Origin of the sequence: Ruminococcus sp. 210702-SL.1.03, assembly GCF_020559915.1 — a bacterium.
In the GTDB taxonomy this organism is placed as follows: domain Bacteria; phylum Bacillota; class Clostridia; order Oscillospirales; family Ruminococcaceae; genus YE71.
Genome location: NZ_JAJCLZ010000001.1, coordinates 172463 through 336471 on the forward strand (window position 1 = coordinate 172463; position 164009 = coordinate 336471).

The 164009-nt window shown below is 51.5% G+C and carries 146 protein-coding genes, 1 tRNA gene and 2 riboswitches (1 of these 149 cut by a window edge); of the genes, 44 read left to right on the top strand and 103 right to left on the bottom strand.

Going from position 1 to position 164009, the window contains the following annotated elements:
- Positions 1 to 592, top strand: partial view of an NADP-dependent malic enzyme gene (locus tag LI114_RS00805; protein ID WP_022127687.1) — the 3' portion only. It extends 581 nt beyond the left edge of the window; only the last 592 of its 1173 coding nucleotides appear in the window; its start codon lies off the left edge, out of view; the stop codon is at positions 590 to 592.
- 141 nt (positions 593 to 733) lie between these two features.
- Here LI114_RS00805 and LI114_RS00810 read toward each other — a convergent pair whose 3' ends face one another.
- The 14 genes from LI114_RS00810 to LI114_RS00875 form a co-directional block, all read right to left on the bottom strand.
- Positions 734 to 2983, bottom strand: coding sequence for an anaerobic ribonucleoside triphosphate reductase (locus LI114_RS00810; protein ID WP_227218547.1), 2250 nt, complete (start codon positions 2981 to 2983; stop codon positions 734 to 736).
- A 568-nt stretch (positions 2984 to 3551) separates the two neighbouring features.
- Positions 3552 to 3725, bottom strand: coding sequence for a hypothetical protein (locus tag LI114_RS00815; protein ID WP_022127689.1), 174 nt, complete (start codon positions 3723 to 3725; stop codon positions 3552 to 3554).
- Positions 3726 to 3936: 211 nt separating this feature from the next.
- Complete coding sequence (gene purD, locus LI114_RS00820) at positions 3937 to 5289, bottom strand: phosphoribosylamine--glycine ligase (protein ID WP_227218549.1); 1353 nt, start codon at positions 5287 to 5289, stop codon at positions 3937 to 3939.
- A 72-nt stretch (positions 5290 to 5361) separates the two neighbouring features.
- Entirely contained in the window at positions 5362 to 6105 is a 744-nt protein-coding gene (locus LI114_RS00825) for a DcrB-related protein (protein WP_227218551.1), read from the bottom strand.
- Positions 6106 to 6127: 22 nt separating this feature from the next.
- Entirely contained in the window at positions 6128 to 7309 is a 1182-nt protein-coding gene (locus LI114_RS00830; RefSeq protein WP_227218553.1) for a phosphoribosylaminoimidazolecarboxamide formyltransferase, read from the bottom strand.
- A gap of 25 nt (positions 7310 to 7334) precedes the next feature.
- Positions 7335 to 8051 (bottom strand): IMP cyclohydrolase, encoded by a 717-nt coding sequence (locus tag LI114_RS00835; RefSeq protein WP_227218555.1) that lies wholly within the window; start codon positions 8049 to 8051, stop codon positions 7335 to 7337.
- Between the two features lie 167 nt (positions 8052 to 8218).
- Positions 8219 to 8665 carry a hypothetical protein gene (locus tag LI114_RS00840; protein WP_227218556.1) on the bottom strand — a complete coding sequence of 149 codons (447 nt, stop codon included), beginning with the start codon at positions 8663 to 8665 and terminating at the stop codon, positions 8219 to 8221.
- A gap of 4 nt (positions 8666 to 8669) precedes the next feature.
- Positions 8670 to 9302, bottom strand: coding sequence for a phosphoribosylglycinamide formyltransferase (gene purN / locus LI114_RS00845; RefSeq protein WP_227218558.1), 633 nt, complete (start codon positions 9300 to 9302; stop codon positions 8670 to 8672).
- A 29-nt stretch (positions 9303 to 9331) separates the two neighbouring features.
- Positions 9332 to 10366, bottom strand: a complete 1035-nt coding sequence (gene purM / locus LI114_RS00850; protein WP_227218560.1) for a phosphoribosylformylglycinamidine cyclo-ligase — start codon at positions 10364 to 10366, stop codon at positions 9332 to 9334.
- A gap of 22 nt (positions 10367 to 10388) precedes the next feature.
- Entirely contained in the window at positions 10389 to 11813 is a 1425-nt protein-coding gene (gene purF / locus LI114_RS00855; RefSeq protein ID WP_227218562.1) for an amidophosphoribosyltransferase, read from the bottom strand.
- A 171-nt stretch (positions 11814 to 11984) separates the two neighbouring features.
- Positions 11985 to 12707, bottom strand: a complete 723-nt coding sequence (gene purC / locus LI114_RS00860; RefSeq protein ID WP_022127697.1) for a phosphoribosylaminoimidazolesuccinocarboxamide synthase — start codon at positions 12705 to 12707, stop codon at positions 11985 to 11987.
- Positions 12708 to 12744: 37 nt separating this feature from the next.
- Complete coding sequence (locus LI114_RS00865) at positions 12745 to 13395, bottom strand: HAD family hydrolase (RefSeq protein ID WP_227218564.1); 651 nt, start codon at positions 13393 to 13395, stop codon at positions 12745 to 12747.
- A gap of 12 nt (positions 13396 to 13407) precedes the next feature.
- Positions 13408 to 13902: a 5-(carboxyamino)imidazole ribonucleotide mutase gene (gene purE, locus LI114_RS00870; protein WP_227218565.1), complete on the bottom strand. Its 495-nt coding sequence runs from the start codon at positions 13900 to 13902 to the stop codon at positions 13408 to 13410.
- Between the two features lie 384 nt (positions 13903 to 14286).
- Complete coding sequence (locus LI114_RS00875) at positions 14287 to 14487, bottom strand: hypothetical protein (protein ID WP_022127700.1); 201 nt, start codon at positions 14485 to 14487, stop codon at positions 14287 to 14289.
- A gap of 375 nt (positions 14488 to 14862) precedes the next feature.
- Here LI114_RS00875 and rsmA point away from each other — a divergent pair, with 375 nt between their 5' ends.
- Complete coding sequence (gene rsmA, locus LI114_RS00880) at positions 14863 to 15684, top strand: 16S rRNA (adenine(1518)-N(6)/adenine(1519)-N(6))-dimethyltransferase RsmA (protein ID WP_227218771.1); 822 nt, start codon at positions 14863 to 14865, stop codon at positions 15682 to 15684.
- A gap of 189 nt (positions 15685 to 15873) precedes the next feature.
- Positions 15874 to 17007 (top strand): aminotransferase class V-fold PLP-dependent enzyme, encoded by a 1134-nt coding sequence (locus tag LI114_RS00885; RefSeq protein ID WP_227218567.1) that lies wholly within the window; start codon positions 15874 to 15876, stop codon positions 17005 to 17007.
- A 61-nt stretch (positions 17008 to 17068) separates the two neighbouring features.
- On the opposite strand, the gene LI114_RS00890 is transcribed toward LI114_RS00885, so the two are convergent.
- Genes LI114_RS00890 through LI114_RS00905 form a run of 4 tightly spaced genes read right to left on the bottom strand, consistent with a single transcriptional unit; the run spans position 17069 to position 22357 of the window.
- Positions 17069 to 19000 (bottom strand): ABC transporter ATP-binding protein, encoded by a 1932-nt coding sequence (locus LI114_RS00890; protein WP_413770887.1) that lies wholly within the window; start codon positions 18998 to 19000, stop codon positions 17069 to 17071.
- Positions 18993 to 20744 (bottom strand): ABC transporter ATP-binding protein, encoded by a 1752-nt coding sequence (locus LI114_RS00895; protein ID WP_227218569.1) that lies wholly within the window; start codon positions 20742 to 20744, stop codon positions 18993 to 18995. Before LI114_RS00895 ends, LI114_RS00890 begins: the two co-directional genes overlap by 8 nt.
- The gene (locus LI114_RS00900) at positions 20741 to 21241 is read right to left on the bottom strand and encodes a MarR family winged helix-turn-helix transcriptional regulator (protein WP_227218571.1); all 501 of its coding nucleotides are present in this window, start codon (positions 21239 to 21241) and stop codon (positions 20741 to 20743) included. Before LI114_RS00900 ends, LI114_RS00895 begins: the two co-directional genes overlap by 4 nt.
- Before the next feature lie 18 nt (positions 21242 to 21259).
- On the bottom strand, positions 21260 to 22357 hold the full coding sequence (locus LI114_RS00905) for a metallophosphoesterase (protein ID WP_227218573.1): 1098 nt from the start codon (positions 22355 to 22357) through the stop codon (positions 21260 to 21262).
- A gap of 298 nt (positions 22358 to 22655) precedes the next feature.
- Here LI114_RS00905 and LI114_RS00910 point away from each other — a divergent pair, with 298 nt between their 5' ends.
- A complete protein-coding gene (locus tag LI114_RS00910; protein WP_227218575.1) occupies positions 22656 to 23681 on the top strand; it encodes a hypothetical protein in 1026 nt (341 codons plus the stop codon).
- Between the two features lie 64 nt (positions 23682 to 23745).
- Here the strand turns inward: LI114_RS00910 and LI114_RS00915 are convergent, their stop codons facing one another.
- The 7 genes from LI114_RS00915 to LI114_RS00945 all read right to left on the bottom strand — a co-directional run bounded on the left by LI114_RS00915 (position 23746) and on the right by LI114_RS00945 (position 34390).
- Positions 23746 to 25824, bottom strand: a complete 2079-nt coding sequence (locus LI114_RS00915; protein WP_227218576.1) for an elongation factor G — start codon at positions 25822 to 25824, stop codon at positions 23746 to 23748.
- A 213-nt stretch (positions 25825 to 26037) separates the two neighbouring features.
- Complete coding sequence (locus LI114_RS00920; protein ID WP_022127250.1) at positions 26038 to 26208, bottom strand: DUF362 domain-containing protein; 171 nt, start codon at positions 26206 to 26208, stop codon at positions 26038 to 26040.
- A 135-nt stretch (positions 26209 to 26343) separates the two neighbouring features.
- Positions 26344 to 28086 (bottom strand): beta-galactosidase, encoded by a 1743-nt coding sequence (locus tag LI114_RS00925; RefSeq protein WP_413770888.1) that lies wholly within the window; start codon positions 28084 to 28086, stop codon positions 26344 to 26346.
- Between the two features lie 142 nt (positions 28087 to 28228).
- Positions 28229 to 28600 (bottom strand): 50S ribosomal protein L7/L12, encoded by a 372-nt coding sequence (gene rplL / locus LI114_RS00930; protein WP_022127249.1) that lies wholly within the window; start codon positions 28598 to 28600, stop codon positions 28229 to 28231.
- Positions 28601 to 28676: 76 nt separating this feature from the next.
- Positions 28677 to 29189 (bottom strand): 50S ribosomal protein L10, encoded by a 513-nt coding sequence (gene rplJ, locus LI114_RS00935; RefSeq protein ID WP_022127248.1) that lies wholly within the window; start codon positions 29187 to 29189, stop codon positions 28677 to 28679.
- A gap of 224 nt (positions 29190 to 29413) precedes the next feature.
- Positions 29414 to 31753 carry a diguanylate cyclase gene (locus tag LI114_RS00940; protein ID WP_227218581.1) on the bottom strand — a complete coding sequence of 780 codons (2340 nt, stop codon included), beginning with the start codon at positions 31751 to 31753 and terminating at the stop codon, positions 29414 to 29416.
- A 27-nt stretch (positions 31754 to 31780) separates the two neighbouring features.
- Positions 31781 to 34390 carry an EAL domain-containing protein gene (locus LI114_RS00945; RefSeq protein WP_227218583.1) on the bottom strand — a complete coding sequence of 870 codons (2610 nt, stop codon included), beginning with the start codon at positions 34388 to 34390 and terminating at the stop codon, positions 31781 to 31783.
- A gap of 650 nt (positions 34391 to 35040) precedes the next feature.
- On the opposite strand from LI114_RS00945, the gene pyrB reads away from it, so the two are divergent.
- From pyrB to LI114_RS00965, 4 genes are all read left to right on the top strand, one after another.
- Positions 35041 to 36126 carry an aspartate carbamoyltransferase gene (pyrB, locus tag LI114_RS00950; protein WP_227218585.1) on the top strand — a complete coding sequence of 362 codons (1086 nt, stop codon included), beginning with the start codon at positions 35041 to 35043 and terminating at the stop codon, positions 36124 to 36126.
- 20 nt (positions 36127 to 36146) lie between these two features.
- Positions 36147 to 37169, top strand: a complete 1023-nt coding sequence (locus LI114_RS00955; RefSeq protein ID WP_227218587.1) for an N-acetylmuramoyl-L-alanine amidase — start codon at positions 36147 to 36149, stop codon at positions 37167 to 37169.
- 216 nt (positions 37170 to 37385) lie between these two features.
- On the top strand, positions 37386 to 38363 hold the full coding sequence (locus LI114_RS00960) for a hypothetical protein (RefSeq protein ID WP_227218589.1): 978 nt from the start codon (positions 37386 to 37388) through the stop codon (positions 38361 to 38363).
- 154 nt (positions 38364 to 38517) lie between these two features.
- Positions 38518 to 40104, top strand: coding sequence for a cellulase family glycosylhydrolase (locus LI114_RS00965; protein ID WP_227218591.1), 1587 nt, complete (start codon positions 38518 to 38520; stop codon positions 40102 to 40104).
- Positions 40105 to 40145: 41 nt separating this feature from the next.
- On the opposite strand, the gene tsaA is transcribed toward LI114_RS00965, so the two are convergent.
- From tsaA to LI114_RS01005, 8 genes are all read right to left on the bottom strand, one after another.
- A complete protein-coding gene (tsaA, locus tag LI114_RS00970; RefSeq protein ID WP_227218593.1) occupies positions 40146 to 40832 on the bottom strand; it encodes a tRNA (N6-threonylcarbamoyladenosine(37)-N6)-methyltransferase TrmO in 687 nt (228 codons plus the stop codon).
- A gap of 1 nt (position 40833) precedes the next feature.
- Positions 40834 to 42426, bottom strand: coding sequence for an NAD(P)/FAD-dependent oxidoreductase (locus LI114_RS00975; RefSeq protein ID WP_227218595.1), 1593 nt, complete (start codon positions 42424 to 42426; stop codon positions 40834 to 40836).
- A gap of 60 nt (positions 42427 to 42486) precedes the next feature.
- Positions 42487 to 43806 (bottom strand): YbbR-like domain-containing protein, encoded by a 1320-nt coding sequence (locus LI114_RS00980; protein ID WP_227218597.1) that lies wholly within the window; start codon positions 43804 to 43806, stop codon positions 42487 to 42489.
- Positions 43794 to 44681: a diadenylate cyclase CdaA gene (cdaA, locus tag LI114_RS00985; RefSeq protein WP_022128369.1), complete on the bottom strand. Its 888-nt coding sequence runs from the start codon at positions 44679 to 44681 to the stop codon at positions 43794 to 43796. The genes LI114_RS00980 and cdaA overlap by 13 nt, the downstream gene beginning before the upstream one ends.
- 214 nt (positions 44682 to 44895) lie before the next feature.
- Entirely contained in the window at positions 44896 to 46170 is a 1275-nt protein-coding gene (locus LI114_RS00990) for an amidohydrolase (RefSeq protein WP_227218599.1), read from the bottom strand.
- A gap of 15 nt (positions 46171 to 46185) precedes the next feature.
- Complete coding sequence (locus LI114_RS00995) at positions 46186 to 47157, bottom strand: hypothetical protein (RefSeq protein ID WP_227218601.1); 972 nt, start codon at positions 47155 to 47157, stop codon at positions 46186 to 46188.
- The gene (locus LI114_RS01000) at positions 47154 to 48215 is read right to left on the bottom strand and encodes a hypothetical protein (protein WP_227218603.1); all 1062 of its coding nucleotides are present in this window, start codon (positions 48213 to 48215) and stop codon (positions 47154 to 47156) included. The genes LI114_RS00995 and LI114_RS01000 overlap by 4 nt, the downstream gene beginning before the upstream one ends.
- Positions 48216 to 48324: 109 nt before the next feature.
- Positions 48325 to 49764, bottom strand: coding sequence for a fibronectin type III domain-containing protein (locus LI114_RS01005; RefSeq protein WP_227218605.1), 1440 nt, complete (start codon positions 49762 to 49764; stop codon positions 48325 to 48327).
- A 243-nt stretch (positions 49765 to 50007) separates the two neighbouring features.
- On the opposite strand from LI114_RS01005, the gene LI114_RS01010 reads away from it, so the two are divergent.
- The 6 genes from LI114_RS01010 (at position 50008) to LI114_RS01035 (ending at position 57341) form a co-directional block, all read left to right on the top strand.
- On the top strand, positions 50008 to 51363 hold the full coding sequence (locus LI114_RS01010; protein WP_227218607.1) for a TrkH family potassium uptake protein: 1356 nt from the start codon (positions 50008 to 50010) through the stop codon (positions 51361 to 51363).
- Between the two features lie 36 nt (positions 51364 to 51399).
- Positions 51400 to 52047, top strand: coding sequence for a potassium channel family protein (locus tag LI114_RS01015; RefSeq protein ID WP_227218609.1), 648 nt, complete (start codon positions 51400 to 51402; stop codon positions 52045 to 52047).
- Between the two features lie 710 nt (positions 52048 to 52757).
- A complete protein-coding gene (locus tag LI114_RS01020; RefSeq protein ID WP_227218610.1) occupies positions 52758 to 53597 on the top strand; it encodes a prephenate dehydrogenase in 840 nt (279 codons plus the stop codon).
- Between the two features lie 103 nt (positions 53598 to 53700).
- Entirely contained in the window at positions 53701 to 55644 is a 1944-nt protein-coding gene (locus LI114_RS01025; protein ID WP_227218612.1) for an aconitate hydratase, read from the top strand.
- The gene (locus tag LI114_RS01030) at positions 55644 to 56039 is read left to right on the top strand and encodes a hypothetical protein (protein ID WP_227218614.1); all 396 of its coding nucleotides are present in this window, start codon (positions 55644 to 55646) and stop codon (positions 56037 to 56039) included. The genes LI114_RS01025 and LI114_RS01030 overlap by 1 nt, the downstream gene beginning before the upstream one ends.
- Positions 56040 to 56129: 90 nt before the next feature.
- Positions 56130 to 57341, top strand: a complete 1212-nt coding sequence (locus tag LI114_RS01035) for an NADP-dependent isocitrate dehydrogenase (RefSeq protein WP_227218616.1) — start codon at positions 56130 to 56132, stop codon at positions 57339 to 57341.
- Positions 57342 to 57422: 81 nt separating this feature from the next.
- On the opposite strand, the gene LI114_RS01040 is transcribed toward LI114_RS01035, so the two are convergent.
- Positions 57423 to 58310, bottom strand: coding sequence for a hypothetical protein (locus tag LI114_RS01040; protein ID WP_227218618.1), 888 nt, complete (start codon positions 58308 to 58310; stop codon positions 57423 to 57425).
- A gap of 17 nt (positions 58311 to 58327) precedes the next feature.
- Complete coding sequence (locus LI114_RS01045) at positions 58328 to 59017, bottom strand: zinc-ribbon domain-containing protein (RefSeq protein ID WP_227218620.1); 690 nt, start codon at positions 59015 to 59017, stop codon at positions 58328 to 58330.
- A gap of 259 nt (positions 59018 to 59276) precedes the next feature.
- Here LI114_RS01045 and LI114_RS01050 point away from each other — a divergent pair, with 259 nt between their 5' ends.
- On the top strand, positions 59277 to 59963 hold the full coding sequence (locus LI114_RS01050) for a zinc ribbon domain-containing protein (RefSeq protein WP_227218622.1): 687 nt from the start codon (positions 59277 to 59279) through the stop codon (positions 59961 to 59963).
- Between the two features lie 4 nt (positions 59964 to 59967).
- Positions 59968 to 60708 carry a hypothetical protein gene (locus tag LI114_RS01055; protein WP_227218624.1) on the top strand — a complete coding sequence of 247 codons (741 nt, stop codon included), beginning with the start codon at positions 59968 to 59970 and terminating at the stop codon, positions 60706 to 60708.
- A gap of 58 nt (positions 60709 to 60766) precedes the next feature.
- Here LI114_RS01055 and LI114_RS01060 read toward each other — a convergent pair whose 3' ends face one another.
- A complete protein-coding gene (locus LI114_RS01060) occupies positions 60767 to 62308 on the bottom strand; it encodes a flotillin family protein (protein ID WP_227218626.1) in 1542 nt (513 codons plus the stop codon).
- Positions 62309 to 62505: 197 nt separating this feature from the next.
- Here LI114_RS01060 and LI114_RS01065 point away from each other — a divergent pair, with 197 nt between their 5' ends.
- The 6 genes from LI114_RS01065 (at position 62506) to LI114_RS01090 (ending at position 67939) form a co-directional block, all read left to right on the top strand.
- Positions 62506 to 64218: a polysaccharide biosynthesis C-terminal domain-containing protein gene (locus LI114_RS01065; protein WP_227218628.1), complete on the top strand. Its 1713-nt coding sequence runs from the start codon at positions 62506 to 62508 to the stop codon at positions 64216 to 64218.
- Between the two features lie 62 nt (positions 64219 to 64280).
- Entirely contained in the window at positions 64281 to 65024 is a 744-nt protein-coding gene (gene mazG, locus LI114_RS01070) for a nucleoside triphosphate pyrophosphohydrolase (RefSeq protein ID WP_227218630.1), read from the top strand.
- A 45-nt stretch (positions 65025 to 65069) separates the two neighbouring features.
- Positions 65070 to 65345 carry an HU family DNA-binding protein gene (locus LI114_RS01075; RefSeq protein WP_022128350.1) on the top strand — a complete coding sequence of 92 codons (276 nt, stop codon included), beginning with the start codon at positions 65070 to 65072 and terminating at the stop codon, positions 65343 to 65345.
- A gap of 66 nt (positions 65346 to 65411) precedes the next feature.
- Positions 65412 to 65654: an RNA-binding S4 domain-containing protein gene (locus LI114_RS01080; RefSeq protein WP_227218632.1), complete on the top strand. Its 243-nt coding sequence runs from the start codon at positions 65412 to 65414 to the stop codon at positions 65652 to 65654.
- 132 nt (positions 65655 to 65786) lie between these two features.
- A complete protein-coding gene (locus LI114_RS01085; protein ID WP_227218634.1) occupies positions 65787 to 66161 on the top strand; it encodes a MerR family transcriptional regulator in 375 nt (124 codons plus the stop codon).
- 29 nt (positions 66162 to 66190) lie between these two features.
- Entirely contained in the window at positions 66191 to 67939 is a 1749-nt protein-coding gene (locus tag LI114_RS01090; RefSeq protein ID WP_227218636.1) for a 1-deoxy-D-xylulose-5-phosphate synthase, read from the top strand.
- Between the two features lie 93 nt (positions 67940 to 68032).
- Here the strand turns inward: LI114_RS01090 and LI114_RS01095 are convergent, their stop codons facing one another.
- From LI114_RS01095 to ruvX, 8 genes are all read right to left on the bottom strand, one after another.
- The gene (locus tag LI114_RS01095; protein ID WP_227218638.1) at positions 68033 to 68857 is read right to left on the bottom strand and encodes an alpha/beta hydrolase; all 825 of its coding nucleotides are present in this window, start codon (positions 68855 to 68857) and stop codon (positions 68033 to 68035) included.
- A gap of 11 nt (positions 68858 to 68868) precedes the next feature.
- Complete coding sequence (locus tag LI114_RS01100) at positions 68869 to 70056, bottom strand: D-alanyl-D-alanine carboxypeptidase family protein (RefSeq protein ID WP_227218640.1); 1188 nt, start codon at positions 70054 to 70056, stop codon at positions 68869 to 68871.
- 171 nt (positions 70057 to 70227) lie between these two features.
- Positions 70228 to 72972, bottom strand: coding sequence for a sugar-binding domain-containing protein (locus LI114_RS01105; protein ID WP_227218642.1), 2745 nt, complete (start codon positions 72970 to 72972; stop codon positions 70228 to 70230).
- Between the two features lie 146 nt (positions 72973 to 73118).
- Positions 73119 to 74198, bottom strand: a complete 1080-nt coding sequence (gene mnmA, locus LI114_RS01110; protein ID WP_227218644.1) for a tRNA 2-thiouridine(34) synthase MnmA — start codon at positions 74196 to 74198, stop codon at positions 73119 to 73121.
- A gap of 11 nt (positions 74199 to 74209) precedes the next feature.
- On the bottom strand, positions 74210 to 75052 hold the full coding sequence (locus LI114_RS01115; RefSeq protein ID WP_227218646.1) for a metallophosphoesterase family protein: 843 nt from the start codon (positions 75050 to 75052) through the stop codon (positions 74210 to 74212).
- Between the two features lie 126 nt (positions 75053 to 75178).
- Positions 75179 to 77233 carry a glycoside hydrolase family 3 C-terminal domain-containing protein gene (locus LI114_RS01120; protein WP_227218648.1) on the bottom strand — a complete coding sequence of 685 codons (2055 nt, stop codon included), beginning with the start codon at positions 77231 to 77233 and terminating at the stop codon, positions 75179 to 75181.
- Between the two features lie 32 nt (positions 77234 to 77265).
- Positions 77266 to 78978 carry a MutS-related protein gene (locus LI114_RS01125; RefSeq protein ID WP_227218650.1) on the bottom strand — a complete coding sequence of 571 codons (1713 nt, stop codon included), beginning with the start codon at positions 78976 to 78978 and terminating at the stop codon, positions 77266 to 77268.
- Between the two features lie 45 nt (positions 78979 to 79023).
- Positions 79024 to 79452: a Holliday junction resolvase RuvX gene (gene ruvX, locus LI114_RS01130; protein ID WP_022128337.1), complete on the bottom strand. Its 429-nt coding sequence runs from the start codon at positions 79450 to 79452 to the stop codon at positions 79024 to 79026.
- A 284-nt stretch (positions 79453 to 79736) separates the two neighbouring features.
- Here ruvX and LI114_RS01135 point away from each other — a divergent pair, with 284 nt between their 5' ends.
- From LI114_RS01135 to metK, 3 genes are all read left to right on the top strand, one after another.
- A complete protein-coding gene (locus LI114_RS01135; protein WP_227218652.1) occupies positions 79737 to 80810 on the top strand; it encodes a GGDEF domain-containing protein in 1074 nt (357 codons plus the stop codon).
- A 35-nt stretch (positions 80811 to 80845) separates the two neighbouring features.
- Complete coding sequence (locus LI114_RS01140; RefSeq protein WP_227218654.1) at positions 80846 to 81565, top strand: CpsB/CapC family capsule biosynthesis tyrosine phosphatase; 720 nt, start codon at positions 80846 to 80848, stop codon at positions 81563 to 81565.
- A gap of 102 nt (positions 81566 to 81667) precedes the next feature.
- A riboswitch (SAM riboswitch) is annotated at positions 81668 to 81775 on the top strand.
- 129 nt (positions 81776 to 81904) lie between these two features.
- Positions 81905 to 83092 (top strand): methionine adenosyltransferase, encoded by a 1188-nt coding sequence (gene metK / locus LI114_RS01145; protein ID WP_227218656.1) that lies wholly within the window; start codon positions 81905 to 81907, stop codon positions 83090 to 83092.
- Between the two features lie 90 nt (positions 83093 to 83182).
- On the opposite strand, the gene LI114_RS01150 is transcribed toward metK, so the two are convergent.
- The 30 genes from LI114_RS01150 to LI114_RS01295 form a co-directional block, all read right to left on the bottom strand.
- Positions 83183 to 83881 (bottom strand): ECF transporter S component, encoded by a 699-nt coding sequence (locus tag LI114_RS01150; protein ID WP_227218659.1) that lies wholly within the window; start codon positions 83879 to 83881, stop codon positions 83183 to 83185.
- A gap of 127 nt (positions 83882 to 84008) precedes the next feature.
- Positions 84009 to 84132: riboswitch (FMN riboswitch) on the bottom strand.
- Between the two features lie 25 nt (positions 84133 to 84157).
- On the bottom strand, positions 84158 to 84724 hold the full coding sequence (locus LI114_RS01155) for a CD1247 N-terminal domain-containing protein (protein ID WP_227218661.1): 567 nt from the start codon (positions 84722 to 84724) through the stop codon (positions 84158 to 84160).
- 42 nt (positions 84725 to 84766) lie between these two features.
- Entirely contained in the window at positions 84767 to 85324 is a 558-nt protein-coding gene (gene efp / locus LI114_RS01160; RefSeq protein WP_022128331.1) for an elongation factor P, read from the bottom strand.
- A gap of 162 nt (positions 85325 to 85486) precedes the next feature.
- Positions 85487 to 86560, bottom strand: a complete 1074-nt coding sequence (locus LI114_RS01165; protein WP_227218663.1) for an aminopeptidase P family protein — start codon at positions 86558 to 86560, stop codon at positions 85487 to 85489.
- Positions 86561 to 86575: 15 nt separating this feature from the next.
- The gene (gene aroQ / locus LI114_RS01170; RefSeq protein WP_227218665.1) at positions 86576 to 87016 is read right to left on the bottom strand and encodes a type II 3-dehydroquinate dehydratase; all 441 of its coding nucleotides are present in this window, start codon (positions 87014 to 87016) and stop codon (positions 86576 to 86578) included.
- 6 nt (positions 87017 to 87022) lie between these two features.
- Positions 87023 to 87883, bottom strand: coding sequence for a TIM barrel protein (locus LI114_RS01175; RefSeq protein ID WP_227218667.1), 861 nt, complete (start codon positions 87881 to 87883; stop codon positions 87023 to 87025).
- Positions 87884 to 87902: 19 nt separating this feature from the next.
- Positions 87903 to 88367 carry a hypothetical protein gene (locus tag LI114_RS01180; RefSeq protein WP_227218669.1) on the bottom strand — a complete coding sequence of 155 codons (465 nt, stop codon included), beginning with the start codon at positions 88365 to 88367 and terminating at the stop codon, positions 87903 to 87905.
- On the bottom strand, positions 88364 to 88858 hold the full coding sequence (locus tag LI114_RS01185; protein WP_227218671.1) for a YqeG family HAD IIIA-type phosphatase: 495 nt from the start codon (positions 88856 to 88858) through the stop codon (positions 88364 to 88366). Before LI114_RS01185 ends, LI114_RS01180 begins: the two co-directional genes overlap by 4 nt.
- Positions 88859 to 88967: 109 nt before the next feature.
- The gene (gene rpsU / locus LI114_RS01190) at positions 88968 to 89141 is read right to left on the bottom strand and encodes a 30S ribosomal protein S21 (RefSeq protein ID WP_022128325.1); all 174 of its coding nucleotides are present in this window, start codon (positions 89139 to 89141) and stop codon (positions 88968 to 88970) included.
- 244 nt (positions 89142 to 89385) lie between these two features.
- Entirely contained in the window at positions 89386 to 91794 is a 2409-nt protein-coding gene (leuS, locus tag LI114_RS01195) for a leucine--tRNA ligase (protein WP_227218673.1), read from the bottom strand.
- Between the two features lie 34 nt (positions 91795 to 91828).
- Entirely contained in the window at positions 91829 to 92152 is a 324-nt protein-coding gene (locus LI114_RS01200) for a hypothetical protein (protein ID WP_227218675.1), read from the bottom strand.
- A gap of 3 nt (positions 92153 to 92155) precedes the next feature.
- On the bottom strand, positions 92156 to 92542 hold the full coding sequence (gene rsfS / locus LI114_RS01205) for a ribosome silencing factor (RefSeq protein ID WP_413770889.1): 387 nt from the start codon (positions 92540 to 92542) through the stop codon (positions 92156 to 92158).
- A gap of 10 nt (positions 92543 to 92552) precedes the next feature.
- Positions 92553 to 93143 (bottom strand): bis(5'-nucleosyl)-tetraphosphatase (symmetrical) YqeK, encoded by a 591-nt coding sequence (gene yqeK / locus LI114_RS01210; RefSeq protein WP_022128321.1) that lies wholly within the window; start codon positions 93141 to 93143, stop codon positions 92553 to 92555.
- A gap of 3 nt (positions 93144 to 93146) precedes the next feature.
- Entirely contained in the window at positions 93147 to 93758 is a 612-nt protein-coding gene (gene nadD / locus LI114_RS01215) for a nicotinate (nicotinamide) nucleotide adenylyltransferase (RefSeq protein ID WP_227218679.1), read from the bottom strand.
- Positions 93758 to 94054: a YhbY family RNA-binding protein gene (locus LI114_RS01220; RefSeq protein WP_022128319.1), complete on the bottom strand. Its 297-nt coding sequence runs from the start codon at positions 94052 to 94054 to the stop codon at positions 93758 to 93760. Before LI114_RS01220 ends, nadD begins: the two co-directional genes overlap by 1 nt.
- A gap of 10 nt (positions 94055 to 94064) precedes the next feature.
- Entirely contained in the window at positions 94065 to 94649 is a 585-nt protein-coding gene (gene rdgB / locus LI114_RS01225) for an RdgB/HAM1 family non-canonical purine NTP pyrophosphatase (RefSeq protein ID WP_022128318.1), read from the bottom strand.
- 12 nt (positions 94650 to 94661) lie between these two features.
- Positions 94662 to 95180 carry an isochorismatase family protein gene (locus LI114_RS01230; RefSeq protein WP_227218680.1) on the bottom strand — a complete coding sequence of 173 codons (519 nt, stop codon included), beginning with the start codon at positions 95178 to 95180 and terminating at the stop codon, positions 94662 to 94664.
- 101 nt (positions 95181 to 95281) lie between these two features.
- Positions 95282 to 96187 carry a signal recognition particle-docking protein FtsY gene (gene ftsY / locus LI114_RS01235; protein WP_227218682.1) on the bottom strand — a complete coding sequence of 302 codons (906 nt, stop codon included), beginning with the start codon at positions 96185 to 96187 and terminating at the stop codon, positions 95282 to 95284.
- A 25-nt stretch (positions 96188 to 96212) separates the two neighbouring features.
- Complete coding sequence (gene smc, locus LI114_RS01240; RefSeq protein ID WP_227218684.1) at positions 96213 to 99785, bottom strand: chromosome segregation protein SMC; 3573 nt, start codon at positions 99783 to 99785, stop codon at positions 96213 to 96215.
- A 12-nt stretch (positions 99786 to 99797) separates the two neighbouring features.
- Complete coding sequence (locus LI114_RS01245; protein ID WP_227218685.1) at positions 99798 to 100814, bottom strand: elongator complex protein 3; 1017 nt, start codon at positions 100812 to 100814, stop codon at positions 99798 to 99800.
- Positions 100814 to 101509: a ribonuclease III gene (gene rnc, locus LI114_RS01250; protein ID WP_022127783.1), complete on the bottom strand. Its 696-nt coding sequence runs from the start codon at positions 101507 to 101509 to the stop codon at positions 100814 to 100816. Before rnc ends, LI114_RS01245 begins: the two co-directional genes overlap by 1 nt.
- A gap of 45 nt (positions 101510 to 101554) precedes the next feature.
- Positions 101555 to 102565: a phosphate acyltransferase PlsX gene (gene plsX / locus LI114_RS01255; RefSeq protein WP_022127784.1), complete on the bottom strand. Its 1011-nt coding sequence runs from the start codon at positions 102563 to 102565 to the stop codon at positions 101555 to 101557.
- A gap of 23 nt (positions 102566 to 102588) precedes the next feature.
- Positions 102589 to 103932: a methylenetetrahydrofolate--tRNA-(uracil(54)-C(5))-methyltransferase (FADH(2)-oxidizing) TrmFO gene (gene trmFO / locus LI114_RS01260; RefSeq protein ID WP_227218687.1), complete on the bottom strand. Its 1344-nt coding sequence runs from the start codon at positions 103930 to 103932 to the stop codon at positions 102589 to 102591.
- A 2-nt stretch (positions 103933 to 103934) separates the two neighbouring features.
- Entirely contained in the window at positions 103935 to 106034 is a 2100-nt protein-coding gene (gene topA, locus LI114_RS01265) for a type I DNA topoisomerase (protein WP_227218689.1), read from the bottom strand.
- Between the two features lie 27 nt (positions 106035 to 106061).
- Complete coding sequence (locus tag LI114_RS01270; protein WP_227218690.1) at positions 106062 to 107270, bottom strand: DNA-processing protein DprA; 1209 nt, start codon at positions 107268 to 107270, stop codon at positions 106062 to 106064.
- Positions 107263 to 108072, bottom strand: coding sequence for a TrmH family RNA methyltransferase (locus LI114_RS01275; RefSeq protein ID WP_227218692.1), 810 nt, complete (start codon positions 108070 to 108072; stop codon positions 107263 to 107265). Before LI114_RS01275 ends, LI114_RS01270 begins: the two co-directional genes overlap by 8 nt.
- Before the next feature lie 67 nt (positions 108073 to 108139).
- Positions 108140 to 108493 carry a 50S ribosomal protein L20 gene (gene rplT, locus LI114_RS01280; protein WP_022127789.1) on the bottom strand — a complete coding sequence of 118 codons (354 nt, stop codon included), beginning with the start codon at positions 108491 to 108493 and terminating at the stop codon, positions 108140 to 108142.
- A 61-nt stretch (positions 108494 to 108554) separates the two neighbouring features.
- On the bottom strand, positions 108555 to 108755 hold the full coding sequence (rpmI, locus tag LI114_RS01285; protein WP_022127790.1) for a 50S ribosomal protein L35: 201 nt from the start codon (positions 108753 to 108755) through the stop codon (positions 108555 to 108557).
- A gap of 24 nt (positions 108756 to 108779) precedes the next feature.
- Positions 108780 to 109298 (bottom strand): translation initiation factor IF-3, encoded by a 519-nt coding sequence (gene infC, locus LI114_RS01290; protein WP_227218775.1) that lies wholly within the window; start codon positions 109296 to 109298, stop codon positions 108780 to 108782.
- A gap of 258 nt (positions 109299 to 109556) precedes the next feature.
- Positions 109557 to 111095 carry an ATP-binding protein gene (locus tag LI114_RS01295; protein WP_227218694.1) on the bottom strand — a complete coding sequence of 513 codons (1539 nt, stop codon included), beginning with the start codon at positions 111093 to 111095 and terminating at the stop codon, positions 109557 to 109559.
- A gap of 331 nt (positions 111096 to 111426) precedes the next feature.
- Between LI114_RS01295 and LI114_RS01300 the strand changes: the two genes are divergently transcribed.
- Complete coding sequence (locus LI114_RS01300; RefSeq protein WP_022127793.1) at positions 111427 to 112266, top strand: putative manganese transporter; 840 nt, start codon at positions 111427 to 111429, stop codon at positions 112264 to 112266.
- A gap of 63 nt (positions 112267 to 112329) precedes the next feature.
- Here the strand turns inward: LI114_RS01300 and LI114_RS01305 are convergent, their stop codons facing one another.
- The 18 genes from LI114_RS01305 to LI114_RS01390 all read right to left on the bottom strand — a co-directional run bounded on the left by LI114_RS01305 (position 112330) and on the right by LI114_RS01390 (position 128499).
- Positions 112330 to 112593, bottom strand: a complete 264-nt coding sequence (locus LI114_RS01305) for a Txe/YoeB family addiction module toxin (protein WP_022127794.1) — start codon at positions 112591 to 112593, stop codon at positions 112330 to 112332.
- On the bottom strand, positions 112590 to 112853 hold the full coding sequence (locus LI114_RS01310; protein ID WP_022127795.1) for a type II toxin-antitoxin system RelB/DinJ family antitoxin: 264 nt from the start codon (positions 112851 to 112853) through the stop codon (positions 112590 to 112592). The genes LI114_RS01305 and LI114_RS01310 overlap by 4 nt, the downstream gene beginning before the upstream one ends.
- Positions 112854 to 112988: 135 nt before the next feature.
- Positions 112989 to 114053, bottom strand: a complete 1065-nt coding sequence (locus tag LI114_RS01315) for a glycoside hydrolase family 25 protein (RefSeq protein ID WP_227218697.1) — start codon at positions 114051 to 114053, stop codon at positions 112989 to 112991.
- A complete protein-coding gene (locus tag LI114_RS01320; RefSeq protein WP_227218698.1) occupies positions 114010 to 114477 on the bottom strand; it encodes an RrF2 family transcriptional regulator in 468 nt (155 codons plus the stop codon). The genes LI114_RS01315 and LI114_RS01320 overlap by 44 nt, the downstream gene beginning before the upstream one ends.
- 26 nt (positions 114478 to 114503) lie before the next feature.
- Positions 114504 to 115604 carry an RNA polymerase sigma factor RpoD gene (gene rpoD, locus LI114_RS01325; RefSeq protein WP_227218700.1) on the bottom strand — a complete coding sequence of 367 codons (1101 nt, stop codon included), beginning with the start codon at positions 115602 to 115604 and terminating at the stop codon, positions 114504 to 114506.
- A 35-nt stretch (positions 115605 to 115639) separates the two neighbouring features.
- Positions 115640 to 117412, bottom strand: a complete 1773-nt coding sequence (gene dnaG, locus LI114_RS01330; protein WP_227218702.1) for a DNA primase — start codon at positions 117410 to 117412, stop codon at positions 115640 to 115642.
- A gap of 30 nt (positions 117413 to 117442) precedes the next feature.
- Positions 117443 to 118438, bottom strand: coding sequence for a deoxyguanosinetriphosphate triphosphohydrolase (locus tag LI114_RS01335; protein WP_227218704.1), 996 nt, complete (start codon positions 118436 to 118438; stop codon positions 117443 to 117445).
- 197 nt (positions 118439 to 118635) lie between these two features.
- Positions 118636 to 119262, bottom strand: a complete 627-nt coding sequence (locus tag LI114_RS01340; protein WP_227218706.1) for a YigZ family protein — start codon at positions 119260 to 119262, stop codon at positions 118636 to 118638.
- Positions 119263 to 119354: 92 nt separating this feature from the next.
- Positions 119355 to 119555, bottom strand: a complete 201-nt coding sequence (gene rpmE / locus LI114_RS01345) for a 50S ribosomal protein L31 (protein WP_022127802.1) — start codon at positions 119553 to 119555, stop codon at positions 119355 to 119357.
- Positions 119556 to 119739: 184 nt separating this feature from the next.
- Entirely contained in the window at positions 119740 to 121074 is a 1335-nt protein-coding gene (locus LI114_RS01350) for a sensor histidine kinase (protein WP_227218708.1), read from the bottom strand.
- A gap of 25 nt (positions 121075 to 121099) precedes the next feature.
- Positions 121100 to 121777: a response regulator transcription factor gene (locus LI114_RS01355; protein ID WP_227218710.1), complete on the bottom strand. Its 678-nt coding sequence runs from the start codon at positions 121775 to 121777 to the stop codon at positions 121100 to 121102.
- A 461-nt stretch (positions 121778 to 122238) separates the two neighbouring features.
- A complete protein-coding gene (locus LI114_RS01360) occupies positions 122239 to 123675 on the bottom strand; it encodes a nicotinate phosphoribosyltransferase (protein WP_227218712.1) in 1437 nt (478 codons plus the stop codon).
- 32 nt (positions 123676 to 123707) lie between these two features.
- A complete protein-coding gene (locus LI114_RS01365) occupies positions 123708 to 124235 on the bottom strand; it encodes a cysteine hydrolase family protein (RefSeq protein WP_227218714.1) in 528 nt (175 codons plus the stop codon).
- Between the two features lie 480 nt (positions 124236 to 124715).
- On the bottom strand, positions 124716 to 125033 hold the full coding sequence (locus LI114_RS01370) for a hypothetical protein (protein WP_227218715.1): 318 nt from the start codon (positions 125031 to 125033) through the stop codon (positions 124716 to 124718).
- Positions 125034 to 125168: 135 nt separating this feature from the next.
- Complete coding sequence (locus tag LI114_RS01375) at positions 125169 to 126017, bottom strand: hypothetical protein (protein ID WP_227218717.1); 849 nt, start codon at positions 126015 to 126017, stop codon at positions 125169 to 125171.
- Between the two features lie 245 nt (positions 126018 to 126262).
- Positions 126263 to 126682 (bottom strand): Hsp20/alpha crystallin family protein, encoded by a 420-nt coding sequence (locus LI114_RS01380; protein WP_022127809.1) that lies wholly within the window; start codon positions 126680 to 126682, stop codon positions 126263 to 126265.
- Between the two features lie 311 nt (positions 126683 to 126993).
- Positions 126994 to 127962 (bottom strand): SPFH domain-containing protein, encoded by a 969-nt coding sequence (locus LI114_RS01385; protein WP_022127810.1) that lies wholly within the window; start codon positions 127960 to 127962, stop codon positions 126994 to 126996.
- Positions 127963 to 128004: 42 nt separating this feature from the next.
- The gene (locus LI114_RS01390; RefSeq protein ID WP_227218719.1) at positions 128005 to 128499 is read right to left on the bottom strand and encodes an NfeD family protein; all 495 of its coding nucleotides are present in this window, start codon (positions 128497 to 128499) and stop codon (positions 128005 to 128007) included.
- Between the two features lie 147 nt (positions 128500 to 128646).
- Here LI114_RS01390 and LI114_RS01395 point away from each other — a divergent pair.
- A tRNA-Pro gene (locus LI114_RS01395) sits at positions 128647 to 128720 on the top strand.
- Between the two features lie 150 nt (positions 128721 to 128870).
- Here LI114_RS01395 and feoB read toward each other — a convergent pair.
- From feoB to LI114_RS01415, 4 genes are all read right to left on the bottom strand, one after another.
- Positions 128871 to 131366 carry a ferrous iron transporter B gene (gene feoB / locus LI114_RS01400; RefSeq protein WP_227218722.1) on the bottom strand — a complete coding sequence of 832 codons (2496 nt, stop codon included), beginning with the start codon at positions 131364 to 131366 and terminating at the stop codon, positions 128871 to 128873.
- 67 nt (positions 131367 to 131433) lie between these two features.
- Entirely contained in the window at positions 131434 to 131655 is a 222-nt protein-coding gene (locus LI114_RS01405) for a FeoA family protein (RefSeq protein WP_022127815.1), read from the bottom strand.
- Between the two features lie 51 nt (positions 131656 to 131706).
- Positions 131707 to 131919: a FeoA family protein gene (locus tag LI114_RS01410; protein ID WP_022127816.1), complete on the bottom strand. Its 213-nt coding sequence runs from the start codon at positions 131917 to 131919 to the stop codon at positions 131707 to 131709.
- 251 nt (positions 131920 to 132170) lie between these two features.
- Positions 132171 to 133025 carry a hypothetical protein gene (locus LI114_RS01415; RefSeq protein WP_227218724.1) on the bottom strand — a complete coding sequence of 285 codons (855 nt, stop codon included), beginning with the start codon at positions 133023 to 133025 and terminating at the stop codon, positions 132171 to 132173.
- Positions 133026 to 133233: 208 nt separating this feature from the next.
- Between LI114_RS01415 and LI114_RS01420 the strand changes: the two genes are divergently transcribed.
- Together LI114_RS01420 and LI114_RS01425 are read left to right on the top strand one after the other, a co-directional pair.
- Positions 133234 to 135066 (top strand): L,D-transpeptidase family protein, encoded by a 1833-nt coding sequence (locus tag LI114_RS01420; RefSeq protein WP_227218726.1) that lies wholly within the window; start codon positions 133234 to 133236, stop codon positions 135064 to 135066.
- Between the two features lie 14 nt (positions 135067 to 135080).
- Complete coding sequence (locus tag LI114_RS01425; protein WP_227218728.1) at positions 135081 to 136829, top strand: PASTA domain-containing protein; 1749 nt, start codon at positions 135081 to 135083, stop codon at positions 136827 to 136829.
- A 72-nt stretch (positions 136830 to 136901) separates the two neighbouring features.
- Here LI114_RS01425 and metA read toward each other — a convergent pair whose 3' ends face one another.
- Positions 136902 to 137828, bottom strand: a complete 927-nt coding sequence (gene metA, locus LI114_RS01430; protein WP_227218730.1) for a homoserine O-acetyltransferase MetA — start codon at positions 137826 to 137828, stop codon at positions 136902 to 136904.
- A 201-nt stretch (positions 137829 to 138029) separates the two neighbouring features.
- Positions 138030 to 139931, bottom strand: a complete 1902-nt coding sequence (locus LI114_RS01435; protein ID WP_227218732.1) for a hypothetical protein — start codon at positions 139929 to 139931, stop codon at positions 138030 to 138032.
- Positions 139932 to 140312: 381 nt separating this feature from the next.
- Here LI114_RS01435 and LI114_RS01440 point away from each other — a divergent pair, with 381 nt between their 5' ends.
- From LI114_RS01440 to thrS, 5 genes are all read left to right on the top strand, one after another.
- Positions 140313 to 141035, top strand: coding sequence for a hypothetical protein (locus tag LI114_RS01440; RefSeq protein WP_022127822.1), 723 nt, complete (start codon positions 140313 to 140315; stop codon positions 141033 to 141035).
- 122 nt (positions 141036 to 141157) lie between these two features.
- Complete coding sequence (locus tag LI114_RS01445; protein WP_022127823.1) at positions 141158 to 141676, top strand: hypothetical protein; 519 nt, start codon at positions 141158 to 141160, stop codon at positions 141674 to 141676.
- Between the two features lie 15 nt (positions 141677 to 141691).
- Positions 141692 to 142165, top strand: a complete 474-nt coding sequence (locus LI114_RS01450; protein ID WP_227218734.1) for a peptidylprolyl isomerase — start codon at positions 141692 to 141694, stop codon at positions 142163 to 142165.
- A gap of 401 nt (positions 142166 to 142566) precedes the next feature.
- Complete coding sequence (locus tag LI114_RS01455) at positions 142567 to 142941, top strand: hypothetical protein (RefSeq protein WP_227218736.1); 375 nt, start codon at positions 142567 to 142569, stop codon at positions 142939 to 142941.
- A gap of 36 nt (positions 142942 to 142977) precedes the next feature.
- Positions 142978 to 144924, top strand: a complete 1947-nt coding sequence (gene thrS / locus LI114_RS01460; RefSeq protein WP_227218738.1) for a threonine--tRNA ligase — start codon at positions 142978 to 142980, stop codon at positions 144922 to 144924.
- Positions 144925 to 145024: 100 nt separating this feature from the next.
- On the opposite strand, the gene LI114_RS01465 is transcribed toward thrS, so the two are convergent.
- Positions 145025 to 145957, bottom strand: coding sequence for a sugar phosphate nucleotidyltransferase (locus LI114_RS01465; protein WP_227218740.1), 933 nt, complete (start codon positions 145955 to 145957; stop codon positions 145025 to 145027).
- Between the two features lie 329 nt (positions 145958 to 146286).
- On the opposite strand from LI114_RS01465, the gene LI114_RS01470 reads away from it, so the two are divergent.
- From LI114_RS01470 to LI114_RS01490, 5 genes are all read left to right on the top strand, one after another.
- A complete protein-coding gene (locus LI114_RS01470; protein ID WP_227218742.1) occupies positions 146287 to 147045 on the top strand; it encodes an SDR family NAD(P)-dependent oxidoreductase in 759 nt (252 codons plus the stop codon).
- A gap of 228 nt (positions 147046 to 147273) precedes the next feature.
- A complete protein-coding gene (locus LI114_RS01475; RefSeq protein ID WP_227218745.1) occupies positions 147274 to 148299 on the top strand; it encodes a hypothetical protein in 1026 nt (341 codons plus the stop codon).
- 191 nt (positions 148300 to 148490) lie between these two features.
- Positions 148491 to 149042 carry a 16S rRNA (guanine(966)-N(2))-methyltransferase RsmD gene (rsmD, locus tag LI114_RS01480; protein ID WP_227218747.1) on the top strand — a complete coding sequence of 184 codons (552 nt, stop codon included), beginning with the start codon at positions 148491 to 148493 and terminating at the stop codon, positions 149040 to 149042.
- Between the two features lie 16 nt (positions 149043 to 149058).
- Complete coding sequence (coaD, locus tag LI114_RS01485) at positions 149059 to 149556, top strand: pantetheine-phosphate adenylyltransferase (RefSeq protein ID WP_022127831.1); 498 nt, start codon at positions 149059 to 149061, stop codon at positions 149554 to 149556.
- Positions 149557 to 149583: 27 nt separating this feature from the next.
- Entirely contained in the window at positions 149584 to 150156 is a 573-nt protein-coding gene (locus tag LI114_RS01490) for a hypothetical protein (protein WP_022127832.1), read from the top strand.
- 69 nt (positions 150157 to 150225) lie between these two features.
- On the opposite strand, the gene LI114_RS01495 is transcribed toward LI114_RS01490, so the two are convergent.
- The gene (locus LI114_RS01495) at positions 150226 to 150882 is read right to left on the bottom strand and encodes an HAD family hydrolase (protein WP_022127833.1); all 657 of its coding nucleotides are present in this window, start codon (positions 150880 to 150882) and stop codon (positions 150226 to 150228) included.
- Between the two features lie 31 nt (positions 150883 to 150913).
- Here LI114_RS01495 and LI114_RS01500 point away from each other — a divergent pair, with 31 nt between their 5' ends.
- A complete protein-coding gene (locus LI114_RS01500; protein ID WP_227218749.1) occupies positions 150914 to 151768 on the top strand; it encodes an AraC family transcriptional regulator in 855 nt (284 codons plus the stop codon).
- On the opposite strand, the gene LI114_RS01505 is transcribed toward LI114_RS01500, so the two are convergent.
- Positions 151759 to 153135 (bottom strand): LCP family protein, encoded by a 1377-nt coding sequence (locus tag LI114_RS01505; RefSeq protein WP_227218751.1) that lies wholly within the window; start codon positions 153133 to 153135, stop codon positions 151759 to 151761. The two genes, LI114_RS01500 and LI114_RS01505, sit on opposite strands and share 10 nt — an antisense overlap.
- Before the next feature lie 316 nt (positions 153136 to 153451).
- Between LI114_RS01505 and galE the strand changes: the two genes are divergently transcribed.
- Positions 153452 to 154465, top strand: coding sequence for a UDP-glucose 4-epimerase GalE (gene galE / locus LI114_RS01510; RefSeq protein WP_022127836.1), 1014 nt, complete (start codon positions 153452 to 153454; stop codon positions 154463 to 154465).
- A gap of 54 nt (positions 154466 to 154519) precedes the next feature.
- Here the strand turns inward: galE and LI114_RS01515 are convergent, their stop codons facing one another.
- The gene (locus LI114_RS01515) at positions 154520 to 155608 is read right to left on the bottom strand and encodes a hypothetical protein (RefSeq protein ID WP_227218753.1); all 1089 of its coding nucleotides are present in this window, start codon (positions 155606 to 155608) and stop codon (positions 154520 to 154522) included.
- A gap of 189 nt (positions 155609 to 155797) precedes the next feature.
- Between LI114_RS01515 and LI114_RS01520 the strand changes: the two genes are divergently transcribed.
- Both LI114_RS01520 and LI114_RS01525 read left to right on the top strand, forming a co-directional pair.
- On the top strand, positions 155798 to 158260 hold the full coding sequence (locus LI114_RS01520) for a beta-mannosidase (protein WP_227218755.1): 2463 nt from the start codon (positions 155798 to 155800) through the stop codon (positions 158258 to 158260).
- A 147-nt stretch (positions 158261 to 158407) separates the two neighbouring features.
- Complete coding sequence (locus LI114_RS01525; RefSeq protein WP_227218756.1) at positions 158408 to 159916, top strand: DNA methylase; 1509 nt, start codon at positions 158408 to 158410, stop codon at positions 159914 to 159916.
- Positions 159917 to 159964: 48 nt separating this feature from the next.
- Here LI114_RS01525 and secF read toward each other — a convergent pair whose 3' ends face one another.
- Entirely contained in the window at positions 159965 to 162367 is a 2403-nt protein-coding gene (secF, locus tag LI114_RS01530; RefSeq protein WP_227218758.1) for a protein translocase subunit SecF, read from the bottom strand.
- Between the two features lie 222 nt (positions 162368 to 162589).
- On the opposite strand from secF, the gene pepT reads away from it, so the two are divergent.
- The gene (gene pepT / locus LI114_RS01535; RefSeq protein ID WP_227218760.1) at positions 162590 to 163813 is read left to right on the top strand and encodes a peptidase T; all 1224 of its coding nucleotides are present in this window, start codon (positions 162590 to 162592) and stop codon (positions 163811 to 163813) included.
- Positions 163814 to 164009 lie beyond the last annotated feature (196 nt).

Consider the following 164009-nt stretch of genomic DNA (forward strand, 5'->3'; position numbering starts at 1 on the left):
AGCAGGAATAGCTATCATCAAGCTGCTCATCGCTATGGGTCTTAACGACGTAGTGCTCTGCGACAGAAAGGGCGCTATCTACAAGGGCAGAGATGGTTTGAACAAGGAAAAGGAAGAAATGGCTGAGATCACCAACAAGCAGATGCGCAAGGGTACTCTTGAAGAAGTTATCAAGGGCGCTGACGTATTCATCGGCGTTTCCGCTCCCGGCTGTGTAACTCCCGAGATGGTAAAGAGCATGGCTCCCGACCCCATCATCTTCGCTATGGCTAACCCCACTCCTGAGATCATGCCCGACCTCGCAAGAGAGTCCGGCGCGGCAGTTGTCGGCACCGGCAGAAGTGACTTCCCGAACCAGATCAACAACGTTCTCGCATTCCCCGGAATTTTCCGCGGCGCTCTTGACGTTCGCGCAAGCGACATCAACGACGAGATGAAGATAGCCGCTGCTAAGGCTATCGCAGATTTCGTTAAGGACGACGAGCTTACCGCCGAATACATAATCCCCTCTGCGCTCAACCGCGACGTAGCTGCGGCAGTTGCAAAGGCAGTAGCTCAGGCTGCAAGAGATACCGGCGTTGCAAGGATCTAAGTTCCAGACGCTGAACATCTTAATAAAAACACAAACGGACGGATTTGATTTCCGTCCGTTTTTTTGTACCCGTTTGTTTAACTGCACAAAAAAACGGACAGGCACGCGCGTACCTGTCCGCTAAAATTTATGTGGAGAAGTTTATTTGCAGCAGCTTATCCTCTTCATGCGCTCATGCGCCACCATGGTATGCTCAGCTTCGCTTCTGCCGCACTTGGGGCACTTGTCGCCGATTATGCCTGTGTAGCCGCAAACGGGGTCGCGGTCTACGGGGTGGTTGATAGAGCCGTAGCCGATGCCCTGCTCTTTCATGAAGCGTACTACTTTCTCGAACGCCGCAAGGTTGTTCATCGGGTCGCCGTCAAGCTCGATATAGCTGATGTGGCCTGCGTTTGTAAGAGCGTGGTAGGGGGCTTCGATAGCGATCTTATCATATGCGCCGATCGGGTAATAAACGGGCACATGGAAGGAGTTGGTATAGTAATTTCTATCGGTAACGCCCTTGATCTCGCCGAATTTCTGCTTGTCGATCTTTACGAAACGTCCCGAAAGACCCTCGGCGGGTGTTGCGAGGAGCGAGAAGTTCAAACCAGTGCGCTTCGACTCTTCGTCCATGCGCTCCCTCATGTGAGTGATTATCTCAAGACCAAGCTGGCGGGACTCTTCCGACTCGCCGTGGTGCTTGCCCGTGAGCGCCACAAGGCACTCAGCAAGACCGATAAATCCGACCGAGAGAGTGCCGTGCTTGAGCACCTCGCCGACCTCATCATCTGCTGAAAGCTTATCGCTGTCGAGCCAAATTCCCTGACCCATCAGGAAAGGATAATTCTTGACTTTTTTGCTTGCCTGTATCCTAAATCTGTGCATAAGCTGGTCGATGCAAAGATCCATGTATTCGTCAAGACTGTCGAAGAACGCGCCTACGTTGCCGTCAGCGAGTATGCCGAGGCGTGGCAGATTGATCGTGGTGAACGAGAGGTTGCCTCTGCCCGTAACGATCTCGCGGGTGGGGTCGTAGACGTTGCCTATAACGCGGGTACGGCAGCCCATGTACGCGATCTCGGTATCGGGATTGCCGGGCTTATAGTACTGGAGGTTGAAAGGCGCGTCGATGAACGAGAAGTTCGGGAACAGCCGCCTTGCCGAAACGCGGCAGGCGAGTTTGAAGAGGTCGTAGTTCGGGTCGGTGGGGTTGTAGTTCACGCCCTCTTTGACCTTGAAAATATGTATCGGGAAGATAGGCGTTTCGCCGTTGCCCAGACCAGCTTCCTGCGCGAGCAGAACGTTTTTGATGACCATTCTGCCCTCTATCGTGGTATCGGTACCGTAGTTGATAGAGGAGAACGGAGTCTGCGCGCCGGCGCGGGAGTTCATGGTGTTGAGGTTGTGGATAAGTGCTTCCATCGCCTGATAGGTAGCGCGGTCGGTCTCCTTAACGGAGGTCTTGTAAGCGAACTGCTGTATCTTATTGGCAGTTTTTTCGTCGGTGAAAGCAAGCAGGTATTCCTTTTCGGCTTCCATATAGCCGTTATCATTGGCAAGAGTAGGTTCTACGCCCATTTCTTCCTTTATTTTTTCATTTATCTTCTTAGCGATCTCGAATGAGTCGGAAAGGTTAGCTTCGAGAGCGAGCGCACGGTGGATATTATCGCGGTATCTGTGCGCAAAAGTCTTCTTTACGCCGACAGCCATGTCGTAATCGAACTTTGGTATCGACTGACCGCCGTGCTGATCGTTCTGGTTTGACTGTATCGCGATGCAGGCGAGAGCGGCGTAGCTGGAAATATCGTTAGGCGTGCGCAGGAAACCGTGACCTGTTGAAAAGCCCTTGTTGAAAAGCTTAGTGAGGTCTATCTGCGTGCAGGTGGTGGTGAGGGTATAGAAGTCGAGGTCGTGGATGTGGATAAAGCCCTCAGCGTGCGCCTTTGCGTGCTTAGGGTCGAGCACATACATCTCGTAAAATTCCTTAGCGCCGACCGAGCCGTACTTCAGCATCGTGCCCATAGCGGTATCGCCGTCGATGTTCGCGTTCTCGCGCTTCAGGTCGTTCTCCTTTGCGGGCTTGAACGTAAGATCCTCGTATACCTTCATAAGGCGGGTGTTCATCTCGCGTGCGCGGGTCCTCTCGGAACGGTAAAGTATATAAGACTTGGCGGTAGACGCATGACCCTCTTCGATCAGTACCTTTTCCACGCAGTCCTGTATCTGCTCAACGGTGGGGTAAGTGAGCTTTTTCTCCATCAGCATATCGCCGACCTTGCCCGCAAGCTCTAGCGCTTCCTCGTAATTCGTGCCGCCGACCGACTGGGCAGCCTTGTAGATAGCGTTGGCGATCTTCTCTATATTAAAGGTGACCTTTCTGCCATCGCGTTTCTGGATCTTGATTATCATTTCTCTTCCTCCGCTTTCGTATATCTCAAAATATCGCTTATTATCAATAAATCGTACCTGCCGCCCTACTGAGCGGCTGCGACATACTATATCTTGTGGTTCAAAAACCACCGTATTCAAGTATATAGTATTTTGCGTATTATGTCAAGTGCCGTTTTCACCAATTGAAAGCAACCTTTTTGTACAGTTTGCACAACCGCAGATTAACAAATTAACTATTGCGGCAAAAGGCGATTTGCGTGTGTGTAAAATATGCCTGTCAAGTGGTCAGCCAACGCGTTATAAAGCTAATCTACTTTACAGCAATTGTCCGCCTTAAACGCTGCAAATCGCAATTACCCGCCGTCCACTACTGCGCTAAAAGTACAAAAAACCGCACTATTACTGCATGTTCTGCACATTGTAAGAAATTTCATGCAAGTTATGTTTTTACCGTGTACTTGTACTTTGCTTTACATGTGGGCGTACCATATAAAAATTATATGACATATATGTAAAACTAGAATACGGTGCGTGGGCGCAAAAAAATCCGCCCCGTTTTTTTGACGGAACGGAAGCGGCGGCACGCTCAGTTCTCAGACTCGGTATGCGTTATCACAACGCCCTCGCCGCGCTGTTTTGTCAGCACATCTTCCAGCGAAGTGTTGAGCATATACGCGAAAAACGTTATCAGCAGAACCATAACTGAGAAAATAAGGATAATATCTATTCTAAATCCGCCTTTGCGTTTCTTTTGTGCCATTTACGATCAAACCCTTTTTTGATTTTCGGCGATTATAAAATTTCCGCCCACTTATATTATACACCATAGCGCTGATTTTTGCAAGTGTTATTTTAAAAAAACTTGACATAAAAAAAGATGGCTATGTTTCAAGCCATCTTACTTTACAGTATTGGTATTGCAAACCGCCCGCAATCGCAGGGCTTTTACATATAAGTAAAGCTACTTTACTTTACTGCCTGAGATACACGCCGTTCGATTCGATATAGTCCTCCATATCGTCTTTATAGTCGAGATCTAGGGGGTCTACGTCCGCTTTCAGCGCGCGCTGACCTATATCGTGGCGGTAATGCACGTTTTTCCAGCTTATCTTTTCAACAGCCGCGTAGGACTTTTTCAGCGCTTCCGCCAGCGTGAGAGCCGTGCAGGTAACGCCCAGAACTCTGCCGCCGTTTGTAAGGAATTTGCCGTCCGCAAGCTTTGTGCCCGCATGGTAAACGAACGCGCCGTCTACCTGACCCATCTCGTTCAGACCGCTGATCTCCAAACCCTTGGGATAAGAGAGGGGGTAACCGCCCGAAGCCATTACAACGCAGGTGCAGCTTCCCGACTTCCATTTGATGTCAATGTCAGCGAGCTTGTGGTCGTATATCGCTTCAAAGATCTCGCAGAGGTCGGCGTCGAGCATGGGGAGAACTACCTGCGTTTCGGGGTCGCCGAAGCGGCAGTTGTACTCGATGACCTTCGGGCCTTTCGGGGTTAGCATGAGTCCGAAATACAGGCAGCCCTCAAAAGTCCTGCCCTCGGCGTTCATAGCCTCGATGGTCGGCTTGAAGATAGTTTCCATGCACAGCTTCGCCACATCGTCGGTGTAGTAAGGGTTGGGAGCTACTGTGCCCATTCCGCCTGTATTCAGACCCTCGTCGCCGTCGAGAGCGCGCTTATGATCCATCGAAGAGATCATCGGGACTACCGTCTTGCCATCGGTAAACGAAAGCACCGAAACTTCCGGGCCAGTCAGAAACTCCTCAACAACTATCCTGGCGCTTGACTTGCCGAATTTCAGCTCGTCTATCATCTCGTGAACTGCGGCTACCGCCTCGTCCTCATTCTGCGCGAGGATAACGCCTTTTCCGAGCGCAAGACCGTCCGCCTTTATAACGGTCGGATAGCTGTTCTGCTCTTTGATGTACTTTATCGCCGATTCGCTGTCGGTAAAAACCTCGTAGCCTGCTGTCGGGATATTGTACTTTTTCATCAGCTCTTTCGAGAAAACTTTCGAGCCTTCGATTATCGCGGCGTTCGCCTTAGGACCGAATGTTTTGAAGCCCTTAGCCTGCAAAGCGTCTACCATGCCTAGCACGAGCGGGTCGTCGGGAGCAACTACCACCATATCGGGGTGCAGCTTTTCCGCGAGCGCCACTACGCCCTCTACATCTGTCGCCGCAACGTCGAAGCACTCGGCGTACTTTGATATACCGCCGTTGCCGGGCGTGCAGTAAAGCTTATCTACCTTAGGCGATTCTGCGAGCTTCATGATTATTGCGTGTTCTCTTCCGCCGCCGCCTACTACCAGTATTTTCATATTGTATCGGTCCTTTCTATACAGCTTACGGCGCAGGCTTTTACACCCGCGCCCAGCCTTATTTTGCTTTTATCAGATGAACTTGAAGCTGTCCAGTACCTTATTGAACTCGCTGTCGAGCTTGCTCATTACGCTGTCAGCCGCGCCGTAGCTGATGGCAACAAGAGTATCGTCCTTGTTTACAACTACCTGATGTATCTCCATAGTAACGTCATCGCTGAGCTTGTAGCTAATGGTGAAAGTGTAGCTCTCAATGCCGTTGAGGGTGCCGGGTTCAGCCGCAGTTACTTCGTAGCCGTCGGTAGATTCGTAAGCCGAACGCATATCCTCTGCGTACTCGGAAACGGAAGTGCCCTTGAGCGATTCGTCAGACATGGAAACTACATTGAAGTTAGCGGTAACTGCCATATCGTCATCAAGGTCGCCTGCGTATGTGAACTGGCAGTCAGTGCCTGCGCCCTCGCCGTAAGTCCAAACAGCGGGGTCTGCCTCGATGGTGTACTTTTCGCCGGTGTAAACGCCGTCAGCATAGCCGGTATTTGCGTTGGAAGCGGAATCGTCAGCCGCACTCTCATCGGCAGTGCTTTCGTCAGCAGCGCTCTCAACTGCTGCGCTCTCGTCAGCGGTGCTCTCTTCGGCAACGCTCTCAGCAGCAGATTCCTCAGCCTTAGACTCTTCAGCAGCGGTGGTAGCCGCAGTAGTATCAGCCTTAGACTTAGTGTCCTCCTTAGACGAATCATCGCTGCTTCCGCAGGATGCCATTGCCATTACGGTCATAGCTGCAAGCAGTGCAGCAAGTGTCTTTTTGATCTTCATGATTTCTTCTACTCCTTTTCTATCAGTGGTGGAACAGTCTGATGCCTGTAAATGCCATAGCCATTCCGTATTTGTTGCAGGTTTCGATAACGTTGTCGTCGCGGATAGATCCACCCGGCTCGGCAATGTATTTTACGCCTGATTTGTGTGCTCTTTCGATGTTGTCGCCGAAGGGGAAGAATGCGTCAGAGCCTAAGCATACGTCGGTATTCTTTTCCAGCCATGCTTTCTTCTCCTCGCGGGTGAATACCGCGGGCTTTACCTTAAAGGTATTCTGCCATACGCCCTCTGCGAGAACGTCCTCGTACTCGTCCGACATATAAACGTCTATCGCGTTGTCGCGGTCGGCGCGGCGGATATTATCGAGGAATTCCAGACCCATTACCTGCGGGCTCTGGCGCAGCCACCAGTTATCCGCTTTCTGTCCCGCAAGGCGTGTGCAGTGTATTCTCGACTGCTGACCAGCGCCTATGCCGATAGCCTGACCGTCCTTGACGTAGCAAACGGAGTTTGACTGAGTGTATTTCAGAGTGATAAGCGAGATGAGCAGATCCTCCTGCTTCTCCTTAGGAATATCCTTATTTTCGGTAACGATGTTTTTCAGCATATCGAAATCGATAGGCAGTTCCTGTCTGCCCTGCTCGAACGTTACGCCGTATACCTGCTTGCGCTCGAGGGGGTCGGGCTTGTAGTTCTCGTCCATCTGAATGATGTTGTAAGTGCCCTTTCTCTTCGATTTCAAAATCTCGAGCGCTTCGTCGGTGTAGCCGGGGGCGATTATGCCGTCTGAAACCTCGCGCTGTATCATCTTAGCGGTAGGCACATCGCAAACGTCTGAAAGCGCGATAAAGTCGCCGTAAGAGGACATTCTGTCCGCGCCGCGCGCTCTTGCATATGCGCAGGCAAGGGGCGAAAGCTCGCCGAGGTCGTCTACCCAGTAGATCTTCTTGAGCGTATCAGAAAGGGGTCTGCCTACAGCCGCGCCTGCGGGCGAAACGTGCTTGAAAGAGGTAGCCGCGGGCAGACCCGTAGCCTTTTTCAGCTCGCGCACAAGCTGCCAGCCGTTGAAAGCGTCGAGCAGATTTATATAGCCGGGTTTGCCGTTGAGAACTGTTATAGGCAGCTCCTCGCCGTTAGCCATGAATACTCTCGATGGCTTCTGGTTAGGGTTGCAGCCGTATTTTAAAAGCATTTCATTTGCCATTTTTCAATTCCTCCGTATCGTGATGTCACTTGGTGTACTTGTTTACGACCTTGGTCTTTTCCTCGCCCGTAGCGATGTCGATGTATCTTACAAAAAGCGATACCTTGTTATCCTCGTTGAGCGCTTCCCAAAGACCGTTGGTAAATTCCTCGATGCAGTTCGGGATATTTATCTTTTTAGGCTCGCCCTCAAAGCTGGGCAGCGGGCTGCCATCGCCCATGTAGGTGTGGATAAAGTGGCCCACGCCGTCTGCGGGGTTGGTGTAGGTGAAAGTAAATCTCTCGCAGCAGGTGGGGTCGCCGTCGGCGGATTTCAGTATGCTCATAGCGTAGTTGTAAGAGCCGCTCTCGACGTGCATTATGCCCGAAATTCTGGGAGTGTAGTTTGGCGCGTCGTCCTCGTACTCGCGTGTGCGAAGCGATTGCTCAAAGGTCTGCTGTTTATCCATCAGCTCGTAGATAGTGTCGGTCTGGTCGCCGTTGGTAACTATCGTCTTGTTGCCAAGCTTTCTAACGGGCGAGTAGATGATAAGGTGCGGGTCGGAAAGCTTGCTTGGGTCGGCAGCTTCGGTCTTTATGCCGTCAGCCGTTTCGGTGAAAACGCGGTTGCGCGAGTTCACGCTTCTGCCCATGATGAAGTACGCCGTTACAGCGCTCTTGCCATCGGCAGACTTGCCTATTATAATGCCTCTGCCGGGGTAGGAATTGCTTTTCAGCTCTTCGTAAATATCAAGAGTTTTCATATTTTTTCCTCCATGCGTTACGGCAATAATGCACAACTATTGTGTGCGTATTGCGAAGTCAGATTTTTCGTCAGATTGTACTAAAACGACGACGGCAAGCTGGCGCTTTCCTAGGAGTTTGAGTGCAATATGGCGGAAAATATGCAAGCAAGACGTACACAAAGCCGTTAGGCGGTAGTTGCGCGTTGTTGCCTAATTACTTCCCCGAGGTAACACTCGGTCACGTTCGGTATTGTTATGACGCCGTTTTCGGCGTATCTTTCAAACATCTCGGCAAGCTCGGCTTTGTATTCATCGAAATGCTCGTCGCCCTCTTTCAGCGAATACGAGCGCGAGAGTCTGTTGCCGATTAAGGCCTGCTTATCGAAATGAAGATCGTTTCTGAATATCTTCGTTTCAAAATTATCAAAAAAGCCGCTGAGCTCCTCGGCGCTTTTGCGCATCGGCGTGTTCAAGCTTTTTCTTATAAGGTAGTCGCCGCACCATTTCGCGCAGATACGGCTTATCTCCGCCGCTACGGACGAATCTTTCTCGGTGGGGTAGGACGGGCGGTATTTTGAATACACATCGGCAAGTCCCAAAAATTTTGACCTGCCCGCGTTTTCGGTCGGCATACCCTCAGCCCTCGTAATCGACGTAAGCTTTGCCGTCCTTAATGGTTATCCTTCCCTCGCAGAAAAGCGAGGCAGCTTTCGGCAGCAGCTTCCACTCTACGTTTTCCATAATGCGGCGCTGAAGTATCTCTGGGGTGTCGCCGTTCTCGACGGCTACCGTGCCTTGAAGGATTATCGCGCCCGCGTCAGCCTGCTCGTTTACGAAATGTATCGTCGCGCCCGAAACTTTCACGCCGTACTCCAGCGCTTTTTCGTGCACTTTAATTCCGTAATAGCCCTCGCCGCAGAAAGACGGGATCAGTGCGGGGTGTACGTTTATTATCTGATACGGGTAAGCTTCGGTAACGCATTTATCGAGTATCGTCATAAAGCCCGCGAGGATTATCAGGTCGGCGCGCTGCTTTTTCAGCTCGGCAAGTATAGCTTCGCTGTAAGCTTTGCTGTCGGCGTAATTCTTTCTCGGCAGGGTAACGCTCGGTATGCCTGCGTTTGCCGCACGTTCAAGCGCATACGCGCCCTCTTTTGAGGAGATGACGCAGCTTATCTTGCCGCCCTTTATCTCTCCCCTTTTCTCGGCGTCGATGAGCGCCTGCAGATTCGTGCCGCCGCCCGATACCAGTACGACTATATTTTTCATTACTCCATCTGCTCCTTTCAGAGTAGTCATCAGCAGATGATAACGCCCTCTTCGCTCTCTACCAGTTCGCCGAGGATATAAGCGTTTTCGCCGGCGGCTTTCAGAGTTTCAACAGCCTTGTCGGCGTCGTTCTTATCTACTACCACCGTCATGCCGACGCCCATGTTAAAGGTATTGAACATATCTCTCTCAGGTATCTTGCCTGTTTCGGCGATAACGTTGAATATCGGCAGTACCTGTACGGCGCTGCGCTCGATCTTAGCAGAAAGACCCTTGGGCAGAGATCTCGGGATATTCTCGTAGAAGCCGCCGCCGGTGATGTGCGAGATAGCCTTCACGTTCACCTTTTCGATAAGGCTCATGATAGCCTTTACATATATCTTGGTAGGTGTGAGCAGCACGCTGCCGAGGGGCGCGCCCAGCTCGGAATTATGTCTTGCGAGGTTCTGCTCGTTTACGGTAAATACCTTTCTTACCAGCGAGAAGCCGTTGGAATGTACGCCGCTGGAAGCGATAGCGATCATTACGTCGCCCGCCTTCTGCGTTTCGGGCTTGAGTATCTTGTCCTTATCAACAACGCCTACTGCGAAGCCTGCGAGGTCGTACTCATCTACGGGGTAGAAGCCGGGCATTTCGGCAGTTTCGCCGCCTATGAGCGCAGCGCCCGACTGTATGCAGCCCTCGGCAACGCCCGAAACTATCTGCGCTACCTTTTCGGGGTAGTTCTTGCCTACCGCGATGTAGTCGAGGAAAAACTGGGGCTTAGCGCCGCAGCAGATTATATCGTTCACGCACATAGCTACGCAGTCGATGCCGACTGTATCGTGCTTATCCATAAGGAAAGCTATCTTGAGCTTAGTGCCTACGCCGTCGGTGCCCGAAACGAGTACGGGCTTGGTGATGCCTGTAAGGTCAACCTCGTAAAGTCCGCCGAAGCCGCCGATACCGCTCAGCGCGCCCGCCGTCATAGTCTTAGCGACGTGCTTTTTCATAAGCTCTACCGCCTTATAGCCCGCGGTAACGTCAACGCCCGCTTCCTTATAGCTTTCAGAAAAACTCTTCATGTTATATTCCTTTCATATCAAATCATTTACTGTCCGAAATTCTGTACTCAAATTTATCCTTTGGCATTTCTGCGGGTACTTCTATCGGGTACTGCTCGTTAAAGCAGCCTACGCAGAAGTCGCAGTCTGACTTGCCCGCAAGCTTTTTCACGCTCTCTACGCTGAGGTAGCCCAAGCTGTCCGCGCCGATGTGGCGGCAGATCTCTTCGTTAGTCATATTGCAGGCTATGAGGTTCTCTTTGCTGTCAATATCCGTGCCAAAGTAGCATGGCGCTACGAAAGCGGGGCTGGATATACGAACGTGCACCTCGGTAGCCCCCGCCTCGCGCAGCAGGTTCACTATGCGCGCCGAAGTAGTTCCGCGGACTATCGAGTCGTCTATCATGACAACGCGCTTGCCCTTTACGGTAGAGGATATAGCGTTCAGCTTGATCTTTACCGAATTGGTGCGCTCCGCCTGAGTAGGCTGGATAAACGTTCTGCCGATATAGCGGTTTTTGATAAAGCCTATGCCGTAAGGTATGCCGCTCTCCTGCGAAAAGCCGAGCGCCGCGTCGAGTCCCGAGTCGGGAACGCCTATTACTATATCCGCGTCAACGGGGTGCTCGCGCCAGAGGTATTTGCCTGCGCGAAGCCTTGCCTTATGTACGCTGGAACCCTCTATCACCGAGTCGGGGCGTGCGAAGTAAACATACTCAAACACGCAGATATGACCCTTGCTGCCGCAGTGCGTTTCGATAGACCTAACGCCGCTGTCGTCGATAACTACTATCTCGCCCGGTTTCAGATCTCTTACGAATTTAGCGCCGATGCTGTCAAAAGCGCAAGTTTCGCTCGAAACTACCCAGCTTTCGCCGAGCTTACCAAGAGAGAGAGGACGGAAGCCCTCGGGGTCGCGCGCGGCTATAAGCTTCTGCGGCGACATTATCACCAGCGAGTACGCGCCCTTTACCCTGTACATCATCTGCTCTACCGCTTTTTCGATAGATCCGCAGGCAAGGCGCTCTTCGGTTATCACATAAGAGATGACCTCGGTATCGTTAGTAGTATGGAAGATCATACCTTTGTTTTCGTACTGCATCCTCAGCTCACGCGCATTGGTAAGGTTGCCGTTATGCGCTATCGCGAGAGGGCCTTTGCCGTGGCGGACTACCAACGGCTGAGCGTTTGAAGCGTTGCAGCTTCCAGTTGTAGAGTAGCGCACATGACCTATCGCCATATTGCCCTCGCCAAGAGCCTGAAGGCGGTCTTTATCGAACACCTGATTTACCAGACCCAGATCTTTATAATAATTGAACAATCCATCATCGTTCACTACGATGCCGCAGCTTTCCTGTCCACGGTGCTGAAGCGCATACAATCCCACATATGTCTGCGCGGCTACATCGCATTTTTTATCGGCGTAAATGCCGAATACCCCACATTCTTCATGAATATTGTCAAACATTTATTCATTACCTCCGTGGGCATCTTATCAATGGTCTTTCGGCGGCGAAAGCCTGCCCGCAGACCTGCAATGCCAAAATTTATAAAAACGTGCAAGCGGCAGGGAGCGCCCCACGCGCCTCTGCCGTCGCAATTCTAAACGAAATATCCGTTTGTATTTGTCGGCGAAAAATTACTTTTCGCTGCCCATCAGGCGCTTCATGATCTCCTGATAAGCCTCTTCTACGCCGCCCATATCTCTGCGGAAACGGTCTTTATCAAGCTTCTCGTGAGTAGTGCTGTCCCAGAAACGGCAGGTGTCGGGAGAGATCTCGTCTGCAAGGATTATCTTGCCGTGAAATCTGCCGAACTCGATCTTGAAGTCGATGAGGTCGATATTCATCTTCTTAAAGAAGCCGAGCATGAACTCGTTTACCTTGAAAGCGTACTTAGTGATGTCTGCGATCTCCTCTTCGGTAGCGAGGTCAAGACCGAGAGCGTAGTACTTATTGATAAAGGGGTCGCCCAGATCGTCGTTCTTGTAGCTGAACTCGAGAGTAGGCTGCTTGAGCTTAGTGCCCTCAGCAATACCGAGTTTCTTAGAGAAGCTGCCGGCAGCTACGTTTCTTACGATGACTTCGAGAGGAACTATCTCTACCTTCTTAACGATCGTTTCTCTGTCGCTGATCTCTTCAACGAGGTGAGTAGGCACGCCCTCGTTCTCAAGCAGCTTGAACATATAGTTCGTCATCTTATTATTGATAACGCCCTTGCCGGTGATAGTGCCCTTCTTTTCGCCGTTGAAAGCGGTAGCGTCGTCCTTGTAATCTACGATAACGAGATCAGGATCGTTAGTCGCGTAAACTTTCTTAGCCTTTCCTTCATAAAGCTGTTCGCCCTTTACTACGTTTGCCATGTTGATTTCCTCCTAAGATCATATGTAAAATTTGATTTTATGCTAGTATAATGTCCGCAGTCTGCGCGGGAGTTTCGGCTATATAGTCAGCGCCGGCTTTTTCAAGCTCTTCCCTGTTTCCGTAGCCGTAAAGCACGCCTAAGCTGTCGATGCCCTCGGCAGCCGCGCCCTCTATATCATGATGTCTGTCGCCGACCATAAGCGTTTTATCCGCCTCAGCCCCGCAGCTTTTCATGACATATCTTATAACAGCCGCTTTATTGGTGCGCTCGCCTGTCATCTCCGCCCCGCCGACAAAATCGAAGTATTCGTCAAGGCAGAAGTGAGAGATTATCCTGCGCGCGTAGACCTCGGGCTTAGATGTAGCCAACGCAGTGCGCCTGCCCGCAGCCCTTATGCGCGCGAGCATTTCCGCCGCGCCGCCGTAAACTGCATTTTCAAATATTCCTATATCCTTATACCTTTCGCGATAAAGGCGCGTCGCCTCAGCCGCCTGCTCGTTGTCCATACCGCAGAAATCGCGAAAAGAATCCATAAGCGGCGGGCCTATAAAGCGGTACAAACTGCTGCGCTGCGGAACATCTCTTCCCATCTGCCGCAGAGCGTGCTCTACGCAGTTGATTATGCCCTCAGCCGAGTCTGTTATAGTGCCGTCAAGGTCGAAAAGTATCAGTTCATAATGTTTCAAATGTTTATATCCTCAAAGCTGAGCTATCTGCTCCTGAAGCGCTTTATCCTTCGCCTCTACGCCCCCTACCATTTCCTGCTTAGCCTTTTCAAGCTTTTCGGCAAGGGTATCGTCTGAAAGCGCGAGCATCTCTATCGCGAGAATTGCGGCATTTTTCGCGCCGTTTACAGCCACTGTTGCGACAGGTATGCCGCTTGGCATCTGAACGGTAGCGAGCAGAGCGTCAAGACCCTCAAAAGTCGATTTTATCGGGATGCCGATAACGGGCAGCGTGGTGTTTCCCGCGATCACGCCCGCCAGATGAGCCGCCATGCCTGCCGCGCAGATTATTATGCCGAAGCCGTTAGCCTTAGCGTTTTTCGCAAAATCAGCGGCAAGCTCTGGGGTGCGGTGAGCGCTCATAACGCGGCACTCAAAAGGCACGCCGTACTTTTTAAGCTCGGCAAGCGCATTTTTCACGATAGGAAAATCGCTGTCTGAGCCCATTATAACTGCAACCTTTTTCATAAGAAAATTCCTCCATCATTACCATGTATAATAAAAAAACAGCAGCTATATGAAGCAAACTGCTGTAATAATACTGCTATAAATTACAATTAGAGTGCGAAAAGCCGAGGGTAGATCCGCCTTTAACGGAAATATCCTTACATAAATATGAAAAGAATCGGCGCTCAAAATTCTGCATATCGAAAACCATTCCTTTCAGAAGCTCGCACGGGGGAAAGCGGCATTACTCAAAACAGCCGCCGCGGTATGCCGCCGGCATAATAGCCGCAGCATACCCTTTATATATTGTACAATATTTTCGTCCGAAATTCAACAGAATTTGATATAAAATTTGTTACTGATTTATTGCTGATAATTGTGCAATTTCACAATGCAGCGGCGAGGTCAGTCGTACAAGTGGTGATCGGAAAAGCTGCGCATACCGCGTATATTGGCGGCGGCGTGCTTATCCTCGCCCATCACAAGACTTTCGCGGCGCTCGGGCGGAAGCTGCATGAAAACTTTGAAAGCGGCGGGGTTCTGCGCCATAGCCATCGAAAGCCCCAAGGGAATATCGCTGCTGCGGGCGGGTCTTTTTCTGCACATAAAATTTCACCTCCTGCGATGTATCTCTGAAAATATTATCCGCTGAAAAATAAATTTTATGCCTGAAAAAAGTTGACTTTGCGGCGATAACGTGTTAAAATTAAGGCAATACCGCACAACTATTGTGTGCAGATTGCGTCGTCAGATTTTTCGTCAGATTGCCTAAAGCCGACGACGCTTAACTCGCGTTAAGCTAGGAGGTTTTGGGTGATATGACGGAAAATTGTTTTGGCTTCGCAAAAACGCAAGCAAGATGTGCACAAAGCCGCTAGGCGGTAGTTGTGCGGTGTTGCCTTAAAACGATCACAATTACGAAACAAGTGGAGGATACAGGTATTGGAAGGACTTTATCAGATAAAGACCGTGAATGAGATAATGCAGCGCCACGGCTTTTCTTTTTCAAAAAAGCTGGGGCAGAATTTTCTCATAAACCCCGCCGTATGCCCGCGGATAGCCGAGATGGGCGGCGCGGAAAAGGGCGCGGGGATAATAGAGATAGGAACGGGCGTTGGCGTACTGACCCACGAGCTTGCGAAGCGCGCGGACAAGGTTTGCGCGATAGAGCTTGACGAGCGGCTGATACCCGTGCTGGCGGAAACGCTGGCGGAGCACGACAACGTGAAGATAATAAACGCCGACATCATGCAGACCGACCTGAAAAAGCTCATCGACGAAGAATTTCAAGGGCTGAACGTGGCGGTGTGCGCTAATCTGCCCTACTACATAACATCGCCGATAATAATGCGCCTGCTTGAAGAGCGTCTGCCGATAAAGTCGGTAACGGTGATGGTGCAGAAAGAGGCGGGCGTACGGCTTTGCGCCGAAACGGGCACGCGCGAAAGCGGCGCGGTAACTTTCGCAGTACGGTATTTTTCCGAGCCGAAGAAGCTTTTCGACGTATCGCGCGGCAGCTTTTACCCTGCGCCGAACGTTGACAGCTGCGTTATCAGATTCGACCTGCGCGAGCACACTCCCGAGGGGGTGACGGACGAGAAGTTTTTCTTCAAGGTAGTCCGCGCGGCGTTTCAGCAGCGGCGCAAGACGCTCTGCAACTCGGTATCGGCGACCATCGGCGCGGAGAAATCTACGGTGATAAGCGCGGCGGAATCGGCAGGCCTTAGCCCGACGATACGCCCCGAAGCCATGAGCATGGAGCAGATGATAGCTTTCTCTGAGCAGCTCAAAAAGATGATATAAAGCAAAAAAAAAAGCCTCACTCTGACAAATTTCAGCGCAGAGAGAGGCTTTATCTATATCATCGGCACAAGACCGTATATCGACATTATATTCACCGCGGGCGGGATAAGTTCGCGGCGGAATACGACATTTTCGGCACGAAGCCGCACCGAATATCATACACTGATATGAAGGGGGTGGTATAATGCCATGAATTTCGTAAATTTTGATAACTCTGCCACCACGTTCCCGAAGCCGCCGAGCGTTGCGGCGGCGGTGCAGACTGCTTTCACGCGGTACGGCGGAAACCCCGGCAGGGGCGGTCACAAGCTTTCGGTCGCGACATCTGAGCAGGTGTTCAAGACGCGCGCGGCGGCGGCTGATATGTTTGGCGCGCAGCCGCAGGACGCCGTTTTTGCCGCAAACTGCACCGCCGCGCTGAATATGGCGATAAAGGGAATGATGCAGTACGGCGGGCACATCATAATCTCAGACTACGAGCACAACTCAGTTTTCCGCCCCGTATACGCGCTGTACAAGCGGCGCGGGGCGACATTTTCCGTAGCGCAGATCAGCGACAGCGACGAGGAAACGGTAGAGAATTTCCGCAGGCTGATACGCAGCGACACGAAGTGCATATGCTGCATGGCGGCTTCAAACGTAACGGGGCGGCTGATGCCGATACGCGAGCTTGCCGAGCTTTGCCGCAGCTACGGGATATGTTTCATCACCGACGCAGCGCAGGCGGCGGGGCTTATCGACCTAAAAGTCAGCGGCGGGGTGAGCTTCATATGTGCTTCGGGGCACAAGGCGCTCTACGGGCCTTCGGGCACGGGTCTGCTGATCTCGAGCGGCGAGTACGAGCTGAGCACGATAATGGAAGGCGGAACGGGCGCGACCTCAGAGCAGCCCGAGCAAACGCCTTTCCTGCCCGAGCGGCTGGAGAGCGGCACTGTCAACACGGCGGGCATAATAGGCCTGCGGGCTGGGCTGGAGTTTGTAAAGACGAAAACTCCGCAGCGGATATTGGCGCACGAGATCTCGCTCTGCGAGCAGTTTGAGCAGGGTATCTCACGGATAAAGGACGTGAAACTTTACCGCATCGACCGCCGCGCGCCGATAGTTTCATTCAACATCGGCGAGAAAAATTCGCAGCGGGTATCAGCGGCGCTTTCGGAAAAAGGCTTCGCGCTGAGGGGTGGGCTGCACTGCGCTCCGCTGGCGCACCGCACGCTCGGCACGCTGGAGCAGGGCACGGTGCGCTTCTCGCCCGCCGCTTTCAACAATTCGCGGCAGGTGGATAGTTTGATACAGGCGGTGGCGAAAACGGCTAAGGAATTGTGAATAAAAAAGCGGCAGGCCGTAAAAAGCCTGCCGTTTTAGCGTATAAGTGTTTAAGCAAATATCATTCCAGCTCGAAAGCGCCTGTATAAAGCTGATAATACTTGCCCTTTTCGGCTATCAGCTTATCGTGGCTGCCGCGCTCGATTATCCTGCCCTGCTCGAGCACCATGATAACGTCGGAATTGCGCACGGTGGAAAGGCGATGGGCTATTACGAAAACCGTTCTGCCGTACATCAGTCCGTCCATGCCGCGCTGTACCAGCGCCTCGGTGCGGGTGTCGATGGAGGAAGTAGCTTCGTCTAATATCATTACGGGCGGGTCGGCTACCGCTGCGCGGGCTATCGAGATAAGCTGGCGCTGACCCTGCGAGAGGTTCGCACCGTTGCCCGTGAGCATGGTATTATAGCCCTCGGGCAAACGTCTGATGAAATCGTCGGCGTTTGCAAGGCGCGCCGCGGCTATGCACTCTTCGTCACTGGCGCCGAGGTTGCCGTAGCGGATATTATCCATTACCGTGCCTGTAAAAAGGTTTACGTCCTGCAAAACTATACCGAGCGAGCGGCGCAGATCGTCTTTCTTTATCTTGTTGATATTTATGCCGTCGTAGCGTATCTTGCCGTCGGCGATGTCGTAAAAGCGGTTGATAAGGTTTGTGATAGTGGTCTTTCCTGCGCCCGTCGCGCCTACGAAAGCTACCTTTTCGCCGGGGTTCGCGTAGATGGAAACATCGTGCAGAACTATCTTTTCGGGCACATAGCCGAAGTCTACGTCATCGAACTCTACATGGCCCGTAACCTTAGTCAGCGTTACGCTGCCGTCCTCGTGGGGGTGCTTCCAAGCCCAGATGTTGGTGCGCTCTTCGCACTCTACAAGCTCATCGTCAGCGCCGTACTTAGCGTTTACAAGGGTAACGTATCCCTCGTCGGTTTCGGGCTGCTCGTCGATAAGGTCGTAGATCCTCGAAGCGCCCGCCATAGCCATAGCTACCGCGTTTATCTGCTGAGAGATATTTGAAATGTTCTGGCTGAACTGGCGCACCATTCCGAGGAAAGGCACTACTACCGCTATGCTCATAGCCTGACCCGAGATCGAGAGGTTCGGCACATTCAGCGTTATCAGCACGCCGCCGATGAAAGCCGCGAGGATATAGAGTATATTGCCGATATTGCCCATGATAGGCATGAGGATATTTGCGTACTTGTTAGCGTTGTTCGCGTCGTTAAAGAGCTGCTCGTTTATCTTATCGAAATCCTGCTTCGCATGGCTCTCGTGGCAGAAGACCTTTACTACCTTCTGACCCTCTATCATTTCTTCGATATAGCCCTCGGCTTTACCGAGCGACTTCTGCTGTTTTACGAAGTGCTTCGCGCTCTTGCCGCCGATGTTTTTAGTCACCCAAAGCATGAGCAGAACGCCCGCTACCACGATAAGCGTCATCCAGACGCTTAGGTAGAGCATTACGAAAAAGAGTACCAGCAGTGTAAGACCTGCGGTGAGCGCCTGCGGCAGTGCCTGCGAGATAAGCTGGCGCAGGGTGTCTATATCGTTGGTGTAGTGGCTCATAATATCGCCGTGGGGGTGCTGATCGAAATACTTTATCGGCAGCTTTTCCATGCGCTTGAACATCTTCTCGCGCATTTTAGCGAGGTGGCCCTGCGTTACAACAGCCATGTTCAGCGTGTAAACGGTGGTCGCGAGTATTCCTATAACGTATATCGCGATCATCAGCCCGATAACTTTTGTAATTCCCGGCTTTGCGTACTCCATAGCGGCGGCCGCACCTTCCGCGCTGTAAACTTTCAGCGCTTTCTCTATTACCGAGATAAGCTGGTTCATGAAAAGCGAGGATACGGTGCTCGCTACTGCGCTTATAATTATGCAGAAGATAACCAGCGTAAGGCGCTTTTTATAATTGCTGAAAAGGTCTTTCAGTATCCTGCCCATCTGCGGCTTCGGCGCATTAGGGGCTTTTACATACGGCTTCTTAGGCATTTGTATCCTCCTCTCCGCTGTTCTTGTTCTGCGAGGTATAAACTTCGCGGTAGATCTCGTTATTCTCAAGCAGCTCTTCGTGAGTGCCTACTCCGTTTATCTTTCCGCCTTCAAGAACTACTATCTGGTCTGCCGCCTGCACTGAGGAGATACGCTGAGCTATGATTATCTTGGTAGTATCGGGTATCTCTTCGGCGAAAGCTTTTCTTATCAGCGCGTCGGTCTTTGTATCTACCGCGCTGGTGGAGTCGTCGAGAATAAGTATCTTCGGCTTTTTGAGCAGTGCGCGGGCTATGCAAAGGCGCTGTTTCTGACCGCCCGAAACGTTAGTACCGCCCTGCTCTATATAAGTATCGTACTTTTCGGGGAACTTCTGAACGAATTCGTCAGCCTGTGCGAGTCTGCATACGCGCTCGAGCTCTTCATCGCTTGCGTTTTCATCGCCCCAGCGCAGGTTTTCTTTTATAGTGCCCGAAAAAAGAACGTTTTTTTGTAGAACTACTGCCACCTGATCGCGCAGAGTCTTTATATCGTACTCGCGTACATCTCTGCCGCCTACCTTTACCGAGCCGCCCGTAACGTCATAAAGGCGGGGTATAAGCTGTATCAGCGAGGATTTTGAGCTTCCCGTTCCGCCGATAATGCCTATCGTCTGACCCGACTTGATATGCAGGTCTATGCCCTCGAGCACGTTTTTCTCAGCGTCTGCCGAGTAAGCAAAGCTTACGTTATCGAAATCTACGCTGCCGTCTTTTACATCGGTAACGGCGTTTTCGGGATCTTTGATGGTGCTTTCATCATCGAGCACTTCGCAGATACGTCTTGCGGAAGCTACCGACATAGTTACCATAACGAAGATCATCGAGATCATCATAAGGCTCATGAGTATCTGCATACTGTAAGTTATCATGCTCGAGAGGTCGCCGACGTTGAAAGCCGAGCCGCCGCTGCGGATTATCATACCCGCGCCGAAGAGCGAAACGGCAGTCATGGTGACGTACATACAGAACTGCATCAGCGGAGAGTTAAAAGCGAGTATCTTCTCTACGCGGGTAAAGCTGCGTTTCAGCTCCTGCGAGGCTTCGTTGAACTTGTTTATCTCGTAATCTTCACGAACGTAAGCTTTTACTACGCGGATACCGTTTACGTTCTCCTGAACCGATTCATTCAGCGCGTCGTACTTTTTGAAAAGGCGGTTGAATATCGGCATAGAGATCTTTATCATAAGACCCAAGCCGATCGCCAGTACAGGAACTATAAAGAGGTATGTCATAGCGAGCGAGGGGCTCATGAGCACCGACATTACCAGCGCGAATATCAGCATAAAGGGGCATCTTACCACTATACGGATTATCATCATGTAGGCGTTCTGCACGTTGGTAACGTCGGTGGTAAGGCGGGTAACAAGGCTGGAGGTCGAGAACTTATCAATATTCGCGAACGAAAAGCCCTGCACCTTATAGAAAAGGTCTTTGCGCAGATTTTTTGCAAAGCCGCTGGAAGCTCTGGCGCAGAAGTAGCCCGAAAGCGCTCCGCAAAGCAGCGAAAGGCAAGCCATAACGAAAACTACCAGACCGTACTTAACTATAACGCCGAGTTCGCAGCCGCGCTGTATATTATTTACCAGCAGCGCTATAACGTAAGGGATAATACATTCAAGCACTACCTCCAAGGCTACGAAAACGGGCGTTAGGATAGAATCTTTCTTATACTCCCTGATACAGGAAGCGAGCTTTTTTATCATATTCCTTTTTCCTCCGTTTCACTAAGATTTTTCACTATCATATCGCACACCTCAAAGAAATTTTCGAGCTTATCTGGCGGTATATCCTTCACCACATCGCGCTCTATCGCATCGAAGCGCTCTATGATTTCGGCGTTCAGGCGTCTGCCCTTTTCGGTTATCACCAGCTTTTTAAGGCGTGCGTCGCTGGGAACTGACTGCCGCTCGATCAAGCCTTTCTGCACCATAAGGCAGATGGTCTTTGAAACAGTAGCGCGGCGGACGTGAAATTCCTCTTCCAGATCTCGCTGAAAAACATCTCTGCCGTCGTTTTGCACCAAGTAGCCGAGTATCCAGCCGTTTGAGCCGCTGATGGCCTCGTCCTCACTATTGAGCGTGCTGTTGAAGCGGCGGCGAATGAGGTTTGAGATCATTCGCATCTCCGCGCCGATATGGCGTTTGCCGTCCTGCGGGCCTTTAACTATAGGCTCGCCGCAGTTATTGCAGTCTTCGCACATGGTATTACCCTCCTTTATTTATTTTTCTATTATCTCAGACGGCAGCCAGCCGACTGTAGAATTTTCAGTTATGACCAAAGCCATAGTTTCGTCCTCGTAAAAGACCGATACTTTCTCGCCCATTTTCACATTAGGAAAAGAGGATAAAAACTGATAAACGTGCGGCTTTTCATCAAAATAATATATCTCATGGCTGGGGATAAGCCCCTCGCCGCCTGTGTATTCATCTTTTACTTTAGTAAAATAGCCCTTTTTTTCAACGATAGATATGTCCTGCTTTTCCCAGTCGATATAAACAGGCTGACTATCGCTGTGATGATCTTTTATCACCGTTTTCTTTGGCACGTCGGTGTCCCAAATTACCTCATGAGAATATTCGTCGCCGCGCTTGTTTATCACAAGCATATTCATTTGGCAAGCCTCTTTGATAGAAAGACCGCCGTCGATACAGATCATATTCTTCCTGCTGTAGAATATCGGCAGATCTGTCACATTTGAGCGTCTGTAATTGTATGTAGGATAATGTCCGAACACAAGCTGTTTGCCCGTAGGGTTTTCTTTACGCAAAAACCACGGTACAGTTATTGCGTAAATATCATCTGTATTTCTCCAGTCAGGACGGTCTTCAAGCCCTGCGTGAACGAAAACATATTTTTCCGTTTCAAGGCATATAGGAAGATCTCTGACAAAAGTCAGCAGTTCCTCATATCTCTCAACAACTTTTTCTCTTATTTCAAGCCAATTGCCCTCCCAGCAGTCAACATACCCGAGGGTATTAGCCATTTGTCTGAAAGTATTATGTTCATTTCTATAAAACTGCTGCTGAAAGCGCTTAAAATCATAGTGATAAGCCATTCTAGAGCACATTATATCGTTATTGCCCATCAAACATACAGCCTTATCGCTTTTATCACAAAGTGCCTTGACATATTCAAGGGTCTTTATATTATCGCTACCGTGTTCCAGTATATCGCCAACGATAACAAGATAGTCGCTCTTCGGGTCATATCCCGCTTTTTTCAGCAGCTTATCCAAAAGCTGCCAATGAGTGTGGATATCGCTCACCGCAATTATCCTGCAATCTTCGGGCAGCGCCAGTTTTATTATCTTATCCATATATCTCCTCATATAATTCTTATTTATTATCAACCGTCATACAGTTTCTAGGCTGACAGTTATAGAGCTGACTGTCAACCTGCTAACAAGCATTATATCAGAATTGTTAGCAGATGTCAACGTCATTCTGCACAAATTTGAGTGACAGTTTTGTGAACTTTTCTAATTTCACATACCAAAACATGGATAAACCCAAGTTGATTTTTCACCTAAATTTCACGGTTCGGTTAATAGAATGTACATATGTATGTGTTATAATTTATTTGTATATTATTCCGAAGAGGGAGAATGAAAAAATATGAAAAAAATCGAAACCGAAGGGGAAAACGGCAAGCTGCTGCCCGACGATGATTTTGAATACGAAAAAAAGCTCGCCGAGGAGGAGCGCGAAAGGCAGGCGGAAGCGCAGGCTAAAGCCGAAGAGCGGCAGAAAGAACGCATACGCCGTGAGCGTGAAGCAAAGGCGGCGCGCGACCGCAAGATAGCGCAGGACAAGCTCGACCTCATGAAGATGAAAGCGGGCGTTGCCAGCGAAGAAGAGGAGATAAAGGAGGAGCACGAGGAAAAGCGAGTGCTCAGCGGCAAGGAAAAGCTCGCAAACTTCTGGTACCACGACAAGATGTGGATATGCTTCGGCATCTTTCTCGTGGCGGTGGCGGCGTTCCTCGTGGTGGACATCGTTACCCGCGAAAAGCCGGACATCACTGTAATGGTAATCGCGGACGACGGAATAGGTCAGCACAGCGATGAACTGAAAAAGCTTTTTGAGAAGTACACGCCCGATGTGAATGGCGACGGCGAGGTGCACGTTTCCATAATGAACATACCGCTGAACGATTATTCAAACGACCCGACTTACAGCACCAACAGCACGAAATTTTACGCAAATCTGCAAGAGGGCGACGTAATAATGGTCATCACCGACTCGAACACCGACCCCGGCTTGCAGGCGCTGATGAAGGATGACCTGACGAAAGACCTGCCCGACAACAAGTACATCGACAGCGACGGACTTTCGCTGAACTTCGGCTTCCTCGCTAAAGAGCTGAATTTTGACGATATGCCGAACGACCTGCATTTATGTCTGCGCCGACCTGTTGCTACGCTGGGCGACTCGCTGGAGAAAATGCAGGAAAGCTACGACATTTACTACGAAATTTTCGAGAAAATGGCGAACGACCTTGCCGAGCAGGCGGAGGAGCTTGACGACAAGGGTCTTACCACCGAACCTATCGACCTAAAGACGAAATACCCCGCGGCTTTTACGGAAGCTGAGTCGAAGTCGGAAAGCGAAGGCTCTGACGAAAAGAGCGGCGCTGAATAAATTTACGCAAACAAAAACGCAGGAGCGGCAAAACTCCTGCGTTATTTTTATGCTGTTTTGATTTTTAACCTGCGAAATTCTTTGCGATAACTTCGGCAACGAGGTTTTCGGGGAGGCGGTCGTAACGCGCCTGCTCTAGGGTGAAAGTGCCCTGACCCTGAGTCATTTGGCGGAGGGTGAGAGTGAAATCGCTCATCTCAGCCATCGGCACTTCTGCGGTGACCTCAGTCATGCCCTTTTCCTCAGAGGGGATCATGCCCATAACTCTGCCGCGGCGCTTATTAAGCTCGCCGATAACGTCGCCTGTTTTATCATCGGGAACTGTAACGGTGAGGTTGCCGACCGGCTCGAGCAGCATAGGCTCGGCCTGCGGGATACCCTCTTTGAAAGCGAGAGCCGCCGCCGTCTTGAACGACATTTCGGAGGAGTCAACGGGGTGGTAAGAGCCATCGACCAGAATCGCTTTTACGCCGACCACGGGGAAGCCCGCCAGCACGCCGTGCTTCACGCACTCCTGCAAGCCTTTTTCTACCGCGGGGAAATAGTTTTTGGGAACAGCGCCGCCGAAAACGCGCTCTTCAAATATCAGCTCATCGGAAATGCAAGGCTCAAACTCTATCCAAACATCGCCGAACTGACCGTGACCGCCCGACTGCTTCTTGTATCTGCCCTGCGCCTTGACCTTCTTGCGGATAGTTTCCTTATAGGCGACCTTGGGCACGGAGGTGGTGACGTCAACGCCGAAATCGCGCTTTAATCTGCCGACGGTGGAGTCGAGGTGCAGACCGCCTAGAGTGGTGAGTATCATTTCGAGGGTATCGGGCTCTTGCTCATATTTCAGCGACATATCCTCTTCCAGCAGGCGGGATATTGCCGAGCTTATCTTGCTTTCATCGCTCTGCGAAACTGCCTTTAGCGCTACGCGGTAGGTCGGCGCGGGGAATTTCGGTACAGCGTATGAGATAACGCGGGCGGGGTCGCAGAGAGTATCGCCCGTATGCGCCGAAAGTTTCACGGCGGCGCAAATATCGCCGCAGCCTACTTCCGCAGTTTCGATCTGCTTCTTGCCCTCTAGGAAGAAGAGTTTTCCGACCTTTTCGCTTACGCCGGTAGCGGCGTTCACGACCTCGGTATTGCTCTTGAGAGTGCCCGACTGCACGCGGATATACGAAAGCTTGCCGACGAACGGATCAGCCACTGTCTTGAAAACTATCGCGCTGAGCGGTGCGGCGCTTTCGCAGATGATACTGCAAGGCGTGCCGTCTGCGGAAATTGCGGGCTTATCCTCTTTTTCAGCGGGGGCAGGCAGGAGAAGAGTTATCTCTTTCATCAGCATATCCACGCCCGCCATAGTAGCCGCGGAAACGCAGGTCACGGGGAGAATTATGCCCTCGTTCACGCCCTTATGTATGCCGTCGATAAGCTCTTTCTGCGTGAAAGCCTCGCCCGAGAAGAACTTTTCAAATAGCGCCTCGTCAGTTTCGGCAACGGCCTCGGAAACAGCTTCGATAAGACCGTCGATGCGGTAGCCCATCTTTTCGCTGACTTCGGCGGTAGGCATATCTGTTTCAACAGCCTTGCCGTCAACGTATTTATAAGCTTTCATCTCGATAAGATTTACGAACGAAACTATCTTTCTGTCGGCGATGACGGGGACTACGACGGGACACACGGCGGGGCCGAACTCGGTCTTTAGCTGCGTGAGCACGTTATTGAAGTTGGCATTTTCATCGTCGAGCTTGGTAACTACGAACATCGCGGGCTTGCCCATTTTCTTGGCGTAATTGTAAGCCTTATGCGTGCCGACCTTTACGCCCGACTTGCCCGATACAGTTATCATGCAGCAGCCGCAGGCGGAAATACCCTCTACCATCGACTGTTCGCAGTCGAAAAGGCCGGGGGTGTCGAGCAGGTTTACCTTAAAGCCGTCGCGCTCATAGAACGAAAGCGAGGTGTAGACCGAGCCTTTGCGCTTTATCTCTTCGGCGGTATAGTCAGAAACGGTAGTGCCGTCGGCGACCTTGCCCAAACGGTCGGTAACGCCCGCCGCGTAAAGCAGCGTTTCGGTAAGAGTAGTCTTGCCCGAACCTGCGTGGCCCGCTATCGCAATATTTTTGATCTGTGTATTATCGTAGTTTTTCAAAGTGATTCGCTCCCTCATTATATGGATTACACGGCTAAAGGGCGGCATAGTTATGTGCATAATAGCCTAAAGTTTTCAACCGTATGTATACATTATATATCATATAACCATATTTGTCAATAGGGATTTTTGTAATTTTAGTAAAAACTACGCAAAAAAGCAGACCTCTCATGCTCTGAGCAAGAAAGGTCTGCCAATATGTACCTAATATTATTAGTCAGCGTTAGGTGCGCCGACGGGACATACGCCTGCGCAAGAACCGCAGTCGATGCAGGTATCTGCGTCGATAACGTACTTTCCGTCTCCTTCAGAAATAGCGCTAACGGGGCACTGGTCTGCACAAGCGCCGCAAGCGATGCAATCGTCACTGATCTTATAAGCCATAGTGATTAGCCTCCTTTATAATATTTCCGAGAGGTACTTCTCTCTACTCTATATTATAACACATTCCGGGCGGATTTCAAGACCCGCGGGCAATTTCTCACACAAATTTAATCTTTTATACACATTACATCAACATCATGAAAGAGAAGGTTCGCCGCATAAGCGGATAGTTTCCGCAGCTTTTCCCTCGCTCTCAAAAATCACGATAGTGTTTCTGCCCTTTTTGAGAAGCGGTGCGGGAAGATACAGCCGCCGCTGCGGGCCTATCTCCCAAAATCTGCCCAGGTTAAAGCCGTTTACAAACGCCGCGCCCTTGCCAAAGCCATCGGTATCCAAAAAAGTATCCGCAGGCTCTTCAATATCAAGCTCGAATTTGTAAAATGCCGGCACACCCTCTGTATAGCCGCTTTCAAAATCAATATTGGCGATCTGCTTTTCATCGAGCGGCAGAGGGAACATCTCAAAGCCAAAATACCTATGACCGTTTATCACTGCCCCGCCGAGTATGCCCTTTCGCTGATTTTCAAGACCTGTGCCGAAGTTTTCCCTGCCGATATTCTCAACAAGCAGCTCTACACTTCCTCCGCTGCTTTTTTCGGGAAATTCAAACTGCTCGCCAATATTTTCAGCAAAAGCAGTAAAAGCGTATCTGCCGTTTCTGAAAGCCTGAACTCTGTCCGCCGCGTTTTCACATCTGGCATTTTCAGCCAGCTCATTTTCGCGCAGCTTAATGCGGTAAAGCACATAGCCGTAATAGCAGTCAAGCTCCTCAAAGCTCAGCGGATACGGCGAAACAACAGGCTCTGCCAGCTTTAAAAGCGTGCTGAAAAGATCTGTCTTGGCGCAGCACCTTATTTTTCCGAAGTCCGCACGCTTGATATTTGACGAAAGCGGGATCTCTTTCACATCAGTATACTTTGCGATGACCTCTTTGCAGAGAGCGTATTTTTCTGTGAGCCTGCCGTCCTCGGTGAGCGGAGCGTCATATTCGTAAGAGGTAACGTCGGCTGTCCTGCTTCCGCAGTTTCTGCCTGCCATAAATCCAAAATTCGTACCGCCCTCAAACATATAGAAATTCGCGCTGCCCCTTTTCAGCAGCTCGTCAAGCTCGTGCGCCGCCTTTTCGGGCTCGGTAGTATGGTGCTCTCCGCCCCATGCGTCAAACCAGCCGTTCCAAAATTCCATGCACATAAGCGGACGTTTCTCGCCGATAAAGCGCTTCATTTCTCCGAACTGCCACTCCGCCGCAGAACCGAAGTTGCCTGTCGGCAGAGCGCCGTCTGTCATACCGGACTTAAATACCGCCTCGCTCCACGGACCGTCAGAGGTAACTAACGGCACGGTAATATCTAGTTCACGCATAGTATCTCGCAAGAAATCGAGATAGGCTGTATCGTTGCCGTAATACCCGTATTCATTTTCTATCTGCATGAGAATGATATTTCCGCCTCGGTCGCACTGATACGGCGCAAGCTTTGGCATAAGCACCTTGTAGTAATCCCTAACTGCGTCGAGATACGGCTGATACGAGCAGCGCAGGCGCATTTTCGGGTCTTTGAGCAGCCATGCCGGCAGCCCGCCGAACTCCCATTCTGAGCATATATACGGCGAGGGTCTTATTATGATATAAAGCCCCAGCTGCTGCGCCGTTTCTATAAAGCGGCAAACATCGTGCATACCCTCCCAGTGATACTCGCCCTTTTTAGGCTCTTGAAAATTCCAAGGGATATACGTTTCCACAGTGTTGCAGCCTATATTGACGAGCTTTTCTAGCCTATCGCGCCAATATTCCGGAACGGTACGGAAGTAATGCACCGCGCCGGATATTATTTTAAACGGCTTCCCGTCTAAATAAAAATCATCTTTGATTTCAAACATAATCATGCACCTCGCTGTATTTGTCGGTATTTTAAACGCCTATACAATTATATAACAAATAAGCTGCCTTGTCAATAAAAAAACACACATGAGCCGTATGACCCATGTGTGTTATGTTTACAAGCTGATATTCAAGCAATAATTACTTGAGCTCAACAGTAGCGCCGGCAGCCTCGAGCTGTGCCTTAAGATCCTCAGCCTCTGCCTTGGAAACGCCTTCCTTGATAGCCTTAGGAGCCTCTTCAACGAGAGCCTTAGCCTCTTTCAGGCCCAGACCGGTGATGGTCTTAACAGCCTTGATAACGCCCATCTTAGCGTCGCCGAAGGAAGCGAGGATAACGTCGAACTCAGTCTTCTCTGCCTCAGCAGGAGCAGCACCGCCGGCAGCAGGGCCAGCAGCGATAGCAGCGGTAACACCGAACTCTTCCTGGATAGCGTCTACAAGCTCAGAAAGCTCGAGAACGGACATAGTCTTGATCTCTTCAATCATGTTAGTAATTTTTTCAGATGCCATGATAATTTTCTCCTTTAACATTTAATTTAAGTTATTTACGCGGCTGTATCATGCCGCAGACTTGGGCTGAAAGCTATTAAGCAGCTTCTTCGGACTTCTTGTCCGCAACAGCCTTGAGCGTAGCAGCGAGCTTGGTGAGAGGTCCCTGGAGGGAGCCGACCAGCTGTGCCAGCAGAGTTTCCTTGGAAGGAATCTTGGAAAGAGCGGTAACGCCTGCCTTATCGTATACGGTAGTACCGATGAAGCCTGCCTTCAGCTCGAACTTAGCGTCGCCGAAGTCGTCAGCGAACTTGCCCAGGATTCTTGCAGGAGCGGTCTCATCGTCGTTAGAGATCGCGATAGCGGTAGCGCCGTTGAGCACGTCGTCAAGACCTTCGATGCCTGCCTCCTTGAATGCAAGGCGGAGCATGGTGTTCTTTTCTACGAAGTACTGCACGTTGTTCTCGCGCATTTCGCGGCGGAGCTTGGTGTCCTCCTCTACGGTGATACCCTCGTAATCTACGAGAGCGCCCGAGCAGGAGTTCTTCAGCAGCTCAGCGAGAGCGGCTACTTTTTCCTTCTTGGAAGCCAGAATCTTTTCACTTGCCATTATGATTTCACCTCACGAAATTAAAAATAGCAAACGCAATAAAGAAAATCCTCTTTCTGATCGCAGACCAAAAAGAGGAACAAGTTAGCAAAATAAATATCATTGCCACAATCCTCGGTCGGGCTTACCTTTATGCCGACTGTCTTTAGATCACGAATGCTTATATATTATACCACCATACCCGCCCATTGTCAAGGGCGCTTTTGACGCAAAACGTAAATTTTTTATGAACATTCGCTTTTCAGTATAGGTTTCTTGTGTTTCTTCTGTTCGTAAAGCAGCGCGTCGGCGTGGCTGAGCAGTTCGGTTATCTCCACCGTGCCTGTGCAGACGAATGAATAAACGCCTACGCTGATATGCACGATATACGGCTTATCGGCGGCGTGCAGGGCGTTATAGCGTTCGGAAACGCTCTCGATATAGTCGCGCAGACGTGGTATATCTACCATTCCGTGTAGGAAAGCGCACACAGCAAACTCATCGCCGCCTATCCTTCCGACTATCTCGTTATCGCCGAAAGATTCTTTGAGTATCTCGGCGGCGGAGCGTATAGCGAAATCGCCCTCTTCGTGACCGAACCGGTCGTTGATGGTTTTTAGGCAGTCGAGGTCGGCGAATACCATTATAGCCTCTGCGCCGTCGTTCGCGTCATCGCTGAGGCGTTTTCTAAGCTCTTCAAAGAAACCGCGGCGGTTGAAGCAGCCGGTAAGCTCATCCTGACGGGAAAGGTCGCTGAGAAGCTGGTTATATTCCTTGATCTCGATAAGGCTCTTTTGCAGATTTTTCCTCGTTACCGCCTGCTGTTTCATCAGCATGATTATTTTCAGCGCAGCGCAGAGCTGTACTGTTACAGACTGTATATAGTGAAAATACTCGTGTTTCAGCTCGCACATCAGCACGCCGTAATGCTCTTCGTTTGAGAAAAGCGGCGATACCACCATCGAGAAGCGGCGGTCCTGCGGGAGAAATTTGTTTGAGAATATCTGGTCTGAGGGGATATCCTGCTCTTCGGGCGGGAGGATTACAGCTTCCGCACCGTTGTGGTAAGATTTCAGCTTTATGGTCTTCGGCGGCTTCCACTTATCCGTTTTGAGGTTTATAACTGCGGAATCGTAGCTGAAAAGATAGCTGGAGTCCATATGAAGGCGGGTAAGCTTATCCACCACCGACTCGTAGGCGCGGTCGTCGTAAGCTTCAAAAACGAGCATATCGCGGGTTATCGAGTTGGTCTGCCATGTGAGGAAATAGTTATCCTCAAGCTTTGCCTTGCAGTAAGCAGAGTTTCGCTCTGAGATTATTTTGTAGAGCTGCAAAAACAGTCTGTTTAGCCGCATATGGTCAGCAGGGTCGCTGAGCTTTTTGATGAATATCTGATTCACATATTCCAGCACGGCGAAAAGCGTATCAGAGTTTATAAAGTTGAAAAACTTTTCGTCTGAGAGCGAGTCTGAGCTTTCAAGAACTTTTTCTCGCATAGATTCATCACAGATATTCTCGGCATTACAGTAACCGCGCAGAGTGTGCAGCCAAGCGGAAAAGCCGCGGCGCAGCACCGCGGTATCCTCGCTGGTGCGGTATTTATCAAAAAGCAGAGCGCTTATCCGTTCGTCAAAATCTTCGGAATCTTCCGATATATCGCCAAGCGTAAGAGAGCGCAAGCGCGGATTTCCCTGACAGCCGCAGGAATTGCGGCATACCATTGAGGAAGGCACCATTTCATTTTCCATAGCGCCGTTTACAATGTACTTCACCGCTTCGATAACGGCGTTATAGCCAAGCTCGGCCGGGTCGGCTTTTACGGTAGTGAGATGTGGTATCAGCTCTTCGGCGACGGGGTCATCGTCGAAGCCTGTAACGAAAACATCCTTGCCGGGTCGTATCCCGCGCTGTTCCATAGCTTTATAGCCTGCTGCCGCCATCTGGTCGTTCGCAAAAACGAGTGCTTCGATGTCAGGATTATTATCAAGCAGCTCGCCCACTTCGTTTACAACGTACTTTGAAAAATTGCCATATCCCACACGCTTATCATCATAGAGAATACCGTGTTTTTCCAGCACTTCTTTATAAACGTTAAGGCGCTCCTGCGCGTCCTGGCTTGTCTTAGGGCCGCTCATAAAGCCTATCCTGCGGCAGCCGTGCACCGTTATAAGGTGCTCTATCGCGTCGGCAAGACCTGTGCGGTTATCCAGCATGACGCATGGGTAGCCGTCAACGCGCGCGGTGATGGTTATTACGGGAGTGCTGCCGAATTTTTTCAGAAACTCGGCTTTTCTATCCTTATCAAGATGGCTGCCGAGAGTGCCTATCAGCACAAGCAAAACATCGAATTTATTCTGCGCCGCCATATCAAAGAGGGTGTTATATTGATATTCATATTCTGTACGCAACTTATCGGCATACACTCCGTCAACGTATCTGCCGGGGAATATAACAAGGTTAACGTCTGCCTGCTCAGCACCTATCATAGCGCCCTCGCAGACCTGATCGTCAAAGTCCTCTTCCAGATGGCTGACGAGCAGACCGACCTTTATTCTTCTGCGTTTTACCGATTTATTGTTATCCATGAACCGAGCCTCCTGACTGATATGTGCTCATTCGTTTATACTGATATACTGTACGCCGCCATCGTAGATAAGGCTGCCGTTTTTGCTGCCTGCGCCGAAGCCGTTGTCAGTATGGAAAGTGATATTCAGTTCGCTGTTTCTGATGGCAACGTCGCCGCTGCCCTCTGCGTCGCCTATGCCCGTGGTTATGCCGCCCTCGCAGTACAGCCGAAAAACTGAGTCGTCGGCATCGATCTTCATATCGCCGCCGCGAGTACCGATACAGGCGAGGTTTCTGCCGCGCAGCACCATATTCATTCTGCCGGCGCAGATGTCTACGCTGCCCTTTCCCTCGCTCTCTACGCCTATTCCCGTCTGCATATTGCCTGCGAAATTGGCTTCAAGGCTGTAATTTTTGAGCGACACGTCAGCCGAGCCGTTTACCGAGCCGATGCCGACCGAATGTACGGCGGACATTTTGAAATTTAGATTACAATCGCTCAGCTCAATATCGGCGTGCTCATTAAAGCAGCCTACGCCCAGACAAACATCGCCCGTGCAGGCTATGCTTACAGCACCTGAAATAATGCGTATCTTGGTATTCTTTGAATTTTTGCCGCCGCCTATCGCCACACATTCATCGCCGTTAGCGCAAACTTCCAGTTCGCCCGTCATCTCTACCGTGATATTGCCCGCACTGTGCTGGCAGTCGTTGCCGATAGCGTAGCAGCTGCGCGCCTCAGCAAGTATTTTCAAATCGCCCGAACCTTTTATAAGTAAGGAAGAGCTTGATGGCACATATATGCCGCGATGTTCAAAGCAGTTATTTCCTGTACAAATAAACTCGACTTCAGAATTATTTCCGATCTGTACCAGCGGTTCTGAATTACTGGCTATAAGGTTTACAGACTTTATAACTATAGTGCTTTTTTTGCCGTCTTTTACTATTATAGAAACAGCAGCAGGCTTTTCAAGTCCGAAACCATCTATCACTGCATTTGAAACAGCTATGAAAATATGCGTATAATTTTTTGATACCAGCTTTGCGAGGTCAACTATTTCGTTTTCTGAAACATGGTAGATCTTGCGCGTGCCATTGCCAGTTTCCTGACTGAATTTCACGATCTCGTTCTTTATGTTGGAAGAGATCTCGCGGAGCAGCACGGGTTTTGGGCGGGAAACGTAGTAGCCCTGTATGTAATCCGCGCCGAAAGCTATCATAGTGTGCAGCTCTTCGCGCGTTTCTACGCCCTCTGCCAAAGCCAGATAGCCGCTGGCGTGCAGAAAGTCGATGATACCCGAAACTATCTGCTGCATTTTTAAATTCGAGTCGATATTTGTTATGAGCGAGCGGTCTATCTTTACTATATCGGGGTCGTACCGCAGCAGGTTCGAGGTATTGGAATAGCCAGTGCCGTAATCGTCGATGGCGAGGTGCATATGGTTGTCCTTCATCCTTCTGTGTATGCGCTCAAGGCTCTCATCGGTGATCTCGGTCTGCTCGGTAAGCTCTATTACCACCTTTTCCATAAGCTCGCCGTAATCAGCCGTTATAGCCGCGAAATCATCGTCCTTGAGCATATGCGCAGTAATGGAGTTCACATAAAGCGACCTGCCCTCAAATTCCGACTGGTGCTCGCTGAGATATTTCATCGTATTAGATATGGTAGCCCTTTCAATATCGTAAAGTCTGCCGTAGCGCTCGGCGTAATCGAGTATCTGAAAAGGATTCAAGCCTATCTCCTGCGGGGTACGCATGAGGGCTTCGTAAGCGAGAATATCGCCGGTAGAAGCGCTTACTATCGGCTGGAAGTGGTATGTAAAAAGGTTATCGTCCAGCAGTTCGGAGAAAGCGCGGATATTTACAAATTCATTTTTCTGATGCTCGTACTTTTCGGGCGTGAAGATGCAGTAGCTTCCCGCGCCCTTCGCCTGCGCCTCATAAAGCGCACAGCCCGCGGCGTGCATGAACATCGAGGCTTTTTCAAAGCCCACGCCGTAGCCCATGGTCACGGTCACCGACTGGCGCTGGAAAGAGCTGCCGTCGATGTGCATAGCGGCTATACCGCTGCGCACGGTGTCTTTGAACTCGCGCGCGAATTTATCAGCGTCGCCATGGAAATCTTTGATATATATCCAATATTTATTGCCCGAGTAAACGGATATGCCCGTCTTATCTTTATATTCGCCGAGCGCCTGATATATTACCGAAGAAACGCGCACGTCGCCGCGGTATCTGTTCTCTACGCCGTCGATATTGATGAGCGCTAAGAGTATGCTGCCGATATTATCATTTATAATGTCGATAAGCTCGTTCTGTGAAACTGACGGCAGCAGGCCCGAAGGCTTTATTCTGGTATTTTCGCTCTCGATATACACCACGCCCGCTTTAACACCCTCGGGGGCTTCTACGGGTCTTATCCGCAGCGGAGAGATAGTGGTAACGTCAGAGAAATACGCCTGTAAAGTTTCAATAAGCTGCGTGCCCGTAGCGTCTGCATCAAGCCCCAAAATACGCCTTGCGTTGGAATCGATAAGGAAATTTTCACCTTCTACAAGAAAAGCTCCTATATCTGTAACGGCGGAGGTTATTGCCGTCCAAGCCGTGCCGAAAATTTCATCCCAGAGCTTTTTACAGCTTTCATTTGTCATTATCATAATTCACCCCTGTATGTTCTGCCGTATGTTTCCCGCAAAAGATCCGTGCGGCAAAAGTCAACTATACATATAGTATATCACATATTTTCAATCAAAGCAATATTTTTTCGTAAAATTTATGCAATTATCACGAATACGCAAAAAAGCCCCGCAGCCGAGCGAAGCTTTTTTCTTTTTTGTTATTTTTTGTAGTTTGTTCCTTCTCTTATTCCAATCATTTCTATTTATAGTTTTATTTTACTCCACGTTTTTCGACATTCTGCGAAGCGGTCGGGATTTCGGCAGCCGCCGCAAAAAGCCCCTCGGCGTAACTGCTTAGACCGGTCATATCAGTCATATCATCATCTCCCCCGGGGGTATCTTTATAATTTTTATTTTTTATGGGTATCACTTTTATATAAAACTCTTTCATAAAAAAATTACTTTCACTTAATAATAACAAAACAAGGCGAAAAAGACGAGTATTTTTGATTAACTTTTTGTTAAGTTTATATTAAAGCTGACATTTCAAAAAGAGAAATATCATTTAATTCTCACACTCTTGCACTTGCAATTGTGCTGACGTTGTGATATAATTAGAGATGATGAATTTTTAGGGCGATATTTGTAAAAAACGAATCGTCTAAATGACTGAAAGGCAGTGTTTGTTTATGTCGAACTACGAGCAGAGGATAAACCTTATTGACCTTAACGATTACCCCGTTTCATGGTGGAATCAGCTTTTGGCGCTTGCGCACGAGATACGCGAGAACCCTGAAGCCTACGCAAAAGTATGCGACGGAAAAATAATGGGTACGCTTTTTTACGAGCCTTCCACCAGAACGCAGATGTCGTTCCAGACGGCTATGCTGCGGCTGGGCGGCACTATAATAGGCTTTGACAACCCCGCGACCTCCTCGGTAGCGAAGGGCGAGAACATAAAGGACACTACTAAGATAGTTTCGGGCTACGCAGACATAATGGTAATGCGCCACCCTACCGAAGGCTCGGTAAAGGCGGCGGCGCTGACGGCCGACTGCCCCGTTGTCAACGCGGGCGACGGCGGACACCTGCACCCCACCCAGACGCTCACCGACCTCTTTACGCTAAAAGAAGAGAAAGGCTCGCTGGAGGGGCTGACGATAGGCTTCTGCGGCGACCTCAAAAACGGCAGGACAGTACACTCGCTGATAAAGGCCATGACCTGCTACAAGGGCAGCAAATTCGTGCTGATCTCTACCCCCGACCTCGCGCTTCCCGCCTATATAAAGGACATACTCGCGGCAGGCGGATTTGAATACAGCGAGGTAAGCTCGCTTGACGAAGCCATCGGCGGACTGGACGTTCTCTACATGACGCGCATACAGCAGGAGCGCTTCGCGAGCCATGAGGAATACCTAAAGCAAAAGGGCAACTACATTCTCGACAAGGATAAAATGAGCCGCGCTAAGGAAAGCATGATAGTGCTGCACCCGCTGCCGAGAGTAGACGAGATAGCGATAGAGGTAGACGACGATCCGCGCGCTATGTACTTCAAGCAGGCTAAGTACGGAATGTACATACGCATGGCGCTGATACTGACTATACTGCGCGGGAACGGCACGCCTGCGCCGCTGATAAGGGGCAGAGAGCACAAGCACGTTGAGTGCTCTAATCCGGGCTGCATAACCCACCGCGAAACATATCTGCCGCACTACTTCGCCGGCTCGGGCGACATACTCACCTGCGAATACTGCGACAACCGCACGCTTATCTGAAAGGAGCAGACTTTAACCAAATGGCTGAAAGACAGACGGCTGAGCAGATAGCTGAACACCGCGTAGTTTCTGTGCAATGGCAAGGCAGGACAAAGTACACATATTACGACGACGGGATAGTAAAAATAACGCGCTACAAAAAGCGAAAGGTATACTGGGGCAGGATATTCGCCGCGCTGGTGATATTCGTACTGCTGGCAGCGGGCATAGTGCAGCTTATAAAGGCGGCGCTGACGGCTTTTGCCAACGACAAGACCGAAATACAGGTAAATTCATCGCTGGCGGCTACATATTCCGCCGAGGAGAGCGCTGCCGAGCCTGCCGTTACTGATGAAAGCTCGGCGGCGGACAGCACATCGAGCACGGCGGACAGCGCGGCTGAGCCTGCGTACAGCAACATGAATTTCACCGTATGCATAGACCCCGGCCACGGCGACTACGACAAGGGCGCTGTCACGAGCGACGAAAAGTACGAATCAGACCAAGACCTAGAGATAGGTTTGAAAGTCAAAGAGTATCTCGAGAGCTGCGGAGTTTCGGTGATAATGACCCGCTCGGAGGACGTGCAGGTATCGCTTTCAGAGCGGTGCGCCATTGCAAATCAGGGCAGTGCGGACTTTTTCGTATCTCTGCACCGCAACAGCGTTTCGGACAACGCGAGCGAATCGGGCGTTGAGATATGGGTGAACAGCAATCAGCCGCAGTACGACACGGCGCTGGCGCAAAACATACTCACAGCACTCGGCACGGCGGGCATCTCGCAGGACAGGGGCGTAAAGTACGGTTACAGCGGCTGGAGCGATCAGAATTATCAGGTGAACATGGACACGGTCATGCCGAGCTGCCTGATAGAACTGGGGTTTATGACCAACGACACCGACAACGAGCTTTTTGAAACGAAGCAGACCGAGTACGCAAAAGCCATCGGCGACGGAATAATCAAAACAGCGATAGACTTAGGCGTTTGCGCCGAGGACGGCACGAGAAAACTAAGCGAGCAGCTGCTGTCAGACAGCAAGGCGAACGTAACGCAGCAATATTAACGTCAAAATATACGGACTGAGCGGCTGAGATATGCCGCTTTTTTCGGCATTATGTAAACGTTTAACTGCGTGGCATATTGACGATTTGAACATTTTCGGGTTACGAGAGGGTTACAATTTCAGCAATATTTTAAAATCAGCTTGACAAATATGAATTTTTATTGTAAAATTAAATATAGATATTTATTCGCAATATAATAAAAGGGGTTAGATGATATGATTTTTAAAAGAGTGCTTTCTGCATTCGCAGCCGCAGCTGCTGTGCTGACATTTTCGGCAGGTACGGTTTTTGCCGACGACGCCAAAGATGAAAAGCCTGTTATAAAATTCGAGGCTGACGGAACTATGCTTTCGGCTGACAACGTTCCGGCCATTTCTTTCGACACTGAGAAATACAAAGACTATGTACACCTAACGCGCGACGCCGACAAGGCGGGCATAAAGCTGGCGCAGGACAAGGACACCTATTATCAGGGCGCTTCGATGAAAGTTTCGGCATCTACCGACGGCGTAGACGGCTACTTCAACTGCTCTGGCATGGCGCGCGACGACGACAACAACCTGCTTTTCCCCGACGCTCCCGAAACGGAAGACACGAGCAGCGTCAGCATAATCGGTTTTGAGCTTGAAGCGAAAGATTTTGGGCTGACCTGTTTCGACGGCTGCATGGTAACATTTGCTTACCGCCTTACCGACGCGGACGAAAAGGCACTGATGGGCAAATCGGCTTGGGTATACCCTGCTGACGAGGACAATGTGCGCGTTTCCGACATGGCAACGCAGCTAAAGGTAAACACCACCACGCAGAACAACATCTCGCAGTACCAGAAAGCATTCGTTACCGTAGGCGAAGAGCGCAGCGCTACCAAGATAATATTCGACATACCGACCTCCGATGCTGTTAAAGGCACGGTTTTCTACATCGACAACATCACGATACAGCTTCCGGACAATATAGGCGACAAGAAATACATCAAGAACCTCGACGGCTACAACGAAAACGCTGAGCCGCGCGAGATAATCGAAGAGCTTCAGGTAACCAAGAAGGGCAACACCATCTCTACCGAGTCTGAGGCTGAAAAGTCGAGCAGCAAGACCAGCCCGCTGATATTCGTAATAATCGGCGTTGCGGTGGTAGTAGTTGCAGGCGCGGTATTCTTCATAATAAAGAAACTCCGCAACAGATTCTATTGATAACTTAACAAAAACAGCTTCCCGCTGTGCTGAAAAATGCACGGCGGGAATTTTTATCGCAAATCCACAAAAAGTGCTTTACAATGTGAGAATAATATGTTATAATAGTGATAACAAGCTGATACATTCGGCAGATAAGGGAGGAAATCAAAAAATGTCTGTAATAAAAAAAGCACGCGGAGCGGCGGCGGCGCTGCTGGCGGCGGCTGTACTGGCTGCCGGCGGAGCGGGCGGACTGGCGCAGAGCTTCACACCGATAAGCGCTTCGGCTAACGGATACTACCGCGTTGCGGGAAAATCGCTGAGCGGCTGCAAGGCTAAGCTCGGAGCGACGAAATTTAAATACACGGGCAAGGCGATAAGGCCGACGATAACCGTTACGGACGGCGCGAAAAAGCTGACATACGGCACCGACTACACGCTCACCTACTCGAACAACGTGAAAGTCGGCACGGGAAAAGTTACCGTAAAGGGCAAGGGCAGCTACAGCGGCAGCAAAACGCTGAGCTTCACCATAATACCGAAATCAGTAAAGAACCTGAGCGCAAAGGCGGGCGAAACGAGCATAAAGCTGAGCTGGAAAAAAGTTCACACCAGCAGCGGCTACAAGATCTACCGCCTAGACCCCGCGACCAAAAAGTACAAGGGAATCAAAAACATAAGCTCGCGCACGACTGTCAGCTACACCAACACGGGACTGACCTCGAACAAAGAGTACACCTACCGCGTAAAGGCTTACATGAACGTAGGCGGCAGGGTGATCTTAGGAAACTCGGAGCAGGTGACGGCTAAGACAAAAAAGGCTTCCACCCCCCTCGCGGCGAACGGCAAGCTGAAAGTCAGCGGCGCGAACATCGTCAACAGATCGGGCAAGAAATTTCAGATACGCGGAATGAGCACTCACGGCATAATGTGGGAAGATTTTTCCGACATACTCAACACGGCTTCGCTCAAAACCCTGCGTGACGACTGGGGCGTGAACACGATACGCATTGCGATGTACACCGAGGAGTACGGCGGCTACACCACCGGCTCGACATTCGCGGCGCAGGCTAAGGCGAAGGTGAACACTGGCGTGAAAAACGCGACCGACCTCGGAATGTACGTCATCATTGACTGGCACGTTCTGCACGACCAAAATCCGCAGAACCACCAAAGCGAGGCGGTATCCTTCTTCACCGAAATGGCAAAGAAATACAAGAATTACGACAACGTGATCTACGAGATCTGCAACGAGCCGAACGGCAAAGTAAACTGGAACTCGAACATAAAGCCATACGCCGAGGCGGTAACTAAGGCGATACGCAAGTACGACAGCGACGCGATAATAATCGTCGGCACGGGCACATGGAGCCAGGACATCGACCAAGCGGCGAACAACAGGCTTTCGGACAAAAACACCGTTTACGCGCTGCATTTCTACGCTGGCACGCACGGCGACTGGCTGCGCAACAGATTCAGCAACTGCTATGCTAAGGGGCTGCCTATACTGGTTTCGGAATTCGGCACATGCGACGCTTCGGGCAACGGCGGATTCAACGCGGCGGCTACAAAAACATGGCTCCAACTGCTCGACAGCAAAAACGTCGGCTACATTAACTGGTCGGCTTGCGGCAAGAGCGAAACGGCTTCGGCATTCAAGCCGGGCACGAACCTCAAGGCTATCAAGAGAGGCACTTCGCAGCTTACAGAAAGCGGCAAGCTGATACGCTCGTACTACCGCACACGCGCGGGCAAATAAAAAATCAACGGCAGTTCAAAGCGAGCTGCCGTTTTTTTACATCATATAACATTTTTCACCGTGAGCACGCCGCCGCTGACGGTGAATTTTATTTCCAGACCAGCGAAAGTGAAGCCGTAGACGCGCTCGGGGTCGTGCTGATAGGCGGGGCGGGGGTCTTGCGCGAGAACGGCTTTCAGCGCCGCGAGTTTTTCAGACGGCACACGGTCGGCTAGGTGCGGTGGTATTTCGACCGCCAGCGAGTGGCCCTCATGCTCTTTTGCGAAACCGCCGAGCGCTTCGGGGCGGCAGTCGGCGATGGGCAGGTAGGGCTTTACGTCGAGTATCGGCGTGCCGTTCATGAGGTCAGCGCCCGCAACATTCAGCACCATGCCGTGCGGCGTTTTTTCGACCGAAACGAGCCGCACGCAGGAAAGCCCTATCGCGTTCGGGCGAAATGGCGAGCGGGTCGCGAAAACGCCCATGCGCTTGTTTCCGCCCAGCCGCGGCGGGCGAACAGTCGGCGACCAGCCCTCGCGCTCGGCTTCGGAAAACAGCCATATCAGCCAAAGGTGCGAGAAGCCCTCTATGCCGCGAAGCGCTTCGGGGTCGCGGTACTGCGGTTCGAAAACCACCCTGCCGCGCAGCTCGTCAACCAGCCCGCTTTGGCGCGGTATACCGAATTTCGCGGGAAAATCGGTTTCGATATGCGCTATTATTTTCGCGGAATATGTTTCCAATTCTTTCATTTCAGACCTCCTGCGGGGCGTAAGTTTCGGCTATCTGCCGCGCGACGCGCATTCCGTCCGCCGCCGCAGACATTATCCCGCCAGCGTAGCCCGCGCCCTCGCCGCAGGGGTAGAGGTTGGCAGCCTCAGCAGTTGCAGAATTTTCCAAACGTGGTATGCGTATCGGCGAGCTTGTGCGCGTTTCGGGAGCGGTCAGTACTGCGCCCATATCGCCGTAGCAGTGCATTTTGCCTGCAAAATTGTGCAAACCGACCTCGAGCATATCAGTCACGAACCTCGGAAAAAGGTCGCGCAGTTCGCAGGCGGCAAGCCCGCGCTGGTAAGTCGGCGTGACGGAAGCGCCTTTCAGCGTCGGCTTGCCAGAGAGAAAACCGCCGACGGTGGTGGCGGGTGCGGCGTAACCGCCGGTCATTTCAAAAGCGCGCCGCTCGATCGACCGGGCGAAATCGCAGCCCGCAAACACGCCGCTGCCGAAATCTGACGGAGATACCGACACCGCGATTGCCGCGTTTGCATTTTCGCCGTTTCGCGTAAACTCACTCATGCCATTTGTTACCACGCCGCCGTGCTCGCTCGCCGCCGCTACCACCGTTCCGCCGGGGCACATACAAAATGTGTAAACTCCCCTACCCTCGGCGTTGCGGTGTGAGAGCTGATATTCGCCGACGGGCAGCAGCGGATTGCCTGCGTGCACGCCGTAAAGCGACTCGTTGACGGCGGTCTGCCTATGCTCGATGCGCACGCCGACCGAGAAAGGCTTCGGCTGCATGATTATACCGCTGTTATCCAGCAAATGGAACGTTTCGCGTGCAGAATGTCCGCAGGCAACTACCAGTGCGGCGCAGCGCTCCTCACCGCGCGCACTTTTCACCGACCATATCTCGCCGCCGCGCATGGTAATACCTGTCAGCGGGGTTTCAAAGCATATCTCGCCGCCGAGCGCGATTATCTCGCGGCGTATATTTTTCACGACCGTTTTGAGCACGTCCGTGCCGATGTGCGGCTTGGCTTTCGCGAGTATCGAGCTGTCCGCGCCGAAGCGTGCGAAGTCCTGTAAAATGCTGCGGCAGAGGGGGTCTTTTATGCGCGTGGTCAGCTTGCCGTCGGAAAAAGTGCCCGCGCCGCCCTCGCCGAACTGAACGTTGCTGTTTTCATCAAGCTCGCCGCCCGCCCAAAAAGCCTCGACCTTTTGCGTGCGCTTATCGACCTCCGCGCCCTTTTCAAGCACCAGCGGACGGTAGCCGCAGCGCGCCAAAGTCAGCGCGCAGAACATTCCCGCAGGGCCGAAGCCAGCTACTACCGTTCTGCCCTCTCGCTTTTTATCGGAAAAATTCGGCTGAGCAGGTTCGTCCGCGATACGACAAAAGCCTTTTTTCGCGCAAAGGCGCTGCTCTTCCGCTGGGTCGGCAAGCTCGAAATAGACCGAGTGGACGAAGTGGATATTGCTGCGTTTGCGGGCGTCGAGCGAGGTCTTGTGAATATCCGCCGACTTTATTTTATCGGGTGAAATGCCGCAAAGCCTGCGCGCTTTTTCAATCACCTCGCGCTTATCGGCGCTGACGGGAGCTGCTATCTGATTAACGGTAAAACCCATATTTTTCTCCTTTTCAAAAACACTGGGAACCGCATTTTTGCTGCGATTCCCGTGCTTAGATCAATCATTTTTCGTGCTTTCCGAGCTGTCGGAAACGTTTATAACTACCTCGTGCGTGCCGATATTCCAAATATTGTGATAACTGCCCGAGTAGATCACGACTTCGTGCGAGATCGAGCCGTTTGCGGAAATATCGCTGAGGTCTATCTCCGCCGTGAGGTCGGAAACTTTCAGCTTTTCGATGTATTCCTTCGGGCCGATCATGGTAACGTTTGTTATCTGGTCGCTCTCGGCGGCAACTTCCTTGCCTTCGGGAACGTTTTTGTACTGGATATTTTTTGTCGGTATCTGGAAAGTGCGCTTATCGTAGGTGCTGGAGTCAATGCTCAGCTCTATCTGATCTACGCCCGACTGATTTATCTCGCCCGCCGAAAGCAGCGAATCTATATCGAATTTATTGCGCTGACCGGGGATAAGCTTGTAAAGCGAAACTGCTTTAAGCTTGATGTCCTCGGTGCTCGCCGCGTCCAGCTGAGGCGTTATGATGCTCAAGCTCTCGGGATTGATATTCAGCGGAAGGCTCGATGTATCAAAGCCGGGCGGAACGTCGGTATACTCTACCGAGATCTGCGCGGTTATCTTCTTATAGACAACGAAATTTATGTCCGCCTTTTTCGCCGAGAGCGTGTAATTTGAGCTGTCGAGCAGGTTATCATCGGCGTCATAGAAGAGCAGCGAGTCGGTAGAAACGGTGGTGTCCTCGTCGATGACGCGGCTCTCGGCGTAAACGGCTACAACTCTGTCGATACGCTCAAGCTCGTTCTCGGGGCCGCTGACCTCTATCTTTTCGGGCGAGGCGGTGCTCTCTTTAAGGGTGTAACCCTCGGCTGCCGAAACGTTCGGCGCGGAGATCTGGAGTCCGAAACTTGCGGAGTCGATGCGGTCGAACTTCACCTCTACCGTTTCGGGCGTTACGGAAATAACGCTGCATTTATCGGCGGAGTGTGCAGATTTTACATCTATCTCCAGCTCGTAAGTGCCCTCTTTGTTTACCGAGTCGAGGTTTACCGTCGCGATAAGGTCGCTGGCGGTGTATGTGCCTATCTCGTAGTTCATGCCCTGTATCTCGACATCTACGGAAATATCCTTATAGCCGAGCGCGCTCAGGCCCTTAGTTTCAGCGGTAGTGCCGTGCATCGAGAAATCTACGGGGACATTGGTTATCGTTTTATTTACAGTGGGGTACTGGGTTATCGAAAGTGCGAACCAAATTATTATCGCTATGATGACCGCAGTTATTTTCAGCACAAAATCCGAAAGCTCTTTGCGTGGCCCGCCGCTGCGTTTTTCGGACTTTTTCTCTTGGGTCATTTTTTCCATTTTGAGATCATCCTTCCCGCAAAGTTTGTAGGCTCGCTTTCAGACTGCGTTTCGGGGATAAGGCGGTTTTTCAGCAGCTTCGCCAAACTTTCCTTAGAAAAACCGCGGGTAAGTTCGCCATTTTCGGCAACGGAGATAGTGCCCGTTTCCTCGCTGACTACTATTACGATAGCGTCGCTGTTTTCGCTCATGCCGATAGCCGCGCGGTGGCGCGAGCCGAGCTGTTTTGCAACAAGTTCCTCTTTCTGCGGCTTTGGCAGAAAGCAGCCCGCAGCAAGTATCCTGCCGTCGCGCATTATTACTGCGCCGTCGTGCAGAGGTGTGTTCGGGTAAAATATATTGCCGAATACTGCGGCGCTTGGGGTACAGTTGAGAATAGTTCCCGTATCTATCTGCTCGCCGAGACGCGTTTTGCGCTCGCAGATTATCAGCGCGCCGGTACAGGTCGCCGAGAGGTTCTGCACCGCTTCACAGATGGCGTTTATCGCGGGAGTCCATATCTCGTCGCTGTCGCCGCTGTCGGAAGATGGTATAAAGCTAAGGTCGGAAAGTTTAGCGCGACCTATTTTTTCTATCATTCTGCGCAGCTCGGGCTGGAAAAGTATAACAAGCGCGAGCAGACCCCACTGAAAACAGCTTTTCAGCAAAAATCTGATAGTCTGCAAGCTGAAAATTATGGAGATCACGTAGAAAATTATCAGCAGGAAAATTCCCTGTACGAGCTGAAGAGCGCGGGTCTCGCGGATCAGCTTTATAGCGTGGTATATTATGAACGAGAGTATCGCGATGTCGATAACGTCGTTTATTCCGATGGATATGAATACGCCCCAGATGGCGTTTAAAAAATCGCCGAAGCTTTTTATTGTATCAAACATAGGTACATTCGCTCCTTGCAAGTTTGGGTTTGAAAAACTAGCTGTTTAAAAATCTTATTATTCCGATTTATAAAAACAACTTTTCATAATATATTCTACCACATTTTCGAGCCGAGTGCAAGGCATAATTGAAATTTTTTTATAAAAAATGCGCGGCTTTTTTCACCGCGCAAGTATGACTATTTTCAAATATTTGTTTGACTGCCGATATTCGTCATTTCATCGAAGCGATTATCTCGTTCGCGCGCGAATAGATGCGCTCCGCCTCTTCGCCGACGAAAAATTCGCCGTTTTCATAGAGCACTTTTCCTGCGCACATCGTCAGCTTCACGTTCTCTTTGCTGCCGCTGTAAACTATGTTGTTTGCGATGCTGTTTAGCGGCTGCATATTCGGGCGGTGCAGGTCTATCACGATAAGGTCAGCCTGCTTGCCCTCGGCGATGATGTCGCAGTCTTCAAGACCCATAGCGTGCGCCGAGCCTACCGTAGCGGCTTTCAGCACCATGCCTGCGGGGCAGGCAGCCGCGTCTTTCAGGCTGAGCTTTTGCAGCGCCGTCATTAAGAACATCTCGCGGAACATATCTAAGCAGTTGTTGCTGGAGGGGCCGTCTGTACCGATAGCCAGCTTCACGCCGTTTTCCGCCATTTTGCAGATAGGCGCTATGCCGCTCGCAAGCTTTGAGTTCGAGCCGGGGCAGGTAACGGCGTAAACTCCTCTCTCACGGAATATCTCAATATCGCGGTCGTCCATATGAACGCAGTGGAAGCCCGCTCCGCCGAAATCGTAGATGCCTAAGCTGTCAAAAAGCTGAGTAGGCGTTTTGCCATATTTTTCTATACACTCGCGAACCTCTTTTTCCGTTTCGGAATTATGCACCGATACGGGCAGGCGGTATTTGCGCGCCATTTCGCCCAAGCCCTCCATAAGCTCAAAGTCTGCGGTGTACTCGGCGTGGAAGCCTAAGCGGTACGAGATTAGCGGATGCATACCGTTGAACTTTTTCATGTAGCCCTCCAGCCGCACGAGGTTCGACTTATCGCCCGAGACAGAGCCGCAGAGGACGGTTCTGAAACCGCTCTCGATATTCGCGCGAACGTAATGATCCGGCTCGAAATACATATCGAAAGAAGCGGTGACGCCGGTGGTGAGGTACTCGAGTATCGCGAGCTTGCTCAGCCAGTATATGTCGTCGCCGGTAAGCTTCGCCTCCATTGGGAATACCTTTTCAAAGAGCCACTCTTGCAGCGGGTAGTCATCGGCGTAGGAGCGCAGGAAGGTCATTGCCGAGTGGGTATGCGCATTTTTGAAAGAGGGCATGAGCAGATTGCCGTTTAGGTCATACTCTTTTTCAAACGCGGTGTTTTTCAGCTTTTCATCATCTGGCGTACCGACGAAAGCTATCTTATCGCCGTCAGTCCATACCTCGCACTCGCGTATCTTCCCGCCCTCAGCCATTGTGAGAACTCTGCCGTTTTTAAATCTTATCATTTCATCAATTCCTTATCAATAATCGTAATCGCTGTCTTCGATCTTTTTGCCCCACATCTCCCGCAGGTCGCCGTTATATCTATCAGTGAAAGTATCGGAAGAGATCATATCGGGATACTGCCCCATAAGCTTTTCATCGGGCGATTTGCGCCACTGCACCGTATAGCTGCCGTAGTAGCTGTAATCATAGTCAAGTTCGCCCTTGATGATCCTGACGTAGCCCTCGTTAAGCCCGCTTTCGTTTATCTTCTTCGCAAGCTCGGCCTTTTCTCCCGAGTATTTTTCGGGGTGGGCGCAGTCGATATCGCCCTCCAGCTCGCCAAATACCACCGCGCTGGCATTGCCCTGTATCTCCTGATCTGACATGTAGCTCTGCACAACGCTGTAAGCGATCTTGGCGTTAGAGTTAGCGGAGGAAAGCTTTGCCTTCGCCGTGTAATCGAGCACGCTTGAAACTACGGTAGGCATAGTGAGCATATCGCCGCCGACTATGCACCATTTGCCGTCGGCTTTCGCGATGGTAACGCCGTATGTCATTGAAAGATCGTCCTCGCTGCTTTTCGCCGAAAGCTTGAAATCGGCGTAGTACGCCTGCTTTATATCTATCTCAACGCCAATGTCGGAGTAGAAATCGTCGAGCGTTTCGCGCTGTTTTTTATCCAGCTTTTTATGACCCAGCAGCTTTACTTTCAGCTTGTAATCATCGTCATTCAGAAACTCGCCCAAGCCATCCTCGGAAGCGCTTGAAAGAGAATCGTCCATATCGTCGTAATCATCGTCGGAAAGCTCCATTTTTTCCACCAAAGCGTCGGGCAGGGCTTCTAGCATCTCGCGCGAATCGGCGGCGGTAAAGCCGTTGATAATATGGCGGAAAGGCGTTTTAAGACGCAGGTATATGGGCAGCTTTATTGCTGTTATCACTGCGATCATCACCAAGATAACAGCCGCCGCGATTATGATATACTTCTTAACGTTCTGCATTTTCATCTCAGCGCGCCCCCTTTCGCATCTGAAAAGTTTTTGGAGTAGGAAAAGTAGTGGTAATCATCAGAATGATCGTAATCATCGTTGCTGTCGTCTTTGTCGGGATCAAAACCGCCGAGCATGCCGAAGTCGTTATCATCGGAATAATTCGACGAAGCAACCAACTTTGCGAGATACTCAAAAGAGGTATCCAGCGGGCTGTACTGAGAATAATCGCTGATAAGCTCGTTGAAATCAACCAGTTTCCAGCCGTCGGAAGTCTTGCCGACCGAAATATTCATCGTGATATAAGCTTCGTAGCCGTTATCGCCCTCAACGGTAAAGCGCACGTCGGCGCTGTAACACTTTTTCATATCGAGGTCAAAGTCGGCTTCCTCATAAAGCTCGTTTATGCGGTCAAGGCTGTCGCCCTTTACCTTTTTATAATCGAGAATCTTGTGCGAAACGGTGAAGCTGCCGTCGAAGCCTGCCTGCTCGGCGTATTCGTCGACAGCGTCCTGCATATCGTCCTCGGCTTCGTCTATATCGTCGCTATCGGCAGTATCGGCAATATCGTCGGGCAGGGCTTCGAGCATACGCTCAACGTCGCAGTCCTCCAGTCCCTCTTCGATAGCTTTGAGCGGCTTGCCGATATTGTGATTTTTTATAGCGTTCGTAAGTCCCGCGGCTGCGGCTATCACCACAACGAGCGCGGCGGCGCAGGCGGCGAGCTTTTTCACCGAGAACGCTTTTCCCTTTAGCTTCACAGCGCCCGCAACGCTTTCCGCGAAGCTTTTGGCGGCAAATTTAAGGTCGTTGCCCTTAGCGCGAATATCTTCGGCGTAAGGCGCAGGCTGAGGGGGCACGTTCGGCGCAGGCGGAACCGGCGGCTCGGGTGGAACGGACGGCTCGGGCGCGGGTTTTGGCTCGGGCGCGGGCGGCACATCGGCGTAATCGGTAGACTCTCTGCCCAGCAAAAAGGGCTTATCATCCGCCGTATCGGCAGGGGCGGTGGGTCTGCCGCAGGTGGAGCACTTCTCTGCCCCATCGCGCAGGAAAGCCCCGCAAAAGTTGCATATCATATTCAATTTTCCTCCCTATAATTTTGTTCAATAGTATTATAACAATTTTTTCACATATTGTCAAGCAAAAAAATCCCTCGGACTGCGTTGCCCGAGGGATAGGGGAAAATTACTTCTTTGTGGTTATGACTTTGCTGTTTGACCAGGGGGAGTACAGCGTGGTCTTGCCGAAAACATCGGGGCAAGAATCGGAGTATTTGTAGAAATAGCGTATTCTGAATTTGTAACGGGTGTTTGGTTTGAGGTTTTTCAGCTTGATGTATTCGTTGCCGTTTTTGTAAAAAAATAGCTTACTTGATTCATTGCCCTTCACATGAAGATACTTGACCCATTTTTTCGCCTTATAGTCATACATCTCGATGCGAACACCGCTTCTATATTCAATTTCTTTTGAATTGATCTCGTATCTTATGATCGCAGAATTTGAAGTACTTGAAGCGCCTATAAGCTCGGAAGGCGTTATCTTATTATAGTATAAAGATTCGCAGTCCTCGCCAAAGACCTTGACGTATTCGTCTTTAAACAAAGGTTTTATCCTTATTCTGGTCATGCCATCTTTTTTTATGTTTTTTATAACTACGCCGGTATTGTCGCCGCCTTTGACATATTTGTAAGTCACAAACTTTTCATCATTCGGGCCCCACACCTTTATTTTGTATCCCGTAGCGTTTTTTGACTTTTTCCAAGTGAGTTTCAGCGAGTTGCTTCCTACCATTTTAGCGGAAGTGATTTTAGTCGAGCCGACTTTGAAATTATCGCGGAATGCATAGTTTACATGACTCTTTACAGCGTAATAGTATGCCTTACTGCCAGCGTCGCACTCAAGAGTGAAGTTATCTTTTCTTCTGTAATCTTCAACAAGATTGCCGTCCTCTTCGGGATCCCAATAGAATGTTTCATAGCCAAAAGCGTAGAAGCCTATTTCGGAGACTGTTTTAGGAACATAGATCTTATCTGCGGCGGTGTTTACAAAGCAGAGAGGGCCTATGCTTTCTATATTGCCTTCAAGATTTACCTCAGTAAGAGATGTATCATCGTAACAAATAGCGTGTTCTATTTCTTTAACGCCGGATATTGTGATAGATTTCAAATTGGTGCACTTTGCAAAAGCGCTGAAATTTATTTTCTTTACAGACGAAGGAACGTAAACAGACTCTATCTCCTCATATCTGTAAAACGCCTGATCGCCGATCTCGGTAACGGCTTTGCCTTTCAGCTTAGTAGGGATAACGATATTGGGGTTGGTCTTATCAGAACCGGTTATCATTATAGTGCCGTCGGCTTTTTCCTGATAGTGAAAGCCATCGCAAAGGGGGTCGGTGTTATGCTGTTTCCAGCCGGCTATTGAAACATCGTTATCATTGGTCGCGGCGTACTCTTCGATCTCGGCGGCATCCGCTTCCGAGGAGGTATCGTCAAGCTCGGTAACGGCGGCCTCGGTCTCGGCAGGCAGAGCGGAGTCATTTCCCTCAGCGAACGTGGGAACAGCCATAGAGCAAACTATCGAAAGCGCCATTATGTAAGAAAGAATGCGTTTTGTGTGTTTCATTTTGGGTAGACCTCCTTGTATTTTTTTTACTCTTTTGTTTTTTCACAGAGGAAGATCTTCTCTGTTTACCATATATTATAACATATATACAAACGATTGTCAAGCAATTCGGGGGGAGATGTAAATAAATTGGAAACAAAGTGCAGGAAATTTAATATTTAAGCCTTGACATTTCCCACACTCGGTGCTATAATGTTTGATATGTATATAATAATGTGATAGAATAAAAAGAGGAAAAACAAAATGTCTAGGATACGAAGCTTTCTCTCGAATATGTCGTTCACCCAGATATTGGTCTTTGGCTATACTATGGTCATACTTGTGAGCGCGGTGCTGCTCATGCTGCCGATAAGTTCGCGCGAGCGCGCTTTCACGGCACTGAATGACTGCATATTCACCACCACTTCTGCCCTCAGCGGCACGGGGCTTACGCTCTTCGACACCTACACTTACTGGTCGCTTTTCGGGCAGATAGTTATACTCATCGTAATTCAGATCGGCGGTATCGGCTTTATGTCGATGGCGATCTTCGCGCTTTCTTACACCGGCAGAAAGATAGGGCTGAAACAGCGCTTTACCATGCGCGAATCTGTCGCGGGATTCAGCGGCGGCGGCGTGGTCAAAATGACGCGCTTTATTTTAAAAGGTACAATATACTGCGAAACGGCCGGTGCGATAGCTCTTTCGGTCTTTTTTATCCCGAAGATCGGCGTTGGAAAAGGCATCTACTTCGCCATTTTCCACTCCATTTCCGCATTCTGCACGGCGGGCATAGATATAATGGGCTATTTCGAGCCGGGCAGCTCGATAATTACGGCGGCGGACAGCTGGCTGCTGAACGTAACGCTGATAATACTGCTGACCATCGGCGGCATCGGCTACATCACTTGGGGCGATGTTGTGGAGCACAAGTGGCACTTTAAAAAGTACCGTTTGCAGAGCAAGATCGTAATAATGGTCACGATACTTTTTTATATACTTGGAATAGCAGAGATGATACTGGTAGAGTGGAACGCGCCCTCGCTGAGCAGTGCGGACGGCGCAGGTCAAAAGCTGCTGATGAGCTCCATGCTGGTAACATCGGGGCGCGACGCAGGCTTTGCACCGCTGAACGTAGCCCTATTGAAAGAATCCACCCTGCTTATGATAATCTGCTTTATGTTCATAGGCGGCGCGCCCGGCTCGACGGCATGCGGTATCAAGACCACAACTTTCGCGGTAATGGTGCTGACGATCGCGAGCGTTTTTCGCAGGAAAAAGTCGGTAGAATGCTTCGGCAGACGTTTTGAGAATACAATAATCAAAGACGCAAGCTGTGTTACAACACTGTATTTACTCGTTGTCATAATCAGCTCGATAGTTATATCGGCTATCGAAGATGTGAAAATACTTCCCGTAATGTTTGAGGTTGTTTCGGCGATAAGTTCGTGCGGGCTTTCCATGGGCATAACCGCAAAGCTTTCGGACATTTCATGCGCGCTGATAACGATAATCATGTTCTTCGGCAGGATCGGTGGACTATCATTCATCATGTCGCTCTCTAACAACGTTAAGCCTTCAAAGGTACAGCTGCCCGAAGAGAAGATAATTGTAGGATAAGAATATGAATATAAAAATCGAAAGGAAAATTACAAAATGGCACGGTCATTTTTAATAGTAGGACTTGGAAGATTTGGCAAGCACATGGCGAAATCGCTAACTAAGCAGGGCAACGAGGTACTTGCTATCGACATCAACGAGGACAGGGTAAATTCGGCGCTGAAGTACGTCACCGACGCGCAGATAGGCGACGCGACCGACCCGCAGTTCATCGCGGAGCTGGGTGTGAACAATTTCGACGTCTGCATCGTCGCGATAGGCGATAATTTCCAAAGCTCGCTGGAGTCTACCTGCCTGCTGAAAGAGTCGGGCGCGAAGTACGTTTTCGCCCGCGCGAACCGCGATATACACAAGAAATTCCTGCTTCGCAACGGCGCTGACGAGGTAATTTACGCCGAGCGCGAAACTGCCGAACGCTTCGCCATGCGGTTCGGACTAAAGGGCATTTCCGACTACTTCAAGCTGAACGACGAATACGCCATTTACGAGATCGCCGTTCCGGAGAGCTGGGTCGGCAAGACAATTGTGGAAAAAAACGTTAGGCAAAAGTTCAATGTCAACGTGCTTGCGATAAAGCACGACGGCATTTTCGACGCACTGCCGGGCCCAGACCACCTCTTCACCGCTAACGAGAAGCTGTTGGTGCTGGGAAACCGCGAATCCATACAAAAAATGATGAAGTAAATATGCACAAAAAACGCGGCTTAGATATGCCGCTTTTTTATTACAGCTAAGGTTACAATTTGGTTACAAGTGGATTTTTGGACAGTTGAAAACTTTGCATAACACATTGTTGAATGTTGAAAACTCAGTTGAAAATGTTAAGAACCTCTGCAAATATTGATAGTTTTGCAGATCACGGTTTTAAACAGCTGTTGATAAGTACGCTTTTTCGGTCAGTTTGTAACCGGTATGTAATTTTTAACGTTACCATTTAAGCATGACATTTGATAAATTTTACAGACAAAAATTTACCCAAATCACTGTATAAGGAAAATTCGCAGAACTGCAAAAAGAGTTACAGACAGGTTACGGGAAAATAGCTGTACAGTTGAGAAAACGGCTTTTAAACATCAGAAATGTTGAAAACTCAGTTGAAACTGTTAAAAAGTATCGCAAATACAAGCGTTTTCGGACAGGCGGGTTTTAAAACGTGTGTTGAAAAGTACGATTTTTCGGGCTGTTTGTAACCAAATTGTAATCAGGTGTGCTGCGAATGGCGCTTTTTTCAACAGGCGAAGTTTAAAGCATTGTTTATAACTTTTATGCTTGACAAGCGGCGCAAAAGTTGCTATACTATATATAATGCGTCTGAAAAGGGCGCAAAATTTCATGCCGCGCGCTTTAGCAGTTAAAACGGTTAAAACGCGGCAGACTATTTGGAGGAGATTATTATGAAGATCGCGATCGCAGGACTCGGACTCATCGGCGGCTCGCTCGCCAAGGCTATAAAAAAGAACACGGAGTACACGGTCTACGGCTACGACATCTCGCGCGATGTGATCTCGGCGGCGATGGCTGAGGAAGCGATAGATTACAGCATACAGCCCAAAGAGATGGGCTGCTGCGACCTAGTTATCGTGGCTCTGCACCCGAACGAAACGATAGATTTTATTTTGAATAACCGCGAAAATTTCAAGAAAGACGGCATAGTCATCGACTGCTGCGGCGTAAAGGGCGCGATAGTCAGCGCCGTGGAAAAGCCGCTGAGCGACGCAGGCGTACGTTTTCTGGGCTGCCACCCTATGGCGGGCCGCGAATTTTCAGGTTTTTCATACTCGCTGGACAACCTTTTTGAAAAGGCAAGCTTTATCATGACCCCGACCGACGACACTAAGATGAGCGCAGTAAAAGAGATCTCGGCTTTCGCATACCGCACAGGCTTTGCGAAGTGCGTGGTATCCTCACCAAAGGAGCACGACGAGATAATCGCCTTTACCTCGCAGCTTGCGCACGTTGTATCGAGCGCTTACATCAAAAGCCCATCGCTCGGCAAGCAGGCGGGCTTCTCGGCGGGCAGCTTTAAAGACCTCACGCGCGTAGCGAAGCTGAACGCCGATATGTGGACTACGCTTTTCCTTATGAACAAGACTGCGCTCGCCGCCGAGGTAGACCACATTATAAAAGCGCTCACCGAATACCGCGACTGCATAGCCGCGGGCGACGCCGAAACACTGCACCGTCTGCTGGAGGAAGGCTCGGCGCTGAAAGAAAAAAGCAACAATATGAGATAAGCCGTGCGGCTTGACAAAATGTGCGGAATGTTGTATAATTAAATAGATAAATTTAGGCGGCGGGATATTTTTTCGCCGCTCGCAGAAAGGACTGTTTTTTCTAATGGGCATGACGCTGACTGAAAAAATACTAAGAAAGCACCTTGTAGACGGCGAATACGTCAAGGGCGAAGAGATCGGCATAAAGATCGACCAGACCCTTACGCAGGACGCTACGGGCACTATGGCTTACCTCGAATTTGAGGCTATCGGTATACCCAGAGTAAAGACTGAGCGCAGTGTGGCTTACATCGACCACAACACCCTTCAGTCGGGCTTTGAGAACGCCGACGACCACCGCTTCATCGGCTCTGTTGCCAAGAAGCACGGCATCTACTTCTCGCGCCCCGGCAACGGTATCTGCCATCAGGTACACCTCGAGCGTTTCGGCGTGCCCGGCAAGACCCTTATCGGCTCAGACTCGCACACCCCTACGGGCGGCGGTATCGGCATGATAGCGATAGGCGCAGGCGGACAGGACGTAGCTGTAGCTATGGGCGGCGGCGCTTACTACATCACCTGCCCCAAGGTAGTTAAAGTAAACCTTACGGGCAAGCTTTCACCCTGGGTATCGGCTAAAGACGTTATACTGCAAGTGCTGAGAGTTATGAGCGTTAAAGGCGGCGTCGGCAAGGTCATCGAGTACTGCGGCGAGGGCGTAAAGACCCTTTCTGTACCCGAGAGAGCCACCATTACCAACATGGGCGCTGAGCTGGGCGCTACTACCTCTATATTCCCCTCTGACGAGATAACCCTCGAGTTCCTCAAGGCGCAGGACAGAGCGGACGTATGGGTACCCCTCGCGGCTGACGAGGACGCAGAGTACGACGAGCAGATCGACATCGACCTTTCCGCGCTCGTACCGCAGGCAGCATGTCCCCACTCGCCCGACAACGTTAAGACAGTCGAGGAGATCGGCAAGCTCAAGATAGATCAGGTATGTATCGGCTCTTGCACCAACTCTTCTTTCGTAGACATGATGAAAGTTGCGTACATTCTGAAGGGCAAGACGGTAGACCCCAGCGTTTCGCTCGCTATCGCCCCCGGCTCGAAGCAGGTGCTCAACATGATCGCGCAGAACGGCGCTCTCTCAGACATGATAGACGCGGGCGCAAGAATACTCGAATCCGCCTGCGGCCCCTGCATAGGCATGGGTCAGTCGCCTAACTCGGGCGGCGTTTCGCTGAGAACATTCAACAGAAACTTTGAGGGACGTTCCGGCACTAAGGACGGACAGATCTACCTCGTATCGCCCGAAATGGCGGCTGTATCGGCGCTGACGGGCTACCTCACCGACCCGCGCGACTACCTCGGCGATATGCCCGAGTTCAAGCTGCCTGAGCACTTCGTTATCAACGACAACATGATAGTACCGCCCGCACCCGCAGAGGATATGGACAGCGTAGAGGTACTCAGAGGCCCGAACATAAAGCCTTTCCCCGAGACCTCGCCGCTTGACGAGAGCATAGAGTGCGCGGTATCGCTGAAAGTCGGCGACAACATCACCACCGACCACATCATGCCCGCGGGTGCTAAGATACTGCCCCTGCGCTCGAATATACCGAAGATCTCTCAGCACTGCTTCACCGTATGCGACGAAGAGTTCCCCAGAAGAGCGAAGAACATTGGCAAGTCGATAATCGTCGGCGGCTCTAACTACGGTCAGGGCTCGTCGAGAGAGCACGCGGCGCTCGCGCCCCTCTACCTCGGCGTAAAGGCTGTACTGGTAAAGAGCTTTGCGAGAATACACCGCGCTAACCTCATCAATGCAGGAATACTGCCGCTGACATTCGTCAACGAAGCCGACTACGAGAAGATCGGTCAGGGCGACGAGATAGCTATCGAGAACGTAAAGGAAAGCGTGCTGGCTGACAAGAGCGAGCTTACCCTCGTCAACAAGACCACTGGCGCTGAGATACCTGTACTCTGCGAGCTGACGGGACGCACCAAGGACATAATCCTCGCGGGCGGTCTGCTCGACTACACAAGAGAGTCGCTGGCTGAATAATGCGCCGCATTGACGACCTAAGCAAAGAGCTGCGCGAGATAGAAGCCTGCGAAAAGGCGAACGAGCCTAAGAAAAAGCTGACGTTTATGAAAAGGCTTGTGCTGAACATTATCCTGCTGGCGTTTGCGGTTGGCGTGCTGGCGGCATACGCTGTAAATTCGGTGAGAATGCTTATCCGCATGGGGCGCACCGTAGGCGGCTACGACGCGCACGACAAGGCTGTATTCGCGGCATTTGTCGTGATACTGCTCATCATCTCAGCGACGATGTACAAGCTTACCAAGCCGAAAGGCGGCAAAGGCTTTGACAGCGGCAGATTCAAGCTCTGCATAACGGCAGTCGCGGGGATACTTATGATCGCGATATTTATAGCGCTTTGCGTAAAGTCAATATAAAACTGAATTTGCAAAGGGGCAAGGCATGGCTGGAGCAGGTTTGCTCCGCCGCTTTGCCCTTTTTCATATATTTTAAAAGGAGGATCATCAATGGCAAAGATACAGATGAAAACACCGCTCGTTGAAATGGACGGCGACGAAATGACCAGAATTATCTGGAAAGAGATCAAGGATATACTTATCCTGCCCTACGTTGACCTGAAGACCGAGTACTACGACCTCGGTCTGGAGTACCGCGAAAAGACCAAGGATCAGGTGACCATCGACTCGGCGAACGCTACCAAGAAGTACGGTGTAGCTGTAAAATGCGCTACCATCACGCCGAACGCGGCAAGAATGCCCGAGTACAACCTTTCGCAGATGTGGAAGTCGCCGAACGGCACTATACGCGCTATGCTCGACGGAACTGTTTTCCGCGCGCCGATACTGGTAAAGGGCATCACCCCGTACATTCCGACATGGACAAAGCCCATCACCATCGCGCGTCACGCTTACGGCGATGTTTACAAGAACGTAGAGATGAAGTGCCCGAAGGACTCTAAGGCTGAGCTGGTGCTGACCGACAAGGACGGCAACGTTTCTAAGGAAACTATCTACGATTTCAAGGACTCGGCGGGTATCATACAGGGTCTGCACAACAAGGAAAGCTCGATAGCTTCGTTCGCAAGAGCCTGCTTCAACTACGCGCTCGACACCAAGCAGGACGTTTGGTTCGCTACCAAAGACACCATCTCGAAGAAGTACGACCACACCTTTAAGGACGTTTTCGCTGAGATCTTTGAGAAAGAGTACAAGGAGAAATTCGCGGCGGCGGGAATCGAATATTTCTACACCCTTATCGACGACGCTGTTGCAAGAGTTATCCGCTCAAACGGCGGCTACATATGGGCATGCAAGAACTACGACGGCGACGTTATGAGCGACATGGTGGCTACCGCCTACGGCTCGCTCGCTATGATGACCTCGGTACTCGTTTCGCCCGACGGCATTTACGAGTACGAAGCGGCACACGGCACGGTACAGCGCCACTACTACAAGCACCTCAAGGGCGAAGAGACCTCTACCAACTCGGTAGCTACCCTCTTTGCATGGACAGGCGCGCTGCGCAAGAGAGGCGAGCTTGATGAGCTGCCCGAGCTTATGGCATTTGCCGACAAGCTCGAAAAGGCGACCATCAAGACCATCGAGGACGGCGTAATGACCGGCGACCTCTACCTGCTTTCCAAGCTGGAGAACAAGCAGAAGGTAAATACCGAGGACTTCCTCAAAGCAGTTGACGAAAGACTGAAAGCGATGCTCTAATGCTCTGACAGCATCGCAAACATAAAAAAGCGGCGACCCGTTACGTTCAGCGGGCCGCCGTTATTTGTTATTCGGATAATGTTATGGTCTTTTATCGTCGCCAAGGATCTCAGCGTCGTCGAGGAGACCGGAAGAAGCAAGAGCCTGTACTCTGTAATACATCAAATTATCGTTCGAATAAGAGTAATAAATTGAAAGGCTTTTGCCGACATATTCACCGTCGGTGAAATTTTTATAACTCTTCTCACCGTCAACAATTATGCCGTAATCTTCACAAAGTTCATCTATCGAATTTGCAGAAGCCTTAGTAAGTTTTTTCGCGCCGTAGTCATATGCATAAAAGAAAACGTATTTATACTCAAGATCCCAATGGTTATCCCAAAAATCCTCATTTTCATCTGTATCTGCTCTGTCAATAGACACAACATACATTTCAGGGTCAGAGCTATTGTTTCTATAAACATTGCCCAGCTCAAATCTTTTATAGCATTCACTTTTGCTCAAACCCGTAATTTCAGCGAGGTCTTCAAAAGCGTACTTTGCATACTCAGCGTACTTCGACTCCTGATAAATATCCGCTCTGTCGCTCTTTTTCACGCAGTCATAAGCCTTGCCGTACTTGCCCTCTGAGAGCATAGCTTCGATAAGATCGTCGCGCTCCTTTTTCGGGGCGGCGTCGTAAGCCATTTGATACTCGCCCATATTGTAGAAAAATTCGGGCGAAGTGAGGTAGCCGTAAGCCTTTATTCCCGCAGGAACGAGCACCGCCAGCGCCGCTCCGAAGCCTATCAGGAACAGCACGAAATTCAGCAGCTTGCTCTTCTTTTTCTTGACGGGCTGAACAGCTGGTGCGGGTCTGGCGCAGCGGGGCTGAGCACCTGCCATCAGGAAAGGCTCGCCGCAATTTGGGCAGCCGCCCAGGCTGTCGTCGGAAACTGTACCGCATTTTCTGCATAATATCTTAGCCATTTTTCACCACTCCCCTCTTAATATACGTCGAGCACCTTAGGCGTGCTCTCCATTTTATCATCAGCTACTGCGGTAACGTACCACTCGCCATCTATCTTATAGACCACGAAATTCGCTTCGCAGTCCTTACTGCGCTTATCTCCCTTGACTTTCAGATCTACGGTAACGAGAACGCCTTCCTCAACGGTCTCGCCGTTTTCCAGACTGCCCTCAGTAAGGCGCTGTTTGGATTTTAGAAGCGGCTTTACCGACTTGAATTTGTAGGAATATTTAGCATTTTCGCCGTACTTATCCTCTTTGGCGTCAAAAAATTCATCGTAACGTTCTTCGAGATAATCGTCCTCGCTTATGTAATCATCAAGATCCTCATCATTTGAAAGTGCCGAATATTTGTAGATCTCGGCAAAATCTTCAAAATCTTCCGCACTCAGCGCTTTGACGTAATCGGAGACCGCTCCGAGGTAAGGGGTCGCGAAAATGCGCTCGCAGATCTTCGCGGCGGAAACGCACACCGCCAGAACTATCGCAAAAGTCACCAGCTTTTTAACGGGCACGGGCTTGGCTGACTTTTGCTTCGCGGGGCGCGGCTGAGACTGCGGGACACTGCGGCGTGGCAGGCTTTCTTCCTGCGGAGCGCCGCACACGGGACAAAATTTGCTGCCGGCATTCATCTGACTGCCGCATTTGGTACAAAAAACCTTATCCATATATCTTCCTCCATAAATATGTGTGCAAAAATGCACTTATCGCTTTATTATAGCACGACGGCTGACAAAATGCAAGTATCCCGATCTGAAAATTCGATACATTTTAGCACGATTGGTTACATTCTGCGCGTCTTCGGCGAAATTCTTCACATTTTTCGCGCTAATTTCGGCGGCAATATTGACATCTTCGCCAAATTGTACTATAATAAAAGTAGGAGAATTTGCGGCGAAAATGCCGCTTTGAGCGGAGGTATTACATATGGAAAACGAAAGATCCCGCGTTATAAAGGTCAAGGTGCGCGCAGTTGGCAAGCCAGCGGCTGAAGAAAAGCCAGCGGAAGCGCCTGCCGAGCCGGTCGTGCAGACCGAGCAGACCGTTGAAACGCCCGTCGAACAGCCCGCCGAGCCTGCTGTTGAGGATAACACTTCGGACGTTGCGGAAGCAGCTGAAACCGCGGAAGTTGAAGAGGCCGAGGAAGCGGCTGAGCCTGCTGAACCCATTGAAGAGGCGGCAAAAGAGTTCGAGGAAGAGCCTGCAAACGAGCCTATCGAAGAGCCTGCGGAACAGATCGAAGCTGAGAAAACAGAGGAAGAAGTCGAACCTGTCATAAACGCTGAGCCGAACGCTAAGCCCGCCATGGCTGAGGTCGGCGCGGAGGGGATCGCCTGCCCGAACTGCGGCAAGATGTGTCCCGAGGGCGACGCTTTCTGCATTGCCTGCGGCACTCGTCTGAACCAACCGAAGTCTGAGCCTAAACCTGAACCAGCGCCAGCGAACCGCTGTCCAAAGTGCGGAACTGAGTGCGCCGAGGGCGACAGCTTTTGCATGAACTGCGGCACTCGTCTGAACCAGCCCGCACCCGCGGTAAACGTCTGCCCGAAGTGCGGCACCGAAGTTTCGCCAAACTCGCTCTTCTGCATCAATTGCGGAAACAGACTGAAATAAAACCATGAAAAACACATCTGCCGAGGAAAAGCCCGAAAGAAGCGGCGCGGGACTGGCGGTATTCATCGTCTTTGCACTGCTGGCGCTGGGCGCAGGGGCTTTCGGCGCACGATACGCGGTAAAGACCTTTGCGGGCGGCGCGGCTGTCAGCGAAAGCACGTCTGCCGAAAGCTCTGAAAGCGCGAACGAAAGCGGCGGCACGGCGATAAGCGAGATACAGCTTTCGACCGAAACCGTTGAGATACAGCTCGGCATCACCGACTTTTCCGCCGACCTTCCCGACGTTATCAACGACGACACCGAAGAGTTGGGCACCTGCTCGTACAAATTCGCGCCCGCCGAGAGCGGCCAAATGACGCTTCGGGTCAACCTCGGCGCAGACGAAAATCCAGAGGTCGCGAGCGACGATTACAGCATCGCCGAGGTCTACGGGCTGGAAGAACAGCAGGGCGGCGTTTACACATTCACCATAACTGGCAAGCGAGAGGGCAGCACATTCATAACGTTCAGCGGCAGCGACCCGCGCACTATGCGGCGGATATACGTCACCGTGAAAGGCTCAGCGCCGCAGCGGAGGTCGAGCGACCCCGACGTCCTTTCATTCAACGACGAGAAGAACACCTACTCGATAAACCGAAGCGGAAATGTTACCATTAGCTGGTACAACGGCGACACCGAGGTCTACTCGAAAGAGGTGCGCGTTGAGTACACCGAGCCAGTTCCAGAGGGCAGCTCATCTAAGTAAAAAATCAGACCGTGCAGTTTTCGCCGCACGGTCTTTTTGTGTTGATATTTGAATTTTATCAAGCCTGTGGAGTATCGTTATCCGCGGGCTTTTCTTTATTTTCGGGCTGGGCGGGGTGGTCGGTATCGTCACCTTTTGGCGTATCATCCGAATTAGCCGAAATGCCCTGACCGATAGCCCTGCCGGTAACGAACGAATTTATCATCGACTTGAGGTCGATGCCGATGCCCTCTAGCATACCGGAGGACACTTGGTTGGTCGAGCGGGTGATGTCCTCTATCATCTTGGCGCTGTTGCCCTCGCCGTACATCGTTATACTGCCGACCTTCGCGAGCGGCTCGGAAACGGCTTTCGCGACCTGCGGCAGAACGTCGAAATACATCTGCAACACCGCGGCTTCCTGCATTTTCTGCATAGCCTCAGCCTTTTTGTTCAGACCCTCTGCCTCAGCGAGAGCCTTTGCGCGGATAGCGTTCGCCTCCGCCTCGCCGACGGCGCGGATACCCTCGGCCTCCTGCAATTTGGCGTATTTCATCGCTTCGGCGCGGGCTTTCTGCGCTTCGGCGTCCTTCTGCTGTTCATAAAGTTCGGCTTCCGCCTGTTTCGAGCGCTGGAAAAGCGCCGCCTGCGCCTCCTGCTCCTTGCGGTAGCGCTCAGCGTCCGCCTTTTTCTTTACCTCGGCATTGAGCGATTGCTCCTGCACCTCTGCCTGCTTAGCGTGCAGAAGTACGTCCTGCTCGGTCTTGGCAATATCAGCCATCGAGCTTGTGACCTCGATAGTCTTGCGCTGTTCCTGCTGCTGAATATCGTAAGCCGCGTCAGCCTCAGCCTGCTTGATGTCAGACTGCTTTTTCAGCTCCGCCTTGCGGATAGCCAGCTCGTTATTTCTCTGCGCGATCTCGGTCTCAGCCTGCACGCGGGCGTCGTTCGACTCTTTGCTTGCGCGCGCCTGCGCTATCTGAATATCGCGCTCCGCCTCAGCCTTAGTTATAGCGGCGGTCTTTTGGATCTTGGTGGTGTTGTCGATACCGAGGTTTTCTATCAAGCCCTGCTCATCGGTAAGGTTCTGAACGTTGAAAGAAACTATCTCCAGACCCATATTCGCGAGGTCGGGCGCGGCGTTATCCTGCACCTTTTCGGCGAACTTTTTGCGGTCGTTCACCATATCCTGCAGCGACATCTGACCCACGATCTCGCGGACGTTGCCCTCGAGCACTTCGCGCGCAACGCTGCAAATGTAAGCGGAATTTTGATTAAGGAAGTTCTGCGCGGCGAGCGCGAGCTTATTCTCTTGATCTGAGATCTTGACGTTTACCACCGAGTCAACGCGAACGTTGATATAATCGGCGGTCGGCACGCTGGTAGCGGTCTTGACATCTACTGAAATAAGCTTCAGACTGAGCTTGTCAAGACGCTCTAAGAAAGGTATCTTGATACCCGCCTTGCCTATCAGCACTTTTTTTCGCAGACCCGAGATTATGTACGCTTCGTCGGGCGGGGCTTTGCAGTAGCCCGAAATGATAATGATTATCAGCAGGACTACGCCCGCCGCGATGCCGAGCTGCGGGATGTGCGAGGATACAAATTCCATAAAGTCCATAATGTTGCCTCCCATAAATATTTGTTTTTTGAATATGACTTCGCCAACAAATTCTGGCGTATGCCTTTGATACATTATATCACATATGACGAAAAAAGTCAACAAAAAGCGGCGGCGCGGTGTGTAAAAGTTCTGAAATTCGCGGCTTGTACATATTATAATCAGGACAGGAACTTTTTAGAAAAGGAGATGGCGCTTTGAAAAGACAAAGCTTTTTAAAAGGCTCGGCTGTACTGATGACGATGGTGCTGGTAACAAAACTCATCGGTATGATCTACAAAGTGCCGCTGACGAATATGCTTGGCGGCACAGGAATGAGCTGCTATTCGGGGGCTTTCGCGATATTCGCGCCGGTATTCGCGGCGGCTGCGGCGGGCGTGCCGAGCGCTATGAGCAGGCTGGTCTCCGAGCAATTGGCGCTGGGGCGGTACGCGAACGCGGTAAAAATAAAGCGCGCCGCCCTGCTGATATTCTCCGCCGTTTCGATAGCGATGAGCCTTGCGCTGATACTTTCGGCACACATTCTCGCGGCGCGGGTGATACACGTTCCGCAGGCGAAATGGGCGCTCATCGGCGTTTTGCTCTCGCTCTTTCCCGCCGCCGTGATGAACGTCGAGCGCGGCTGGGCTGAGGGCATCGGCAGCATGACCCCTACAGCTTCCTCAGAGATCGCGGAAACTATCTTCAAGGCGGTTTTCGGGCTGGCACTGCCCTACAAGGTGATAAGCGCCGCGCGAGCGAGTTTTGAGGCGTACCACGGCTGTTTCGGGCACTACTGCGCAGATATGCGCGAGGCCATGATGACCTCCGCCCCATACGCCGCCGCGGCTTCTGCGCTGGGCGTTTCGCTGGCTTCATTTGCCGCCTGCATATGGGTGTTTATACGCACGCGGGGGCTCAGCAGACGTTGCGCGCGGGAGTTTGAGCACACAGGTCTGCCGCGTGATATGGGACTGCGGGCAGCTTGCAGAAAGCTTCGGCAGTTCACCCTGCCCGTCGCGATGACGGCGGTGGTCGCGACCCTTTCGGCAACGGCAGACCTCGTTACCATCTCGCCGCAACTGGAACGTGCGATAAGCCGACGATCTGAGATATTTGAACATCTCGGCGAATACGGGATAGCGGCGGACGAGCGTGCGGGTTTTGTGTACGGCTCATACTCCGGACTGGCGCTGATGATATTCGGGCTGCTGCCGACCTTTACGGCGATGCTGGGCAAGAGCGCCCTGCCGACCCTCAGCACGGCGTTTGCGCGGCGGGATAAGCGCGGAATGACGAAATGTCTGCGGTCGATGCTTCTGCTATCGGCGGGGCTTAGTCTGCCGGGCGGTCTGGGGATATGCGCGCTTGCCGAACCGATACTGCGGCTCTTTTTCGGCGGTGCGGCGGCTGAGATCTCGGTATCGGCGCGACCGCTCGCGATACTTGGCATTGGCGCGGCGTTCATGGGCGTGGCGGTGCCTTGCCTGACGGCGTTGCAGGCGTGCGAAAAGCAGGGCACGGCGGCGGTGATAAGCATTTCGGGGGCGGGGCTGAAACTCGCGCTGAACATACTGCTCATACCTATCCCCGTGCTGAACATCAGCGGCGCCGCGCTCTCAACGGCGATCTCGCAGGCGGTGATGTGCGTTTGGGCGTTGGCGATACTTTTAAAAGCTTCGCACGCCGAACGAAGCACGATAAAAGCCGCGCTGACGCCGATATTGCCCGCACTGCTCTGCACCGCGGCGGCAAAACTAACGCAAAACGCGCTGATACCGCGGCTTGGCGGACGTTTTGAACGGTTCGGAGTGCTGATTTCAATTGCAATTGGTGCAATAATTTGCTTGATTTCCTTTAGTTTATTGTGCATTTCTCCGAAAAATCAAATAAAGGGGATTTTTTCAAAAAAAATTTCTCAAACCACTTGAAATTCTGCGAAATATAGGGTAAAATAAATATAAGCGCACATCTCAGAAACGGAAGTGATGATTTGAATTTTGACGAAAGAGTAAGCAAACTGCTCGAAAAAGAGGACTACAATGTTTACGATCTGGCGGAGATAGTTTCTCTGCTGCGCAGTGAAAAAGGCTGTCCTTGGGACAAAGTTCAGACTCACGAGAGCATACGCCGCGATTTTCTCGAGGAAACTTACGAGGTGCTTGAGGCTATCGACTGCGGCTCGGCGGAAATGATGCGCGAAGAGCTGGGCGACGTGCTTTTGCAGGTTATTTTCCACACCGATATTGAAAAGGACAAGGGCGCTTTCAACCTTGACGCGGTGGCGGACGAGGTTTGCAAAAAGCTGATACTGCGCCACCCGCACGTTTTCGGCAACGTTCAGGCTGACACCGTTGACAAAGTACTTACCAACTGGGACGCCATCAAGAAGGACGAAAAAAAGCAGGAAACGTACACCGATACGCTCAAAAGCGTACCGAAGGTGTTCCCCTCGCTGATGCGCGCGCAGAAGCTTGGTAAGAGAGCTTCGCGGGCGGGCGTTAACTTTGAGAGCAAGGCGCAGCTGCTGGCAGCGATGCGCGGCGAGCTTGAAAAGGAAGAGCCGAACACGGCGGATCTGCTGATGCTTTGCGCTAATCTGGCAAGGCTTGAGGGCGGCGACGCCGAGGAGGACTTGGCTCACAAGTGCGACGCTTTTACCGAAAAGTTTGAAGCTTTGGAGAAAAGCGGACGGCTCGGGAATGCGAGCGCTGAGGAACTTTATTTGAAAGATTAAGCAAAGACGGCTTGATAATACAAAATTTATGGAGGTATAGTAAAAATGAAAAAGGCTGAACTTATCAATGCGATCTCTGAAAAAGGCGGATATTCTAAGAAGGACGCAGAAAAGGCACTTTCTGCCGTAATTGATTCCATCACCGACGCACTCGTTGCAGGCGAAAAGATCACCCTTGTAGGCTTTGGTACTTTTAAAGTAAAGAACAATCCTGAGAGAATGGGCAGAAATCCCCAGACACAGGAGCCCAAGCTCATCGAGGCTAAGAACGTACCTGTATTCAAGGCAGGTCAGGCTCTTAAGGACGCTGTAAACAAGTAATTTGCTGCGAAAGCATCGGGCGAGCGGGAGAACTTTCCGCCGCCCTTATTTTTTAAGGAGAAAAGTATGAGATTAGACAAATATTTGAAAGTCACGCGCATAATCAAGCGGCGCACCGTTGCGAACGAGGCCTGCGACGCGGGCAAGATAGAGGTAAACGGCAAGCCTGCGCGCGCTTCTTACGACGTGAAAGTCGGCGACGTTATTGCTGTGAACATGGGTCAGCGGCCGCTGAAAGTGGAAGTGCTGAATGTCAGCGAGTACGCCACGAAAGAAAATGCGGCGGAAAACTACCGCGTTATAAACTGAAAAGAAAGACCGCTCGGGGCAGCTCGGACGGTCTTTAATTATTAAAAAAGTGTAAAATATCGCAGAAGCCCTTGACTTAGAGTACACTTCAAGTGGTACAATATTTTTAGCGAGATCAAAGGAGGCGAGCGAATGACCATTAAGGAAGTCAGCGAGAAATTCGGTATTTCGCAGGACACACTGCGCTACTACGAGCGCGTAGGCATGATACCGCACGTTACGCGCACGGCAGGCGGCATACGAAATTATCAGGAGAGCGACCTTGGCTGGGTGGAAATGGCGCTTTGCATGAGGAGCGCGGGACTGCCCATCGAAGCCATGATCGAATATGTAAGGCTTTTCCAAGAGGGCGACGAAACCATCCCCGCGAGGCTGCAACTGCTGCTTGACCAACGTGAAGCGCTCATTGAGCAGCAAGCGCAGATAGACTCAACGCTAAAGCGGTTGAACTACAAAATATCAAGATATGAAAAAGCCATTGAAACAGGCGAGCTTACATGGGAGTAAAATATTAAACTAAGTTGGAGGCTGAAAATATGTATTTAGAGAAAATAAATTTACCTGAGGACGTTAAGAAATTGAACATTGGCGAGATGAAAAAACTTGCAGAGGAAATGAGAAAAGCGCTGCTTTTCAGGCTCAGCAAGCACGGCGGACATTTTGGCCCGAATTTCGGTATGGTGGAAGCTACCATCGCAATGCACTACGTTTTTAAATCCCCTATCGACAAGATAGTTTACGACGTTTCGCACCAGACGTATCCGCACAAAATGCTGACCGGCAGAAAGGACGGATACCTGTATGAGGAGCATTTTGACGACATTTCCGGCTACTCGAACCCCGAGGAGAGCGAGCACGATTTCTTCACGGTAGGACACACCTCGACATCGGTGAGCCTTGCCTGCGGACTTGCGAAAGCGCGCGACCTCAAGGGCGAAAGCGGCAACATTATAGCCGTCATCGGCGACGGTTCGCTTTCGGGCGGCGAAGCGCTGGAGGGACTTGACTTCGCGGGAGAAATGAACACAAATCTGATCGTAGTAATCAACGACAACGATATGTCAATCGCAGAAAATCACGGCGGAATGTATAAGAATTTGAAACTGCTGAGAGATACCGACGGCAAGGCGGAATGCAACATTTTTAAATCAATGGGGCTTGACTACGTTTTCGTGAAAGACGGCAACGACCTCGAACAGCTTATCGACGCATTCAAGAGTGTAAAGGACAGCGAGCGCCCCATTGCGGTACACATCGTGACTCAGAAGGGCAAGGGTTACAAGCCCGCCGAGGAGCACAAAGAAAATTGGCACTGGTGTATGCCGTTTGACCCCGAAACCGGCAAGAGCATTTTCGATTTCAACGGCGAGAACTTTGACAGCCTGACCAGAGATTACCTGCTGAAGAAAATGGCGGCAGACAAGAGCGTTTGCGCGATAACTTCGGCGACCCCGACCGTTTTCGGCTTCACCGAAGACGTCCGCAAGCAGGCAGGCAAGCAATTTATGGACGTTGGAATCGCAGAGGAGCACGCCGTTGCACTGGCTTCCGGCATTGCGACAAACGGCGGTAAACCTTTTTATGGCGTTTACAGCACATTTATACAGAGAACTTACGACCAGCTTTCGCAGGATGTCTGCATAAACAACAGCCCTGTGACGATCGCGGTATTTGCGGCTTCTATAAAAGGCATGAGCGACATTACACATCTTGGCATATTTGACATACCTATGCTTTCAAATATTCCGAACCTCGTTTACCTTGCGCCGACAACAAAGCAGGAATATCTTGCCATGCTCGACTGGGCGATGGAGCAAAAAGAGCACCCCGTGGCGATACGCGTACCGAGCGAGTGCATCGACGGCAAGCCCGCGCCGACCGATTACAGCGAGCTGAACAAGTACGAGGTGACCCAGCAGGGCAAGGACATTGCGGTGATCGCGCTTGGCTCTTTCTACCGGCTTGGTGAGCAGGCAGCGGCGGCGATCGAGCAAAAGATCGGCGTAAAGCCGACGCTAATAAATCCTCGCTTCATCACCGGAATAGACGAGGAGCTTTTGGAAAATATGAAAGCCGACCACAAGGTAGTTATCACGCTGGAGGACGGTATTCTCGACGGCGGATTTGGCGAAAAGATCTCGCGCTTCTACGGCAGCAGCGACGTTAAAACGCTGAATTTTGGCTTAAAGAAAGAGTTTCTTGACCGCTACAACGTTGAGGATATTCTCAAGGAAAACCACCTAACGCCCGAGCAGATCGCTGAGGACGCTGCGGCGCTCATATAAAAATATTAAACCGAGCAAATCAATTATTCTGACTAAAAAAAGGCAGTACCGCGAAAAATGCGGCGCTGCCTTTTGCTTTTGATCGGTAGATTTTCAGCTCTTCATCCAGTCGATGCAGTCCTGCACCCACTCGGCGGCTTTCGGCTGATTGTGACCCTCCCAAGTCGCGGTGGTGTCGTCGCAAAGCGAAAGTCCGTGGCCGCCCGAGGGGTAAATGTGCGCCTCGAACGGAATTTTGTTCGCCGAAAGCGCGGTCGTGTAATAAAGCGTGTTCTCGACGGGCACACAGCCATCGTCGGCGCAGTGCCAAATGAACGTGCGCGGGGTATGCTCGCCAACGCGCTTATCCATAGAGAGAAATTCGCGAAGTTCGGGGTCGTCTTTGTGCTGGAGTAGGTTGGCGATCGAACCTTCATGAGTCAGTTTTGGGTCTGAAAGGATAACGGGATAGCAGAGCACCGAGCCGTTCACACGCAGAGTTTCACTGTCACAGCCGAGCGTTTCCGCCAGCAATGGCATATTCCAAAGGTTCGCCATGCTTGCCGCGAGGTGACCGCCCGCCGAGAAACCCATTACGAAGATCTTGTCGGGGTCGATGTCGAAATTATCGGCGTTATCGCGAACGTACTTCACCGCCGCCGCACATTCGAGCAGGTCGGTAGGGAATTTTTTACCGCAGCAGGAATAACGAAGCACGAACGCCGCAAATCCTGCACCCAAAAAGCGGTAAGCCACCGGGTCAGCCTCGCGCTCGGAGCACCAATCGTAGCCGCCGCCCGGACAGATTACCACCGCTCCCCGCTTGCGCGAGCCTGTCTCCTCGTACACCTTCGGCACGAAACAGCTCAGCGTCGGCTGGTAATTCGGGTCTTCAAGTCCTGCTTTTGCGTAATCAACTTTAATATCAACTATTTCCATATCTGTCACTCTCATTCTGCATTTGTATCATTTGAAATCTCTGACGAGCCGTCACCCTGCGCACCTACCGAAAGCACGAACTCCTCGGTCGGTGCGACGGTTACGATATATCCGTCGGAATTATTTCCGGAAATTATGCACGGGCACTCATTGCCCTCGCCGTCGGCGGGTATCTGAACATCGGTAGTTTCCATTCCTGAATCTGCTATATAGTACAGTACCTGACATCCAACGCTGGTCTGCACGCTCAGCGGTGAATCGAAACTGTACGATTTTATGTACTCTTGGAACTCCTCAAAAGTCAGCCCCTGCTCCTGCATCACTGCCGCCGCAGCCCTGCCGACGTAGCGAAAATGCGCTACGTTGTAAGCGTAGCCAGTCTGCTTATCTGCGCCCTCTGGATAACGAAGCACAAATCCATATTTGTAAGCATTTTCCGCAAACCATGCGTAATCGCCTTTGCCGTCAAAAGCCGTCACCCCGCCGACGTCGTCGAGATACAGCCCTAGGTCGATCTCCAGACCGTCCTCGTGGTCGGCACAGGTCTTTTCCTCAGCGGGCTGCTCGATCAACTGCGGCTCGACCCAATTGCCGTAATCGTCATAGTAGCCCTCGGTGTACTGCGGCTCTTTTTCCGCCTGCGGCGCGGTGTACGCCTGCGTGAGCATAATCGTCCGCAGACCCGTTTTGTCATAAAAATCGCTGAGCATCTGATTCAGCGGCTGGAGAAGAGCCTTGTCCGCCTTCATTTTCGAGTCCGCCGCCGATGCGATCTGCAAGCCCTCGCTGTTAAAAAGGCTGCTGTAAACGCTCTCAAGCTGCGGTGCGGGATAGCCGAGATCTTCACTGTAAAGTCCGAGCGGGCCGTAGTTCATCTGTTTGGAATTTACCGTAACGTATGTAAAATTCTGCGTTAGCGCGTCAACGTCAACGCTTTCTGCGGGCGCGAGCGATTCCTCAGAGCTTACCGCCGAAGTCTGCGGCTTTATCTCTTTGCGGTCGTTGCCGAGCGCGACTTTTACCAGCCAGCCAGCCAGCGCCGCAAACATCAGCACCACCAATAGGATCAGCAGTACCGTAGCCGCTCCTCCGCCCTGTTTTTTCGGCGGCTGACGTCTTGCGGGGCGCTCTGCCGCGACATTTGCGGGGCGAACTTTCACGCGCGTGGGTCTATTTCTATTATCTGTATTTTTTGCCATCAAGGCTGCCTCACTTTCTGAAAAATTTCTACACAAATCTATTATATCACATTCCGCCGCAAATGTGAATACCTGCAGGCAAATCATAAGATTTATTTAATATTTTGTACATCTTTCACAATAAAAAGACCGCCAAGGGCGCGCACCCGCAGCGGTCTGGTTCGCTATAAATTATCTCACATTGCATTTTTTAACATAGCCGACTACCGAGCATATGAACTGCCTGCCCTCGGGCGAAGCCGCCAGCTTTTCAAAGTCGCAGTTGCAGACAACAACTTTGCCGTCCAAATAATTGTACTCGTACATCAGAGCGAGGTCGTGGTTGCGCTCGAAATTGTCGATGGTGCGGACGATTACGCGCTTGCCCTCGGCGCTGCCGTCAAGTATCTCGCTGCGCGAATTTGAAACTATCTCCCACCACTGCGGCGTTGAGAATTTCTCGCTCGGGAAATCCGCGAGCGCGGGATGCTGTGCGTCGATCAGCAGACCCATCGTGCCGACCGGCTCGGGCTTTTTCATCATTTCCGAGATCAGACGGAACATATGGTAGCACCAGAAATCCTGACAGTAATAGCCCTCGATCGAGTTCGCAATGTCGCCGAGCTGCGGCACGATGAGCACCGTTTTGCCCGCCGCAAGCAGCTTTTCCGCCTCGGCGTCCAGCTTCTCGAACATATACGCGCCCGCCGTGTCAACGCTTTCGCGCTTCGGGTACGCCATCAGCGTGTAGTGGTTGCGAATGTCGGTGTCCTCGACGGCTAGGGCGAGGGTCAGCTTTTTCGGCGCTTCAAACTCTGGTATCTGCGCCGCGAGCCTGCCCAGCGCGATGTAATTTTCCGCGGTCTTGGGCACTTGCCCGCTCAGTCTTGCAAGCTCAGTGCCGCACTCGCAGGTCAGCACAGCTGTGAATTTCTTGCCGCAAACGCCGCTCGGGCGGTAGTTGGCAAGGCGAATTTCCGCCGCAAAACCCTCGCCGCTTTCCAAATTATAGTCTTCAAATTCAGCCAATATTACCGCATCGTTGCAAAACTCGCGCCACTCTTCGGGCGAGCAGATGCCCTTTTCGTCCATGAAAGCGTCCAGCACGCCGACCAGCGCCGTACCCTGTCCGCTAAAGTCTTGGATATCCAGTACTTGGAAGCCGCCAAGCGACTGCGAGCGGAAGATCGACTCCATTTCCTCTTTATAGCACTGCACCGCGAGCGCACCCGAGGCCTCGAAATAATCGTGAGCCAGCGGCAGCAGACCCTTTTCATCGAGCCGTTCTCTGAAAACCTCGAAATTACGCGCTTTGAGCGAGCCTGTGTACTTCTCTATCTCGTCAAAATTCGGATAAGTTTCGTACTGACCTATCTCGTGGGTAACTATCGGCACATCGGGCACGAAGTCGGCGTCCGCTTCCGAAGCCTTGACCGTTTTCATCGTAGTTCCGTACTGTATCTGCACCGTGCCGTCCTCGCTGACCTCGGTCGCCGAAGCCGCGCGGGTGGGGTGGACTATGCTGTCATAATTGTGCGTAGTCGCGGGCTTATCGATCTGGATATGGCCGAGCGGAGCGTCGCACATGGCGTACGAGCCGCGAATAAGTCTGTCGTTGGCAAGGCGCACGCCTACGAAGAAATCATCGTTCTCAATGACGTTCGGAAACCACTGGAAATTGTTAGAACCCTGCGTGTAAAGATGGCGGCTGTCGCGCGATTTGTACGCGCCGATAATCTCGTTCAGCCGCTCCTTGCTGCCCCAAAGCTCGTTGCCCATCGACATCATGCAGTACGAGGGGTGGCTGCCGAAAGCGTCGAGCATACGGAAGCCCTCGGCTATCAGGAAATTCTGCTCCTCTTCGTTAAAGCCCTCCTCGCCAGGCGCTTGTATCGTGCCCCAAAAAGGAAGCTGCGGCTCCATGTAGATGCCGAGCATATCCGCTGCGATGAAAGCCGCTTCGGGCGGGCAGCAGGTGTGGAATCTGTAATGATTCATGCCGTATGATCTGGAAATTTTCAGCACGCGCAGCCACTCGTCAACGGTGGTGGGCGCGTAGCCGGTCAGCGGGAAGATCATGCCGTCATGCTTGCCGCGCAGGAATGTCTTTCTGCCGTTGATGTAAAATTTATCCTTAACAGCCTTAAACTCGCGCAGACCCGCTATGATCTCGTAAACGTCGCCGCCTATGTCGATCTTGATGTTGTAAAGCTCAGGGCTGTACTCGTCCCATGTGCGCGCGTCCTCGCCTAAGGGCAGGGTCGCAATAAGCTCGCCGCCCGTGAAAATTGCGTTTACCGCCGAGGGCCTGTGCACCGCCTTGCCCTCGGGAGCGTTGAAGCTTTCGGCAGAGATCACCGCCTTGCCGCTCTCCGCGCCCTTGATCTTCGCGACCACGCGGAACGCTTTTTCCTCAAACAGCGGGTAGATCTTCACCTCGTCGGCGTAAGCCGCGCCGTAGATCTTTACAGCCATCTCGCCCGTGATGCCGTTCCAGTTGGTCTGCGTGTCGGGCGAGGTGAGGTGGCCGCCCTTGGTCGGGTAGCCGACGTTTGAAACGCAAACGGTTATCTCCTGCCCGCCGCCCTTGACGTACTTCGTGATGTCGTAAACGTGCGGAGAAACTAGGCTGTTCTGCGTTCCGACATACTCGCCGTCGATGTAAAGTTTGGTTATGCGGGTGCGCTCGAAAACGAGCTTCGCGGTCTTGCTGACCGCCGCGCTGAGGTCGGCTTTGCGGGTAAACCACGCGTCGCCCTCGAAAAGCTTGGTATCGGTGAGAAAGCCCTCTTCGCGCGCGGGGTTATCCTCGCCCTTGCCCGCATGCGAGGTAGTGTCGGGCAGAGTTATGGTGTCGTCGAACTGCGGCAGCACTCCCCTGCATTTTTTATCGAGCGCCAGCCGCCACTCGCCCGAAAGGTCTATACGGTCTGTCATATGAATAAATCCTTTCTGTATGTACTAATATATTCACATTTATTATATCACACAAAAGTGCGGTTTGCAAGAGTGATTTTATATCAATTATAAAAAAATGAAAGTCCATTAGTGCAAATTCGCCAATGGACTTTCGTTTGATGATCTTAAAGTATAGTTCCGCCGCCTACTACGTATTCGCCGCTGTAAAATACTACCGCCTGCCCCTTTGAGATAGCCTTGTGCGGGGTATCGAAAACAACGCGCACGCCGCGCTCGTCAGGGTAGAGTGTACATGGCACATCCTGCTGATGGTAGCGCGTCTGCGCGGTACAGCGGTAAGGCTCTTTCAGCTCGTCGAACATGATGAAATTCACATCGCCCGCCGTAAGCTCTTCTCGCGCGAGCTGTTCCGCCGTGCCGAGCACCAGCACGTTATCCGCCGTGTTTTTCTCGACAACGAAAAGCGGCTGCGAGTAGGAAACGCCCACTCCCCTGCGCTGACCTATCGTGTAATTTATCAGTCCGCGGTGCTCGCCGAGAAACGTACCGTCGGTAAGGCGTATCTCGCCGTGTTTCTGCTCGCCCTCGCGCTCGGTGATGAACTTTGCGTAGTCGCCGTCGGGGATAAAGCAGATGTCCTGACTGTCGGGCTTTTTGGCATTTATCAGCCCGTTCGCCTCGGCCTTCGCGCGTATCGCCTCCTTGCTCATACCGCCGCAGGGAAAAAGCGTGTGCGCGAGCTGATCCTGCGTCATGCCGTAGAGCACATAGCTTTGATCCTTAGCGCGGTCGGGCGAGCGTTTCAGCAGCCATCTGCCGCTTTCCTCGCAGTATTCGCGCTGAACGTAGTGCCCCGTAGCGATGTAATCAAAATCCAGCAGGCGAGCGCGGTCGAGAAAGCTGCCGAATTTTAGGTGCTTGTTGCACTCGATACACGGGTTCGGCGTGCCGCCCTCGAGATATGTGTTGACAAAATTATCTATCACCATTTCTTTGAAACGGTCGGAAAGGTTAAAGACGTGAAAATCTATCCCCAGCTTGAAAGCGACGAACCGCGCGTCCTCGATGTCGTTGAGCGAACAGCAGGTCTTGCTGCGCTCCAGCCCGATGTCCTCGTTATTGTAAAGGTGCATGGTCGCGCCCGCGCACTCATAGCCCTGCTCCAGCAGCAGCTTCACCGCCGCCGAGCTGTCCACGCCGCCGCTCATAGCGACGAGCACTCTTTTTTTCTTTTCATTTTCCATAGTATTTTTCCTTATATCCCGAGTGTTTCGGCGGCTTCGCGCCATATCTCCTCGCAGCCGAAATCCTCGCCGCGCTCTTCGCAAAGGCGGCGTATCAGCTGCAAACATTCCTTGTTATAGTGCCTGCCCGTTTTAAGCATGGCGATGATCGTGCGGCTCCAAACGTTTGCGAGGTCAATCAGCCCGCTTTCGTAAAATTCGGCGACCACCGCCTCGTTATCATAAGGCACGCTGATAAGCTGCGTTTTCCAGCCGCCTCCCGCCGATTCCGCCAATATGAACTGCGCCGTCGTCTGCCCGTTGCAGGGTATGCCGACAGTTCCGCCGTTTACGATGGTCTTTCGCCCGCGCGTAAATTCATACGGCCGGTGGCAGTGCGCGCAGATGAGCAGCTCGGTAGTCATTTCGTCCATCACCTCGCGCGTTTTTGGCGAATCGCCGCAGAAAAGCTCGCGCGCGTTCTGCATCGAGCCGTGGCATATCGATAGCGGCGGGTATCCGTCGAGCTTTATCTCCATGCCGATGGGCATATCCTCTAAAAATCGCAGGTCGCCGCCCGTCAAGTTCTCGAAAGTGTAAAGCAGCGAGCCGCTTTGCGAGTTGTACTCCCACCCCTCGGTGAGATTTCGGCGGTGCTCAAGCATATAGTCCTCGCGGTTGCCGCGCACGAACCATGTCTTGTACGCGGGCGGGATATTGCGCAGTATCTGCATGGTTTTCTGCGGATACGGGCAGTCGGAAACGTAGTCGCCCAAAAACGCTATGCCGTCAATATCGTTCTGATACACCCAGCGCATACACGCTTCGAGCGCTATATGGTTCGAGTGGATGTCGCCCATAGCGGCTATCCTCATCTCGACGCACCTCCTTTTATGTGTACAATAAAACGTACTGCAAATATTTACTATACGGTTTTCTGCACTCATCTATCTGTACGATAACTTGTACTGCTTATATCAACTATCCAATTATCTGTACTCTTATCTCCTGCGTATCCAGATGCCTCTTCCCGCGCCCAGAGCCTCGCTCTTTTCGTCCGGCTGGGAAAATCCCACATACAGCAGATATTCCTCAGAATATACGCCGCGCACGCCGTTGTCGTCAACGTCGGTAAAGGCGTCCTCGCTGAGCTTGACATGAAATTCTGCGCTCTCGCCTGCCTTTAGGAAAATGCGCGCAAATCCGCAAAGCGCAGGATTTTTCGGTGCAAAAGCGCCCATGCTGCGGCAGTAGACCTCAAGCACCTCGCCCGTATCGGTATCGCCTATATTTTCCGCCGTGCAGACCACTTCACCGCCCTCACAGCGCGCGATTTTAACATACATCGACGAGTAGGTCAAACCGAAGCCGAACGGGTAAAGCACGTTGCCCTTGACATTTTTATAGGTGCGCTGAGCCATCGAATAATCGCAGAAATCGGGCAGGGCTTCGTCGCTTTCGTAGAAGGTAACGGGCAGTTTGCCGCTGGGCGACACCTCGCCGAAAAGTATCTCCGCGAGCGCCTTTCCGCCTTTCGAGCCGGGGTACCAAGCCTGTATCAGCGCGGCGGGGCGGTCGTCCTCGATATTGAGCGAGCTTCCTGCCGCCAGCACTACCACCACCGGCTTGCCGACGTCGAGCACGCTTTTAAGCAGCAAACGTTGGGGTTCTGGCAGGCGCAGGTCGGTCTTATCGCCCGAAGCGTAAGCGTTGCCAGCGTCGCCCTCTTCGCCCTCAAGCGAAGCGTCAAGACCCAAGCAAAGCACGCTTACGTCTGCATTTTTCGCCGCCGCGACCGCTTCCGAGATCCTGTCGGCGGGCAGCGCAAGACCCTCAACGCGGTCTTTGAAAAGGTGACAGCCCTCGGCATAATAAACTCTGCCGCCGAAAGCGTCCTCGATGCCCTCTAAAAACGTAACGTACCGTGAAGCCGTGCCCTGATAATTTCCGTAAAGCGCGGCGCGGCTGTCGGCGTTCGGGCCTATCACCGCTATGCTCTTGATCCTGTGCTTATCGAGCGGAAGAAAAGCGCGGTTTTTCAGCAGCACCATCGACTTTTCAGCCGCTTCGAGCGAAAGCGCGTTGTGCTCGGGGCAGTCGATAACGTCGAACGGGATATTGTCATACTCAGTTTCTTCCAGCATACCCAGCCGCAGGCGTATCTCCATAGCCTTTTCTACTGCGCGGTCGATGTCGGCTTCTTCAATAAGCCCCTGTTCGAGCGCCGCCATTAAATGGATATATGTGTTGCCGCAATTGATGTCGCAGCCCGCTTTCACCGCCATAGCGGCAGACTCTGCGGCAGTGCCTGTTACCATATGATGTGTGTGGAAATCACTTATCGCCCAGCAGTCGGAAACAAAATATCCGCCGAACTCCCACTCGCCGTAAAGCTTTTTCATCAGCTTTTTGTTGGCGCAGGCAGGCTCGCCGTTTACGCGGTTGTAAGCGCCCATAACGCCCGCCACGCCGCTTTTCACCAGCTTTTCAAAGGCGTAGAGGTACGTTTCGGCAAGGTCTTTTTGATTGACTTCGGCGTTGAACTCATGCCGCAGTGCCTCAGGGCCGCTGTGCACGGCGAAATGTTTCGCGCAGGCGGCGGCGCGCAGATGTTCGCCATCGCCCTGTATGCCTTTCACAAAATTCACGCCCAGCTCGGCGGCTAAGTATGGGTCTTCGCCGTAAGTTTCGTGACCTCTGCCCCAGCGCGGGTCGCGGAAGATATTCACGTTCGGCGACCAAAGAGTCAGCCCCTTGTAAATATCGCGGTCGCCCTCTGCGGAGGCGTAATTGTACTTTGCGCGCGCTTCGAGCGAGATAGCCGTACCGATACGGTGCATCATTTCGGTATCAAAGGCCGCCGCCATGCCGATAGCCTGCGGGAACATGGTAGCCGTGCCCGCACGCGCAACGCCGTGCAGACCCTCGTTCCACCAGTTATATGCGGGTATGCCAAGCCGCTCTATCGCGGGGGAATCGTATTTTAGCTGCGAGCATTTCTCCTCAGCCGTCATCTGCGAAACAAGTTCCTTTGCTTTCTTTTTAAATCTATCCATAAAAATCCACCTCCGGTATGAGATCTTTCAGATCAATCTTTTTCATGCTTCGCGGCGCGCTCGGCCACCGCATCTATATCTATGCCGAACTGCTTGAATACCGAGTAAGCGCAGCTTGTTTTCTGCGGCAGCCCGCGCTTTATTTTGTAGAGCCGCTCGCCGGTTTTCTCGTCGGCGCATACTACTATGCTCGCCGTTTTGCTTCGCAGGCGCTTATCCGCGTTAAGCTCGCCGCACTTTTCCGCGAGGTCGGTGAGGTGGGTCGCGAAAACGCCGCGCACGCCTATTATGCAGAATATCCGTACAAGCTCTTCGGCTATCTCAACGCACTCTTGCGGTGTGGTGCTCTGTATGCTCTCGTTCATCAGCAGCAGGCTGCGGTCGGTAATGACGTCGCTTATTGTCTTAAATTCCTTTATCTCGGTGGTAAAGCGACTGGTGTTTATGCCCGTCTGCTCCTCCTTCGGGAAATGCGTGAATATAAAATCGGCGGGGCTGAGCTCGCAGCTTTCGGCGGGGACGTACATTCCAAGCTGCGCCAGCGCATAGCAGATGCCCAGTCCGCGAATGAAGGTAGTCTTGCCGCCGTTGTTCGCGCCCGTGAGCAGATAAAAGCCCGTTTCCTCGCCAAGCTCTATGTCGTTCGGCACTACGCTCTTCTGCTCGTCCTTGTGCCGCAAATTCCAAAGGCGGCTCTCGGAGAAATACACCAGGTCGTAAAGCCCCTTCATATCTGCGCGGCGCTCGCCTGCGGGCAGTATCTTCGGGCGGCACATTCCCATTCCCGCCGAGCGGCAAAGCTCTATCAGCTTCACCGCGCCGAGGTAGTATTCTAGCTGATAGTCCAGCCCGAACATTTCCTCAAAGCCTATCTTTTGGTACTGCGCCATCACCTTATTTATACGGCGAATGTAATCGTCCGTCAGCGATGAAAGCTCTTTGAAAAGCTCTTCATCGGCGGTGTTGACAAGTTTTTCTTCGCCATATTCGTTATCTGCGTACTTGGTCTTCAAGCTTTTGACGACGTTTTTTTCGGGAAATTTCGCGCCGTGGTAGATTATCTTATCAAAAAGCGATGGTTTCAGCGTGTACGGCTGGTTGGAATAATCTACTATGCCTGCCGAAATGGGCACGAGGCGCTCGTCGAGATTTATGCCTACGGTAACGCTGCGTATGCGGTCTTTCAGCGCTTGTTTGAGCTGCTCGAGCTCTTTTTTCAGCGTAGCGAAGCTCTTATCGGCGTGATGCTGCTCGAAGCAGTCGAAAAGCTTTTTCACGCCCGCCGATTTGAATTTTCCGCCATGCTTTTCGTAAAAATCGTGCATGATGTCGATAGCTTTTACGAAAGCGTCGAAAGCCTCTATAGCGCTGTCCAGCTTTGTGAAAGAATCCGGCTCGTTCAGCCCGTAGATACTGCGGCGGTCGTTCTGCACTATCACCTCTATCACCTTGCGCACCGTTTCAGCCAGCGCAGGGTGCTCGAGAAAATCTTCGAGAATGTCGCAGCGGTAGGCTATTACCTCCTCGTCGCAGCACATCTCGCCGAACATTCGCAGTATGCGGTACTGGTAATGCGGGCAGATAAGCTCCGCCACGCGCTCAAGCTCCAGATTTGCAACGTAATCCTGCGGGTAACTTTCAAGCACCACGCGGCGCTTTTTGAGCTGTGCGCGTTTTTCGGCGGTGGGGTAGAAAAGGTCAACTATCGGGTCTTTAAATGATATTTCGTCGGTTTTCATAGCCATATGCTGTCAGCCTCTTTTCAAAAATCAGCGGGTCGGGGTGATCTATCACAGCTTGTCCTTGTTCTTGCGGCGGTACTCGAGGTAGCTTTCGAGTATCAGCACGGCGGATACGGTATCCACCACGTTTTTGCGGTCTTTGCCGCGGACATTGGTTTCATTGAGTATGCGGTGCGCGGATACGGTAGTCGAGCGCTCGTCCCAAAGCTTCACGGGCAGCTCGGTAACGCACTCTACCGTTTCGGCGAAAAGGCGGCACTTCTGCGCGCGCGGGCCTTCAGAGCCGTTCATATTCAGCGGCAGACCTATAACTATCTCGCCGACCTCGTACTGCTCAGCCATATGCGCGACTTTCATCGCGAGTATCTGCGCGTTGCGCTCCTGCACCGTGCCGATGGGCGAGGCGAGAAATTCTGTTCTGTCGCAGACCGCAAGACCGGTGCGGGCGTCGCCGTAATCTACTGCCATAATTTTCATATCTATCTTCCCTTTCGGTTATTTTGTTATTCTACGATATATATAGTTATATTATAGCACACACTCAGCAAAAGTTCAAGACCAATTTTAAGTTTAATATTTATATATATAAATGCAAGTTATACAAAATTGACGATAAATATTCTACAACATTTTTTGTTTTTCTGAGTTTTTCTGTTGCAATTTGTCTAAAATTGTGGTATAATCATATGTGGGGAAGATCATATTTATTATACAGATCAATTTTACAATGTATAAATATTAAATGGGGAAATAATGATAATATGGATCACTTCGACATAGAATACGGTCAAAAACTGAACGACTTTGAGATACCGCGTGTGTATATGCTGGTCTTTGAGTTTCTAACTATGCTCACACACCTCTCTTATGCCGTTTTTTTCTTTTGCAACAGCGTTACGTTTATGGGCTTTTTCAATATTTTCAGCGTTGTTTTCTACACATACGGCATCGTGGCGGTAGCCCGCGGAACCAAGAGCGAGCCGCTGATAAAAGCCGCATTGGTCGAGATAGTTGCGCACGCAACTGTCGCCACGCTTTTTATGGGGTGGGATTACGGCTTTCAAATGTACCTTATCTGCATGGTTGCCGTGCCCTTTATGTTCTCACTGCGGCAGAAGTTTGATTCGTTCGCGCTTTCCATAGCCATAATCGCGATTTATTTCACACTGCGCATTGCCTGCGTATATTTGGGATTTACCATCGGCGACCGCAAGATACACTCGCTCGATAAATTATGGTTCATAACGAACGGCGTGCTCAGCATGGTGATACTCGTGCTGATAGTGCTGGTTTTCCGCGCAAAGGTAAGCTGGATAAACCACAATCTCGAGCTGCAAAACGTCGCGCTGAAAGAGACCGCCTCGCTCGACGCGCTCACGGGGCTTTTCAACCGCCGCGCTATGGGCGGATACCTCGACAGAATAGTTCAGAGCGGCTTGCCGTACATCGCGGCGCTTCTGGACATCGACTTTTTCAAAAAAGTAAACGACACCTACGGCCACGCCGCGGGCGATATTGTGCTTGCCGATATTTCCGCGCTGCTGCTGAAAGAAGTTCCCGCAGAGGGCTACGTTTGCAGATGGGGCGGCGAAGAGATACTTATGATCGTGCCCGACATGAGCCTTAAACAGGGCAAAGAGCTTGCCGAACGCCTGCGAGTAATGATCTCGCAGCTCGAATTTGACGGCGGCGGCTCGACATACGGCGTTACAGTTACCATCGGCGTTTCGGAAAAGACAAGCGCCGAGCAAACATCTGACGCAGTGATAAAGATCGCCGATGACAGACTTTACAAAGGAAAATCTATGGGCAGGAACATGGTCGTCAGCGAATGACGCCGCCTACCATTTAGAAAAGGATACATATCACAATGAAGATCGACTTTCACTCGCACATACTACCTAAGATAGACGACGGATCGCGCTCGGTAGAGGAATCGGTAAAGCTGCTTGACCTCATGGCGCAGGACGGCGTTTCGGTGGTGGCAGCCACGCCGCATTTCTATTGCAGCAAGACCTCTATCCACCGCTTTCTCGACCGCCGCGCCGAAGCTTACGAAAAGCTGAAGCCCGCGCTGAAGCCCGAGCACCCAAAGATACTGCTGGGCGCCGAGGTGCTTTACAACAAGGCGCTTGTCGGCAAGGACGCGCTTACGCGGCTGGCATTGCAGGGCACGGATTTCATGCTTTTGGAGATGCCTTACGCGAAGATAACCGAGGACATGATCGACGATGTAGAGAGAATGATCTGCGACTTTGACGTAAAAGTCATGATCGCGCACATAGAGCGCTATCTGAATTTCACCTCTTACCGCTCGCTCGCGCGGCTGATGGAGCTTGACGTGCTGGGGCAGATAAACGCCGAATCGCTCACGCACCTGCGCACGCGCATACGCTGTCAGCGGCTGATAATCGACGGATATGTGCAGCTTTTGGGCACGGATATGCACCGTATAGACCGCGGCGACGCCACGCTCGGCGAAGCTTACAATATACTCGAGAGCAAATACGGAAAAGATCTCATCGAAACCATAGAAGAAAATTCAGAAAGCGTGCTCAGAAACAAGAGCGTGGCGGGCATACTTGACTGATAATTTCACAAACGTTAATAATAAATTTACAAGCGTGCTCTGTCGGCTATTGACAAAGCGCGGCGAAAGATGTATAATATCTATAACAGACTAATTTAGTCTGCCTTATCAAGAGCGGCGGAGGAACAGGTCCTGTGAAGCCCGGCAACCTAACGGTAAAACAGCCGAAAAGGTGCTAATTCCTGCGGATAACAGTCCGGAAGATGAGGAAAATCCACGAGACTTTCACTAACGCTTCGGGAGGTATCCCGGGGCGGTTTTTTTCGCTATGGAAAACTAAGGCGGTGTCGCGCAAGCTAGTTGTACGATATTGCCACGACATGAAAAGGAGTTACGCCAATGTCTAAAATTCTATTTACATCTGAATCGGTGACGGAAGGTCACCCCGACAAAATTTGCGACAACATTTCTGACGCTATACTCGACGCTATGCTCGAGCAAGATCCGCAGTCGCGCGTTGCCTGCGAAACGCTTACCACCACAGGTATGGTAATGTGCATGGGCGAGATCACGACTAAGGCGCAGGTGGATATCCCTTCCATCGTGCGCAAAGTCATCTGCGATATAGGCTACGACAACGACGCTTACGGCTTCAACGGCAACACCTGCGCAGTATTCACCACCATCGACAAGCAGTCTACCGACATCGCGATGGGCGTTGACAATGCGCTCGAGGGCCGAGAAGAAAACATCGGCGACATCGGCGCGGGCGACCAGGGCATGATGTTCGGCTACGCCTGCGATGAAACGCCAGAGCTTATGCCGCTCTCCATCTCGCTGGCGCACAAGCTGGCCAAGAAGCTTACCGACGTTCGCAAGAGCGGCGAGCTGAGCTATCTGCGTCCCGACGGCAAAACTCAGGTGACCGTTGAGTACAACGAGGACGGCAAGCCTGTACGCATCGACGCGGTGGTAGTTTCCACACAGCACGACGAACACGTTGCGCTCGAGCAGATACGCGCCGACCTCATCGAGAAGGTCATCAAGGCAGTTATCCCCGCCGAGCTGATGGACGATGACACTACCATTTACGTCAATCCGACAGGCAGATTCGTTATCGGCGGCCCTCACGGCGACAGCGGTCTGACGGGCAGAAAGATAATCGTAGACACCTACGGCGGCGTTGGCAGACACGGCGGCGGAGCGTTCTCGGGCAAAGACCCGACAAAGGTAGACCGCTCGGCGGCATACGCTGCGAGAAAGGCTGCGAAGAACGTAGTAGCGGCAGGTCTGGCGAAGAAGTGCGAAGTACAGCTCGCTTACGCTATCGGCGTTGCCTCGCCCGTATCCGTTCGCGTTGACACATTCGGCACAGGTGCTGCGGCTGACAAGGACATTTCGGAAGCGGTAAACCGCGTTTTCGATTTCCACCCCGCCGCTATCATCAAGGCGCTCGACCTCAGAAAGCCCCAGTACCGCCAGCTCGCGGCTTACGGACACATGGGCAGAGAAGACCTCGGCGTGAAGTGGGAGCTTACCGACAAGACTGAGGAGCTGAAAGCTGCTCTCGCCGACATCGTGAAGTAAAATTTGCAAACAAACATAAAGAAAAGCAGGCTGTTTGACTGGCAGCCTGCTTTTTTTATATACAACGCAGAAATTTTGTGGTTTGGTCTTTTACTTCTTTACAAACTCGAACGTGCCGCCGAAAAGACCTATCAGCACGGCGATGGAAGCGGCGACTATCACCGCGGCGATAACAACGCCTGCGACTGTCTTTTTGCCGATCTTAAAATTGCTGTCGCTCGCGGGGATAACGCTCGCGCCTTTGAGCGCCTGCGAAAGCGGCTTGTAGACAATGAACGTCACCGCGGCGTTTAGGATAGCCTTTGTCAGATTGAACGGCAGCAGCAGGGGCATTATCATGCCGATGACGGTCTTGAGGTCTGCGCCCGTGTAGATCGGCGTTATCACCATGTTCATCACGAGCATAACAGCCGTCATTGAAAAAACTGCCGATACCAGCCCGATTATCGCGCCTGAAAAGCTGCGGCGGTACTTGTAGATCAGCGAGGCGGTAACAGCAAAAGCCGCGCTGCCCGCGAAGTTCATTATCGCGCCCCAAAAGCCCGTAGTAGCTACCGTGAAAAGCTCGAGCACCGTTTCTACCGCCGCGACGAGCGCCGCCGCCGCAGGGCCGTAAACAAAGCCCGCCATAGTGATGAATACATCTTTAAAATCAAGCGTCAGGAACGAAACCTTAAATCTGAAAACGTAAAGGCTGATGTAGCCGAACGCTATAAAAATCGCCAGCACCGCCAGTTTTTTAATATCAACTTTCTTCGAGCTTTTGCTCGCCAAAGCTTCATTGCTCATTATAATTCCTCCTAAAAATCAATTTGGAAGAAACATCTTGTGCAAAAAAAGAACCCCCCGCAACGTTCGTCACAGGGAGTTCGGCTTATCTGCATTTCAGCTTTTGCTGTATGCGAAAAATTTGCATAGCCTGTTTCTTTCATCCGGACTATACCGTCGGTATCGGAATTTCACCGATTCGGCAGACCGCGCGGGTCTGTTAGCGGACTATCACCGCCGGTGTGGAATTTCACCACCCCTTGAAACATATGTATAAAATTTCTGCGTTATAAGCGTTTATTCAAACTCGAGTATCTCGCCGCAGCCGGGACAATTTACCGAGCCTCTGTCGAGGTCGCTCTGAGTAAGTCCGAAGGACACGCCGCATATCGGGCAAGCGCACTCGTACTGGGGAACTTCTTCCTCTTCCGCAGGCTGGCTCGCGGGCGCGGGCGCAGGTACTTCTGCTTCGGGAGCAGACTGAGCGGGCTGAGAAGCGGGTTCTTCGGCAGCGCAGGCAGAGCATCCGCAGCCATTCTCAGGCATAGGATCTTCGTCGTACTCTACCGCCTTGATGTCGGAAAGATCGTCTTCTTCCTCATCGTCGCAGCAGTCGCACTCATCACCGCAGCAATCGCAGTCATCGTCGTCGCACTCGCATTCGCAGTCATCATCGCAATATTCGAGATCGTCGATGTAAGCGGTAACGTTGTCGATTATCTCAGAGTTTATCTCAACTTCCTCCGCCATTTCTTCGAGCAGGTCGCTCATAGCCGCGAGCACCTGACCCTCAGGTGTAGAATCGTCGATCTTGAGGCCCGCCATAAGACCCTTGATGTAACCTACCTTCTTAGAAAGCTCCATAAAAGCATTCTCCTTTCAGAACAACATTATATGCGCTGTAAATTATGCGCGCTCCATATACTCGCAGGTTCTGGTGTCGATCCTGATCTTGTCGCCGGTGTTGATGAAGAGGGGCACCTTGATCTCAGCGCCGGTCTCTACGGTCGCGGGCTTGGTAGCGTTGGTAGCGGTATCGCCCTTGATGCCGGGCTCGGTGTCGGTAACTTCAAGAACTACGAAGTAAGGAGGCTCTACGCCGAAAACCTTGCCCTTATAGGAAAGGATCTTGCAGACTTCGTTTTCCTTAACGAACTTGAAGTTGTCGGAAAGCTCGCTCGAGCTTACGGGTACCATATCGTATGTCTCGGGATCCATAAAGTAGTAAAGATCGCCGTCGTTATAGCTGTATTCCATATCCTTTCTCTCAACGAAAGCGGTGGGGAACTTAGCGGTAGGGTTGTAGGTCTTTTCTACTACGGAACCGGTGATAACGTTTCTTACCTTAGTTCTTACGAAAGCAGCGCCCTTACCGGGTTTAACGTGCTGGAATTCCACGATCTGCATTACGTTGCCGTCTTCCTCGAAAGTCATTCCATTTCTGAAATCTCCTGCTGTTATCATTATTTTTACCTCCAGTTGTTTTTTGAAAAAATGAGCATTCTCGGCAACTGTCCGCAAACGGGCACACTTTTCCTACGAGAATTCTCCTTATAAATATTATAGCCTACTTTTATAATTTTTTCAAGTGGTTTTTAATATTTTTTTGCGGTATTAATATTTTTTTTACAGAATTATCAGCGACTTTTCGGCGCGGGTCATATTTTCGCAGCCGTTTTCGCGGATAACTACGAAATCCTCGATCCTAACGCCAAATTCGCCCTCGATATAAATGCCCGGCTCTACGGTAACTATCATGCCGTCCTCCAGCACGTTTTCGCAAGTGGGCGAAGCGGTCGGGGCTTCGTGTATCTCCATGCCGACGCCGTGACCGAGCGAGTGACCGAAATATTCGCCGTAGCCGTGCGCCGCTATGTAGTCGCGCGCGACCTTATCAAGTTCGCTACCATTTATGCCCGCGCGCGCCGCGTTTATGCCCGTCGCCTGTGCTTTCAGCACTATGTCGTAGACCTCGCGCATCTTCTCGCTCGGCTCGCCAAGGGCGACTGTTCGGGTCATATCGCTGTGCCAGCCGTCAGCCAGCGAGCCAAAGTCCATCAGTACAAATTCGCCGCGCTTTACGGGCTTGTCGGTGGGGATACCGTGCGGCATAGCCGTGTTCGCGCCGCTCAGCGCTATCGTGTCGAAAGAAAGCCCCTCAGCGCCGTTTCGCAGCATGAAATAGTCCAGCTCTAGCTGTATCTCCTTTTCGGTAACGCCCTCGCGTATGAAATCGAGCATATGTTCAAAACCGCGCTCGGCTATGCGCTGCGCCTCTATCACCTTTTCGATCTGCTCGGGGGTCTTTATGACTCTTATTTCGCCGATAAGTTCGCTGAGCGCGCGGCTTCGGTCAAGCTTGCAGTCCAGTTTTTCGGACAGTTCGTCAGCTTCGGCGAGGGTCATGGTGTCGGCCTCTACGGCTATCTCGCTCACTCCCCGCTCGGCGCAAAGTTCGTTTATCTGCTGATACAGCCCGCCGCCCGACTTTTGCAGCACTACTTCGCAGTCCTTGACGGTCTTGCGCGCGCGCTCGATGTAGCGGAAGTCGATTATCAGGTACGCTGCGTCGGGGAAAACCACTACCGTTCCCGCGGTGGACTTCATGCCTGTAAAGTAGCGGCGGTTTACAGCCGAGGTTATCAGCGCGCACTCGCAGCTTCCTTTCATCTGATGTTTCAGTAATTCAATTGGCGTCATGATCTGTCACCTCCGTCAGTCAGCTTCAAGTATGCCTTTTAGCGCTTCGATACCCAGCAGGTAGGAATTTTTGCCAAAGCCCGCGATCTGTCCCGCGCATACGGGCGCGATCACCGAAGTATGGCGAAATTCGTCGCGCGAGTGGATATTCGACATATGCACCTCTACGACGGGTATTCTTATCGCGGCGATGGCGTCGCGAATGGCGTAGCTGTAATGCGTGTAAGCGCCCGCGTTCATCACAACGCCCGCGCACTCGAGCCTTGCGGCGTGCAGCTTGTCGATGATTGCCCCCTCGTGGTTTGACTGATATATCTCGCACTCAAAGCCCAGCGCGGCTGCCTTTTCCGCTATCTCGCGGTTGACAGATTCAAAGCTGTCCTTGCCGTAATAGCCCGGCTCGCGCTCGCCGAGCAGGTTCAGATTAGGGCCGTGTATCACCAGTATTTTCTTCATTTTACATCACTCTCCGCAAAAATCCTGATAGCATTTTTTCATCGTCAGCGCGTCGGCGTCCTGCGTGCCCGCGCTCTCGCAAACGAATATCGGCGAAAGGTTTTTCTTCGCCACAAGCTCCATGAGCGGCTCGTAGTCGGGTCCAAAACCTTGATCATCGTCAAACGTCAGATGCTTCTTCTCGCCGCCAGGCACTGTGAACATTATCTTTGAAAAATGGCTGTGAAAAATTTTCAGCCTGTCAGCGCCGAGGGCATTTTCCACGTCGCCGAGCATTTTTTCGTACTCCGCCATACCTTTTATATAGCCGAATTCGCGCGCGTTGAGGTGGCCGAAATCTATGCAGGGAATGAAAGTATCGTCCAGCTTGCAAAGCTCCAGCACCTCGGCGAGGTTGCCAAGCTGGTTGACCTTGCCCATAGTTTCGGGGCAGAAGTGAATGTCCTCAAAGCCCTCCTCTATGGCGCGCTTCCTCGCGCGGGCGAGCGTTTCCTTAGCCAGCTCCAGCGCCGCCTCACGACTCATTTTCGCGCAGCTTCCGCTGTGGATAACTATTCTGTCCGCGCCCATGCGTTTCGCCGCGTCGCAGGACTGAATTATGTAATTTATGCTGTTGTCGCGCTTTTCCTCCTCAACGCTCGAAAGCGAGATGAAGTATGGGGCGTGCAGCGAGAGCGTTATGCCGTGCTCCGCCGCCTTGTCGCGCAGGGCGAAAGCCGTCTTGTCAGTAACGCGCACTCCCCTGCCGCACTGATATTCGTAGTGGTCGAGCCCCATGGCTTCCAGATAGCCGGGCGCTTGCAGAGTGGTCTTGTATTTTGCGGAAAAAGCCTCAGAATTTCCCGCTGGGCCAAATCTTGCCGACATTTATTTGCACCTCCATTTTTCACATCACGGCGTACCCGCAGTCGTCAGCCTTTTCGCGCAGCAGACGATAAAAATCGCGCGCGCCCGCAAGGTCGAGCGTTAGGGATATCTTCTCGCCGTTTTTTATCTCGATGTCCGCACGGTCGCGCTCGGGGATATAGGTCACCCGCGCGATGTCCTCGTAGCGGTATTTTTTAACTTTCTTGTTGTAGCTTACCTGCGTAAAGCCGCTATCATTGTAGCAGATCTTTGCATTTTTACGGCTCAGCACCGCTTTTACAGTCAGCCAGCCGCACCATACTGCCGCCGCGCAGCTTATGCCGAAAATTATCTTATCAAAATTTGCCGCGCCCGCCGAAGTCCTGCTCGTCACGAAGATCAGCAGACCGCTCAGCACCACGCACGCCAGCGCTATCGCCAGTTCGTTAAAGCTGCGCCGCACCGCCGAAGCGCTCACGCGGATCTCTTTCATCTCTTCGCTCATCGCTTTGCACCCTCGGGCTTTTTCGGCAGAAAAGCTTTCTCGATCGCCCGCTTGAAGCGAAACGGCAGGCTGGTTTCCGGCTCGATGGGGAAAACAAAAATCGAGCGTATGCCCTTTAGGTTCGAGCCGAGCACGTCTGTAAATATCTGGTCGCCAACTGCCGCAACGTTGCGCTTTTCCAGACCCAGCCGCTTAATCGCGCGGGTGTAGCCGAAAGTCAGCGGCTTTTTGCCCTCTGAAACGAAGTCCAGCCCGAGCTGTTCGGCGAAAGGCGTTACGCGTGGAGCATGATTATTTGAAACTATCATCAGCTTTATCCCCGCCGCCCTCATCTTATCCAGCCAATCCAGACTCGACTGCGGCGGAACGGGGTTATTATGTGTAGTAAGCGTGTTATCGAGGTCGAGAAGCAGGCCTTTTATCTGCTTTTTGTGCAGAAATTCTGGCGTTATCTCCCCCACCTTATCAAAAACATATGTTGGTTTAAACATACATATCTCCCGTGTCTATAAAAATATGAAACTGCGTAAGCCGCGTTTCTGCATCATATCTGTAAAAGAAAAAGCGGACATAAAAATGCCCGCCTTTAAAATTCATAGATCAATATTTACGCTTACGAGCAGCTTCGGATTTCTTCTTGCGCTTTACCGAAGGCTTTTCGTAGTGTTCTCTTTTACGAACCTCAGCGATAACGCCGTCCTTAGCGCAGGATCTCTTGAAGCGCTTGAGAGCGGTATCTAAGCTTTCGTTTTTTCCAACACGAATTTCTGCCAAAATATTTCCCTCCCTTTGCCGCCATTGACAGAGATAGTTTTGCTTAACGCGGTGTTTACAACGGTGATAGTGAAGGGGCTGCAAGCTGCATCTGCATTAAACGCGGCCCGCATACCTTGGCGAGCGGTTATTTCGCTCCCTCTCTGCCAAATTTAAACACCCATTATTTATTCAGCATAACTACAAACTCTATTATACTATATTTTTTCTTTGTTGTCAATAGCTTTTTTGAAATTTTCTGAAATTATTTCACAACAATATTTACAAGCTTGTTGGGCACAGCTATCTCTTTCACGATATTCTTGCCGTCGAGCAGTTCGGCTACTTCGGGCTGGGCTTTTGCGAGCGCGAGCATCTCGTCCTTCGGACAGTCCTTCGGGATATTGAGCTTGCACTTTATTCTGCCGTTTACCTGGCAAACTATCTCGATAGTCGCGTCGATGCAGAGCTTTTCGTCCCAGCTTACCCATTCCTGCCGGTCGAGAATGCCCTCGCAGCCGATGAGCTGGTACATTTCTTCAGCGATATGCGGTGCGAAAGGATAGAGGATAATCAGGAAGTCGCGCAGCTCTTTCTTGTTGATGCTGCCGACGTTGTAAACTTCGTTGAGCAGGCTCATCATCGCGGCGATGGCGGTGTTGAACTTCATGCTCTCTATATCCTCGGAAACCTTTTTGATGGTCTTGTTCATAGCTACCTTGAGCGCTTCGCTGTACTCGCCGCCCTCGGTGACCTTATCCTGAAGCGCCCATATTCTGTCAACAAAGCGCTTGCAGCCCTTTACGCTGCTCTCGCTCCAGGGCGCAGCCTTTTCGTAGTCGCCCATGAAGAGAACGTAAAGTCTGAGAACGTCCGCGCCGTAGACCTTTACCACGTCGTTAGGGTCTACTACGTTTCCGCGCGACTTCGACATCTTCTCACCATCGGGGCCGAGTATCAGACCCTGCGCGGTTCTCTTGGCGTAAGGCTCAGAGGTCGGTACGAGACCGAGGTCGTAGAGGAACTTGTGCCAGAAGCGCGAGTAGATCATGTGGCGGGTAACGTGCTCCATACCGCCGTTGTACCAGTCAACGGGCATCCAGTATTTCAGAGCTTCCTGCGAAGCAAATTCGTTGTCGTTGTGCGGGTCGCAGTAGCGCAGGAAGTACCACGAAGAGCCTGCCCACTGGGGCATGGTATCGGTCTCGCGCTCAGCGTCGCCGCCGCACTTCGGGCACTTGCAGTGTACGAAAGAATCTATCTTAGCCAGCGGGCTCTTGCCGTCAGTACCCGGCTCGAAATTCTCAACGGGCGGCAGGCGCAGCGGCAGCTCCTCGTAAGGTACTGCTACCATTCCGCAGTGCGGGCAATGTACTATCGGAATAGGCTCGCCCCAGTATCTCTGGCGGTTGAAAGCCCAGTCCTTCATTTTATACTGTACGCCCTTTTCGCCGCAGCCCAGCTCTTCGAGCTTGCCGAGCATTTTCGCGATGGCGTCTTTCTTGTTGGTGATGCCGTTAAGGTCGCCCGAATTTACCATCTCTCCGTCGCCGGTGTAAGCTTCCTTAGAGATGTCGCCGCCCTTGATGACTTCGATTATATCTATGCCGAATTTCTTAGCGAAATCGTAGTCGCGCGAATCGTGCGCAGGTACAGCCATGATAGCGCCTGTGCCGTAGCCCATCATTACATAGTCGGAGATGTAGATAGGTATTTCCTTGCCGGTAACGGGGTTTACAGCGGTGAGTCCCTCGATCTTAACGCCCGTCTTGTCCTTTACGAGCTGAGTTCTCTCAAACTCGCTCTTCTTCGCGCACTCGGTCTTATAAGCGTCGAGGGCGTCGATATTTGCGATGCTCTCGCGGTACTTCTGTATAACGGGGTGCTCGGGGGCGATAACCATGAACGTTACGCCGTAGAGGGTATCGGGGCGGGTAGTGTATATGCGCAGCTTCTCGTCAAATTCCTTGATCTTGAAATCTACGAAAGCGCCCGTGCTCTTGCCTATCCAGTTCTGCTGCTGAAGCTTTACGTTGGGCAGGTAATCTACCTCTTCAAGGCCCTGAAGCAGCTTATCGGCGTACTCGGTTATGCGCAGATACCAAACTTCCTTGGTCTTCTGAACTATCTCGCTGTGGCAGATGTCGCAGTGACCGCCCTGCGAATCCTCGTTCGAGAGTACTACTTTACAGCTCGGGCAGTAGTTTACAAGGGTCTTATCGCGGAAAACAAGGCCTTTTTCAAACATTTTCAGGAATATCCACTGCGTCCACTTATAGTATTTTTCATCTGTAGTGTCTATAACGCGCGACCAGTCGAAAGAAAAGCCGACCTTTTTGAGCTGACCGGTAAACTTCACGATGTTCTCGTCAGTTACCTGACGGGGATGAACGCCGGTCTTGATAGCGGTATTTTCGGTAGGCAGACCGTAGGCGTCGAAGCCGATGGGGAAGAGCACATTGTAGCCCTGCATACGTCTTTTGCGGCTTACTACTTCAAGTCCCGAATACGCCTTGATATGGCCGACGTGCATACCATGACCCGAGGGGTAGGGAAACTCTACCAGCGCGTAAAATTTCTTCTTAGAATAATCGTCGCTTGCCTTAAAAGTACCGTTATCTTCCCAGTACTTCTGCCACTTTTGCTCTATGGCGGCAAAATCGTAATTCTTCATTTTAATCATTCCTTTATGTTTGTAAAATTTTGTCTTATGAAAATCTCGCCTTTATGTCCTTGTTGATAAAGAGGGCGGCGGCGCAGGCTGCGTCGGCTATGCCCTCGGCAAGGTAAAACCACTGGTGACCCGCGATGTTGTTCTTTACATTCAGCAAAAACATCAGCGCGAGGAAAACGCCCGTTACGATGTGGAAATTAGGCTTAGCGGTGTAGAGCACCCAAGCCAGCGCGGCGTTTACCGCCAGCCAGACTATGTTCATCAGCCCGAAGCCCAGCAGCAGGTTTACTGCGCTTTTTACAACCATGTACCCGCCTATCAGCATACAGAGCTTTTTGCCCTTTTCAGCGCTGCCCATATCTTATTCTTCCTCCAAATAATTCTCGGCGGAGATAAATTCGCCGTCGCGCCAAAGCTTTTCCAGGTTATAGAATTCGCGCGTTTCCTTATAGAAAACGTGCACCACGATATCGCCGTAATCGAGTATTATCCAGCTAGCGCCCGAGTAGCCCTCTACGCGCAGCGGCTCTACGCCCTGCTCTTTCAGCTGAAACTCTACCTCGTCGGCGAGCGCTTTGGTGTGGGTGTTTGAAGTACCGTTAGCTATCACGAAATAGTCGGCGACTATCGTGAGGTCGCGTATGCCTATAAGCTGTATATCCTCGGCACGCTTAGAGTCCAGCGCCTTGATGATAGTCTTTAGCTGCGACTGCTGCGCGGCGGTGTTTTTTTCAGTATTCATCTGCATTTCTCCTGTTTCAGTTCTTTTTGTTATCTCTGAAATATTCAGCGTATTCGTTGTATGCCTCTATCGTGCAAAGCGGTATGGTGCTGCCCTTTTCGGTAAGATCTTCTACCGAGAACCTCAGCGCCTCAAACATTCCCTTTTCGGCGGAAATGTGGGCGTAGCGGCGCATTTTTTTCACGTCTTTATAATCGCGGTCGGCGGAGGTAAGGTCTGCCAGATACACAGCCTGCGCCAACGGCGACATATCCGCAGCCGCAACGGTGTGGTATCTTATAGCAAGAAGTATGTCCTCGTCCTCTACGCCAAAGCTCTCTTTCAGCAGCTGAGCGCCTGCGGGGGCGTGCAGCAGCGGCGGCGAGGCAAGCTCTATGCGGCTTACGCCGAGCGTGCACTTTTTTGCGAGCGCGAGCTGCTTGTCCTTTGGCAGCTCTTTAGCAATATCGTGCGTCATGCCCGCGAAGTAAGCGCGTTCGGGGTCTGCGCCGTAGATGGGCGCAAGCTCGCGCGCCATATCGGCAACGTTCATAGAATGTGTAAATCTTTTTTTAGAAAGCCGCTCTTTCAGGTAAGCTTTCAGTACGTCGTTCAATTCTCTTCCCAATTCTCATTCAGCCCTGTCATATAAATTTTTATCCATTATATATTTTACTACATTTTCATTCAAATAGCAAGAGAGTTTTGTGAACTTTTTTTTATAGATGAGCGTGCGTATCTCGGTAGACGAAAGCTCCAGCGGCTCACATTCCAAGATATGCACTTCCCCGCCCTGCGCGCGCAGCTTTTCGGCGTAAGGCTCCAGCGCGGAGGTATCCTCGCGGCTGCGGGATATACATATCAGCGCCGCCAGCGAAAGTATCTCGCGGTAGCAGTACCACTGCTCGAAGCTCAGCAGCATATCGCTGCCCATTATGAAGTACAACTTATCGGCGGGGTAAAGCTCTTTTAGTCTGCGCAGCGTCAGCACCGAGTAGCTTTTGCCCTCGTGGCGCAGCTCTATATCGCTTATCTCGGCGTTTTCAAACTCAGCGAAAGCCATTCGGCACATCGCGAGCCTGTCCTGCTCGGAAGCCAGGTCGTGCGCCTGCTTGTGCGGCGGGGTCTTTGTGGGGATAACGAGCACTTTGCCGAGATCGAACCGCGCGCACACCTCGCGCAGCAGCCGCGTGTGGCCGTTGTGCACGGGATTAAAAGTGCCGCCGAAAACTGCAATATCCATTACTTATTTTTCAGCCTTATCTTAGGCTCTTTGGGGTTGCGCTTGTAGAGTATAGCCTTTGAGCCGATGCACTGCACCACCTCTGCGCCTATGCGCTCGGCTATATCCTCCGCCGCCTCGCGCGCGGTGAGCAGCGAATTATCGAGCACCTTTATCTTTATGATCTCGTGAACGCGCAGATAATCGTCGATCTGCGCCGCCTGAGCGTCGTTCACGCCGCCCTTGCCTACCTGAAAAGCAGGCTCTATCGAATTTGCGAGCGCTTTCAGCTCGGCTCTCTGTTTTGGTGTAAGCATAATTTTTTCCTCATTTATTCTCTGAAAGTTTTTCCAGCAGATCTCTCAGCGCATTGCCGCGGTGAGAAACTGCGCTTTTTTCCTCCTGCGAAAGCTGCGCGAAGCTTTTTTCGCCGTACATGAATATCGGGTCGTAGCCGAAGCCGTTTTCACCCAGCGGCTCTCTGCCGATGATACCCTCGCAAACGCCGCGCGCCGCGACCTCTTTGCCGTCGGGATATATAAAATGTATAACACAGACAAATCTCGCCGTGCGCTTTTCATCAGGCAGACCGGCAAGCCTGCCCAGAATGTACTCGTTTTTTTCCTCGTCGGTCTTTATTCCCTTGTACCGCGCCGAGTAAACGCCGGGCTCGCCGCCAAGCGCGTCAACCTCCAGACCGCTGTCGTCCGCCAGCACTGCGCAGTCGCAAAGCTCTTTCAGCGCGCGCGCCTTTATCGCGGCGTTTTCCTCAAAGGTAGCGCCCGTTTCCTCGGGGTCGCTCACGATGCCCGCGTCTTTCAGCGAGAGCACCTCGGTAAATCCCAGCGGCGCAAGAAGCGCTTTGTACTCGCGCACCTTGCCCGCATTGCCGCTTGCAATTATCAGTTTCATATTTTAATATCCTTACTTTATCTCGTTCCAGTCGTGCTTGAAGGTAACGCGCGTTTTCCTCAGCTTATCGCGGTATTTCGCCGCCTTTTCGGGCGACATCACCACCATGCACAGCTCGTTGTAAACTACTTTTATATCCAGATCTTCGGTAGCGGTGTAAGCGCTCGTGCCTATATCCGTGCCCGTGTCCACGCCGACGAACTCTATTTCCTTGACATTTCTGGCGCGCATGAGGTCTGCCAGAGCGTCGTTGGAAAAGCAGTCTGCCTTATTCTTCTCGTAAATATTTTTCGATACTACCTTTATATCCCTGGCAAAATCAGCGTCGCGGGATTCCGGCTTCGGCATTGAGCCTTTAAAAAGCCCTTTTCCTATACTTTTGATGTAAAAAACTTCCTCAGGCTGATATTCTGAAATACGCTTGTTGATATTCTGAGTAAGCGTATCGGCGTCAAAGGAATATTTTTCCTTATTTCTGTTTTTGCCTGCATACAATTCCTGCATATTTACTACAAAAAGCACGTTATCCATAAATACTGCCCCCAAACTTTTTTCAGTTTTCTTTTCCACAAATCAATTTAATATTTTTGCATATATCTATAATCAGTACGAAAATCCGTACAGTTATACAATTATTCAAACAGCGCGTTCACGAAATCTTTCGCTACGAAAGGCTGCAAATCGTCTATCTTTTCGCCGACGGTCACAAGCTTTACAGGTATTTTCAGGTCGTCGGTTATCGTTATGATAATGCCGCCCTTTGCCGTGCCGTCTAGCTTGGTGAGGATTATTCCTGTTATGTCGCAGGCCTCGTTGAAAAGCTTTGCCTGACTTACAGCGTTCTGCCCCGTGGTCGCGTCGAGCGCAAGCAGCACCTCCAGCGAGCAGCCCTCAGCCTGCTCGTGCACTATGCGCGAGATCTTTTTCAGCTCGTTCATTAGGTTTTTCTTATTGTGCAGTCTGCCCGCCGTGTCGCAGAGGACAACGTCTGCGCCGCGAGCCTTAGCCGCCGTGAGAGCGTCGAAAACTACCGCCGCGGGGTCAGAGCCTTCGTTATGCTTGATAATATCGCAGCCCGCGCGCTCAGTCCAGACCTCCAGCTGGTCGATAGCCGCCGCGCGGAAAGTATCGCCCGCCGCGACTATCACGTTCTTGCCCTGCTGTTTCAGCGAGTAGGCAAGCTTGCCGATGGTGGTGGTCTTGCCCGCGCCGTTTACGCCGATAACGAGGATAACGCTGGGGTTTGTAGAGAGGTCGAGCGTTTGATCCTCGCCCATCATCTCTACTATCACGTCTTTCAGCTCGTCTTTTATCAGCAGCGGGTCGGTTATTCCCTTTTTCTTAACGCGCTCGCGCAGCATCTCGCAGATCTTTACCGAGGTGTTCACGCCGATGTCGCACATTATCAGCGTTTCCTCCAGTTCCTCAAAAAGTTCCTCGTCTATCTTGGTAAACGAGCCGAGCAGCCGCTCTATCTTGCTCATCATAGAGTCTTTCGTCTTTTTGAGTCCTGCTTTCAGCTTTTCAAAAAATCCCATTAGCCGTTACACTCTCCTTTTTATATCATTTTGCAGCGGCGGCAGCCGCCGTTTTAGCTTCGTCCATATCCATTTTCAGCAGCTTCGATACGCCGTCCTCCTGCATGGTAACGCCGTAAAGCACGTCTGCTTCCTCCATAGTACCTCGGCGGTGAGTAATGGCAATAAACTGCGTTTTATCGGTAAATTTACGCAGGTAAGCCGCGTATTTCGCAACGTTCACGTCGTCGAGCGCCGCCTCTATCTCGTCCAGCAGACAGAAAGGCGAGGGGCGTACCGTGAGTATCGCGAAATATATGCACACCGCTATGAATGCCTTTTCGCCGCCCGAAAGCGCCATAAGGTTTTTTATGACCTTGCCGGGGGGCGCTACGTTTATATCAATGCCGCATTCCAGCACGTTTTCGGGGTCGGTGAGCGAAAGGCTCGCTTTGCCGCCGCCGAAAAGCTCTACGAATATATCTGAAAAATGCTTGTTTATCCTATCGAAGCTCTCGGTAAATATCGACTTCATGTTTTCCGTCAAGCTTTCGATAAGCTCTTCCAGCTCGCGCTTTGACTTCTGCACGTCGCCCAGCTGAGAAGTCATAAATTCGTACCTCTCAGAAACTTCGGCGTACTCCTCTATCGCCCCTAGGTTGACGCTGCCGAGCGATCTTATCTGCGTTTTCAGCTCGTTTAGGCGTATGCCCGCCGCGGATACGTCCTCGGGCGGCTCGTACTGCTCCGCCGCTTCCGTCCGCGTAAGTCCGTGCTCGTTCCAAAGTTTGCCGACAAGTTTATCAAATTCGCTCTTTAAATTAGCGTCGCGCTCGCTCAGCCGCGTCATATCGGCGGAGAGCGTTTCGCGCTCGTTCATCTTATTTTTCTGCTCGGCGCGCAGTTTTTCGGCTTCGGCGTTCAGCTCGTACTGTCGGCGGCGGGCAGCGTTTATCTGCTCCTCAAGCGCGGCGGTTTCGTCGCCCGAGCCTGCCGCTTCGTCCGCGATGCGCTGAGTTTCCGCCTTTTTATCGGCTATCGCCTTTTCGCACTCGCCTATCTCTTCCAGCAGGCGGCTCTCGTCGCCCCTGCCCGCATCTATCGAATCGTTTATCTGCTTTAGCTGATCTTTGCAGGCTTCTATATCCTTGCTAAGCTCGGCTTCGGCGATCTTCAGCTCTGAAAGCTGCTGCGAAAGCTTGGTTCGCTGCTCCGCCGCCGCCGCGTTTTTCTCACGGCTTTGCGAAAGCTCGCTCTCCATTCCGCCGATCTCGCCCTCGAGTTTCTGCATCTCCTGCGCCGCCTGCTGCGACTGTTCTTCCGAATCGGCGAGCAATTTTTGCTGTTTTTCAAGGCTCTCATTCAGCTTATCCGCGCCGTTTTTCAGCTCGTCAGCCGCCTGCGAAACGCGCTTTTGCTCCAGCGAATTTCGCAGCATATCGTTCTTTATCTCAGCCGCGCGCGCCCTGCCGCCCTCCAGTTCGGCGGCTAACTTCTGCGCCTCCTGCGAAAGTTTCTCGCAGCGGGTCTTTTGCTCAGCGATGTCTGCCGTCAGCTTTTGCGCGGTGCGTTCAAGCTCGCTGATCTCGTTTTTACGGGTGAGTATGCCCGCGCTTTTTGAAATGCTGCCGCCCGTGTACGAGCCGCCCGCGTTTACCACCTGACCATCGAGCGTTACTATCTTAAATCTGTAACCGTATTTGCGGGCGATGGCGGAGGCGGCGTCGATATCCTCAGCCACGGCTACCCTGCCCAGCAGGCTGCGTATCAGCCCCTTGTATCTCTCGTCGCAGGAAACCAGCTCGGCGGCGAGGGCGACGTAGCCGAACTCGCCCTGCGGAGCGTCGTTCAGCAGTCTGCCGTTCACCGAGGTCAGCGGCAGGAATGTTGCCCTGCCCGCCTTAGCCTCTTTCAGCAGACGTATCGCCCTTTTCGCGCCGTCCTCGTTTTCAACGGCGATGTTTTGCAGCGCCCCGCCCAGCGCCGTTTCCACAGCGGTGGAGTATTCGTCCGGCACGGAGATAAGCTGCGCTATCGAGCCGCAAACGCCCGAGATCCTGCCCGCGGCGGCGGCTTTCATTATAAATTTTACGCTGTAAGAAAAGCCCTCCATAGCGTTTTCGAGGTCGCGGAGAATGCCTAGCCGCTGGTTCGCGCCGCGCAGCCTGCTCTCGTCCTCGTTCAGCGCCGCGCCCGCCTCTTTCAGCTTTGCCGATTTCGACTGATACAGCTTCTCAAAGCCCGCCGTGCGGTTGGCAAGCTCGGTCTGCTCGGTAGTCAGCCGCTGCTCGGCGGCAGTGAGTTTTTCCAGTTCGGCGGAGTACATATCAAGCTTTTCGCCGTAGGTCTGCTTCTCCTCGCCGAGTGTTCCAAGCGCTTCCAAAGCCGCCGCGGCTGAATTTTTCGCCGTTTCCAGACGAAATGCCGCATTCGAGCGTTTCAGATAAAGCGCGTTCAGCTCGGCGGAGAGCCGCTCGGTCTGCGTGGCCGCCTGCGAAAGATCTTCCGCCGCGCCGCCCAGCGCCTGCTCACATTCCGCCGCCTGCGCCGCCGCCTGTTCTCGGTCGTTTTGCAGATCTGCCAGCGCCGCGGTGCGCTCTTCCAGCCGCATTTGCAGGAAATACCCGCTGCTCTTTGACTGCTCGATGCTGTCGCGAAGCTGAGCTATCTGCGAATTCAAATGCTCTATATCGTTCTCGATGACGGCAGTTTTAGCCGCCGCCTGCGAATTTCTCAGCTCTATCTCGTGTATCTTTTCACGGTGCTCCTCAGCCCGCGCGCCCTGCGCCGCCGCGTCGGCAAAGCCTTTTTCTATGCTCTCGTCAAGCTCGTCGAGGGTCTGCGAGATCTGCTCGTACTCGGCTTTTTGCGTGCGCAGTTTTTCGGCGAACTGCTTCTGCGCCGCCGTCAGCTCGCTCAGGCGGTTCACCCAAAGCGAAACTTCCAGCTGCGAGCGCTCGTCGTCCAGAAGCTTGAATTGCTTCGCCTTTTCGCACTGCCTTTTCAGCGGGCCGATGCGGTTTTCAAGCTCGGAAAGTATGTCGGTAAGGCGGCTGATGTTGTCCTCGGCGGCCAACAGCTTGCGCTCAGTTTCCTCCTTGCGGCTGCGGAATTTTGAGATACCCGCCGCTTCGTCGAATATCTGCCTGCGGTCGCCCGCCTTGCTCGAAACTATCTCGTCGATCTTGCCCTGCCCGATTATCGAGTAGCCGTCTTTGCCCAGACCAGTGTCCATAAAAAGCTCGGTAACGTCTTTCAGGCGCACGGCTTTTCCGTTTATCTGATATTCGCTGTCGCCGCTGCGGTAGAGTTTGCGCGATACGGAAACTACCTCGTCCTCGGTCTTTAGCGCGCCGTCGGCGTTGTCGATGGTGATTATCACCTGCGCGAAGCTCGACTTCGGGCGGTGCAGAGTGCCCGAGAATATTACGTCCTCCATGGTCTTTCCGCGCAGGCTTTTTGAAGACTGCTCGCCCAGAACCCAGCGCATGGCGTCGCCAATATTGCTCTTGCCGCTGCCATTCGGCCCTACTACCGCCGAGATGCCCTTATTGAAAGTCAGCTTTGTTTTATCGGGAAAAGATTTGAAGCCTTGCAGCTCCAGCGATCTCAGATACATTCTCAGCGCTCCTTAATCTGCGTTTTCTACCTGCTCTATCTCAAAATGCTCCGCGCCCTCGCGGGGGATAAATCTCACCTGTGTGCCCAGCGTGCGGAGGTATTCGGCGTTGCAGCGCTTGTGACCCGCCGCACGGCTCATGTGTTTTGGCGGCACGGCTATCACGGCGCTTTTCGGCAGCTTTCCGCCGCCCGCCGCCGTCAGCTCTTTCACCATCTGCCGCAGATACAGCCTGCCCTCGCAAAGTTCGCGAAATGCGGGATGGTAAAATCCGCCCAGTTTTTTTGCTTCCACATCTCGGCTGGCGTGCAGCCCCAGTTTTATGACCTCTATGCCGCGCTGCTCGGCGTCGGCAAGAAATCCCGCGCAAAGCTCCACCGCTGTGTCGAAGTCGAAAGGCTGATATTCGCCGCTTTTATAAAGCTCGCCCAGCCGCGTGCCCTCCAGTATAACTACGGGGTAGATGCGCACGGTGTCGGGCGAAAGCGCCGCTATCCTGCGCCAAGATCTGCGCTCTTCCTGCGGCGTGCTCTTGTAAAGCCCTACCATCATCTGCAAGCCGAGCTGAAAGCAGCGGCGGCTTTTTATCAGCATTGCCGCGTAAGCCGCGTCCTTAGCCGAATGTCCGCGCTCGTTAGCTTCGAGCACCTCGTCGCTCATCGACTGCGCGCCCAGCTCTATCGCCGTAACGTGGTGCGCCTTGAGAATGTCGAGTATCTCTTCGTCGATGTAGTCGGGGCGGGTAGATATGCGTATGCCGCTGAACCTGCCCTCGCCGATGAAAGGCTGCGCCGCCTCTAGCAGCTCAAGCATATAGCGGCGCGGCACGGCTGTAAAGCTGCCGCCGAAAAAGGCTATCTCAGTATCAGCAGGGTCGCGCACCTCGCCCAGCGCCGCCGTGCATATGCGCTCTACGTCCGCCGCGCGGGGCGGCTTTTCGGTGCTGGTTATCGTGCGCTGGTCGCAGAAAGCGCAGTTGTGCGGGCAGCCTGCGTGCGGCACGAAAATTGATATATTGCTGTGCGCCATTATTCCAGACCCATAAGCCGCAGCGCTTCGCGCGCCGCCGCCTGCTCGGCGTTTTTCTTCGATTTTCCGCTGCCCTCGCCGATGACCATGCCGTTCAGCAGCACCTGCACGTCAAAATGCTTATCGTGGTCGGGGCCTGACTCACCTTTCAGAAAATACTCTATCTTCTCTTCGGGATTTCGCTGGATAACTTCCTGCAGTTCCGTCTTGTAATCGTGAAAAGCCTTGCCGCCCGCGGGGGTGATGTCTTTCGGGATAAACGAAAGCACATACTCGCGCGCTTTTTCCATACCGCCGTCGAGATAGATCGCGGCGATAACGGCTTCAAATGCGTCGGAAACTATCGAGGGACGCTCTCTGCCGCCCGTCATTTCCTCGCCCTTGCCGAGAAAAATGTGCTCGCCCAGCTTTATGCGCTTTGAGAACTCAAAAAGCGCGTTTTCGCAGACCAGCGAGGCGCGCAGCTTAGTCAGCTCGCCCTCGGGGATATGCGTGAAATGTTTGAATATATAGTCCGACACGGCTATCGAGAGCACCGAGTCGCCCAAAAACTCCAGCCGCTCGTTGCTGCGGCGGGTCTTTTTATTTTCGTTAGCGAATGAGGAGTGCGAAAGCGCCTCGTAAAGCAGGTTCTCGTTCTTGAACTTGTAGCCTATCAGCCGCTGCAGATCCTTCATTTTTTCCTGTTCGTTCATTTAGCAGCTCCTTGCCTTTCCTGACCTTTCCGCTTTATAGTGGGGTCAGGCATTTTCCTTTGCTTTTTTCATGTCGGCGAGCGCCGCGGTTATCTCGTCGATAACGCCTGTTTCGGTGAAAAGCTTCGCCTGGCGAACCGCGTTGTAGAAAGCCTTAGCGTCAGAGCTTCCGTGCGCTTTTATGACGGGCTTAGCCGTGCCCAGCAGCGGCGCTCCGCCGTACTCGCTGTAATCTACCTTTTTCTTAAATTCCTTCACGCTCGACATTATCATCAGCGCGGCGAGCTTGTTCTTAGTGCCCGCGGTGAAGATATTTTTCAGCTCGCCCGAGAAGAATTTGCCCATACCCTCATACAGCTTGAGCATTATGTTGCCCGTAAAGCCGTCGGTAACTACCACGTCGGCGTCGCCGAGCGGCACTTGCCTAGCCTCGATATTGCCGATGAAATTAACGGGCGCTTCGGTAAGCTGGCGGTATGTTTCAAGCTCCAGCTCTCTGCCCTTCGACTCTTCCGAGCCAATGTTCGCGAGCGCTACGCGGGGGGTATCTACGCCGAGTATCTTGTTCATGTAAGCCGAGCCCATTATGCCGAACTGCGTCAGCATCTCGGGGCGGCAGTCGGCGTTCGCACCGCTGTCAAGCAGCATCGTAGGCGCGCCTGCGGTGGGCAGCACTGTAGCCAGCGCGGGGCGCTTTATGCCCTTTATCCTGCGTACTATCATGGTAGCGCCTACCACCAGCGCGCCGGTAGAGCCTGCCGAGAGGAATGCGTCGCCCTCGCCGTCAGCCAGCATCTTCATGCCTACCGCCATCGAGCAGTCTTTCTTGCCCTTTACAACGGCGGTCGGCTCTTCGCAAACGTCTATCACGGTATCGGCGTGGCGGATAGCGAGCGCGGAAATATCCAGCCCGTTATTCTTAGCGCAGTCTTTTATCTTCTGCTCGTCGCCGACTAAGGTTATATCTACCTGAAAATCGTTGTGCGCGTCGATAGCGCCCTTTATGACCTCCAGCGGCGCGTTATCTCCGCCGAAAGCGTCTATTACTATGTTCATATTTATCCTCCAAGCTCGGGCTTTTACAGCTCCGCTATAACAGCGCTCATATCTGCCAGACCGCGCAGCGCGGCGGCTTCGTAGCGTTTTTTCTTATCCCTTATCTTCTCGCCCAGCGGCGGCAGTATGCCGATATTGCAGCCCATAGGCTGAAATTTCTCTACCGCAGGGTCGCTGATATACTTGCTCAGCGCGCCGAGCATACTCGTTGCAGGCAGCGTGACGTAAGGCTTGCCCTGCACCGCGCGCGCCATGTTCAGCCCTGCGATGATGCCGCTCGCCGCCGACTCTATATAGCCCTCTACGCCTGTCATCTGCCCCGCGAAATATATCTCGGGCCGGATGCGCATAAAGAACTGCTCGCTCAGCAGCTTCGGCGAATCTATAAAAGTATTGCGGTGCATCACGCCGTACCGCAGAAACTCAGCGTTTTCAAGTCCCGGTATCATCGAGAACACGCGCTTCTGCTCGCCGAATCTCAGATTTGTCTGAAAGCCCACGATGTTGTACATACTGCCCTGCGGGTCTTCCGCGCGCAGCTGCACCACCGCGTAGTAGCGCTTGTTGGTGACGGGGTGGTATATGCCCACGGGTTTCAGCGGGCCGTAGCGCATGGTGTCCGCGCCGCGCTTCGCCAGTACCTCTATCGGCATACAGCCCTCGTAGACCTTAAAGCCGTCTTTCGAGAAATGCTCTTTCTCAAAGTCGTGCAGCGGGGCGCTCTCGGCGTTCACCAGCTCGTTATAAAAGCGCTCGTACTCTTCCTTTTCCATCGGGCAATTGATATAATCCGCCGCTCCCCTGCCGTAGCGAGAGGCGTAAAACGCGCGATCCATATCTATGCTCTCGAAAGAAACTATCGGCGCTGCCGCGTCGTGGAAGTAGAGGTAATCTTCGCCTATAAGCTCGTGTATGCTCTGCGCCAGCGCGTCTGATGTAAGCGGGCCGCTCGCGATTATCGTTCTGCCCCGCGGTATCTCGGTCACCTCGCGCGAAACTATCTCTATCAAGGGGTGCGCCTTTATCTTCGCGGTCACGGCGTCGGAAAAGGCTTTGCGGTCTACCGCCAGCGCCCCGCCTGCCGAAACGCGGCTTTCCTCGGCGCACTGCATAGTCAGCGAGCCTAAGCGGCGCATCTCTTCTTTCAGCATACCCGCCGCCGAGCCTATACGCTCAGCTTTCAGCGAGTTTGAGCACACCAGCTCGGCGAAGCCGCCGTACTTGTGCGCGGGGGTGTATTTTTCGGGCTTCATCTCAAAAAGCCGCACGTGCACACCCGCCGAGGCAAGCTGCCATGCCGCTTCGCAGCCCGCAAGCCCTGCGCCGACTACGTTTATTTTTTCGTTCACGTCATTCAGTTCATTCACGCTCATATATCCTTATCGCTTTCGCCGAGGTCTTTCTCGTAGCCGCAGCCCTCTTTGTGGCACACCAGCTTGCCGTTTTTGCCGCCCTTGCGGAAAAGCGTAGAGCCGCACTTGGGGCACTTGTCCTCCATCGGCACATCCCACGTCATGAAGCGGCAGTTCGGGTTGTCCTCGCAGCCGTAATATTTCTTGCCTTTTTTCGATTTTTTCAGCAGCACCTTTTTGCCGCAGTAGGGGCAGTTTCCGCCCGTTTCCTGCACTATGCGCTTGGTAAAAGTGCAGTCGGGGAAGCCGGAGCAGGCCATGAATTTGCCGAATCTGCCTATTTTTATCACCATAGGCTTGCCGCAAACTTCGCACACCTGGTCTGTTTCCTCGCAGGGCACTTTCACGCGCTTGCCCTCCATAGCTACTTCAGCTTCTTCAAGCTCGTGCTCAAATTCACCGTAAAATTCTTTCAGCGTGTCTGTCCACTGCATCTCGCCGTTTTCAACTTTATCGAGGTCATTTTCCATATTCGCCGTGAATTTCACGTCTACTATCTTGTCGAAATGCTCACTCATGAGCTGGTTGGTAACTTCGCCCAGTACCGATGGCTTTAGCTGTTTGCCGTCGCGCTCAACGTAATTTCGCGCAAGTATGGTAGTTATCGTCGGCACATAGGTAGATGGTCTGCCGATGCCCGTTTCCTCAAATGCCTTTACTAGCGTGGCTTCGGTGTAGCGCGGGGGCGGCTGAGTGAAATGCTGATTGCCCGAAAGGCTCTTTAGCTGAAGCTCGTCGCCCTTTTTTACCGCCGAAAGGTCGTTTTTCGGTTCGCCGTCGTCATCGCGGCTCTCTTCATACAGCGCAGTAAAGCCGTCAAACTTTACAGAGTAGCCCGTAGCCTTGAAAATGCAGCCCGCCGCCTCTATATCTACCGAAACGGTGTTCATTATGCACTTCGCCATCTGGCTGGCTATAAAGCGCTCCCATATCAGCTTGTAAAGCTTGTACTGGTCGGCGGTAACATCGCTGCGCTTTACAATATCGGGGGTAAGCTCGGGGTGGGTGGGGCGGATAGCCTCGTGCGCGTCCTGAGCGTTGCCCTTTGTCTTGTATTTATTCGGCGTTTCGGGAATATAATTCTCGCCGTATTTTTCCTTTATAAAATCGTAAGCCTGCGCGCGCGCCTCGTCAGATACACGCTGGCTGTCGGTACGCATATAGGTTATAAGACCCACGGGACCCATATCCTGTATCTCAAGACCTTCGTAAAGCTCCTGCGCGACTTTCATCGTGCGCCTTGCCTGAAACGAGAGCCTGCGCGAAGCCTCCTGCTGAAGGGTCGAGGTGGTGAAAGGCGCTGCGGGCGATTTCCTGCGCACGCTTTTCTTCACGTTCGCCGCCGTAAACACCGCGCCGTCGAGCCGCTCGAGCGCAGCGTCGGTCTGCTCTTTTGAAAGCAGCTCGGGCTTTTTGCCGTCTACCAGCTCCAACTTTGCGGAGAATGGCTTTTTAGCGCCCTTTGCGAGAAATTCCGCGTCTACCGACCAATATTCCGTCGATACGAATTTGCGTATCTCCTCCTCGCGGTCGCAGATCATCTTTACCGCTACCGACTGCACTCTGCCTGCGGAAAGACCGCGGCGTATCTTGCGCCAAAGGAACGGCGAGAGCTTGTAGCCCACTATCCTGTCGAGCACGCGGCGCGCCTGCTGAGCGTCTACCAAATTCATATCTATCTGCCGCGGGTGCTCCATTCCCGCCTTTATTCCCGAAGCGGTAAGCTCCTTGAAAGTTACACGGTTGGCGTCGTTTAGGTCGAGCCCCAATATCTGTGCCAAATGCCACGAAATAGCTTCCCCCTCGCGGTCAGGGTCTCCCGCGAGATAAACGTGGTCGCACTTTTTGGCTTTCTTTTTTATCTCTTTGATTATCGGCTCTTTGTCCTTGATATTTATATAATGCGGCTCGAAATTGTTTTCGATGTCTACGCCCAGCTTTGATTTCGGCAGGTCGCGCAGGTGTCCGCGCGAGGCTATGACCTCGTAGTCGCCGCTTAGATACCTTTTTATAGTCTTGATTTTTGTAGGTGACTCTACTATTATCAGATTTGACAAGTGTGATTTCTCCTTTCCGAACCCACCTTAACGTTTCAATCTGTAACGTTTGCCCGGCAGCTCATCTATTATCTTTTTTATCTGCAATGTCATGAGTTCGTTTATAAGAACGCTGACGGGCAGCGAAAGCCTTTCCGCCAGCAGGTTCATATGCAGCTCGCCCTTCTCCAGCGCCTTGCAGATCTCCTGCTGGCGCGGCGAAAGGCCGCTCATATCTATTGTAGCAGAGTTTTCGCTTTTGTGCAAGTCCTCCGCCTGTTTTTCTTTGATTTTTTTTGTATTTTTTGTTTTCTTTTTGGCTGATACGGTCTTTGCCTGCTTTTTATTCTCAAAAATGTCAGGCAGTATCATATCCTCAGCCTTGCCAGAATTTTTCAGAGCGCGTATCACGTCGTACGCCCCGAATATCGGCACTGCCCCCGCCCGCAGCAGGTCACGCTGACCGTAAAATTTGCGGTCGGTTATATCAGCGGGCGGCAGGGCGAATATCGGTCTGCCCAGCGCGCGCGCCTTTTCGGCGTTATCCAAACCGCGGCTCACGTTGGAACATTCGATGAAGATCACGCCGTCCGCCAGCGCGCAGAGTATGCGGTTGCGCGAACCGAACGTAGGCGCTCGGTAATCGTTACTGTCCGTAAATTCGGACACTAAAACTCCGCTGCCGACTATGCCCTCGTCCAGCTTATCTACCGGCGATTTGCAGAGTATGCCGCGTCCGCAGACGGCTGCCGTTTTGCCGCCCGCCGCGAGAGCCGCCTTGTTCGCCGCGCAGTCAAGCCCCTGCTCGAAGCCGCTTATCACCAGCGCGCCCGCTTCCACGAGCTGCGAACATATAATATTCATCGCGCTCACCGAATATTCGCAGGGCGTGCGCGTGCCGACTATCGCGATTGCGGTCTGCGAGCCCAGCACCGTAATATCGCCCCGCGCATACAGTACGGGCGGCGGGTCGGGTATCCATTTCAGCCGCTTCGGGTAAAGCTCGTCGCCGAAGCCGACCGTCTGCACGCCTTTTTCAGCCCACTTTGCGATAATCGCGCGCGCCTCGGAAAGCTTTACCGTGTGCGCCGCCTGCCGCTCGTTCGCCGTCATGCCCTCTACCGCGCCGCGAGCCGCCGCTTTGCAGAAATCAAGCACGTTATCGTAGCTGTCGCTGAGCTGCCACATACGCTCGTTCGCCGTGCCGAAAACCAGGCTCAGCCACACCCAAAGCGCCGTTTCGCCCGCGTTACTCATTGCAGCTCATCTCCCAAAGCAGTATAGTTCCCGCGATGGCGGCGTTGAGCGAGTCCATATCACCTTTCATCGGGATGGTCACCGCGCGTGTGCAAAGCGCGGCGTCCTCTTGCGAAAGCCCGCGGGCTTCATTGCCGATGACAACCGCGCACCCGCCCGAGAAGTCAAATTCCCGCGCCGACTCACCGCCGTGCACCACCGCCGCGCAGGTCTTTATGCCCGCAGCGTTCAGCAGTCCGACCGCCTTAGCGTAGTCCTTTTCGATGTAAAGCTTGACGCGCGGCATACTCGCCATAGCCGAGCGCACGACCTTAGGATTATAAAGATCGACTGTATTTCCCGTCATGATAAGCCCCTCTATGCCCACTGCGGCGGAGGTACGTATCATAGTGCCGAGGTTGCCGGGGTCTTGCACGCTGTCGAGCACGAGGTATTTTCCGCGCGGCGAGATCTCTTCGGCGGTAAGCTTACGGTCGAGCTTTTTAGCTATCGCGAAAACGCCCTGAGTTTTTTCCACGCCGCCCATCTTCTCGGCGACCTCGGGCGTTATTTCAAATCTGCGTCTGGGGTCGAAATCCTCAAGCGCGGCGGTATCGAGCTGACCGCGGTATTTTTCAACAGCCTCGCGGGTATAAAACACCGCCTCTATCCCGAAAAGCCCTTTTTCGGCAAGCTGAGCGAGATCTATACAGTTTATTATACCCTCGGCGACGAAAAGCCCCGTTTCGCCGCGTGCCTTTTTGCTTTCGTAAAGCTTGCGGTAAAGCTTTACCTTCGGGTTATCCTTGCCTGAAATGAGCATTATAAATGTCCTCCAAAAATACGAAAAACGCGCAGGCTTTTATCGGCTTGCGCGTCATTTGTATGGATTAAAGAGCAGCCTTAGCCTGTTCAGCGATAGCTGTGAAGCCTGCGGGATCGTTGATAGCGATCTCGGAGAGCATCTTTCTGTTAAGACCGATGCCGGCCTTCTTGCAGCCGTTCATGAAAGTGGAATAATTCATTCCGTTGAGTTTAGCTGCTGCGGAGATTCTGGTGATCCAGAGTCTTCTGAAATCTCTCTTCTTCTGCTTTCTTCCGATGTAAGCGTACTGGCCGGACTTCATTACCGCCTGCTTAGCCATCTTGAAATGCTTGCTCTTAGCGCCGAAATAGCCCTTTGCAAGCTTAAGAGTTTTATTTCTTCTCTTACGAGTCATCATTGCGCCCTTAATACGAGCCATAGTAAATTACCTCCTGAAATTTTCTGAAATTCTCATTTAATAAGCCTAAAGGCCCGTGTTATTACTTCTTGTAAGGAATGAGCGCCTTAATGTTCTTTACATTAGAGTCATCAGCGATAGCTGCACCGCGCAGGATTCTCTTGCGCTTGTGATCCTTCTGCGTGAGTCTATGTCTCTTATTTGTGTGCTGGAATTTTACCTTTCCGCTGCCGGTAACGTTGAAACGCTTCTTGGCGCCGGAATGAGTTTTGATCTTAGGCATAAATTTATCCTCCTTAAATTTTGATCACTTTGCTGACTTAGGAGCGACGAACATGACATATCTGCGTCCCTCCATTTTAGGCTGCTTATCAACAACGCCCGATTCTGAAACTGCCTCTGCAAACTTTTTGAGCAGCTCTTCGCCGTATTCCGGATGTGCAAAGCTTCTCTTGTAGAAGCGAACTTCTACTTTAAGTCTGTCACCATTTTCCAGAAACTTGCGAGCCTGATTGACCTTTGTGTTAAAGTCATGAGTATCGATGTTAGAGGAAAGTCTTATTCCCTTAACTTCCATGACCTTCTGATTTTTCTTCGCTTCCTTCTCGCGCTTTGACTGCTCAAAGCAGAACTTGCGATAATCCATGATCTTACATACAGGCGGCTTTGCATTCGCGGCGATCATAACAAGATCCTTATCTTCGCTGTAAGCCTTCTCGAGTGCGTCTCTTGAGGACATTAGTCCGAGCTGATTACCCTCGGAATCCACTACTCTGATCTCTTTTTCGCGTATATCCTCGTTGATCTTGTAGTCTTTGTTGTTAATAACAGTACACCTCCATCAGAAAATAAAACGGACGCAGAAAAGCTTTCCGCGTCCGTAAAATATCGCACATAAAAACGCTTCTTAAAAAGCGCGTGGCGTAAATATCAAAACGGTTACCTTTTCGCAGCCGTAAAAGCGCTTAAGGTGAGAGCGGAAACTGCCCTGCTTTCATTTCTAATATATTATACACCACCGCCGCCGATTTGTCAACAGCGTTAATTGTAAACTTTTTATGACTTCGTGCAAACAGTCAGCCGGTCACATTCCCCTGCGGAAGCGCTGCTGCGGCTCTTCTACCGTGAAATTGATCTTGAACTGGTCGAATCTGCTGTAATCAGCCTGCGGCTCGGGGCCGCCGGGGTTGCACATATAGTCCTCAAAGCCGTAAGTTTCGATGAACTTAGCCGAGTTAGAGTTTATAGAGAGGTTATTGAAAACGGTGAGCAGCTCGTTGCCGATACCGTAAACTTCTATAACGAATCGAATGGTATTGAAGAATATATCTACCGCGCTCTGAGTTATAGCCTTAGCCTTATTCACGTTCTCGTCGTACATCTGCATTACGGTGAGTATAGCGCGGCGGTTGTCCCTAGCCTGAGTGGTAGCGTCGAGATAATTCTCAAGGTGGTGGATCACCCAGCGCTCTACTTTTTTCTTGGAAGCGCTGATAACGCGCGCGGTGATCTTCTTTTCCAGCTCGCGCTGACGGCGCAGGATATGCTGCGAGAAGATCTCGCGGTTAGAGAAGCCTTCAGCCAGACGCTCTACCGAATCCTGAAGCAGAGGAAGTATCTGCTCGAGCAGGCGGGTCATTTCGCGGCTGTACTGCATAGCGCCCGAAGCCTCAGCGGTGAGCACGTCGAGCAGGATAGCCTTTTCTTCCTTGCCAGCCGACTTCGCCATTTCCTTTATCTCAGCGGAAGCGTTGCCCGCGATGATGTCCTCGATATGGTAAGCCTCCTTGACCTCGCAGAAGTAGTTGTAGAAATCGTTGAAATCAACGGCTATATCGTGGTTCTGTATATACTGTTCTATAAGGATAAGGTCTACGGGTACGCCGCCCTCTTCGTGAAGCAGCATCATATCCGACATATCTTCCCAAGCACGGGCGGTAACGAAGCTCTGCTTTCCCGATTCGGTCGAGTCGATGCCGTAGAAGTGGTCGGGAAACTCGGTAAGATAGGTGATGATAGCGGTATGTACCTGCGCTTTCAGCGCGAACTCTTTCCAGCAGTTAAAGTCGGCAACGCAGTCTACCTTTTTCAGACGGTCGAGGGTAGCGATATCGAAATCGGTAACGGCGTGGTTGAACTCAGGCGGGTTACCTGCGGTGGTAACTACCCAGCCTTCGGGTATCTGGTGTTTGCCGAAGATCTTGTACTGCAAGAACTGGAGCATCATAGGAGCTATCGACTGGTCTACGCAGTTAATTTCATCGAGGAAGAGTATGCCTTCCTTGATGCCTGTTTCTTCCATGGTTTCATAGATATTCGCGATAACTTCCGACATCGTGCTCTCTGATACCTTAACGTCTTTACCGATGAAGTTTTTCTCAACTATCATGGGCTGACCGATAGCAGATTCACGGGTCTGGTGAGTCATAGCGTAAGAAACCAGGTTTACCTGCATCTCCTGCGCTATCTGGTCCATGATGGCAGTTTTACCGATACCCGGAGGGCCCATAAGGAACACAGGGCGCTGTTTCTCCAGCGGTATAAGGTAATCGCCGTACTCATCTTTCAGCAGATAAGAGCGTATAGCGTTTTCTATCTGAATTTTTGCTTCTTTAATATTCATACACTATCCTCCGTAGATTCAATATAAAAACGGCGCGTCACCGGCTTGTTTTAAAAGTGACACAAACCATTCATATATATTATAATCTATTGCTAAAATAAAGTCAACCGAATAATGAAGCTTTGTAGGATTGTACAAAGTGTTACGTTTAAATATGTGTAATTTGCGAATAAATTATTACATCCAGCATTATCGTCGCATAGTTTTGCAAAATTTGTGCCGCCTAAAATTCACAAAATACCGCTTGACATTGCCCTAAAGCTGATATATAATAAAACTTCAAGCATAAAAAAAGTTGAAAACAGTTCTGTTATAGATACGGAGGAAATAAATGACAGAGATCTTTTTAGACGCACTTATCGACACGCTAAAGATAATACCTTTTTTATATCTGGTATACCTGCTGATAGAGTACACTGAGCACAGCCACGCTGACAAGCTTTCCGCTGCGCTGCGAAAGCTGGGGCCTTTCGGCTCGGTAGGCGGCGCGCTGCTGGGCAGCATACCGCAGTGCGGATTTTCCGCCGCGGCTTCAAATCTCTACACAGGACGGCTGATAAGCGCGGGCACGCTTATCTCGGTATACATCGCCACCAGCGACGAGGCTATACCTATGCTTATCTCGAACCCGAAATTCGCGTCGGCGCTTTGGAAGCTTATCGTGATAAAAATAATCATCGCGCTGATAGTCGGCTTTATAGTTGACATCGTACTGAAAATGCTGCACAAAAACGACGAGCAGCCCGACTACGAGGACATCTGCCGCGACTGCCACTGCGACCACCACAACATCTTCACCAGCGCGCTGATACACACCGTGAAGATCTCGCTTTTCATCTTCATAGTCAGCCTTATCCTCGGCGGCGCTATAGAGCTTGCGGGCGCTGAGAAAATCTCGCATTTTCTCATGCAAGGCTCGATTTTTCAGCCTTTCATCACAGCGCTTTTCGGCTTTATACCAAACTGCGCTTCGTCCGTAGTGATAACACAGCTCTACATCGAGGGTGCGCTATCGTTCGGCTCATGCATAGCGGGGCTTTGCACAGGCGCGGGCGTAGGCCTGCTGATACTTTTCCGCACCAACCGCAGGTACAAAGAAAACTTTGCGATAATGGGCGTCATGTACGCCGCCGCGGTCATCTCGGGACTTATCATAAACGCCGTGCTTTGACGGCGCTGACAACTGCATAAAAAATAACGGCTGTTCGCTTTTTGGGGTGAACAGCCGTTTTGATTATTTATCGCCGTAATGTGTTCCGCATTGCATTATTTCAAGTTGCTCGCCGATTATACGAAATACGATGCGGTTTTGTTCGTCTATCCGCACGCTCCAATATCCTGAAAGATTGCCTCTGAGCGGTTCGGGCTTGCCTGAACACTCATAACCGTTCCTATCTATATCTTTAAGCAGGCGATTTATCTTTTTTAGAGTTTTCTTGTCCTGTGTCTGCCAGTAGAGATATTCTTCCCAAGCAAGATCATGCCACATTTTTATCATTCGTCGTCAACCTCTATCAATTCATGTTCTTTGAGGGTGCTCGCTCCGTTTTTTACGCTGGCAATACGTCTTTCCAGTTCTGCCATATTTTCGGCGCTGTAAAACGGGTCGGCGTTTATCTCAAACGGAATACGTCTTTCTCTTCCTACTTTAACAAGGAACATCGTTATAGCGGTCGACATATTAAGACCCATATCCTTTAGAGCCTTTTCTGCGTCAGCCTTGACTTCTTCATCAATTCTAAAATTTACCTGTGTCATATATTCCACGCTCCTTTCTATATACATTATACCACAATAGTACATACATTGTCAACTAAAAGCTATACATTTTCATCTTTTTGTCCAAAATCAACGGCTGTTCGCTTTTTGGGGTGAACAGCCGTTGTTTTTTACTCATATCATAAGCAGATTTTTCTTGAAATTATCCAGCTCTTTTCCCTCGCGGTATACTGACATCGCGAAGTACTCTTTGCTGTTTTCGTAGCCCTCTGTCCTTACGCGGGGGTTGAATTCCCACATAGCCCAGCCATCTTCGTCGGGCTTGCCGAAATGGTCTATCGTCCAGAGGGTGTATTTGCTGAAATACGGCTGAACGTACTTTTTATAGCACGCCGCGTCGCACATTATCACGGGCTTTCTGCCGTAGTAGTCCTCCAGCGTGTCGAGAAACGCCGTCAGATTATCGCGCACAGCTTCCGCGTCTTTCATTTTCAGATTGTAGACGCCGTACTTCGTCAGCTTCACCATCGGGCGCAGCATACCGTGCATATCGCCGCATTCCTCTATGAAATGCTCCGCCTGCTTCTGCCCGTCGGTGCGGAAATCGAACTCGTGCCAGCAGCCTACCAGCAAATCCTGCTTGCGGGCGTTCTTGCGGTTCTGCTCGTACTGCTCGTCAACGAATGACGTGCCTTTCGTCGCGCGGACGTACACGAAGCTTATCGTCTGCTGCGACATTATCTCCCAGTTTATCTTGCCTAAGCTTTGGTCTATCGCAGCGCCGCGCACGGGGTAATCGCGCTTTCGCGGCTCGTTGAACCATATCTGCCCGCGGTAGAAAAAGAACGCTATGTTCAGCAGTATAACGAAAACGCTCAGTATCGTCAGCCCCACCATCAGCTTTCGCAGACGGTGCTTTTTCTTTTTCGGCGGCTGCGGCTCTTCGCCGTATCCGTAGTCCTCCTCGGGGGGATAATACTGCGGCTCGGCGTAGGCGGGTATGCACTGCGGGTCGCGCGGGGGAACTCTCCTCGGCGGCGGTGCGGGATTTGCAGGACGCGGCTGATTTGTCGGCCCGACAGGTCTAGCCGGTCTGCCATACTGACCATGCCCGCTTCCCTGCCCCTGCGGATAGCCCTGCGATGCGCCGTGAGAAGGGTTTACATATTCGTCGTTTATCTTGTGTTTTGCTTCTTCATTCAGCTTGAAGTTTTTCTTTTGTTCGTTCATTGCATTCATCGCATCGCTCCCGATATTCGTCAGAGCCGGCTATCAGGTCTGCAAAATTGTAGCTTTCCAGCTTTTCTCTCACCATATCCGTGATCTCGCCGAAAGCTTTCTGATAGCAGCATATACCGTCCGCTCCGCGGCTGCATTCGTGCTCGGCGGAAAGACATCTTGAAAAATAGTATGTACCCTCTATCGCCTCGATAACGGTTTTGAGCGTAATGTCCGCGGGCTGCATTTTTATCTGGTATCCGCCCTGCGTGCCTTTATACGATCTTATAATATCCGCAGCCACCAGCTTACGCAGTATCTTCAGCGCAAAGCGCAGCGTAACGTTCGCCCTGCCCGCTATCGTGGCAGCGTCTACCCTGCCGCCGTCTAAGCAGAGCACCGATACTATCCTTACTGCGTAGTCGGTCTCCAGTGTGATATACATGGTATGATCTCCTTCCGAAAGGGGATTTAATCGAGGTAATCTTTTACTTTGTTGCTTCTATTCGGGTGACGCAGCTTTCTCAGCGCTTTCGCCTCTATCTGTCTTATGCGCTCGCGCGTTACCTTAAACTGCTGACCTACTTCTTCCAGCGTGCGCGATCTGCCGTCTATCAGACCAAAACGCAGGCGCAGCACCATCTCTTCGCGCTCGGTAAGGGTGGAGAGAACCTGGTTTATCTGCTCTTTCAGAGCTACCTGCGAAGCGGCTTCCTGCGGTGCGGGCGCGTCCTCGTCGGGGATAAAGTCGCCTAGGTGAGAGTCTTCCTCTTCGCCGATAGGCGTTTCAAGCGAAACGGGGTCCTGCGCTATACGCATTATCTCGCGAACGCGCTCTACGGGCATATCGAGGTACTCGGCTATGTCCTCGGGCGAGGGGTCGTGGCCGTTCTGGTGCAACAGCTGGCTCGAGGCCTTCTTTACCTTAGTGATAGTTTCTACCATGTGCACGGGTATTCTTATAGTTCTTGCCTGATCTGCGATGGCGCGGGTTATAGCCTGGCGTATCCACCATGTGGCGTAGGTCGAGAATTTAAAGCCCTTGGTGTAGTCGTACTTCTCTACCGCCTTTATCAGACCCATGTTACCCTCTTGGATAAGGTCGAGGAAGCTCATTCCTCTGCCGACATACTTTTTCGCGATGGAAACTACAAGTCGCAGGTTAGCTTCTGCAAGGCGCTTTCTCGCCTTAGCCGCCTCTTCCTCGTTGCCGCCAGACATCTTCTCGGCTAGCTGTATCTCCTCCTCGGGGGTCAGCAGCGGCACTCTTCCTATCTCTTTAAGGTAGATCTTTACGGGGTCGTCGATGGCTATGCCGTCGGTAGAGAGCCCGATGTCTATCTCCTCGGGGGCGATCTCGTCCTCGGGATTGATAAGGCTGAGCGAATCGTCGGGCACTATATCGTCTATTATCTCGATATGGTACTGCTCGCACGCTTCGTAAAAAGCGTCCATCTGCTCTACGTCAAAGTCTAGCTTTTCTAGGGCATCGGTTATCTCCTTAGTAGTAAGCTTGCCGTTAGCCTTGCCCTGCTCCATCAGGTTATCCATAATGCTTTTCTTATCCATCATCTATCTCTCCTTTTATATTCGTGCCGCTTGCGCGCTCACATCTTATTCTTCCTCATATTTTCTACCTTAGCGGCGAAATCGTCGTCTGAAAGCTCGCCGCCGCTCAGCTTTGGGCGGTATGCCAGCAGCCGCTGCACGCAGTCGTCCGCCACCTCGCGGGTTATGCCCTCGCGCCTGCCGCGCTCGAGTATCCGCGTCACCGCGCCTATCTCCTCGGGGGTGAACTGCTCATTCATTGAGCTTACCGAGTGGTCGCGCATGGCTTCCATCGAACTGCATATGAACTCATACACGCGCCGATTGAACTCCGTTACGAATTTCTCAGGCGGGCATATCTTCACTATCTCAGGGTAATAGTCCGGATTATTGTACAGATAGCAGATCAGCAGCTCTTCGGCGTTGGCTTCGCCGGGGTGCGCCGCCGCCTGCGGGTTTAAGGGGTCACGCCTATCAGCGAAACGCAGCATTTCCTGCGTCTGCTTTTTTTGCTTGCGGTAATATTCACGCCGAGCGGAGTTTTTTATCTCCTGCTCTAAAAGCTGATACTGCACGCCCAGCTCTTCCGCGACGCGGTGACCGTAAAGGTCGCGCTCTACGGGTGATCCAAGTGCGGCGAGTATCTTCACCGCGGCGTCCTTATACTCCAGCTTGCCCGCGTCGGTGGCGAGGTCAAGCCCGTTTTTCGCCTTTTGCAGACGAAATGTAACAGCGCCCGCCGCCTTTTCCAATAGCTGTTCAAAAGCCGCCGCGCCGAATTTGCCGATAAATTCATCGGGGTCTTTCGCGCCGCGCATCTGTATAACTGTGGTTTTAAGCCCCGCCGATGATAGTATGCCTATCGCTTTCTGAGTAGCCTTTTGACCCGCTTCGTCGGCGTCGTAGCATATGACTACCTCTTTAGCGTAGTTGGAGATAAGCTTCGCCTGCTCGGGGGTGAGCGCCGTGCCGCATGAAGCCACGGCGTTGTCAAAGCCCGCCTGCGTCAGCGAGATAACGTCGAGATTGCCCTCGCAGAGCAGCACCCTGCCGCTTTTCACGGCGGAATTTTTGGCGATGTTCATAGAGAACAGAAATTTATTTTTATTGTAGACCAAACTATCGCGCGAGTTTAGGTACTTGCGCTTATCGTCGCCCAGCGTGCGCCCGCCGAAGCCGACTATATGCCCCGTAAGGTCTATGAAGGGGAACATCGCGCGGTCTACGAAAAAGTCAAAGGTCTTTTTTGTGTTGTTTTTTGAGCGCGAGATCAGCCCCGCGTCCTCCAGCTCGCGCTCGGTATAGCCCAGCCCGAGCATATGCTGTTTCAGCGCGCTCCAGCTATTCGGCGCGCAGCCCATGCCGTAGCGCTTTATCGTCTGCGGCGAAAGGCGGCGAGTCTGCATCAGGTAGCTCACGCACTTAGCGCCCTCGGGCTTTGAGAGCTGGTGGTAAAAGAACTTCGCCGCGTCGCGGTTCATATCGTATATCTTCTTTCGCCGCTCAGCTGTATTGCCGCTGCCGCTTTGGCGGAAATCGTCCTCGGGCATCTCCATATTTGCGCGCTCGGCGAGCATTTTTATCGCCTCGACATAATCGAGGTTGTGATATTTCATTATAAAGCTGATAACATCTCCGCCCGCGCCGCAGCCGAAACAGTGGAAAAATTCGCGGTCGGGGTGTATATAGCAGCTGGGCGTTTTTTCGTTGTGAAAAGGGCAAAGACAAACGTAATCCCTGCCTGCGCGCTTGGTCGAAACATACTCGCCCATCACCTCGGCTATCGGGTTCGCCGCTTTCAGCCTTTCGAGAAACTCAGCCGAAAATGCCAATATATCATTTCCTTTCAGAAAACTTCCCGCTCAGCGCACGTTCCACGAAGCGGGCACATATATCTCTACAAATCTGTCTACCGCGTATTTGTCAGACATTCCCGCTATGTAGTCGCATACTGCCGTTTCTCTGCCGTAGCGCTCAGCGAGCGAGCGGTAAAGCTCGGGCAGCTTATCGGGGAATTTATAATAGTAGCTGTAAAGTCCGTCGAGCATAGAGTAGGTCTTTTTCTCCTCTGATTTGCAGGTCGGGTTGCAGTAGACGTTATCGAACATAAAATCCTTTAGCGCATCGTATGCGCGGCGGATATTCGGCGACATCTCCATACGGTAAACGCCGTTGTTCACAAGGTCGCTGACGAGGGTGGTTATGCGCTGAGATTTCGAGTGGCCCAGCACGCCCGTTATTTCCTCGGGAATATCCTCTTCGGTAAGAATATCCGCGCGGATAGCGTCGTCAATATCGTGATTAAGATAAGCGATAACGTCGGCGAAGCGCACTACTATGCCCTCTTTCGTTTCGGCGAACTGGTTCGTGTGTTTCAGTATGCCGTCGCGCACCTCGTAAGTAAGGTTCAGGCCATTGCCGTTATTTTCTATCAGCTTGACCACGCGCACGCCCTGCTCGTAGTGCTTAAAGCCGTTGGGATTTATGCGGTTGAGCGCGCGCTCGCCCGCGTGGCCGAAGGGCGTGTGCCCCAGATCGTGCCCCATGGCTATAGCTTCGGTAAGGTCTTCATTCAGCCGCATAGCCCGCGCGATGGTTCTCGCTATCTGCCCTACCTCAAGCGTGTGGGTAAGGCGGGTGCGGTAGTGGTCGCCGGTGGGGCTGAGAAAGACCTGCGTTTTCAGCTTCAGCCGTCTGAATGAATTGCAGTGTATTATCTTGTCGCGGTCGCGCTGGAACTCGGTGCGCAGGTCGCAGAGGGGCGCGGGGCGTTCCCTGCCGCGAGTCTTTGAAGAAAGGCAGGCGGCGTCGCAAAGGTATTTTGTTTCAAACTGTTCGTGAAATTCTCTTGGAAGCATTTGTCAGCACCTCCGTGATCGCAAAGCGGATAATATCCGTCAGAAAAAAATGTCAGCTAAAAAGCGGCGGGCGTGTGCCGAAAATTGTACACTTGTACAAGCGCAAGATCCCCCGCCTATATATTATACAAATTTCGCGCCGAAAATCCCTTTATTTCAAACTAAATTTGTGTATTTTTGTAGACTTGCACAAAATATCAAGAGAAATCCTCCATAATATCAGGCGTTTCATCTAATTGCAGTTTGCCGTTGGCGGCGTTTATAAGCTTTTCTTTAAATTTTTCGACAAGGTCTTTTTTTACGAGCATTACAAGTTCGACATCGCTGCCGAAATTTTCCTCCAGCATTTTGACCTCAAATTCGGGCATCAGCCGCGCTAATCTGCCGTAAAGATTGTAGTCGCAGCGCACGGTTATCTTCGAGCAGCGGCGCATTATCATAATATCCGCCGCCGAGAGCGCCTCGCGGCAGCTTGCCGAGTATGCCCGCGCAAGACCGCCCGTGCCGAGCAGTATGCCGCCGAAGTAGCGCGTTACCACAACGCAAATATCTGTAAGCCCTTCCTTTTTTATAGTTTCGAGCACCGGCACGCCGCCCGTGCCCTGCGGTTCGCCGTCGTCGCTGTAGCGCGATATGTTGCCATCGCGCAGGATATAGGCGTAAACGTTATGCCGAGCCTTACGATTGGCAGCTTTTACAGAATTTATAAACTCCACCGCCTGCTCTTCCGTTTCCACGGGCGCGGCCGAGGCTATGAAGCGCGAGCGCTTTTCCTCTATCTCGCCGCTGCATGACGAGCGCAGCGTCATGTATTCATCTGACATATTATACGCCCCTTTCGTGATATTTCAACAAAAACTGCGTGTGCAGAGTGTAAAAAAAGGGCGGCATATCAGCCGCCCCTTCAAATCGTGAATTAGTCGAGATTAAATCTCTTCTTAAATCTGTCAACACGTCCGCCGGTATCAACAAGCTTCTGCTTGCCGGTGTAGAACGGATGGCACTTAGAGCAGATTTCCACCTTAATATCCTTCTTGGTCGAGCGAGTCTTGATGACATTGCCGCAAGCGCAGGTAATGGTGGTCTCCTCGTATACGGGATGGATTCCTTCCTTCATTACAAACTTCCTCCTTCCAAACGAAAATTATGAACTCATAGAAGCCCATCAATTTATGTTCAGACAGTAGTTCTATGCAGCATTCAATAAATATAAAAGCCGTATCAACACGACCTTATATATTTTATCAGACTTTTATGCCTTTGTCAAGCATTTCACATTACATTTAACATTTTTTTAACATCTACTGCATATCCGAGATAACGTAAGGCAGCTCTATCACAAAGCACACGCCGCCGTCGTAGAGGTTTTCGACAAATATTTTGCCGCCGCAGAGGTCTACCACGCGGTGCACCAGCGCTAATCCCAGACCATTGCCCTCAGTCTTGCGCGAATTGTCGCCCTGATAGAATTTGTCGAAAATTTTCTCGGCGACCTCAGGCGGTATCTGCGGGCCGTCGTCGGAAATGCGAACGGTTATGTTCTTATCGGTGCGGAAAAGGCGCACGCCTATATGGCCGTTTTCGGGCGTGAATTTTATCGCGTTGTTGATGATATTCTGCCATATCTGCGCCATAAGCTCCTCGCTGCCGAAGTAGTAAACGCTGTCCAGCTCTATATTCAGCTCGATGTTTTTCTTCGTCCACTCAGGCTCCAGCACAAGCAAAATCCTGCGTATCTGCTCGTCGATGGAAAAGCGCGTTTTGTTGCTTACTGTAGTCTGATTTTCCAGTTTTGAAAGGCGCAGTATATCGGTCGTCAGTTTCGAGAGCCTGCCCGTTTCGTTCACGATTATCTGAGTGTACTCGCGGCGGTCGGCATCGGATAAGTTATCGTCCTGCAAAAGCTTTGCAAAGCCCTGTATAGAGGCTAGCGGCGTTTTGAATTCGTGCGAAACGTTGCTGATAAAGTCGCCGCGCAGCGACTCTATGCCCGAAAGCTCCTGCGCCATTTTGTTGAAGTTATTGATGAGCACGTTCAGCTCGGCGTCTTTGCAAAGCGGTACGGTAACGTTGAAATGTCCGCGGGATACCATAGCCGTAGCGCCCGTGAGGTTGCGGACGGGGCGGAGTATGCGGCGGGTGAGAAATACAGTAAGCACAGAGCCTAAGATTATGCTGACCATAAGCGCTATCAGCATAGCCATTATCGTCATCCAGTAGTAGTTGTCTTTGGCAAACGATGTAATGCTGAGATACTCGCCGTTTATAACGGTATAGCCCACCACCGTAGGTATAAATCCCGTGACCTCGACGTAGCAGTTGTGCTCGGAAGCCTCGATCTTAACGCGGTAATACTCGGTGCTTTTCGGCTTTATGACGGTAACTTCCGAGGTGTCGTTATTGCATATCGAGATTATCTCGCTGGTGGTATACTTTCCCACGCTTTCAAGCCGCTTCATCGAGTTTGCGAGGGTAACTATCTGATTTTCGATGTTGCCTACCAGCGAGGGGCGCATTATAAGCATAAGCGCCGCCAGCGAAATGATGGATGACACCAGCATTACTACAAGGAACATCAGCGCAAATTTGAATTGCAGGGTGGTCTTGCCCGTTTTGATCTTGGTCGCTTTTTTCATCAGTTCACGTCCGTTTCGTAATGTCCTACTTTTTCTTTACAGCCTTGTATCCAAGCCCGCGCACCGTCACGATGTCGAAATCATCATTAGGCGTATAGCGCTCGCGCAGGCGCTTTATGTGAACGTCTACCGTGCGCTCGTCTACTTCGCTCTCCAGCCCCCAAAGTTCGTCGAGAAGCTGGCGGCGGGTGAAGATCTTGTTCGGGTACGAGAGCAGCTTGAAGAGCAGCATAAACTCTTTGTTCGGTATAGTTTCGGGCGACTTGCCCTCAAACGTGACTGTAAGCGCGTCGTAATTCAGGGTGCAGCTTCCGACGGTAAGGGCGTGGTCGGAAGCCATTTTTGCGCGGCGCAGCAGCGCGCCCACGCGCAGTATCATCTCGTCGATATTGATAGGCTTTACCATGTAATCGTCCGTGCCCGCCATAAAGCCCTTTTGCTTATCGGTAAAGCTGTCCTTCGCCGTTACCATCAGCACGGGCATTTCGTAGCGTGCAGCGCGAAGCTGTTTTACCAGCTCGTACCCGTCGATCTTCGGCATCATTATGTCCGAGATCACGAGGTCTACCGATATGCGCTCCATAACGTCAAGCGCGTCCTCACCGTCTACCGCGGGGTAAGGCATATAGCCGTTTTGCTTGAGCGCCGCGCACATCAGCTTGCGCAGGCTGTCGTCGTCCTCTGCTACAAGAATCGAAAACATTCTTTTTTCCTTTCTTAAAAAGCTAATTGTTAAGTTTTTGTAAACTCTTGTGTTTTAATCAAAATTGCCCTTTTGTGACCCGATAATTCATATTCGGTTCACACAGGGGTGCTAATATATAGTTGTCGGAAGGATAAGGCGCAGATGTGCCGAAAACTTCCCGCCTGTCGGTTTAGGTTAGAGTTCAGAAGATGTTATCTTCCCCCCTCTCACCGGTCTGCAAAGATCGCAGATAGAGTTTTCTGAACTTTAACCCAAACCGACAAGCGTAACTTTTGAATTAACCTTATCCCTTTCATAATTCTATAAAAAATTAATGCTCATTACCACGCCGAAATTGTAGTGAGCGTTAATTTTTTTATGGCAAAATTTATAGCGAAGATAAAAAAGCTGCCGCGGCATTTCTGAGCCGTAGCAGCTTTTATCCGCTTTATACGTTTTATCAGCAGCTTTTTGCAGGCTCAGAGCTTTTCCGCAAGAAGCTGATTTTTTATGCTCCAAAGCTTTTTTGAGAGGTCTACATAGTACTTATGCGGATTCTCGAAGCGCTTTATCTCGTCCCAAAGGGTGTCCACCTGCGCCGCGCAGTACTCGCATATCTCCTTGTACGTCGGCTCTTTGTAGACCTGCTTTCCGTTTATGAATATCGGCTGCAGCAGCTCTTTCGCGGTGAAATTTCTCACCATTTTCTTTTTCCAAGTGTAATCGGGGTCGAAAATGACGAGATCGCGGCTCTCGTCGATCTTTTCGTCGAACACACAGAGCTGATCGGCTATCGCCTTTCCGCTGTCGCGGTCGTAAAGGCGGTACACCTTTTTATAGTGCGGCGTAGTGACCTTGCTTACGTTTTCAGAGATTTTTATCTTAGGAACTACCTTGCCGTTTTCCTCAACGGCGCAGAGCTTGTAAACTCCGCCGAATACGGGGTAGGAGCGCGAGGTTATCAGCCTTTCGCCTACGCCGAAAAGGTCTACCTTAGCGCCCTGATATATCATATCTCGAATGATGTATTCGTCCAGTGAGTTTGAAGCAACTATCTTGCAGTCGGGGTAACCGGCGTCGTCGAGCATCTTGCGGGCTTTTTGCGAGAGGTAAGTAATATCGCCCGAATCGATCCGCACGCCCTTAGGCCGGCAGCCCATAGGCTTCAGCACGGTATTGAAAGCGCGGATGGCGTTCGGTATGCCGCTCTCAAGCACGTTGTAAGTATCTACCAGCAGTGTGACATCGTTCGGATAGCATTTGCAGTAGGTCTTGAAAGCCTCATACTCGTCGTCGAACATCTGCACCCAAGAGTGCGCCATAGTGCCCGTAGCGGGAAAGCCGAAAAGCTGATCGGTTATAGTGCAGGCGGTAGCAGCACAGCCGCCTATGCCCGCAGCCCTAGCGCCGTAGATAGCGGCGTCAGCGCCATGTGCGCGGCGAGAACCGAATTCAGACACCGCCCTGCCCTGCGAAGCGCGAACGATCCTGTTAGCCTTAGTAGCTATGAGCGACTGGTGATTTATCATCAGCAGCAGATACGTTTCCACAAGCTGCGCCTGTATAGACGGCGCGCGGACGGTTATCAGCGGCTCGCGCGGGAAAACTACCGTGCCCTCGGGAACTGCGTAAATATCGCCCGTAAATTTGAAATCGCGGAGGTATTCGAGAAAGCCCTCGTCGAAAGTATTCTTTGAGCGCAAAAACTCTATATCCTCATCGGAAAAATGCAGGTTTTTGATATACTCGATCACCTGCGAAAGTCCGCAGCAGATGGCAAAGCCGCCCTCATCGGGCACGTCGCGAAAAAAGAGATCGAAGTACGAGATCTTATCCTTCATGCCGCTGACGAAATAGCCGTTGCCCATAGTAAGCTCGTAGTAATCACAAAGCATGGTGTAATTATATGGATTCATAGCGCAGACCCCCTGCCTTTATCCGCAGTGCCTTATTCGGGGCGAACTACGGTTATCTGAAGACCCTCCATAACGTCGTAAGCCTTAGCCTCAAGCTCGGCGTCGGGAGCGGCGGTGTACTCGGTATTTATGATGACCTCGGTCTCGGGCAGCGCGGTCTTTATCATTACGGCGTTTGCGAGAACGCACATATTGGTAACTACGCCTACCAGCTCTACGGTATCGTAAGACTTAAATTTCAGGTGATCTGCAAGCTCGAGCGAGCCGAAGGTATCCTTATAAAATACCTTATCCTTATCGGTGCGCTCTTTAGCGGTAAAGCCGTAAAGACGGTGGCCGGGAGTGTCCTCTATGCAGTGCTCTACGGGCAGCTTTCTGCCCTCCTGAGTAGTAAGGTAATCTTCCTGATGAGTATCCATAGTGTAGATAACATCTCCGCCCTCTTTGCGGTAATCGCGGATCTTATGCGCTATCTTTCTGTCGAGCGCCTCTGCGCCCTCAAATCCCAGAGAACCGTTTACAAAATCGTTCTGGTAATCAACAACAACAAGCAGTTTCATATATGCTCCTCCAATTCAGAGATCCGCTGCGGTGGATCTTTCCGCGCGGTCATTATCATTCATAAAAGCCTTTCGCTGCGTGGTGAAATTATTTGCAGCGATAGGCTTAAAGGCAGCACCGCACAACTATTGTGTACGAGATTGCGTGGTTCAATTTATAATTGAACCGTCAGATTTTTCGTCAGATTGCCAAAAGCCGACGCAGGCTAACTCGCGTTAGTCAAGGAGGTTTTTGGTGATATGGCGGAAAACTGTTTTAGCTACGCAAAAACTCAAGCAAGGCGTGCACAAAGCCGCTAGGCGGTAGTTGTGCGGTGCTGCCTTAATCATTATAACATTTTTTTCTCGTTTTGAAAAGGGATAACGCCCTTTCGGCATATACTTTTTACATTTCATTCATATTTGATACACACGGGATATTTCTGCGTGCAAAAAAAGCGCCCCGCGCAGCAGCACGCAGGGCGGCATTTTCTCGACTCATCAGCGAAGTATGTCGTCTACTATACTTTCAGCAGCGTCAAGCCCGTCGTCGATACCGTCGGCAACATCGTCGCCTACGCGGTCGGCTTTAGACATCAGCGTATCGCCGCTCTCGCTGCGCGAACTGCTTGAGGAGGACTCGCTCTTCTTAGAGGTGGCAGCCTTTGAAGTGTCGGTCATCTCGTCCTTATCGGCTGCGGAGGAAACTTTGCCCTCAGACGAAGCGTTCGACGAAACATCGCCTTCGTTATCGCCGCAGGCGGTGAGCATTGCAGCGGCGGTGAGCGCCGAGAGAATGAATGCAAACATTTTTTTCATATCTGCGTTGATCCTTTCTGAATTTGATTTGCCAGAACTTTACGGCTGAAAATATTATCTGCAATAAATCACCAAATATACGAAAACAGGCGAGCCGTTTTTTCAGCCCGCCTGCAAATTTTCCAAAATTTTGATTTAATAAAATCTCTTCTTAGCCTTTACTATCGCGAATGCCACCGCGCCGCCTACTACGAGAATTGCGGCTGCTATCACGATGATTATTCCTACCGAGCCGCCCTCGCTGGACTTTTCCACCTCGCTGGTGTCTACGGTAGTCTGCTTTTTGTTCTGCTTAATAACGTCGCCCTTGTCAGAAATAGGTGCGTTGGCGTTGTAGGTGTCGAGAGTAACAACAGGGTTCGCGTCGCCATCGGTAGCGTACAGCAGAGAGAGGTTGTCGAGATACATAACGTCGCCGGTGTAAGCCTGCGCCAGCGGAACTTTTATCAGTATCTCAGTAGTCTTTGTGTCGGTGGGGATAGTGATAAACTGCTTCTCGTAATTGTTTACATTTGAAGCGGCAGAGTAAGCTATCGTCTTTATCGTCGGGGTGGTAAGCTCCTTATCGGCGTTCTGACCGAAAACGTATGCCTTATCCTCGTTCAGCAGGCCCTCGATATTCACGTTAAATCTTGTGTAGAAGCTGAGGGTGTAGCCGTCGAAATTATCCAGCCCGAATTTCTCAGCGCTGAGCATTATGCCCATGCTGTCCTCAGAGCCGCCCGCGTAATCGGGAGGGTTGGTAAGGTTTGCCGTCAGCTTTGCCGAAGCGCCCTGATAGACTACGTCGCGCTCGCTCTTCAGCGAATAAGCGCCGCTGCCCGTATCATCGAAAACGTCGATGTACTTGCTCCAGTCATCGCCGTCGAAAGCGAGGGTAGGCGCAACATCTTCGCTCGTATCAGCTGAAGTTGTAAGCGCGGCAGCGCCCGAAAGAGCCACGCCGCATATAAGCAGTGCAGAAACAAATTTTTTCAGTATCATTTCAAAGTTTTTCCTTTCACGATTTTTTCGCTGATTATTTATCCAATTATATTTTATACCAAAATATTGATTTTGTCAATACTTTTAGCTGTCAGCATGGCACATTCCACGATTTGAACAAGTGTGTAATCGTATCAAGACATTTATAATGTAATTTCACAAAAAAGGAGCGGCTCTCCCGAAACCGCGTTCGGAAAAGCCGCAGGAATGATCGATCAGTTTAGCAAGCTTTAAGTCGGATGTTATCATCTGACTTCAAGGCGCTTGACCTCGGGCTGAGCCTTCTGCTTTTTCGGCATAGTCATGTAGAGAATACCGTTTTTGTACTCAGCGTCGATCTTGTCGGCGTCGATACCGCTTATGTCGAAGCTGCGCTGGTAAGAGCCGTAGCTGCGCTCGCGGCAAACGTAATTATCGCCGTCCTTTTTCTCTGAGGAATCGCTGTGCTCGGCGCTCAAAGTAAGCGTATTGCCCGAAATATCGAGCTTGATGTCGCTCTTCTCAAAGCCGGGCAGCTCAGCCTCCATCAAATATTTATCGCCCTCGTCCTTGATATCGGTTTTGAAGGCTGCGGGAGCCATGCCGCCGAAGAAGTCGTTCTCAAAATCGTGAAATGCGTTGAATAAGTCAAAGCTTTTTCTCTCAAAAGGTGTAAGTCCATACATAAGTCATGCCTCCAATTTCTATATTTCTTTTTAATTGACCAATTTGTATGATGTTTGATTGTTGATGTTTGATGTGAACTATCTGAATATCTTTTGTTTCATTCGTTCCATCGGTACCATTTCCTTTCCTCTTTCTTTAACTATATGATACGGCTCTTGTTTGAAAAATAAGTTACCGATATGTGAAAGTTTGATGAAATTTAGCACTCACATTTTGAGAGTGCTAAAAAGTTTGCATTGGCTCACTCGGCGGATGTGCATAAAAATATCCCCGCGCATTTTGGCTCTGCACGGGGATAAAATTCTAAAGATCAGTTCTGAGTAAATCTCTTAGGCTTTACAGCGGTAACGTCCTTATCGTCGGTGATAACGCCTTTAAGACCAGCCGCAAGACCTGCAAGACCCTGTATCTCGCTGGGTATGATGATCTTGGTAGCCTGACCATCGGCAGCCTTTTCAAAAGCCTCAAGGCTCTTGAGCTGGATGACCGCCTCGTTCGGGTTAGCCTCATTCAGCTTTCTGATACTATCGGCAAGAGCCTGCTGTACCATTTCGATAGCCTGCGCTTCACCCTCTGCCTCGAGTATCTTCTGCTGCTTTATAGCGTCTGCCTGAAGTATCTTAGCTTCCTTTTCAGCCTGCGCGCGGAGTATCTTCGACTCCTTTTCGCCCTCTGCAACGAGCACCTGCGACTTCTTCTCAGCCTCAGCCTGAATTACCTTTTCGCGGCGCTCACGGTCGGCCTTCATCTGCTTTTCCATCGAATCCTGTATCTCAGGGGGCGGGATGATATTTTTCAGCTCTACGCGCTGTACCTTTATGCCCCAGCGGTCGGTAGCTTCGTCAAGCTCGCGGGTGATGTTGCCGTTGATATAATCGCGCGAAGTAAGAGTAGCTTCGAGGTCGAGGTCGCCGACGATATTTCTCAGCGTGGTAGCTGTGAGGTTCTCTATCGCCTTGATAGGACGCTCAACGCCGTAGGTGAACTGCATAGCGTTAGTTATCATGAAGAAAATTACGGTGTCGATCTTCATAGTTACGTTATCCTTAGTGATAACGTCCTGCGGCGGGAAGTCGATCACCTGTTCCTTTAGGTTCACGCGCTTTGCGATAGTGTCGATAAAAGGTATCTTGATGTGCAGGCCTGTGCCCCACGAAGCGTGGTAAGCGCCCAGACGCTCAACTACATACACATACGACTGCGGAACGATCTTGATATTCGAGATGATGATTACCAGCAGCACCAGCACGATTATCAGAATTACATATAATGGATCCATTTGCTGTTTTCCTCCTTAATATAAACGGCTCTCGCCGAGTGTTTACTTAGCCACGATGAGCTTAGCGCCTTCGACCTTTTTGACGGTAACTACTTCGCCCTTCGCTATGTCGTCGCCGTTTTCCGAGCGCGCCGCCCAGTCAACTCCGTCGAGCTTTACCCTGCCCTCGCCGGTACGGCTGCAAAGAGCCTCGATAACTACGGCAGATTTGCCGATGTCGTAATCCTCGTTCGGGTCGGGCGCTTTGTTCTTTTTCATGCGTTTAACGAGCGCGCGGGTCGCGGCGAGAAGCAGCGTACTGCCTACCACGAAGATAACGAGCTGCCAAATAAAGCTCAGCCCCGCGAGCGCGGCGAACATTGCGAGCAGCGCGGCTATCGCGAACCAAATGGACACGAGCGCGTTTAACGTTACCGCCTCAGCCACAGCGAAAACCAGAAAAGCTATCGCCCAGCCAAGCACCTGCGTGTTTGAAACGAACGAATCTATTATCTCTTTCAAAGCCTTTCTCTCCTTTCCAAGGTCTGTGAGCGCCATTTGCGCCGAACCTTTTTACAATTATAACACAAAGTTTACGAAATTGCAATAGTCGGCGGGCAATTTACAGAATTTTTATGTGGAATTTTTTCTGCCAAAGCCCTTGACACGAGCGAAAAACTATGCTATAATATTATAGTCAAAAAACGGGATGTAACTCAGTTTGGTAGAGTGCTTGCTTTGGGAGCAAGATGCCGCAGGTTCAAGTCCTGTCATCCCGACTTTTGTGTCAGCCTTTCGCTTCGGCGGGGGGCTGAATTTTTTGTGCGCAAATACAAAAACCCCGCCGACTTCGATCTTCCGAGGCCGACGGGGTCTTCTTTATACAAAAATGTCAGTATGTAAATGTCACACTTTATTTTCGGTTTTTATCAAGCGTTTACCTTAACGCTGCCCTTGAACTTGGTCGCTTCCTTGTAAGGTCTTGCCAGCATATAGATGATAAGAGCGATAGCTGCGATAGCTACGATAAGTCCGATAACGTTGACGCTGCCGGTGAAGAGCAGGCCGAGCTGGTTTACGATAAGAGCGATGAGGTAAGCAAAGCCGCACTCATAGCCGATAGCGAACCAGAACCACTTGATGTTGTTCATCTCACGCTTGATAGCGCCCATCGCTGCAAAGCAGGGTGCGCAGAGCAGGTTGAAGATGAGGAAGCTCATGCCGCTTACGCTGGTGAACGCCGCTGCGATAGCGCTGTAAACAGTGCCGTCGCCGCCGCCATAGAGGATACCCATAGTACCAACGATATTTTCCTTAGCAACAAGTCCGGTAACTGCCGCAACAGTAGCCTGCCAGTTGCCCCAGCCGAGAGGTGCGAATATCCAGCAGATGCCCTTGCCGATCTTAGCAAGTATGCTTGCGTCCATCTGGTCTTCGGTCAGCATTCCGAAGCTGCCGTCTACCCAGCCGAAGTAAGAGGTGAACCAAACTACGATAGTCGAAAGCAGGATGATAGTACCCGCCTTCTTGATGAACGACCAGCCGCGCTCCCACATCGAGCGAAGTACGTTGCCTACGGTAGGCATATGGTATGCAGGAAGCTCCATTACGAAAGGTGCGGGGTCGCCCGCGAACATCTTAGTTTTCTTGAGCATGATACCCGAGATTATGATAGCCGCGATACCGATGAAGTATGCGCCTACTGCTACGAATGCCGAGCCGCCGAAGATAGCGCCTGCGATCATAGCGATGAAAGGAGTCTTAGCGCCGCAGGGGATGAACGTAGTAGTCATTATGGTCATACGTCTGTCGCGCTCGTTCTCGATAGTTCTGGAAGCCATTATTCCGGGGATACCACAGCCCGTACCGATAAGTATCGGGATAAAGGATTTACCCGAAAGACCGAACTTTCTGAAAATCCTGTCCATTACGAAAGCTATACGAGCCATGTAGCCGCAAGCCTCGAGGAATGCAAGGAGGATAAAGAGTACCAGCATCTGAGGTACGAATCCGAGTACCGCGCCTACACCGGCTACGATACCGTCGATGATAAGACCATTCAGCCAGTCAGCGCAGTTAACTGCGTCAAGGCCCTTCTGGATAAGTACAGGTATACCGGGGACCCATACGCCGTAATCAGCGGGGTCAGGCTCACCCTCAGCAAACTTATCGCAGGCTTCGGTCAGGTCTGCCATAGTAGCAGTTTCGGTAGTAACTTCAAGAGTTTCTTCGTCTTCTACGTCGTACTTGAAATCCGAGCTGTATTCAGCAGTTTCCTCCATGATAGCTTCCTTAGCGGCAGCGCCGTCGAAATCGTCAGCCTCGGTGTCGATTAGAGCTTCGAGGTCTGCGGTGTCAACGCCCTGGTCAGCCAGATAAGCAACATAGCCTTCTATGATAGCGTTAGTATCGCCGTAATCTTCCGCGGCAGCCTCAGCGTCGGAAGAGCCGATGCCGAAGAGGTGCCAGCCGTCGCCGAACAGACCGTCGTTAGCCCAGTCGGTAGCGGCAGAGCCGACGGTTACCATCGAAATGTAGTATACGATGAACATTACTACTGCGAAGATGGGAAGACCCAGCCAGCGGTTTGTAACGATCTTGTCGATCTTATCAGAAGTGGTAAGTCCGCCCTGATTTTTCTTCTTCAAGCAGCCGCCGATGATGGAAGCTATGTAAACGTAGCGCTCGTTGGTGATGATAGACTCAGCGTCGTCGTCCATCTCAGCCTCGGCAGCCTCGATGTCCTTTTCAACGTGATCTCTTACCGACTGAGCAAGTCCGAGCTTTTCAATGACCTTTTCGTCGCGCTCAAAGATCTTGATAGCGTACCATCTCTGCTGCTCCTCGGGCATATTGTGAACGCAAACTTCCTCGATATGTGCGATAGCGTGCTCTACGCAGCCGCAGAAAGAGTGCTGAGGTATCATCTTTTCGCCGCTCTTAGCAGCTTCAACAGCAGCCGCAGCAGCTTCCTTTATACCGGTACCCTTCAGCGCCGAGATCTCTACTACCTTGCAGCCGAGTTCTTTTTCGAGCTGCGCAAAGTTGATAACGTCGCCGTTTTTCTTTACAACGTCCATCATGTTTACAGCCGCTACAACGGGTATGCCCAGCTCTACCAACTGAGTGGTGAGGTAAAGGTTTCTTTCGAGGTTAGTACCGTCGATGATGTTCAGTATAGCGTCAGGACGCTCGCTGATAAGGTAATTTCTCGCAACTACTTCCTCAAGGGTGTAGGGCGAAAGCGAATAAATACCGGGAAGGTCGGTGATGGTAACGTCTTTATTGCCTTTCAGCTTGCCTTCCTTTTTTTCTACCGTAACGCCGGGCCAGTTGCCTACGAACTGATTTGAACCCGTAAGAGCGTTGAACAGTGTGGTTTTGCCTGCGTTCGGATTTCCCGCAAGCGCGATCTTAATCTCCATCTGATCCAATCCTTTCAAAAATGTTAGCCTAGTCTAACTATTTGACATGATACGAGGAAGACCCGCATCAAACTATCTCGACGAACTCTGCGTCAGCCTTTCTGAGCGAAAGCTCATAGCCGCGTACAGTGATCTCGATAGGATCTCCCAAAGGCGCTACCTTGCGGATATAAATATCCACTCCCTTAGTAATGCCCATGTCCATGATCCTGCGCTTTACAGCGCCCTCGCCGCCAAGCTTTTTCACCTTAACGGTCTGTCCGATCTTAGCATCTCTCAATGTTGCCATCTATCGTTTACCTCCTCATACATAAGATACAGCGTAAAAACGCTGATAAATTTACACCATTATTTTAACAGCCATTTCCTTAGAAACAGCTACTCTGGTCTCTTTTACGTTTACGATAACGTTGCCGCCCATCTCGCTGATGACCATTACGTCAGCACCGGGCACGAAGCCCAGATTTTCAAGAAACTTTCTTGTAGCCGCGTTTCCGCCGACTCTTTTTATGCTGTGCTCTTCGCCTACGTTCGCCATTGTTAATGGAAGCATATCCCACGCCTCTTTTCATTTGTTTTTAGAGTTACTATGTTACAAAATTGTATGTTCTTATGGGTTTACATAGTCTAACTCTTTACCATATATAAGATTAGCACAAGCTAACCGATTTGTCAACCCCTTTTTTCGCACGTTTTTCATTTTCGTAACATTAAACAAAAACGGGTTAGAATAACCTAACCCGTTTTATATAAAATTGATCTTGTCTAATTTTTCTTAATATTTCGTCAATATGAACGGAAATATCAGGCAGTTTTTACATTATCGTTTTCTGAGGAAGAGCTTCCCGCGGCGCTTTCCTGCCCGCTTTCAGCTGAAGAACTGCTCTCGCCGCCGAAGATATTTTTCAGCTCAGCCGTCATATCTTCGCCCGTATAGCTTTTGCCGTCCACCGTGCACTCGGTAACTTTCAGGTCGCTGAGCGCGAAGCCGTCAAGCGATACCGCGAACACCAGACGGAATTTCTTGCACTCCGCCACCACGGTTATCCTGCCGGAGCTTTCGCTCTCGCTCCACTTTATCTCGTTGCCGTCCGCGTAAGCTTCAAGTCTGTCTTTTATGCTTTCCAGCGCCGCCGAGCCGCCTATGTCCTCAAGCCCGCTTATCGCCGCCACGCTGCTGTCCTGCACATACGCGAGCTTATCATCGTCATCCATCATACGCACCTGCACAAATCCGTTATTGACGGCGGCGTAGATGGTCAGGATAACAAGTATCACAAACGGCGCTGCGCCCATACCCGTATTTTTGCCGCGTTTATAAATATATAGGTGCGGAAGTATCAGCGAGCCGCCTAAGCGCATATCGCCCGCGCCCGCCTTTTTGAGATAGCGCCTATCGGCTATGCAGGCAAGGTAAAGCGCCGCTACGGCCGTAACCCAGACGATAACGCCCAGTTTGAAAGAAGTAGCCGAGAAAGCCTCGATAAACAGCGCGATGATAGGCACAGCCACCGCAAACCACACGCGCGAATTATCATAGCGCGGGGTCTGCCGACGGGAAAAATCAAAGCCGTTATTGTATTGGTTGTATTGGTTATACTGATCGAACTGTCCATTTTGGTTGAATTGATTATATTGGTTGAACTGACCGTTCTGCATAAGCGCGGACACCTTTCGTTTTTATTTGTATTTATATCGTAACCATTATAACACATATCGCGCCGCAAGTCAAACATTGTTACCGTTTTTTAAATGAAATAAATTCGGAAATTGTTGCTTTTTTTAAAGCCTTGTGTTATAATAAGGTATGACAGCAAAATGCGCCGCTTCGGCGCGAACGATTACCACAGGAGTGTGATATATAAAAATGAGCGAAAGAAACGATAATATACAAAACGCACAGCACGGTGTAAAGGGCGGCATGAGCAAGGAAGAAATGGCCAGAAAGATAGCGGGAAACCTTTCTTCATATTCCGCCGACGATGTGCAGTACCGTGAGGACGCCAGACGGCGCGCGGCGGTGCACACTGAATTTGCGGGCGAGTGCGCGCCGGTGAACAATCCGTATCTCAATTTTTCAAATGAGCGCAGGCAAGGCTCTTCGTCAGGCAGACCCGCGGGCGGAAGATCTTCAAAGTCGGGAAAATCTTCAAAGTCGGGCAAGTCGGCGGGCAGCAGGAAGAAAAGCTCTTCCGCCAAGGGCGGCTCTAAAAACGCGCGCAAAAAGAAGAAAAAGAAAAACAAGCAGCGCCGCGTACTATCGGCGGTGATAACCCTTACCGTGATGCTCGCGGCTGTTGGCGGCGGCGGTGCTTTTTGGTACACCCACGGCAAGGCGAAATATGATGGCGTGTTTCTTGACAACACATTTATAAACGGCACTGAGGTAAGCAGGAAAACGCCGAAAGAGGCTGCCGAGCTGGTAAAGCAGGACTCGGATATGCCCGATGTGATAACCCTTACCCGCCCCGACGGAAGCGACGTGCGCATACCGCTCAGCGACATCGGTCTGAAAGACAATCTGCAAAGCTCGGTGGATAATTTCTACAAGGAGCAGAACCATTCGCAGTGGTTCACCGCAAAATCGCAGAAGAGCGAGTACAGCTTCAAGCTAGATTTCAGCTACGATGAAAAGAAGCTGGATAAAGAAATAAACCGCAGGATAGTAGAGGGTCAGGCGAGCGTAGAGCCTGAGGACGCGTATATACAGCGCACGGGCGACGGCTTCGAGATAGTGCCCGAGGTAGTGGGCAACGGCATCGACGAAGACAAGGTGCAGGTGCTTTACGATTACATCGACGGCTTCTTAGAGCGCGGCGAGTACTCGATAAATCTTTCAAACTGCAACTGCTACGATACGCCTAACGTTAGAAGCTCAGACCTTAAAGAACAGCTAAATCAGCTCAATTCGCTTTACGATACCGAGTTTACTTTCGACTTCATATACACCACTGAAACGCTTTCGGGCAGCCAAGTTATCGACTGGATAACTTTTGAGAACGACAACCCGCTCGACGGATACACCGTTGACAAAAAGAAAGCTATGGCGTATGTGGAAGAGCTTGCGGACAAGTACGACACCTATGGCAAAGACCGCACTTTCAACTCTACCTCGCGCGGAAAAATGACCATCGAGCAGGGCGAGGGCGATTACGGCTGGTGGATAGACCAAAAAAAGACCTGCAATCTGCTGGTAGACCTGATAGAGGACGGTGTAAGCGTTACCACCGAGCCTTACTACTACACCAACCCCGATTCGCAGTACACATACACCTGCAACCCTAAAGTACGCACCGCTGACGACGACATCGGCGACACATACTGCGAGGTAGACCTCAAGAAACAGCATTTCTGGTACTACAAAAAAGGCAAGCTGGAGTACGAGTGCGACATAGTTTCGGGCAAGCCAACCCCCGAGCGCAACACGCCGGGCGGAGTTTACAAGCTATGGTACAAAGAGCTGAACAAAGTTCTCAGCGGCTCGACCTCGGCGGGCGAAACATGGTCTACGCCTGTAACATTCTGGAACAACATCTCGACATTCGGCGTGGGTCTGCACGACGCCACATGGCACACCTCGTTCGGCGGCTCGAGATACGTCAACTACGGCTCGCACGGCTGTATAAATATGCCTTACGACGCCGCGAAATTCGTTTACGATAACGTAGAGCTTAACACGCCCGTAATAATGTACTGGTAAAGGAGGCGGCAGATATGGCATTATATTGCAGGAAATGCGGCGCGAAATTGGAAGACGGCGCGCGCTTCTGCCGAGCCTGCGGCGAAAAAGTACCCGAGCAGTTCACTCAGCAGGAGCAGGAGAATTACGGTCAGTACGACCAATACCGCCCCGCCGATGATTACAGCACCATGTACGCGGGCGGCGAAAGCTTTAACGATACGCAGTATCAGCAGGATCAGCAATATCAGAACGATTATCAGCAGGACAGCTATCAGCAAAATGATTATCAGCAGGGCGGATACGGTCAGCCTTACGGTGCTCCGCAGGACGAGCCTCAGGGCTACTACGACAACAGCGGCGAGATGCGTCAGGCGCGCAGCCCTATACCTATAATAGTGCTGGTCATCTGCATGATATGCGCTACGGCGGTATGCCTGATATTCCTGCTTGCCGCGCCGCGCAAAACTGAGGACAACAGCAAAAAGGACAAGGGCGGCGAGATAACTATCTCGCAGACGCAGACCACCCCGACAACTACTGCGCAGACGGAAGTCCCGCCCGCAGACAGCGAGGACGATGATGACGGCGAGGACAGCGAAGCGTCCACCGCTACAAACGTGATAGTTCCAGACCTCAAGGGCTGGGATTACAACAACGTTGTCGGCAAATACGGCGACAAGCTGAGCTTCGTGAAAAAATCCATCTACTCTGACAGCGTGAGCAAGGGAATAATAATCTATAATGCGCGCGTTGGCGAAACAGTCGCGCAGGGCACAACGATAGAAGTTACCGTGAGCCTTGGGCCAAAGGGCGGCACTACATCAGCCGCCGTGCCGAACGTTATAGGCAAAAGCTACTCCGAAGCGGAGAAAGCCGTAAAGGCGGCGGGCTACAAAGTCAACAAGAAAGAGAAATACAGCAATTCCGTCGCTAAGGGCAAGGTAATAAGCACCGACCCGAAAGCGGGCACTGCGCTCACGGCGGGCAAGAGCGTTACCATAACCGTCAGCAAGGGCAAGAAAAACACTAAGGTAACTATCCCCTCGGTAGAGGGCGCGGACTACAACACCGCAAAGAGCCGCCTTACCAAAGTGGGGCTGAAAGTAAAGCGCAAGGACGTTTACGACGAAGCTTACGACAAGGGCACTGCCACCCGCACCGACCCGAAAGAGGGCACTAAGGTGGAAGCAGGCTCTACCGTAACCATCTACGTCAGCAAGGGTTCGCAGTACAAATTCGTCACCGTGCCGAACGTTATCGGTCTGAGCGAGGAAAAGGCTACGGAAAAGCTGCTGAAACTGGAGCTTGACCCCGACATCAACTACGACTACACCGTAGATAAGAGCAAGGGCGTGCTTTCGCAAGACCCTTCGGGCGGCGAGAGAGTAAGAGAAGGCTCTGCCGTAACGCTGACCATCGCGGCGGGCAAAGCGGAAACTAAGACCTATACCCTGCCCGAGAGCCAATATCTAAAAAACGGCAATTACAGGATAATGCTCTTTGACGCAAATACATACTATGAAGACGACATCGACCCGAACAGCGACAAGCCCGCTTACGAGGTGAAAACGCAGAACGGATTTGTGATGAAAAACGGCGAGCAGACCAGCAATACCGACATCAGCTTCGACATCAAGGTACTGGGCAGCGCTGAATACTACGTTGTGATACAAAACAGCTCTACGAAAGAATTTGTAGTGTACGGCACTATCACATACTATGACGGCGCATTTACCGACGACGGCTTTGACGAGGACGGTCTTGCCGAAATAGCAGATTAAATATCAAGCAAATACAACAGCCGCACGGGCGTGAAAACCTGTGCGGCTGATCTTTTTGATGTTGAATTTCTGTCAGATGCTGATAGGCTCGAGCTTGCCCAGATCATACGGCGTTTTCTGATAAACGCAGTGGTTCAGCCAGTTTGCGTAAAGCAGGTTCGCCGAACAGCACCAGTTGAAGCGAGGCACGGCGTTTACATCGCCATAGGGGAAATAGTGGCGCGGCTTTTTCGGGTTCAGTCCGCGCTGTATATCGCGCTGATACTCTTTCGCGAGGGTGTCGCGGTCGTACTCGCAGTGACCCAAAATAAATATCTGCCGCTGAGAGAGGTCGGAGATTATGTGCACGCCCGCTTCTTCAGACTCGCAAAGTATCTCCAGCTCTTCCACTTTCTGCACATCTTCCTTGCGTATCTCGGTATGGCGCGAATGGGGGCAGAAAAATGTATCGCCAAAGCCTTTGAGCAGAGGGTGGTTCTTATCGAGAGCCTTATGCAGAAAAACGCCAGAGATCTTGTTTTCAAGCAGATATTTCGGCACGCCGTAGTGGTAATAAAGCCCCGCCTGCGCGCCCCAGCAAATGTGTATAGTGGAGTAAACGTGCGTTTTCGTCCATTCAAAAACGCGGCAAAGCTCATCCCAGTAGTCAACTTCCTCAAACTCCATCTGCTCTACGGGCGCGCCCGTGATGATGAAGCCGTCGTAGCGGTTATCCTTTACCTCGTCGAAAGATTTATAGAATTTCAGCATATGCTCCTGCGGGGTATTTTTCGGCACATGGCTTGTCTGCACCAGGTCGATGTCGACGTGCAGAGGGGTGTTTGAAAGCAGTCGCAGAAGCTGCGTTTCGGTAACTATCTTATCGGGCATGAGGTTTAGTATCGCTATCTTCAGCGCGCGAATATCCTGATGCTCGGCGCGGTTTTCCGGTATTACGAATATGTTTTCGTCCTCCAGCGTAGCGAACGCGGGAAGATTATCGGGTATCTGAATAGGCATATTTCTATCACTTCTTTTTTCATATTTTCTGTTCTTTATTACATTAGATTATTATACCACAAAAATCAGCCGTATGCAAGCGCCGCGCTTTAAATTCAGCTTTTTTTAACATATCGACAATATAAGCAAAAAAAGAAAGACCGCATTTTCGGCGATCTTTCTTCCCCTATTCATATCTATAAAAAATCAATGCTTGTTGGCTTATAACAGACCGTAAAGGAACATTACTGCAAACACCGCCAGGCAGACTGCCAACACGCCGAGCAGCGCGAAGATAGTCCTGCGGTTCTGCTTTTCCTTTTCCTTGTTTTTCTTGAACTGCTCTATCGCGCTGAAAGCGTAGTTCTTGCCCGCGCCGCCGGGATTGAGCATATCGTCGATCTTTACGTTGCGGTATCTCTCCTCGCGGGTGAGCTTTCTCGGCGTCATTTCGTAAGGCGCGGCGAGCAGCTTATCATTGTACTTATCCATGTTAATAGCGTCCATAGAAACGTTGTTCTTCGCGGGCGCTTCGAGCGAATCGCCGTTTTTTATAGCGTGGCGGGTATCTACGCTCTTCATCGTTTCGCCGCGGCTTTGGTTCGAGCGCAGCATTTCGATAAGCGCGTTGGTGTAGAGGTTCTCGTCCTCTTCCTCGCTTTCCTCCTCCATAATGGCGGCGGCGCGCTCCTCTTCCTTCTTCTCAGCTTCCTTTACGAGCTTGGTAAAGCCGTTCGGCGAGCGGCGCTCGTGCTTCTGCGCGGCGGCTTCCGACTTATTTTTCGCAAAAGGATTTATGCTGTTGAAATCGCTCTGAGTCTGAGCTGTCTGCTCCTGCGGCTCTTCGGCGGCCGCCTGCGACCTCATGCTGCGGAAAGATCTTCTCGGGGCAGAGGGCTGCGGCTGAGCGGCGCTCTCGTTATCCAGCTTGAGCGGCTCGGGCTTGGGCGCTACGGGCTGAGTAGGCTTTGGCGGAGCTTTTTTCTCCTCGGCAGGCTCAGCGGAGCGGCGTTCCATACGTCTGCGCGGAGCGGGGCGCTGCACGGGCTTCGGCTCTTTCGCAGGTGCGGGAGCAGGCTCCGGCTCGGCAGGCTTTTCGGGCTGCACCTCTGCGGGCGCAGGCTCTTCATATGCCGGCTCAGGCTGCGGCTCTTCATAAGCGGGCTGCGGCGCAGGTTCTTCGTATACAGGCTCGGGAGCGGGCGCAGGCTCTTCGTAAGCGGGCTGGTCCTCCTCGCAGACCTCTTCGGGCGCTTCCTCAGCAGGCTCTTCGGCATTGAGCACTTCCGCGTCGAGCGGCGCGTTTGAAGCCTCGGCAAAAGAGTTGCTCTCCGCTTCTTCGGTATCGGTGGAGTAGTGCATCATCTTGCCCGTCTTGATGTCGAAATATTCCTCGCCGTCTTTCAGCGCTATTTTCAGCTTAGGCGCAGGCTCGCCATCTTTAGGCAGATTGCCCTGCGGAATGTCTATGTACTCAAACTCCTCGTTCACGTCGATCTTGGCGCACTCCAGTATCTCGGTAGCGGTAGTGCACTTCATCGAGCCGCGCACCATTTCCTTGATGGGCAGCAGGATTATCTGGCAGAATGTGCTGTAAAATGATTTGTACACCGCCATGCCGGGGTCTATCATCTCCTGCGGGAAGCGGCTGTCAAAAAATTTCGACCACTGGTCGGGTGAAGAGAGTATCATGCTGTCGATATGCTTCGCGAGCTGTATCCAGAGGTCGCGCTCCTGCATCTCGCGGTCATTTATAATGAGCCACATATAGCAGCGCAGGAAGCAGTCGTAGCAGGTAATGTCGCGCAGGTTGAGCGCTATATCGTCGATATTGAGCGACACCGAAAATTCGGGGTCGGAGTATGCAAAACAGCGGTAGCCGTTTGAAGAAAGTTTGGCGTAAGCAGTCTTTAGCGTTTGTGCCGAGCGCGAGAACGGCGGCAGCGAATCGAAATCAAAGTCGGTCTTGTAATTAGATATTTCGCCATTTTCCGACATATCAAGCATTTTCTGATAGCTGCGTTCTATCTCCTGCATTGGCGTATTTACAGCCACACCAAGTATTCTGAAAGGGTTATAGGCGAAAAGCTCCATAGCGGTGATGCCTATTGAAATATTTGACATATTGCGATCAGCCCCCTGTTTGGAATTTTAAGAAATTTATTGTTACGATATTGTTTATTCAGCGCAAACTGAAATATAGTTCAAATATTTAATTTATTTTCAGCAGAAAAACACTCTATATAGATTATAGCAAATTTCCCAGTGCTATTTATCAATATATATTTAACAACTAATGAACATATAATGAACTTATTACAAGTCTATCATCTGTTAAAATTTAATTTTTTGTTAAATGCGCCGAAAATCATTGCAATTGACGTAAAAATCGTGTATAATAGTAATAAGTAAGTGCGCCTATATGCAGAAAGCTCACGGCGGCACTTCATTACACTACGCTATTTAAGATGTATAATATAAAAATTTATGAAAGGGGAGTTTTTTATGGGACTATTCAGCAGAAGAAAATCTGCTCAGCCAGCCGCACCGAAGCCCGCGCAAAAGCCCGCCGCCGCGCTAGACCCGAATGAGATCTGGAATACGCCTAAAAAAACTGCTAAAGTAAAAGAATCAAAATTTGCAGACGAAACTACCGAAGCGCTCGCAGAGCCTGTTTCAATAGACCCCGAAACCATCAAGAAGAAAATGGAAGCGCTGGAGCGTGAGCTGGAGGAGCAGAAGAACAAGCCTGCCCAGAGCTACGAGCCCATCGCCTCAGTAAAGGACGACGAAGTTGTTTCGGCGCAGGCGAAGTACGAGGAGCAGTACCGCATCGAGCACGAAAAGTACCTCGCGAGCCACCATCAGGACATCGACTCCGCCGACTCTGCCGACGTTGACAGCAAGATCAGCCACATGGTGGAAGAGCACAACCGCGCCGAGGAAGAAACTAAACGCAATCTCGGCAACATAGAGGGCGCTGACCCCGAGCAGATAGCAAGCGGTCTTAGCTCGCTGGGCGTGGCGAAGGACGTTACCCTCGACGCTGATTACAAGAACATAAAGGAAGTTTCCGCCGACGAAGTAGCCGAAAAGCTGAGCGGACTGGGCGTTGCGAAGGACGTTACCCTCGACGCCGACTACAAGAACATAGAAGAGATCTCGGCCGAGGACACCGAAGCTATGACGCGCGAGTTCCTCGAAAAATACGGTTCGCGCAAAGCGTGAGCGTAAAAAGGGCGGTTTCCCTGCCCTGCAATATATGGTAGACCGTTACCGCGCGCAAAACGTGCGGTATTGCCATTATTATGCTATTGTAAAAAATATTAAGGTAAGGAGAGTTTCAGAAAATGCTGATAAACACAGATAACGCTATAATCAAATATTCCGATAAGGGTAAGCCTTTTCCGTATGACAAACTGCTTTTCGCGACCATCGAGCCTTACATTTTAGAGTTCAAGAACGCAAGACTCGATAAACTTACCGACGAGGACGCGGCAAGATGCCTTGCGAGAATATACAAAAAGATGGAAGTAAATGGCGTGCCCGTGCTTGAGTTTTTCAAGACCGAGCTGGACAGCTGGAAAGACCTAGACCAGCACACAAAGACGATGAACCTCGCAAACCTCATCGCGCGCGACATCTTCTGCTGCTTCGATAAAAACCGCTACGATGAAAACGACGAATTTGCAGTGTGCGACAGGATATACAGCATTAAAAACAAAGACGGCGAGAACGACTTTATATACGCCGAGGAACACGTTAAAGGCAAGCTGCTCAAAAAACAGCTTTCGGAAGAATCAAAATACTTTAAGCAGCTCATGGAATTCAACGCCGCAGGCAGACTTCCCAAGAGCAGCGATGAATAAAGCGAGGTAATCACAATGGTACAGATAGAAATGGAAAACGGCAAGAAGATCAAGATAGAGCTTTACCCCGACGCTTCGCCCATAACCGTGGCTAACTTTGAAAAGCTGGTAAAAGAAGGCTTTTACGACGGGCTGATCTTCCACCGCGTTATCAAAGACTTCATGATACAGGGCGGCGACCCTACCGGTACAGGCATGGGCGGCGCTGACGAAAAGATAAAGGGCGAATTTATCATCAACGGCGTAAACAATATGGTAAGACACGAGCGCGGCGTTATCTCTATGGCGCGTTCTGCCGACCCCAACTCCGCCTCTTCGCAGTTCTTTATAGTACACAAGACCTCGCCGCATCTCAACGGTAAGTACGCCGCTTTCGGCAAGGTAGTAGAGGGCATGGACGTAGTTGACGAGATAGCCGAAACAGCTACCGACTACATGGATAAGCCCACCACCCCGCAGGTGATGAAGAAAGTTACCATCGTAGACTAATAGTGTGAAATTTTTGTGAAATGCTTGACAAAAGCATTTTGCGGTGGTACAATATATTTCAGAATAAAAGATCAATGCGATGAAGAGAAATCTCGCACTTTCGCTTACAGACTTGCAACAGAGAGCGCTTTCGACGGCTGAAAAAAGCGCGCGGGTCTTGAAAATGCGTGTACCGTTCTCCGAGTGCGTTTAATAAACGCCGGTTCGGCGCCGTTATCCGTCGGGCATTATGTTCGTAATGCGCTGAGTGCTGCTTTTGTGGCAAAACACGGGTGGAACCGCGGTCTTTCATTATAATGAAATGTCGCCCCGAAGTTCTTAGAGAAAATTCTAAGGCTTCGGGGCTTTTTGTTTCATATTTTTACAGACTGCGAAACATATCAGGGAGGCAACAAATAAAAATGCTTGCTTTGCGAAGAACGCTTGCGGCGCTCTGCTACACCGCAATGCTCGCCGCTGACGCCGCATCGACATACATAATATACGATTCGGTAACTGGCGGGATAACATATTACTACGGTATGCTGCTTTTTATACCGATATTCATATTTTCATACTGGATGTCGACTTTCTTTTCGCAGCTTACCTACGGCAGACAAAACGGGCGGCGGATAATGCCAAGCTGGCTGCGCACTATGCTCAACGTCATCGGCAGCATCGCTAGTCTGGCGCTGATAGCTTTTTGGGGATACATTTACGTTACCCAGTCGCTTTACGACGCGCCGAACGAAAATCTGCTCGCGCCCGAAGCTTTTAAGATAAGTCAATACTTATAACCACTTATAATGTATATAAATGAAAGGATGGTAATTATGATAAAACTTACGCTCAAAGACGGCAGCGTCCGCGAAATTGAAAACGCTATGCCCGCCAGCGAGATAGTTAAGGGAATCGGAATGGGTCTTTACAAGGCTGCCTGCTGCGTAAAGATAAACGACGAGGTGAAAGACCTGCGCACCGTTATCGACAGCGACTGCGAGTTTGAAGTAATGACTTTCGACTCAAAGGCAGGCGCGGAAACGTTCCGCCACACCGCAGCGCACCTTATGGCGCAGGCTGTAAAGAATCTCTACCCCGAAGCAAAGCTGGCAAGAGGCCCTGCTACCGAAACGGGATTTTACTACGATTTTGAAGTTGCAAAGCCTTTCTCGCCCGAAGATCTGAAAAAGATAGAGGCTGAGATGAAGAAGCTCGCGAAAGAGGGCTGCCCTCTCGAACGTTTCGAGCTGCCCGCTGACGAGGCTGTAAAGCTGATGGAAGAGCGCGGCGAAACTTACAAGGTAGAGCTTATCCACAAGCACGACGACCGCGGCGAAGCGCTCAGCTTTTACAAACAGGGCGATTTCGTAGACCTTTGCGCAGGCCCGCACCTTATGAGCGTTGCGCCCGTAAAGGCTTTCAAACTGCTTTCATGTACCGGCGCTTACTGGGGCAAGGCTGACGAGGGCAGACAGCTTTCGCGTATCTACGGCACGGCTTTCCCGAAAGCTTCGCTGCTGGAAGCACACCTCAAGGCTATGGAAGAGGCTAAACTGCGCGACCACAACAAGCTCGGCAGAGAGCTGGAATATTTCACCACGGTAGATACCATCGGTCAGGGTCTGCCCGTACTGCTGCCTAAGGGCGCGAGAGTAGTTCAGCTCCTCCAGCGCTGGGTAGAGGACGTTGAGCAGAGCAAAGGCTGCCTGCTTACCAAGACTCCCCTTTTCGCTAAGAGAGAGTTTTACAAGATCTCTGGTCACTGGGACCACTACCTCGACGGAATGTTCATTCTGGGCGACCCGTATGACGAGGAGAAGGAATGTTTCGCGCTGCGCCCGATGACTTGTCCTTTCCAGTATCAGGTATTTCTCAACAAGCCGCGTTCTTACCGCGACCTGCCTATGCGCCTTACCGAAACTTCCACGCTTTTCAGGAACGAGGACAGCGGCGAGATGCACGGACTTATCCGCGTTCGCCAGTTCACAATCTCTGAGGGCCACTATATCCTGCGTCCCGACCAGCTGGAAGATGAATTTTCGGGCTGCTTAGAGCTTGCAAAATATATGCTCGACACGGTAGGTCTGCTTCAGGACTGCACATTCAGATTCTCGCAGTGGGATCCCGCGAACCCGAACAACAAGTATGAGGGCACTAAGGAACAGTGGGAAGAAGCGCAGGCGGCTATGAAGAAGATACTCGACGACCTCGGCGTTGACTACGATATAGGCATCGACGAAGCGGCGTTCTACGGCCCTAAGCTCGACATTCAGTACAAGAACGTTTACGGCAAGGAGGACACGCTGGTAACTATTCAGATAGATATGCTGCTGGCTCAGCGCTTCGGTATGTACTATGTCGATAAGGACGGTCAGAAGAAGCTGCCTTACATCATTCACAGAACTTCGCTGGGCTGCTACGAGCGCACGCTCGCTTACATGATCGAGCATTTTGCAGGCGTTCTGCCGCTCTGGCTCGCACCCGAGCAGGTACGCCTTATGCCGATAACAGCCGCGCAGAACGATTACGCGCGCTCCATCGCCGAAAAGCTCACCAACCTCGGCATGAGAGTTACGGTAGACGACCGCGACGTGAACATCGGCCCGAAGATAAAGAACGGCAGACTCGAGCGTATTCCTTATATGCTGATAATCGGCGAAAAGGAAGCGGAGAGCGGCACGGTAACTGTTCGTTCGCGCAAAGAGGGCGAGCTGCCCGATATGCCGGTAAGCGACCTCATCAACAAGCTTGTAGAGGAAGTTGCTACCAAGGCTAAGTAAACAACACAATATAAAAACCAACGGCGTGCAGATCGTAAAAGACCTGCACGCCGTTTTTGCTGTATTCTTAATGCTTTAAATCCACACTATTATAAATGTATCAGCCCCAAAGCTTTTCGGGGTAAACGCCCGCCGCTATGTGCTCCTTAACAGCCGCCTGCGCCGCCGCCTTATCGACCGCATTGGTAACGCCGAACCACTTATCGGTGGTCTCAAACATCTTGCAGTCAGCCTCGCCATTGTGGATAAGCTCGTTTATGAACGAGGGCAGCAGATATTCCGCGTCGGGCGACTGGGAATTTGCAGCGAGGAACTTCTCAAAGCCATCGCCCAGTTTACCGATAAACTCGGGCGGGCAAGCCCACATATTCATAGAAACGTGCGTGTCCTCGCTAAGGGTCTGAAGCTCTTCCGACTCTTTGGAAACTGCGGCTACCATCTTGCCCTCAGCGCCGTTTTCGCGGTGTATCTTGTAAGTTTCAACGATGTCGGTAAGCATAGCGTTTTCGTCAGCCGAGCATACGCCGCGGGTAACTGTGCCCACTGCGCTGAGCGTGTTTGCCGCCATGAAGCCTGGCATAGCGAGATGCAGCCTGCCGTCCGCAGGGTGGTCGGCAACGAGAAAATCGTGCATTTTCACGAAAGCCTGTCTGCCGTAAACGTCATCGGCATTGATGACCGCGAAAGGCTCGTTTACAACTCCGCGGCAGGCGAGCACGGCGTGGCCCGTGCCCCAAGGCTTAGTGCGCGAAACGCCAGCGTATTTTTCGGGAACGTCGGAGGTATCCTGATAAACGTAATCGGTATCTATCTGCGCGGAAATGCGGTTACCGATCATTTCATCGAAAGCCGCCTTGATGTCTTTACGGATAATAAAAACGACCTTATTAAAGCCCGCAGCCTTAGCATCGAATATGGAGTAATCCATGATTATCTCGCCGTTAGGGCCTATGGGGTCGAGCTGCTTTATCTTACCCTCGCCGTAGCGAGTACCCAGACCCGCAGCCATTATTACCAAAGTTGTATTTTTCATTTTTACGATCTCCCTTGAGTTTTATTTGTTCAAATTTTTACGAATTTTCGTGAATTTAATAATAATCCTGTAACAATTATTATCGCATATTTTCGAGCAATTGTCAACAGCTCTGCGCAAAAAATGTAACGAACGCACAAAATTTTACACCAAAATCAAAAATTCAGATAATCAAAACGTTTTCATTGTAACATCTAACATGATTTTTATTAAATATGCAGAAAACGTCACAATTTTTGATTGACAGAGTGAGTTTTATGATGTATAATCAATAGAGTGAAAAACGGATACTCTGATTGGTGCAAAGAATTGAAAGAAGTGTGATATACATGGAAAAATGGGCACTTATTACAGGCGCAAGTTCGGGCATCGGCGCTGAGCTTGCAAAGCTTTACGCAAGCCGCGGATACAACATAGCGTTAACTGCCAGACGTGCGGATAGGCTCGCAGACCTCGCTATGAAGCTTCCCGCCAAAACGCGCATACTGGTGCACGACCTCGCCGACCGCGAAGAGTGCGAGGCGCTCTACGACGATGTTTCAGATCTGAACATCGAGCTGCTCGTAAACTGCGCGGGATTCGGCGCGGTAGGAAAATTTGAAACTTTGGATCTCGACAGACAGATACAGATGACGGACATAAATTGCGTAGCCCCGCTGATACTGACGCATATGTTTTTGAAAGACTTCAAGTACCGCGACAAGGGCGCTATTTTAAATGTAGCGTCCTCGGCGGGACTGCTGCCGGGCGGACCTAATATGGCGGTCTACTACGCCAGCAAAGCGTACCTCACATCGCTCACGAGCGCCATCGCGGAAGAGCTGCGCGCCGGCGGAAGCAGCGTGAAGATAGCCGCCCTCTGCCCCGGCCCCGTAGACACCGAGTTCAACGACGTGGCGGGCGTGAAATTCTCGCTTAAAGGCATCACCCCCGCCTACTGCGCGAAATGCGCGGCGCGCGGATTGGACAACGGCGAAGTTATCATCATACCGGAGGAAAAGATACGCCTGCTGAGCTTCGCGACCCGCTTCGCACCCCGCCGCCTGACCGTGGCGGTAACGGGATTACAGCAGAAGCGTAAAATATGAACGCATATAAGTAAAATGCAAAATGCGAATATTTTCACCTAACAGGCATAATTTTGTTTAAAATTTATCACAATTAACCATAAAACGATTACAAAGTTTGTGCAATAATACGATTGAAAAAAAGGCGGAAATAAAGTAAAATAGTAATATGGAAAACGTATAGCTATAACTATGCGTAGAAAACAATATCTTATATCAGTAATTATTTTGGAAAGGAAGTAACTACTTATGAAACTTAAGAAAGTTTTTGCCGGAATGGCTGCTTCTGCGATCGCCATGTCCGTTTGTGCAATGACATCTGCAACTACTGCTTCTGCTCTCGATACTGAGGGTCACGCAGGTATCGCGTTCCAGACCAACACTACCTGGAACTTCCGCGACCTTTACGGCACCGACGGCACCGACGTATTCCCTGCTGCTAAGGTAGGCGTACAGGGCGGCGCATATGGTAACGGCTCTGTAGAGTGCAGCGATACCACCATTCAGTATGATGGTACTTACACCGTATCTATCGCTACCAGCGGTAAGATCGAAGAGGCTAACACCGATAAGGCTGACAACGAAAAGGGCTTCTACCTCAACGAGGAAAAGACCCTTACCAGAAAAGACTCTCCTTGGTCTATGCTCTGCAACTATGAGGCTGCTGAGTCTGACAACAGCGACCTGACTCAGGATCAGATCGAGTGGGTAGAGGGCGGAAAGACCGATAAGTTCAACATGCTCTCCATCACCACCGATATTCCCTGCGAATACAATGACGATGACAAGCCCGAGATCAACGGCACTGTTGTTGAAGTAAGCGACATCACTGTTGATATGTGCGGCACTCAGTACACTGCTACCGGCGACGACGTCAAGTACAAGTCTGACGTTGACACCCTCACAGTTGCTCTTATCAACACTTATGGCGACAGCACCATCGACCCTGCGGCTATGCCTGCTTCTGATGGCACTATCACCGTAACCTTCACCGTAAAGGGACTCGGCGAAGATCCTAACAAGGGCGGCGACAGCTCTTCTGAGGGCGGAAACAGCTCCAACACCTCTTCTACCTCCAGCGGATCGACCTCCAGCACTAAGGGCGGCAGCAACGGCGGCAGCGGTTCGACCTCTAAGGCTTCGACCACCAGCACCACTTCTTCCGCTGCTGAAAGCGACAAGACTGCAAACGCTGAGGCCGGTGCACCTGCAGGAATCGCTCTTGCACTTGCTGCAGTAGCAGGCGCTGCTGTTGTAGTATCCCGCAAGAAGTAATTTCAACATCTAACACAATTTAGATATTTTGCAAAAGGAACTTCTATTCAGGAGTTCCTTTTGTTGCATTATGCACAAAAATACATATTTCGACCTGAGCCGACGAAAAAAATTTCAAATAGGTATAGACAAAAGCTTAAAATTATTGTATAATTATTGTATGCAAATAAATTTATCGAAGGAATAAAAATATGAGAGTTATAACAGGCTCCGCGAGGGGCAGAAAGCTTAAAACGCTTGATTCGATGGACATTCGCCCAACGCCTGACGCGGTAAAAGAAGCTATTTTTTCAATTATACAGTTTGACGTGCAAAATGCTTCGGTGCTCGATCTTTTCGGCGGCAGCGGTCAGCTTGGAATAGAGGCGCTGAGCCGCGGCGCGGCGCACTGCGTTTTCGTTGACAAAAGCAGCGAGGCTATCGGCGTGATAAAGGAAAATCTTGCCGCCTGCAAGCTCGCCGCAAACACGCGCGTTCTGCATATGGATAGTTTGGAGTACCTGCAAGTCGCGAAATCGGGGCTGGACATCGTGCTGATGGACCCGCCTTACCGCAACGGTCTGCTGGAAAAGGCTCTGCCGCTCATCGGCAAAAAGCTCAACGCGGGCGCGTTCGTTATCTGCGAGCACGAGAGCGAGCTTACCCTGCCCGACGAGTTCGACGGGCTGACGCTTCACAAGAGATACCGCTACGGCAAGGTCGCGGTGACGGTATACCGCTCGCCTGCGGAAGAAGAGCTTTGAGTGCGGGGTGCGGAAGATGAGAATAGCGGTTTGCCCGGGCAGCTTCGACCCGGTAACTAAAGGACACCTCGACATAATCGAGCGCGCCTCGCGGCTTTTCGACAAGGTCATCGTGCTCGTTTCATTCAACCCCAGCAAACGCACCACGGCGGCTTTCACGATAGAAGAGCGAATGAAGCTGATAATGCGCGTTACCGAGGGCATGGAAAACGTGCTCGTCGACTGCAACTCTGGTCTGCTGGCGGACTACCTCGAACAGACGGGGGCTTGCGCGATAGTAAAAGGTCTGCGCGCGGTCTCGGACTTCGAGTACGAATTTCAGATGGCGCTCGCAAACAAAAAGCTTTACCCGAAAGCGGAAACAGTATTTTTGACCACCAGTACCGAAAATATGTATCTCTCCTCAAGCGTTGTAAAAGAGATAGCGAGCTTGGGCGGAGATATTTCGGGATTTGTGCCGCCTGAGATACTGGACGACATAAAAGAGCGGCTGTTTTTAAAAGATCACAAATAAATTTACATATGAAAGGATGTTTATAAAATGAACTTTGACGAGATCATTGAGATGATGGAAGATCTGCTAGATAATTCTTCGGCAGTGCCTTTCTCGAACAAAAAAGTTATCGACTGCGAACAGATGAGAGATTACATCGACACGCTGCGCCTCAACCTGCCCGGCGAGATCAAGAAAGCTAAGGAAACGCAGAGCAATAAAGACGCCATAATCGCCGACGCCAAGAAAGAGGCTGAGAACATAAAGAAGCAGGCGGACGAGCTTGTGGAAGCCGCTAAGGACAAGGCACGCGAAATCGTCAGCGAGACCGAGATAATCCGTCAGGCTAAGGAGTACGCAGCGCAGATGATCCGTCAGGCGCAGGAACAGGCTGACGAGATAGTTGCGAGCGCTAAGGACAAGGACGCAGAGATCCGCCGCGCGCTTTCCGACAGCGTGAACACTTCCCTTTCAGACGCAAAGAATGTGCTGGAGAAGAACCTCCGCGACGTAGTAGCGACCATCGAAGCAGTTGAAAAGCTCAACGCGCCCAAGGAAGCACCCGCTGAAGCTGCTGAGGAAAAGGCTGAGGAAACCGCGCAGCCCGCTGAAGCTAAATAATTTTTTCACACACATAAAAAAGCGAGGGGCTGTAAAAAGTCCCTCGTTTTGGTTTAAGGCACATTTTCGTCACTTGCACTCGCGCTCGAGTATCGCAATAACGCCCGATAGGTCGTCGCAGACGCCGAAAAGCTTCGCGCGCGTTTCATCGTCGGGCTGCGAGAGGTCGGGTATCATCACGGGCTTGCAGCCTGCGCGGTACGCCGATGTAACGCCGTTTGGCGAATCCTCCAGTGCTATGCACTCGGCGGGGTCAAGACCCAGCTTCTGCGCGCCGACCAAATATGTATCAGGCTCCGGCTTGCCGTTGGCGATCATATCGCCGCAGACGAACTCATCAAAATAATCGTAAACGCCCACGCTTTTGAGATACCGCGCGGTGCGCTCGCGGTCGGTGGCAGTGCAGACGGCGCATTTCAGCCCGCTCGCCGCGATGTACTCCAGCAGCTCGTCAAGCCCCTTTTTCTTTTCAATGCCGTTTTCCGCGATAAAAGCGTTCATCAGCTCGATGCGTTTCGCGCGAACGGCTTTGTAGTCGAAATCCTCGCCGAAAATGCCTTTAAGGTGCGGCTCGGAATACTTCGCCGCCAGCGAGCGTATGCCGAGAACGTGCTCGGGGGTCATGGGGTAGCCGAAAGAGCGCGCCGATTCGCACCAAAAACGGCTCAGCAGCTTTTCGGTATCCACCATAAGCCCGTCCATATCAAACAAAATGCCTTTTATCATCGTAAAAACCACCTTTCAGGAGTTGTTATTTATGCCGCAGAATGATATTTCTGACAAAATAAAGTATTCATACAAGACCGAGAAGCACGACGCGACTTCCCTCGCGGTGTACAACGTCGGTCATGAGAAGTGCGCGCCATCGCATAGCTGGGGCGTGGGAGTTCGCAGCTGCTACCTTATCCACCACATAATCTCGGGCAAGGGCGTTTACCGCACGCCGCACGGCGAATTTGCCCTCGGCGCGGGCGACACTTTCCTCATCTACCCGAACACGCAGATCAGCTACGCCGCCGACGAGCAGCAGCCGTGGGAGTACTACTGGGTGGGCTTCGCGGGGGCGGACGCGGGGCTGATAATCGGGCAGACCGACTTCACGCCGGAGCAGCCTGTGATGCACGCCGTTTTTGGCAAAGAGCTTGCCCGCTCGCTGGAGCAGATCTGCCTTTACAGCTCTTCCCCCGCCGCCGCGAACATGAAGATGACGGGGCAGCTTTACCTGGCGCTCTCGCTGATAGTCGAGCGTTCCGCCGCAAAGTCCGAGAGCAGCCCCGCCCGCAAGTACGTTGATGAGGCGCGCAAGTACATCAGCTACAACTACTCCATCGCCATCACTGTGGAGGACATCGCCGCGTTCGTCGGGGTGAGCCGCGTAACGCTTTTCCGCGCGTTTACCGAGTGCGAGGGTCTGCCGCCGATAGAGTACTTAGCGCGGTTTCGCATAACGCAGGCGGCGCGGCTGCTGCGCGAAACGGCAATGAACGTTACGTCAGTCGCCTACTCGGTCGGCTTTGACGACAGACTGTACTTCTCGCGCGTGTTTAAAAAATACATGGGCGTATCCCCGAAAGAGTACGCCCGTAAATATTCTGCTGAGGGTCAATTGTAGATCTTCTTTTTGATCTCGCGCTGACAAGCGTCAAAATCGAGGTCGAGGGTGCTCTGCTCGTCGTGAGTGCCGTAATAATACGCACCCTCCTGCGGTATGCGAAGCTGCTGCATATCGTAATTCATCGAGAAAAGCAGCTTGTAGAACATAACATACATCTCGCCCTTGGTCATATTAGTGGTCAGCTCAGAGCAGCAAACTTTCATAAAATTATCCATCTTTAGCGGGCTGAGCGTTTTTGCCTGCGAAATTATTTTTGTGATAACGGTGCGCTGGCGCTGTGTACGCTCAAAATCAGCGTTGCCGACGTATCTCAAACGCGCGTAAGCGAGCGCCTGATTGCCGTTTAACAGCATATCGTCGCCGCCGTGGCTGAGGTAATCAGTGCCTTTTTTGTTGCCGAGGTACTTGTTCTGCTCCGCCATAGGGTCGGTCATGTACTGCGCCTCGTCATCGGAAAGGTCAATGTTAATTCCGCCCACCGCGTCAACTATGTCGATAAACGAGAAAAAGCTGACGTACACGAATTTATCTACCGCAACGTCAAAATTCTGCTCGATGGTATCCATCAGCAGCTCCGCGCCGCCGTAGGAGTACGCCGCGTTCAACTTAGCCCAGCCGTGGTCGGGTATCTCGACGTAGCAGTCACGCATCAGCGAGGTCATCGTCATCTGCTTTGTCTGCTTGTTTATCGAAAGAAGTATCATCGAGTCAGTTCTGCCGCGCTCGTTCTCATCGCGCGTGTCGCTGCCGATGAGCAGTATATTCGTAACGTTTTTGTCTGACATGGAAGCGTTCGTGACCAGCCGCTCGCCGGTATCTACCGAGTTCACAAGCCAAATGTAGCGGAAGATAAGCAGCTGCAAAAGCAGCACAAGCACGAGCAGTACCACAAACACGCCCTTGAAAAACTTCTTTACGGCGCTGCCGCCCGAAAGCTCTTTTTTGCCCTTTTTGGAATTGGCGTAGCTGTTCTTTTTGCCGAACTCGATGTTCTCGCTCTCGCGCTTTTTCTTAGCGGCAGGCTCGTAGCGCTTAGGGTCTGCCTGAACGCGGCGGTACTGCGGCTTACCCTGCGGCTGACGGCGGGGTGCGCGCTGACTTCCCTGCCGCGGCTGAGAATGCGCCTGCCTGCCGTACTCCTGCTGCGATTCGCTGTACTGCCGCAGATATGCGTCCTGATACGCCTGACGGGCGGCGTCGCGCTTTGCCTGCTCTATCGCGGCAAGCTCTTCCTCAGAATAAAAGCGCAGATCTTCGCCATCGTCGTCATCATAATTTGTATTATCCATGCTCTGGTATTTTTTTAGCTGCTGCTCGTACATCTGCTGATATACGTCGCTTTGGCCGTTTTTCTTTTTCTTCATAAAAAAATACATCCTTAAAATTTTTTCACAAGTAAGCAGGCTTGAAGGCTTGAGGGTGCGCAAAAAGACCCTGCTCTTTATATTATAGTACGAAATCGGCGAAATGTCAAACTCTTTGCCGCAATTCTCAGAAATTCGTCACAATTTAGGCACGCGAACAGTGCAAAGATCGGCGTGTGAAACAAAAATCCATATATTTTGAAACAAATCAAGCTTGAAATCGGCGGAAATGTGTGGTATAATGAGTACAGTAAAAGGATCATGACCTACCGACCCGCCGAAACAAAACGCACGGGTCAAGAAAGGAAGGCTTATTATGGCAAATATTCTGGTAACCGGCGGCGCAGGATTCATCGGAAGCCACACCTGCGTAGAGCTGCTCGAGGCAGGCCACAGCATAGTAGTAGTGGACAACTTCTCTAACTCGAAGCCCGAGGCGCTCAAAAGAATAAAGAAAATTACAGGAAAAGATTTTAAATTCTACCAGCTCGACATTCTCGATCTGGAAGCGCTAGATAAGGTTTTCAAGGAAAACAAGATCGACGCAGTTATACATTTCGCGGGTCTGAAAGCTGTCGGCGAATCGGTGCAGAAGCCCGTGGAGTACTACCACAACAACATCACAGGCACGCTGATGCTGATAAAGGCGATGCGCGAAAACGGCTGCAAGAAGATAGTTTTCTCCTCCTCGGCGACGGTTTACGGCGTGAACAACCCCGTGCCCTACGTAGAAACTATGCCGACAAACTCCTCGACCAACCCCTATGGCTACACTAAGGTCATGATCGAGCAGATACTCAAGGACGTTTGCGTTGCGGACGACGAGTGGGCGGTTTCGCTGCTGAGATATTTCAACCCCATCGGCGCGCACAAGAGCGGTCTGCTGGGCGAAGACCCCAACGGCATACCGAACAACCTCTTCCCCTACATCGCGCAGGTGGCTGTCGGCAAGCGCGAGTACCTCGGCGTTTTCGGCAACGACTATGACACCCCCGACGGAACGGGCGTGCGCGACTACATCCACGTTATGGACCTTGCGAAGGGACATCTCTGCGCGGTAGACTACGTTCTGGCGCACAAGGGCGTTGAGGCTGTAAACCTCGGCACAGGCAAAGGCTCGAGCGTTTTCGACGTGCTGCACGCGTTTGAAAAGGCTTGCGGCAAGGAGCTGCCCTACAAGATAATGCCCCGCCGCGCAGGCGACATCGCATGGTGCTACGCCAACACCGACAAGGCGAAGGAGCTTTTCGGCTGGACGGCGCAGTACGACCTTGACGAAATGGCGGCCGACGGCTGGAATTTCACCAAGAACAATCCTAACGGACTTTGATCTGAATCGAATAAAAAAGGCAGTACCGTTCATTGAGCGGCACTGCCTTTTTTGTTATTTATTGAGAGTGACGTTTACCCAGTTTACGAGGTCTACGAACGTTTCTCGGCTGAGCACAGAGAAATATTTGTTGCCGCCGCCGTCTTTATCGAGCTGAAAATCGGTGAAGCAGTAGCCATCTGACGAGAGAGTCATGGTGCGCGGCTGACCGCTTTGCAGACCAAGCGTGAATTGGATATAGTCGGCATTATCGTCTTTTGTTGGCACAGAAGCGGAATTTTCTCTGCCAAACGAAGCTATGAGCGTTTCCAACTCAGAGTAATCTTTAGAGCCGAAAATATAGCTTTCGCCGTACTCGCCGCCGATCTTCAAGCTGACGAATCCGTAAGCCGCCTCGTACACGCAAAAGTTGTAATATTTATCAAAAGTGATATAATATGTGCCCGCCGCCGAAACAGCCTTGTACACCGCCTCAAACTTGCGCGAAGTCTTGATCTCAGACTTATCGGCAGGTTTCGCGGATGTCCACACGGTATCATAGATCGGCGCGCCGTCAAGCTGCATTATATAAGTGCTTTTCGCATCGGATCCGCTGCTTTCATCGGCGGCCTGCGGAGCAAAAGTTATGCGCGAGCCATCGAAATCGCCGATGTCAACGAGCTGAGCGCCGTTCGCGTCCGCCTGAAAATACGCCGTTTCGCCGCTTTCGTACTTCAATTGCAAAATACCGGGTGAAACTGCCGAGATATTCTTGATATTTGCTGCGTCAAGAAGCACATTGCCCGACCGGTCAAGCAAGCCATAATGTGAATCATCTGTATAGATATAGTAAATATCATTGAAGCAAGCGGTGCATTTGTAGTCGGAAAACGGCTGATCTTTCGGCTCAACGAGGGTAGCAGCCGCATCAAAACTCGTGTAAACGGGCTTTGCAAGCATATCCGAATCGCCGTATTGATCAAGAAATTCAGGATATTTATATGACTTTAGTTGAATATCGCCATTCTGATGAGCCGCACTTTCCGTACGCGAAGTGCCCCCCAGCGAGGAATCGCCCTTGCCGCTGCCATTACAGCCCGCCGCGCCGAGAGCCATCACCGCTGCTGCCGCGACCAGCGCCGCCTTTCGCTTAAAATTTATCATAAAACCACCTTTTCTTTCATGTCGAAACACATTATTATTATATCACATGGCAAAGATTTTTTCAAGTCTTTTTACAAGCGAAATCGTTTTCGATGTAAATTCGGCAGCATTTGTATTGACACTCGCGGCTAAATAAGGTATAATAAAAGCAGCCGCGTGAAAGCGGCGTTCCCGAAAGGATAGGATATAATGAAGATCACACAGAATCTGGATAAAAACTGGACGATGCGGACGGAAAAATACGGCACGCTCCCCTGCAAAGTGCCGTGTTCGCTGTACTCAGTGCTGCTCGACAACAAAAAGATCCCCGACCCGTACTACCGCGAGAACGAGTACATCTCCACGCCGCTGAGCGACATGGACTGCGAGATTTCGACCGAGTTTGAATGCTCTGACGAGCTGCTAGCCGCCGAGAGGAAGATACTCAGCTTCGGCGGCATCGACACAATTTCGGAGATTTTCGTAAACGGCGTTAAAGTCGGCGAGAGCGACAATATGCACTGCGCGCTGAAAATCGACATATCGGGCGTGATAAAAAAGCACAATATGATAACTGTAAAGATCACCTCGCCGACGAAAATAATCGCACAAATGCAGCAAAACCGCCCCCTTTGGGGCGTTGCATCGACGATGGCGGGTTACCCGCATATGCGCAAAGCGCACTGTATGTTCGGCTGGGATTGGGGCCCGAAGCTGCCCGACATGGGCATTTGGAGAAGCGTTGAGCTGACGGCTGTCAACGGCGCACTCATCACCGATACACGCATTTCTCAACGGCACAGCGAAAATTTCGTGAACGTTGATATTTTCGTTAATTCAGATTTTGAATTTGGCAGATGTAAAGTTACTATCACATCGCCGGATAGAGAAACATTCACCGCAGAAAGCAACGCAAATGCAGCATCTGCAAGCGTTTCAATAGGTATTTCCGACCCGCAGATTTGGTGGGCAAACGGTCTTGGCAAACAACCGCTTTATAACGTAGTTACCGAAATTTTCGATAAAAATGGCGTTAAAACTGACGAAAAGCGCGAGCGTATCGGTCTGCGAACGCTCATTATCAGCCGCGACAAGGACGAATGGGGCGAAGAATTTTGCTTTAAGCTCAACGGCGAAAAGGTTTTCGCTATGGGTGCAAACTACATTCCCGAAGATCAGCTGATCGCGCGACGCTCAGAAAAGCGCACGCGCCGGCTTCTTGAGGACTGTGCGGCGGCAAATTACAACACGATACGCGTGTGGGGCGGCGGTTTTTACCCTGACGATTGGTTTTACGACATCTGCGACGAGCTCGGTCTGATAGTTTGGCAGGATTTTATGTTTGCCTGCTCGGCTTATCTCCTTACGAAAACGTTTAAGAAATCGGTGCGCGAGGAGGTACGTCAGAACGTTCTTCGCCTGCGAAATCACGCTTCGCTGGGTCTGTGGTGCGGCAACAACGAGATCGAATCAGCGTGGGAGGGCTGGGGTCTGCCCGACGATCCGCAGGCAAAAGCTGATTATCTGACTATTTTTGAGAACATCATTCCGCAAATTCTCGCCAAAACAGATCCTGAAACTTCGTATCACCCTTCGTCACCGTCATCGGGCGGAGGTTTCAAGCAGTCGTCCTCCAACCACGCGGGCGACATGCACTACTGGGATATTTGGCATAATTTGAAGCCTATTGAGGATTTTAGGAAATATTACTATCGTTTTTGCTCGGAATACGGCTTTGAGTCAGTGCCGGCGCTGAAAACGATGCTGACCATTGCCGACCCCGCGCGCGGCGACCTCGACCTCATGTCGCCCGTGATGGAGGCGCACCAAAAATGCGAACAGGGCAACGAAAAACTCATGTTTTACCTCGCGCAAATGGTGCGCTACCCCTACGATTTTGCGCAGCTCATCTACTCGTCGCAGCTTTTGCAGGCGGACTGCATTCGTTCAAGTGTCGAGCATATGCGGCGGGCACGCGGACGGTGCATGGGTTCGCTGTATTGGCAGGTCAATGACTCCAATCCTGTAATTTCTTGGTCGAGTGTTGATTATTTCGGTCGCTGGAAAGCGCTTCATTATTATGCGAAACGTTTTTACGCGCCCGTTCTGCTCTCGCTGAATGATTCTGACATTTCTGCGTTGAAATTCAACATTTCCAACGAAACTCTCTCGTCGGTTTCGGGCGAAGTGTATTGGGATCTGCGCGATAACAAGTCCGAAATTCTGGACAGCGGACATTTTGCGGCAAACGTAAACGCTATGTCTGCCTGCGGTTTCGCGCCTGTAGACCTTAGCAAACTGCTCTCCACCGAGCATGACAAGCGCACGCGCTATATCGAATACAGATTGGAGATCGGCGGAAAGACTGTCAGCCGCGGAAGCACGCTGTTCACTCGGCCGAAAACGTTTGAGTTTATTCGTCCGAATATTGAAATTTATGCCAAAGATATTGGCGATAGTTGGAAAATCACGCTTAAAAGCGACGTTTTTACCAAGTCTGTCTGCCTTGATCTTACAGACCGCGACGCCGTTTTCGACGACAACTGGTTCGACATTCACGGCGATGAAGTACGCGTAAACCTCTGCAAATCCCGCGTTTCCGCGCCTTTTCTAAGCACGGACGAACTTCTCGAAAAGCTGACCGTGCGAAGCTGCTTCTTTGAATTAAAATAATTGCGAAAACGTTTAAGCAAATTCCGTCCCGATTACTGATCGGGACGATTTTTTTTGCAAAAAGCACTTTACAAACGCGAACATATGTGCTATAATAGTTTTAAAGAACATTTGTTCGTATAGATATTTAACTGATTTTTGTGTATTATGGAGAATATCAACAGAGTTTACATTGCTATCGACCTAAAAAGTTTTTACGCGAGCGTGGAGTGCGTTGCCCGCGGGCTGAACCCGATGACCACCAACCTCGTTGTCGCAGACGGCGGCCGAACTGAAAAAACTATCTGTCTTGCGGTGTCGCCCTCGCTGAAATCTTACGGTATAAGCGGGCGGGCGCGGCTTTTCGAGGTCATCGAGCGTGTTGCGGAGATCAACGCGCTGAGGAAAAGTTCGGCAAAAATCGAAAAATTCAGCGGCAGTTCGTTCGTCAACCCCGAGGTCGCCGCCGACCCCTCTCTAGAGCTGGGTTACATCACCGCCCCGCCGCAAATGGCGCGCTACATGGCGGTCAGCACGCAGATCTTCAAGATCTACCTGCGCTACGTTTCGGCGGCGGACATTCTCGTCTACTCGATTGACGAGGTCTTCATCGACGCTACGGGCTACCTCGCGGTCTACGGCGGCACGGCGCACGAACTGGCGATGAAAATGATACGCGATGTGCTGCGCGAAACGGGCATTACCGCCACCGCCGGCATCGGCACAAATATGTACCTTTGCAAGGTCGCAATGGATATTGTTGCCAAACATATGCCAGCCGACGCCGACGGTGTGCGCATAGCCGAGCTGGACGAGCGCAGCTACCGCCTCCTGCTTTGGAACCACCGCCCGCTCACTGATTTTTGGCGGCTGGGGCGCGGCTACGCGAAAAAGCTTGAGTCGATTGGGCTGAACACGATGGGCGACATCGCGCGGTTTTCGCTGACGAACGAGGAGCACCTCTACCGCCTTTTCGGGGTCAATGCCGAACTTCTCATAGACCACGCGTGGGGCTGGGAGCCTTGCACCATCGCCGACGTGAAAGCATACGTTCCCGAGAGCAAGAGCGTCAGCACTGGGCAGGTGCTGCACACCCCCTACGATTGCGAGAAAACGCGGCTGATAGTGCGCGAAATGGCGGATATGCTCTCGCTCGACCTCGTTGACAAGGGACTGACCACCGACCAGATAGTACTGACCGTGGGGTACGACGTGCAGAACTTGCGGTGCGACGCGCTGGGCGGCAGTTTTCGCGGCGAGATAGTTACCGACGCTTACGGTCGCAAACTGCCGAAACAGGCGCACGGCACACTTTCGCTCGGCAGGCACACCGCCTCCACGCGCGCCATTACCGATGCCGCGCTCGCGCTTTTCGACCGCATAATCGACCCTACGCTGCTGACCCGCCGTATCTGCGTCGTCGCGGGCAGGGTGCTGCGCGAGGAGGATATTCCTGAAAGCGAGGAGTGCGAACAGCTCGACTTTTTCACCGACGCCGCCGAGGAAGAGCGCCGCCGCGGGCAGTCCGCCGCCGAGGAGCGCGAGAAGCGCCGTCAGCAGGCGATATTAAAAATACAAAAACGCTTTGGCAAAAACGCCATTTTCAAGGGCATGAATTTGCAGGAGGGCGCTACCACCATCGCCCGAAACGGGCAGATCGGCGGGCACAAGGCGTAAATAGACAAAAAGATCCGCAGCGGAGATTATCTGCTGCGGATGATTTTTTTATACCTGAGCGCCGTAACCGTAACCGGAGTCCTTATAGCCGCTCTTTTTCTTCTTTTTGCCGTAATTATTATTCTGTCTGTCGGGGTGTTTCTTGATCTGATGCTGCTGCCACTTAGTCCAAAGCGAAGGAGCGAGGAACATCGAGGTGTAAACGCCCGAAACTATGCCGACGATCATAGGCAGCGCAAAGCTCATTATCGAGGTAACGCCTCTCAGCGCGCAGACTATGCAAACGATTATCATAACGCTTACAGTGGTAACGTTGGTGTGGATATTTCTCGTAACGGTCTGCGTTACAGAGAGGTTCGTAAGTTCCTGAATATCCAGCTTCTTGCCGTAAAGGCGCTTGTTTTCGCGGATACGGTCGTAAATAATTATGGTCGAGTTTATTGAGTATCCCATGATGGTGAGCAGTACCGCGATGAAGTTCGAGTTTATATCGAAGCCGAAGATTATGAATGAGCCGTAAACCATTACCATATCGTGCAGCAGACCCAGCACCGCGAAAGCGCCTGCCGAAATACCGCCGATATTTCTAAACCTGATGCCGATGTAGATTATCATTACTACTACCGCGAGAAGCAGCGCTACAAGGCTCTTAGCAAAGAAGGTCTTGCCGTTGGTAGGAGAAACGTTGGTAGATTCCAGCGTGTCTACTTCGTTATCGGGATAAGCTTTCTGAAGTTCTTCCTTTATGCTCTGCTGCTCAGCATCGCTGATGCCGTTTTTGGAAGCGAATGAGAGCTGCAGCGATTTCTTTCCGCTGGAGAAGTCCTCACCTATGGTAACGGTGCAGTCCTCGCCGCAGGCGTCTTTAACTATCTTCTTGACGTTGCTATCGTCAACACTGCCGTTGTAGCTGTATGAAAGCAGCGTACCGCCCTTGAACTCGATGGCGATATTCGGTATTCCCGCGATGGTGAGTGCCGCGAATATGATGACGAGCACGGAGGAGATGATAGCGTAGACCTTTGTGTGCTGTACTATCTTTATGCGCTTTCTCTCGAGAACGGGGGTAGCGTCTACCTCGTCCTTTACGCCGAAGAAGCTGCGTTTTCTAAAGCACTTGAATCTCGCGAGTGACTCGAGCATAAGGCGCGAGCAGAAGATGCCGAAGATGAAGTTCGTGATTATACCTACCAGCAGGGTGAAGCCCAGCGAGTAGATAGTGCCCGCCATGGAAGCACCGAAGAACGAGAATATAGGCTTGAGCAGCGTGCCGAAAATGCTGTCAGTAGAGCCAAACGAGCCCATGAGGATAACGGCAACGAAAATTACCGTGATGTTTGAATCGAATACGGCGGCCCAAGCGCGCTTGTAGCCCTGCTCGATAGCTCCGCCGAGCGTTTTGCCGAGCCTCAGCTCTTCCTTTATACGCTCTGCCACGATGATGTTCGCGTCAACGCCCATACCGATAGAAAGTATGATACCCGCGATACCGGGAATGGTGAGCGTGAAGCTGTCGAATGCCGCGAAGAAGCCCGATACGCAGGCGATAGAGCCTACCACCTGACCTATAAGCGCGATGGTAGCAACTGTGCCGGGAAGTCTGTATGTAATGATAAGGTACAATGCAACGAATGCAAAAGCGATGATACCCGCGAGCAGCATAGCCGTTCTGGCGCCTGTACCGAGGGTAGGCGAGATGATATTGGTGCTGGTAGCGGTAAGCTTAAAGGGCAGCGAGCCTGCGTTTATCTTATCTGCAAGCGCCTGCGCTTCATCGTAGGTGAAGCTGCCCTCTATCTGGCATTTGCCGTCGGTGATGGCGGAGTTTACGGTAGCGTTAGAGATACAGGTATCGTCCATCCATATCGAGATAGAGCCCTTGCTCGAAGCAAGCTCGGTAGTAGCCGCGCCGAAAGCCTTTTTGCCGTCTTTATCAAGCTCGAGGCTTACTACATACTGAGTTTCGCCGTTATTATCGGTATATCCCATAGCCTCAGCCTTAGTAACGTTTTCGCCGGTCATTACCTGCTCGCCGGTCTGCTCAGAGCCTTTGACGAAGGTAAGTATAGCGGTCTCGCCGAGCTCGCCGACCGCCGACTCAGGGTCGAAGTCGGTCTCGCCCGCCTGCCAAGGGAACGAAACTATTATTTTATTTTTGGTATAGTCAACGTATACCTCGCTGTCGGTGATATTGAGGTTCAGCAGGCGCTGTTCGATAACTGCCTTAGCGGAATCCATATCCTGTTTTGAAGCGTCATAATCGCCCTCGGGGCCGAAGGTAGCGTTTACGCCGCCCTGAATGTCGATACCCCAGCGTATTTCGTCAACGCCTTTGATTATAGTGTTTTCTATATCGCCGTACTTAGTGTGAAATCCAAAGAATGTAAAGTAGGCAAATGCAAGAATAAGGGCAAAAACTATAAAAAACACCGGTTTTTTTGCACGTCGCACTTTTTTTCCTCCTAAAAGCAAAATCAGTCATATCATTTCGGCGGCAGGCACGGCAAGCGCCATTACAGCCAAAAGTCAATTCGTCTTTTTATTATACTACTTTTTGTTGTAAATGTCAAGAGAAAAAATCGACTTCTGACTTATTTTCGGGGGGGTTGATACATTAGCTGAATTGTGGTATAATTATAATAGTACTAATTAAAGTAATGAAGGTGGATAATTATGACAGACGTTATAGAAAAATTCCTGCGCTACATCGCGGTGGACACGCAGTCAAGCGAGGAGAGCGAAACTTTTCCCAGCACTGAAAAGCAGAAAAATTTGGCGCGTATGCTTTACGACGAACTGTGCGAGATGGGCGCGGCGGACGTTTATTTCAACGAGCGCGACTGCTTTGTTTACGCGAAGATACCCGCTGCCGATGGCGGAGAGTCGGCGCGCAGGCTGGGCTTCATCGCGCACATGGATACCTCGCCCGAAGCTTCGGGAAGCGGGGTGAAAGCGCGGTTCGTTGAAAATTACGACGGCGGCGATATTCTGCTGAACGCCGAGAAAAACATCACGCTTTCGCCCGCGCAGTTTCCCGAGTTGGCGGCTTACCGCGGCAAAACGCTGATAGTAACCGACGGCACTACCCTGCTCGGCGCGGACGACAAGGCGGGCGTTGCCGAAATAATGGCGGCGGCCCAGCGACTGCTGACGAGCGGTCTGCCGCACGGCGAGATCTGCATAGCTTTCACGCCGGACGAAGAGATCGGCGGCGGTATCGACAAATTCGACATCGAGCATTTCGGCGCGGACGCGGCTTACACAATAGACGGCGGCGGATTGGGCGAGCTGGAGTTTGAAAATTTCAACGCCGCCTCCGCGCACATCACTATCACCGGTCTGAACGTGCACACGGGCGAGGCTAAGGGCAAGATGATCAACGCCGCGCAGCTCGCCGCCGAGTACGAGATGCTTCTGCCCGCCGCCGAAAAGCCCGAGCACACCGAGGGTTACGAGGGATTTTTCCACCTGCTGAGCATTTCGGGCGACACCTCTCGCGCCGAGCTGAAATACCTTATCCGCGACCACGACCGCGCGAAATTCGAGTCGCGCAAAGAGCTTATGCGCCGCACCGCCGACCTGCTGAACGCGAAGTACGGCAAGGGTAGAGTGCAAATAGAAATTTCTGACACATATTACAATATGCGTGAGAAGATAGAGCCGCAGAATATGTTCCTCATCGAAAACGCGGCGGAGTGCATGAAAGAGCTGGGCGTACAGCCGAAAATACAGCCGATACGCGGCGGCACGGACGGCGCGAACCTCTCGTTCCGCGGACTGCCCTGCCCTAATCTTTTCACGGGCGGGCACAATTACCACGGCGTTTACGAGTACGTCTGCGCCGAGTCGATGGAACTTGCCGCCGAGCTGATAGTCAAGCTTGCCTGCAAAGGATAAAAAATACGGCAGAGTTTTTACGCTCTGCCGTTTTTTTACATCATTTCCTTCACTGCTTTCGCCAACTTCTTCATCAGCTTTTTACCCGCGACCCCGTTCTGCTTGTACCCAAGCTTGCCTAGCACCGCGTTGGTCGCTTTCTCCGTACCGCCGCCAAAGCCGCCGTCATCTGCAAGGCTCTCAGGCACGCCCAGCG

Bases quoted from the DNA above. Each gene is read 5' to 3' on its own strand.
- LI114_RS01520 (WP_227218755.1), top strand. From the start codon at position 155,798: ATGAAGATCACACAGAATCTGGATAAAAACTGGACGATGCGGACGGAA.
- LI114_RS01340 (WP_227218706.1), bottom strand. From the start codon at position 119,262: ATGTCAGATGAATACATGACGCTGCGCTCGTCATGCAGCGGCGAGATA.
- LI114_RS00925 (WP_413770888.1), bottom strand. From the start codon at position 28,086: ATGTTTGAAATCAAAGATGATTTTTATTTAGACGGGAAGCCGTTTAAA.
- LI114_RS00890 (WP_413770887.1), bottom strand. From the start codon at position 19,000: ATGCCTAAGAAGCCGTATGTAAAAGCCCCTAATGCGCCGAAGCCGCAG.
- LI114_RS00905 (WP_227218573.1), bottom strand. From the start codon at position 22,357: ATGGATAAGATAATAAAACTGGCGCTGCCCGAAGATTGCAGGATAATT.
- LI114_RS01275 (WP_227218692.1), bottom strand. From the start codon at position 108,072: ATGCTCATTTCAGGCAAGGATAACCCGAAGGTAAAGCTTTACCGCAAG.
- LI114_RS01495 (WP_022127833.1), bottom strand. From the start codon at position 150,882: ATGATAAAAGGCATTTTGTTTGATATGGACGGGCTTATGGTGGATACC.
- LI114_RS01200 (WP_227218675.1), bottom strand. From the start codon at position 92,152: ATGGGCAGCGCTGAAAAGGGCAAAAAGCTCTGTATGCTGATAGGCGGG.
- LI114_RS01490 (WP_022127832.1), top strand. From the start codon at position 149,584: ATGAACTTTGACGAGATCATTGAGATGATGGAAGATCTGCTAGATAAT.
- LI114_RS01075 (WP_022128350.1), top strand. From the start codon at position 65,070: ATGAAAAAGGCTGAACTTATCAATGCGATCTCTGAAAAAGGCGGATAT.
- LI114_RS01455 (WP_227218736.1), top strand. From the start codon at position 142,567: ATGCTTGCTTTGCGAAGAACGCTTGCGGCGCTCTGCTACACCGCAATG.
- LI114_RS00885 (WP_227218567.1), top strand. From the start codon at position 15,874: ATGAATTTCGTAAATTTTGATAACTCTGCCACCACGTTCCCGAAGCCG.
- LI114_RS01115 (WP_227218646.1), bottom strand. From the start codon at position 75,052: ATGAGGATAGCCGCTATGGGCGACATCCACTCGAACCATATAGCGCTC.
- LI114_RS01090 (WP_227218636.1), top strand. From the start codon at position 66,191: ATGTATTTAGAGAAAATAAATTTACCTGAGGACGTTAAGAAATTGAAC.
- LI114_RS01095 (WP_227218638.1), bottom strand. From the start codon at position 68,857: ATGGAAATAGTTGATATTAAAGTTGATTACGCAAAAGCAGGACTTGAA.
- LI114_RS01365 (WP_227218714.1), bottom strand. From the start codon at position 124,235: ATGAAACTGCTTGTTGTTGTTGATTACCAGAACGATTTTGTAAACGGT.
- feoB (WP_227218722.1), bottom strand. From the start codon at position 131,366: ATGGAGATTAAGATCGCGCTTGCGGGAAATCCGAACGCAGGCAAAACC.
- coaD (WP_022127831.1), top strand. From the start codon at position 149,059: ATGAGAATAGCGGTTTGCCCGGGCAGCTTCGACCCGGTAACTAAAGGA.
- LI114_RS01020 (WP_227218610.1), top strand. From the start codon at position 52,758: ATGAAGATCGCGATCGCAGGACTCGGACTCATCGGCGGCTCGCTCGCC.
- LI114_RS01000 (WP_227218603.1), bottom strand. From the start codon at position 48,215: ATGATATGCAACTTTTGCGGGGCTTTCCTGCGCGATGGGGCAGAGAAG.
- LI114_RS00965 (WP_227218591.1), top strand. From the start codon at position 38,518: ATGTCTGTAATAAAAAAAGCACGCGGAGCGGCGGCGGCGCTGCTGGCG.
- LI114_RS01015 (WP_227218609.1), top strand. From the start codon at position 51,400: ATGGCACGGTCATTTTTAATAGTAGGACTTGGAAGATTTGGCAAGCAC.
- LI114_RS01135 (WP_227218652.1), top strand. From the start codon at position 79,737: ATGGATCACTTCGACATAGAATACGGTCAAAAACTGAACGACTTTGAG.
- LI114_RS01405 (WP_022127815.1), bottom strand. From the start codon at position 131,655: ATGGCAACATTGAGAGATGCTAAGATCGGACAGACCGTTAAGGTGAAA.
- efp (WP_022128331.1), bottom strand. From the start codon at position 85,324: ATGATAACAGCAGGAGATTTCAGAAATGGAATGACTTTCGAGGAAGAC.
- smc (WP_227218684.1), bottom strand. From the start codon at position 99,785: ATGTATCTGAGATCGCTGGAGCTGCAAGGCTTCAAATCTTTTCCCGAT.
- LI114_RS01140 (WP_227218654.1), top strand. From the start codon at position 80,846: ATGAAGATCGACTTTCACTCGCACATACTACCTAAGATAGACGACGGA.
- LI114_RS01040 (WP_227218618.1), bottom strand. From the start codon at position 58,310: ATGGCTAAGATATTATGCAGAAAATGCGGTACAGTTTCCGACGACAGC.
- pepT (WP_227218760.1), top strand. From the start codon at position 162,590: ATGACAGACGTTATAGAAAAATTCCTGCGCTACATCGCGGTGGACACG.
- LI114_RS00910 (WP_227218575.1), top strand. From the start codon at position 22,656: ATGAAAAAAATCGAAACCGAAGGGGAAAACGGCAAGCTGCTGCCCGAC.
- LI114_RS01390 (WP_227218719.1), bottom strand. From the start codon at position 128,499: ATGGCGCTCACAGACCTTGGAAAGGAGAGAAAGGCTTTGAAAGAGATA.
- LI114_RS01050 (WP_227218622.1), top strand. From the start codon at position 59,277: ATGGAAAACGAAAGATCCCGCGTTATAAAGGTCAAGGTGCGCGCAGTT.
- ftsY (WP_227218682.1), bottom strand. From the start codon at position 96,187: ATGGGATTTTTTGAAAAGCTGAAAGCAGGACTCAAAAAGACGAAAGAC.
- LI114_RS00960 (WP_227218589.1), top strand. From the start codon at position 37,386: ATGATTTTTAAAAGAGTGCTTTCTGCATTCGCAGCCGCAGCTGCTGTG.
- rdgB (WP_022128318.1), bottom strand. From the start codon at position 94,649: ATGAAACTGATAATTGCAAGCGGCAATGCGGGCAAGGTGCGCGAGTAC.
- LI114_RS00815 (WP_022127689.1), bottom strand. From the start codon at position 3,725: ATGGCACAAAAGAAACGCAAAGGCGGATTTAGAATAGATATTATCCTT.
- LI114_RS00990 (WP_227218599.1), bottom strand. From the start codon at position 46,170: ATGATAAGATTTAAAAACGGCAGAGTTCTCACAATGGCTGAGGGCGGG.
- thrS (WP_227218738.1), top strand. From the start codon at position 142,978: ATGATAAAACTTACGCTCAAAGACGGCAGCGTCCGCGAAATTGAAAAC.
- rplT (WP_022127789.1), bottom strand. From the start codon at position 108,493: ATGGCTCGTATTAAGGGCGCAATGATGACTCGTAAGAGAAGAAATAAA.
- LI114_RS01025 (WP_227218612.1), top strand. From the start codon at position 53,701: ATGGGCATGACGCTGACTGAAAAAATACTAAGAAAGCACCTTGTAGAC.
- LI114_RS01420 (WP_227218726.1), top strand. From the start codon at position 133,234: ATGAGCGAAAGAAACGATAATATACAAAACGCACAGCACGGTGTAAAG.
- ruvX (WP_022128337.1), bottom strand. From the start codon at position 79,452: ATGAAAATTATGGCAGTAGATTACGGCGACGCCCGCACCGGTCTTGCG.
- metA (WP_227218730.1), bottom strand. From the start codon at position 137,828: ATGCCTATTCAGATACCCGATAATCTTCCCGCGTTCGCTACGCTGGAG.
- LI114_RS01360 (WP_227218712.1), bottom strand. From the start codon at position 123,675: ATGAATCCATATAATTACACCATGCTTTGTGATTACTACGAGCTTACT.
- purD (WP_227218549.1), bottom strand. From the start codon at position 5,289: ATGAAAATACTGGTAGTAGGCGGCGGCGGAAGAGAACACGCAATAATC.
- metK (WP_227218656.1), top strand. From the start codon at position 81,905: ATGTCTAAAATTCTATTTACATCTGAATCGGTGACGGAAGGTCACCCC.
- LI114_RS01385 (WP_022127810.1), bottom strand. From the start codon at position 127,962: ATGGATCCATTATATGTAATTCTGATAATCGTGCTGGTGCTGCTGGTA.
- leuS (WP_227218673.1), bottom strand. From the start codon at position 91,794: ATGAAGAATTACGATTTTGCCGCCATAGAGCAAAAGTGGCAGAAGTAC.
- LI114_RS01310 (WP_022127795.1), bottom strand. From the start codon at position 112,853: ATGACACAGGTAAATTTTAGAATTGATGAAGAAGTCAAGGCTGACGCA.
- LI114_RS01355 (WP_227218710.1), bottom strand. From the start codon at position 121,777: ATGTTTTCGATTCTTGTAGCAGAGGACGACGACAGCCTGCGCAAGCTG.
- LI114_RS01300 (WP_022127793.1), top strand. From the start codon at position 111,427: ATGACAGAGATCTTTTTAGACGCACTTATCGACACGCTAAAGATAATA.
- LI114_RS01465 (WP_227218740.1), bottom strand. From the start codon at position 145,957: ATGAAAAATACAACTTTGGTAATAATGGCTGCGGGTCTGGGTACTCGC.
- LI114_RS01100 (WP_227218640.1), bottom strand. From the start codon at position 70,056: ATGGCAAAAAATACAGATAATAGAAATAGACCCACGCGCGTGAAAGTT.
- LI114_RS01035 (WP_227218616.1), top strand. From the start codon at position 56,130: ATGGCAAAGATACAGATGAAAACACCGCTCGTTGAAATGGACGGCGAC.
- rpmI (WP_022127790.1), bottom strand. From the start codon at position 108,755: ATGCCTAAGATCAAAACTCATTCCGGCGCCAAGAAGCGTTTCAACGTT.
- LI114_RS01155 (WP_227218661.1), bottom strand. From the start codon at position 84,724: ATGGAGCTTTCTAAGAAGGTAGGTTACATCAAGGGTCTTATGGCGGGC.
- rplL (WP_022127249.1), bottom strand. From the start codon at position 28,600: ATGGCATCTGAAAAAATTACTAACATGATTGAAGAGATCAAGACTATG.
- LI114_RS00995 (WP_227218601.1), bottom strand. From the start codon at position 47,157: ATGAAAATGCAGAACGTTAAGAAGTATATCATAATCGCGGCGGCTGTT.
- LI114_RS00830 (WP_227218553.1), bottom strand. From the start codon at position 7,309: ATGGCAAATGAAATGCTTTTAAAATACGGCTGCAACCCTAACCAGAAG.
- LI114_RS01245 (WP_227218685.1), bottom strand. From the start codon at position 100,814: ATGGCGCACAGCAATATATCAATTTTCGTGCCGCACGCAGGCTGCCCG.
- LI114_RS00920 (WP_022127250.1), bottom strand. From the start codon at position 26,208: ATGGCTTATAAGATCAGTGACGATTGCATCGCTTGCGGCGCTTGTGCA.
- LI114_RS01175 (WP_227218667.1), bottom strand. From the start codon at position 87,883: ATGTCGGCAAGATTTGGCCCAGCGGGAAATTCTGAGGCTTTTTCCGCA.
- LI114_RS01105 (WP_227218642.1), bottom strand. From the start codon at position 72,972: ATGACAGACCGTATAGACCTTTCGGGCGAGTGGCGGCTGGCGCTCGAT.
- LI114_RS01425 (WP_227218728.1), top strand. From the start codon at position 135,081: ATGGCATTATATTGCAGGAAATGCGGCGCGAAATTGGAAGACGGCGCG.
- LI114_RS00900 (WP_227218571.1), bottom strand. From the start codon at position 21,241: ATGTGCGAAGACTGCAATAACTGCGGCGAGCCTATAGTTAAAGGCCCG.
- LI114_RS01500 (WP_227218749.1), top strand. From the start codon at position 150,914: ATGCCGCAGAATGATATTTCTGACAAAATAAAGTATTCATACAAGACC.
- LI114_RS01125 (WP_227218650.1), bottom strand. From the start codon at position 78,978: ATGGCTATGAAAACCGACGAAATATCATTTAAAGACCCGATAGTTGAC.
- LI114_RS00810 (WP_227218547.1), bottom strand. From the start codon at position 2,983: ATGATAATCAAGATCCAGAAACGCGATGGCAGAAAGGTCACCTTTAAT.
- LI114_RS01435 (WP_227218732.1), bottom strand. From the start codon at position 139,931: ATGTCAAATATTTCAATAGGCATCACCGCTATGGAGCTTTTCGCCTAT.
- rpmE (WP_022127802.1), bottom strand. From the start codon at position 119,555: ATGAAGGAAGGAATCCATCCCGTATACGAGGAGACCACCATTACCTGC.
- LI114_RS01030 (WP_227218614.1), top strand. From the start codon at position 55,644: ATGCGCCGCATTGACGACCTAAGCAAAGAGCTGCGCGAGATAGAAGCC.
- LI114_RS01165 (WP_227218663.1), bottom strand. From the start codon at position 86,560: ATGACGCCAATTGAATTACTGAAACATCAGATGAAAGGAAGCTGCGAG.
- rsmD (WP_227218747.1), top strand. From the start codon at position 148,491: ATGAGAGTTATAACAGGCTCCGCGAGGGGCAGAAAGCTTAAAACGCTT.
- LI114_RS01220 (WP_022128319.1), bottom strand. From the start codon at position 94,054: ATGCTTACACCAAAACAGAGAGCCGAGCTGAAAGCGCTCGCAAATTCG.
- pyrB (WP_227218585.1), top strand. From the start codon at position 35,041: ATGTCGAACTACGAGCAGAGGATAAACCTTATTGACCTTAACGATTAC.
- LI114_RS01470 (WP_227218742.1), top strand. From the start codon at position 146,287: ATGGAAAAATGGGCACTTATTACAGGCGCAAGTTCGGGCATCGGCGCT.
- rsmA (WP_227218771.1), top strand. From the start codon at position 14,863: ATGCAGCGCCACGGCTTTTCTTTTTCAAAAAAGCTGGGGCAGAATTTT.
- LI114_RS01375 (WP_227218717.1), bottom strand. From the start codon at position 126,017: ATGATACTGAAAAAATTTGTTTCTGCACTGCTTATATGCGGCGTGGCT.
- LI114_RS00840 (WP_227218556.1), bottom strand. From the start codon at position 8,665: ATGCCGACCGAAAACGCGGGCAGGTCAAAATTTTTGGGACTTGCCGAT.
- LI114_RS01230 (WP_227218680.1), bottom strand. From the start codon at position 95,180: ATGGATAACGTGCTTTTTGTAGTAAATATGCAGGAATTGTATGCAGGC.
- LI114_RS01180 (WP_227218669.1), bottom strand. From the start codon at position 88,367: ATGAGCGAAGAGATGAAAGAGATCCGCGTGAGCGCTTCGGCGGTGCGG.
- mnmA (WP_227218644.1), bottom strand. From the start codon at position 74,198: ATGGAAAATGAAAAGAAAAAAAGAGTGCTCGTCGCTATGAGCGGCGGC.
- LI114_RS01315 (WP_227218697.1), bottom strand. From the start codon at position 114,053: ATGAATGCAATGAACGAACAAAAGAAAAACTTCAAGCTGAATGAAGAA.
- LI114_RS01335 (WP_227218704.1), bottom strand. From the start codon at position 118,438: ATGCTTCCAAGAGAATTTCACGAACAGTTTGAAACAAAATACCTTTGC.
- LI114_RS00825 (WP_227218551.1), bottom strand. From the start codon at position 6,105: ATGAAGATCAAAAAGACACTTGCTGCACTGCTTGCAGCTATGACCGTA.
- LI114_RS01120 (WP_227218648.1), bottom strand. From the start codon at position 77,233: ATGGATAGATTTAAAAAGAAAGCAAAGGAACTTGTTTCGCAGATGACG.
- nadD (WP_227218679.1), bottom strand. From the start codon at position 93,758: ATGGATATTGCAGTTTTCGGCGGCACTTTTAATCCCGTGCACAACGGC.
- purF (WP_227218562.1), bottom strand. From the start codon at position 11,813: ATGTTTGACAATATTCATGAAGAATGTGGGGTATTCGGCATTTACGCC.
- LI114_RS01005 (WP_227218605.1), bottom strand. From the start codon at position 49,764: ATGAAACACACAAAACGCATTCTTTCTTACATAATGGCGCTTTCGATA.
- LI114_RS01380 (WP_022127809.1), bottom strand. From the start codon at position 126,682: ATGTATGGACTTACACCTTTTGAGAGAAAAAGCTTTGACTTATTCAAC.
- LI114_RS00895 (WP_227218569.1), bottom strand. From the start codon at position 20,744: ATGATAAAAAAGCTCGCTTCCTGTATCAGGGAGTATAAGAAAGATTCT.
- LI114_RS01055 (WP_227218624.1), top strand. From the start codon at position 59,968: ATGAAAAACACATCTGCCGAGGAAAAGCCCGAAAGAAGCGGCGCGGGA.
- LI114_RS01445 (WP_022127823.1), top strand. From the start codon at position 141,158: ATGCTGATAAACACAGATAACGCTATAATCAAATATTCCGATAAGGGT.
- LI114_RS00875 (WP_022127700.1), bottom strand. From the start codon at position 14,487: ATGTGCAGAAAAAGACCCGCCCGCAGCAGCGATATTCCCTTGGGGCTT.
- LI114_RS01150 (WP_227218659.1), bottom strand. From the start codon at position 83,881: ATGAGCAATGAAGCTTTGGCGAGCAAAAGCTCGAAGAAAGTTGATATT.
- rnc (WP_022127783.1), bottom strand. From the start codon at position 101,509: ATGAACGAACAGGAAAAAATGAAGGATCTGCAGCGGCTGATAGGCTAC.
- LI114_RS00835 (WP_227218555.1), bottom strand. From the start codon at position 8,051: ATGAAAACTCTTGATATTTACGAAGAGCTGAAAAGCAATTCCTACCCC.
- rsfS (WP_413770889.1), bottom strand. From the start codon at position 92,542: ATGCAGATGAATACTGAAAAAAACACCGCCGCGCAGCAGTCGCAGCTA.
- LI114_RS01185 (WP_227218671.1), bottom strand. From the start codon at position 88,858: ATGTTTAAACCAACATATGTTTTTGATAAGGTGGGGGAGATAACGCCA.
- LI114_RS01085 (WP_227218634.1), top strand. From the start codon at position 65,787: ATGACCATTAAGGAAGTCAGCGAGAAATTCGGTATTTCGCAGGACACA.
- LI114_RS01475 (WP_227218745.1), top strand. From the start codon at position 147,274: ATGAAACTTAAGAAAGTTTTTGCCGGAATGGCTGCTTCTGCGATCGCC.
- LI114_RS01295 (WP_227218694.1), bottom strand. From the start codon at position 111,095: ATGAATATTAAAGAAGCAAAAATTCAGATAGAAAACGCTATACGCTCT.
- rplJ (WP_022127248.1), bottom strand. From the start codon at position 29,189: ATGGCAAGTGAAAAGATTCTGGCTTCCAAGAAGGAAAAAGTAGCCGCT.
- LI114_RS00955 (WP_227218587.1), top strand. From the start codon at position 36,147: ATGGCTGAAAGACAGACGGCTGAGCAGATAGCTGAACACCGCGTAGTT.
- LI114_RS01505 (WP_227218751.1), bottom strand. From the start codon at position 153,135: ATGAAGAAAAAGAAAAACGGCCAAAGCGACGTATATCAGCAGATGTAC.
- purE (WP_227218565.1), bottom strand. From the start codon at position 13,902: ATGAAAAAGGTTGCAGTTATAATGGGCTCAGACAGCGATTTTCCTATC.
- LI114_RS00975 (WP_227218595.1), bottom strand. From the start codon at position 42,426: ATGGGTTTTACCGTTAATCAGATAGCAGCTCCCGTCAGCGCCGATAAG.
- LI114_RS01060 (WP_227218626.1), bottom strand. From the start codon at position 62,308: ATGGACTTTATGGAATTTGTATCCTCGCACATCCCGCAGCTCGGCATC.
- LI114_RS01045 (WP_227218620.1), bottom strand. From the start codon at position 59,017: ATGGATAAGGTTTTTTGTACCAAATGCGGCAGTCAGATGAATGCCGGC.
- aroQ (WP_227218665.1), bottom strand. From the start codon at position 87,016: ATGAAGAAAATACTGGTGATACACGGCCCTAATCTGAACCTGCTCGGC.
- LI114_RS00940 (WP_227218581.1), bottom strand. From the start codon at position 31,753: ATGGATAACAATAAATCGGTAAAACGCAGAAGAATAAAGGTCGGTCTG.
- cdaA (WP_022128369.1), bottom strand. From the start codon at position 44,681: ATGTTTGATACAATAAAAAGCTTCGGCGATTTTTTAAACGCCATCTGG.
- LI114_RS01010 (WP_227218607.1), top strand. From the start codon at position 50,008: ATGTCTAGGATACGAAGCTTTCTCTCGAATATGTCGTTCACCCAGATA.
- LI114_RS01370 (WP_227218715.1), bottom strand. From the start codon at position 125,033: ATGAAAAAAATGTTTGCATTCATTCTCTCGGCGCTCACCGCCGCTGCA.
- purN (WP_227218558.1), bottom strand. From the start codon at position 9,302: ATGAAAAATATAGTCGTACTGGTATCGGGCGGCGGCACGAATCTGCAG.
- purM (WP_227218560.1), bottom strand. From the start codon at position 10,366: ATGAAGAGTTTTTCTGAAAGCTATAAGGAAGCGGGCGTTGACGTTACC.
- tsaA (WP_227218593.1), bottom strand. From the start codon at position 40,832: ATGAAAGAATTGGAAACATATTCCGCGAAAATAATAGCGCATATCGAA.
- LI114_RS00980 (WP_227218597.1), bottom strand. From the start codon at position 43,806: ATGGAAAAAATGACCCAAGAGAAAAAGTCCGAAAAACGCAGCGGCGGG.
- LI114_RS01350 (WP_227218708.1), bottom strand. From the start codon at position 121,074: ATGAAAAAAGCGACCAAGATCAAAACGGGCAAGACCACCCTGCAATTC.
- plsX (WP_022127784.1), bottom strand. From the start codon at position 102,565: ATGAACATAGTAATAGACGCTTTCGGCGGAGATAACGCGCCGCTGGAG.
- LI114_RS01320 (WP_227218698.1), bottom strand. From the start codon at position 114,477: ATGTATATCACACTGGAGACCGACTACGCAGTAAGGATAGTATCGGTG.
- LI114_RS01305 (WP_022127794.1), bottom strand. From the start codon at position 112,593: ATGATAAAAATGTGGCATGATCTTGCTTGGGAAGAATATCTCTACTGG.
- purC (WP_022127697.1), bottom strand. From the start codon at position 12,707: ATGGCAAACGTAGTAAAGGGCGAACAGCTTTATGAAGGAAAGGCTAAG.
- LI114_RS01450 (WP_227218734.1), top strand. From the start codon at position 141,692: ATGGTACAGATAGAAATGGAAAACGGCAAGAAGATCAAGATAGAGCTT.
- LI114_RS01080 (WP_227218632.1), top strand. From the start codon at position 65,412: ATGAGATTAGACAAATATTTGAAAGTCACGCGCATAATCAAGCGGCGC.
- LI114_RS01415 (WP_227218724.1), bottom strand. From the start codon at position 133,025: ATGCAGAACGGTCAGTTCAACCAATATAATCAATTCAACCAAAATGGA.
- LI114_RS01440 (WP_022127822.1), top strand. From the start codon at position 140,313: ATGGGACTATTCAGCAGAAGAAAATCTGCTCAGCCAGCCGCACCGAAG.
- galE (WP_022127836.1), top strand. From the start codon at position 153,452: ATGGCAAATATTCTGGTAACCGGCGGCGCAGGATTCATCGGAAGCCAC.
- LI114_RS01525 (WP_227218756.1), top strand. From the start codon at position 158,408: ATGGAGAATATCAACAGAGTTTACATTGCTATCGACCTAAAAAGTTTT.
- LI114_RS01515 (WP_227218753.1), bottom strand. From the start codon at position 155,608: ATGATAAATTTTAAGCGAAAGGCGGCGCTGGTCGCGGCAGCAGCGGTG.
- rpoD (WP_227218700.1), bottom strand. From the start codon at position 115,604: ATGATGGATAAGAAAAGCATTATGGATAACCTGATGGAGCAGGGCAAG.
- LI114_RS01410 (WP_022127816.1), bottom strand. From the start codon at position 131,919: ATGCTTCCATTAACAATGGCGAACGTAGGCGAAGAGCACAGCATAAAA.
- LI114_RS01270 (WP_227218690.1), bottom strand. From the start codon at position 107,270: ATGAGTAACGCGGGCGAAACGGCGCTTTGGGTGTGGCTGAGCCTGGTT.
- LI114_RS00945 (WP_227218583.1), bottom strand. From the start codon at position 34,390: ATGATAATGACAAATGAAAGCTGTAAAAAGCTCTGGGATGAAATTTTC.